This is a genomic window from Variovorax sp. UMC13 (genome assembly GCF_014170375.1).
GTDB lineage: Bacteria > Pseudomonadota > Gammaproteobacteria > Burkholderiales > Burkholderiaceae_C > Variovorax.
This window is the reverse complement of sequence record NZ_LZZW01000032.1, coordinates 1-188,778: the sequence shown is the minus strand read 5'-3', so window position 1 is coordinate 188,778 and position 188,778 is coordinate 1. Positions and strand designations below refer to the sequence as shown.

Here is a 188,778-nt window from a genome sequence, read left to right as displayed (position 1 = left end):
GTCGCCGGGGAAGTCCAGGATGAACTCGCCCAGCCGCCGTTCGCTGGGTGGCAGCGCGTCCAGCATGTGCCGCCACATGCTGGACGCGCTGCCACCCAGCGAACGGCGGCTGGGCGAGTTCATCCTGGACTTCCCCGGCGACCTCGCGAGCTACAACGCCTCGGAGCTGGCCGCGCTGGTGAAGGTGTCGAACGCGACCATGACGCGCTTCATCCGGCGCCTGGGCTACGACAGCTACGAGAGCGCGCGGCGCCATGCGCGGGAAGAGCGCTCGGAAGGCTCGCCGCTGTTCCTCGATGCGCCGCGGCCGGGTGCGCCCGAGGGCTCGATCGAGGCCCACATCCGGCTCGCGCAGCAGAACATCGCCGCCACCTTCGGCCACATCGCCGAGTCCACGGTGGACGAGATCGCCCAGGCCATCGCCAAGGCACGCAGCGTGTGGTTCCTCGGCTACCGCAGCAACCGCAGCTTCGCCAGCTACCTGCGCTGGCAGCTCGCGCAGCTGCTGCCGCGCACCCAGGTCATTCCCGGCGCGGGTGAAACCCTGGGCGAGTACGCGATGGACATGGGCGACAAGGACCTGCTGATCGTGTTCGCGCTGCGGCGCAGCCCGGCGGTCGCGGCCCAGTTCGCGAGCAGCGCCACGGCGGCCGGCGCCAAGGTGCTGTACGTCACCGACCAGCTCTCGCGCACCCACGTGAACGCGCAATGGGTGATCCGTTGCCACTCGGCTGCCCCGGGGCCGCTCGACAACCACGTGGCGCTGATGCTGCTGTGCGACCTGCTGGCCACGCGCGTGATGGAACAGGCGGGCACGGCGGGCCGCAAGCGCCTGTCGGGCGTCGAGGCTGCGCACGAGCGCTTCGCCGAACTGCGCGCCGAAACCGCGCCCCGCCCCTCCGCTTCCTGATCGTCGGCACGCCGATGCCGCTGGCCGCGGGTTTATACGCGTTTTCATGAAAACCATTTTTCATTGAAACTCTGGCACGAAATCTGCATTTCACCTTCGGATGACTTGGTGAAGGCACCAAGGCTGGGCGTTCCGCGCAGGACCGCCTCTTCACAACGCAAGGTACCGAGGAGTTTTCATGGCTGGAGAAGCAATCGTCTCTTCGTCCGCACCACAAACCGCCCAGATGCGCCAACTCGAAACGGCACTGGACGGCATGGGCGTGACGCGGTCGCACAAGAGCATCATCTTCCTGGTGGTCTGTGGCGTGCTGTTCGACGTGTTCGAGCAGAACGCGGTCGGTCTGGTGGGCCCGCTGCTGCGCCAGCAGTGGGGCTTGAGCGCCACCGACATCGGCTTCCTCAACACCATCACCTTCATCGCGGCCGCGATGGGCCGGCTGGGCTCGGGCTACTTCGCCGACCTCAAGGGGCGGCGCTTCATGCTCAACGTGAACCTGGCGCTGTTCACCTTCGGCGCCATCCTCTGCGCGACCGCACCGAACTACACCGTGCTGTCCATCGGACGCTTCATCGTGGGGCTGGGCCTGGGCGGCGAGATCACGACCGCGGTCACCATGCTGGCGGAGTTCTGCTCGGCCCGCTTCCGGGGCACGGCGGTGGGGCTGATCAACGTCGGCGGCGGCGGCCTGGGCAACATGCTGGCGCCGGCCTTCGCGCTCGGCGTGTTCGCGATCTTCCCGGGCGACAACGCCTGGCGCTGGCTGTTCGGCTGCCTGGTGCTGCCGGCGGTCTTCATCGTGTTCTACCGGCGCTTCATTCCGGAGACACCGCGCTTCCTGCTGTCGCAGGGCAAGGTGAAGGAGGCCAACCAGGTGCTGTCGATGCTGGCCGCGGGCCAGCTCGCCAACGGCAGCTACCCCTTCCGTGAATACATCACAGCCGATGCCGAATCGACCGCGCCGCAGCGCCGGGCCACGCGCATCGGCGACATCTTCAGCGGCGTCTATGCGCGCCGCACCATCGCCGTCGGCATCGCCTCGTGGATGACCTTCGGCGCCCAACTGTCGGTGCTCACGCTGATGCCCACCATCCTGGTGGCGCAGGGCTACTCGATCACCAAGAGCTTCGCCTTCACCATCGTGATGCAGAGCGGCAGCCTGCTGGGCGCCATCGCAGCATCCGTTCTGGGCTACAACCTGCCGCGCAAGCGGGTGCTGACCTTCGGCGCCGTCGCGGCCTGCCTCGCGGGCCTGGCCTTCGGCAACCTGACCGGCAGCGTGGCCTACGTGCTGGTCTTCGGTGCGCTGTTCCAGTTCTGCGTGCTCACGCTCAACACCTCCATCTGGATCTACGCACCCGAGCTCTACCCCACGCGCATGCGCGGCCTGGGTGTGTCCTTCCTGCTGGCGCTGGGCACGGTGGGCGGCGCGCTGTCGCAGCTGGCGGCGGGGAAGATGTTCGACCTCCATGGCGTGGCCGGCATGTTCGGGATGATCGCCGTGATGTACGGGATCTTCGCGATCGCGGTGCAGTTCGCGCCCGAGACCTTCGGAAAATCCATCGAGGGCAGCGGCGACGACGAGGCCGATGCACCGGTGCCCGTCGCAGCGACCCGACCCGTTTCCTCCCACTGAGTGCCGCGCCGCGCGCCGGACCGTCCGCCATGAAACCCATCGTTCTGCTGATCAACCCGAACACCTCGCGCGAGACGACCGCGATGATGCATGCCATCGCGCGCCGTGCCCTGCCCCCGGCCTTCACGCTCGAGAGCGAGACCGCCGCGCGCGGCGCGAAGATGATCACCACCGTCGAGGAACTGGCCATCTCGGTGGAAGAGGTGCTCGCGATCGGCAGGCGGCGCGCGGCCGAGGTCGGCGCGATCGTGGTCGCGGCCTATGGCGATCCCGGGCTGGAGGCGCTCCGAGCCAGCGTGTCGATTCCGGTCTTCGGCATCGGCGAGGCTTCGATGCGCGAAGGCGCGATGGGCGGGCGCCGCTTCGGCATCGCGACGACCACCCCCGAGCTGGGCCCGGCGATCACCGCGGCGGTCGAGCGGCTCGGGCTCGCCCCCTGCTTCACCGGCTGCCGGATTCCGCCCGGCGATCCGCTGGCCCTGGCGGCCGACCCGGCCTTGCAGGACGCGTACCTGGCCGACGCGGTCGCGCTCGCGATCCAGCAGGACGGCGCGCAGGCGGTGGTGATCGGCGGCGGCCCGCTGGCCGAGAGTGCCGAACGCATCGCCGGCCGCTTCGCAGTGCCCGTGATCGCGCCGGTCGCAGCGGCCATGCGCATGGCGGCCGCGGCGCTGCAGGCCTAGCTTTCCCCCCGTTCCTTTCTCGCGGCCCGCACGGGCCGTGCGGATGCGCACGTCCCCAATTTTTCTTCTTCATTCACGAACCCACACCATGAACCTCTTCCACAGGCTCCCCTGCGCCGCGGCGCTCCTGCTGCTGGCCTTGTCGGTCCAGGCCCAGTCCTCGCGCGGCCTGCCGCCCGGCGGCGCGTCGTCGGTCACGCTGTACGGCATCGCCGCCACCGAGCTGGTCCACGTCACCAACGTGCGCGAAGGCACGAGCCTCGGCAGCACCGACCGGCTGGAGAACAGCAAGGTCACGGCCTCGCGCCTGGGCTTCATCGGCAGCGAGGACCTGGGCGGCGGGCTCTCCGCGGTGTTCAACCTCGAGATGGGCTATTCGCTCGACACCGGCAACCCGTCCAACGCCACGGCCTTCTTCAACCGCAGCAGCTACGTGGGCCTGCGGGGCGGCTTCGGCACGCTGACGCTGGGCCGCCACTGGGACCTCGAGGACGACATCCTCGGGCGCTACTTCGTCTTCGCCGGCTATTCCGCCTTCCAGTTCAGCGAGTTCGGCGGCATCAGCGAAACGCTCCCGAACTCGGTGAAGTACGTGTCGCCGAGCTGGGGTGGCGTGACGCTGCGCGGGCTCTACGCACTGGGCGAAGGCACGGCCGGCCACACCTCGGAGATCGCCGCCAACTACGCGGCCGGCGGCCCCTTCGAGGCGGGCGCGACCTGGCGCGTCCAGCACGACGCGCAGGGCCGCGCGACGAAGCTGGCGACGGCCGGCGCGAGCTACCTGTTCCAGCCCGGCGCCACGGGCAGCTGGCGCCTGCACGGCGGCTACGCCACCAGCACGCCCGACGCGGCCATCGGCACGCCGAAGGCCGCGGCCTACGACATCGGGCTGGTCTGGACGCCGCCGAAGCTGGCGCTGAACCTCACGCTCGACTACGTGGCACGCGACCAGAAGGGCACGCCCGACGACAGCGCCTTCGTGCGCCTGGGGGCCGAATACTTCCTGTCGAAGCGCACCGCGCTGATCGCCAACCTGGTGCGGATGCAGAACAAGGGTTCGGCAAGCCAGCGCTTCTACGGGCTCGGCGCGGCGGGCTACGACCAGAACGTCTACAGCGTCGGCCTGCGGCACGCGTTCTAGTCACACCCGGCTGCTAGGATGCCGTCGCCGGGAAAACAGCCTCCCGGCCTGAAACAAGACGGTGTCCCGTCCAAGCGCTGGAGACCCCTTCGGAGCCCTCCGTGGACACTGCCTCGCCCCCTGCGCCGCCCTCGCCTGCCGCGCCCCCTCCCGTCACTTTCGCAGAAGCCCTGCGCTTCTGGCTCAAGCTGGGCTTCATCGGCTTCGGCGGGCCCGCCGGGCAGATCGCGATCATGCACACCGAGCTGGTCGAGCGCCGGCGCTGGATCAGCGAGCAGCGCTTCCTCCACGCGCTGAATTTCTGCATGCTGCTGCCCGGCCCCGAGGCCCAGCAGCTGGCCACCTACATCGGCTGGCTGATGCACAGGACCCGCGGCGGCATCGTCGCCGGCGTGCTGTTCGTGCTGCCCTCGCTGTGCATCCTGATCGCGCTGTCGTGGGTCTACCTGCGCTTCGGCAACGTGCCGGCGGTGGCCGGCATCTTCTACGGCATCAAGCCGGCCGTCACCGCGCTGGTGCTGCACGCGGCCCACCGCATCGGCAGCCGCGCCTTGAAGAACCGCTGGATGTGGGGCATCGCCGCGGCCGCCTTCGTCGCGATCTTCGCCTTCGACACGCCCTTCCCCGCGATCGTGCTGGCGGCCGGTGCGATCGGCCACCTGGGCGCGCGTTGGGCACCCGCGGTGTTCTCGCCCGGCGGCGGCCACGGCCGTGCGTCCGCGCACTACGGCCCGGCATGGATCGACGACGACACGCCGACACCACCCCATGCGCGTTTCTCGCGCGCGCGGCTGGCCAAGGTGCTGGGCGTGGGCGCCGGCCTCTGGCTGCTGGCCATGGGCATGTTGGTCGCGGTCCAGGGCGTGCAGGGCACACTCACGCAGATGGGCTGGTTCTTCAGCAAGGCGGCGCTGCTGACCTTCGGCGGCGCCTATGCGGTGCTGCCCTATGTGTACCAGGGGGCGGTCGAGCAGCACCACTGGCTCTCCGGCGCCCAGATGATCGACGGGCTGGCCCTGGGCGAGACCACGCCGGGCCCGCTGATCATGGTGGTGGCCTTCGTGGGCTTCGTCGGCGGCTGGCTCCAGCAGGTGCTGGGGCCGGACGCGCTGTTCCTGGCCGGCGCGCTGGCCGCCAGCGTCGTGACCTTCTTCACCTTCCTGCCGTCCTTCGTCTTCATCCTGGCCGGCGGACCGGCCATCGAGGCCACGCACGGCAGGCTGGGCTTCACGGCGCCGCTGTCGGCCATCACGGCGGCGGTGGTGGGCGTGATCCTGAACCTGGCGCTGTTCTTCGCCCACCATGTGCTGTGGCCCCAGGGCTTCGGCGGGCCCTTCGACATCGTCTCGGCCGCGATCGCCGTGGCCTCGGCCGTCGCGCTGTTCCGCTTCAAGGTGGGCGTGCTGCCGCTGCTCGGGGCCTGCGCGGCCGTGGGGCTGGCGATCACGCTGCTCGGGCCCTAGCCCAGCAGCACGATCCCGCCGGGCAGCGCCGTGCGCTCCAACCGGAACAGCCGCTGGATCTGCACCAGCGCCCGGTCCAGGTCGGCGATCACGAAGCGCCCGCTGACCGGCTGGTCGCCAAGCGCGCGCGCCAGCAGCAGCACGCGGCCCGGGCGGTAGCGGTTGATCTCGGCCACCACCTCGGTCAGCGCGGTGTGGCGGAAGCTCAGCACGCCCTCGCGCCAGGGCGACAGCGATGCCGCATCGATCTGCCGTGGCGTGCCCAGCGCATGGCTGTCGTAGCTGAGCTGCTGCGAGGGCCCGAGCGTGGCCTCGCGCCCGCCGGCGGCCACCTGCACGCGGCCTTCGAGGCAGGTCACGCAGATGCCGTCGGTGCGCCAGCGGACCTCGAAGCGTCCGTCGGTGGTCCAGGCCTGGCCCTGGGCGGCGGTCACGGTGAAGGGATGGGCGGCACGCGCCGCATCGACCGACACCTCGCCGTCGATCAGCTCGATGCCCGCGGACGGTCCGTCGGCGGCGCGCAGCGCGAGGCTGCTGCGGGTGTTGAGGTCGACCGTGACCGACGGGCCCAGCGCGAGGCGCCGCTGCTCGCCCACGCCGGTGCGGATGTCGGCGCGCAACGCCTCCACCGAAGGCCAGAGGTCGAGCGGCGGCTTGACCAGCGCCACGCCGAGGCCGGTGACGGCCATCGCCATGGCGCCGCCCAGCATGCGGCGGCGCGACAGCACGGGCGTGGGCATGGGGAATGCATCGGCCGCGCGCAGGCGGGCCAGCTCGGGGTCGTGCTGGCCGGCCAGCACCGCCGCGGGGCGCAGCGCGCGCCACTGGCCGTGGGCGGTGCGGAAGGCCTGGGCGTGCGCCTCGCTGGTCTCGCACCAGCGCTTCAGCGCGCGCGCGTCGCGCGGCCGGGCCGCGCCCGAAGCCAGCTTGCGCACCCAGGCCTGGGCTTGCGCCTCAAGTTCAGGCGCGCGCATCGACGGCTCCGCGGGCATGGCTGGCAACGGGTGAAACGGAGAACACGGGGCGCACGAACACAAGACGGTTCTCGCGCGCCAAAACTGCACACCCTCGGCCCAGGCTCATTGCATGCGCTCCGTCACATGCTCGTGGGCGCGGCGCAGTTCGCGGTCGACCAGGCTCACCGACACGCCCAGGCGCCGCGCCACTTCCTGGCGCGGCATCTCGTCGACCCGGATAAGGATCAGGATGCGGCGGCGCCGCGGCGGCATCTCGTCGAGCACGGCCGCCAGGCGCTGCGCCTCGGAGCGCGCCTCGGCGGTCTGCGCGGGGCCGGGCGCGGGGTCGCTCAGGCTGTCGAAGATCTGCTCCACCTCGGTCCCGCCCAGGAAGCGGCCCTCGGCGCGCAGCCGGTCGAGCGCGGCGTTGGTGGCCATGCGCATCAGGTAGCTCAGCGGGTGCTGCACGGGCGCGGCCGATTCGGCGCCGCCCTCGAGGCGCAGCCAGGTGTCCTGCAGCGCGTCGCCGGCCAGGGCGGCGCTGCCCAGCTGCAGCGTCAGCCGGCGCTTGAGCTCCTCGTAGCGGCCCAGCATGAAGTCGCGCAGCGCGCCCAGCCCGGTCTTCTCGCTCATAGGGCCTCGCAGTCGCGCGCGGCCGCCAGGGCGCGCGGCACGATCAGCATGACGAAGGGCTCGGCCGATTGGCCCGCCGGCGGCGCACGGCCCACGCGCACCTCGCGCAGGGCCTGCAGGATGGCGCCGTCGCGCGTGGCATCGCCGGTGCTGTCGAGCAGCATCGGGCGCGCGATGCGGCCCTCGCCGTCGACCTGGAAGCTCAGCGCCACGCGCCAGCCGTCGGGCATGGTGCGCGCGTCGCGGCAGAAGATCTCGCGCACGCGGGACTGCAGCAGGCCGTCGTAGACCGGATCGCGCGGGACGGCCGCCGCGACGCTCGGGGCCCGGGCCGCCTCGCCGCCCGGCTCGAGCACGAAGGCCCCGGGCGCGGTGAAGTGCACCGCCAGGCCCGAGCCCTCGAGCAGCAGGCGCAGCGCGGCCTCGGGCGGGTAGCGGCCGGCCAGGGCCGGTGCACGCCGGCCCGCCACCTTGTCGGCCTGGTAGAAGCCCGACCAGCCCGTCATCGCGCCGAAGGCTTCGAGCGCCTCCGCCAGCGGCTGGGCCGGCAGGTCGAAGGCCAGGTCCGCCCCACGCGCCTGCGTGGATTCCGGCCGCGGCGCGGCGGCCGGCCCGGCCAGCGCCAGGCTCATGCCGATCGCCAATGCGAGCGCGCAGGCGAGCGGAGCCGGGGTTGCCATGGGCGGGGGGAGGTCATGCGGTGCGGGAGGAACGCCGCGAAAAGGCACGGCTCGTGTCGCAGCGCATGCTGCCCGCGCAATTTGACCGGCGCGTGACGAAGGCCCCGAAAGTCGCGCACACCGGGGCAGCGAAGGTAGGCATCGCCCTACAAGGGATGGGCGTGCATCGATGTAACTTCGCCTTCACATTCCAGGCCGAGACGCATTTCGCGTCATGCGCCTGCCCTCCCGGCAGGCCGGCGGTCCTGGTCACAGGAGCTGCCATGGACGTGATCGTCATCGGTGGAGCCACAGGTGCACTCGATGTGCTGAAGCGCCTGGTTGCTGCCCTGCCCAGCAATTTCCCTGCCGCGGTCGTCGTGGTGCTGCACCCCGACGAACGCCATCCCAAATCCCTGGCCGCGGCCTTGATGAAGGCGACGCCGCTGGATGTCTCCTATGCCGACGCCGGCGAGACCCTGCGACGCGGCCATCTCTACCTGGCGCCGCCGGACCACCACCTGGTGTTCGACGCGGCCGGCCAGCTGGAACTGGACGACGGGCCGAAGGTCCGGCTCCAACGCCCGGCGGCCGACCGCCTGTTCAAGAGCGCGGCCCGGGTCTTCGGCCGGGAGGTCATCGGCGTGCTGCTGAGCGGCAGCGGCAACGACGGCACCGACGGCCTGATCGCCATCAAGGGCGCCGGCGGCCTCAGCATCGTCCAGAGCCCCAGCGATGCACAGGAACCCGGCATGCCCACCTCGGGGCTGCTCAACGACAGCCCCGACCATGTGCCGCTCGCGGAGGAGCTCGGACCGCTGATCCAGCAGCTGGTCGAGCAGCGGGCGCAGCGCACGAGCCGACGCACCGTCGCGCTATAGGCCCCTACCCCCGCCAGTGGCGCCGCGCCTCGTTGAGTTCGGCCATCGAGATGTGCAGTTCGGCCATGGTCTGGACCATGAGTTCGAGCAGCGCCGCGCGCTGGCGCAGCCGCGCGGCCTCGGCGCGCTGGGCGCGCTGGGCCTGCTGCGTGGCGGCCCGCAGCGCCCGTTTGGCGGGCGAGTCGGGTCCGCTGGTGTCGTGCAGCGAGGGCGCGTCGGCCAGGGGCCCGGCCACGCCGGCAGCGAGGCGCATGGGGCTCACGCCTCGACGGCGGCTTCCACGGCGGCCGGCGCATCGGCCTGGGCCGCGCCTTCGGCTTCCGAAGCCGCCTTGTAGTTGCGCAGGTGCAGGAAGAACTGGCCCATCATCTGCGTCCACAGGTTGAGCGACAGCGCCAGGTGGGCCGGGGCCACGCCGCCGGCGGCCACCACGTCCATCTCCAGCACCACGAAGTCGCCGTGCTGCGCCACGCGCGCGAAGCGCTTGCTGCGGTGCCACGACGAGAGCACGCCCTCGGGCAGCGTGCCGCCCTGCACGCGCAGCGGGCAGCTCAGCGTGAGGTCGGCGTACTCGCCGGCGGCGATGGGGTTGCCCCACAGCACCTGGAAGCCGATGCCGTGGCTGGCGCTGTGCAGGCGCACCACGCCGTCCTGTTCGACGGCGGTGACGGCACAGCCTGCGGCCTGGATGGCGTCGGTCACGACGGCGGCATTGAGGCTCTGCAGCAGCGCGGGCGCGGCGGTGGTGGGGGTCGATTTTTCGGTCATGGAAAGGGTCTCCGGAAGAGGTGAGGAAGAGGGTGTGGAATCAAGGGGTCTGGCGCAGCGCCGCGTCGAGGGCCGCTGCGTCGATGGTCACGCTGCCGGCCGGCGCGAGGCCCGCCATGTGCGCCTGCACCAGCTGCTGCTGGCGTTGCTGGCGCAGCGCGGCCTGCAGCTGCGGCTTCATTTCCTGCAGCGTGGCGACGCGCGCCGGCTGGGTCTCGAGCAGCTTGACGATGTGGAAGCCGGCGTCGGAGGCCACGGCCTCGCTGACCTCGCCCACCTTGAGCTTGCCGACCACCGTGCGCACCTCGGGCAGCAGTTGGGCCAGCGGCAAGGCGCCGACCTCGCCGCCGCGCTCGGCGCTGCGCTTGTCGTCGGAGCGGCTGCGCGCCAGGCTCGCGAAATCGCCGCTGCGCGCCTGCGTGGCGAGCTTGCGGGCCTCTTCGCGCACCTTGGCCTGCGCGGCCGCATCGCCGGCCGGGGCCGCCAGGTAGATCTGCGCCACGCGGTAGACCGCGGGCAGCGCGAAGCCTGCCTTGCCCTGTTCGTAGGCGGTGTTCACCTCGGCGTCCGAGGGGAAGCCTGCGGGCAGCTGGGCCAGCGATTCGAGGTAGCTGGTGGCCACGATGCGCTGCGTGATCTCGTCGACCGCGGCATCGATGCGCGCCTTGACCTCGGACCGCTCGGCCCAGCCCTTGGCGCGGGCCTCGCGCAGCAGCGCTTCGCTGGCGAGCCGCTGGCGCAGCCAGTTGTCGAGCGCGCCGCGGTTGTCCTTGAGCGCGGCGCGCTCGGCTTCGGGCAGGCCCTGGAGCAGGCGCTCGACGTCGGCCCGGCCGACCGTCACCGCGCCCAGGCTGGCCACCACGGGGTTCGCGGGCGAGGCCTGGGGCGGGGTCTGCGCCGTCGCCGCGCCGAGGCACGAGGCCAACAGCACGCCGGCCGCGGCACGCAGCGAGGGCATGCGGACTGCAAATTGCTTCTTCATTCGGTTCATCTCTTTCACTGCGTTGTCAACCCACACCAGGGACCGCCGCGCGTCGCTCGCCACCGGCATGGCCGCGCCTTCCTGCTGCAGGCCGCGGTGTTCGTCGCGGCTTCCCAGCAGCATGACGAAGCATTCGCGGCCCAGCAGCAGCAGGGTCGGTGCCGGCACGTCGATCAGGCGGCGGACCATGGTGCGTCGCTTCACTGCGCCGCGGCGGGCGCGGCCGGTGCGCTCACGCTGCGCGCGTCGAAGCGGCCTTCGTAGAGCTTGTCGCCGTACTGCTGCGCGATCTGCTCGTACTTCACCCGGCTCTGCGCGGCGAAGGGCTGGCGCGACGCGAGCACGCTGCCCAGGTCCACGGTCTCGTAGGCGCGCAGGATCTCCTGGCCCACGGCGTAGAGCTGCGTGTTCTTGGCCTCGCACTGCGTGACCGCGGTGCGCTGCAGGTGCGTCTCGGCGGCCAGGCGCTGGCGCTCGGCCTCCGAGGCGCGCGCCATCTTCAGCAGCTCGTCGTAGGCATTGCGGAACTGCGCGACCTGCGCGGTGGCGCGCTCGGTCGCGGCCTGGGCCTGGGCCTTGACCTGCTGGCTGCCTTCGGTGGCCTGCGCGCGGCCCTGGCGTTCGGCGCCGAGCTGCGCCTCGGCGCGGGCCAGGGCCTTCTTCAGTTCGGCGACTTCGCCCGCCGGTGCCGCGGCCACCGGCGCCGCGGGGGCGGCACCGGACTTGAGCTGCGCCAGCTCGTTCTGCGCCTGCTGCAGTTGCGAGGTGGTGATGCGCAGCTGCGCGCGCAGCCGCTCTTCCATGCCCTGCGCGGGCGTCGTCTGGGCCAGTGCGGCACCGCAGGCCAGCGCGGCGGCCAGGCTGCAGGCCAGCGGCCGCCAGCGTGCGAGCGATCGATTCGATGGGGTGTTCACACGCCGCTCCTTAGAACCGTGCATTGAATTCGAGCTGCAGCGTGTCGATCGCCAGCGGCGCGCCGAAGACCTGCTTGGTCGCCGACCAGCGGCCGGTGAACCAGGCGTTCTTGTCGATCGCGTACGAAGCGCCGAGGAAGTAGCCCTTGGCGTTGGTGCCGCCCTGGTGGAAGGTCGAGTCGTTGAAGCCGTCGGGCAGCGCGTCGGGTTCGATGCGCTTGTAGCCGGCCAGCACGTTCCAGTCGCCGCGGGCCGCGGGCGTGGGCTTGCCGTAGGTGGCCTGCAGGCTGTAGGCGTTGCCGCCGCTCTGGAAGTCCGCCTCGGTGGTGGCGCCCGAGCCGCCGAAGTTGTTGATGATGCCGCCGCGTGCGCGCGCGAACATCTCCGACTTGTCGTAGGCCATGTTGCGGATGAAGTTGGCGTCCAGGCGCAGCGCGTTGCCCGCGACGCGCGTGTCCCAGCGGAAGTTCAGGTCGACCAGCTGGAACTTCGAGGCCAGGCCCACGTACTGCGGCTGCGGCGTGTTGCCCGGGTCCAGCGGGTTGAGCGCGATGTCGCGCAGCAGCATCAGCGTGTTGCCCTTCTGCATGAAGGCCGGACGTGCCCAGTCGGTGCTGCAGCTGTCGGCGCCCGCATACAGCGCGCACGGCGTCGAGACCTTGCCTTCGGTGTTCTTGAAGTCGTAGTAGGCGATCGCGCCGCGCAGGCTGTTGACGCTGTCGAGCTTCCAGCGCGCGCCGGCCTGTGCGCCCAGCAGCCACTTGTTCTCGCTGGCCATCTTGTCCTGCTGGCGGCTGGGGAAGCTGTCCGACGAGTACTCGAGCGGGATCAGGCCCAGCGTGCCGAAGACCGAGATGTCCTTGTTGGCCAGCGTCTTGTCGAACTGCGCGGCGATGCCGTCGAAGTTCAGGTCGCTGGAGAACAGCGTTTCGGTCGAGACGAAGGGGTTGCCGAAGCGCCCGCCGGTGAAGGTGAGCCATTCGGTCGGCTGGTACGACAGCCACATCTGGTCGAGCCAGACGTTCTTCTTGGACAGGCCGCCGCCCAGCGTCTGGGTGGTCGACACCGGGCTGCCGTCGCTGCCCGAAGCCAGGCGGATGCCGGCCTTGGTCTGGTCGCTGATGTCCGCGAAGATGCCCAGGCGGGCGCGGGCGCGGAACTGGTTGCGGCGGTCCTGGCGCGTGTTGAGCAGCGAGGGCAGCGCGAGGTTGGTGTTGTTGTTGACGTCGAAGCCGTTGCCTTCGTTGAAGGCCGGCCAGTTGATCTCGATGTTGGAGTTGCCGCCCGAGTAGCTGCGCGATTCGTTGCGCACGCGCACGTCGCCTTCGACGCGGATGCGCTTGCTCCACTCCGGCGTCTCGTTGGGCGCGGCCCAGCCTTCGGACTTGGCCTGCGCCATGACCTGGCCCTTGACCTCGTCGCGGATCTGGTCGCGCACGGTCTGCGAGATGTAGGGCACGCGCACGTCGCCCGGTTCGACGCGCAGGCCGCCGCCGGCGGTGGCGGCCGGTGCGGCGGCCGCGGCCTGGCGCTGCAACTGCTGCGCGGCCATGGCTTCGGTCTGGGCCTGCGCCAGCAGCGCCTCGCCCACGTCCTTGCTCAGCGTGCCGCTTTGCATCAGGCCGCGGACCAGGCGCACCATGGCGCTGTCGCCCGCCGGTGCGGCGGCGGTCTGCGCATGGGCTGCGGAGCCCATCGCGCCCAGCAGCGCGAGGGCGGAGGCCGCCGCCAGCGACTGCGCGCTGCGTCGGAGAGTCTTGGATTGGTTCATCGGATTGCTCAGGAAATTGGATGGAATGGACGGGATGCCGCGCGCCTCGGTCAAGGCCGGCGCCCCTTCATGGACACGCGCATCGGGAAGCGCGCGGAAGCCGGCGGGCTCTCGTCGATGCGGGTCATCTCGCGGGCCATGGCGAGCACGGCCTCGTCGGACTGCGGGTTGCCGGTGCTTTTCACCAGCTGCACGCGCGTGGTCTTGCCGGCCGCGTCGAGCCACAGGTCGATCTGGATGTCGTCGAAGCTCAGCTGCCGGGTGCGCGGGTCGCGCGCCAGGGCCTGCTGCAGCGCATTGGCCACATAGCGCCCGTAGGAGCCGCTGCCCAGGCCGCCGCCGCCACCGCCGCCGGTCATGCCGCCGCCACGTCCGGCCGCGATGCCGAAGGCGTCGGTGCCGGCCTGCGCCGCGCCGTCGATGGTCACCGGGTCGCCCACGTCCTGCGAGGGGCTGGGCGGCGCGTCGTCCTTGGGCGGCTCCTTGTTGTCGATCGGCGTCGGCTCGGGCTCGACCACGTCGGGCTTGACCTTCTCGGGTTCGGGCTCGGGCAGCTTCTCGGGCTCGGGCGGCGGCGGAGGGGGCGGCGGCAGCATCAGCATCGGCGCGTCGGCCACCTGGCGCTTCTGGCTGGCCGTGTCGGACAGCAGGTACCAGACCAGCGCCGCCAGCAGCGCCAGCACCACCGCACCGATGACGACACCGCCCCAGCGACGCCACAGGCCGGCCGCGTCCTTCGACGCCGGCCGCCGCGGGCTGGTTGGATGGGCTAGGTTCACGGGCACGTCCTCAGCTCGGCTTGCCGGTCACCAGGCCGACCTGGTTGAGCTCGATGCGGCGCAGCAGGTCGAGCACTTCGACCACCTTGGCGTACTGCACCGCGGCGTCGCCGCGCACGATGACCGGGAAGTCCGGCGACAGGGCCTTCTCGGTGCGCAGGCGCTCCTCGAGCTCGGCCAGCGAGACCGGGTAGGCGTCGAGGAACAGCTGGCCCGCGTTATCGACCGTGATGGCCTTGGTCTTGGGCTTCTCGAGCGCGATCGAGGAACTGGCCTTCGGCAGGTCGACCTTGATGCCGGGGATGCTGGCGTTGCTGGTGAGGATGAAGATCACCAGCACCACCAGCAGCACGTCCACGAAGGGCGTGATGTTGATGCCGCCGGAGCGCTTCTTGGTGCCGAACTTGGCAGGGTTGGCCATGGTCTTCTCTCGGCCTCAGGCAGCCACGTGGCCAGGAGCGGAAGTCCAGCCGGCGTCGGCGTCGATGCCGGCGCGGCGTGCGCTGCGCGCCGGGGCGGCCTGCGGCAGCGAGCGGCCTTCGCCCTGCTCTTCGGCCAGGCGCGTGACGAACTCGTCGACGAACACCGCCATGTCGGCGCCGATGGCGTCGGAGCGCGAGGCGAGCCAGTTGTAGCCGAACAGCGCGGGGATCGCGACGCCCAGGCCGGCGGCGGTACACAGCAGCGCCGCGGCCATGCCGGGGGCCACCGAGTTGATGTCCACCGCACCGGCCATGGCCGCCACGACGAACACCAGCATGATCCCGATCACGGTGCCGAACAGGCCGACGTAGGGTGCGCCTTCGATGGTGGTCGAGAGCCAGTTCATGCGCTTGGACATGCGCTCGTTCTCGCGCACCATCACGCCGTCCATCGCGGCGCGGATCGCGCCGATGGTGGAGGCCGACACGGAGTTGAGGTCGTAGCCGCGGTCATGGCGGCGGCGCATCTCGTCGACCGCCACTTCGTACAGGCGCCACAGCGACGAGTCGGCCTTGACCTGCTCGGACACGGAATTGCTCACGGCCAGGCGGTCCAGCGGGGCACCGGCGGTTTCGCGGAACAGGCCGATGAAGGCGGCGTTGGCGCGCGAGGCGGCACCGTAGCTGCGGCCCTTGCCGATCATGATGGCCCACGACAGCACCATCATCAGGCCCAGCAGCGCGACCACGATCCAGGCGTCCAGCGGCATCGCGGCCAGGATGAAGCCGAAGTGGCTCTTGCCGGCCTGCTGCTCGTCGGCACCGAAGACGGCGAGACGCGATTCGGCGCCTTGCGACACGGCATCGGCCAGCAGCAGGGCGTCGGGGCGTGCGACCTTCGACAGGCGCACTTCGTCGATCGCGCCGGTGAAGGCGGCCAGTGCCGGCACGGCGGCCTGGCCGGCGGGCGTGCCGGCGGCGGCCGCATCGGCGCCGATCGAGGCGGCGCTGGCGAGTGCCGGCATCGCGGCGGCGAGCGAGACGGTCGGACGGCCGCCCACGAACAGGGTGGCGTTCTGGCCGTCGGACTTCAATGCCAGGTAGGCCCACTGGCCGGCCTGGATCGGCTGGCCAGGCGCGCTGCGCTGGCCGTTGATGCGCACGAAGGGCACGCCCTGGTCGACGCCGATCACGAGTTCGTTGGCGCCGTCGCGGCGGGCATAGACCACCTGCTGGGCACCGAGCTGCTCGGGCTTGATCCAGGCCGAGAAGGTGAAGGCTGCGCCGGCCTTCTGTGCCAGCGAAGGCGAGGCCGGCAGCATCAGCGCGTCGCGGCCGAGCTGTGCGCCCTTGCCGATCACGGTGCCGTCGAGGCTGACCACGGCGCTCTGGCCATGGTTGCCGTAGGCGGTGGTGTCGCGCGGCGGCACGTTGGCTTCGGCGAAGTGGTAGACCAGCGTGTAGTCGGGGTCATAGGTGCGCTGGCCGTTGCCCGAGGCCGGGGCCTTGGGGTTGCCGTAGTACATCCACAGCTTCTGCGGCGCACCCGCGCCGACCGCGGGCACGTCGACCCAGATCAGCGCCATGCCCAGCAGCGGGTCGAACTGTTCGATCTGGTGGTTGAGCACCGTCTTGTCGTCGCCGGCGACGAAGCGCAGGTCGGCGCCGGTCTCGTTCACGCCCTGGAAGCTGAAGTTGCCGGTGTGCAGGCGCACCAGCACCGGGGTGCGGCCGGCGTCGCCGCCGATCGCGCCGGCCTGCGGGCCGCCGTCGACGGTGAGGGGCTTGCGGTAGGCCCAGTCGGGCTGCCACCAGGCGTGCGCCAGGCCCGGCAGGAGCGTGCTCAACAAGGTGAGCAGAACAAATAGTGTGCGTCGCATGACAGAGTTCTCCGGAAGCTCGTAGGAATGACGATGAAAGATCGAGGGGTCGTGCCGACGGTCAGTAATTGGCCGTCAGGCTGAAATTGATGCGGGTGTCGTGCTTCTCGGTGCGCGCACCCTTCTTGAGCGGATAGCCCACGTCGACGCGGCCGTTGAGGCGCTCGGCGATGCGGAAGGTGGTGCCGAAGCCGACCGAGGCCAGCGTGAAGCCGTCCTGCTGTTCGGCCAGCGGGCTCTTCAGGCGCAGCCGGCCCGCATCGGCGAAGGTGTAGAGGCGCCAGTTCTCGACCATCGGGCCGAGCCAGTCCAGCGGCTTGGTGCGCCACTCGAGCGAGCCGACCAGGCCGATGTCGCCGGTGCTCTCGGCCGACAGGTAGCCGCGCACCGAGTTCATGCCGCCGGCCGCGATCTGCTCGCTCGAGACCAGCGGCGAATCGCTGAGCTGGCCCGAGAGGCGGAAGCCGATCTGCGAATCGCCGGCCAGCGTGTAGCTGCCGTTCACGTCGCCCTTGAGCACCATGAAGCTGGGCGAGGACTTGTAGCGCTTGTAGTCGAAGGCCTGCCAGTCGCTGCCGTAGCCGAAGGAACTGCGCGTGCCGGCCACCAGCGACAGGCCCAGGCCGACCTGGCTGCGCTCGGCCTGCAGGAAGCCGTTGTAGCCGAGCGTGATGGGCGCGTACTTGAGCGGCACGGTGTCGCCGGTCTTGCCCAGCATCAGCGCTTCCTTGTTGTCCTTGAAGTCGATGCCCACGCTCAGCGTGTGCCACCAGTCGCCGGCGTTGGGCACGGTGTAGGTGGCCTTGAAGCCGATCGAATGGCCCTTGCCCAGCACGTTGGTGCCGCCCACGGTGGCGACCGAGCTGTCGGACTTGTAGGCCGAGGCTTCGAGCGCCCAGGCGGTGCCGGGGATCGGGGCGCTGTACGAGCCCGAGATCACCTGCGTCTGGTTCAGGTCCTGCGGCGCGCCGAAGAAGCTGATCGAGGCGCTGTGGCCCATCTGCCAGAGGTTGTCGTGGCCGATCGAGGCGGTGCCGCGCAGCTTGCGCGTGTCGGCGCTGTAGTCGTTGTTGAGGCCCAGGCTGGCGCGCCACGGGCTCTCGTCGTCGACCTTGAGGTCGACGTCCATGGTGCCGGGCAGCGCGCCCTGCTTGACCAGCGGCATCACCTGGCGCTTGCCGCCGCGGTTGAGCGCGGTGAGCTGGGTCTGGGCCAGGTTGAAGTCGGGCACCTGGCCTTCGCGCAGCGCGGGCACCTGCTCGCGCACGTCGACCGGCGAGGTGTACTCGGAGCCGATCACGCGCACGCGGCCCACGCGGGTCTCGTTGACCTGCAGGAACACGATGCCCTCGGTCACCTGCTGCTCGGGCAGGTCGACGTAGACCGACTGGAAGCCCTTGGCCTGGTAGACGGCCAGCAGCGCATCGCGCGCGCCCTCGATGTCCTTCATCGTGCGCTCGGGCCCGAGGAAGGGAGTCACGGCCTGCTCGATGTCGCGCACGTCGAGCGCGGTGTTGCCGCGCACGATGTACTCGACGACGTCGACCTTGCGCTGCGCTTGTTCGGCCGCGGGCTGTGCGGCGGCTGCGGCCGCGGGTGCGTCCGCGGCCTGGGCACCGGCGGCCAGGGGCACGGCCAGGCTCAGCACGGCCAGGCACACCGCTGTCCAGCGCATCGGCGGCCTGTTCTCGTTCAGTTCATGCATGGGTCCAACTCGATCTTCAAAATGGATGCGACGCGATGCCGGTCAGGGCACCGCGCAGGAAGGTGAAGCCGCACGGCGCACGGTCGAAGCCGACCCATGATGGAAGTCCTTCATGTCGCAGTTGCGTACGGATACATAGACGCAACCGGCGCGCGGCGACTGTCGTTTGTCACGAAAACTTCATCAAAAAAGAAAGGCGGCCCCTTTGCGGCGGCCGCCTTCTTCACGGGACGAGCGAACGGGATCGCGGGCTCAGAGTGCCAGCGTGCGGCGCTCGGCCGGCGTCAGCTGGTTGCACGCGCCTTCGTCGACGCGGCCGGCCTGGCCCAGCACCTGCACCGCGCTCTCCGGCCGGTAGCCGACCGGCGCCGCCGTGGGGGCGCCGGACGAGCGCGCGCCGCCGCCGTCCACCGGTTCGTTGCCGAAGCCCAGCACCCGCACCGTGAACACCGAGGGCAGCGCCTGGCGCGCCGCCGCGCGTTCGCGCTGCATCACCTCCTGCGCCGCGCCCGCGGCCTGCGCGGCGGCGGCGCTGGCGTTGCTCAGCGCGCCGACGTTGACCGCCGCCACCACCGGGATGCCCACCGCCTTGCCCTGCACCTGGATGTTCTCCGCGTTCACCACGTGCAGCGCCGCCAGGTTCACGTTGCCCGACACCCGGATGCCGGCCTCGCCCGCGTCGATGGTGCCCATCGGCGCGATCAGGTCGATGTCGCCCGGCGGAATCTCCGGGATCGGGTTCAGCGTGGCGATGCCCGCGCCGGTGTTGGGCGTCGACGGCGACAGGCTCACCAGGCCGATGCTGTCGTACAGCCGGCGCTGTGGCGTGTAGACCACCGTGGTCTTCGAGCCGCGGCCGGCGTTGATGTCGCCCTCGGCCGACCAGGCCAGGATGCTGCCGCCGAAGGTGGTGAAGACCCGGCTCTGACCGAGCAGCAGGCTGCCCCTGGCGTAGACCTGGATGTCGCCCGCGCCCTGCGTGAGCAGGCCCGAGCCCTCGGCCGGCGTGAAGCCGCCGTCCACGCCCACCAGCGCGCGCCCGCCCGGCACCATCAGGCTGATGTCGCCGCCGAAGTCGGTGTGGATGCCCGCGTCCAGCACCTGGTAGTAGGGCACGTAGTAGCTCGGGCTGCCCTGTGCCTGCCACTCGTCGTAGCGCAGGTAGTTGAGGCCCGGCTTGGGCCGGCGCGTCATGGTGCCGCCGACGTACTGGTCGAAGTACTGCGCGCTGCTGAACATCGTCAGGTCGCCGCTGCGTTCGATCGCGCGGCCCTGCGCATCGTGCGAGGGCAGCAGCGTGGCGATGGCTTCGCGGCCGCGCAGGTAGCTGCCCTCGCGCGGGCCGCCCACGGCCGTGTACTCGCGGCCCGCGGCCTTGAGTTCGGCGTAGTAGACGTTGCGCAGGAAGCTGCGCTGCTGCGCCGCGGGCAGCGCGTCGAAGAAGGCGCGGGCGTCCATCGTGGCCGCATCGAAATGCAGGCCCAGGCCGTTGCGCTGGCCGTTGCCGCCGCCGAACAGGCCGCTCAGCCAGTTCACCAGGTGCAGCTGGCTCTCGACGCGGTACTCGCGCGCCAGCGACCGGTTGGCCGCCGTGCCGCCGGCGGCCAACGCCGCGCGCCGCGCCTGGTCGATCTCGGCCTGGCGGGTCGCCAGGAAGCCGGCCGCGCCGGCCTCGTCGCCCGCATAGCCGAACTCGCGCTTGAGCCATTGGCCCAGCGTGAGCTCGCCGCCGTAGCTGTAGAGCACCTTGCCCGGCTGGTCGGCGAAGGCCCGGCCCAGGTCGGCCTGGTTGGCCGGGTCGAGGTAGCGCGCGGCGAAGGCGCGGTAGTCGGCGCCCTGCGCGCCCATGCCGGCGGCGGCCACGATGCTCGCGCCGCCGCTGCGGTCGCCGGGCGTCACGTTGACGATCGCGCCCAGGCTGCGCAGCTCGGCCTTGTCGGCCATGTAGAGGTCGCGCCCGGCCGTCACCTCGAGCGTGCCCGGGCCGGCCACGTAGAAGCTGCTGTAGCGGATGTCGCGCCCGGCCGAGACCACCGACACGTCGTCGGGGCTGTTGTGCACGATCAGGTTGCCGCGCGAGGAGCCGCTGGTCACCGGCGTGATGCGCGGCGGATCGCCCAGCTGGCTGGGCACGGTCGAGCGGAAGGTGCTCCAGCCCAGGCCGTCGGCCGATTCGCCGGCGGTGCTGCCGAGCGCGGTGCCCGAATTCACGATGTCGCGCCCCGCCATGATCGCCACCGCACCGCCGCCTTCGTACCAGACCGGGCTGTCGGCACGGCCGCCGCGGGTGACGATGGCGCCGGTGCGCACGCCGATGGCGTCGCCGTCGACCGCGTAGTAGCGCGCGGGCTGCTGCCCCTCGGCCACGTAGCCGGAGGCCGAGGGCGAGGTCAGGCTGAACATCGGATAGAGCTGCGTGCTGCCCAGGCCGTAGCCGGTGTAGTAGCCGACCGACGGCATGTGCGCATCGACCGGCACGTGGTTGGCATGGCCGATGCCGAACCAGGCGAGGCGCACCGCGCCGCTGAAGCCGGTGTTGTAGGGCGTGGGCAGCGCGGTCGGATCGGCGCCCGAGGGCGTGATCGCATAGCCGCCCGCATGGATCGAGTCGGCGGCCAGCAGCTCGAGCTGGCCGGCGTGCGTGCGGGTGAATTCCGGCGCCACCGGCGACGGCGCCAGCACGATGCCGAAGGGCGACTGCACCGGAACGCCGTTGTTCGTGGCCCCCGACATGGCATTGCCGTAGTAGAGGCTGCCGCTCGCGGCCACGGCGCGCAGCTGCGAGGGGTAGACGAAGCGCCCGTCGGTCGCGGCCTGGTCGCGGTTGCTGCCGTTGTCCAGCCAGGCGGTGCCGGGCGTGAGGTTGCCGCCCGCGCTGAACAGGTCGAGCGCGGTCGACGGCGTCCACAGCGAGAACCAGGCCCAGCCCTGGCCGGTGCGCTGCACGCCGTCGTAGCTGAAGCGGAAGCCGTCGTAGTACTGCGGCACGCGGCCGGCATCGACCACGCTGCCCAGCACCAGGTCGCCGCGCGCGTCGATGCGCACGCCCGCATCGCCGGGCACGATCACCGGGCCACCGCCGGCGCGCGAGGAGCTCGCGACCGCCACGCGGTAGGGCCGCGATTCCTGCGGGTCCTGCTGGTCGTAGCGCAGCTCGATGCTGCCGATGGCCCCGGCCTGCAGGTTCATCGCGCCGCGCAGGTTGACGAAGGTGCCGTTGAGGTCGAGCTGCGTGGCCTGCTCGGTCTGCGTGAGGCCGGCGGTCGAGGTCGCGATGCGCACCTCGCGCGCCGGGTTGAGGCGGCCGCCGATGCGCACGTCGAGGTCGCCGCCGCCGGTCAGCAGCAGCTCGCCCGCGGCCGTCATGCGGCCGGTGCTCGCGACCGCCAGGTTCAGGCCCTGGCTGCGCGGCACGTAGTTGCGGTCGACGTCGCCGCGCTGCGACAGCACGCCCGCGTTGCCCGCGCTCTCGAACACCAGGTTGCCGCCGCCCAGCGTGCCGATGCCGGTGAAGCCGACCAGCGAGGGATGGTTCTGGTACTGGCCCAGGCGCCGCTCGTCGCCCGCGACGTAGGTGCCGAAGTTGATCCACCAGGCGGTGGGCACGCCCTCGGCGCCCGGCACCACGCTGCCCGTGCCCTGGCGCCAGAGCCAGTTGCCGATCGCCACGCTGCTGGAGACCGGGTTGTCGAGGATGCCGAAGGCATCGTCGGTGCGGTTGAGGTTGCCGCGCAGCCCGATCTGGTCGCCCGTCACCGCGCCGCCCGCGCGCACCAGCACATTGCCGCCGCGCTCCGGGTACCAGGCCTGGTAGAGGCTCTGGCTGCCGCCGTCGACCAGCTGCTCGAGGTAATGGCCTTCGCTCTTGAGCACGTTGCCCTCGGCATTGACGCCGCGCTGCAGGTTGTACGGGTCCCTGGCGCCGGGCGCGGCCAGCGAGGCCGCCTGCGTGCCCGCGGTGTACACGCCGAAGGGCGAGGTCATGGCGACGTTGCCGGCCGAGACGATGTCCAGGTCGCCGGTGCCGGTGCGCAGCACGCTGTAGAGCTGCTGGCGCACGGGACGCATCTGGTCGGCGTAGTCCGCCGGCGTCCCGGGGCTGGCGACGTCGGTCGTGGCGCCCGCGCCCCAATCGTTGAGTTCGAGCGGGCTCGACGCGATGTAGCCCATCGCGATCAGCAGGTCGATGGTCTCCGGGGTGATCAGTTCGCCCGGTACGAACACCCCCGCCAGGCCCATCGACTCCCAGGTCGCCACGTCGATGTCGGGCGACCAGCGGTAGACCGCGGGCGTGCCGGTGCCGGGCACCGGCAGGTATTCCGAGGCCAGGCCGTAGTGGGTGTCGGACAGGCGCACCTGCGCCGTGCTGCCCGGCACCGTCAGGCGCGTGTCGGCGGCCTGCAGGTCGGCGCCCGCGACCAGGCGCAGGTCCCACGAGGCCGAACCCGGCGCCAGCATGGGCGCCAGCGCCCAGGTGCGGCCCTGCGTGCCGTCGACGGCATCGGCGGGGCGCAGCGCCACCGACTCGGCGTCGCCCGGCAGCCTGACCCACGTCTCGCCGGGAATGACCGAGCCCTTCCTGAGCGTGAGCGCGCCGGCGAGCTGCACGCCGTTGATGGGGTTCCACGGGTCCGCCGTGTCCTGCACCTTGCCCTGCGGGAAGGGCAGCGGCACGCCCTTGGGCCACAGCATCGCCGCCACCTGGATGGCCGAGGGCAGGCGCAGGCCCGCGCCCAGCTGCGTGTTCGCGGGCAGCACCAGGTTCTGCTGCAGCAGCGTGCCCGCGGCATGCAGCAGCCGGCCCGAGGCGTCGCGCACCTCGCCGCCCAGCACCGTGCCGGCCGCGATCGTCACGGCCTCGGCGAGGGTGACGGTGGCCGGCAGCAGCGTGTTGGCCGCGAAGCTCATGGCCTGCATCGGCAGGTCGTAGTTCAGCGTGCGGCCCGACTGGAAGAAGGTGCCCTCGGCCAGCGTCACCCGCTGGCCGTGCGGCAGCACCACGTCGCCGCCCCAGGGGATGCGGCCCTTGGGCAGGATCCAGCCCTTGTCGTCGGGCGTGACGCCGAGCCGGCCGCCGTCGAAGCCGTCGCTGAGGCTGCCGAAGATCTCGAGGTCGCCCGCCGCGCGCAGCACCAGCGCGCCGGCCTCGCCCGAGCCGCGCACCAGCGTGCGCTGCAGGGACGGGTTGACGCTCGCATAGCGGTGGCCCGAGAGGTCGATGTCGCCGTCGACGTGCAGGTTGCCGTCGGGGTTGAAGCCGGCGCGCGTGTCGGCCGCGATCACCACGCCGGGCCGCAGGTGGAACTGCTCGCGGTAGGCGCGCAGGCCCGCCAGCCTGCCGTCCATCAGGCCGGCGTTGCCCAGCGCGGCGTCGATGAAGCGCGCGCTGTCGCCGTGCTTCGCATCGAGGTAGGCCTGGTCGATCACCTGGTAGCTACGGCCATCGTTGGTCGCATCGGTGCCCAGCGCGGCATCGGTGTAGGTGCGGAAGGCGTTGAGCGTGAGCGAGCGCGCGCCGTTGATCGCGATCCGGCCCGCGGCATCGATGTCCACGTCGTTGCCGCCCAGGCGCGCTGCGTTGAGCGTGACGGTGCCGAAGGCCTGCCGGCTCTGGCCGGCGCGCAGGTCCATGCGCGCGCCGTCGGCGATCGTGAGCCGCCCCTGGCCCGCGTCGATCTCGATCACCGCGCGGTTCGGCGCCTCGATGACCTTGCCGTAGCTGTCCACGCGCAGCACCGTGGCATGCGCGTCGAGCACCGCCGTGCCCGCGAGCGTGACGCCGCCGTTCGCGGCGAGCCGGATGCTGCCGGCCTGCTCGCCGCTGGCGTCGATGCGGCCGTCGACCGTGAGGCGGCCGTTGTCGACCGACACGTCGATCTCGCGCGCCTTGAGTTCGCTGCCGATTACCAGGTCGCCCTGCCGCAGCTGGAACGCGCGCCCGCCGACGACACCGCCCGCGTTCAGCCGCTGGTTGAGCCCGGCGAAGTCGGCGATCTGCTGGCCGCGCACCTCGATCCGGCCGGCCGCGTAGGGCACCCGTGTTCCGCCCGCGTCGTAGTGGCCGCTGGCGTTGCCGTCGATGCGGCCCGCCAGGTCGACGGTGCCCGCGCCCGCGCCGAGCGCGATGGCCGAGAGCTTGCCCGCGCGGTTGTCGTCGGCCGACAGGTCGATGGCCGAGCCCGCCGCCTGCCGGATGTGGCCGGCGCGCGAGGAGAGCAGCACGTCGCCGCCCCAGCTGTATTTGCTGACGTCGAAGAAATCGATCCTGCGGCCCGCGAGGTCGAGCTGCGCGCCCGCGCCCAGCTGCACGTCGCCCTGGGCCGACAGGCTGAGCTTGCCGCTGGGCAGCAGCACCGCGGTGTCGAACACCACGCTGCCGCCGCGGCTGTCGAGCGCGATCTCCGCGCCCAGCGCGCCGGCCAGCAGCGCGTTGTCGGACTTCGCCGGCGCGGCGCCCTGCGGCGCGCCGACGCGGATGTCGCCGCCCGCGGTGATCCGGTTGACCGAGCCCGCATGGCCGGTCAGCAGCGGCGTGCGGATGTCGAGCACGCCGCCGCTGTAGCCGTAGTCCTTGGTGCTGTCGTCCCAGGCGCCGCGCGACTGGTAGACCGCCAGCGTGCCCAGGTGGTTGGCGGTGATGCGTTCGCTGGCGTGCAGCGCGACCTCGCCGAAGCCCAGCGCCAGGCGGTCCTGCGCGCGCACGCTGTCGACGCGCAGGTCGGGGCCGAAGCCGAACTCGATCTGCCGCGCATCGACGCGCAGCTGCCCGCTGCCGGTGCCGGTGCCCGCACCCTGCGCCACCACCTGGCCCGGCGGCGTCGCGGCGCCGTTCCAGACCAGGGTGTCGGTCTCGATGCGCGCCACGTCGCCCGCGCCGCCCAGGCCGTAGATCGCGGGCGTGCCCAGCACCAGCCGCTGCAGCGCGGAGCGGCCGGTGGCCGGGTCGATGGTCGACAGCGCGGTGCTGCCGAAGAAGTTGAGCGCGTCGCGCGCGGTCAGCACCAGGTTCTCGAGCGCGGGCGCGCCGACGCTGGTGTCGCCCAGCAGCAGGCGGTCGAGCACCTGCTGGTTGAGCGTGAGGCCCTCGGGCAGCACGCCGCGCGCGGCCGCCTCGGCCAGCGCGGCCTCGCTGCCGACGTTGATGCCGCCCACGGCCAGCACCAGGTTGCGCGCACCGTAGCGCACCGAGTCGGCCAGCGTGAAGGCCTTGTCGGTGGCGGCGGTGATCGTGCCTTCGGAATAGAGCCGCGTGCTGCCGCTGCAGGGCACGCCCGCGTCGCAGGCGCCGATGTGGATCGCCCCGGGACCGGTGCCGTCGGCCTGCGTCGGCAGGGTGGGCGCGAGCACGTCGAGCCAGCCGTTGGACAGCGCCAGCATGCTGTTCGGGCCGGTGGCGTAGACGTAGCCCTGCGTGCTGTCGTAGGCCGGCGCGCCGCGGCGCAGCGTGTCGATGCCCGAGCCCTGCTCGAGCGTGATGCCGCCGTCGATGCGGCCGGTGAGCAGGAACACCTCGGCCGCCTCGAGCTGGCTGCCCGCGCGCAGCACGATGCGCGAGGCGGTGGCCGCGGCGTCGACCACGTTGGCCGACTGCTGGCTGCCCTGGTTGTTGGTGAAGGTGGCCTTGAGCGTGCCGCCGATCACGATGCGCGCGGCGCCGACGGCGTTGAGGTCGTCCGCATGCACCGACACGCCGCCGAAGCCGGCCGTGGGCGCCGCGCCGGCCGCCAGCACTTCGTAGCGGCCCTGCCCGCTCAGGTTGAGCGTGCTGCCGCGGCCGCCTTTGGCCGGAGCCTGCTGCACCGTGCCGTCGAACTGCAGCGCACGGCCCGCGCCCTCGAACGCGCCCGCCAGGGTGGGCGAGAAGAGGTCCAGGCGCAGGGTCTTGGCGTCGCGCTCGATCACCGCGCGCGGGATTCCCTCGCGTTCGGCCACGCCCAGCGCGAAGGCGCTGACGCCGGTCTCGTTGTACTGCGAATAGCGGCGCAGCGTGTCGGCCGAGGTCAGCGTGACCTGCATCGGCAGCGCATCGCGGATCTGCGTGTGGGCCACGTCGAGCTGCGCCCCCGCGCTCCATGAGCCGTTGCGCATGGCGATGGCCGTGTCCGTGACCGCCGCCCCCTTGCCGCTGAGCTCGACGCGGTAGGCGCCGGGCAGCAGCGCATAGCTCGAGGGCAGCAGGGTGTAGGTGCCCGCCGCGAGGCCGGGCACGCCCGCGCCGATGGTGATCTGGCGGCCGATGGCCGGGTCGCCCGCGCCCTTCTCGGCGACGATGGGCGCATAGCCGGCCTGCACGCCGGGCACGATCGCATAGACCGGATTCGTTGCGAGCCCGGGCAGCGTGAAGCCGCCCTTGGCACCGCTCTGCACCAGCGGATGCAGCCGCGCGTCGGTCGAGCCGCCGCGGCCCGTGAGGAAGCCCGCGCCCGTGAGTTCGCCGCCGCCGCGCAGGTCGATCACCGCGCCTTCGCGCACGTCGACCGCATGGCTGGCGAACTGCACCGCCGGCTCGTTGCCCACGCCCTGGAAGTCGAGGTCGACGCCGTTGTAGACATAGGTCAGGCCGTCGACGGTGCCGCCATAGGGCATGGTCAGGCCATGGGCGCTGACCGAGCTGATGCTGCCCGGCAGCAGGTTCACCTGGCCGGTGTAGCCGTCGGCGCGGGTGCCGAAGACCACGTTGCCCAGCGGCGCGCGCACCACGCCGCCCTGGTGGACGGTGCCCGCGGCCAGCGTCAGCGAGCCGAAGACCGAATAGGGCACGGCCGGGTCGGCCTCGCTGCTGCGCTCGATCGTGAGGCTGCGGGCCGGGTCGAAGCTGGCGACCAGGTTGCCCCAGGTGTCGCGGCTGCTCACCTGGCCGACCATCACCAGCGCCTTGCTGCCGGTGGTGGGATAGAGCTGCGCGGCCACCAGCCGCAGGTTGCCGGGCGCGTAGAAGCGGGCGTCCTCGCGGAAGCGCATGTCGCCGCTGCTGTAGAGGCGCATGTCGTCGAAGGCGAAGCGCTCCACCGTCAGGGGCGTGGCCGCGTTGAGCGCGATGGTGCCGCGCGTGCCGGTGTTGACCTCGCCCACGAAGTCGATCAGCGCCGCGTCGATGGCCAGGGACGAGCCCGCGGCCACCAGCGGCACGCCGAGCGAGCCCTTGCCGGCGCCGGCGTTGGGGCTGCCCAGCACCGGGTTGGGCATGATCGTGTTGTCGCGCTGGCGGCCGCTCGAGCCCGCGAGCCGCACGTAGGGCGCGCTCAGCTGCACGCGGCTGTCGGCCGCCGCGCCCTGCGCCAGGCCCATGCTGCTGGCCGTGAGCCGCAGGCTCTGGCCCAGCGCGAGCGTCACATCGCCATCGAAGCTGATCAGGCCGTTGGCCAGCAGCGCCAGGTTGTCGAAACCGCCGGCCTGGACCCGGTCCGCGCCCAGCCGCGCCTGCCCGTAGACCAGCGAGGCATCGGCCTGCGCGGCCACCAGCCCGGCGGCCAGGCCGCTGTCGCCCTGCACCTGCGAGAGCGTGAGTTCGCGCGGCACGCGCACCGCGTCGTCGACGTTGGAGCCCTTGAACGTGAAGCGGTCGACCGGGCCGTAGACCGGGGTCTCCAGCTGCAGCGCCAGCGTGCCGCCGGCCGCGCCGGCACCGCCCGCGGCGGCGTGCATCCGGCCGTCGAGGAACAGGCCGCGCGTGGAACTCAGCGAGAGGGTGCCGCCGTGGCTCGCCACGACGGTGGGGCCGAGGCCCGCGACCTCGAGCAGCGCGGACGCGCCCGACGCCTCGAGCACCGCGCCCGGCCGCACGATCAGGAAGGCCTCGATCGCATCGAGCTTGCGCGCCTCGGCGTCGTAGCGCGCGCCCAGCTCGATCACGCCGCCCGCGCTCACGCGGCCGTAGGTCCGGCCGGCCGCATCGATCGCGGTCACGGCCTGGCCCGACACGTCGAGCACGGCACCGGCGCCGATCCAGAGCGAGCGGCCATCGGGCCGGCCCGCGGGCAGGTTCGCGTCGTTGCCGGTGCCGAAGCCGCCCGGCAGCACCGAGATGCGCCCACCGTGCGCGCTGAGCGCGCCGTCGACGGTGATCTGGCCGTTGCCCGTCAGCGTGATCGCGCGGCCGGGATCGACCGCGAGCGAAGCGCCCGTGCCCACGATGAGCGGGGCCTGGCTGTACAGCGTGCCCGCCGTGAGCGCGATGTCGGCGCCGGCGCGCTGCGTGAGCACGCCCTTGGCCGGGTTCTGCTGCCACAGCGGCGGCAGCCAGGGCTGCAGCGCGGCCGAGGGATCGGCGCCGGTGGCCAGCGTGCGCGCGGCCGGCACGTCGAGGCGCAGCACCGGCATCGTGATCTCGAGCGCCGCGTCCTGCGCCACCTGCACGCCCTGGTGCGCGCCGATCGCGTACTTCGAGAAGCCGCTGCGGAACAGGCTGTCGCCCAGCACCACCAGCGGCTTCACCGCCGCATCGGCCTGCAGCCGCGTGCCGGCCGCGATGCGCTGGCCCGCGGCCATCGTGACCTCCTTCGCGAAGGGCGTGCCGGCCTCGATGGTGATCAGGTAGTCCGTCACCGGCATGCCGTTGGGGAAGGCATTGGCCGGCACGATGTAGCCCTCGGGGATCTTGCCGCTGCCGCCGATGCCGCGGATGGTCTTGCCGGCCGGGATCATCTGGCCGTTGAAGTACCACATGCCGTCGGTGGTATCGATGCGGATCTGCTCCCAGCTCACCACCGCCGTGGGCACCACCCAGGGCGCGGCCAGCGTGACGGTGCGGCTCGCGCTGAAGGCCGGCTGGCCCTTGAGGCCGGCGCCCGCGGGAATGACGTTGGCGGTGTAGCTGAAATCGCTGGGCAGCACCGTGCCGACCGGGATGACGAAGGCTTCGGCCAGCGTCAGGTGCACCGGCACCGCCTGGCCCGCGGGCAGCACGCCGCTGTCGGCCAGCAGGCCGCCGCCGAGCGCGATGCCGATGCCCGAGTCGATCGTCAGCGTGCCGCCGCCCTTCATGCCGTGGCCGCGCAGTTCGCCGTCCAGCGCGAGCGTGCCCGCGCCGCTGCCGGCGGTGTCGTACTGGTTGGAGCGCAGCGCGATGTCGCCGCCGCGGCCGCCGCGCTGCGTGCCGTCGGCCATCAGCGCCGCACCCGACGAAGTGTCGATCAGGCTGCCCTTGGCCAGCAGCACGTCGCCGGTGCTCGCGATGCGCACCGCGCCGCCGTCGACATAAGGCAGGCCGCGGCTCTGCGCCGGGTCGCGCAGCAGGTTGGTCCAGAGGCCGCGGGTGTCCAGCGTCACGCCCTCGGCCAGCGTCACGCGGGCCGTGTAGCCGGCGGGCGGCGCGCTCACCAGGGGCACCTCGTTCCAGGCCGCATTGGCGTAGCGGGTGGTCATGTTGCCCAGCGCGATGCTGCCGCCGCGCGCGCCGAGGTCGGCCTTCACGTCGACCTGGCTGGCATGCAGCGCGATGCTGCCGCCGGGCACCACCACCACCGCTTCGGACACCTCGATCGCGCCGCTCGCGTACAGCGCCAGGCCGCCCAGGCCCAGGCCGTTGAGCCAGTCGGCGTCGAGCACGATCCTGCCGCTCGCGGCCTGCGGCCAGGCGTCGGCCAGCGCGATGGCCTCGGCCACGCCCTGCGCGGCCTTGCCGATGTCGATGCGCTCGGCCAGCGGCGTGGCGCTGTCGCGCAGCGTGTTGCCGCTGCCGTCGTACACCGGCACGAGCTGGCCCACGATCAGCCGGCCGGCGCGGGCCGCGGCGATCTGCGACTGCGCGTAGCCGTCGAGCCCGGCGTCGCGCGCCTGCTGCTGGCGCGGTCCCTGGTAGACCGTGGTGTCGATGCCGCCTTCGAGCACGGCCGAGCGCGTGCCCACGACCACGCGTCCCGCATCGCGGCCCACCGTGTAGCCGCTCTCCAGGCGCTCCTGCATGCCGATCAGCGGGCTGTGGAAGTACTCGGTCGCGCCCTTGCCCCAGCGCGCGTGTTCCGATTCGAAGCCGCGGTAGACGCCGCGGTACAGCATGTCGCCGGGCGCGGTCGACAGGTTGTAGAGCCGGCCGTCGGCGCCGGTGAGCCAGGTCTGGCGCAGCATGCCGGTCTGCACGTCCAGCGTGCCGCCGGCCACGTTGATCGAGGAGCCGGCGCGGGTCAGCAGCTCGCCGCCGCCGAAGTCGACGGTGCCGCCCGCCGCGGCCCATTCGCCGATGGTGTGGCCGCCGGTGTTGAGGTAGCCGCCGACCTCGAGCAGGCCGCCGCCGGTGTACCAGCGCTCGGCCTCGTAGCCGTCGGTGCCGGCCGGCACGCGCACCAGGTAGCGGCGGTCGATCCACACGGTCGCGTTGTTGAGCAGCTTGGTGTCGCGGTTCACGGGCGCGTCGCGCTGCTCGTTGCCCTGCACGTTGATCTCGACGTTGTTCGAAGCCATGGCCAGTCGCACCCCGACCGCGCCCGACACGTCGATGGACGCGCGCTCGGCCACCTGGGTGCGACGCGCGGCCGTCACGTTGACCTGGCCGCCGGTGGCCAGCGTGAGCGAATCGGGCTCGAAGGCCACGTCGCCGCTCGACGCGACCTGCACCAGCGACAGGTCGCGCCGGTTGTAGCTTTCGTCGCTGGCGACGGCCGATTCCTTGATCAGCGCATTGCGCTGCACGTCGAGCGCGGTCTCGGCGCTGGCGTCGAGCAGGATCGCGCTCACGCCGCCGGGTGCGAGCACGACGCGTGCGTCGGTGCCGCCGGTGGCCGTGAGGTGCAGCGTGCCGCGCGCGTTGACGCTGGTGCTCGAGAGCAGCACGCCGGCCTGTTCCACCGTGTGGCCGCTGAGCGTGACGTCGCCGGTGGCGGCGCCGATCAGGCCCGCGTTGACGACCCGGCCGGCCGCGCTGCCCGCGTTGCGCAGCACCTCGACCTCGTTGCCGCGCGTGCTCGACTGCGCGTTGCCGTCCGTGCCCACGCCCTTGCGGATCACGAAGGCATCGCCCGCGGCCAGCGTGGTCTGGCCGCGCGGCGTGGCGATGCTGCCGCCGTTGCGGACCTCGCGCCCGGCCAGCAGCACGTAGCCGCCGCCCTCGGTCACCGACTGCGGCGTGCGCGTCTCGATGCGCGCGCCGGCCTCGACCACCACGTCGGCCGTCGCGTTGCCGTGGGCCACGCTGGTGGCCGTCAGCACCAGGTCGTTGGCCAGCACCGGCACGGGCGTGGTGCCCTGCAGGCTGCTGTAGAGGCCCTGGCCGAACTGCGCGTCGCTCATGCCCACCGCGGCGGCCACCAGGTTGCGGGTGTTCACCTGGCTGCTGCCGCTGAACACGATGCCGTTGCGGTTGACCACCAGCACCGTGCCGTCGGACTTGAGCTGGCCCTGGATCTGCGAGGGTCGCGCGTTCGGGTCGTTGACGCGGTTGAGCACGGCCCAGTCGGCCTGCTGCTTGAACTCGACCGTGGTGTTCCTGCCGACGTTGAAGGTCTCCCAATTCAGGATCGCCTTGTCTGCGGTCTGCTGGATCGCCACCGTGGTCCTGCCGTCGGCCGAGCCCTGCGTGGGCGCGTTGGCGTTGAGCCAACCGGCCGTGAGGCTGTTCGTGTCGACCTTCAAGCCGCCCTCGGTCAAGCCATCGGGCACGCCACCGCCGGCCGCCAGCGCCGCCGCGCGGGCCGCGGCCTGCGCCGCCTGCTGCGCCGCGATGCCGCGCGCCGCGAGGTTGAGGTTGTCGATCGAGCGCGCCAGCTGCGCATTGGCCTGCTGCTGCTGCGCCAGCGGGCTGTTGAGCGAGGACACCGGCAGGCCGTTGGGCAGCCGGCCCGTCGCGGCCGCGGTGCTCTGCGCCAGGTTCTTTTGCGCCATCCATGCGGGGCCCAGCGCGCGCTGCGCGTGCGCGCCGCCGGCGAGCAGCAGCACGACGACGGCCGCGGTCACGGGCTTCAGGCGCGGCGAGCGCAGCGGCCGGCCGCGCGCGGCACCGCGATCGGGATGAAGGGAGGAGACGGGGCGTGCGGGGCTCTGGCGTGGCGACATGAGGGGACTCGTGAGGACGTCGGTTGGATTCGGGCTGTCCGGCGCTCCCATGCGGGCGCGGGGTGGACGACCTTCCCTAGACGTTGCAGCGCGAAAGACCCGCCAGCAATTCCGAACTTTTTTGCGCGCCGCCCTCGCCTACCCCAGCATCACCAGTCCGGCCGGCAGCCGTGTGACACGCGCGCCGAACAGCACCTCGATCTGCCCGATCGCCTCGTCCAGCGCATCGATGCGGAAATGCCCGCTGAGCCGATGGCGGGCCAGCGCGTTGCTGGTGAGCACCACACGGCCCGCGCGGTAGCGGTTGATCTCCTCCACCGCCTCCGACAGCGGCGTGTTGTCGAAGGCCACCACGCCCCGGTGCCAGGCCGCGGCCTGGGCCACGTCGACGGTGGCCACGCGCGACACGCCGCCGGCGCCCACGCCCACGCGCTCCCCCGCGCGCAGCGCGAGGCGGCCCGCGTCGGACAGCACCACGGCCGAGCCCTCGGTGCAGGTCACGACGCAGCGGTCGGCCAGGCGCCGCAGCTCGACGCTGCCCACGCCGGGCAGCACCTGCGCGCCCTCGATGTCCAGCGTCAGCGGCGCGGCGTCCGGGCCGCGCCGCACCGCGACCTCGCCCGCGATCAGGCGCAGCCGGCGGCCCTCCTCGGCCGTGCCGGCCGGCCGCAGCGAGAGGCTGGTGCGGGTGTTGAGCGTCAGGTCGATCGCATCGGCCAGCGCCACCCGGCTCTGCTCGCCGACCCCCGTGCGGTAGTCGGCCGCGAACTCGTCCCACGAAGGCCAGAGGCCCAGCGGCGGCCGCACCACGGCCACCACCGCCGCCGCGCCCGCGGCCGACAGGCCCGCGCCGAGGAACCAGCGGCGCCGCGGGTCGACGCCGGCCAGCACCGCGCCCTCGGCATCGGCCCGCCGGCGCCGCGGGAACAGCCGGCCGTGCGTGAGCGCGACCGCGCCGATGTCGCGCCACTCCTGGCGTGCGCGCGCAAAGGCCTCGCGGTGCGCCGCGCTGCGCGCGCACCAGTCCGAGAGCAGGCGCGCATCGCGGCCGCGCGCCTGGCCCGATTGCAGCCGGCGCACCCAGGCGCGCGCCTCCTCGTCGAGGGAGGACGCCGGTTCGCCGGAGGAGTTGGAAGCCATGTTCAGGTTCATCGATGGGATCGGGAGCGCGCCGCCTTCACGCCCGAAAAAGTCCGGGGCACTCCACCTGGACGAACGGCGCGGCCTCCGACCGCCAACTATTTTTCTCTATGCCGGTGGATCTGCATCTGCTCGGCGCAGAAGGCGTGGGCCAGGTGGATCTCGCGCTCGACCCGCCGCAGCGAGATGCCGTAGCGCTGCGCCAGCTCCTTCTGCGGCGTGCCCTCGACGCGCGAGGCGAACAGCAGCTGGCGGCGCAGCGGCGGCAGGCGGTCCATGGCGTGCGCCACGGCCTCGAGCTCGATGCGCGCCGCGGCCGCGTCGGCGGGGTTGGCGCCCTTGTCGGGCAACAGCAGCGCGTCGACTTCCTCCATCGACAGCAGCTGCCGGTCGGCGCGGATGCGGTCGATCGCCAGGTTGACGGCGGTGCGCAGCAGGAAGCTCTGCGGGCTCTTGACCGGCGCGCCCAGCGCACGGGTCGAGAGCTTGACGTAGGTGTCGTGCAGCACGTCCTCGGCCATCTCGGTCGAGCCCAGGCGGTGGACCAGCTTGCGCTTGAGCATGTCGTAGCGGTCGACGAAGAAGCGCAGCAGCTCGGACGGCATCTCGCTCATGGCGCCTCCGCCGCGCAATCGCCGGTCTGCGAAGGCGGCCGCGGCAGCACCAGCAGCGCGACCGGCGAGGTGCCCGGCGCCGGTGCCGCGTCGCCCAGGTCGAGGCCGCTCAGCAGGGCTTCGATGCGCGCGTCGCGCGCCGCCTCGCCCGTGGGGTGGATGCGCAGGCGCGCGATGCGGCCATCGGCGCCGGCCCAGAGGTTCATCGCCAGCCGGTAGGTGCCGGGCACGGTGCGCGGATCCGCGCACAACGCCGACACGATGCGCGCCTGCAGCCGGCCGCGGTAGCGCAGCAGGGCCGGGTCGGGCGCGGCCTGCGCGGCATCGGCCGGCGCCGCGGCGGGCGCGGGCCGCGGCGCGGCCGCCTCGAGCGGCTCGCGCGCCAGCAGGAAGCCGGTGGCGGAGGTGGGCCGCGCCACCACGCCCGTGCCCTCGAGCAGCCGCTGCAGCGCGGCGGCCGGTGTCATCTCGCCCTGCACCGCGGCGGCGCTCAGGCCGCTGGCGGTGCTGGCGTCATAGAGCAGCGAGGCGCCGGTGAGCCGATGGAAGGCGGTGAGCGCCTCGGCCAGCGGCTGCGCGGCGAGGTCGAAGCGCAGCACGCCGGCCGGCGCCGCGGGCGCGGCCACCGGCACCGTCGAGGCGCCCCGCGCCATGCCGCACACGCTCGCCATCACGATCACGACGGCCAGCACGCGTCGCATGACGGCCGGCATGGGGAGGGTTCACGGGAAGGGTCGAAGAGGTGCATGGCGGGGGCGCGCGCAAGCACCTCGCAAGGCCGCCACCGCACGGCCCGATGCTGCGCACCGCGAATGACACTGTCATGTCACCCGCGTGTTCGAACCCGCGCCGCCCGCCTCAGCGCGCGAGCCCGCGCCGCTCGCCCGGCGTGAGCGGCTGCTGCTGCGCCGCGCTCAGCACGCCCGCGCCCAGCACCTGCACCACGCCGCCGGGGTCGTAGGCGGCACGCCCGTTCGCGCCGCCTTCGCGGCCCGCCGGTGGCGCCGCCGGCGCCTCGTTGCCGAAGCCCAGCACCCGCACCGTGAACACCGAGGGCAGCGCCTGGCGCGCCGCCGCGCGTTCGCGCTGCAGCATGTCCTGCGCCGCCACCGAGGCCTGCGAGGCCGCGGCGCTGGCGTTCGTGAGCGCGCCCACGTTGACCGCCGCCACCACCGGGATGCCCACCGCCTTGCCCTGCACCTGGATGTTCTCCGCGTTCACCACGTGCAGCGCCGCCAGGTTCACGTTGCCCGAGACGCGGATGCCCGCCTCGCCCGCGTCGATGGTGCCCAGCGGCGCGATCAGGTCGATGTCGCCCGGCGGAATCTCCGGGATCGGGTTCAGCGTCGCGATGCCCGCGCCCGAATTGGGCGTGGAGGGCGAGAGCGACACGTTGCCGAAGCTGTCGTAGACGCGGCGCTGCGGCGTGTAGACCACGGTGGTCTTGGCGCCGCGGCCCGCGTTGATGTCGCCTTCGGCCGACCAGGCCAGGATGTTGCCACCGAAGGTGGTGAAGACCCGGCTCTGGCCCATCAGCACGCTGCCCTGGGCGTAGACCTGGATGTCGCCCTCGCCCTGGGTCATCACGCCGGCCCCCGGGCCCGGCACGAAGCCGCCGTCGATGCCCACCAGCGTGCGCCCGCCCGGCGTCATGATGCTGATGTCGCCGCCGAAGTTGGTGTGGATGCCCGCGTCCAGCACGTCGTAGAAGGACACGCCGTAGCCCGGGCTGCCCAGCGCCGTCCACTCCGCCTTGGTGATGTAGTTGCGGCCCGGCGTGGGCCGGTCCTTGCCGACCCCGTTGGTGTCGACGTAGTCGGCGTCGAAGTAGATCGCGCTGCTGAACAGCGTGAGGTCGCCGCCGTAGGCCAGCGCGCGGCCCTGCGCGTCCTGCGCGGGCAGCAGCGTGGCGATGGCTTCGCGCCCGCGCAGGTAGCTGCCGGCGCGCGGCCCGCCCTCCTCGTTGTACTCGCGGCCCGCGGCCTTGAGTTCGGCGTAGTAGACGTTGCGCAGGAAGGCGCGCTGCTGCGCGGGCGGCAGGGCGTCGAAGAAGGCGCGCGCGTCCATCAGGCTGGCGTCGAAGCGCAGGCCCAGGCGGTTGTCGCCGCTGCCGAAGCGCTCGCTCAGCCAGTTGACCAGGTGCTGCCGGCTCTCCACCCGGTACTCGCGCGCCAGCGAGCGGTTGGCGGCCGTGCGGCCCTCGGCCAGCGCGGCGCGGCGCGTGTCGTCGAGCAGCGCCTGCTGGCGCTGCAGGAAGGCCGGCGCCCCGGCCTCGTCGCCGCTGTAGCCGAACTCGCGCGCCAGCCACCCGGCCATGGTGAGCGCCCCGCCGTAGACGGTGAGCGCCTTGCCCGGCTGGTCGGCGAGCGGCCGGCCCGGGTCGGCCAGGTTGGCCGGGTCGAGGTAGCGCGCCGCGAAGGCATCCCAGCGCGCGCCCTTGCCCATGCCGGCCGCCAGCACCACGCTGGCGCCGCTGGCGCGGTCGCCCGGGACGACATTGACCACCGCGCCCAGGGTCTTGATCTCGCCCCGGTCGGCGAAGTAGAGATCGCGCCCGGCGCTGACCTCGATCAGGCCCGGGCCGGTCACGTAGAAGGTGCTGTGGCGCACGTCGCGGCCGGCTTCCACGACCGAGATGTCGTCGGCGCGGCCATGCGAGATCAGGTTGCCGCGGCCCGTGCCGACCGTGTCCTTGTAGCCCAGGCGCGTGCCCGAATCGGTGATGTCGCGGCCGGCGCGGATGGCCACCGGCATCGAGCCCTCGTAGCGCGTGCCGCCCGCGCCCAGGTAGCCCATCTCGGCGATCTGGCCCATGCGCAGGCCGACGATGTCGCCCTCCACCGCGTAGTAGTGCGCCGGCGCCTGGCCGACGGCCGCATAGGCCGAGGTGGCCTGGCTGCCGAAGGTGAACAGCGAGGCCGTGTTCTGGCGCCCGTTGCCGGACACCGTCGCGCCCTGGTTGGCCAGGAGGTCCGGGTGCACGTTGTGCACCACGACCGGCCCCTGGCCCTGGTCGCCGCCGCCCGTCGCCGCGACGACGCCCATGAAGCCCGGGCGGAAGGGGCTGCTCAGCCCCGCCGGATCGGCCGTGGAGGCGGTGACCGCATAGCCGCCGGCATAGATGGCATCGCGCGCCAGCAGCTGCAGCTCGCCGGTGCCGGTGGCGTTGGCGTACTGCGCGCCGATGGGCGCGGGTGCCAGCGTCAGGCCCATGCGCTCCGCGCGCACCACCGCGCCGTAGCGCAGGGAGGTGGTGCCCACGCCGTAGTACAGGCTGCCGCTGGCCGACACCGCGCGCAGGATGGACGGATAGTGCTGGCCGTCCAGCGAAGGCGACTGGTTGGCGCCCTGCACCGCCTGCTGCGTTTCCTCGCGCGACGGGCCTTCGGCCCAGGCCGTGGTGGGCGTGAGGTTGCCGCCGGCGCTGAACAGGTCGATGGCCGTGGCCGGCGTCCAGAGCGAGAACCAGCTCCAGCCGCCACCGGCGTGGTACCGGCCGTCGTAGGTGAAGGGGGTCGCATTGAGCAGCTTGGTGCGGCCCGGGTCGGCCACGCCGCCCAGCACCAGGTCGCCGCGCGTGTCCAGCCGCGCGACCGCGTCGCCCAGCACCAGCACCGGGCCGCCGCCGCCGTACGCGCGGCCGGCCGAGAAGGGGTCGCCGCCGCGCGAATCCATCTGGTCGCTCGCGCCATAGCGCAGGTCGAGCCCGCCGATGGCGCCGGCCTGCACGCGCAGCGCGCCGCGCAGGTTGGCGAAGGTGCTGTTGAGGTCGTGCTCGTTGCGGCGCAGCTCGGCATTGGGGTTGAGGCCGCCGCCGATGCGCAGGTCCAGGTCACCGCCACCGGTGAGCACCAGCTCGCCCGCGGCGTTCATGCGGCCGGTGCTGGCCACGGCCAGGTTCAGGCCTTCGCTGCGCGGCATGGCGTTCCTGCGTTCGCTCTGGGTGCCGTTGTTCGGGGGGGCCTCGCCGCGCGGGCCGACGATGCCGGCCCGTCCGCCCGCCTCGACCACCAGGTTGCCGCCGCCCAGGGTGCCGAAGCCGGTGAAGCCGACCAGGTAGGGATCGTTCTCGAATCGCGTGGTGGCATACGAAGGCAGGTAGCTGCCATCCTCCGAGCCCTGCACGTAGGTACCGAAGTTGATCCACCAGGCCACCGGCACCTGGTCCTTGCCGGCCTCCACGCTGCCCGTGCCCTGGCGCCACAGCCAGTTGCCCACGGTGCTGCTGCCGATCTGGTCGCGCACCGCCCCCATCGGCAGCCAGGGACGCAGGCCGCCAAGCCGGCCCACCAGATCGCCCGCGATGTCGCGGCCCGCGCGCACCAGCAGGTTGCCGCCGCCGGTGGGATACCAGGCGCCGTAGAGGCTTCGGGCGCCGCCGTCGACCAGGTGCTCGAACAGCTTGCCCTCGGCCTGCCACAGCGGCGTGCCGTCGCTGGCGAGGCCGCGCGGCTGGTCGTAGGCCGCGCCCATCGACGCGGCCGGCGCGCCCGCGGTGTAGACGCCGTAGGGCGAGCGCGTCTGCAGATCGCCGCCGGACACCAGGTCGAGGTCGCCGGTGCCGGTGCGCAGCACGCTGAAGAGCTGCTCGCGCGCCGGATGGAAGCTGCTGGCGCGGTCGGGCGGGGTGGCCGGCGTGTCGACCGCGGCCAGGTCGCCATAGCCGAAGTCGTTCAGCTCGCCGGGGCTGGCGCTGAGGATCGCGTTGTCGCGCAACTCGTCGATCTGCGCGGCCGTGATCGGCGTGCCGGGGACCGGCTCGAAGCTCAGCACGTAGTCGCCCCAGAAGTCGATGATCAGCTGGCGGAACCGGCTCAGGTCGCCCCAGAGGTAGGTGGCGGGCGACCCGGTGCCCGGCACGTCGACGAAGCGCTGGCCCATGCCGAAATGCGCGTCGGCCAGCTGCAGCCGCGCGGTGCTGTGCGGCTGCGTGAGGCGCGTGTCGGCGGCCTGCAGGTCGGCACCGGCCACCAGGCGCAGGTCCCACGACTGCGAGCCCGCCGCCAGCATGGGCGCCAGCGCCCAGGTGCGGCCCTGGTTACCGTCGGCGTCGAGCGCGGGCCGCAGGCTCACCTTGTCCACGCCGCCGGGCAGCTTGACCACGGTTTCCGAGGGCACGATGGCGCCCTTGTCCAATGCGAGCGGCCGCGCCAGCGTCATGGCCACCGGCAGCGGCACGCCCGCCGGCCACAGGCCGGCCTGCATGCGCGCCGGGCCCGGCAGGCGCAGGCCCGCGTCCAGCCGCGTGCCCACCGGCAGCACCAGCCCGCCCTGCGGCACCACGCTGCCGGCCGCGTGCAGCACGGTGCCGGCGGCGTCGCGCACGGCCGCGCCGAGCACCATGCCCGCCGGCAGGTTCAGCACCTGCGCCAGCGCGATGGCGGTGGGCAGCACGGTGCCCACCGGCAGCGTGGCCGCCTGCACCGGCGCGGCGTAGTTGAGGGTGCGGCCGAGCGCGAACTCGGTGCCGGTGTCCAGCGTCACGAAGCCGGCATGCGGGATCACCACGTCGCCACCGAAGGCCGTCACGCCGGCGGGCAGGAACCAGCCCTTGTCGTCGGGCGTCGCGCCCAGCGACAGGCGCGAGCCGTCGAAGCCGTCGCTGAGGCTGCCGTAGACCTCGAGGTTGCCCTGCGCGCGGATCACCAGCGCGCCGGCCTCGCCCGAGCCATAGCGGGCGCTCCGCGGCGTGTGCGGGTTGACGCTGGCATAGCGGTGGCCCGAGAGGTCGATGTCGCCGTCGAGGTGCAGGTTGCCGTCGGGGTTGACGGCCGTGTCCGCCACGATGCGCAGGCCCGGGCGCAGGTGGAAGGCGTCGGCGTGCGCGCGCAGGCCGGCCAGCCGGCCGTCCATGAGCGCGCCGTTGGCCAGCGCGGCATCGATGAAGCGATCGCTGGCCGCGTGCAGGCGGTCCAGGTAGGCCTGGTCGATCACCTGGTAGCTCTTGCCGTCCACCGTGGCCTCGGTGCCCGGCGCGGCGCCGTGGTCGGTGACGAAGGCGTTGACGTGGATCGCCCGGGCGCCCTCGATGGCCACCGGGCCGGCCGCGTCGATGGCGACGTCGTTGGCGCCCACGCGCGGCGCGTTCAGCGCCACCGTGCCGTGCTTCTGCGTGGCCCCCGCCACGCGCAGGTCCAGGCGCGCGCCGCCGGCGATGCGCAGCAGGCCCTCGCCCGCGTCGATCTCGATCACGGCGCGGTTGGGCGCGTCGATCGCCTGGCCGTAGCTGTCGCGGCGCAGCACGCTGGCGCTGGCGTCGAGCACGGCCGTGCCGTCCAGCGTCACGCCCTGCTTCGCGGCCAGGCGGATGCTGCCGGCCTGCTCGCCGCTGGCATCGATGCGGCCGTGCACCCGCAGGCTGCCGTGGTCCACCGAGACGTTGATCTCGCGGCCCTTGAGTTCGTCGCCGATCGCCAGGTCGCCCTGGCGCAGCTGGAAGCTGCGGCCGCCGACCACGCCGCCGTCGCCGAGGCGCGCGTTCAGGCCGGCGAAGTCGGCGATGTGCTGCGCGCGGATGTCCACGAAGCCCGCGGCATAGGGCACCGGCGTGCCGCCCGCGTCGTAGTGGCCGCTGGCCTGGCCCAGCAGCGTGCCGCGCAGGTCGACCGTGCCCTGGGCTCCTTCCAGCGCCACGGCGCCGAGCCGGCCGGCGCGGTTGTACTGCGCCGACAGGTCGATGCGCGAGCCGGCCGCCTGCAGCACGTCGCCGCCGCGGCTCTCCAGCCGCACCTCGCCGCCCCAGCTGTACTTGGGCAGGTCGAAGAAGTCGATGCGGCGGCCGGCCAGGTCGAGCCGGGCGCCGTCGGCCAGCTGCACGTTGCCCTGCGCCGAGAGCGTGAGCTTGCCGCTGGGCAGCAGCACGGCGGTGTCGATCAGCAGGCCGGCACCGGCGTCCAGCGACAGCTCGGCGCCCAGGGCCGAGGCCAGCGCGGCGTTGTCGGGCGCGGCCGCCGCGCGGCCCGCGGGCGCGGTGGCGCTGAGGCTGCCGCCGGCGCGGATCGCGTTGACCGAGCCGGCGTGGCCGGTGATCAGTGGCGCGCGCAGCCGCAGGTCGCCGCCGCTGTAGCCGAAGGCCTTGGCCGCGTCGTCCCACGCGCCCTGCGACTGGTAGACCGCGAGCGAGCCCCGGTGGTTGGCGGTGATGCGCTCGCTGGCGTTGAGCTCGACCGCGGCGAAGCCCAGCGCCAGCCGGTCGTGCGAGAGCACGGTCTTGGGCTGGGTCTGCGCGCCGTAGCCGAACTCGATCTGCCGCGCATCGATCACCAGCTGGCTGCTGCCAGTGCCGGGGCCGCCGGTGACCACGCCGCCGGGCGGCAGGGCCGAGCCGTTCCAGACGAAGCTGTCGGTCTCGATGCGCGCCACGTCGCCGGCCTGGCCGTGGCCGTACACGGCCGGCGTGGTGAGCACCAGCTGGGCCAGCGAGGACTTGCCGTTCGCGTCCAGCGTGCTGAGCTTCACCGATTCGTAGAAGCTGACCGCGTTGCTGGCGGCCAGCACCAGGTTCTCCAGCGCCGGCGCGCCGGTGCGGGTGTCGCCGCGGACCAGCCGGTCGAGCACCTGCTGGTTGAGCGTGAGGCCCGGCGTGAGCGCTCCGTCGTTGCGCGCGCGCGCCAGCGCCTCGGCGCTGCCCACGTTGATGCCGCCCACGGCCAGCACCAGGTTGCGAGCGCCGTAGCGCACCGAGTCGCCCAGCTCGAAGCTGTTGGTGGTGGCGGCCGTGATGGTGCCGCTGGAATACAGCGTGGTGTCGCCCCGGCAGTTGGCGCTGCCGACGCACTGGCCGATCTGGATCCGGCCCGCGCCGAAGCGGGTGTCGGTGCTTTCGGTCGGCGCCAGCACGTCGAGCCAGCCGTTGGACACCGCCAGCAGCGACACCTGCCCGGGGTCGAAGATGTAGCCGTGCGTCGAATCCCAGGACACGGCGCCGTGGCCCAGCGTGTGGATGCCGGCGCCCTGCTCGAGCACGATGCCGCCCGCCTTCTGCCCGGTCGCCAGGAAGACCTGCGCGGCCTCCAGCCGGGCCCCTGCGCGCAGCACGATGCTGCCGCTGACCGAGTAGGGCGTGCCGAAGCTCACGTTGCGCGCATTCTGGGTGTTGCGCTCGCTCTCGAAGGTCGAGCCGGGCGCGCCGCCGATGGCCAGGGTGCTGGCACCCACGGCGTTGAGCATGTCGGCACGCACCGAGACCCCGGCGAAGCCGGCGGTGGGCGCCTGGCCCGGGGCCAGGATCTCGATGGCGCCGCCGCTGCCGAGCGCGCCCAGCACCAGCTCGCTGCCGAAGCCGCCGGCCGCCGGCTGGCTGCGCACCGTGCCGGCCGCGATCTCCAGCCCCTTGCCTTCGGCCGGGCGCGTGCCCATGTCGATGCGCAGGCGCTTGGCGTCGCGCTCCAGCAGGGGCCGTGGCGCACCGTCGCGCGCGACCCAGTCCAGGCCGAAGCGGGCATAGCCGGTCTCGTTGTACTGCGAATAGCTGCGCACCGTGTCGGCCGGGGTCAGGATGACCGGGGTGGCCAGCACCTCACGCAGCGGCGTGCCGGCGATGCTCAGCTGCCCGGCGGTGCTGAAGGAACCGTTGCGCATGGCCGCGGTGGCACCGTGCGGCATGGCGCTGGCGGCCAGGCCGTTGAGTTCCACCCGGAAGGCGCCGGGCAGCAGGGCGTAGGAAGAGGGCATCAGCGTGTAGGTGCCGGCCGGCAGGCCCGGCACGCCCGCGCCGAGCGTGATCTGGCGTCCCACCACGGGGTCGCCGGCGCCCTTCTCGGCCGCCAGCGGCGCGGCGCCGGGCTGCGCACCCGGCACGATCGCGTAGACCGGATTGGTGGCCAGGCCTGGCAGCAAGAAGGCACCCGAGGGCTTGACCTGCACCAGCGGGTTCAGCCGCGCATCGGTGGAGCCGCCGCGGCCCGAGAGGAAGGCCGCGCCCAGGAGGTCGCCGCCCCCCGACAGGTCGATCACCGCCCCCTGCTGCACGTCGACACGGTCGCCGATCAGGTTCACGACCGAGCCGCCGCCCAGGCCGCGGTAGACCACGTCCTTGCCGTCGTACACATAGGTCAGGCCGTCCTTGGTGCCGCCATAGGGCATGCGCAGGCCGGCACCGCTCACCGAGGTCAGGCTGCCGTCGCGCAGCAGCACGCTGTGGGTGGCGGGGTTGTCGCCGACGTCGATCTTGCCCAGCACGATGCTGCCCAGCGGCGCGCGCAGCACGCCGCCCTGCTCGATCCGGCTGGACAGGAAGACCAGCGAGCCGAAGGCCGCGTACGGCACCGGCGGCAGCGCATCGCCGGTGCGCTCGATGCGCAGGCCGCGGCCCACCTCCTGCGCCCGGAATTCACCGAGGGCGCCGGTGGCGGGATAGATCTGGCTGGCCACCAGCAGCAGGTCGCCGGCGGTGTCGACCACGGTGCGGTCGCGCACCAGCGGACGCAGCATGCGCAGGTCGCCGGCGCTGCGCAGTTCCACGGTGTCGAAGCCCGCGCGCTGCACGCTGACGTTGCCCGTGATCTGGGCCAGGTTGATCGAGCTGCCGAACACCGCGGCCTCGAACACGTCGAGCAGGCCCGCATCCACCAGCAGGCGCGAATCCGCGATCGGCACCGGCCGCCCGGACGTGGCCGAGCCAGGAATGATGTGCTTGTCGCGCTGCACGCGCGAGGCCCCGGCCAGCCGCACATAGGGCGCGGCCAGCGACACCCGCGCGCCCGAACTGCTGCCTTCGGCCAGGCTGAAGCTGTGCGCCGTCAGGCGCAGGCTCTGGTCCATGGCCAGGTTCACCGGGCTGTCGAAGCTCAGCACGCCGTTGACCAGCAGCGACAGGTTGTCGAAGCCGCCGGCCTGCACCCGGTCCACGCCCAGGCGGCCGTGGCCGTAGGCCAGGGTTGCGCTGGCGCGGCCGGGCAGCAGGCCGGCCGGCAGCACGCTGTCGCCCTGCTGCTGGCCCAGCGTGAATTCGCGCAGCGATCGCACCCGTGCATCGGGGTGGCTGGCTTCGGCGTAGTTGGGGGCCTCCAGCACCAGCGCCAGCGTGCCACCGGCCGCGCCCGCGCCGCCGGCGGAGGCGCGCAGCGTGCCGTCCACGAACAGGCCGTTGAAGCTGTTGAGGTGGATCAGCCCGCCGTTGGATGCCAGGTCCGTGCGGCCCAGGTCCGGCAGGTCGAGCACGGCCTGCGTGCCCGAGGCGTCCAGCAGGGCACCGGGGCGCACCACGATGAAGGCGTCCACGCCGTCGGCGAAGGTCGCGTCGGCGTTGTAGCTGCCACCGACCTGGATGCTGCCGCCGCCCTGCACCGTGCCGTAGCGCCGGCCCTTGGCGTCCACTGCCACGTGCGCCGCGCCCGACACGTCCAGCACGGCATGCTCGCCGATCCAGATCGAGCGGTCATGGCCGACGGACGAGGCGCCGCTCGGTCCGTAGCCGAAGTTCCCGAAGTCGATGCGCCCGCCCGCGCTGCGCAGCGTGCCGTCGACCATGACCTGGCCGTTGCTGCGCAGGCCGATGGCGCGGCCCGCGTCCACCTCGATGCGCGCGCCCTGCGCCACGGTCAGCGTGGCCAGCGAGCCGACGCCGTAGCCCGCGTTGAGCTGCAGGTCGGCGCCCTGGCGCTGCTGCAATTGGCGCCGCACGGGATCGGCGGTGAATTCGTCGGGCAGCCAGGCCGACAGCAGGCCCGCGGGGTCCGCCCCCGTGGCCCGCGTGCGCGCCGCCTCCGGGTCCAGCCGCAGCACCGGCATCTCGACCCGCAGGTCGGCGCCGGCGGCCACCGCCAGGCTCTGGTGGCCGGTGATCTCGTAGCGCGAGAAGCCCGAGCGGAACAGGCCGGCATCGAGCTGCAGCGGGCGCACCACCGCCAGGTCCTGCGCCAGGCTGAAGCCGGCGACGATGCGGGTGCCGGCCGCGAAGCCGGCCTCGACGGCCGCCACCGTGCCGGCCTTGATCACGGCGGCCGTGGGCTGGATCGGCAGGCCCTGCGGGAACACGTCGGCCGGCACGCCGTAGGTGAGGGGGAAGCCGCCGAGCGCCGTGGTGATGCCGGTGATCACCGTGCCCGCGGGCAGGGTCGGCGGCGAGGACGTCCACCCGAACACCGTGAACGCGGCGCCGGACTGGGTCTGGACGGTGTACGAATCGCTGCTGCCCAGCACCTTCGGCAGGGCCCAGTCCGCGTGCAGCGTCACGGCCGAAGCGGGCCCGATCAGGGGCTGCGCGCCGATCACCTCGCCGGGCAGGGCCCGGGTGCGCGTGTAGCGGTAGTCGGCCGGCAGCACCGCGCCGGCGGCGATGGTGAAGGCGTCCTGCGCGATCAGGTCGACGGGCGAGGCCTGCCCCGCCGGCAGCCGACCGTCGCCGCCGGGCACCTGCCCGCCGATCACGACCGCGCCGCCGGACTGCAGCCGCAGCGTGCCGCCGCCCTTGGCGCCCAGGCTGCGCAGCTCGCCGCCCAGCACCAGCCGGCCCGGCACGGCGCCGCTGCCGCCGCTGGCCGCCAGGCCGTCGGCCAGCAGCGCGATGTCGCCGCCGCGCCCGCCGGCCTGGCTGCCGTTGGCACGCAGCACGGCACCCGCCGAGGCGTCGAGCAGCGCGCCCTGGGCGACCACCACCTCGCCGCTGCTGTGGATGCGGATGCTGCCGCCGTTCAGGTAGGGCAGCGCATGCACGTCGTTCGGGTCGAGCGCGAGGTTGGACCACAGGCCGCGCGTGTCCAGCCGCACGCCCTCGGCGACCACGGTGCGCGCGGGGCCGGCGGCCGCCGGCGCGGCGGCGATCGCGCTGTCGAGCCAGCCGCTGCTGCCCGCGAGCTTCTTCACCACGTTGCCCAGCACGATGCTGCCGCCGCGCGCGCCGAGGTCGGCGTTCACCTGCACGTCGTGCGCATGCAGCACGATCTCGCCGCCCGGCGCCACCGACAGCGCATCGCCCACCACGATGCTGCCCGTGGCATGCACCCGCAGCACGCCCAGGTGCTGGGCCTGGAGCCAGTCGGCCGCCAGGTGGATGCCCGCGCCCGGCGCGCCGCCCAGCGTGACGGTGGCGGCCACGGCGCCGGGCACGTAGGCCAGGTTCTTCGTGCCGCTGTCGTAGACCGGCGCGTGCATGCCCACGACCAGTTGCGCGCCGCGTGCCACCGCGGTCTGGGCCTGCTGGTAGCCATCGAGCACGGTGTCGCGCGCGCGCGTCTGGCGCGCGCCCTGGAAGGTGGCGCCGTCGATGGCGCCTTCCAGCGCCGCGGCCTGCGTGGCGACGATCAGCCGGCCCGCATCGCGGCCCACGGTGTAGCCGCTCTCCAGCCGGCGCTCCGGCGCGATCAGCGGGCTGGCGTAGTGCTCGCTCACGCCCCAGCGCGCATGCGCGGACTCGAAGCCCTGGTACACGCCGGTGTAGAGCAGGTCGCCCGGTGCGCGCGAGGCGTTGTAGAGACGGCCGTCGGCGCCCTTGAGGAAGGTCTGCTTCACGTAGCCGGTCTGCACGTCGAGCGAACCGCCGGCCAGGTTGATCAGGCTGCCCGCCTGGGTGGCCAGGCTGCCGCCCGCGAACTGCACCGTGCCGCCCTGCGCCATCCACTCGCCCACGCCGTGGCCGGTGATGCCCAGGTAGCCGCCGACCTCCAGCAGGCCGCCGGCCGTGTACCAGCGGTCGGTCTCGTAGCCCTGGGTGCCCGCCGGCACGAACACCAGGTCGCGCCGGTCGACCCAGATGTTCTTGTTGTTCAGCCGCTTGTCGTCGCGGTTGACGGGCGCGTCGCGCTGCTCGTTGCCCTGCGCGTTGACCAGCACGTTGTTGGCCTCCATCGCCACCCGCACGCCCACCGCGCCCGACACGTCGATGGCGGCGCCGCCGGCCACCTCGGTGCGCGCCGCCTTCACCATCACCTCGCCGCCGGTGGCCAGCGTGAGCGAGTCGGCGCGGAAGTCGACCGCGCCCGCGCTGTCGATCAGCACCAGCGACTGGTCGCGCCGGTGCTGCACGCCGTCGCCGGCCTTGTCGGAGTCCTTGAGCAGCGCATCGCGCTGCGCGTCCAGCGCCGTGCCCACGGCATCGGACAGCAGCACCGCGCTGACGCTGCCCCGCTCGAGCAGCACCCGGCCCTCGGTGTCGCCCTCGGCGTTGTTCAGGTGGACCGTGCCGCGCGCGTTGACCGAGGTCGTGGCCACCGCCACGCCCTGCTGGCGCACCGTGTGGCCGGTGAGTGTGATGTCGCCGGTGGCGGCCTGGAGCAGGCCGGTGTTGAGCGCCAGGCCCGCGGCCGAGCCGTCCTGGCGCAGCGTGCCCACCATGTTGCCGCGCGTGGTCGCGCTCTGGTTGGCCTCGGTGCCCATGCCGCGGCGGATCACGAAGGCATCGCCCGCGGCCAGCACGGTCTGGCCCGACGCGGTGACGATCTGGCCAGCGTTGCGCGCCTCGCGGCCCAGCAGCATCACGTAGCCGCCGCCCTCGGTCACGCTGACCGGCTGGTGGGTCTGCAGGCGCGCGCCGGCCTCGACCACCACGTCGCCGGTGGCCGCGGCGTGGCTGAAGCTGCTGGCCGTGGTCGCGAGGTCGTTGGCCAGGCTGGGGATGAACTTCGTGCCCTGGGCCTCGCTGAACAGCCCCTTCTTGAACTGCGCATCGCTCATGCCGACGGCCGAGGCCAGCAGGTTGCGCGTGTCGACCTGGCTCGCGCCCGAGAACACGATGCCGTTGCGGTTGACCACCATCACCGTGCCCTCGGCCTGGATCCGGCCCTGGATCTGCGAGGGCCGCGCCTGCGGATCGTTGACCCGGTTGAGCACCGCCCAGCTGGGCTGCTGCTCGAACTTCAGGGTGGTGTCGCGCCCGATGTTGAAGGTCTCCCAGTTGAGCACCGCCTGTGCGCCGGTCTGCGCGACCGTGACCTGCGTCTGGCCGCCGCTGCGGGACTGCACCGGTGCCTGTGCGTTGGCCCAACCGGCCGTGAGGCTGTTCGTGTCGACCTTCAGGCCGCCCTCGGTCAAACCATCGGGCACGTTCGAGGCGCCGGCCAGCGCCGCCGCGCGCGCCGCGGCCTGGGCCGCCTGCTGCTGCGCGATGCCGCGGGCCGCGAGGTTCAGGTTGCCGATCGAACGCGCCAGCTGCGCCTGGGCCTGCTGCTGTTGCGCCAGCGGGTTGGTGAGCGTCGAAGCCAGTTGGCCGTTGGGCAGGCGGCCGGTGGCTGCGGCGGTGTCCTGCGCCAGGTTCTTCTGCGCCATCCAGGCCGCGCCGAGCGCGCGCTGCGCCTGCGCCGGCCCCGCGGCCCCGATCGCCGCACCGGCCGTGAGCAGGGCCGCCACGGCCCGCATCATCGGGTTGAGCCGCGTCCGCCCGAAGGCACCGCGCGGGCCTGGAAGAAGGGCCAGGGAGGAAGATGCGCGCCTGTGGCGCTGGACCGGCGTGTTGCGTTGCATGGATGACCTGTTCGTGTTCAGTGGCTCGACCGCGCCACGGCGCCCACCGGCCTGGCCGGCGCGGGCATGTCGTGGCTGACGGGAGCTATGACAGAACAGGGGAAACGCGACTGCAGCATGTCACGAAAACTTCACAAAGGAATCGCGCCGGGCCAGGTGCAGCGGCCATTGTTCGGTCCGGGCTTGACCCGGCCATGACAGGCCGCGCGCCGCGCCGTCGCAGTGCTGACACACGACAGGTCCATGCTGCACCCGGACGCGATCCGTCTGCCCTTTTCCCTTTGCGAACCGACGACACCGCGAGCGCCTGGCCCCGAATGAATCCGTCCGAAAAAACGCTGGCACGGCTGCGCCGCAACGAGGCGCTGTACCCGGTGTTCCAGCCGATCGTGGACCTGCGCAAGGGCAGCATCTTCGGCCACGAGGCCTTGATCCGCGGGCCGATCGGCACGCCCTTCCACTCCCCGGCCGCCCTGCTCGCACTCGCGGCCGAGGAAGACTGCCTCGACGAATTCGAGCTCGACTGCGTCGACGTGATCCTGCGGCACTGGGGCGGCCTGACGGCGCCGGGCCAGCTGTTCCTCAACATGAGTTCGGACGCGCTGGCCGCTGCCATGGAAGGCCCGCCACCCGGCCGCTTCGAGCGCGCCCTGGCCCTGCACGGCATCGCGCCGCGCTCGGTCACGGTCGAGATCACCGAGGACCGCCCGGCCAGCCACATGGGCGCGCTGCGGCTGGCGGTGAAGGCGCTGCACAGCACCGGCGCGCGGATCGCGCTCGACGACTTCGGCGAGGGCCATTCCAACCTGCGGCTGTGGAGCGAGCTGCGGCCGGACTTCGTGAAGATCGACAAGTTCTTCACCCACGGCATCGCGAGCTCGCCGCACAACCTCGAGCTGGTGCGCACCATCGTCGGCTTCGGCCACACGCTGGGCACCACCCTGGTGGCCGAGGGCGTGGAAGACACCAAGGACCTGCGGGTGCTGCGCGACCTGGGCATCGACCACGGCCAGGGCTACCTGTTCGGCCGCCCCACGCGCACGCTGCATGCGGCCGCGCCCTCGCCCATCGCCGAGGCCATCCAGGACAGCCGCATCGCCGTGATGCCGCATGCGGCGCAGCAGGCGCAGCCCGGCGTGCTGCGCAGCCTGGCCGTGATCCAGGCGCCCACGCTGGGCCCGGCCACGCCCATCGACGAGGTCTCGACCCTGTTCCAGGCCCATCCCGAGCTGCATGCGCTGGCGGTGGTCGACCAGGGACGGCCGGTGGCCCTGATCAACCGGCAGTCGTTCATGAACGACTACGCACGGCTCTACTTCCGCGAAGTCCACGGTCGCAAACCATGTCTGGGCTACGCCAACACCAGCCCGCGCGTGGTCGAGCTGGAAGACAACGTCGAGCAGCTGGTGGGCATCCTGATGTCGGAAGACCAGCGCTACCTCAACGACGGCTTCATCGTCACCGAGGACAAGCGCTACCTGGGCCTGGGCACCGGCGAGCAGCTGGTGCGCGCCGTGACCGAGGCGCGCATCGAGGCCGCGCGCCATGCGAACCCGCTGACCTTCCTGCCCGGCAACATCCCGATCAGCATCCACATCGAACGCCTGCTGGCCAGCCATGCGGGCTTCGCCGCCTGCTATGCGGACCTGAACAACTTCAAGGTCTTCAACGACCACTACGGCTACTGGCGCGGCGACGAGATGATCCGCATGCTCGCGCGGCTGGCGGTGAAGCATGCCGACGCGCACCGCGACTTCGTGGGCCACATCGGCGGCGACGATTTCCTGGTGCTGTTCCAGAGCGAGGACTGGCAGGCCCGCTGCGCACGCATGATCGAGGACTTCGATCTCGAGGCCCTGGGGCTCTACGACGACGCGGCGCGCGACGCCGGCGGCATCGAGGGCAAGGACCGGCACGGCACGCTGCACTTCTTTCCCTTCACCACGCTGTCGATCGGCGCGGTGCGCATCGCGCCGGGCCGCTTCGCCCATGCCGAGGACGTGGCGGCCGAAGCGGCCATCGCCAAGCACGACGCCAAGCACGCCAACACCGGCCTCACGGTGCGCGAGCCCGGCGCCATCGCGCCGTCCAAGCCTGGCCGTGCGCCCTATGCGCTGCCCAGCAGCACGATGCCGCCCGGCAGCGCCGTCACGTCGAGACCGTAGACCTCGCGCACCAGCGCGATCACGTCGTCGAGCCGGTCGATCGAGAAGCTGGCCTGCACGCGCTTGCGGCCGACCGCGGCGTCGGTCAGGATCAGCTTGCCCGGTCGGTAGCGGTTGACCTCGGCCACCACCTCGGCCAGCGGCGTCTGGTCGAACACCAGCTGGCGCCGCCGCCAGGCGCTGACGGCCGTGGCATCGGCGGGCCGCGCGACGGCGGGCCGCGCCCTGGCGTAGACCAGTTGCCGGTCCACATCCACCGCGGTGCTGCCCGCCTCGCCGCGGCGCACGTCGACGCGGCCCGCGAGGCAGGTCACACAGACCTCGCCGTCGATGAAGCGCACGTTGAAGCGCGCGCGCTGCGCGCTGACCACACCATCGCCGACGCGCAGCTGCACCGCGGGCGCGGCACCGTCGAGGTCGGTGCGGATCTCGGCCTCGCCCTCGAGCAGTTCGAGCCGCGCCACGCCGCCCTCGGTGCCGCGCAGGTCCATGCGCGTGCGCGTGTTGAGCTGCACCACGACGCCCTCGGCCGTGACCCACTCGCGCTGTTCGCCGGTGCCGGTGCGCAGGTCGGCCGCCAGGTCGGTGGCCGCGGGCCACAGGCCCAGCGGCGGGCGCAGCACCAGCCAGCCGGCCGTGCCCGCCAGCGCCGCGCCCAGGAAGGCGCGGCGCCCCGGGCGCACGGCCCGCGCCGCCTCGGCGCGCTGCAGGCCCTGCGCGGCCGGCCGCAGGTCCTGCCAGACCGCGCGCGCCTGCACGAAGGCCGAGGCATGTTCCCGGCTGCGTTCGCACCAGCGCCTGAAGGCCAGCGCATCGTCGCTGTCCGCCGCGTGCGAGGCCAGCCGCACCACCCATTGCTGCGCCTGGCGGCGGATGGCCTGCTGTTCGGCGCTGTCGTTCACTTCACTCATGAGACTTAGACGGTTTTCCCGCGCCCGGACCGAAGCGCTGGATGAAATCCCGGCCCAGCCGTTCGCAGCAATGTTCGAGGCCGGCGCGCAGTTCCTTCTCGACGGTGCGCTCCGAGACGCCGAAGCGGCGCGCGATCTCGCGGTGCGGCATCTCGTCGATGCGCGCCGCCACCACGATGGCGCGGCGCCGCCGCGGCAGCTCGGCCAGCGCGCGCTCGAGGGCCTCGATCTCGCCGCGCGCCTCGGCGGTGCGGGCCGGGTCGGCCATCTCGTCGGCCATCTCGTAGAGCGCCTCGACGTCGGGCACGCTCAGCAGCCGCGCGCCGCTCTTGCGCTGGTCCTCGGCGATGTTGAGCGCGATGCGGAACAGGTAGGCCGAGGGGTAGCGGATCGCACCCAGCACGCTCATCGATTCCATGCGCAGGTAGGTCTCGTGCAGCGCGTCGTTGGCCAGGTCTTCCGAGCCCAGGCGCTGGTGCAGGTGGCGCCGGAACTGGTCGTAGCGCGACAGGAACAGCGCGCGCAGCGCGGCCTTGATCGATTCGGGCATGCGCCTCAGCCCCCGTCCGCGCGTGCGGCGCGGCAGACCGCGACCGGGTCGGCGCGCGGACTCAGCAGCACCGTGAGCGGCTGCGCGAGCCCGGGCGGCGGCACGCGGCCGATGGCCAGGCCGCGCAGCTGCGCGAGCAGCTCGGCGTCGCGCGCGGCTTCGCCGCTGGGCTCGAGCAGGCTGGCGCGCCGGATGCGCCCTTCGGGCCCGGTCCAGAGCTGCAGCGCGGCGCGGTAGCGGCCGAAGCTGTGGGGCTGCGCCGCGCACAGGGCCTGCGTGATGGCGGACTGGAGCGCGCCGGCGAAATCGGCCGCCGCGGGGGCCGCGGTGCCCGCGAGTGCCGGTGCCGTCGTCGATGCCGCAGGCGTCGCCATGGGCAGTTCGCCCGCCGCCGGCTCGGGCACCAGCGTGAACGCATCGCGACCGCTGTAGCGCGCATGCAAACCGGTACCGGCCAGCAGCAGCCGCAACGCCTCCTGCGCCGGGAACACGCCGCGCACCGCCTGGGCCGTTCGGCCCTGGGTCAGCGTGCTGTCGACCAGCACCGAATGGCCGGTGAGCCCGCCGAAATCCGCGAGCGCCTTCTGCAGCGGCTGGGACGGCAGGTCGAAGTGCAGGCGCGGACCGGCCTCAGCCATGTCGCGCGGCTCCGTCGTGGCCGCGGCCGTGCCGCCCCAGACGAGCATCCACACCAGGCACCAGGCCTGTGCCCATCGGCAGCCTGGGGCGAGCGAAAGCACCATGGGTTGGAATCATCAGGACGGACACGGGAAGAACGCGCGGGCGACGCTGCGGCAGGACCTCGGCCCTGCACGTTGGAAGTACGCGGCATGCTAGGCGGTGCGCATGACCGATCCGTGACGCCGCACCGCCAGGTGTCGCGCGACATGCGCATGTCACACGCAGGCGCCAGGCTGGCGGGTTGCGCGCCCTCGCGCGACCGGAGTTCCCATGCCCCTCGCCCGCCGCCTGCCGCTGTTCCCGCCTGCCCTCGCACTTGCCCTGTGGGCGGCGATGGCGCCCGCGCTGGCGGACGAGGCCCAGGACGGCCCGGCCCGCTGCGTCGAGGTGGAAGTCGACGGCGCGCGCGCGCCCGCGTCCTTCGCCTGCCTCAGCGAGCGGCTGCGTCCTGCCCCCGCGCACCCGGCATCACGCGACGCGACGATGGGCTCGGAGGCCATCGTGCAGCGGCCCGGCAACCAGCTGGGCGTGTTCAACCGCGCCGCCACCAGCCATCGCATGGGCAACACCTTCGGCACCTCGGTGTATCCGCAGCGGCCGCCGCCGGTGGTGCCGGTGCTGCCCTTCGGGCCGCGGCCCTAGGCCTTGTCCGCCTTCCCCGCCGCATTGGCGAACTTGCTGAGCAGCCGGTCGACCTTCCACGGCCGCAGGTCGCGGTCTTCCGCCGCTTCCTTGCGGCGGATGGCGTTGCGCACCACCAGCGAGCCGAGGTAGCGGATCGGCTCGGGCGGGAACAGCCCCAGCGGCCCCTGGAGCAGCGGGCTGCGCGTCCAGGCGTTGTCTTCGTCGAGCACCAGAGACGAGAGGATCTGCCCGCCCATGTAGGTGGGGCCGACGCCGTTGCCCGAGTAGCCGAAGCCGTAGACGATGTGCGGCGCGCCGTTCAGGCGGCCGAAGAAGGGGAAGCCGGTCGCCGAGCGGTCCGAGGGGCCGTTCCAGCTGGCGGTGACGGGCACGCCGCGCAGCGAGGGGAAGAAGTCGTCGAGCGCGCGCTTGAGGTCGGCCTCATAGGGCGAGCGCTGGTCGAACACCGGCGCGATGCGCCCGCCCCAGGCGAAGGTGTTGCCGCCCTTGCCCAGCATCAGCCGGCCGTCGGCGGTGCTGCGGTAGTAGTAGACGAAGGTGCGCGAGTCCAACACCGACACGCCATCGGTCAGCCCCATGGCCTGCAGCAGCTCGGGGCACTTCTCGGTGATCACCATGTCGCTCGACACGATGGCGATGCTGCGCTCGAACTGCGGCAGCGCGCGCGCCATCCAGGCGTTCATCGCCAGCACCAGCTTGGGCGCCTCGAGGCTGCCGGCCGGCGTGCGCACGGTGACCGGATGGCCCTGCGTGAAGTCCAGCATCGGGCTGCGCTCGTAGATGCGGATGCCCATGCGCAGCGCCACGCGCCGCAGGCCGCGCACCAGCTTGCCAGGGTGCACGGTGGCGGCGATGGGCGAGTACACGCCCGCCAGGTTGCGCGCCGAGCCCGATCGACGCGCAACCTCTTCGGGCGGCAGGGTGCGGTAGGAATGGATGCCGCAGTCCTCCAGCGCCTTCATCACCGGATCGAGCGTGCCGACCTGGGCCTGCGAGGTGGCGGTGTAGAGCGTGCCGTCCTGCCGCAGCTCCGCATCGATGCCCTGCGCGCGGCAGAAGTCCGCGATGTGCTGCACCGCGGCCTCCGAGGCCTTGACCAGCCGGATGGCCTCGGCCTCGCCGAACAGCCGGCGCAGGGTGAAGAACTTGGCCGACCAGGTCAGCAGGCAGCCGCCGTTGCGCCCGCTCGCGCCGGCGCCGCAGAGGTCGCTCTCGAGGATGGCGATGTCGAGCGCGGGGTTGCGCTGCCGGGCCTGGATGGCGGTCCACAGGCCGGTGAAGCCGCCGCCCACGATGCACACGTCGGCCTTTTGCGCGCCCTGCAGCGCGGGGGCGAGATCGCCGTCGTCGAAGAGAGCCTGTTCGATCCAGAAGGGGCGCATGTCGCGTGCTCTCTCAGGTTGTCAGGGCTTGCGCCGCATCTCGTAGGAAAAACCGTTCTCGCGTTCGATGACGAAGCCGAAACGCTCGTAGAGCCCGCGGGCCGGATTGGCCTTCAGCACGCTGAGCGTGAGGTCGGCGCCGGCCTGCGTGGCCTCGTCGACGACTTCGGCCAGCAGGGCCGCACCGATGCCGCCGCCCTGGCAGGCCGGCACCAGCTGGATCTGGATCACCACCCACTCCAGCGCGTCGCGCGAGACCTTGAGCAGGCCGACCGGCACGCCCTCTTGCAGCAGGACTTCGGCGCACTCGAAGCGGTGCATCAGCCGCGCCATGTGGTGGGCGTCGTCGATCTCGGCGCCCGATGCGACCAGGTGGCCGTTCATCGTCTGCTGGCGCAGCGCGAACAGGAAGGGGATGTCCTGCGGCGTGGCCGGACGGCGCGTGAGCGCGGGCGGCCGCACGGCATTCATGGCCGTGCCGCGGCCGCCAGCGCCATGTGCTGCGCATAGTGGGCCAGGTCGGGTGTCTTCGCGTCGGCGCTCTTGGCGCTGTCGTCCCAGCGGCGCAGGCGCACCGCATCGAGCGCATGCGGCAGCGCTTCGAACTGCAGCGCCTGGGCCGCGTCGAATACGCCGCCCTGCAGCACCAGGCTGCGCTGCGAATCGGCCGACAGCGCTTCGAGGTAGCCCGGCTCGCGCGCGCAGAGGTAGCGCTTGGCGTCCACGTGCAGCCGGATCGGGTCCAGCGTGGCCGGGCCGAACAGGTGCTTGAGGAAGGCGCGGCTGCGGTACTGGTGCAGGTCGTCCAGCCCCTGCTGCGTGGGCGTGCCTTCCATGCCGTGCAGCAGGTGGCCCAGGTCGTGCAGCAGGCTGGCGGTGATGAGTTCGCTGGACGCGCCGGCCTGCTCGGCCAGGTGCGCGGACTGCAGCGCGTGCTGGAGCTGCGTCACGGGTTCGCCGTCGTACTGCGCGTGGCCCTTGGCCTCGAACAGGGCGACGATGCCGGCGATATCGAGCGGTGCGTTGGCTACCACGGCAGTGAATAGGTCTTGGTGTTGGTGAAGCTCTTCATCGCCTCGAGCACGCCTTCCTTGTAGCCCAGGCCCGAGTCCTTGATGCCGCCGAAGGGCGTGAGCTCGAGCCGGTAGCCCGGCACCTCGCGCACGTTGACGCTGCCCACGTTCAGCTCGCGGATGAAGCGCGTGATGTGGTCGAGCCGGTTGGTGCAGACCGCGGACGACAGGCCGTAGGCCGTGCCGTTGGAGATCCGGATCGCGTCCTCGATGGTCTTGAAGCGGATCACCGGCGACACCGGGCCGAAGGTCTCGTGCTTGGCCACCGTCATCTCGGGGTCGACGCGGTCGAGCACCGTGGGTGAATACGACGCGCCGTTGCGCACATTGCCGTGCAGCAGGCGCGCGCCCGACGCGATGGCTTCATTGACCACGGCCTCGAACTGCCGCGCCGCCGCCTCGTCGATCACGGTGCCGACGTCGGTGGCAGGGTCCATCGGGTCGCCGTGCTTCAGCGCGCGGGTTTTCTCCACCAGCAGTTCTACGAAGCGGTCGGCCACCGTCTCCTGCACCAGCATGCGCTTGATCGCGGTGCAGCGCTGGCCCGAGTTCTTGTACGAGCCGCTGGCCGCGAGCGTGGCCGCCTCCTCGATGTCGGCGTCGTCCATCACGATGATCGGGTCGTTGCCGCCCAGCTCCAGGATCTGCCGCTTGTAGACCGCCTTGCCCGCGATGTACTTGCCGATCGCCACGCCGCCGGTGAAGGTCACGAGGTCGACGTCGGCGTGCGTGAGCATCTCGTCGGCGATCTCGCGCGGGTCGCCGGTGAGCACCGACAGCATCGGCGGCGGCAGGCCCGCCTCGTAGAGGATGTCGGCCAGCAGGAAGGCCGTGAGCGGCGTCTTCTCGCTGGGCTTGAGCACCATGCGGTTGTTGGTGGCGATCGAGGGCGCGACCTTGTGGATCACCTGGTTCAGCGGGTGGTTGAAGGGCGTGATCGCGGTGATCACGCCCTGCAGCGGCTCGCGCAGCGTGTAGACCTTGCGGCTCTTGCCGTGGTGCGTGAGGTCGCAGGAGAAGACCTGGCCGTCGTCCACCAGCGCCTGGTTGGCGGCGAACAGCAGCACGTCGGAGGCGCGGCCCACTTCGTAGAGCGAGTCCTTGCGCGAGAGGCCCGATTCGAGCGTGATCACGCGCGAGATCTCGTCCAGCCGCGAGGCGATGATCTCGCCCGCGCGCATCAGGATCTTGTAGCGCTCGTAGCGCGTGAGGGTGGGCTTGTAGTCGCGCGCGATGCGATAGGCCTGGCGCAGGTCGTCCAGCGTGGCCTTGGGCACGGTGGCGATCACTTCGCCGGTGTAGGGGTAGGTGACCTCGATGGTGCGCTCGCGGTGGACCTTCTCGCCGGCGATGCGCAGCGCTTCGTGGTGGACGGTGCCTGGCTTCAACATGGCTTGGCTCATGGTGGACGATGCTCCGGTGTTATTGCGCGTGGTTCAGGGCGAGGTCGAGCGCGTCGAAGTTGCGCAGGCGGCGGCTGGCGGCGATGCCGCTGACGGGGCGGTTGCAGATCAGCGGCACCTGCTGCTCGGAGACGCCGCCGTGCGAGCGCAGCGGCACCTCGAGCGCCGAGAGGTCGTGCCGGCTGGCCGAGGTGCCGATGACCGTGTGGCGCTCGCTGACCACCACGATGTCGCCGATGCGGTCGGGCGGGAGCTCGAAGCGTTCGGCCGCGTCCTTGCGCGAGAGCACCAGCTCCATGCCGGGCACGCCCCGGATGCGCTCGATCCAGCCGGGCACGCGGGCTTCGTCGGGCGCATAGACCGTGGCGAAGGAACCGAGCGCGCCGTGATGCACCACGTAGGGGTCGGTGATCGGCAGGATGACCCGCGCCTCGTCCTTGCCGTACCAGCCGTCGAGCACGTCCTGCAGGTAGATCACCTGCGGCGAGCCGTCGGCGTTGTGCTTGTCGTTCATGCCGTGGTCGGCCGTGAGCACGATGGTGGCGCCCATCGCGTCGAGCTGCGCGAGGTAGCCGTCCATCATCGCGTAGAAGGCATTGGCGGCCGGGCTGCCGGGCGCGGCCTTGTGCTGCACGTAGTCGGTGGTCGACAGGTACATCAGGTCGGGGCGGCGCGAGGCCATGAGCTTCACGCCGGCCGCGAACACGAACTCCGACAGCTCCGCGCTGTAGACCGAGGGCACGGGCATGCCGACCAGTTCGACCACGCCCTCGATGCCGTTCTCCTCGATCGTCGCCTGGTCGGCCTTCTCCGAGGAGAAGCAGATGCCCTTCATGCGGTGGCCCAGCAGCTTGCGCAGCTTGTCCTTGGCGGTCACCACCGCGAGCTTGGCGCCCGCGTCGGCGAAGGCCGCGAGCACGGTGCCGGCGCGCAGGTACTTGGGGTCGTTCATCATCACTTCCTGGCCCAGCTCGCGGTCGAAGAAGTAGTTGCCGCAGATGCCGTGCACCGCGGGCGGCGCGCCGGTCACGATCGACAGGTTGTTGGGGTTGGTGAACGAGGGCACCACGCAGTCGGCCAGCAGGTCGGCCCCGGACGCACGCATGCGCGCGATGGTCGGCGCCACGCCGGCCGCGATGGCCGCATCCAGGTAGGCGGGCTCGCAGCCGTCGACGCAGACGACCACGACGGGTCGGCTCATCCAGCGATAGCTTCGGGCATTGACTTCCAGCGTCTTCACGGTCATCTCGGATCTCCTTGCGGGTCAGGTTGTCCTGGGGGTTTTCTGCAGATGGGATTCGGGCGTGCTGTCGGGGCGGCCCATGGCCTTGTGCATGCGGGCGCGGCTGCCGGCCACATGCCGGCGCAGCACCTGGCCGGCGGCTTCGGGGTCGCGGCTGGCGATGGCGTCGACGATCTCGCGGTGCTCGTCGGCCGACACCCGCAGGCCGCCGCCGGTGTCGAGGGCGCGCATGCGGAACAGGTGCAGCTCCTTCACCAGGCGCTTGTAGGTCTCGGTGAGCTTGCGGCTGCCCGCGGTGTCGAGCAGGATGTCGTGGAACTGCAGGTTGAGCTGCGCGTACTGCTCCAGGTCCTGCGCCAGCGCGGCCTCGCGCATCGGCTCGATCATGGCGCGCAGGCGCTCGAGCGCGTCGGGCTGCATGCTGGCGGCCACGCGCCGGCCGATGATCTCTTCCAGCGCCTCGCGCAGTTCGTAGATCTCGTCGGCCTCCTCGAAGGAGATCTCGCGCACGAACACGCCCCGGTTCTTCTCGTTGCGCACCAGGCCCGCCTCTTCCAGCGCGCGCAGCGCCTCGCGGATCGGCCCGCGGCTGGTGTTGAAGCGCTGCGACAGCTCGCTCTCGTTGATGCGGCTGCCCACGGCCAGCTCGCCATTCATGATGAGTCGCTCGATCTCGTCCTGCATGAGCATCGGCAGCGAGCTCGATTGAAGGAAGGCCAGGGCGGAGGTGGAGTTGTGCGTTGCCATGGCCTCATTTTGGCTCCGAATTGAAAACTGTCAACAATTTTTTATTGACAGTCCGCAATACACAATCTACATTGCCTCCACCCCGAGACGACCGTAGACCCGCATTCCGCCTTCGGGAGCCCGCCAATCCACCCCCGCCACGGGGGGTTCGACAGCCAGCTGAACAGGAGTTGAAGATGACGATGATCCGAAGCGCGCGCCGCCTCACGACGGCCCTCTCCATCGCAGTCACCGCGGCCATCGGCCTCGCCGCGAGCGGTCTCGCGCTGGCCCAGCAGCGCACGCCGCTGCTGGTCTACACGGCGCTCGAGACCGACGCCATGAAGCTCTACAAGGACGCCTTCGAGAAGGCCAACCCCGACATCGAGGTGAAGTGGGTGCGCGACTCGACCGGCATCGTCACCGCCAAGCTGCTGGCCGAGAAGGCCAATCCGCAGGCCGACGTGGTCGCCGGCCTGGCCGCCAGCAGCCTGGCGCTGCTGGCGCAGGAGGGCATGCTGCAGGCCTACGAGCCCAAGGGCTTCGGCGCGCTCAACCCCGCCTATTCCGACAGCGCGCGGCCACCGTCGTGGGTCGGCATGGACGTCTGGGCCGCCACCGTCTGCTTCAACCGCGTGGAGGCCAAGAAGCTGGGCCTGCCCAAGCCCGAGAGCTGGCAGGACCTGGCCAAGCCGATCTACAAGGGCGCGATCACCATGCCGCATCCGGCCTCCAGCGGCACCGGCTACCTCGACGTGTCGTACTGGCTGCAGAACATGGGCGAGGCCGAAGGCTGGAAGTACATGGACGCGCTGCACCAGAACGTGGCCCAGTACGTGCACTCGGGCTCCAAGCCCTGCAAGCAGGCGGGCGCGGGCGAGTTCCCCATTGGCATCTCCTTCGAGTTCCGCGCGCACCAGGTCAAGAAATCGGGCGCGCCGGTCGACCTGGTCTTCCCCAAGGAAGGCCTGGGCTGGGACATCGAGGCCACGAGCATCATGAAGACCAGCAAGAAGATGGAGCTGGCCAAGCGCTTCGCCGACTGGATGGCCACCAAGGAGGCCAACCAGATCACGGCCAACTGGTGGGCGGTGGTGGCCTACCCGGGCGTGGCCTCGAAGCTCGAGGGCATTCCCGAGAACTACGAGAAGCTGCTGGCCAGGAACGACCTGAACTGGGCCGCCAAGAACCGCGAGCGCATCCTGGCCGAGTGGAGTAAGCGCTACGAGGGCAAGGCCGAGCCCAAGCCATAGGCTCGCCCCCAGTCTTCGCGCACTTCGTGTCGCTTCGCCAACCCCCTACCGGGGGCGACTCCGGCGGCCCGGCGAAGCCGGTTCCGCGGTGTCCCGCGAAGGGTCACGAAGAGCTTCTCCCACCCGCGACGTCGCTCTTGCGGCGTTCGTCACACCGAGTGCGAACCATGGACCTGAACGTTGGCAACCCTCTCGCAGATCCGGCCCGCGCTGCGCTGGAGATCGTCGGCATCCGCAAGGACTTCGAGACCTTCAGCGCGCTGCGCGACATCCACCTGCGGGTGAACGCGGGCGAGATGCTGTGCTTCCTCGGCCCCTCGGGCTGCGGCAAGACCACGCTGCTACGCATCATCGCCGGGCTGGAGACGCAGACCGCCGGCCAGATCCTGCAGAACGGCAAGGACGTCTCGTGGCTGCCGCCCGACCGGCGCGACTACGGCATCGTGTTCCAGTCCTACGCGCTGTTCCCCAACCTCAGCATCGCCGACAACGTGGGCTACGGCCTCGTGAACTCGCGCGCCCGCAAGGCCGAGATCAAGGCCCGCGTGGAGGAACTGCTCACGCTGGTGGGGCTGCCGACCTCGGGCGCCAAGTACCCGAGCCAGCTCTCCGGCGGGCAGCAGCAGCGCGTGGCGCTGGCGCGCGCGCTCGCCACCCGGCCGGGGCTGCTGCTGCTCGACGAGCCGCTGTCGGCGCTCGACGCGATCGAGCGCATCCGCCTGCGCGGCGAGATCCGCAGGCTGCAGAAGCAGGTCGGCATCACCACCATCATGGTCACGCACGACCAGGAAGAGGCGCTCTCGATGGCCGACCGCATCGTGGTCATGAACCACGGCGTGATCGAGCAGGTCGGCACGCCGATGGACATCTACGAACGGCCGGCCACGCCCTTCGTTGCCGACTTCGTGGGCAAGGTCAACGTGCTGCGCGCGATGGCGCTGGGCCAGCAGCGCTTCAAGGTCGGCGACCTGGAGCTGCAGTGCGACGCCTGCGACGCGGCCTTCGCCGCCGGTGATGCGGTCAACCTCTACCTGCGGCCCGAGGACCGCATGGCCGAAAACCTGCGTGAGGACACGGCCAACCGCATGAACGTGCTGGTGAGCAAGGTCGAGTTCCTGGGTGGGCTGTGCATCGCCGAAGTCACGGCCGACGCGCTGCATGGCCAGACGCTGGGCCTGCACTTCTCGCTCAACCAGCTGCACGACCTCGACATCCGCGAGGGCCACACGATCGAGATCGCGCTGCGGGCCAACCGCATCCGTGCCTTCGCCGCACCGTCGGCTTCCGCCGCGCGAGCCCACGCATGAACACGCTGGCACACGCCCCGACCCTGACGCCACGCGCCGCCTTCCGCCGCCCGGGCATGCGCTGGAGCCGTGACGAGCTCATCGCGCGCGCCGTGCTGCTCGCGGTGATGGTCATGCTCTTCGTCTTCCTGGTCGCGCCGCTGGCGACCATCCTCGCGCATGCGGTGCAGGACAAGGACGGCCGCTTCGTCGGCCTGGCGCACTTCATCACCTACTTCCAGACGCCCAGCCTGCTGCGCGCGGCCTGGAACTCGGTCTGGGTCTCCGCAGCCGTGGTCGCGATCTCGGTGCCCACGGCCTTCGTGTTCGCCTATGCGCTCACGCGCAGCTGCATGCCGGTGTGGCTCAAGGCCACCTTCCGGCTGATCGCGCTGATTCCGCTGCTCGCGCCTTCGCTGCTGTCGGCCATCTCCTTCGTGCAGTGGTTCGGCAACCAGGGCGCGCTCAAGTTCCTGCTGGGCGGGATGTCGATCTACGGCGCGCCCGGCATCATCCTGGCCGAGGTCTACAACACCTTCCCGCACGCGCTGATGATCCTGGTCACCGCGCTGTCGCTGGCCGACGGCCGCCTGTACGAAGCCGCGACCGCGCTGCGCACCCGGCCGCTGCGCCAGTTCATGACCATCACGCTGCCGTCGTGCAAGTACGGCCTCATCAGCGCGTCGACCGTGGTCTTCACCTACGTGGTGAGCGACTTCGGCGCACCCAAGGTCATCGGCGGCAACTTCAACGTGCTGTCGGTCGACGTGTTCAAGCAGGTGGTGGGCCAGCACAACTTCTCGATCGGCGCGGTGGTCGGCATGCTGCTGCTGCTGCCCTCGGTGATCTCCTTCGCCATCGACTGGGTGGTGCGCCGCAAGCTCAAGGCCCAGCTCACGGCCCGCTCGGTGCCCTACAGCCCCAAGCCGCGCAAGCTGGCCGATGCCATGCTGCTGCTGTTCTGCGTCGGCGTCTGCGGCCTGCTGCTGGCCACCATTGGCATGGCGATCTACACCTCGCTGATCACGCTGTGGCCCTACGACCTGTCGCCGACGCTCAAGCACTACCACTTCGTGCTGCTCGAGAGCGACATGGCGGCGGCCTACTTCAACAGCCTCGAGGTGGCGGCCATCACGGCCGTGGCCGGTTCCTTCATCGTCTTCGTGGGCGCCTACCTGATCGAGAAGACGCGCAACCTCGGGCTCATGCGCCGCACCATGCACATGATGGCGGTGCTGTCGATGGCGGTGCCCGGGCTGGTGCTGGGCCTGGGCTACGTGATGTTCTTCAACCATCCGGCCAACCCGCTGGGCTTTCTCTACCAGACGATGGCGATCCTGGTGATCTCGATGGTGGTGCACTACTACACCTCCAGCCACCTCACGGCGGTGACGGCGCTCAAGCAGATCGACAACGAGTTCGAGGCCGTCTCGGCCTCGCTCAAGGTGCCGTTCATCAAGACCTTCTTCCGCGTGACGGTGCCGGTGTGCCTGCCCGCGATCCTCGACATCGGCCGCTACTTCTTCGTGGTCTCGATGGCCAGCCTGTCGTGCGCCATCTTCCTCTACACGCCCGACACCATCCTGGCCTCGGTCGCGATCATGCACATGGACGACGCCGGCGACATCGGCCCGGCCGCGGCGCTGGCCAGCCTGATCGTCGTCACCTCGACCGTGGTGTGCATCGTCTACTCGCTGCTCACGCGCGTGCTGCTGTCACGTACGCAGGCCTGGCGCCAGCTCGGACGCGGCTGACCCGTTTCCCCTCTACCCCACCCGCACGGAGACATCACGATGAATTCGACCCCCAGCCCCATCCTGCTCACGCCGGGCCCGCTCACCACCTCGGACCGCACGCGCCAGGCGATGCTGCGCGACTGGGGCTCGTGGGACGGCGACTTCAACAAGATCACCGCGCGCATCCGCGCGCGCGTGCTCGACATCGTGCACGGCCAGGGCACGCACGAATGCGTGCCGATGCAGGGCAGCGGCACCTTCTCGGTCGAGGCCGCCATCGGCACCCTGGTGCCACGCGACGGCCATGTGCTGGTGCCGAGCAACGGCGCCTACTGCCAGCGCCTGGCGAAGATCTGCCGCGTGCTGGGCCGCAAGGTGACCACCATCGACTACACCGAAGACAAGCAGGTGCAGGCGGCCGACGTGGAGCGCGCCCTGGCCGCCGACCCGGGCATCACGCACGTGGCGATGGTGCACTGCGAGACCGGGGCCGGCGTGCTCAACCCGCTGCACGACATCGCGCAGGTCGTGGCCCGGCACGGACGCGGCCTGATCATCGACGCCATGAGTTCCTTCGGCGCGCTCGAGATCGATGCCCGCAAGACGCCCTTCGACGCCGTCATCGCGGCTTCGGGCAAGTGCCTCGAAGGCGTGCCGGGCATGGGCTTCGTGGTCGTTCGGCGGGCCGTGCTCGAACAGTGCGAAGGTCATTGCCACTCGCTGAGCATGGACCTGTACGAGCAGTGGACGTACATGGAGAAGACCACCCAGTGGCGCTTCACGCCGCCGACCCACGTGGTGGCCGCGCTGGACGAGGCCATTGCGCAGTACCTCGAGGAAGGCGGCCTCGCAGCGCGCGGCGGCCGCTACGCGCGCAACTGCAAGGCCCTGGTCGACGGCCTGGCCGCACTCGGCCTGCGCAGCTTCCTCGACCCCGCGATCCAGGCGCCGATCATCGTGACCTTCCACGCGCCGGACGACGCCAACTACGACTTCAAGACCTTCTACCAGGAGGTCAAGAAGCGCGGCTACATCCTCTACCCGGGCAAGCTGACCCAGGTCGAGACCTTCCGCGTGGGCTGCATGGGCCACTTCGGCGAGGCCGGCATTCCGGGCGCGGTCGAGGCGATCGCGCAGACGCTGGAGGCCATGGGGCTACGGCAGGGGGCGGCGACGGTGGCGGCCTGAGCGGACCGCGACGCGCGGGCTGAGACAATGGCGGACTCCGTCCCCGTTTCTGGAAGCCCCCGGTGCACAGCGGTCTCGTCAAATCAGCCATACGCGTCTTCGATCTGCTCGAGTTGTTCGACGCCGAGCGGCGGCCGCTGCGCGTGACCGCCATCGCACAGAAACTGGCGGCGCCGCAGTCCAGCGTCTCGATGCTGCTGAAGTCCATGGTGTCCCGCGGCTACATGGAGTTCGATGCGACCACGCGCGAGTACTGCCCGTCGGTGCGCGTGGCGTTCCTGGGCGACTGGGCGACACGCATTCCGCACAAGCGCGATGCGGTCCAGGACGCGTTGCGTCGACTCGCGAACGAAACCGGCGAGACCGTGCTGCTGGCTCGCCAGAGCGGCATCCTGCTGCAGTATCTGTCGGTCCTCGAATCGCAGAATGCCCTGCGTTTCTCGCCATCGCCCGGCACCATGCGTCCGATGCACCGCACCGCGACGGGCATCATGCTGCTCAGCACCCAGAACGACGAGCAGATCGGCCGGCTGCTGCGGCGCTACAACGCCGAACCGGGACGGACCGGGCCGGTCGCAAGGATCGCCACCACCATGCGGGCCGTCGAGTCGGCACGCGAGCAGGGCTATTACGAATCGGCAAACCTCGCCACCTCCGGCGCGGGCGTGATCGCGACGCTGCTGGCCACCCCCATCCGCGGGCAATACCTGAGCATCGGCGTCGGCGCACCGGTCGAGCGCCTGCACACACGCCGCGCCGAACTCGTGCGGACCGTGCTGGCGGTCGCCGCCAGCTGCTGAACGGCCCGGGCCTCAGCGCCGGCCCGCGCGCCGCGTCTCGATCGCATCGCAGAGGGCCAGCAAGGCCTGCGCCTGCGCCAGATGCAGGCGCTCCACCATCCTTCCGCCGAGATTGACGACACCGGCGCCGGCGTTCTCCGGTCGGGCAAAGATCGCCACGACCTGCCGCGCCTGCGACACGGCCTCCGCCGACGGCGAGAAGGCCCGGTTCGCCGGATCGATCTGGGCCGGATGAATCAGCGTCTTGCCATCGAAGGCCATCTTCACCGACTGCGCCGCTTCCGCCGCGAAGCCCGCCTGATCGGCGAAATCGTTCCAGACCCCGTCGAGCACGCAGACGCCATGGCGCTTGGCGCAGAGCACGACGTGCATCAGCCAGGGCAGCAGGAAGATGCGCCCTTCGCCGGTGGACACTCCCGTCTCCTTGGCGATGTCGTTGGTGCCGACAACGAGGCACTCGAGCCGGGGCTGAGAAGCCAGGCCGGCGCCAATGATCTCATCGAGCGAGAGCAACGCCGCGGGCGTCTCGACCATGGCCCAGAGGCTCAACGCCGGATGCGGGCCGTGGCGTTGCAACGTGGCGGCGATCGCCGCGAAGTCCCCGGCGCTCGACAGCTTCGGCACCAGGACCGCATCCGGCCGGCAGGCGGCGACGGTGGCCATGTCTTGCTCGAAGTCCGGCGTGTCGACGGCATTGACCCGGATGACCCGCTCCTGCAGACCGTCCCGCGGCGTCGCGAAGAAGGCCTCGATGTTGCGCCTCGCGGCCTCCTTCATGTCGGGCGCCACCGCATCTTCGAGATCGAGGATGACGGTGTCGCAGTCGAGCGCGCCGACCTTGGACAGGGCACGCAGGTTGGTGGCGGGAACATACATGGCCGAGCGTCGCGGCCGGCGGGAAGACGCAGTGAGTGTCATGGCAAGGCACCGTTGAATTGAAGGACCGCGTCACCGGAAAGGCGAGCGGGCGTACCGAGTCTGTCGTCGGTGACTGGACATCTTCATCACATATGTGATGACTCGATCCTTCATCCATCCATCACATATGTGATGCAACTGCGCGCCTGCCTGCTCAATACTTTGGAGAACTCATCAGGCAGCCCTGCATCAAGGGCAGGAGACAACGTGGAAAAGAAGATGGACGACGCCAGCACCGGCGTTGCGGTCACGCAGGTCATGGCCGACTGGATCAGCCGCACCGACGATGCATGCATCACCCCCGTGGCGTACCAATGGGCCAGGCATGTCCTGCTCGACTGGCTGGCCGTCGGCATCGCAGGAACGACCGAGCCCCTGGTGCGGATCCTTGTCGAGGCCTACCGTGGATCGGCCGAACAGCCATGCCTTCTGCTGGCCAGTGGACAGCGTGCCGCCCCGCACGACGCGGCACTCATCAACGGCGCCGCCGGCCATGCGCTGGACTATGACGATGTGGCGTCGAGGATGTTCGGCCACCCCACGGTACCGGTGGCACCGGCCGTTCTCGCCCTGGCGCAGTCCCGTTCGGCATCGGGTCGCGACCTGCTACGTGCCCTGGTGGTGGGTCACGAGATCGAGAGCCGGCTCGGAGAGATGGTCGGGCCGAGCCACTACCAGCATGGCTTCCACGTCACCGGCACGGTCGGCACCTTCGGCGCCGCGGCGGCCTGCGCCAACCTGCGCGGCCTGGACAGCGGCCAGACCGCGCATGCACTCGGGCTCGCCGCGACCCAGGCCGCCGGGCTCAAGTGCATGTTCGGCACCATGGGCAAGCCGCTGCACGCGGGCAAGGCCGCCATGAACGGCTTGATGGCGGCGGAGCTGGCGGCGCGTGGCTTCACCGTGAACGACAGCGCGATCGAATGCGCGCAGGGCTTCGCCCGCACCATGGCCCCGACGCTGAACGGCTTCGCGCCCTCGATCGACACGGCCCACGGCTTCGCCATCGAGCGGACGCTCTTCAAGTACCACGCCTCCTGCTACCTCACCCATTCCACGATCGAGGCGGTCCGCGGCATGCGGCAGCACGATGGCGTCGATCTCGATGCACTGGCGTCGATGACCATCCAGGTTGCCGGCAACCATCGCGGGGTCTGCGACATCGCGGTGCCCCAGGACGGCCTCGGCATCAAGTTCTCGATCCAGCATCTCGCCGCCCTGGCGCTCGACGGTGCCGACACCGCCGACCTCGGCCTCTACACCGACGGCACGGCGCTCGATGCGCGCTACGCCGCCGCGGCCCGCCGCATGTCGATGCACGTGGTCGAGGCCGAGGACCGCGATACGGCCGTGGTGACGATGCACACGCGCGACGGCCGAACCCTTTCGCGCGCCGCCAACGTGGCGATTCCCGACACGGACCTGGACGCGCAATGGACGCGCCTGCTGGCCAAGGCTCGTTCGATCGCCGAACCGGTGCTCGGCGCCAGGCGCTTCGACCGCTTCGTCGACGCCGTGGCCACGCTGGACCGCGCCCCTTCCCTCCAACCCCTGTTCGAAGCCATCCAATGACCCCCAACGACAGCACGGTCGCGCGGCTGAAGGCCGACGCGACGCTCCGGCAGCGCGGCAACCGTTATGAAGATTTCGAGATCGGCCGCAGCTTTGCGCACCACTGGGGCCGCACGGTCACGGCGGCCGACAACACGCTCTTCTCGACGCTGACGCTGCACTACAACCCGCACTACACCAACGAGGCCTTTGCCAGGGCGCACGGCCACCCGACCACACCCGCCAATCCGCTGCTGGTGTTCAACACGGTGTTCGGGCTGTCGGTCGAGGATCTGTCCGAAGGTGGTGGCCCTTTCCTGGGCGTCGACGAGCTCGACTATCTCAAGGTCGTCTATCCCGGCGACACGCTGTATGCGCATTCCGAGGTCATCGCGCGGCGCCTGGCCTCCAACCGGCCCGGCTATGGGATCGTGACCTGGCACACCCGCGGGTCGAACCAGCAGGGCGAGGAAGTCATTCGCTTCAAGCGCTCCAACCTCGTCAAAACAAGGAACTGAGAATGTCAGAAGACGGACTGGGCTACATGACCGATGAGCGTCGCATGATCCGCGACGCCGCACGGGACTTCACCATGCGAGAGGTGCTGCCGGTTGCCAACCGGCTCGACGGGCCCGAGGGCGAGATCCCCATGGACCTGCGCCAGAAGCTGGCCGACATGGGCTACTTCGGCATCATGATTCCGGAGGAATACGGCGGCATGGGGCTCGGCTACTTCGAGTATTGCCTCATCTGCGAGCAGCTGGCGCGCGGCTGGATGTCGGTGGCCTCGATCGTGGCCCGTGCACAGGGGGGCTGGATCAAGTCGGCCATGCCCGAAGAGATGCGGGCCCGCTACCTGCCCCGCGTCGTGCGCGGCGAGTTCCTCAACGCCAGCGCGCTGAGCGAACCCGATACCGGGTCCGACCTGGCGTCGATCTCCTGCCGAGCGGTGCGCGACGGCGACGAATGGGTGCTGACGGGCAACAAGTACTGGTGCACCTTTGCCGACGGCGCCGACTACCTCACGCTGTTCGCGCGGACCTCGCCACCGCCGAGCGCCGACAAGCGCTACCTGGGCATCTCGTGCTTCCTGATCGAGAAGGAGCGCGGCAGCTTTCCCGCGGGGATGATGGGCTCCGCCATCCCGAAGATCGGCTACTTCGGATGGAAGACCTTCGAGCTCGCACTCGACGGGCTGCGGGTGCCGGCCGAGGGGCTCATCGGGGAGGAAGGCAAGGCCTTCCACCTGATGACCAAGGGGCTCGAAGGCGCGCGCGCCCACACGGCGGCGCGTGCCATCGGCCTCGCACAGGGCGCGCTGGAGGATGCCATCGCCTATGCGGGCGAGCGCAAGCAGTTCGGCATGCCCATCGCCGAGTACCAGGCCATCCGCTTCAAGATCGCGACCATGGCCACCGAGATCGAGGCGGCGCGCCAGCTGATGTACTACGTGTGCGGACAGATCGACAGCGGTCGACGCTGCGACAAGGAAGCGTCGATGGTCAAGTACTTCGCCTCCGAGATGGCCGAGCGCGTGACCTCCGAGGCCATGCAGATCTTCGGTGGCGCGGGATACACCAAGCTGTTCGCGGTCGAGCGCTACTGGCGCGATGCGCGCCTGACCAAGATCTTCGAAGGCACCTCGGAGATCCAGCAGCGCATCATCGCGACGCAGTTGCTGGGCAAGTCGGAAGTGGAAGCCATGATCGCGGGCCGGGCCTTCGAGAAGCAGGCCGCGAAGCGGGGAGCCACGGCATGAAGGCGGCGGAACTCACCAGCACCGACAACTACTTCGAAGACTTCGAAGTGGGGGCATTGGTCCGGCACGCACGCGGCAAGACCGTGACCGAGATGGACAACGTGCTCATCACGCACATGGTCATGAACACGGCCGAGGGGCATTTCAACGAGCACGCGATGCAGCAGGACGCGCGCGGCATCTTCGCGCAGCGCGTAGTGTTCGGCGGCATCAATCTCTCGATGGTGCTCGGGCTCGCGGCACAGGACACGGCCGAGCAATGCCTGACCGAACTCGCGCTCGACAAGATCCGCCTGTCGCACCCGGTCTTCCATGGCGACACGCTCTACGCCTTCAGCGAAGTGCTCGAACGCCGGGACGCAGAACGGCCCGACGCCGGCATCGTGCGCTTCCGGCACTACGGCCTGAACCAGGACGACAAGCTCTGCGTGGAAGCGGAACGGACCGTGCTGCTCAAGCGCAAGAGCCATTGGGCCGACAGGTGAGCGCTGCCGCTTCTTCCCGGCGTGCGACGGGCGCGCTCGAGGGCCTCGTCGTGCTCGACCTGACACAGATGCTCGCGGGCCCCTATGCCACGATGATGCTGGCCGACCAGGGTGCGCATGTCGTGAAGATCGAGCCGCCCGGCGGCGACCTCACGCGCCGCACCGGACCGCATCTCGACGGCGCGAGACGGATCGAGGACAAAGGCTACGGCAGCTACTTCGCATCGATCAATCGCAACAAGGACTCGCTGGTCCTCGACCTGAAGCAGGCCGCCGGCAAGGCCGCGCTGCTGCGCCTGGTGCGGCAGGCGGACGTGCTGGTCGAGAACTACCGTTCCGGCGTGATGGAGCGGCTGGGCCTGGGCTACGAGACGCTTGCGCTGGAGAACCCGCGCCTGGTGTATGCGGCACTGCGCGGCTTCGGCGACACGCGCAGCGGCGAGAGCCCCTACGCGGGCTGGCCGGCCTACGACCCGGTGGCACAGGCGATGGGCGGCATCATGGGCATCACCGGTGCCGTGGCGGGCGGCCCGCCGACGAAGATCGGGCCCGGCGTGGGCGACATCGTGCCGGCCATGCACCTGGCCTACGGCATCGCCGCGGCCTGCTGGCGCGCGCAGCGCACCGGCCAGGGCCAGTTCCTCGACGTGGCGATGGTCGATGCCGTGCTTGCCATCTGCGAACGCCTGGTGTTCCAGCACAGCGCGACCGGGCGGGTGCCGGGGCCCGAAGGCAATGGCCATCCACTGTTGTGCCCCTTCGGGCTCTTCCCCGCCCGGGACGGCCACGTGAGCCTGGGCGTGCCCAACGATCGTTTCTGGGTGCCGCTCGTGCAACGCATGGGCCGGCCGGAGCTCGCAACGGACCCGCGCTATGCCACCAACGATGCGCGGGTCGAGAACAAGGCCTCGGTCGACGAGATCGTGGGCCGCTGGACCGCCCGCCACACCAAGGCCGAACTCTCGGCGCTGCTGGGCGGAGAGATTCCGTTCGGCCCGGTCTTCGATGCGGCCGACATCTTCGGCGATCCGCACTTCCGTGCGCGCCAGATGCTGGTCGAGGTCGAGCAGCCGGGCGCCTCTCGCCCGCTCACCGTGGCCGGCACGCCGGTGCGCATGAGCGGCACGCCGGGCGGCGTCCGCCGCCGCGCGCCGCTGACGGGCGAGCACACCGACCAGACGCTCCGGACCTTCGGCTTCAGCGGTGACGAAATCGCTTCGTTGCGGGCCGGGCACGTCGTTCAGTGAACGCGCTCGCAACTTCTTCTGACTTACCAAGGAAAAACCCATGCAAGAAAGACCCAGGCGCCTGCGCCGTTGCCAGTTGTCCGTTCCCGGTTCCAGCGAAAAGATGATGCAGAAGGCCGCGGGCATGGGCGTCGACTTCGTCTTCCTCGACCTCGAGGATGCAGTCGCGCCGTCGGAGAAGCGGCCGGCGCGCGCCAAGATCGTGCAAGCACTCAATACGCTCGACTGGGGCCGCACCACACGCTGCGTGCGCATCAACGACCTCAGCACGGAGTACGCCTACGAGGACATCATCGAGGTGGTCGAAGGCGCGCGCGAGAACCTCGACATGGTCATGCTGCCCAAGGCCATGAGCGCATCCGACGTGCAGTTCGTCGACAAGCTGCTCGCGATGATGGAGAAGAAGCTCGGCCTCAAGAAGCGCATCGGCATCGACGTGCTGATCGAGGAGGTCGAGGCCATGATGCGCGTCGAGGAAATCGCCGCCTCGACGCCACGGCTCGAATGCCTGATCTTCGGCATGGGCGACTATTCGGCGAGCCAGGGCGTGTCGATCCGCGACATCGGCGGCCCGAGCGGCTACCCCGGCGACATCTGGAGCTACCAGCGCCACAAGCTCACGATCGCGGCGCGTGCCCACCGGATCGACGCCGTCGACGGGCCCTTCGCCGACTTCAGGGAACCCGAGGCCTTCCGCGAGGAATGCCGCAGGGCCATGACCCTCGGCATGGTCGGCAAGTGGGCCATCCATCCGTCGCAGGTGGAGATCGCGCAGGCCACTTTCTCCCCCGCGGAAGCCGATGTCGCGCGTGCGCGCGAAATGATCCGGGCCTACGACGCGGCGCTGGCGCAAGGGCTCGGCGCCGTCCAGTACGACGGAAAGATGATCGACATCGCATCGGTGCGCATCGTGAAGAACCTGGTCGACCGCGCTGACCGGATCGGCATGTAGGTCCGCCGCCGCGACCGGCGTGGCCGGCATCTGAACCTGAGAACAAGAAGGAGACAACATGAAGACGCACATCGAATCGACATTCCTCCCCGCGGCGGCGCAACGCCGCCGCTTCATCGGCGCCGGGCTGGGTCTTGCGGCCGCCGGCTGGCTGCCGGGCCCGGCGCGCGCGCAGGCCTGGCCCGCGAAGCCCATCAAGATCATCGCCGCGCAGGCGCCGGGCTCATCGAACGATGCGACCGCACGCGCGCTTGCGGAATACATGACCGGAAGGCTCGGCGTCCCGGTGGTCGTGGAGAATCGTTCGGGCGCCATCGGCATGATCGCCGCGGACGCCGTCGCGCGTTCCGCGCCGGACGGCTACACGCTGCTGATCACCTTGCACAGCCAGTTGGCGCAGGCGCCCGTGCTGCTCAAGAAGGTGCCGCTCGACACCACCAAGGACCTGACGCCGGTCGCTGCGTTCAGCACGGGCACCTCGCCGATGGTCGTGAAGAAGGACCTGCCGGTGAAGAACCTCAAGGAGCTGATCGAATTGGCGCGCAAGCGCCCGGTGAGCGTCGGCAACTACGGCATCGGCTCGGGCTGGCAGCTGATGATGAGCCAGCTGGCCAAGCAGACCGGTGCGAAGTTCGACCTGGTCAACTACAAGGGGACGGGACCGATGGTGTTCGACCTGATGGCCGGCAACATCGACATCGGGGCCGGCTCGATGGCCGGCATGGCCGCCGGCATCCAGCGCGGGGCCTTCCGGCCGATCCTGGTGATCTCGGGCGACCGCTCGGAAGCGCTGCTGCCGGGCATCCCGACCTGGGCCGACGAGGGCTTCACGGGGCCGGCGTTCGAGAACCTCAAGGAGTGCAACATGCTGCTGGGTCCGGCCAATCTGCCGAGGGACGTGGTGCAAAGGCTCGCAGAGGTGGCCCGCGATTCGGCCACGAAATCGGAGCCCGTGAAGACCGTGCTGGCGCAACTGGGCGTGGAAGGCCCGCCATGGACCGGGGTCGAGCTGCAGCAGTTCATCCAGCGGACCTGGCCCACGTACCAGACGATGACGCGCGAGCTGGGGCTGGTCGTTGAATAGGCGCGCAACACATTCGGGCGTTTGGTCGATGGCGAGCCGTCCCGAGTGAATCGACCCAAGCCTACGGCTTCGCGGGCGCCGCCTGCGCCAGGAACACGGCCACCAGCGCGTTCGCATGCCCGTGCCCCATCCCATGGGCCGTCTTGAGCAGGTTCACGAGTTCCATGTGCTTGCGTGTCGGCGCCTGCTCGAGCACCGCCATCCAATGGGCGATCGGCTTCGCGTAGGTCTTCTCGATGGAAGGGAAGTAAGAGGCCGGGCCCTTGGTCTTGGGTGTCTCCGTCATGGTGTCTCCTTTTTTTGCGGCGGAATCGCAGGATTGGCCGTTCGCGGGCATTGTGCGAGATCCAGCGCCAGCCGCACTCAAGATTTCGGCGCGTAGGTGCATTGCACCAGGCCGCTCGGCAGGCTTCGGCTGGCCACAAGCGGCAGGCGCGTCATCGCCAGCTCCGGGCCGAAGAGCGGCACGCCCGTGCCCAGGAGCAACGGCGCCCAGGAGATCGTCAGTTCGTCGACGCAGCCCGACAGCAGGCCCTGGCGGATGGCCTGGCCGCCGTCCAGGTAGACGTTGCGGCTGCCTTGCGTCCACAGCGTGTGCAGCAGTGTTTGCAGGCTGCCGGCATGCGCCTCCTCGCCCCGAGCGCCCCCGAGGCTGCGCTTCGTGAGCACCACGACCCGCTGTCCGTCATAGGGCCAGCCGTCGAAGCCCTGCACGGTGTCGTAGGTGTTGCGCCCGAGGACGACGGTATCGGTCTGCGCGCTCAGGCTGGCGTAGCCGGTCAGTTCGGGCGGATCGTCGAAGGCCGACAACCAGTTCAGGTCGCCTTGGGCACCGGCGATGAAACCGTCGAGGCTGGCGGCGACGAAGACGCGGACATGGGGGCGATGCATGGGAAACTCCAGAATTTCTACAACGTAGAATTCTAGAGATGAAAGCGATCCCCCCGCCACCCGGCATGACACCCGAACGCCCCCGGCAACGGCTGGAACCCGACCGGATCCTGGTCGCCGCCGCGACGCTGCTGGAGAGCAGCGGTACCGATTTCTCGATGCGCGAACTCGCGCGTGCGCTGGACGTCGACCCGATGGCGGTCTACCACTATTTCCCGAACAAGACCGCGCTGCTGCAGGCCCTGGCCGACCACCACTTCTCGCGGCTCGGCGAGCTGGAGATCCCCCGGCGCGCGAGGACGCCGCGCACGCGCCTGCGCTTCGTTGCGCAGGCCTACGTGGAGCTGGCCTCGGCCGCACCCATGCTGACCGTGGTCATGGCGCGCGACCCAGGGGTACGCGAAGGCGTGGCCCAGCACTTCGCCCGGCTGTTCGGCAGCGCCGTCGAAGGTCTGGCCCTTGGCACGGCACATGCCGCGATCGCCGGCGCGGTGCTCGCGGACTACCTCAACGGCTTCGCCCTGGCGGGCCTCCCCGCCTCCCACCGCAGCCTGGTCGAGGGCGTGGACTTCCTGTACCGGGGATTGGCCGCGTAGCCTCAGGCGCCAAAGAAGCGCGTCACCGTGTGGATGCTCAAGCCCACCAGTCCGCCCACCAGCGTCCCGTTGATCCGGATGAACTGCAGGTCGCGCCCGATGTGGCGCTCGAGTTCGAGCGTCATCTCCTGCGCGTTCCACTGCCCCACGCGTTCGACGATGTAGCGCCGGATGTCCTCGCGGTAGCGTTCGATGGCCACGGGCGCGGCGTCGGTGATCTGTTCGTTGATCCAGCGGCGGAAGGGCGCGTCCTGCTGCAGGCGCTCGCCCAGCGAGGTGGCCATGCCGGCGATGCGGCGGCGGATGCTGGAGTCGGCGCGGCCCAGGTCGTCGTCGAGCCAGGCCAGCAGCTGGCCCCAGAGGCCGTGCAGGTACTCGCCCAGCGCGGGATGGGCCTGCAGCTCGGCCCGGATCTTCTCGCCGCGCGCGTGGAACTCGGGGTCGTGCTGGAGGCGCACGACGAAGTCGTCCATGAAGTGGTCGAAGCGCCTGCGCAAGGGGTGCGCGGGATCGGCCGCGAGGTCGCCCAGCGTGCGCGAGACGGCAGCGACGATCTTGCGCGTGGCAACGCGCGCCGCCACTTGGTCCAGGCCCACGTACTTCAGGGTGCGGATTTCGCGTGCGATGGCTTCGGCGATGCGCTCCTGCACCTCCTCGCCCTCGACCACCTTGGCGACCTGCGCCAGCACGTCGTCGAGCAGCGCCTGGTGCTTGCCGTCGGCCGTCACCGCATCGAGCACCTGGCCCAGCAGCCGCGACAGGTCGAGCTGCGCCAGGCCCGCGGCAGCGGCGCGGGCCAGGAAGGCGCGTGCCCGCTCGTCGTCGAAGGCCGTGAGGCCGTAGCGCACCATCGCCACCGCATGCACGCCCAGGCGATCGCCGTTGGCCGGCAGCGCCAGCCATTGCGCGAGCCGCGCCGCGGGGTCGAAGGCCTGCAGCTTGGCCAGCACCTGCGGCGTGCTCAGGAAGTTGTCGAGGATGAAGCCGGCCAGCTTGGCGCCGATGCGGTCCTTGTTGGCCGGGATGATCGCGGTGTGCGGAATGGGTAGGCCCAGCGGCCGGCGGAACAGCGCGACCACCGCGAACCAGTCGGCGATGGCACCGACCATCGCGGCCTCGGCAAAAGCGGCGACATAGCCCCAGGCGGGATGGCGCGCCTCGAGCACGTGTGCCACGCCGTAGAGCAGCGCGGCGCCGCACAGCAGGCCCAGCGCGACGCGTTTCATCGTGACCATGCGGCTGCGCGGGTCGGGGCGCGCGGCATCAGTCGAGGCTCTGCGTGCGCGCCAGCCCCTGCAGGAAGGCCTCGCAGCGCGCCAGCTGCTCGAGCGTGACGAACTCGTCGGGCTGGTGCGCCTGGGTGATGCTGCCCGGGCCGCAGACGATGGTGGGAATGCCCGCGCCCTTGAACAGCCCCGCCTCGGTGCCGAAAGCCACCAGCGTGGTGCGGTCCTCGCCCGCGAGCCGCTGCGCGAGCCGCGTGATCGGGTCCTTGGCGGAGCCGAGGAAGCTGGGCACTTCGCAGATGGTCTCGAACTGGAAGCCGGTGTCGGGCGCCACCTTCTTCATCGGCGCCTCGAGCCGGCTCGCATAGGCCCGGACCTCCTTCTGCATCTGCTGCGCATCGGCGGTCGGCAGGTTGCGGAATTCGTAGCGGAACTCGGCGTCGCGCGGCACCACGTTGTCGGCGATGCCGCCGTGGAACTGGCCCACGCTCGCGGTGCTGAAGGGCACGTCGAAGCCCTCGTAGCGCGGCTCGTGCTGCTCGAAGCCCTCGGCCATGTCGCGCACCTTGCCGACCACCCGCGCCGCCATCTCGATGGCGTTGACCGATTGCGGCGTGAGCGAGGAATGCGCTTCCTTGCCGCGCACGCAGCAGCGGTAGCGGTACACGCCCTTGTGCGCGATGGCGGGCACCATGCTGGTGGGCTCGCCGATGATGCAGGCCACGGGCTGGATCGATTGCGCCTTCATGTCGGCGATGAGTTCGCGCACGCCGAAGCAGCCCACCTCCTCGTCGTAGCTGAAGGCGAAGTGCACCGCGAAGGGCGAGTCGCTTTCGAGGAAGTGCTCGGCATTGGCCAGCGCCACCGCGATGAAGCCCTTCATGTCGGCCGCGCCGCGCCCGTAGAGCCGCGGGCTGCCCAGCGCGGCGAGTTCGGCCACCCGCCCCACGGGCACCGGTCCGCCGCCCTCGACGGGCCAGTGCTGGACCATGGCCGACAGCGGGTCGACGCTCCAGTCCTGGCCGTCCCAGGGCACGGTGTCGGTGTGGCCCGAGACGATGATGCCGCTGGGCCGCCCCTCGCCCAGGGTGGCGAACAGGTTGGCCTTGGTCTTGTCGGCGTTGTAGGTCAGGCGGCTGCGCACGCCCAGCGCGGCGAGCCGGTCGCGCACGAAATGGATCAGTTCGAGGTTGCTGTTGGCACTGACCGTGTTCATGCGCACCAGGGTCTGCGCGGTTTCGAGGCTGCGGGCGGAAAGAATGTGCGGCATGCGGACCATTGTCCGGGAAGACGCCGGACCGTGCATCGGACCTGTCATGGCGCGGGTGTAGGCTGCGCCTCCCAACGTCCACCCGGAGATGCCATGACCTTCCCGTCCTTCGCCCCTGCCGCCGCTTCCCGTCCGGCGCCGCGCCGCGCCGCGCTGTGGGCCCTCGGCGCCACGGCGGCCCTCGCCGCCGCTGGCTGCACCGCCCCGCTGCAGACCGCCGCGCTGCCCACGCTCGACGGCAAGCCGCCGCTGGTGGTGGCCCACCGCGGCGCCTCGGGCTACCTGCCGGAGGAGACGCTCGAGGCCTACGCCCGCGCGATCGAGTTGGGCGCCGACGTGATCGAGATGGACCTGCTGTCGACCAAGGACGGCGTGCTGGTCACGCGGCACGACCCGAACCTGGCGATCAGCACCGACGTGGCCACGCACCCCGAGTTCGCCTCGCGCAGGAAGACGATCCAGGTCGACGGCGAGACGCAGACCGGCTGGTTCATCCATGAATTCACGCTGGCCGAGCTGCAGACGCTGGGCGCGATCTCGACCGACGCCGAGCGGCCGCAGCAGTTCAACGGCCGCTTCAAGGTGCCCACCTTCCAGGCCGTGATCGACCTGGCCAAGGCCAAGTCGCGCGAGACCGGCCGCACCATCGCGATCTACCCCGAGACCAAGAACCCGACCTGGTTCCGCAACCTGGGCCTGCCGCTGGAGGACAAGCTGATCGCCATCCTCGAGGCCGCCGGCTGGAACAGCGCCAGCGCGCCGGTCTTCGTGCAATCCTTCGAGCCGGGCAGCCTCAAGTACATGAAGGCCAAGGGCCTGAAGACCAAGCGGATCCAGCTGATCGACGGCGACGGCATCGACCTGCGCACCGGCGTGATGACCTATGCGGTGCCGGTCGACCGGCCCTACGAATGGACGCTGGCCGGCGACAAGCGCAACTTCGACACCATGGTCACGCCCGCCGGCCTGGCCGAGATCGCGACCTACGCCGACGGCATCGGCCCCTGGAAGCGCTACATCCTGAGCATCAAGGGCACGGTCGGCGCCGACGGCAAGGCCCGCGACCTCAACGGCGACGGCAAGGTCAACGATGCCGACGCCACCTCGCTGGCCCCCACCACGCTGGTGGCCGACGCCCACAAGGCCGGCCTGTTCGTGCACCCCTTCACCTTCCGCAACGAGTCGCGCCGGCTCGCGGCCGACTACAAGGGCGACCCGAAGAACGAGTACCTGGCCTACTACCGGCTGGGCGTCGACGGTGTGTTCACCGACTTCACCGACACCGCGCTGGCGGCGCGCGCGGCCTGGCTCAAGGAAGTGCAGCGTTAGGGTAAGCCATAGGCACGGTCTTTGCGGGTGAGCCAGACCCCGCCTAGACTGTCTCCTTATGAAACTCATCGATTCGCTCGTTACTCAAGCGGCAGGCATTGCGTCGATCCGACGCGACCTGCATGCCCATCCCGAACTCTGCTTCCAGGAGGTGCGCACGGCCGACGTGGTCGCGGCCAAGCTCACCGAATGGGGCATCCCGATCCACCGCGGCCTGGGCACCACCGGCGTGGTGGGCATCGTGAAGAACGGCACCAGCACCCGCGCCGTCGGCCTGCGCGCCGACATGGACGCGCTGCCCGTCACCGAGCTCAACACCTTCGAACACGCGAGCAAGCACCACGGCAAGATGCACGCCTGCGGCCACGACGGCCACACCGCCATGCTGTTGGCCGCGGCGCAGCACCTGGCCAAGCACCGCAATTTCGACGGCACCGTCTACCTGATCTTCCAGCCGGCCGAGGAAGGCGGCGGCGGTGCGCGCGAGATGATCAAGGAAGGGCTGTTCGAGCAGTTCCCCATGGACGCCGTGTTCGGCATGCACAACTGGCCCGGCATGAAGGCCGGCCAGTTCGCGGTGAGCCCGGGCCCGGCCATGGCCTCGAGCAACGACTTCAAGATCACCATCCGCGGCAAGGGCGGCCATGCGGCGCTGCCGCACACCGGCATCGACCCGGTGCCGGTGGCCTGCGAGATGGTGCAGGCCTTCCAGACCATCCTCACGCGCAGCAAGAAGCCCACCGAGACCGGCCTGATCTCGGTCACGATGATCCACGCCGGCGAAGCCAACAACGTGATCCCCGACAGCTGCGAACTGCAGGGCACGGTGCGCACCTTCACGCTCGAGGTGCTCGACCTGATCGAGACCCGCATGAAGAAGATCGCCGAGCACATCAGCGCAGCGCACGACGCCGAGGTCGACTTCCACTTCCATCGCAACTACCCGCCGACCATCAACACCGAGGCCGAAGCCAACTTTGCGCGAAAGGTGATGGCCGGCATCGTCGGCGCCGAAAACGTGCTGCCGCAGGAAGGCGCCATGACGGCCGAGGATTTCGCCTTCATGCTGCAGGCCAAGCCCGGCGCCTATGCCTTCATCGGCAACGGCGACGGTGCGCACCGCGACATGCACCACGGCGGGGGCCCGTGCACGCTGCACAACGCCAGCTACGACTTCAACGACGACCTGATCCCGCTGGGCGCCACCTGCTGGGTCGAGCTGGCCGAGCAGTTCCTCGCCCAGGGCCAGCCCGGAGCCGCCGCATGATCGGCGTGACCGAGGCCTTCTCGCCCACCTACGCCGAAGCACGCCGCAAGTTTTTGCAAGGCTGCGTCACGGCAGGCCTCACGGTCGAGACCCATCCCCATCCGCTGCCGGGCCGCGAGGGCGAGGCACTGGCGATGGACGTGGCCTACGAAGGCCCGGCCGATGCCAAGCAGCTGCTGCTGATCACCAGCGCCTGCCACGGTGTCGAAGGCCACTGCGGCAGCGGCGTGCAGGTGTTCGCGCTGCACGACGCCGAGTGGCGCGAGAAGGCCCGCGCGGCCGGCGTCGGCGTGCTCTACGTGCACGCGCTCAACCCGCACGGCTTCTCCTACAGCCGGCGCGTGACCCATGAGAACGTCGACCTCAACCGCAATTTCATGGACTTCACGCAGCCGCTGCCGATCAACGCCGCCTACGCCGGCCTGCACCCGCTGCTGCTGCCCGAGCAATGGCCGCCGTCGGCGCAGAACCAGGCCGAGCTCGAGGCCTGGATCGGCCAGCACGGCGTGGTCGCCTACCAGGCCGCGGTCTCGGGCGGCCAGTACCAGTTCAAGGACGGCGTGTTCTTCGGCGGCACCGCGCCGACCTGGAGCAACCGCACCTTCCGCCAGGTGCTGCAGGCGCATGCACAGAAGGCGCGGCAGCTGGCCTGGATCGACCTGCACACCGGCCTCGGACCCAACGGCATCGGCGAGCGCATCTTCGCCTGCCGCGACGATGCCGCCGCCTATGCGCGCGCCAACGCCTGGTGGGGCGCCGAGACGCCGGTCACCTCGATCTACGACGGCTCCTCGACCTCGGCGCTGCTGACCGGCCTGAACTGGGGCGCGATCTACGCCGAATGCCCGCAGGCCGAGTACACCGGCATCGCGCTCGAGTACGGCACGCTGCCCATCCTCGAGATGACCGGCGCGCTGCGTGCCGACCACTGGCTGCACAAGCATCCGGAGGCCGCGCCCGAGCTGGCGGACGCGATCCATGCACGCATGCGCGAGGCCTTCTACACCGACACCGACGCCTGGAAGGGCCAGATCATCAGCCAGGCGCGGCAGGCGATGTTCCAGGCCGTGGACGGGCTCACCGGCGCCAAGGCCGGCTGAGTTCAGACCGCCGCGCGCGCCTCGGCGATCACCAGCAGCCCGTCCATGATGAGCCCGTCGACCAGTTCGAAGGGGCTCACCATCGAGGGTGCCATCTTCCAGCCCGCGCCGCCCGTCATGTAGCAGGCGGGCTCGGCGCCGCAATGCACCTTCACATGCTGGCGCATGCGCTCGACCGCGCCCGCGATCGCGTAGGTGCCGCCGCTGGTGAGCGCGTCGCTGGTGTTGGTCGGAAACTCCCGCACGTCGCCGGTGGGCACGTGCAGGCCCGCGGTGCCCGACTCCAGCGCGCGCAGCATGATGCCGTGGCCCGGCAGGATCAGGCCGCCGAGGAAGCGGCCGTCGGCATCGATGGCCTCGACCGTCACGGCGGTGCCGATCATCACCACCACCATCGGCCGCGGCGCGCCCTGCGCCAGCATGCGGTGGCGGGCGCCGATCATCGCGACCCAGCGGTCGGCGCCCAGTCGCGTCGGGTGGTCGTAGCCGTTGACCATGCCGGCCTCGGCCGGGCTGGCCACCACCCAGCGCGCGGCGCAGTCGAAGCGCTCCGTCACCTGCTCCTCGGCGCGCCGGCGCACCGCGTCGCCGGCCACCGCGCAGCCCAGCATCGCCGTCGGCGACGCCATGTCGGCCCAGGGGCCCTCGGCCAGGCGCTCGATGTGGTCGAGGAACTCGGCGCCGCTGGCCAGCAGTTCCGCACCCGGGTGTCCAGCCGCATAGAGCGCCCACTTGAGGCGCGTGTTGCCGATGTCGATGGCGAGAAAGGTCATGGCGGGATTATTGCGACTTTGCGGGCCGGGGTTTACCAATGCTTGCACACGCGTCGGCGGCTGACACCGGGATCGCCATGGGCATGCTTAAAGTGGCAGTCCGATCCACCAACGTACGAAGTGAGGACACCATGGGTTTGCTGAGTTTCATCAAGGAAGCGGGCGAGAAGCTGTTCGGCGGTTCGTCGGCGCACGCGGCCGAAGCGGGCACCGACCCGAATGCGGCGGCCGCCGCCGCGATCAAGACCTACATCGAGACGCAGAACCTCGGCCTGAGCAACCTCGCGGTGAGCTATGCCGCGGCCACGGGCGTGGTCACGCTGGCCGGCAATGCACCCTCGCAGGAAGCCAGCGAGAAGGCCGGCCTCGCGGCGGGCAATGTCGCCAACGTGACCAGCGTCGACAACAACCTGGTCGCGCCCGCCGCGCCGCCCGCCCAGTACCACGACGTGGTGCGCGGCGACACGCTGTCGGCCATCTCCAAGAAGTACTACGGCGACGCCAACAAGTACAACGCGATCTTCGAGGCCAACAAGCCCATGCTGAGCCACCCGGACAAGATCTATCCGGGGCAGAAGCTGCGGATTCCGCCGTTGAACTGAGCTTCCTTGCGTCGCTCTTTTGCTGGAGGCCCACGGCATGCCGTGGGCTTTCTTCTGAGTGCCGTCGGTTCGGCTACGCCTTCTCCCTGAATCGATTCAGGCGACAGGCCTCCATGCTTGCGCATTGAGAATCCAGGACTTGCAGAACGTCGCCTTATTGGCAACAATCGTCGCCTAATGAGCAACGAAAATTCTCTGATGGACCTGCTGTTTCCCGCAGCACGGCAACGTGTGCTGGCGGTGTTGCTGCTGCAGCCCCGCTCTGCCTTCCATCTGCGGGAGCTTGCGCGCCTGACCGACAGCCATGCGGGCACGCTGGGGCGGGAGGTGGACAAGCTGGCGCGCACCGGCCTGCTGCTGCGCAGCGAACAAGGCAACCAGGTGCGCTACAACGCCAACACGGGCCACCCCCTGTTCGAGGACCTGGCGGCCCTGTTTCGCAAGACGCATGGCGTGGTGCCTGCCGTGCGCGAAGCGCTGGCGCCGCTGGATCCACAGATCCGGCTGGCGCTGGTGTTCGGCTCGGTGGCACGCGGCACGCCTTCGCCGGGCAGCGATGTGGACCTGCTGGTGCTGGGCGACGTCAATTTCATGACGCTGGCACAGGCGGTGTTTCCTCTGCATGCGGCGCTGGGCCGCGAGGTGAACATGGTGCTCTACGCACCAGAGGAATTCGCGGAACGCGTGCGCACTGGCGATGCCTTCGCGCGCGACATCCTGGCCAAGCCACAACTGTTTGTGAAGGGAGGCGCCGATGAGCTTGCAGAACTTGCTGGCGATCGGGCGGTTGCAGGCCCACCAGCCTGATGCGGCGGGCATCTCCAAACTGCTTCAGGCCGCGCGGCGGAACCTGGCCGACGCGCAAGTTGTACAGGTCAGCGCCGACAACCGCTTCGATGCAGCCTACAAATGCATCATGCAATGCGCGATGCTGGGTTTGTGGGCCAACGGCTACCGCACGTCCACCAGCCAACCCGGCCACCACCAGACGGCCATCCAGAGCCTGGGCCTGACGATGGGTGTGGCGCAGCCGGAGATCATCGTGCTCGATGCGCTGCGTCGGCAACGCAACGTGAGCGACTACGAGGGCGACCCGGTGTCCACTGCCACGCTGCAGGCCTCCATCGGCCAGGCCGCGCAATTGCTGGCCGTTGCCGAAACCTGGCTCCGTGCCCATCGCCCCGATCTCCTGACCCCGCCCTGAGCCGTTGGAATGGGCTCCGCCGTGGCTTCAAGACCTTCGGTCGCGCGTCAGTTCTGCTTCCAGGGCAGCCCGTGCCTGCGCCAGCCGCCGGTCTGCCCGCGGTGCCCGTTCTCGTCCGGGTTGCCCTCGAAGCCCTCGAGGATGTTGTAGGCCTCCAGCCCCAGCTCGGTGGCGCGCTTCGCGGCCGCGATGGAGCGCACGCCGCTGCGGCACAGCAGCACCAGCTTCCGGCCGCCCTCGCCCGCGGCGCGCACGCCCTCGTCGAACGCGGGGTTGAGCGCCATGCCCGGCCATTGCTTCCAGGCCAGCGGCACGGCGCCGGGCACGTAACCCACCCACTCGCGCTCGGCGTCGGTGCGCACGTCGACCAGCACCGCCTCGCCGCTCGCCATCCATTGCGCGGCCTGCGCGGGCGTCACGTCGCCGGCATAGCCTTTGTCATTCACGGGTTCGGTCATCTCTTTTCGTCCTTTGAATCCAGTCACCTGGCTGAGATTTTCACTGGCGCGCCAAAACCCTGCCGGCCGCGCTTGCGCAACCCTCAACGCCGCTCCACATAGGGCCGCGCCTGCAGCAGCACGATGCGGTCGCCGACCGTCGCCCATTCGATGTCCTGGTCCACACCGTTGAAGCGGCGCTTGACCGCCGCGCCCACCGTCGCCAGCCGCACGACGAGCTCGTCGGTCAGCACCGCGCGCCCCACCTCCACCGGCACCTCCTTCACGCCACCGTCCTTGTCGAGCTGCAGCGAGGTGGCTTCGGCCGAACGGCTCAGCACCTGGATCGCCTTCGACGAGCGCGAGTACATCACCTGCTCCGCCACGCGCTGGCCTTCGACCACGCGGATGCCGATGCCGCGCTTGGCCGAGATGTAGGTGGTGTGCGCATGGCCGGCGTCGAAGGGGTCGCGGGTGATCATCACGCCGGCGTTCGTGGCGTCGATGGCGGCCTGTACGAACACCCCCATCAGCACCGACTGGGCACCGAAGCCCGCGGCGCCGCGCGCCTCCCAGGCCTCGGGGTTGAACACCGAGGCCCAGACCGTCTTCACCGCGCGTTCGAGCGCATCGCCGCTCCGGACGTTGGGCACGGTGGTGTAGAGCCCCGCGCCGCTGAAGCCGGGCAGGTCTTCTGAATTGGCCGAGCTGCGCACGAACACACCGCCGCCGCCCAGTTGCGCCTGCCAGGCGGCGCGCCAGGAGGCCGCGGTGCCGGCGTCGACGGGCCACTGCGCGATCTCTTCGCGCAGTTGCGCCAGCGCCTGCTGGCGGATCGTCGGGTCGCTCGCGAAACCGGGCTGCTGCTGCATGCGCGCGATGCGCTCGGCCAGGCCGTGGGCGCGCATGAAGCGGTCGTAGTGCGCGAAGGGAATGCAGAAGCCGTCGGGCACCGAGGTGCCGGGAATGCGCGCGGCCTGCAGGGCGCCGAGGTTCGCGGCCTTGGTGCCGCATTGCGCGCTGTTTCGCGCACGCAACGACGCCAGCGGCAGCAGGCGGTCTTCACGCAGGTCGGGCCGGGTGGCCTGGGCCGCGCCGAGCGTGGCGCCGGTGGACGCGGTGCGCACGGCGCGCGGCGGCAGCGCCGCGATTTCTTCGGCCGTGAGGCGCCGCACCTGGTAGCCCGAGGCCGCGACCTTCAGCGCCACCCACTGGCCCGCATGCGCTTCCAACACGGCCGCCGCGTCGCGCACGTAGGCATTCGGGATGCCCCAGCCCTTGGCCAGCAGGTTGACGTGCGACAGCGCGGTCGAGGGCCGCTCGGTCAGCACGCCGGCCACGGGCGGCAGGCCAAGCGGCACCTCGCGCAGCACCGCGATGTCATCGGGCCGCAGCGCGCCCAGGCCCGCAGCGCCGTCCACGATGCGCACGCGGCCGGTGGCGGTGCCGAGGTTCAGCGGCAGGAAGGGCTGGGCGCGGATCAGCGCCGCCTGGCTCACGAAGTCGACACCGGCCTCCTGCGCGACCCGGTCGTGCAGCGTGGAATTGGTCTTGAATTTCACCGGCGCGAAGAAGCTGGCCTTCACCTGCGCGTCGGCCTGCCGCAGCAGCGCCGCGGTGAGCCGGTCGCCCTCCCAGAACTCGTAGGTGAAGCTGCCGATGTTCTGCTGCCAGCTCAAGGTGCCGAACAGGAAGCGCCGGTCGGCCACCAGGTAGTTGCGGTCGATCTCGCGCTTGCCCGCGCGCGGCGAAAGCCCGGTGTCGCGCACGAAGCGCACATGCAGCTGGTAGCGCGGCGTGTCGACGTAATAGGTGCGCACCGGCCTGGCCTGCCGGTCGACGACGAACAGCACATGGGCCAGCTGCATCGGCGTGCCGGCGTCGTAGACCCGGGCCAGCGCGTCGAAATCGGCCCGCTGTCGCAGGGCCGGCAGCGACCCGGGCACCGCGGCGCGCGGCATGCCCTGGGCGGCCGGCCCCTCGGCTTGCGGCGGGTTCTGCTGCTGGTAGTAGGACGGCTTGCGCGCAAGCTGCGCCGCGGCCGGCGCGACGGCCATCGCGCACAGCGCCAGCGCCGACAGCCAGGCGCGTGCCCGGCCCGCCGCGCATCCCCTTGCGTTGTTCCTCATGTGGATCCCTCGTTGCGACGCGGATTCTCGCTCGCGCCGGCGCCAAGTCCCGCCCGCGGCACTGTCTTGGCCCCGCCGCTACAGTCGGCCGCAAGGAGCTCTTTCTCATGCGCACATTCGACTTCGATCTCTTCGTCATCGGCGGCGGCAGCGGGGGCGTGCGCGCCGCCCGCATGGCCGCGCAGACCGGTGCCCGCGTCGGCCTGGCCGAAGCCGCCGAGCTGGGCGGCACCTGCGTCAACGTGGGTTGCATTCCCAAGAAGCTCTACAGCTACGCGGCCGGCTATGCCGAGGCCTTCGAGGAGAGCGCGGGCTACGGCTGGACGCTGGCCGAGGCGCCGCGTTTCGACTGGGCCCACCTGAAGACCCAGCGCGCCAAGGAGATCGGCCGGCTCAACGGCGTCTATGCCTCGCTGCTGAAGAATTCGGGCGTCACGCTGGTCACCGGCTGGGCCCAGTTCATCGACGCCCACACGGTGGAGATCGACGGTCGGCGCCACACCGCCAAGCACCTGCTGGTGGCCACGGGCGGCACGCCCTTCGTGCCCGATATTCCGGGCCGCGAACACATCCTCACCTCGGACGCGATGTTCGACCTCGAACCCTTCCCCAAGCGCCTGGTGGTGGTGGGCGGCGGCTACATCGCTTCCGAGTTCGCCTCGATCTTCAACGGCTTGGGTTCCCAGGTCACGCAGCTGCACCGCCGTGCCCACCTGCTGACCGGCTTCGACGACGACGTGCGCCAGTTCGTCGCCCGCGAGATGGGCAAGGCCGGGGTCGACATCCGGCTCAACAGCGAGGCCGCCTCGATCGCGCGCCATGCCGAAGGCCTGACCGTGACGCTGGCGCGCGGCCAGCAGATCGAGGCCGACGCGGTGCTGTTCGCCACCGGCCGCGTGCCCAATACGCAGGGCCTGGGCCTCGAGGCCGCGGGCGTGAAGCTCGACGACAAGGGCGCGATCGCGGTCGATGCGCACTACCGCAGCTCGGTGCCCTCGATCTACGCGGTGGGCGACGTGTCGACCAGCGTGCAGCTCACGCCCGTGGCATTGGCCGAGGCGATGGTGGTGGTCGACGAACTGTTCGGCAAGGGCCAGCGCCGGCTCGACTACGAGTTCATTCCCACGGCCGTGTTCACGCACCCGAACATCGGCACCTGCGGCTACAGCGAGATCGACGCACGCGCGAAGTTCGGCGAGGTGACGGTGTTCTCCAGCGAGTTCAAGTCGCTGCGCCACACGCTGTCGGGCAGCACGGAGCGCACCTTCATGAAGCTGGTGGTCGACAAGAAGAGCGACCGCGTGGTCGGCCTGCACATGGTGGGCGCCGACGCGGGCGAGATCGTGCAGGGCTTCGCGGTGGCGATGCGCGCGGGCGCGACCAAGGCGCTGTTCGACAGCACCATCGGCATCCATCCGACCGCTGCGGAAGAGTTCGTGACGATGCGCGAACCCATGCCAGGCTAGGCCTGCTTCTTTCCTTCCAGCAGCTTCACCAGCACGAACAGCACCCGGTTCGCGGGCGTGGGCACGCCGAGTGCCTCGCCGCGCCGCACGACCAGGCCGTTGAGGTGGTCGATCTCGCTGAGCTTGCCGCGCGCCAGGTCCTGCGCGGTCGATGAGTATTGCGAGGGCATGGTCTGCGCGATGGCGCGCACGGCGGCGGCGGTGTCGCCCGGCACCGCGATGCCTTCGGCCTTGGCCACCGCCAGGCATTCGGCCACCACGTCGCGCAGCACCTCGGTCACGCCCGCGCCCTGCGCCAGCACGCCATAGGGCAGCTGCGTGATGGCCGACAGCGCGTTGTAGGCGCAGTTGAGGATCAGCTTGGCCCACAGCGCGCCGCGCACGTTGTCGGAAATTTGCGTGGGCACGCCCGCGGCGATCAGCTGCCCTGCCACTTCGACGCTGCGGCGCGCGGGTGCGATCACCAGCTCGCCGCGCCCATGGTGCTTCACATGGCCCGGCCCGGCCATCTCGGTCGCGACGTAGACCACGGCCGCGGCCACCTCGTGCGACGGCAGCACCGCGCGCACGCGTTCGTCGTTGTCCACGCCGTTCTGCAGCGTGAGCACCAGCGCATCGGGCGCGAGGTGCGGTGCGATCTGCGCCGCGGCCGCTTCGCTGTCGGTGGACTTGACGCAGAACAGCACCAGGTCGGCGCCCTGCACCGCGTTCGCTTCGGTGCTCGCCTCGAGCTCCACCTGTCCGTCGAAGGCCTGGGTCTGCAGCCGCAGCCCGTGGGCGCGGACGGCCTCCACGTGCGAAGGCCGGCCGATCAGCACCACCGCGTGGCCCGCGCGCGCCAGCATGGCGCCGTAATAGCAACCGACCGCGCCGGCGCCCATGACTGCAACTCTCATCGATTCGTCTCCTTGGATGTGGAAGGGATCATGCCTCGGCTTCGACGCCGCGCGAGGCCACGCCCTCTTCGAGCAGCCATGCGCGAAACGCCGCGAAGGCCGGCAGGTCGAGCCGGTCAGGCCGGTAGCAGAGGTAGTGGCCCTGGTTGACGCTCACCGGCGTGCCGCAAGGGCTGAGGAGCGCGCCCTCGGCCAGCTCTTCCTGCACCAGCAGCCTGGGCACCAGGCCGATGCCCAGCCCGTTGAGCGCAGCCTGGATCAGCGCCGAGTACTGCGCGAAGCGCGGGCCGGCCACGGTCTGCACCTCGGGCACGCCATGCTGCGCGGCCCATTGCCGCCAGGCCGTGGGCGCGCCCTCGTGGTGCAGCAGCGTGTGGCCCAGGATGTCGGCCGGCTGCGCGATGCGGTGCCGCCCCTCGACCAGCGCGCGCGCCACGATCAGCACGAACTCGCGCCCCGCGATGTACTCCGACACCACGCCCGGCCAGCCGTCGGGGCCGTAGCGGATGGCGGCGTCCACGCCCGCCGGGATGCCGTCGCTGGGCTCCAAGTGGCGGCTGAAGCTCAGCATCACGTGGCGGCTCTTCTGGCTGAAGGCCGGCAGGCGTGGGATGAGCCACTTGGTGAGGAAGGTGGGCACGCTCGCCAGCGTGAGCAGGCCGGCGCCGGCATCGCCCGAGCGCGCCTCGAAGGTCGCGGTCTCGATGGCGCGCAGCCCGCCCGAGATCTTCTGCCAGTACACGCGGCCTTGCGGCGTGAGCTGCACGCCGCGGCCGTTCTTCTGCAGCAGCGCGCGGCCCAGGAAGGCCTCGAGCCCGGCGATCTGCTTGCTGACCGCGCTCACCGTGATGCACAGCGCGCCCGCGGCCAGCGTGATGCTCTCGTGGCGTGCCACGGCGTCGAAGGCCAGCAGTTCCTGGATGGTGGGACAGTCGCGCTTCATCCATGGCCCCGCTGTGTGAAAGCCGCGTGAAAAACACTTTCCAACTGCTCAAACGTCGTCATCCAACTTTCACCCATGGCTTGGCAGGCGCTTCCTAGAATTCGAAGCATCGCTGCGGCATGCACCGCGCAGACAGTAGCGCATCCGGAAAGTATGCCGGGTGTCCATGACATTGGAGACAACCCTTGGTTCGCGGCATCTCGCTCCTCTACGGCCTGTACCTGCTGCTGCCCATCGTGCTGCTGATGATCGGCAGCCTGGGCGGCAACTGGACCAACACGCTGCTGCCCACGGGCATCACGGGCCAGTGGTATGCCGAGCTCTGGCTCGACAGCTCCTTCCGCAAGGCCTTCGTGAGCAGCCTGGTGGTGGCGCTGTCGGCCTGCGCGATCAACACCGTGCTGGCCCTGCCGCTGGCCTATGCGCTGTACCACGGTGCGCGCCGCGGCGGCAGCCTGGCCGCGCGCATCGTGAGCGCCGCGCCGGTGGCGGTGCCGCCGATCACCATGGCCTTCGGCTACATGATCGTGTTCAACACCGACCTCGCGCCCTGGCTGGGTTCGATGCCGCTGCTGATCGCGGCGCATGCCATCCTCACGCTGCCCTACCTCACGAACACGCTGCTGGCCGACCTGCGCCACCTCGACCTGGGCCGGCTCGAACAGGCGGCCGCCACGCTGGGCGCCTCGGGCTGGCAGCAGTTCACCGGCATCGTGCTGCCCAGCCTGCGCCAGAGCCTGATCAGCGGGCTGGTGATGGTGGCCGCCCTCTCGGTGGGCGAGTTCGGCGTGTCGAACCTGCTCACCAGCTTCCAGAACCGCACCTACCCGGTGGTGCTGCTGCAGGCCTTCTACGGCGCCACGGGCTTCGCCTGCGCGGCCACGGTGATCCTCCTGGTGCTGGCGAGCGCGTCGGCCCTCCTCTCTTCTTCCCTGGTGAAGCGACGCGCATGAGCCTCCTCCTCGACAAGGTCAGCTACAACTACCCCGGCAGCACGCACGGCCTGCACGAGGTGTCGCTGGACGTGCGCACCGGCGAACTGGTCGCGGTGATCGGGCCCAGCGGCTCGGGCAAGTCGACCCTGCTCAAGCTGGTGGCGGGCCTGGAGACCGGCCACACGGGCCGCATCGTGCTGGGCGGCGAGGACATGTCGCGCACGCCGGTGCACCAGCGCCACATCGGCATGGTGTTCCAGAGCTACGCGCTGTTTCCGCACCTGAGCGTGCGCGACAACGTGGCCTACGGGCTCCAGCTGCGCAAGGTGGGCACGGCCGAGCGGCGCCGGCGCGCGCAGGAACTGCTCGACATCGTGGGCCTGGGCGCCTACGCGCAGCGCGCGGTGGCGCAGCTTTCCGGCGGGCAGCAGCAGCGCGTGGCGCTGGCACGCGCCCTGGCCATCGACCCGCGCGCGCTGCTGCTCGACGAGCCGCTGTCGGCGCTCGACGCCAGCGTGCGCGGCCACCTGCGCGACCAGATCCGTTCCATTCAACAGCGCTTCGACGCCACCACGCTGCTGGTCACGCACGACCAGGAGGAAGCGCTGGTGATGGCCGACCGCGTGGCCATGCTCAAGGACGGCCGGCTGCTGCAGATCGCAACGCCGCGCGAGATCTACGAGCACCCCGCGAGCCGCGCGGTGGCCGAGTTCGTCGGGCTCTCGACGATCCTGCCGGCCAGGGTCAGCGGCACCGACCGCATCGACCTGGGCTTTGCCGAACTCGCCGCGCCCACCGGCACGCGGGCCACCGGAGCCTCGGTGCATGTGCTGGTGCGTCCCGAGCACATCGCGCCCGACCCGGCGCCCGATGCGGTGAACCGCCTCGCGGGCCGCACCGGCGCGCAACGCTACCTGGGCGCGCTCACGCGCTACGACTTCGAGGTGGCGGGCGCGCCCAAGCCCTTCCTCGCCGAATCGGCCCTGCCGGCCGGCGAGGCCATCGCCATCGCGCCCGAACACCTCCGATTGCTCGACCACTGATCTTTTCCTCCAAGGAGCCACCATGCAACGCAGACATCTGATCCAGGCCGCCGGCGCACTGCCGCTGGCCAGCCTCGCGGCCCGCACCGCCTTCGCCTTCGACGGCCCCGAGCTCTATGCAGGCGAGAAGGCGCTCTACGCCGAGGCGCAGAAGGAAGGCCTGTGCGTGTCCTTCGACACCGGCCCCGAATGGGCCAACTGGAAGGCGCTGTTCGCGGCCTTCAAGAAGCGCTACCCCGAGATCGAGCTGACCTACAACGACATCGGCTCGGCCGCCACCGTGGTCTCGCTGGAGAAGACCAGGCGCCGCCCGCAGGCCGACACCGCCTACTACTTCGCGGCCTCGGCCGTCGATGCGGCGAAAAAGGACGTGGTCGCGCCCTTCAAGCCGGTCAACTTCGACAAGCTGCCCGCCGTGTTCCGCGAGCCCGAGGGCCGCTGGTTCACCATCCACACGCTCAACATCGCCTTCCTGGTCAACAGGAAGCTGGTGAAGAACGTGCCGACCGGCTGGGCCGACCTGCTCAAGCCCGAGTTCAAGAGCACGGTGGTCTACCTCGACCCGCGCTCCACCGGCATCGGCCAGGTGCTGACCTTCGCCGCGGCCTATGCCAACGGCGGCAGCGTCGACAACGTGCAGCCCGGCACCGACTACCTGGGCAAGCTGCACGCGGCCGGCAACGTGCTGCGCGTGGAAGGCACCACGCCCTATGCCAAGTTCCTCAAGGGCGAGATCCCGGTGTGGATCAGCTACGAGAACGATGGCCTCAAGGCCAAGCATGTCGACGGCATGGGCGATGCGGTCGAGGTCGTGATCCCGAAGGAGGCCAGCGTGGCCGCACCCTATGCGATCAGCCTAGTGAAGAACGGGCCGAACCCCAACGCCGGCAAGCTGTGGCTCCACTTCATCATGAGCGAGGCCGGCCAGTCGCTGTTCGCGCAGGGCTTCGTGCGCCCGGCCGTGCCGGGCACGCCGCTCTCGGCCGACGTGGCCGCCAAGATGCCGCCCGCGCCGCAAATCCGGCCGCTGGACGTGGTGAAGGCCTCGGAGCGCAAGGCCGAGGTCGACAAGCTCTGGGCGCAGGCCGCGCTGGGGAAGTAGGCCGGCATGCGACGCTTTGGCGCCTGGCCCGCCTGGGCCTTCATGGCGCTGTTCTTCGCGGTGCCGCTGGCGGCGTTGCTGCCCGAGGCCTTCGGCGAAGGCGGCAGCGCCTTCGCCCGGCTGTTCGGCAACCCGCTGTTCTTCGGCGCGCTGCGCAACACGCTGGGCCTGGGCCTGGCGGCGGGTGCGATCTCGGCGCTGGTGGGCACCGGCATCGCGATCGAGCTGGCGCGCCAGCCAGAGGGCCGGCGCCGATGGATGATGACCCTGCTGGGCCTGCCGCTGGCCTTCTCGGGCCTGGTGATCGCCTACGGCTTCATCCTGGCCTTCGGCCGCGCGGGCTTCGTGACGCAGCTGCTCGCGGGCCTGGGCGCCGACCCGGCGGTGATCGGCAGCTGGATCTACAGCGTCTCGGGCCTGGGGTTCGCCTATGCCTACTACCTGATCCCGCGCGTGGCGCTGTCGCTGTACCCGGTGTTCGCCAACCTCGACCTGCGCCCGGCGCAGGCGGCGCGCACGCTGGGCGCGTCGAAGGCGCGCGCCTTCCGGGACACGGTGCTGCCCGAGGTGCTGCCCTCGGTGCTGTCCAACGCCTGCATGGTGGCCGCGATCGCGATGGGCACCTACGGCACGGCGCTGGCGCTGGTGGGCACGCAGCTCAACATCCTGCCGCTGATGCTGCTGGCGCAGGTGGGCGACGGCGGTTCCGATTTCGCGGTGGCGGCGGCCCTGTCGCTGGTGCTGATGGTGGTGTGTGTGATCGTGATGGGAGTGGGCGATGTCTTTACGCGAAGGCGCGAGCGTGGTGCTGTCGGCGCCGGTCATTGAGGCGCTGGCGCGCCTGGCAGCACGGCAGCGGGGGCCGGCGCGCCACCGCCAGCCGGTGGCGATCATCGGCCCCGGCGACGGCGGCCCGGCCGAGTGCGAGGCTGCCCATGCGGTGGCGCACGCGCTGGCCGGCGCGGGCATGGCGGTGGTCTGCGGCGGGCGCGGCGGCGTGATGGCTGCGGCCTCGCGCGGCGCGGTGGAGGCCGGCGGCATCGCGGTGGGCATCCTGCCCGAGGACGACGACCGCAACGCCAACGAATGGCTCAGCGTGGCCATCCCCACCGGCATGGGCGAGATGCGCAACGGCATCATCGCGCGCAGCGGCGTCTGCCTGGTCGCGATCGGCGGCAACATGGGCACGCTGTCGGAGATGGCGATGGGCCTCAAATGGGGCAAGCCGGTGTTCGTGATGCACGGCGACGTCGCGCTGCCGGGCGCGGTGCAGGCCCGCGGCGTGGACGACATGCTGGCCCAGGTGCTGGACTGCCTGCTGGACTGAATTTCTGCGCGTGCGCGCGGGCGCGCCGGTCACGGCGGCATTGCACAATGCCGTCATGCCCTACATGCCTCCTTTCGTCGCCCCCGCCCGCTTCACCGACGCCGCCGCGGCGCTGGCGCAAGTGCAGCTGATCTACCAACAGGCGCTGTCCCACCTGCGCGACTCGATGCTGCGCTTCGTGGCCGGCGAGACGCTGCCCGGCCGGGTACGCGCCTGCTACCCCTTCGTGCGGGTCCACACCCACACGGTGTCGCGCCAGAGCCCGCCGACCACGGCCGGCCTGAGCTACGGTTTCGTGGCCGGCCCCGGCCGCTACGAGACCACGCTGACCCGGCCCGACCTGTTCCACCACTACTACCTCGAGCAGTTCCGGCTGCTGCTGGAGAACCACGGCGTCGAGCTCGAGGTCGGCACCGCCACGCAGCCGATCCCGATCCATTTCTCCTTCGCCGAGAACGACCACATCGAAGGCACCATGACCGCCGAGCGGCGCGCGCTGATGCGCGACGTGTTCGACCTGCCCGACCTGGCGGCGATGGACGACGGCATCGCCAACGGCACCTACGAAGCCAAGCCCGGCGAACCGGAGCCGCTGGCGCTGTTCACCGGCGCGCGCGTCGACTACTCGCTGCACCGGCTGCGCCACTACACCGGCACCGCGCCCGAGTGGTTCCAGAACTTCGTGCTGTTCACCAACTACCAGTTCTACATCGACGAGTTCGTGGCGCTCGGGCACGAGGAGATGGCCAACCCCGACAGCCCCTACGTCGCCTTCATCGAGCCGGGCAACGTGACCCACTACCGCAGCGGCTACGACGGCCCCGAGGGCGGCATGGCGCCGCCGCGGCTGCCGCAGATGCCGGCCTACCACCTGGTGCGCGAAGACCGCACCGGCATCACGATGGTCAACATCGGCGTCGGTCCGTCCAACGCCAAGACCATCACCGACCACATCGCGGTGCTGCGCCCGCACGCCTGGATGATGCTGGGCCACTGCGCGGGCCTGCGCAACAGCCAGCAGCTGGGCGACTACGTGCTGGCCCACGCCTATGTGCGCGAGGACCATGTGCTCGACGAGGAACTGCCGCTGTGGGTGCCGATCCCGGCGCTGGCCGAGATCCAGCTGGCGCTGGAAAAAGCCGTGGCCGACGTCACGCAGCTCGACGGCCCGGCACTCAAGACCATCATGCGCACCGGCACCGTGGCCAGCACCGACAACCGCAACTGGGAGCTGCTGCCCCAGAACGAGCCGCAGCGCCGCTTCAGCCAGAGCCGCGCGGTGGCGCTGGACATGGAGAGCGCGACCATCGCCGCCAACGGCTTCCGCTTCCGGGTGCCCTACGGCACCCTGCTGTGCGTGAGCGACAAGCCGCTGCACGGCGAGATCAAGCTGCCGGGCATGGCCAACCACTTCTACCGCGAGCGCGTCGAACAGCACCTGCGCATCGGCATGAAGGCGATCGAGATCCTGCGCGCCGAAGGCTCGAGCCGGCTGCACAGCCGCAAGCTGCGCAGCTTCGCCGAGGTGGCGTTCCAGTAGCCGGCAGGCGGCGGGCGCGCCGGATGTCTTTTGACATGGCCGCGTGCGCTATCGTGGGAAACGGGCGTCGACAAGAGCGCGGTGCAGGCCGCATCGGACCTATCATTGTTGACCCCCACAGCCGGGTCGCGCAGCGCGACCCGGCCTCTCCTCGACCATCCCACCCAGGCCGTCCTCCAGTGCCCTCCGACATCCTCGATGCCCTGCGCGCGGCGACCGGCCCGCTCCATGCCGAAGTCGACCAGTGCCTGCCACTGGCACGGCCTGCGCCCAGCCTGGCCGACTACCGTGCGCACCTGCGGCTGCTCGACGCCTGGATGCAGCGCCTGGCCGCCTTCGAGCCCGGCCCGGCGCCGCTGGACGCGCACCGCCGGCAACTGGCGGACGACCTGCGGCTGTGCGACGCGATGCTGCCCGACGACCCCGCCCCGCACGGTGATGAAGCGGCGCCAGACCCGGTCCGCCGCGACCCCGCCTTCGCCTGGGGCCTGGCCTACGTGCTCGAGGGCTCGCGCCTCGGCGGCCGCGTGCTCTACCGCCAGCTGGCCGAGCGGCTGGCGCCCCATCCGCTGAACTACCTGCAGGGTGCGGGCGAACAGACCGGCGCGCGCTGGAAGGCCTTCATCGCCGAGCTGGACGCGCAATCCTTCACCCCCGAGGCCGTGCGCAGCGCCTGCGACGGCGCGGTGCAGGCCTTCGAGCTGCTGCTGCAATGCCACCGGCACGCGGAGGCCGCGGCATGAGCGCAGCCCCGCCCGTGGACGGCGCCCCGCCGCACGCAGCGCCGCCGGGCGCGGACCTGCCGCTCAACCTCGACAACTGCGCGCGCGAGCCGATCCACATCCCGGGCCTGGTCCAGTCGCACGGCGCGCTGTTCGCGTTCTCGGCCGACCGCGTCGCCGCCTACGTCAGCGCCAACGCCGCCGAGCTGCTCGGGCCGAGCGCGCCGGCCGCCGGCCAGAGCCTGTCGAGCGCCCATTTCGAAGGCGATGCCGACGTGCATGCGGCCATCGACGACCTGCTCGCGATGCCCGACGACGGCCTGCCCGCCAGTTCCGAAGTGCGCGTCAACGGCCAGCTGTTCGACCTGGTGGTGCACGGCTCGGCCGGCATGGTCATCGCCGAGTTCGAACTGCGCCCCGTCGCCGCCGATGCGATGGCCGACTTCGCGCTCAAGGCGCACCGGGCCATGGAACGCATCAAGCGCCAGAACTCGATGGCCAGCCTGCTCGATTTCGCGGTGCACGCGGTGCGCCAGCTCACCGGCTTCGACCGCGTGATGGCCTACCGCTTCCGCCACGACGACAGCGGCGACGTGGTGGCCGAGGACCGCATCGAGACGCTCGAGCCCTTCCTCGGGCGGCGCTACCCGGCCAGCGACATCCCGGCCCAGGCGCGGCGGCTCTACGTGGTCAACACGCTGCGGCTGATCGCCGACGTGCACGCGGTGCCGGTGCCGGTGCAGCCCGCGCCCGGCGTGACCGGATCGCTGGACATGAGCCACTGCGTGCTGCGCAGCGTGTCGCCGATCCACATCGAGTACCTGCAAAACATGGGCGTGGGCGCGTCGATGAGCATCTCGATCGTAGTCAACGGCCAGCTCTGGGGCATGCTGGCCTGCCACCACATGGCGCCGCTGCAGGTGCCCTACTCGGTGCGCATGGCCTGCGACGTGCTCGCGCAGATCCTGGCCGCCAACGTGCAGAGCCTGACGGCGCGCGACCATGCCCGCCGCAGCGCCGAGGCCTCCGACCTGCGCACCCGCCTGATCGAGGCCGCGCTGCACACCGACGACACCGCCGCCGCTCTGGCCGCGATGGGCGCCGACCTGGCGGCCGCCTTCCAGGCGCATGCGGTGCTGATCGCCGAGGAATCGAAGCTGCACATCGAGGGCGAGGTGCCGCACGAGGTCGCGATGCAGGTGATCCAGTGGCTGGACGAGGCGAAGACGCCGGCCGGCCAGATGCTCGCGACACCCTCGCTGCGGCAGCTGGCCCCGGCGCTGGCCGACGCCACCGGCGTCTGGTGCGGCCTGCTCGCCCTGTCCTTCGACCCCAACGCCCACGGCTGGCTGGTGCTGCTGCGCAAGGAGCAGCTCGAGACCATCCAGTGGGGCGGCCACCCCGAGAAGACCTACAAGATCGGCCCGCTCGGCCCGCGCCTGACGCCGCGCGGCTCCTTCGACGTCTGGCGCGAGACGGTGCGCGACACCTCGGTGCCCTGGGATGCCGACGACATCGCCTTCGGCCGCCGCCTGCTCGACGAGCTGCTGCGCGCGCGTTCGGCGCGCGTGGCCGAGGTGGCGCGCGGACGCACCGAGCTGATGGCGATGCTGGGCCACGACCTGCGCGACCCGCTGCAGTCGATCGCCATGGCGGCGCGGCTGCTGGGCAAGGAAGCCGAGGCCGCCGGCAGCACCGGCACCAGCACCGGCGGACGCATGGGCCAACGCATCCAGGCCTCGAGCACGCGCATGGCGCGCATGATCTCGCAGGTGCTCGACATGTCGCGGCTGCAGACCGTGGGCGGCCTGGAGATCCAGCGCGCGCCGGTCGACCTCACCGTCCTGCTCGACGACCTGCTCGACGAGATGCGCACCGCGCATCCGGGCGTGCAGCTGATCCGCGAGGCGCCCGACACCCTGCCCGCGCAGGTCGACGGCGACCGCATGGCCCAGGTCTTCAGCAACCTGATCAGCAACGCCCGCCACCACGGCGCGCCCGGCGAGGCGATCGTCGTGCGGCTCGGCCAGGAGGACGGCGCGGCCACGCTCGCGGTCAGCAACGTCGGCCCGCCCATCGCGCCCGAGGTGGAGGCGCAGCTGTTCAACGCCTTCAAGCGGCGCGAGCATGCCAATCCGCGCAACCGCAGCGGCCTGGGCCTGGGCCTGTACATCGCGCAGGCGATCGTCAGCGCCCATGGCGGCCAGATCGGCTACGCACATGCCGAGCCCTTCGTGGTGTTCAGCGTGCGCATCCCGCTGGCACCGGCCTGAACCCCTTTTCTTTCCTTCGACCTCGACGATGAACAGCAGCATCCCGGGCAGCCGCCTGGTCTATTCCACCGACACGGGCCGCGTGTGCCCCGATTGCGCCAAGCCGATGACGGCCTGCGTCTGCAAGGCCTTGCGCAAGGCCGTGCCGGCCGGCGACGGCATCGTGCGCGTCTCGCACGAGACCAAGGGCCGCAAGGGCAAGGGCGTGACGCTGGTGCGCGGCGTGCCGCTCGACGCCGAAGGCCTGGCCGCGCTGGGCAAGCAACTCAAGGCCAACTGCGGCTCGGGCGGCACGGTGAAGGACGGCGTGATCGAGATCCAGGGCGACCACCGCGAGACCGTGATCGCCGCGCTGCAGAAGAAGGGCATGACGGTGAAGCGCGCGGGCGGCTGATGCTAGTATTGATGCAATTTCGCATCAATCGAGGCATTCATGCGCACCACCGTCACCCTCGACGACACGCTCTACCAGCAGGCACTGGAACTGGCCGACCCCGGCATGGACAAGGCCGACCTGTTCCGTGAAGCCGTGCAGACCTTCGTCCGCGTCCAGGCCGCCAAGCGACTGAGCGCACTGGGCGGCAAGGCCCCTTCGATGCCCGACATCCCGCGCCGCCGCGAGACGCCGGCCGCGCGATGAGCGTGGTGCTGGTCGACACCTCCGTCTGGGTGGACCACTTCCGGCACGGCAACGACGTCCTGGCTTCGCTGCTGTCGCAGGACCGGGTTCTGACCCATCCGATGGTCGTGCTGGAACTGGCCTGCGGCACGCCGCCGGCGCCGCGCCAGCGCACGCTGCGCGACATCGGCCTGTTGCAGGCCGCTTCGCAGGCCACGCCGTCGGAGGTCATGGACTTCGTCGAACGAGAGAAGCTCTACGGCCTCGGCTGCGGCCTGGTCGACCTGAGCCTTCTGGCGTCGACACTGATCACGCCCGGCACCAGCCTCTGGACGCTGGACCGGCGATTGCACGAACTGGCGGCGCGCTTCGACGCGGCGCACGCCACCCCAGGACCCGTGACCCGATGAACCCCGAAGACCTGCAACGCCTCGTGACCCTGGAGATGCCCTTCGGCAAGCACAAGGGCCTGCTGATCGCCGACCTGCCCGGCAACTACCTCACCTGGTTCGCGCGCGAAGGCTTTCCCAAGGGCGAGATCGGCCGGCTGCTGCAGCTGATGCACGAGATCGACCACAACGGGCTCAAGCCGCTGCTCGATCCGCTGCGCACCCGGCCCCGCGCTCAGCGGTAGGCGTCGGCGTAGCGCGCCACCGTCAGGCCGTCGAGGTCGATGTCGGGCGTACGGCCCGAGATCACGTCGGCCAGCACGCGGCCGGTGCCGGCCGCCATGGTCCAGCCCAGCGTGCCGTGGCCGGTGGCCAGGAACAGGTTGGGCCAGCGCGTGGCGCCGACGATGGGCGTGCCGTCGGGCGTCATCGGCCGCAGGCCGCACCAGAACTCGGCGCGCGACACATCGCCGCCGCGCGGGAACAAATCGCTCACCACGTGTCCCAGCGTCTGCCGACGCGCCTCGTGCAGCTTCAGCGTGTAGCCGGCCAGCTCGGCCGTGCCGCCCACGCGGATGCGATCGCCCAGGCGCGTGACCGCGACCTTGTGCGTCTCGTCCATCACGGTCGACTCGGGCGCGCCGGCCGCGTCGGTGATCGGCACGGTGATCGAGTAGCCCTTGACCGGGTACACCGGGATGCGCAGGCCCAGCTCTTTCAGCAACAGCGGCGAATGGCTGCCCAGCGCCACCAGGTAGGCGTCGGCAGCGAGCGTGCCGGCGGCGGTCTGCACGCCGGTGATGGCGCCACCCGACGCTTCGATGCGGCGGATCTGCGTGCCGTAGCGGAACTGCACGCCCAGCCCGGCCGCCAGCGCCGCCAGCCGTTGCGTGAACTGGAAGCAGTCGCCGGTCTCGTCGCCCGGCAGCAGCAGCCCGCCGACGAACTTCTCGCGCACCGCGGCCAGCGCGGGTTCGTGGCGGATGCAGCCCTCGCGGTCGAGCAGTTCGAAGGGCACGCCGTCGCGCCGCAGCACCGCGATGTCGGCCGCCGTGCCGTCGAGCTGGGCCTGGGTGCGGAACAGCTGCAGCGTGCCCTGCATGCGCTGGTCGTACTCGATGCCGGTCTGCGCACGCAGCTCGCGCAGGCAGTCGCGGCTGTACTCGGCCAGGCGCACCATGCGGCCCTTGTTGAGCGCGTAGCGCGCGGCGGTGCAGTTGCGCAGCATCGCGACGCCCCAGCGCACCAGCGCCAGGTCGAGCTGCGGCCGGATCACCAGCGGGCGGTGGTGCATCAGCAGCCATTTCACGGCCTTGAGCGGCACGCCGGGCCCGGCCCAGGGCGAGGAATAGCCGGGCGAGACCTCGCCGGCATTGCCGTAGCTGGTCTCCATGCCCGCGGCCGGCTGCCGGTCCACCACCGTGACCTCGTGGCCGGCCAGCGCCAGCTGGTAGGCCGAACTCACGCCGATCACGCCGCTGCCCAGAACAAGAACCTTCATTCCCTGAACTCCCAGTTGCCATGCGCCCGGATGGACGCGCCAGTGTAAGAGCCCGGCCCGGCGCGGGACCCGGACGAATGCGCACCGAAGATGCGATCATCAGGACCCAGGCCGGCCGCTGACCCCATCGGCCGACCTTCATGGAGACGCTTCACGATGATGGCTGTGATCTTCGAAGTCTGGCCCGCAGAAGGCCAGCGCGACACCTACCTGCAGATGGCCGCGGCCCTGCGCGAGGACCTGCTGAAGATGGACGGCTTCCTGTCCATCGACCGCTTCGAGAGCCTCTACGAACCCGGCAAGATGCTGAGCCTGAGCTTCTGGCGCGACGAGGCCTCGCTGGCCACTTGGCGAGCGCTCGACGCCCACCGGCGCGCGCAGGCCGCGGGCCGCAGCCATGTGTTCGGCAACTACCGGCTGCGCATCGCCAACGTGGTGCGCGACTACGGCATGGACGAACGCGACGAGGCACCGGCCGACAGCCGCAGCGTGCATGGCTGAGGCGACGCTGCCGCACGCGGCCCATCCGGGCGCGCCGCCCCTCTTCCAGGCCGAGCGCCTGCGCAAGCGCTACGGCGAGACCACCGTGGTCGACAACCTGTCCTTCGACATCGCGGCCGGCGAATGCCTGGGCGTGATCGGCCCCAACGGCGCGGGCAAGACCACCACGCTGCGCATGTGCCTGGGCCTGACCGCGCCCGACGGCGGCCAGATCACCTACCAGGGCGAGGACGGCCCGCTGCAGATGCCGCGCGACGCGCTGGCGATCAAGGCCCGGCTCGGCGTGGTGACGCAGTTCGACACCCTCGACCCCGACTTCAGCTGCGCCGAGAACCTGCTGGTCTACGGCCGCTACTTCGGCTTTCGGCGCGCGCAGATCGCACCGCGCATCCCGCAGCTGCTGGAATTCGCCGCGCTGTCGCACAAGGCCGCGGCCAAGCCCGGCGAACTCTCGGGCGGCATGCGGCGGCGGCTGTCGCTGGCGCGCGCGCTGGTCAACGACCCCAGGCTGCTGCTGCTCGACGAGCCCACCACCGGCCTCGATCCGCAGGCGCGCCACCTGATGTGGGAGCGGCTGCAGGTGCTCTTGCAGCAGGGCAAGTCGATCCTGCTGACCACCCACTTCATGGACGAGGCCGAGCGGCTGTGCTCGCGCCTGCTGGTGCTCGACCACGGCCGCAAGATCGCCGAGGGCCGGCCGCGCGACCTGATCGCCGAGCACCTCGAGCCCGACGTGGTCGAGGTCTACGGCAACGGCGCGCTCACGCTGGCCAAGGCACCCGAACTCCAGGCGCTGGCCGCGCGCATCGAGGTCAGCGGCGAGACCGTGTTCTTCTACACGCAGGACGCGCGTGCGCTGCTGAACGCGCTGACCCAGCACGGCGGGCTGCGCACCTTCCACCGGCCGGCCAACCTCGAGGACCTGTTCCTCAAGCTCACCGGCCGCCAGATCCGCGAGGATGGATAGCCATGTCCGCCACCCCCCTCCCCCTGAACGCAGCCCGCCCCTCCATCTGGCGCCCGCCCGCGCTGTCCATGCGCTGGTGGCCGGTGTTCCTGCGCAACCTGCTGGTGTGGCGCAAGCTCGCGATCCCCAGCCTGATCGGCAACATCGCCGAGCCGCTGATCTGGCTGGTGGCCTTCGGCTACGGCATGGGCGCGCTGGTCGGGCAGGTCGAGGTCGACGGCACCAGGGTGCCCTACATCCTGTTCCTCGCGAGCGGCTCGATCTGCATGAGCGCGATGAACGCGGCCTCCTTCGAGGCGCTGTACTCGGCCTTCTCGCGCATGCATGTGCAGAAGACCTGGGACGGCATCATGAACGCGCCGGTCGGGCTCGACGACGTGGTGCTGGCCGAGATGCTGTGGGCCGCCTTCAAGGCCATCTTCACCACCACCGCGATCCTGCTGGTGATGCTGGGCCTGGGCATCAGCCACAGCCCGAAGCTGCTGGTGGCCTGGTGCGTGCTCGCGGGCGCGGGCATCACCTTCTCGTCGATCGCGCTGATCTTCAACGCGCTGGCCAAGGGCTACGACTTCTTCACCTACTACTTCACGCTGTTCATGACGCCGATGATGTTCCTCTCGGGCGTGTTCTTCCCGCTGGAGCAGCTGCCCGGCATCGTGCGCGCGATCGCGGCCTGGCTGCCGCTGACCAACGCGGTGGCGCTGGTGCGGCCGCTGTTCATGGACCAGTGGCCGGCCGATGCGCTGCGGCACGGCCTGGTGCTGGTGGTCTACGGCGTGGCGGCGTTCTGGCTGGCGCTCGCGCTCACGCGCAAGCGCTTCAAGGCTTAGGGCCTGTTCAGAACAGCGCCATGCCGCCGTTGATCTCCATCACCTCGCCGGTGATGAAGGACGAGTCGTCCGAGCTCAGGAACAGCGCGGCCTTGGCCACGTCTTCCGGCTGGCCTTCGCGGCGCAGCGGCGTGCGCTCGACGCCGGCGGCGCGGCCCTGCGGCGTGTTGAACACGTCGTGGAAGCGGGTGGCGATCAGGCCGGGGGCGATCGCGTTGACGCGGATGCCATCGGGGCCGACCTCCTTGGCCAGCCCGCGCGCATAGGCCAGCAGCGCGCCCTTCGCCGCACCGTAGTGCGTGGCGGCCGGGCCGCCGCCGTCGTGGCCGGCCAGCGAAGCCATGATCACGATGTTGCCGGTGCGCCGGGGCGTCATGTGCCGCAGCGCGGCGCGGCAGCACAGGAAGGCGCTGGTGAGGTTCAGGTCCATGGCCTGGCGCCAGAAGGCGAGCGTGGTGTCGGCGCACTTCACGCGCTGCAGCAGGCCGCCGGCATTGGCGACCAGCACGTCGACGCGGCCGAAGCGCCCGATGGCGGCCTCGAAGGCGGCATCGACCTGCTGCTCGTCGGTCACGTCCGAGCGCAGGGCAAGCACCCGGTCGCCGAACTCCGCCGCCAGGGCCTTGGCCTCTTCCTCGCTCGACCAGTAGGTGAAGACGACGTTGTCGCCGCGTGCGGCGCAGGCGCGCACGATGGCGGCGCCGATGCCCGACGCGCCGCCGGTGACGAGGGTGGTGAGGGTTTCTTGCTGTGGAGTCATGCCTGTTGGTTCCTGGTGGGTTGATGGCGCACGCCGACGACGGCGGTGGATTCGCGAACGACCAGTTCGGGCACGAAGATCAGTTCGTGCGGCGCCTGGTCGGTGTCCTTCATGCGTTCCAGCACGCGTTCGACCGCGGCGACCGCCATCTCGTGCATGGGCTGGCGCACGGTGCTGAGCCCGGGGCTCAGGTACTGGCCGAGGAACATGTCGTCGATGCCGATCACGGACACGTCCTCCGGCACCCGCCGCCCCGATTGCCGCAGGCCCGCGAGCAGGCCGATGGCCAGCATGTCGTTCATGGCCACGATGCCGGTGGCGAGCGTTCCCTTCTCGTGCAGCGCCAGCGCGGCCGTGCGGCCGATCTCGGCCATCTCCATCTCGGACTGGCCGGGCGCCACCTCCTGGGTCTGGACCTCGAAACGCACGCCCGCGCGCTGGCAGGCCTCGCGCGCACCTTCGAGCCGCGCGATGCGGTTGACCGAATGCAGCGGCGCCGAGACATAGGCGATCGCGCGGTGGCCCAGCGACATCAGGTGCTCGGCCGCCATCGCGCCGGCGCTGCGGTTGTCCAGGCTGACGTAGTCGATCGGCAGCTCGGCATGCTGGGCCGTGCGGTCGAAGCAGACCGCGGCCAGCCCGTTGCGGATCATCGGCCCCAGGTGTTCCTGGGCCTGCAGCGAGGAGCCGAGGATCACGCCCTGGATCCCCTGCGCCATGAAGGCCTGCGCGTACTCGCGTTCGCGGGTGGCGCTGCGCTGGGTGTTGCACAGCAGCACGCCGTAGCCGCGCGCCAGCGCGGCGTCCTCCACCCAGCGCGCCAGGGCGCCGAAGAAGGGGTTGGCGATCGAGGGCACGAGCAGCCCGATCATCGGCATGTGGCCGGTCTTCAGCCGGCGCGCCGACTGGTTGGGCCGGAAGCCCAGCGTCTCGATGACCTGGCGGACGCGCGCCAGCGTGTCGGGCGTCATGCGGGCCTCGCGGCCGTTGAGCACGTTCGACACGGTGCTGATGGACACGCCCGCCTGACGGGCGACGTCCTCGATGGTGACGGTGGGGTTTTTCAAGAGAATCCGAAACGGGCGGGCAGCCAGAGGGTGAGGGAGGGCACGAAGGCGATGACAAGCAGCGCCACGAGCAGCACGGCCAGGTACTTTGCCATCGGCCGCGCGACGTCGACCATGCGCGTGCCGGTCACCGCGCAGGTGGCGAACAGGCCCAGCCCGAGCGGCGGCGCGAACAGGCCGAAGCCCATCGCGATCACCAGCACGATGCCGTAGTGCAGCGGATGGATGCCCAGCTGCGTGGCGACCGGCGTGAGCAGCGGCCCGAAGATGATCAGCGCCGGCGCGCCTTCGAGCACCGAGCCGAAGACGATCAGCAGCGCGATCGAGATCAGCATGAAGAGCCAGACGCCGTAGGTGTGGCCGGCCGCAACCATCGCCGCCGCCAGGTCCTGCGGGATCTGCTCGATGGTCAGCGCGTACGACACGCTGGAAGCCGCCGCGACGATGAAAAGGATCGAGCCGGCCAGCGCGGCCGAGTCCACGAACAGCTTGTAGACGCTGCGCCAGCTGAGCTCGCGGAAGGCCAGGCCGCCCACCAGCAGCGCGTACACCACGGCGAAGGCCGACACTTCCGTCGAGGTGGCGATGCCCGAGGTCACGCCCTTGCCGATCATCAGGATCATCAGCAGCCCGACCATCGCGCCGCCCAGCAGCGTCAGCAGGCGGCGGCGGTGGGGAAAGGCCTGCGCCGGGTCGGCCCGGGTGCCGACGATCACGGCCAGCACGGCCAGGGCCGCGGCGAGGAAGGCGGCCGGCACCAGCCCGGCGATGAACAGGCCGCCGATCGACACGTTGGCCACGAAGCCGAAGATGATCAGGTTGATGCAGGGCGGGATGGTCTCGGCCATCACCGCCGTCGCGGCCAGCAGCCCGGCCGCTTCGTTCTCGTCCTGCTTGCAGCGCCGCACGGCGGGCATCATGATGCCGCCCACCGCCGCCACGTCGGCCAGCTTCGAGCCGGAGATGCCGGAGAAGAAGGCGACCGCGACGATCATGATCAGGTTGATGCCGCCGCGCAGGCGGCCCACGGCGCGCACCAGCAGCTCGATCAGCCGCGACGACATGCCGTTGACCTCCATCACCAGGCCGGCCAGCACGAAGAAGGGAATGGCCAGCAGCACGAAGTGCTCCGCGCCGGCCGCCACCTGCTGCGAATACACCACCATCGGCAGGCTCGGGTTGAGCGTGAAGTAGGTGGCCGAGCTGAAGGCGAGCGCGAAGGCGATCGGCACGCCGCCGACCAGGCACAGCACGAAGGACAGCAGCATCCACACGCCGGCGCCCGGCATGGCGGCGGGCGCGAACAGCTGCAGGCCGATCACCGCCAGCACGAGCGCCGCCACCGCGAGGCCGGGCCCGCGCACCGCGCCCTTCGGCGCCAGCAGCAGGTTGCGCAGCGCGAAGACCAGGAACAGCAGGCCGCCGATCACGACCGGCGCGACCAGGATCACCTGCGGCAGGCCCAGCGGCGTGATCTGGCCGCGGCTGGAGGCCATCAGCTGCAGGCCGGAGACGCTCATCACGCCGGCCACCAGCAGCACCACCCAGTTGCAGCACTGCACGGCGAAGTCCCTGCCGCGCGCCGGCAGCAGGCCGCGGATGCTGTCGATGCCCATGTGCTGGCCCCGGGCCAGCCCGATGGAGGCGCCGAGGAACACCAGCAGCAGCAACAGGCCGCTGGCCACCTCCTCGGCCCAGTCGAAGGGGTCGTGCAGGAAGTAGCGCCACACGACCGAACAGAACACCACGAGCACGTCGATGGCGAGCACCAGCGCCGCCACGGCCTCGATCGCCACGCGCAGGCGGGCACAGGCGCGCTCGATGCGTTCGCGTCCGGACGGCGCCGCGACCGCCGTCGCGGAGAAGGCGGTGGAAGGGTTGGAAGTGGCCAGCGCCATGACTTCAGCCCTTGGCGCTGCCGATGGCGTCGATGATGGGCCGCGTCGCCGGGTATTGCGTGGCGAACTCCGTCCACAGCTTCGACACGTCGCGCGTCAGTGCGGCGCGGTCCACCGTGCTCACCGTGACGCCCAGCGCCTTGAGTTGTTCGAAGGCCTTGGCCTCGGTGCTGGCAGCCTGGCCGCGCTGGAATTGCGTGGCGTCGCGGGCGGCCTCGAGGAAGGGCTTCTGCAGCGCGGCCGGGATGCGCTCGAAGGCGCGTTTGCTGATCACCGGCATCACGGGATTGAAGATGTGCTCGGTCAGCATGCAGTGCTTCGCGACCTCGTAGAACTTGCCCGAGAGCACGGTCGGCGCGTCCTGCTCGAGGCCGTCGACCACGCCGGTCTGCAGCGCGGTGTAGATCTCGCCGAAGGGGATCGGCGTGGCCACCGCGCCCATGTACTTGAGGGTGGCGACGAAGTTGGGCACCGGCAGCACCCGGACCTTGACGCCGCGCAGCTCGGTCGCCGACTTCATCGGCGCCTTGGTGTAGACGTTGCGCGCGCCCAGGCTGTAGGCATAGCCCAGCACGTTCACCGAGGCGCGGTCCAGCAGCAGCTTCGACAGCGCGGCGCCGGCCGGCCCGTCGAGCGACTTGCCCACATGGTCGGCGTTCTGGAACAGGTAGCCCATGTCGAGCACGCCGATCTCGGGCACCGCGGTGGCCCAGATCGAGGTGCCGGAGATCATCATGTCGATGGCGCCCAGGCGCACCTGCTGGACGACGTCGGATTCCTTGCCCAGCTGGTTGTTGGGGAAATAGGTCAGCGCCAGCTTGTCGCCGGTGGCGGCCTTGAGGTTTTGCGCGAAGCGCTGGTACCAGAGGAAGTGCGAGGAATTGCTGTCGGCCGTGAGCGAGGAACTCATCCGCAGCGGGACCGTCGACTGGGCGCGCGCGAAGGCAGGCACGGCGAGGGCCGCGGCGGCGGCGCAGGCGCGGCTCAGGACGAGGCGTCGGGAAGGCTGGTTCATGTTGTTGTCTCCTGGTGACGGCGGGCAATGCCGACCTCACAAGAAGTCGGTAAATCGTTACACAAGCCGTTTTCGGATCGTAAGGCCGGTCGGTGTAACGTTTTACTGGTGGAAACCATGAGGTCTGTGCCAGGCGTCGCCAGGCACGGACGGACGACCGCAAGCGGCGCTCGATGGGAATCCGGGGCAAGCCCGCGTCGGAGCGGGCCCCGTCAGGCCGAAAGGCTCAGCGCGCTCGCGGCGGCACCGACCTCACACGCTGCAGCCTTTCAGTCGCCGGTCTTGGCTGCGGCGGCTGCGGCGGCCGCGCGCAGCTTGTCCTTCTTGCTCGGACGCTTGCCCTTGATGCCGCCGGTGCCGGCTTCGGCCTGCGGGTTCAAGGCCTGGCGCGGCGCGGGCTCGAAGCCCGCGACCTGCTCGCGCGGCACCTGGGCGCCCTGGCGCTTCTCGATCAGGCGGAAGTGCGCCTCGTCGTTCTCGGTGATGAAGCTCACGGCCACGCCGCGCTCGCCCGCGCGCCCGGTGCGGCCGATGCGGTGCACATGGTCGACCGAGGAACGCGGCAGGTCGTAGTTGACCACCGCCGGCAGCTGCACCACATCGATGCCGCGCGCGGCCAGGTCGGTCGCCACCACCACCTGCACGCGCGAAGCCTTGAAGTCGGCCAGCACCTGGCTGCGCTTGCCCTGGCTCAGCACGCCATGGAAGGGCTCGGCCTCGAGGCCAGCCTTGCGCAGCTTGTCGGCCACGATCTCGGCCGCATGCTTGGTGGCGACGAACACCAGCACCCGGGCCCAGCCCTCGTCGCGCACCAGCCTGGCCAGCAGCTGGGTGCGGCGCGGGGTGTCGACCTCGATGGCGCGCTGGGCGATGTCGGGCGCGGTGGCGGGTTCGGAAGGCACGTCGATGCGCAAGGGGTCGCGCAGCACCGTGGCGGCCAGCGCCTCGATGGCCGACGGGAAGGTGGCCGAGAACAGCAGGGTCTGGCGGCGCGCGGGCAGCAGGCCCAGGATGCGCTGCAGTTCGTCGGCAAAGCCCAGGTCCAGCAGCCGGTCGGCCTCGTCCAGCACCAAGGTCGACAGTGCGCCGAGGCGCAGCGCGTTGTGGTCGATCAGGTCTAGCAGGCGTCCCGGTGTGGCGACCATCACGTCGGCCCCGCCGCGCAGCGCCATCAGCTGCGGGTTGATCGACACGCCGCCGAAAGCCACCGCGATGCGCAGGGGCCGCGGCAGCGCACGGGCGAACTCACGTAGGGTGTCGCCCACCTGGGCCGCCAGTTCGCGGGTGGGCACCAGCACCAGCGCGGGCAGGTCCCGGGCCGAAGCGTTGTGTCCAGCCAACAGTTTTTGCAGCAAAGGCAGCGCATAGGCTGCCGTCTTGCCCGATCCGGTCTGGGCCGAGGCCCGCAGGTCGCGCCCGGCCAGCACCGCGGGAATGGCCTCGGCCTGGACCGGCGTCGGCTCGGCGTAGCCCTGGGCGCCGGCAGCATGCGCAAGAGGAGGAAGAAGGCCCAGGGCGGTGAATGGCATGCGGTGCTGAAGTGGTCGACAGGGCCCGGAAACCGGGCGGGAAAGGAGGCGGCAAGCATAGCCAGCCCGCCCTTTTCTGGGGGCGACTTGCTTTTTTTTTCGGGGTTTACGCGGGGGTGGGCAAAGCTTTTCACCCAAAAGCCCAGGAGTGGACGACAATGCTTCAGCGTTTCAGGCGGTCTCCGTCTGCAGCGTGAACCGGTGATCGGTCAGTTTCGCGCCACAGCGCTCATTCAGTCAGTTGTGATTCTGGGACTCCATCGCTTTGTTATTTTGGTTTGAATTAGGAGTCCCTCCATGGGCAAAAAACTGTACGTAGGCAATCTGTCCTACTCCATCCGCGACAACGATCTGGAACAAGCCTTCGGCGAGTTCGGTGCTGTTGCCAGCGCCAAGGTCATGATGGAACGCGAAACCGGCCGCTCCAAGGGTTTCGGTTTCGTCGAAATGGGCACCGACGCTGAAGCGCTGGCTGCCATCGAAGGCCTGAACGGCCACACCCTCGACGGCCGCGCTCTGACCGTCAACGAAGCTCGCCCGATGGAACCCCGTCCGGCCGGCGGCGGCTACGGCGGTGGCCGTAGCGGCGGCGGCGGTGGCGGCGGCTACGGTGGTGGCGGCGGCGGCGGTGGTTACGGCGGTGGCGGCGGCCGCAGCGGTGGCGGCGGCGGCGGTGGTTACGGCGGCGGCGGCGGTGGCCGCGGCGGCTACTAAGCCCTCGCTCCCACTCACATCCGTGAAATGAAAAGGCTCCTTCGGGAGCCTTTTTTGCGTCTGCATGCCGCCCGCCGACGTCTTCGCAACCTGACTCCGGGCAGACCCGAACCAGGCGCTACGCGTTACTGCTTAGCGCTTTCGTCAGCCCATGGTCAGGCGCCGAGGACGACCCTCATGCCTTCCAATCAGAGGGTCGAGACAATGGGTATCAAGAGTCAGGCTGACTTCTTTTCAGGGGTCATGTTCACTGCCGTGGGCGCCACCTTCGCGGTCGGCGCCACCACGTACAACATCGGAGACGGCGCCCGCATGGGCCCCGGCTACTTCCCGCTCATGCTGGGCGTGCTGCTGGCCCTGCTGGGGCTGGTGATCATCTTCCAGTCCCTGGTGGTCGAGACCGCCGACGGCGGAAAGATCGGCAAATGGGCCTGGAAGCCGCTGTTCTTCGTGATCGCCGCCAACCTGGCCTTCGGCATCCTGCTGGGCGGCCTGCCCAGCATCGGCCTGCCCGCCATGGGCCTGATCCTCGCGATTTACGCGCTGACCATCATCGCCAGCCTCGCGGGCGAGCATTTCAAGCTGCGTGACGTGCTGGTGCTGGCGACCATCCTGGCGGTCGGCAGCTACGTGGCCTTCATCTGGGCGCTCAAGCTGCAGATCCAGGTCTGGCCCACGTTCATTTCGGGCTGAGAGAGAAAAAGAAAGAACACCATGGATCTGATTCACAACCTCTCGATCGGCTTCGGCGTCGCGTTCACCTTCACGAACCTGCTGTACTGCCTGGTCGGCTGCATCCTGGGCACGCTGATCGGCGTGCTCCCCGGCATCGGCCCGGTCGCGACCATCGCGATGCTGCTGCCCGCCACCTACGCGCTGCCCCCCGTGTCGGCGCTGATCATGCTGGCCGGCATCTACTACGGTGCCCAGTACGGCGGCTCCACCACCGCCATCCTGGTCAACCTGCCGGGCGAATCCTCCTCGGTCGTGACCTGCATCGACGGCTACCAGATGGCCCGACAGGGACGCGCGGGCCCCGCGCTCGCCGCGGCCGGCCTGGGTTCCTTCTTCGCCGGCTGCGTGGGCACGCTGATCCTGGCCGCCTTCGCGCCGCCGCTGACTGAGCTGGCCTTCAAGTTCGGCCCGGCCGAATACTTCTCGCTGATGGTGCTGGGCCTGATCGGCGCCGTGGTGCTGGCCTCGGGCTCGCTGCTCAAGGCGGTCGCGATGATCGTGCTGGGCCTGCTGCTGGGCATCGTGGGCACCGACGTGAACTCGGGCGTGGCCCGCTTCAGCTTCGACATCCCTGAACTCACCGACGGCATCGGCTTCGTGGTGATCGCCATGGGCGTGTTCGGCTACGGCGAAATCATCGGCAACCTCTCGCAGCCCGACGACGAGCGCGAGGTGTTCACCGCCAACGTCAAGGGCCTGTGGCCCACCAAGGACGACTTCAAGCGCATGACGCCGGCCGTGCTGCGCGGCACGGCGCTCGGTTCTGCCCTGGGCATCCTGCCGGGCGGCGGCGCACTGCTGGCGGCTTTCGCGGCCTATGCGCTCGAGAAGAAGATCAAGATGCAGCCGGGCGAAGTGCCCTTCGGCAAGGGCAACATCCGCGGCGTGGCCTCGCCCGAGTCGGCCAACAACGCCGGCGCGCAGACCTCTTTCATTCCGCTGCTGACGCTGGGCATTCCGCCCAATGCCGTGATGGCGCTGATGGTGGGCGCAATGACCATCCACAACATCCAGCCCGGCCCGCAGGTCATGACCAGCAACCCGGAACTGTTCTGGGGCCTGATCGCCTCGATGTGGATCGGCAACGCGATGCTGATCATCCTGAACCTGCCGCTGATCGGCATGTGGATCAAGCTGCTGACGGTGCCCTACAAGTTCCTCTTCCCGGCCATCGTGCTGTTCTGCGCGGTGGGCGTGTACTCGACCAACAACAACACCTTCGACGTCTGGATGGTGGGCCTGTTCGGCTTCATCGGCTACCTGTTCCTCAAGCTCAGGGCCGAACCCGCGCCGCTGCTGCTGGGCTTCATCCTGGGCCCGATGATGGAAGAGAACCTGCGCCGCGCGCTGCTGCTGTCGCGCGGCACCTGGAGCGTGTTCGTCACGCGGCCGCTGTCGGCCGGCCTGCTGGTCGCCGCGGTGCTGCTGCTGGGCATCGTGCTGCTGCCGTCGATCAAGGCGAAGCGCGAAGAAGCCTTCGTGGAGGATTGACTCTCCCCCGGGGGCTCGCGCACTGCGTGTCGCTTCGCCCTCCCCCCTTCCGGGGGGCGACACCAGCGGCCCGGCAAAGCCGGTTCCGCGGTGTCCCACGAACAAGAAAGCCGCCCTTCCGGGCGGCTTTCTGCTTTGGGGCCATCGTCGGTGCTCAGCTCGCTTCGACGACGAAGCTCACGACCGTGGTGGCGCTGCCGCCGATGTTGAGGGTGGCAAAGCGGCGGGCGCCTTCGACCTGGCAGGCGCCGGCGCGGCCGGTGACCTGGCGGGCGGCGTCGAGGACCATGCGCACGCCGGTGGCGCCGACCGGGTGGCCCAGGCCGATCAGGCCGCCGCTGGGGTTGATGGGCAGGCGGCCGCCGGGGGCGATGGTGCCGTCCTCGATCGCGCGCCAGCTCTGGCCCGGCGCGGTGAGGCCGAAGTGGTCGATCGCCATGTACTCGGTGGTGGTGAAGCAGTCGTGCGTCTCGATGCCGTCGAGCGCGAAGACGTCGGCCACGCCCGCGCGCCGGAACGCGCCCTGGATCGCCTCGCGCACATGCGGGAACACATAGGGCTGGCCCGCGCTGGCCTGCAGCTTGGGCGCGAGTTGCAGGTGCGCGGTGCGGTGGCCCCAGCCCGCGATGCGCGGCACGGCATCGAGCGACAGCCCGTGGCGCGCGGCCCAGGCTTTCGCGAAGCGCGGCGAGGCGAGGACCACGGCCGCGGCGCCGTCGGTCACCTGGCCGCAATCCTGGCGCCGGATCATGCCTTCGATCACCGGGTTGGCGTCGTCGTCGGCGGTGAAGCTGGCCTCGGTGTACCGCCAGTCGCGCGTCTGCGCCAGGGGGTTGCGGCGCGCGTTGCCGATGTTGATCTCGGCGATGCGCGCCAGGTGTTCGTACTTCAGGCCGAAGCGCCGCTCGTATTCCTGCCCCACGAGATGGAACATGTGCGGCCAGACGTAGGTCGCGCCCTCGCCTTCCTGGCCGACCCAGGTGGCGGCGCCCAGGTGCTGTGCCGCCACCGCGCCGGGCACGTTGCGCTCCAACTCCACGCCGGTGACCAGCACGCAGTCGTAGCGGCCGCATTCGATCTCGGCGCTCGCGGCCAGCAGCGCGATGCTGCCCGAGGCACAGGCCGCCTCGTGCCGGCCCGCGGGCGTGCCGTCGAAGCCCGGGTCGATGGCCGCGAGCATGCCGCCCAGCTGGCCCTGGCCGGTGAACAGCTCGCCCACGAAATTGCCGACGTGGCCGGCCTCGATCTCGCGCGCCTCGAGCCGCGCATCGGCCAGCGCGCCCTGCACCGCCTCGCGCATGAGTTCGAACAGGCCGTCGCCGGCGCGCGCGGCGTTGCGCGCGAAGTCGGTCTGGTGGCCGCCGAGGATGTAGACGGGGGAGGAGGTCATGCGCTTCTTTCTGAGGAAGGGGTGGCGTGGCGTTGCACGGCCGCCTCGCGCGCCTGGGCGCGCAGCGGTGCCTTGACCAGCTTGCCGTTGAGGTTGCGCGGCAGCGGCATGACGCTGACCGTGACGAAGTCGGGCGTCTTGTAGTCGGCCAGCATGCGGCGGCACAGCGCGCGCACCGCCTCGGTGTCGATGGCCTCGGTGGCGTGCACGAACACATGGATGCGCTCGCCCAGCACCGGGCAGGGGCTCGCGACCGCTGCCACCTCGATCACGCCGGGATGGCGCTGGATCACGTTCTCCAGCTCCACGCAGTAGACCTTGAAGCCGCCACGGTTGATCATGTCCTTGAGACGGTCGAACACGCGCACGAAGCCCTCGGCGTCGACGCTGCCGATGTCGCCCGAGCGCCAGTAGCCGGCCACGAAGGACGCGCGCGTGGCCTCGGCGTTGGCCCAATAGCCGATGGCGTTGCCCGGGCTGCGGATCCACAGCTCGCCCGATGCACCGACCGCCACCTCGCGCCCCTCGGCATCGAGCACGCGGATGTCGACGCAGGGCACGACCGTGCCCACGGTGTCGGGGTGGCGCGCCGCATCGCCGCGCTCGGTGAGCGTGACGGCCGAGGTGGTCTCGGTGGAGCCGAAGCCGTTGTAGAGCGCCAGGCCGGGCAAGGCCTCGGCCAGCCGTGCGATCGTGACCTCAGGCATCGCGGCGCCGCCAAAATGGCCGATGCGCCAGCACGAGAGATCGCGCCGCGGCAGTTCCGGATGCAAGAGGCACAGGTTGTACATGGCCGGCACCATCACCGCGGCGCTCACACGGCGCGCCTCGATCAGCGCCAGCGTCTCGCCGGCGTTGAACTGGCGCTGCAGCACCAGGCAGCCGCCCACCTGCAGCGCGACCACGATCACCGCCAGCAGCCCCGAGATGTGCGAGCCCGGGATGGTCAGCAGCAGCCGGTCGTCGGCCGTGTAGCCGAAGCGCCGCAGGTAGTGGCGCGCGGTGTGGAAGAAGCCCAGGTGCGACAGCACCGCACCCTTGGGATGGCCGGTGGTGCCCGAGGTGTACATGATGCAGGCGGGCTGCGTGTCGGCGAAGTCGGCCGCCACCGGTGCGTCGTTGCCGCCGGCCAGCAGTCCGGTGTACGTCAGTCCGACCGAGGGGTGACCGGGTTCCTCGATGCACACCCGGCAATGCACCTCCGCGATCTCTTCGCGCGGAGGCAGGCGGTCGGCCAGCGCGGCATCGAACACCAGCGCCGACGCGCCGCACTGGTTGAGCATGTAGGCGAGTTCAGGCGCGCTCTGCCGCACGCCGATGGGCACCGCGATCGCGCCGAGGCGCCAGAGGCCGGCCAGCAGCACGACGAATTCGGCGCGGTTGCCTACGAACAGCGCCACGCGGTCGCCGGCCTTCACCTGTTGCGCGGCCAGGCCGCTGGCGATGCGGTCGGCCAGGCGGTCGAGTTGCTGGTAGCTGAGGGTGCGTTCGCCGTCCTCGATGGCGGGCGCCTCGCCACGCGCCGCCACCGCAGCGCGCAGCATCGCGTCGAGGTTGCGCGGCCGCTCGGCATAGCAGGGCACGAGCCGGTCGCCGTAGAGCGCCTCCAGGCGCAGTGCGTCGCTCATGGCTGCGGCCTCGCTTCGCGCGGCGCCGTGGGTTCGCGCATGCGCACCGCGCCATCGATGCGCAGCACCGAGCCGTTCATCATCCCGTTCTCGATCAGCGCCTGCACCATGTGCGCGAACTCCTCGGGCCGGCCGGGCCGCGGCGGAAAGGGCACGTCGTCGATCAGCGTGCGGCGGGTGTGGGTGGGCACCACCTCGTACATGCCGGTCTCGAAGGTGCCCGGCGCGATCGCCATCACGCGGATGCCGAAGCGCGCGAGTTCGCGCGCCAGCGGCAAGGTCATGCTGGCCACGCCGGCCTTCGAGGCGCCGTAGGCCGTCTGCGCCGACAGGGCCTCGTAGGCGGCCACCGAGGCGGTGTTGACGATCACGCCGCGGTCCTCGCCATCGGCCGCATCGTCGCCGCTCAGGCCTTCGGCGAACAGGCGGATGGTGTTGAAGGTGCCCACCAGGTTGACCTCGATCACGCGGCGGAACACGTCGAGCGCGCGCGGCACCACCTTGCCCGTGGCCTTGTCGGTGCGGAACACGCGCGCAGGCCCGAGCACGCCGGCGCAATTGACCAGGATGCGCGGCGTGCCCAGCGCGTTGCGCACCTGCGCGAAGGCCGCTTCCATGCCGGCGTCGGAGCACACGTCGCCACCGAGCGCGAGCACCTGCGGCATCGCCTGCGCCAGCGCGTCGAGCGGCGCGCCGGCCAGGTCGATCGCGGCCACGCGCGCGCCCTGCGCCGCCAGCCGCTGCACCGTGGCCCGGCCCAGGCCCGAGGCCGCGCCGGTGACGACGGCCACTGTTTGGTCGATCTGCATCGAATCCCTTTTCCTTGTCGAAGCGCCCGCGTCAGACGCGGGCCGGCATGCGCAGCCCGCCGTCGAGGCGGATCACCTCGCCGTTGAGCATCGGGTTGGCGACGATGGCCAGCACCAGCGCCGCGAATTCTTCGGCCTGGCCCGGCCGCTTGGGGAAGGGCGGCACGGCCGCGAACACCACCTCGCGCGACTTCGGCGCGAGGTTGAGGGTCATCGGCGTCTCGAACACGCCCGGCGCGATGCCCATCACGCGGATGCCGTGTTCGCCCAGCTCGCGCGCCAGCGGCAGCACCATGCCGGCCACGCCGCCTTTGGACGCCGCATAGGCCGCCTGCCCCATCTGGCCGTCGAAGGCCGCGATCGAGGCGGTGTTGACGATCACGCCGGCCTCGGCATTGCCGCTGCGGCCTTCGATCATCTGCGGCACCGCGCAGCGGATGCAGTTGATCGCGCCCAGCAGGTTGATCTCGACCACGCGGCGGAAGGCCGCCAGCGGCATGGCGACGCCGCGGCGCACCACGCTGCCGGGATCGGCGATGCCCGCGCAATTGACCAGCAGCGCGGTGCGGCCGAGGCGCGCCTCGACCTGCGCGAACACGGCCTCGATGCCCTCGGCATCGGCCACGTCGGCCGCGAAGCCGGTGGCACCGAGGCGTGACGCCGCCGCTTCGACCGCCGCCGCATCGCGGTCGATCAGCACGACCCGCGCACCCGCGGCCCGCAGCGCCTGCGCGGTGGCCGCGCCCAGGCCCGAGGCACCGCCGGTGACCACCGCCACCTTGCCTTCGATCGTCGAACGGATGTCTTGCATGGGCATCTCAGGCCTCCCTCGCACCGTCGCACGAAGCACGACGCGTGAAACCTTCAAGGCCAAAGTTCAGGGACACCGCGGAACTGGCTCTGCCAGGCCGCCGGTGTCGCCCCCTGGAGGGGGAGGCGCCGCAGGCGCTACGGGGGTGGTTCATACGCCCGGACGGTTCATCTGGCAGTTCACGGGCAGTTCGGTGACGGGCCCCGGCACCTTCGCCACCGTCTTCCACCCCATGCCCAGGCCTTCGGCGTCGTACTTGACGCCCTTCACCAGTTGGTTGATGTACAGCGGATGCGTGGCCTGGTGGTCTTCCTTGCGCATCTGGATCTTGCCGAAGGGCGAGTCGTACTCCATGCCCTCGAGCGCCTGCGCGATCTTCACCAGGTCGGTGGTGTTGCCCACCTTCTGGATCGCGCGCGCCAGCATGTCCATCTGCACCAGGATCGAGGTGTAGTAGAGGTCCTCGCCGTACTTGGCCTTGAAGTCGCGCTGGTACTTCTCGAGCGCCGGCTGCTTGTCCTCGACCGGCACGTTGGGGTGCCACGAGGAGATCTGAAACACCGTGTCTTCCCCCGCCGCGCCGATCGAAGTGGGCACGCCGAACAGGCCGCCGTAGTAGGTCACATAGCGGGCGTTCGAGCCCGACTCCTTGCTCGCCCGCACCAGCAGCGAGAGGTCGTTGCCCCAGTTGCCGGTGAGCACCGTGTCGGCGCCCGACTGCTTGATCTTGAGCACGTAGGGCGCGAAGTCCTTGACCTTGCCGAAGGGATGGAAGTCGTCGCCGACGAACTGCACGTCGGGCCGCGCCTTGCCGATGATGGCGCGCGCGTCGGCGCTGACCTGGCGGCCGAAGGCGTAGTCCTGGTTGATCAGGTAGATCTTCTTGATCTGCGGGTTCTGTTTCACGTAGTCGGCGATGGCGTACATCTTCATCAGCTGGTGCGCCTCGAAGCGGAACATCCAGAAGCTGCACTTCTCGCCGGTCAGCTCGGGCAGCGCCGAGCCGTAGTTGAGGTAGAGCACCCGCGAGTCGGGATTGCGCGCGTTGTGCTTCTCGATCGCGCCCTGCAGCGCGCCCGCGATGCCCGAGTTGCCGGCCTGCACCATGAAATTGATCTTCTGGTCGATGGTGCTGTTGAGCATCGAGATCGCCTTGGCCGGATCGCCCGCGTTGTCCAGCGGCACCACCTCGAGCTTGCGGCCCAGCACGCCGCCGCGCTCGTTGATCAGGTCCACCGCATAGAGCAGCGTCTTGGCCACCGTGACGCCGGTCGAGGCGGTGGGGCCCGAGAAGGTGTCGATGTGGGCGATCTTGAGCGTCGGTTGCGCCTGCGCGGTCGCGACCAGCGCCCAGGGAAGGAGCGCGGCGCCCACGCACAGCGAGCGGCCCAGGGAACGAAGGAATGCCATGGTGTTTGTCTCCGGAGGAAGTCGGTGCGCGGGAGGCCCGTGCCCGCTCGGTTCTTTGCGGTCAATGAAAGTTACTCTGCAGTAACTTGTCGTTAATATAGGAACGACAAGGCGAGGCGTCAAGCGGGCAGACCCGCTGCGCGCTTGGCCCACAATCCCCTGCATCCATGGCTCCCACGTCCAAAGTCAAAACCCCGCCGAAGCCGCCGCGCTGGAACAACGCGCTGGCCGGCACGCCCGACCCGCGCGAGATCCGCAAGCGCGCGCTGATCGCCGCCGCCGGCCGCACCTTCGGCGTCAAGGGCTTCCACAACACCACGCTGGACGACATCGCGAACGCGCTGGCCGTGACCAAGCCCGCGCTCTACCGCTACGTCAAGAACAAGCACGAGATCCTCTACGAGTGCCATCGGCTGGCCATCGGCATGGCCGAGGAGGCGCTGGCCGAAGCCGAGGCCGGGCAGCCCGCGGCGCTCGAGGCGCTGCGCGACTTCGTCGAGCGCTACATCCGCAAGATGACCAGCGAACTCGGCACCTGCGTGGTGCTGACCGAGTACTACTCGATGACCGCGCAGCACCACGCACTGATCCAGCAGCGCCGCCGCGTGGTCGACACGCAGCTGCGCGCGCTGGTCACGCGCTGCATCGACGAAGGCGCGATCGCGCCCTGCGACCCTAAGCTCGCGGTGTTCTTCTTCATGGGGGCGATCAACAACATCAACCGCTGGTTCACCGAGAAGGGCGAGACCCGCGGCGACGCGATCGCCGCGGCCTTCGCGGACCATGTGATCCACGGGCTGCGCCCGGCCGCGAAGGGCCGGCGCGCCAAGGCCGGCAGCTAGCAATCAAGCCTGCAAGGCGCGCCGCAGTTCGGCCGCGCACAGCGCGAGCGCGGTGTTCGCTTCGTCGAGCACCCGGCCCATGGGCAGGAAACCGTGGATCTGGCGCTCGAAACAGACATGGCTGCTGCGGTTGCCGGCCGCGGCCAGCGCATCCGCGTAGTCCAGCCCTTCGTCGCGCAGCGGGTCGTAGCCGGCGGTGAGCACCAGCGCGGGCGGCAGCCTCGACAGGTCGGGGTGCAGCAACGGCGAGGCGCGCCAGTCGAGGTCATGCCGGGCGTCGTCGATGTAGTGGTCGTGGAAGTAGGCCAGCGTGTCGCGCGTGAGCAGGTAGCCCTCGCCGTTGGTGCTGTGCGAGGGCTGGCCGCGCCGCATGTCGGTGGCCGGGTAGATCAGCAGCTGGAAGGCGATCGGCAGGTCGCCCGCATCGCGCGCCGCGATCGCCACCACGGCCGCGAGGTTGCCGCCCGCGCTGTCGCCGCCCACCGCGAGCCGCTGCGCATCGAGGCCCAGCGACGCGGCGTGGGCATGGACCCAGCGCGTGGCGGCGAGCGCGTCGTCGACGGCCGCGGGGAAGCGATGCTCGGGCCCCATGCGGTAGTCGACCGCGAGCACTGCACAGCCCGCGCCGTTGGCCAGGCCGCGGCACAGCACGTCGTGCGTGTCGAGGTCGCCGATGACCCAGCCGCCGCCGTGGAAGTAGACCAGCACCGGCAGCACCGCATCGGCCTTGGCACCCAGCGGGCGGTAGAGCCGCAACGGAATCCCCTCGGCCTGCAGATCGCGGACCTCCGCCACCTCGGGCGCATCGGGCTGGGTGAAGGTGCGACGCTCGCGGTAGGTGGCGCGGGCCTCGGCCGGCGAGAGCGTGTGCGTGGGCGGCACGCCGCGTTCCTTCATCAGATCGAGCAGGGCACGGGCCTGGGGATGCAGCATCGGTCGCTCTCTTCCGGGGGGTGGATGGAGGGGTGGGTCAGGCCTGGCGCGGCTTCACGCGCGAGGCGGCTTCCTTGGCGTTGACGCGTGCGGTGTCGACATCGGCTGCATGCGCGAGCGCCACGCCCATGCGGCGCTTGACGAAGCTCTCGGGCTTGCCGAACAGGCGGATGTCGACGCCATGCACCGACAGCGCATCGGCCACGCCGTCGAACACGATGCCGGTGGCGTCGACGCCGCCGTAGATCACCGCGCTGGCGCCCGCGCTCTTGAGCGTGGTGTCGACCGGCAGGCCCAGGATCGCGCGCGCGTGCAGCTCGAACTCGTTCTGCCACTGGGTGGCCATGGTCACCATGCCGGTGTCGTGCGGACGCGGGCTGACTTCGCTGAACCAGACCTCCTCGCCCTTGACGAAGAGCTCGACGCCGAACAGGCCCTGGCCGCCCAGATCGTCGGTCACGGCGCGCGCGATCTGCTGTGCCTTCTTGAGCGCGACCGGCGACATCGGATGCGGCTGCCAGCTCTCGACATAGTCGCCGCCCACCTGCACATGGCCGATGGGCTCGCAGAAGTGCGTCTGCACCGCCGCCTGGGCGTCGGGCGCGCGCACGGTCAGCAGCGTGATCTCGTAGTCGAAGTCGATGAAGCCCTCGACGATCACGCGGCCGTGGCTCACGCGGCCGCCGGCCATCGCGTAGTCCCAGGCTTTCTGCACGTCGGCGGGCCCGTCGATCTTGCTCTGGCCCTTGCCCGAGCTGCTCATCACGGGCTTGACGATGCAGGGGTAGCCGATGCCGGCATCGATGGCGGCCTGCAGCTCGGCCAGCGAATCGCAGAACTTGTAGGGGCTGGTCGGCACGCCCAGCGTCTCGGCCGCCAGGCGACGGATGCCTTCGCGGTCCATCGTGAGCCGCGCGGCGCGCGCGGTCGGGATCACGCGCACCACGCCCGCGGCTTCGAGCTCCTGCAGCATCGGCGTGGCGATGGCCTCGATCTCGGGCACCACCAGGTGCGGGCGCTCGGCCTCGATCAGCGCCTTGAGCTGGGCCGGATCGCTCATCGTGATGGTGCGCGCATGGTGCGCCACCTGCTGGCCCGGCGCGTTCTCGTAGCGGTCGACCGCGATGGTCTCGACGCCCAGGCGCTGCAGCGCGATCAGCACCTCCTTGCCGAGCTCGCCGGAGCCGAGCAGCATCACGCGGGTGGCCGAGGGGGACAGGGGGGTGCCGAGGGTGGTCATGGTGCAAACGATGAGAGGGTGTCGAGGGTTGCCATCGTAGCGCTGTGCCTGCCTCAGCGCGGCGCTGGCCGCGGCGCGCCGCGCACGACGAATCGGCCCCGGAAACCGAAGGGGCGATGCACGCCGGCAGGCTCCCCGACGAAGGGCAACCGCCAGGCGGGAACGGCGAGCAGTTGCACGCTCCAGGGCGTGCCGCCCATGAAGTGGAACGCCAGCGTGTCCGGCGGCTGGATCCGCAATGCGCGGAAGTTTCCGGTGGCATAGGCGCTGCCGATGCGCGCCGAGTCCAGCCGCAACGTGCCCGCGGGGTTTAGCAGATGGATGCTCAGCATGTCCTCGAACGGCACGTCGTCGGTGAGGAACAGCAGCCAGCCCGCATCGCACCGGAGCGCGGCTTCCAGCACCACGCCGGACAGGCACAGCCCGGTGGCGCGCCCGTCGATGCGCAGTTCACAGCGCGGCGGCTGGTCGCTTTGCGCGGGTGTGGCGGGCAGGATCGAGATCTGGTCGCTGAGGTGGAGCATGGGGCGAGGGGTGCGGACGTCGTGCCCGCCGACGACAATGTATCCCTGCAACCGGGTGCCCTCCAGGCCATGGCACGAACGCGACCGCCGACAGCGTGCCGCCTCGTTAGCATTCCACCCATCCTCTTTCTGCTTTTTTTTTGGAGTTCTCGCATGCGCATTCAAACCGTCGGCATCATCGGCGCCGGAACCATGGGCAACGGCATCGCACAGGCGTGCGCCGTCGCAGGCGTCAAGGTCGTGATGGTCGACATCTCGCAGGCCGCGGTCGACAAGGGCCTGGCCACCGTGGGCGGCAGCCTGGACCGCCTGATCAAGAAGGAAAAGCTCACGGCCGAGCAGAAGACCGCCGCGCTGGCGCTGATCCAGGGCTCGACGAACTACGAGGACCTCAAGGGCGCGCAGCTGGTGATCGAGGCCGCCACCGAGAACCACGCGCTCAAGCTCAAGATCCTGGGCCAGGTCGATGCGCTGCTGGCGCCCGAGGTGATCATCGCGACCAACACCTCGTCGATCTCGATCACCAAGCTGGCGGCCGCTACCTCGCGCGCCGACCGCTTCATCGGCATGCACTTCTTCAACCCGGTGCCGATGATGGCGCTGGTCGAACTGATCCGCGGCTACCTCACCAGCGACGCCACGCACGACGCAGTCAAGGAGCTGGCGGTGCGCCTGGGCAAGTCGCCCATCACGGTGAAGAACGCACCGGGCTTCGTGGTCAACCGCATCCTGGTGCCGATGATCAACGAGGCCTTCTTCGTGCTGTCCGAAGGCATCGCGACCGCCGAGGACATCGACGCCGGCATGAAGCTGGGCACCAACCAGCCGATCGGCCCGCTGGCCCTGGCCGACATGATCGGCCTGGACGTGTGTCTGGCCGTAATGGAGGTCTACCTCGAGGAGTACGGCGACTCGAAGTACCGCCCCTGCCCGCTGTTGAAGGAAATGGTCGCTGCCGGCCAACTCGGCCGCAAGACCGGCCAAGGCGTCTACACCTACTGACCCCCGAGGGGCTGGCCCGCTTCGTGTGGCGGCGCCCTTCCCCCTTCCAGGGGGCCACACCGGCGGCCCGGCAAGCCGGTTCCGCGGTGTTCTGCGATAAGAGAAGATAGAGCGCAGGAAGAACAAAAAGACAGGAGACAAGAGATGATCGCCACCGGCACCACCCCGCCGCCCGAGGGATGCATCGACACGCAGGTCCTCGACCATGTGCTGTTGATCGGCATCAACCGCCCGGCCAAGCGCAACGGCTGGACGCCGCGCATGTTCCGCGAACTGGCCGAGGCCTACACCCGGCTCGACGACGACCCCACGCTGCGCGTCGGCGTGCTGCATGCGTTCGGCGATCACTTCACGGCCGGGCTCGATTTGCCGGCCTTTTCCGAATTCATGCAGCGCGGCGAGAAGGTCGTGCCCAAGGGCATGGTCGAGCCGCACGACTTCGGGCTCGAGGGTTATCGCCGGCGCACCAAGCCGATGGTGGTGGCGGTCAAGGGCATCTGCTTCACCGTGGGCATCGAGCTCATGCTGGGCGCCGACATCGTGATCGCCGCCGACAACTGCCGCTTCTCGCAGCTCGAAGTACAGCGCGGCATCATGGCCACGGGCGGCGCGACGCTGCGCATGGCCGAGCGCGCGGGGCTGGGCAACGCGATGCTGCACCTGCTCACGGCCGACGAGTTCGGCAGCGCCGAAGCCCTGCGGCTGAATTTCGTGCAGCGCGTGATGCCGGCCGGCGAGGAGCTGGGCGAGGCGCTGCGCATCGCGCAACGGATCGCGGCCCAGGCACCGCAGGCGGTGATCGCCACGCGGCTCAACGTGCTCAAGGCCGTCGAGCAGGGGCCGATGGCCGCGGTGGCCGAGTTCATCGACACGCAGAAGCGCCTGGCCAGCAGCGAGGACGCCGCCGAGGGCGTGCGCGCCTTCATCGAGCGCCGACCGGCCCGCTTCACCGGCCGCTGAGACACCCGGGCGACGGCATCCGCACCGCTCGCCCCACCCGCAGGTTTTTCAACAGAGGAGACCCCCCCATGCCTGTTCCATCCCTCCTGCGCCGCGCGGCATCGCTGGCCGCTGGCACACTGTTCGCGATGAACATCGCCAGTGCACAGACGCCGCCGCCCAAGCTGCCCGATCCCGCGGCGACCTCGGTCGAGGCGCTGGGCTGGATGCAGGGCTTCCCGCCGCCGCCCGACAAGCTCATCGTCTTCGAGAACGGCGTGGGCGGTGTCTTCCCCCGCAACCGCTGGACCTTCTCCCATGTGCGCGAGACGGTGCCGACGTCCAACGTGTGGCGTGGCAGCGGCGCGGGGTCGCCCCTGCCTGCGGCGCCGCGCGACCTCGATGGCATCAGCTTCCAGGCGATCGGCGGCGAGACGATGAACTTCGGCCAGATGGTGACGCGCACCTACACCGACGGCATCCTGGTGCTGCACCGCGGCCAGGTGGTCTATGAGAAGTACTTCGGCGCGCTCACGCCCGAACGGCCGCACCTGGCGATGTCGGTGACCAAATCCTTCGTCGGCACGCTGGCCGCGATCCTGGCGGCCGAGGGCCGGCTCGACACGAACGCCCCGGTCACGAAATACATCCCCGAACTCAAGGACAGCGCCTACGGCGACGCCACCGTGCGCCAGGTGATGGACATGACCATCGGCGTGAAGTACTCCGAGAACTACGCCGATCCCAAGGCCGAGATCTGGGACTACGCACGCGCCGGCGGCATGCTCGTGCAAGGGCCCGGCTATGCCGGTCCGAAGACCTTCTACGATTTCCTCAAGACCCTGCAGAAGGAAGGCGCGCACGGCGAAGCCTTCGCCTACAAGACGGTCAACGCCGAGGTGCTGGCCTGGATCCTGCGGCGCGCAGCGAACCAGTCGCTGGCCGAGCTGATGAGCGAGAAGATCTGGCGCCGCATCGGCGCCGAGCAGGACGCCTATTTCATGGTCGACCGCATCGGCACCGAGTCGGGCGGCGGCGGGCTCAACACCACGCTGCGCGACCTGGCCCGCTTCGGCGAGACGATGCGCAACGGCGGCCGGGCCAACGGGCAGCAGGTGATTCCCGCGGCCGCGGTGGCCGACATCACGCGCGGCGCGAGCAAGGCCGACTTCGCCAAGGCCGGCTATGCGCTGCTGCCGGGCTGGTCGTACCGCGACATGTGGTGGATCACGCACAACGAGCACCAGGCCTACATGGCGCGCGGCATCCACGGCCAGAGCATCTACGTCGACCCGAAGGCCGAGATGGTGATCGTGCGCTACGCCGCGCACCCGATTGCTGCCAACGCCGGCAACGACCCGCTGACGCTGCCGGCCTTCCATGCGGTGGCCAAGGCCTTGATGGGGAACTGAGTTCGCCTGCAGCGCCACCCCGGAAAGAGGTGGCGCTGCATGACGGCGCCATGACGCCGTCGCTTCGACCCTGACGGCATCCCGGCAATTACTTTGCACACAATTTAATTGTTCGCTATAGTTCAGCCCATGCGCTTCGCCCCCACCCTCGACGACATGCTCAAGCTGGACAACCAGCTGTGCTTCGCCGTGTACTCCACCTCGCTGGCGATGACGCGGCTCTACAAGCCGATGCTCGAGAAGCTGCAGCTCACCTACCCGCAGTACCTGGTGATGCTCGCACTGTGGGAGCGCGACGGCGAGATGGTGTCCGAGCTCGGCGAACGCCTGTCGCTCGATTCGGGCACGCTCACGCCCTTGCTCAAGCGCCTCGAGGCCAACGGCTACCTGACGCGGATGCGCGACGCGGCCGACGAGCGCCGCGTGCGCATCACCCTCACCGCCGCCGGCCGCCGGCTCAAGGCCCGCGCCGCCGATGTGCCGGCCTGCCTGATGGCCGCGGCCCAGTGCTCGGTGCCCGAACTCATCGCGCTGACGCAGCAGATCCAGACCCTGCGCGACCGCATCAAGGCCGCCTGACGGCACACACCCGATCCATCCCACCGCTTCTTCTTTCGGAAGCATTTTTCCCACCTCCTCTTCAAGGAACGACCATGACCACGAAACTCGACAAGGTTCTCTACACCGCCGAAGCCCACACCACCGGCGGCCGCGATGGCGCAGGCAAGAGCAGCGACGGCGCGATCGACGTGCAGCTGAGCTCGCCCGGTTCGGGCAAGCCGGGCACCAACCCCGAGCAGCTGTTCGCGGTCGGCTATGCCGCCTGCTTCATCGGCGCGATGAAGGCCGTGGGCCCGAAGATCGGCGTCAAGGTGCCGGAAGACGTCGCCATCGACTCCAAGGTCTCGCTCGGCCCGACGAATGGCGGCGCGGCCTACGGCATCGCCGTGCAACTCGCCATCACGCTGCCCGGCCTGGACGCCGAAACGAAGCAGAAGCTGGTCGACACCGCCCACCAGGTCTGCCCGTACTCGAACGCCACCCGCGGCAACATCGACGTGACGCTGACGATCGCCTGATCCCGCGTCCCCGCAGCACGACAAGGCGCCCCGGCCACCCGCCGGGGCGCTTTTTTTCATGGCGACGCTTGTCTCGCGCGTGACGAGCGTGCACCGGGCGCGATGGCCGTTTTCATCCGGCGCGGCTAAGGTGGCTGCCGGCCCCCCCATTCACGCCCCGTGGAGACCGCCCCATGCACACCACCACCCGCTTCCAGGTCCGCAAGGACCAGCTCGCCACCACGCGCCTGCAGACCGTCGACGACCCGCCCCTGGCCGACGGCCAGGTGCGCATGCGCATCGACCGCTTCGCGCTGACTGCCAACAACATCACCTACGCCGCCTTCGGCGATGCGATGCACTACTGGCAGTTCTTCCCGACCGGGGCCGAGGGTTGGGGCCACATCCCGGTGTGGGGCTTCGCCAGCGTGGTGCAGTCGCTGCACCCCGGCGTGGCGGTGGGCGAGCGGCTCTACGGCTACTGGCCGATGGCGTCGGGCGCGGTGCTGAGTCCCGACCGGCTTTCACCCGCGCGTTTCACCGACGCGGCGCCGCACCGCGCCGAGTTGCCGGCCGTCTACAACCAGTACTTCCGCTGCGATACCGATCCGCTCTACACCGCGGACACCGAGGACCTGCAGTCGCTGCTTCGGCCGCTGTTCATCACCTCGTGGCTGATCGACGACTTCATGGCCGACAACGACTTCTTCGGCGCCCGCACCCTGCTGCTGTCCAGCGCCTCGAGCAAGACCGCCTACGGCACGGCCTTCCAATTGCACCAGCGCCAGGGCATCGAGGTGGTCGGCCTCACCTCGGCCGCCAACGTGGCTTTCTGCGAGAGCCTGGGCTGCTACCACCGCGTCGTGACCTACGACGCGCTCGATGCCATCGCGGCCGACACGCCCTGCGTCTACATCGACTTCGCCGGCAACGGCGGGCTGCGCACGGCCATTCACACCCGCTTCACCGATCTGCGCTACAGCAGCTCGATCGGCGGCACCCATGTGGCGCAGCTCTCGGCCAAGGGCGCGGGCAAGGACCTGCCCGGCCCGCGCGTCACGCTGTTCTTCGCGCCCTCGCAGATCCAGAAGCGCAGCGCCGAATGGGGCGCCGACGCATTCGGCCGTCGCATGGTGGCCGCCTGGCACGACTTTCTCACCACCGTGGCCGACGCGCGCCAGCCCTGGCTGCGCGCCGAACACCACGAGGGCGGCGAGGCGGTGCAGGCCGCCTACGTGCAGGTGCTGGCGGGCCGCGGCGACCCGCGCACCGGCCATATCCTTTCGCTTTGAGCGCGACCGGGCGGCCTGCGACCGCCCCGGCGGTCGGTGTGGCGACAATGGCCGCATGACCTCTTCCAGTGCGCCCGCCAATACCCATCCCTACGAGAGCCTCACGCCCGACGTGGTGCTCGACGCGCTGGCCACGCTCGACCTGCACGGCGACGGGCGGCTGACCGCCCTCAACTCCTACGAAAACCGCGTCTACCAGGTGTTCCTCGACCAGCCGGCCGACCATGCGTCGGTGGTCGTCAAGTTCTACCGGCCCGAACGCTGGACCACGGCCGAGATCCTCGAGGAACATGCTTTCGCGCTCGAACTCGCCGCGGCCGACGTGCCGGCCGTGCCACCGATCGAGGTGCACGGCCGCACCTTGCACCACCACGACGGCTTCGCCTTCAGCGTGAGCCCCTACCGCGGCGGCCGTTCGCCCGAGCTCGACGACTTCGAGGTGCTCGAATGGGTGGGCCGTTTCCTGGCGCGCATCCACACCATCGGCGCGGCCCGACCCTTCGTCGCGCGTCCGGCGCTCGACCTGCAGACCTTCGGCACCGCCTCGCGCGACTGGCTGCTGGGCCACGACAAGGTGCCGCTCGACGTACAGCGCGCCTGGGAGACCGCCTGCAACGCCGCGCTCGACCGCATCGCCGCCACCGCGCTCTCGCCCACCTCGACCGACGCCCAGCTGCGCAAGCTGCGGCTGCACGGCGACGTGCACCCGGGCAACATCCTCTGGACCCCGACCGACCGCCCGAACGGCGGCCCGCACTTCGTCGACCTCGACGACGCCCGCAGCGGCTTCGCGGTGCAGGACCTGTGGATGCTGCTGTCGGGCGACCGCGCGCAACGCACCGGCCAGCTGAGCGGCCTGCTCGACGGCTACGAGCAGTTCCGCTCCTTCGACCGCCGCGAGCTCGCGCTGATCGAGCCGCTGCGCACCTTGCGACTGATCCACTACAGCGCCTGGCTGGCGCGGCGCTGGGAAGACCCGATCTTCCCGATCAACTTCCCGTGGTTCGGCACCAGCGACTACTGGAAGGGGCAGATCCAGATGCTGCAGGACCAGTGCGAGTCGATGGACGAGGAGCCGCTCTACGCCTGAGGCCGGCTCAGCCGAAGTGGCAGGACACCGTGCCGAACTCGCCGAAGTCGGCCACCACGGTGTCGCCCTTGCCGACCTCGATCGGCCGGATGAAGGAGCCCGCGAGGATCACCTGCCCCGGTTGCAGCGTGACGCCGAAGCGGTGCAGCCGGTTGGCCAGCCACGCCACGCCGTAGCCCGGGTGGTTGAGCACGCCCGCGGCCAGGCCGGTCTCCTCGACCTCGCCGTTGCGGCTCACGATGGCGCCGATGCGCCGCATGTCGGCATCGACCAGCGCCGGCTTGAAGGGCCGGCCGCCCAGCACCAGCGCGGCGTTGGCCGCGTTGTCGGAGATGGTGTCGAACACGTTGCGCATGCGCTTCGTCTCGGGGTCGACGCGCTGGATGCGGGCGTCGAGGATCTCCAGCGCGGGCGTGACGTAGGCGGTGGCGTCGAGCACGTCGAACAGCGTGCAGTCGGGGCCCGACAGTGGCCGCGCCAGCACGAAGGCCAGCTCGGCCTCGATCTTCAGTTGCAGGAAGCGCTCCGACGGAATGACCGCGCCGTCGCGGTAGAACATGTCGTCGAGCAGCGTGCCGTAGTCGGGCTCGCCGATGTTCACCGCGCGCTGCATGGCCTTGGAGGTCAGGCCGATCTTGTGGCCCTTGACCGTGCGGCCCTTGCGCAGCTTGAGCTGCATCCAGACATGCTGGATCGCGTAGGCATCGTCGATCGTCATGTCCGGGTGGTCGAGCGAGAACTGGCGGCAGGCGACACGCGTGCGCTCGGCTTCCTCCAGGCGCTCGGCGGCCTGGGCGAGGGTGTTCTGGTCCAGGCTCATACGGCCACCTCTTCGGCCCTGACCACGTTGCGCAGCACGCCCACGCCGCTGACCTCGACCTCGACCACGTCGCCCGGCTGCAGGAACTTCGGCGGATCGAAGCGGATGCCCGCGCCGATCGGCGTGCCGGTGGCGATGATGTCGCCCGGCTCCAGCGTGGTGAAGGTCGAGAGGTAGCCCACGAGGTAGGCGAAGTCGAACATCAGGTTCGCGGTCGTGTCGTCCTGGCGCGGCTCGCCGTTGACGCGCGTCTGCACGCGCAGCGCGCCGTAGCCCTGCGGGAACTCGTCGGCCGTGACGATCCACGGGCCGATGGCGCCCGAGGCGTTCCAGTTCTTGCCCTGCGTCACGTTGAACTTGGCGTGGTGCACCCAGTCGCGGACCGTGCCTTCGTTCATGCAGGTCAGGCCCGCGATGCAGGCCAGCGCGTCCTCGCCCTTAACCCGGCGCGCGCGGCGGCCGATGACGATGGCGATCTCGCCTTCGTAGTCGAGCTGCGTCGATTCGAGGGGCTGCCGCAGCGGCTCGCCATGGCCCACGAAGGACTCGGCCACGCGCATGAAGATGCTCGGGTACTTGGGCAGCTCGCTGCCGTCCTTGTACTCGGCGTTGCGGTGCGCGTAGTTCACGCCGATGCAGAACACGCGGCGCGGTTGCGCGATGGGCAGGTCGACGCGGACATCGGCCAGCGCATGGTCGGGCGAAGCACCGGTTGCAGCCTCGCGGGCCTGCGCGAGCGCGGCCTCGCCGCCCTCGAGCAGGGCCGCGACGGAGGCGAAGACCGGCAGGCGGCGGCCGAGGTCGACGACGCCGTCGCCGATGACGCAGCCCCAGTGCGAGGCTCCGCCGTGAAGGTAGCTGATGAGTTTCATGCGGTCTCGAATCCGAAGAAGCGGGCGGGGTTGTCGACGAGGATCTTCTGCCGCGTGGCGGCATCGGGGGCGAATCGGTAGAGCAGTTCGAGCAGCGCGCCCTCGTTGGGCGGCTGCTTGACCGACACCGGGTGCGGCCAGTCGCTGCCCCAGACGCAACGATCGGGCGCGGCCGCGATCAGGCGCTGCGCGAGCGGCACCACGTCGTCCCAGGGGGCGCCGGTGCGCGAGAGCTTCTCGGACAGCGACAGCATCACCCAGAAGTTGCCACGCTGCAGCAGTTCGAGCATGCGCACCAGGCTGGCGTCGGCCTCGCCGCGCGAGGGATCGGCGCGGCCCATGTGGTCGAGCAGCACCGGCACCTCGAGCGATTCGAAGGCGACCAGTTGCTCGGCGATGCCGGTGGGCTCGGGCTGCACCTTGACGTACCAGCCCAGCTCCTTGACGCGGGCGAAGGCACGCTCCTGCTCGGCCGCGCTGAAGCGGATGCCCAGGCCGCCGCGCGTGAAGCGCGCGCCGCGCACGCCGGCATCGTGCAGCTTCTGGAGGTACGCATCGTCGCGCTCGGTCAGCACCGCGGCGTTGGCGCAGGCCATGTAGCGGCGCGGGCCGCCGGCGTTGAGGCCTGCGAGCGCATCCAGCACCACCGTGTGGTCGGCGCCGTAGGTGGTGGCCTGGACGATCACGCCGCGTTCGATGCCCAGCGTGGCATGCAGCCGCTGCGCGACCTGCCAGGTGGCGCTGGGCATCTCGTAGGCGGCGTCGGGCCGCACCGGGTACTGCGCGCGCGGGCCGAACACATGGAATTGGCTGTCGCAGGCCAGCGCGGGCGGCAGCGGCACCGGCGCGCGCGGATGGGGGTCGAAGGGAAGGTAGTCGGGCATGGGGTCGTGGGCGATGAGAGGTGGAAGAGGTCAGGCGATCCAGGCCGTGAAGCTGCACTCGATCAGCTTCCCCATGTCGAGCTCGGGCGCGATGATCGCGTGGCGCGCGGGCCGCGACCGGGCATCGGGGAACATCTCGAGCCAGGGCACATTGAGCGCGGGGCGCTGGCTGCGGTCCTTCATCCAGACCGTGAGCTTCACGATGTCCTGCGTGCCGCCGCCCGCGGCCTCGACGATGCGGCGCACGTTGTCGAGCATGAAGCGGCACTGCGCCTCGATGGTCTCGGCCGGCTTGCCGGTGGCGGGGTCGTTGCCCTGGATGCTGCCGCTCTCGAGCAGCGGGCCGACGCGGCAGCCCGCGGGGATCGGGTTCTTGTGGCTGAAGCCTTCGACGTAGACGCTGGTGCGCGTGGCGGGCGCGGCGCGCCCGAGGACGGTGGTGGCGGCGTCCATCATTCGGCCGAGATGTTGGCTTGCTTGATGACCGGCATCCAGCGCGCGTCTTCCTTGGTGAGGAACTGCGTGAACTGCTCGGGCGTGCTGCCGCGGGCCTCGGAGCCCAGGGTGTCGAACTTGGCCTGCACGGCCTTGTCGGCCAGGATCTTCTGCAGCGCTTCGGACAGGCGCGCGACGATCGCCGGCGGCGTGCCGCGCGGCGCCAGCACGCCGGTGAAGGTCTCGGTGCTGAAGTCCTTGAAGCCGGCCTCCTGCAGCGTCGGCACGTCGGGCAGCTGCGGCAGCCGCTTGGGCGAGGTCACGGCCAGGGCGCGCGTGCGGCCCTGCTGGATGAAGGGGCCGGCCACCGAGATCTGGTCGAAGTTGAACTGCACCTGGCCGCCCAGCAGGTCGGTGGTGGCGGGCGCGTTGCCCTTGTAGTGCGCGGTGGTCCAGTGGGCACCGCTCTCGCGCTGCAGGTACTCGCTCACCAGGTGGTTCTGCGTGCCCGCGCCGGGCGAGGCCATGGTCAGCGCGTTGCCGGCCTTCTTCCCTTCGGCGATCAGGTCAGCCACGGTCTTGTAGGGCGTGGACGGATGCACCTGCAGCACCAGCGGCGTGAACGACACCGAACTCACCGGCAGGAAGTCCTTCTTCCAGTCGTAGGCGCCGGTGCGCTTGAAGATGGTGGGCGAGAACAGGATCGGCCCGTTGGCGCCCATGAAGAAGGTGTAGCCGTCGGGCGTGGACTTGGCGACCTGCTCGGCCGCGATCATGCCGCCCGCGCCGGGCCGGTTGTCGACGATGAAGGGCTGCTTGAACACCGCCTGCAGCTGCTCGGTGATGATGCGCGCGGCACCGTCCACGTTGCCGCCCGGCGGATAGGGCAGCACCAGCTTCACGGGCTTGTCGGGCCACTGGCCCTGCGCGATGGCGGGCAGCACGGCAAGGGCGGCGCACGTGGCGACGGCGAAGGATGCGATGGTCGAAATCTTCAAGACGGGTCTCCTGCTCTGAGGCCGGCACCGCAAGTGGACTGCGGTTTGATCGGCGACCCGCCCACTCTAAGAATCGGCAGCCCGATGCTGCAATGCAATATCACGCGCTTGTTCCGTATGATGGACGTTTTCGGGAAGTGCGCGATGGGCGGCGCGCCCTCGCTCCCGACAATCGAGGCTCAGCCACCCCGGAAGGCCCTCCCATGTTTCTCGATGCCGGCGACCTCTCGCCCGAAGCCACCTACCGACTCATGAGCGGCATCGTGGTGCCGCGCCCGATCGCGTGGATCACCACCGTGTCGGAAGCCGGCGTGGTCAACCTCGCGCCCTTCTCCTGCTTCACCTTCGTGTCGAACAAGCCGCCGCTGCTGGGCGTGAACATCGGCCGCAAGGCCGGCCAGCGCAAGGACACTGGCGCCAACATCCATGCGCTGCGCGAGTTCGTGGTCAACATCGGCGACGCCTCGCAGATGGTCGCGATCCACGAGAGCAGCGCCGAGCATGCGCCCGACGTGAGCGAGACCGAGCTGCTCGGGCTGGGCACCCTGCCCTGCCAGACCGTGCGCGTGCCGCGGCTGGCCGATGCGCCGGTCAGCATGGAATGCCGGCTGGAGCGCGTGATCGCCTTCGGCGAGACCGGCGCCGAATTCATCGTCGGCGAGGTCACGGCCTTCCACCTGCGCGACGGCCTGCTGCACGACGGCAAGGTCGACACGCGCGCGCTCGACCCGGTGTGCCGCATCGGCGGGCCCAACTACGCGACGCTGGGCGAGATCGTCACGCTGCGCGGCATGCAGCAGACGCCCAAGGCGGTGATGGATGGCGGCAGCGGCGGTAGATAAGGAAGGCGCCACCGCCGGCGCCCAGAGCGTGCGCCGCGCGCTGGCGGTGCTGCGCGTGCTTGCCACCGGCCAGGAGCGCGGCGTGCGGCTTACCGACGTCGTGACCCACACCGGCCTCAACCGGCCGACGGTGCACCGCATCCTGCGCGTGTTGGTGGAGGAAGGCGCGGTCGAGCAGGACCCCGCCACGCGGCGCTACCTGATCGGCGGCGAGGTCTCGCTGCTGGGCCTGGCGCGCTCGACCCGCTTCCCGATCCGCGCCATCGCCGAACCGCACCTGCGCCACCTGAGCGAGATCCTGGGCGACACCGCCTTCCTCACCATCCGCAACGGCGCCGACTCGGTCTGCATCGACCGGCGGCCCGGCAGCTTTCCGGTCAAGGTGCTGTCGATCGAGATCGGCGCGCGGCGCCCGCTGGGCGTGGGCGTGAGCGGCCTGGTGCTGCTGGCCTCGCTGCCCGCCGAGGAGGCGGCCGAGGTGGTGCGCCGCAACGCGCGGCGGCTGCAGGCGCTGCACACCGATCCGGCGGAGCTGCTGGAGCGTGCCGTGCGCACGCGCGCCCAGGGCTATGCCTACGCGCCGGTCGGCGTGGTGCCGGGCTCGCGCGCGGTGGCGGTGCCGGTCTGCGTGGCCGACGGCCGCACCATCGCCGGCCTGGCGATCGCCACCATCACCGAGCGCCTGCCCGACGAACGCGTGCCCTCGGTGGTCGCGCACATGAAGGAGCGCGCGGCGCTGATCGGCGCGCAGGCGGCCGAGCTCGCGCGGCGCAGGGGCGGCCGCCAGGGCGGCAACTGAAATCGGGGAAACCCTTCAGACGTCCACGATGCGGACGTTCTCGCCCATCGTCAGGACGCGGACGGCACCGGCGGCGCGCCCGCCTTGTCGCTGGACAGGACGCCGGCGCTGGCCCAGTTGTGCCTGGGCACGTCGAAGAACATGACGTCGACCGCATCGGCGGGGCTGCCGAGCGTCTTCATGGTGGCTTCGGTGAGCGCGGCCGCGAGGGCCCGCTTCTGCTCGACGGTGCGGCCTTCGAAGAGTTCGACGCGGATCAGAGGCATGGTTCTTCCTTGGATGAGATGAAGTGGGAACCGTGACTATGCGCGAAAGAGACGTGGCGGACCTCAGGGGGCGATCGGCTGGGCCGGCGTACCGAGCGCGCGCTCGGCCGGCGGCACCGCATTGAAGCGCGGCGGCGCGTTCGGATCGTGCAGCAGCACGCTGGTGCCGACGCCCGCACCCACGGCCGCGCCACCGCCGACACCGGTGCTCGCCCCCACACCGGCGCTGCCGTAGACCTGTCCGCCCGCGTTCACGCCCACGCCGGCGCCCAGCGGGCCCCAGCCGGTGCCGAGGCCCACGCTGGGCCCGCCCGAGCCCATGCCGACGCCGAGCGAGAGGCCGGGCACCAGCGGGATGCCGATGCCCACGCCGCCGGCGCAGCCCGCGAGCAGGGTGGCCGCGAGCAGCGCGGCGGCGGAAGTGGCAAGACGTGTGGCGGGCTTCATGGTGACGGTCGCTCCCTCGCGAGTGATGATGAAACGACCGTCGGCCGCCTCGTGGTGTCTCAGACCAGCAGCGCGTTGACGCGCCGCACGTAGGCCGCCGGGTCCGCCGGCAGGCCGCCTTCGGCCAGCAGGGCCTGGTCGAACAGGATGTTCGCCAGGTCCTCGAAATGGGCCGATTCGCCCAGCTTCCTGACCAGCGGATGGTCTGCGTTGACTTCGAGCACCGGCTTGAGTTCCGGCGCCGGCTGGCCGGCCTGCTTGAGCATGCGCGCGAGCTGCGTGCTCATGCCGCCGTCCTGCACCACCAGGCAGGCCGGCGAATCGACCAGGCGGGTGGTGATGCGCACGTCCTCGGCCTTGTCCTTGAGCGCTTCCTTGAGGCGATCGAGCACCGGCTTGAAGCTCTCGGCGGCTTCCTCGGCCGCCTTCTTCTCGGCCTCGTCCTGCAGCGAACCCAGGTCGACCGCGCCCTTGGCCACGCTCTGCAGCGGCGTGCCGTCGAAGTCCTGCAGGTAGTTGAGCGACCACTCGTCCACGCGGTCGGTCATCAGCAGCACCTCGATGCCCTTCTTCTTGAACAGCTCGAGCTGCGGGCTGTTCTTGGCGGCGGCCAGCGAATCGGCGGTGATGTAGTAGATCGCCTCCTGGCCTTCCTTCATGCGCGCCTTGTAGTCGGCGAAGCCCACGCTCACGGTGTCGCTGGCGGTCGAGGCGAAGCGCAGCAGCTTGGCGATGCGCTCGCGGTTGGCATGGTCCTCGCCCAGGCCTTCCTTGAGCACCGCGCCGAACTCGGCGTAGAAGGCCGCGTACTTGCCCGCGTCCGCATCGGCGGCGAACTCCGCCGCGGCCTCGGCCGCGGGCGTGACCGTCTTGTCGACCACGTCGGTCACCTCGCTTTCGGTCGGCTCCGGTGCCGGCACCGACTCGCCCGAGCCCACGTCGATCTTGGCGGCGGCGCTGTCGGCTGCGGCCTTCTGCTTCTTCGCCAGGTCCTCCAGCATCGACAGCACGCGCTTGGTGCTGCCTTCGCGGATCGCCTTCACGTCGCGGCTTTCCTGCAGCAGCTCGCGGCTCACGTTGAGCGGCAGGTCGGCCGAGTCGATCACGCCCTTGACGAAGCGCAGGTAGCTGGGCATCAGCGCCTCGGCGTCGTCCATGATGAAGACGCGCTTGACGTAGAGCTTCACGCCCGCGGTCTTGTCGCGGTTCCACAGGTCCATCGGCGCCTTCGACGGGATGTAGAGCAGCTGCGTGTACTCGGTGCTGCCTTCGACGCGGTTGTGGCTCCAGGTCAGCGGCGCCTCGTAGTCGTGGCTGATGTTCTTGTAGAACTCGCTGTACTCCTCGGTCGTGATGTCCTTCTTGGCACGCGCCCACAGCGCGCTGGCCTTGTTGACCGGCTCCCATTCGCCGGTCTTGACCATGTCGCCGGGCTGATCGTTCTCGCCTTCCTTCCACTCCTCCTTCTCCATCAGGATGGGCAGGGAGATGTGGTCGGAGTACTTGCCGATCACCGACTTGAGCTTCCAGGCGTTGAGGTAGTCCTCGGCATCCTCGCGCAGGTGCAGCGTGACGCTGGTGCCGCGCTGCGCGCGGTTGATCTCGTCGACCTCGAAGTCGCCGGCGCCGGTGCTGGCCCAGCGCACGCCCTGGTCGGCGGGCAGGCCCGCGCGGCGCGACTCGACCGTGATGCGGTCGGCCACGATGAAGCCCGAGTAGAAGCCCACGCCGAACTGGCCGATGAGCTGCGCATCGGCCTTCTGGTCGCCCGAGAGCTTGCTCATGAAGTCCTTGGTACCGCTCTTGGCGATGGTGCCCAGGTTGTCGATGGCTTCCTGCTTCGACAGGCCGATGCCGTTGTCGGCGATGGTCAGCGTGCGGGCCGCCTTGTCGAAGGACACGCGCACTTCGAGGTTCGGCGCGTCTTCATAGAGCGCGGCATCGTTGATGCCCTCGAAGCGCAGCTTGTCGCAGGCGTCCGAAGCGTTCGAGATCAGCTCGCGCAGGAAGATTTCCTTGTTCGAGTAGAGCGAGTGCGTGACCAGGTGCAGCAGCTGCGCGACTTCGGCCTGGAAGGGGAGTTTGGTGGAAGCGGTGGAGGTCATGGATTCGAAAGCCTAGGGAAATGGAAAGGGGCCGCAGTGCCCGTCTCGGAAGGTGGCGGCCGTGCCTGCATTTTCAATGCAGCGGAGCTCGGGGTCGCTGCACCAAAGAAATGAATACTTTGCCCCTAAAGGGCCTTCGGGCTGCCGTTTCTTCAGCGCCACGGCTAAGGGAAAGCCATCCCTACTTGGTGCGAAATTAACGTTTCAATCACTTACATGTTCTTTTGAGTTGTCCGCTGGATTCGCTGCCCACCTAGCATTTGGGCAAGCACTGGATGACGCGCCTCAACGCCTCCGGTGTGTCGGTATCCGTTTTCTTCAACCGTTCGGGAACACACCATGCTCAAACTCACGCTTGCCGTCCTTGTCGCCCTGAGTGCCGTTTCCACGGCCATCGCGGACACGAAGACCACCAGCTTCAACGTGCTGCTGACCATCACCAAGGCCTGCAACTTCACGACCGCCGCCAGCGACGTGGACTTCGGCTCGAACCTGTCGACCGCCACCAACATCGAGAACGCCGGCACCCTGCGCGTGACCTGCACCAAGGGCACGCCTTTCACCATCGGCCTCGGCGTCGGCAACGGCACGGGCGCCACCACGGCCGCGCGCAAGATGAAGGCCACCACGGCCGGCAACACCGATGAGGTGCCCTACGCGCTCTACCGCGACAGCGGGCGCACGCTGAACTGGGGCGACGCTGCCAGTCCCGACACCCTGAGCTCCTCCGGCCTCGGCACCGAACAGGCGATCACGGTCTACGGCCGGGTGCCGAGCGCCAACTTCCCGGCCGACAGCTACAAGGACGTCATCGTGGCGACCGTCACCTATTGACCCTCGCCAAGGCATGAGGGCCCGGCCGTCATGACGCTGCACCCGACCACCGCGCGGACGCTGTCCCGGCTCGCCCTGTGCGGCCTCGCGCTGGTGGTCGACCCCGGCCATGCCGCCAGCCTGCAGGTGGCACCGGTCACGCTCACCCTCCCGCCGCGCCAGAACGCCGACGGCCTCTGGCTGAGCAACAACGGCGACGCGCCGCTGCAGGCCCAAGTCCGGATCTACCGCTGGACCCAGGTCGAGGGCGAAGACCGGCTCGAGCCGACGCGTGACCTGACCCTCAGTCCGCCGATGTTGCAGGTGGGCGCGGGCGAGCGGCAACTGGTGCGGGTGATCCGCCTCGGTCCGCCACCGGACAGCATTGAAGCCAGCTACCGCGTGATCGTCGACGAGTTGCCGGTGCCGGTCGCCGCCGACACGCCACCACGGCCCGGGCTCGATTTCGTGCTGCGCTATTCGCTGCCGATCTTTCTGCGGCCGCTGTCCGACGCCGACCGTGCCACGCCGCCGCCGCCCATGGCCGCGCTGACCGCGACGCTGGTCGACGACGGCGGCCAGACGCAGCTCCAACTCGAGAACCGGGGCAGCGGCCACGTTCAACTCGCCGACCTCGTGTTCATCGACGCCGCCGGCAAGCGCCTGGTGCTGCGCCAGGGGCTGGTGGGCTATGTGCTTCCAGGCGGGGTCAAGCGCTGGCCAGTGTCCGCCCCGGGCGGGGCCGAGGCCGCGCGCCGAGGCACTTTCAAGGCGCGGATCAACGGCGCCATGGAAGAAAGCGCCTTGCTGCCGTCCGACGCCACGCTGCCGCAGGCCCATGGCCCGCGCTGACGCAGCCACGCATGGGCTTCCAGCACGCCGCCGTCGCCGCCGTGCTGGTGGGGCTGTGCATGCGCTGCGTTGCGGCAGCCCCGGTGGCGGGGCCGGAAGCCGGGCTCGCGCTCTACCTGGAAGTCACGCTCAACCAGCGCGCCGTCACAGAGTTGCAGCCTTTCGTGCTGCGTGACGGCCAACTTCACGCCACCGTGGGCACCCTGCGCGAGCTCGGCTTTGTACTGGACGGGCAGCCGGCCGACCGGCTGCTCGCACTGAGCGAGCTGCAGGGTCTCGACATCGCCTTCGACAGCCGTCTTCAGCGTGTGGCCTTGCAGGCGCCGATCGCCTTGCTGTCGCTGCCCACGACCCGGCTCGACGCCCGGCGCAGCAGCACGCCGACATTGAGCCCCGAGGCGCCCGGCGCGCTTTTCAACTACGACCTCTACGCCTCGCAGGGCCGCGGCGGCAGTCAGTGGAACGCGGCCCACGAGACGCGCCTGTTCGGCTTCGGCGCCGGCATCGTGAGCCAGAGGATGCTCAACCGCGTGCTGCGCGCGGAGGGCCCGGGCGGCGATACCTGGCACAGCCAATCCGTGCGGCTCGACACCCAGTGGCAGTTCGCCTGGCCCGAGCGCCTGCTGACGCTGCAGCTCGGCGACAGCGTGAGCGGCGCGCTCGACTGGAGCCGCGCGCTGCGCATGGGCGGCGTGCGCATCGGCAGCGACTTCAGCCTGCAGCCCTATCGCGCGACCACGCCCCAGCCGGCCTTCTACGGCGAGGTGGCGGTGCCCTCGACGGTCGAGCTCTTCGTCAACGGCCTCAAGCAGTACAGCGGCCAGGTGCCGCCCGGGCCGTTCGCGATCGACAGCCGCCCGGGCATCACGGGCGCCGGCCAGGCCCAGGTCGTGATCAGCGACGCCTTCGGCCGCACGCGCACGCTGACCCTGCCCTTCTACGGCACGCAGCAGCTGCTGGCCGCGGGGCTGAACGACTGGTCGGCGTCGCTGGGCCGGGTGCGCCTCGACTACGGCCAGAAGTCCTTCTCCTACGACAGCGCGACGGTCCTGAGCAGCAGCCTGCGCCATGGCTGGAACGAGCGCGTCACGCTCGAGGCGCATGCCGAGGGCGGTGCCGGCGTGCGCAACGGCGGCGTCGGCGGCCTCTGGCTGCTGGGCGCCGAAGGCACGGCCGGCGTGCTGCGGGCCTCGGTCGCCCATGGCGCGCTGGACGCCGACAGCGGGCGTCAGTGGGCGCTGGGCTACCAGTGGACCCGCCGCAGCCTGTTCGTCGACCTGCACACGCAGCGCACGCAAGGCGAGTACCGCGACATCGCCTCGCGCTACAGCCAGCCGCCGGCCCGCCTGAGCGAGCGCGCCAGCGCCGGCCTGGACCTGGCGCCGATCGGCAGCCTGGCATTGAGCTACGTGCGGCTGGCCTACCCGCAGGGCGACGATGCACGCTATGCAAGCGTGTCGTGGTCGCGCCAGCTCGGCAACCGACTTTCGCTCAGCGCCTCGCTGACCCGGCAGCTGAACGACCGTCGGAGCCTGGCGGTCTTCTTCGGCGCCAGTTGGCGCCTCGACGACGGCCTGTACGCCAGCGCCGCCCTGCAGCGCGCCTATGGCCGGACCGGCAGCAGCGTCGACGTGTCGAGCCCGGTGCAGGGCGACGGCGGCGTCGGCTGGCGAACACAACTGCGCAACGACGCGGGGCAGCCTGGCGGCCAGGCCGAGGCCAGCTGGCTGAATCGCTACGGCCGCCTTGGCGTGGGCGCCGCCAGCTTCGCGGGCAGCAGCTACGGCTACGCGAGCGCGAGTGGCGCACTGGTCCTGATGAACGGCGGCCTGTTCGCCACCCGCGACATCAGCGACGGATTCGCGGTGGTCAGCACCGACGGGCTGGTCGGCGTGCCGGTGAAACTGGAAAACCGCCTGGTCGGCAACACCGACGCCGATGGCCGGCTGCTCGTGACGCGGCTCAATGCCTGGCAGTACAACCGGATCGGCATCGACCCGATGGACCTGCCGGCCAACGTGCGCGTGCGCGAGACCGAACAGAACGTCACCCCCAGCGACCGCGCAGGCGCGCTGGTGCATTTCGCGCTGCATCCCGTGCGCGCGGCCCTGCTGGTGGTTCACGACGCAGGGGGCCGGCCCCTGCCGATGGGCAGCCGGGCCACGGCCCTCGGCGAAGGGGCACCGTCGACACAGGCCATCGTCGGCTACGACGGCGAGTTGTACCTGGACGATCTCCAGACGCTCAATCGGCTGCGGATCCGGTTGCCCGAGGGTGGCGCCGCCTGCGAACTCCGCTTCGAGCTGCCGCCGACCGCCGACGGCATCCAGCGGATCGGCCCCCTGAGCTGCCTGACGGAGGTGAAGCCCTGATGCGACGCACAGCCCTGTCCGCGCTCGCGCTGCTGGTCCTGCTGGTGGCGCTCGCCGCGCCATCGCCCGCCAAAGCGACGACCATCTGCACCGCCACCATGGGCCCGCTGGCCTTCGGCAGCATCACCGACCCCTCGATCGAGAGCATCACCACCTCGACCCTGAGCGTGCGTTGCGACACCACCCTCTCGCTGACCGTGCTGGCGAGGGTGAAGGTCCGGATGTGCCTGGGCATCGGCAAGCTGCCCCTGCCGCGCACGATGTCCGACGGCGGCACGCATTCGCTCGAATTCCAGATCTACAAGGACTCGGCGCGCACCTTCATCTGGGGTACGCGAGACGCGACCCCGAGCGCCCTGCTGCTCGACATGGAATACGACGTGCTGCTGACCGGGGGCAAGACCCAGAACATCACGGTGCAAGCCGCCACCACCTCCCAGCCCACCGCCTGGGCCGGCAACTACAGCGCGGACTACACAGCGAGCACGGCGCTCGACTACCGCTTCGACGAACCCTTGCTGGTGGTTCCCGCACAGTATCCCGACACCTGCACCACGGGTGGCGACGGCGGTGCCCTCAACGTGCCCTTCGGCTTCAGCGTGTCGGCCTCGGTCCCGCGCACTTGCGCATTGCAGGTGACGCCGAACCTCGACTTCGGCAGTCACCCCGGCCCGATCGCGGCGGTGTACGACAACACCACCACGCTGAGCATGCAGTGCCGCGGCGGAACGCCCTGGACATTGAGCCTGGACAATGGGAAGTACTTCGACAGCGGCACCCGCCGCATGCGCATCGACGGCACCGATTCGTATGTGCGCTACGGCCTGTACCACGACACCAACCGCAGCCTCCCCTGGGGCCAGAGCACAGGCGATACGCTGACCGGCAGCGGGACCGGCGCGGTCGACACGCGCACGGTCTACGGACGGGTCCCCTCCGGCCAGAACGTGCCAGCCGGCATCTACAGCGACACGGTCACAGCGACCATCACGTACTGAGCTTCATGACGGTTCCTCACCGTTGCCGAGCGGTCCGCCACAAAGCCCGCCGATCTGTGAACAGATGCCAGCGCGGTGACAAAAGTTAACCAATAAAGCTTACATTTCGTTCCTAGAATCCGCCCGCGCCGGGGCGGAGGCCCTTCCCGCATTGGTTCAACAACAGCGAAAACGGGGTTAAAAAAATGGAACACAGCACCTTCAAGAAGTGGTCGGCCGAGTTCATCGGCACCTTCTGGCTCACCTTCGGCGGCTGCGGCAGCGCCGTGCTCGCGGCGGCCTTTCCCGAGCTGGGCATCGGCTTCGCCGGGGTCGCGCTGGCCTTTGGCCTCACGGTGGTGACCGGCGCCTATGCACTGGGCCCGATCTCGGGTGGCCACTTCAACCCCGCGGTGTCGGTCGGCCTGGTGGTCGGCGGGCGCTTCAGAGCCTCGGAGCTGGCGGGCTACGTGATCGCGCAGGTGCTGGGCGCGATCGTGGCGGCCGGCGTGCTGTACCTGATCGCCACCGGCCGGCCCGGTGCCGAGCTCGGCGGCTTCGCGACCAACGGCTACGGCGAGCATTCGCCGGGCAAGTTCAACATGGTGGCGGCGCTGATCACCGAGGTGGTGCTCACCGCGATCTTCCTGATCGTGATCCTGGGCGCCACGGCCAAGCGCGCGGCTGCCGGCTTCGGCGGCCTGGCGATCGGCCTGTGCCTGACGCTGATCCACCTGATCTCGATCCCGGTGACCAACACCTCGGTCAATCCGGCGCGCAGCACCGGCCCGGCGCTGTTCGGCCCGTCGTACGCCGTGTCCGAGCTGTGGCTGTTCTGGGTGGCGCCGATCGCTGGTGCCGTGATCGGCGCGCTGATCTACAACGTGCTGCTCAAGGACGAGTGAGCCCTCGGGCGGCTCAGCTGCCCGTGGCCGACTGCACGCGCGGCATCGCGGTCGACTGGCCGATCGACTCGGTGCCGGTCGGGTGGCTCGCCTGCACGGCGCCGCGGTAGACCTCGTCGGGGGACACGTTCGACGTCGGCATCGGCATGGCGGTCGATTGCCCGATCGATTCGGTGCCCGCGGGGTGGGTGGCGGCGATGGCATCGGCCTGCACCTGTGCATTGACCGGCGAATTCATCAGCAGCGGATGAAAGTCCGAACCGTCGGTCGTCTCGGCCGAGGCCATGCCCGCGCCCAGGGCGGCGAGCGTGACGAAGGCGGTGGCGGCGAGGCGGCGTGAGAGGGATGCGGTCATGGTGGTCTCCTGAGGGAGGAATGGAAGGGACCGGCGCCGCGAGGCGGAATGCCCCGCGGTCGGCCTTCGCCCACTCTAGGCCGCCAGAATGAGCCCTGAATGAGCAAGCCGCCTCAGGCCGGCATGTGCACGCGCGCGATCAGCCCGGTGGCCGCGTCGGGCGCCGCCTCGTCGCAGCGGTTGCGCAGCTCGATGCGCAGCCCGTGCCGCCGCGCCGCGGCCTGCGCGATGGCCAGCCCCAGGCCGCTGCCGCCCGCGGCGGTGCCGGTCACCCGGTAGAAGCGGTCGAACACCCGCTCGATGCAGTCGGGCGGAATGCCCGGCCCGCTGTCCACCACGTCCACCACCACGCCGCCGCCGGGCACGCGGTGCAGCCGCACGTCGACCGTGCCGCCTTCGGGCGTGTAGCGCAGCGCGTTGTCGATCAGGTTGTCGAACAGGCTGCGCAGCGCGCTGGTGGAGGCCACCAGCACCAGCGAGGCCCGGCCGTCGAAGCCGACATCGATGCGGCGCTGGTCGGCCAGCGGCATCAGCTGGCTCACGCTGTCGCGCAGCAGCACGGCGATGTTGACCGGCTCGGTGACGCCGTCCGCCTGTGCATCGTCCTGGCGCGACATGCGCAGCAGCTGCTCGATCAGGTGCTGCGCGCGCAGCACGCCGGCCTCGAGCTGGGCGAAGCGCTCCGTCGCCTCGCCCGCGGGGACATGGCCGCGCAGGTTGTCGATCTGCAGGCCGATCGCGGCCATCGGCGTGCGCAGCTCGTGCGCCGCCTCCTGCACGAAGCGGCGCTGGGTCTGCATCACGCCGCGGGTGCGCGCCAGCAGGCTGTTGAAGGCCTCGACCAACGGTGCGATCTCCTCGGGCACGCGGGCCGGCGAGACGCCCGCCGGGCTGCGCTCGTCCTGGCGCGCCACGTCGCGTGCCACGGCGCGCAGCGAACGCGAGGCGCCCGAGACGATGGCCCACAGGATCCAGAAGGCCACCGGCAGCAGCAGCAGGATCGGCAGGCCCTCGAGCAGCGCGCGCTGCAGCACCCGGCCCTGGCGGTAGGCCTCGCTCTGCAGCACCTGCACGCGCGGCAGGGCGAGGTCCTCGGCCGGCGCGGTATAGACGCGCCAGGCCACCGATTCGTCGTTGCCGGTGCGCGCCTCGCCGAAGCCGCTGTCCGGGCGCAGCGGCGAGGCGAGCGCCGGCAGCGAACTCGCGATCAGGCGGGTGCCGTCCGGGCTCCAGAGCTGCACCACCACCGCCCCATGGCGCTGCACGTCGTCGATGCTCAACGGCACCAGCGCCGAGGCCATGGGGTGCGCCGCCTGCGACAGCGCCACACGTTGCATCTGCTCGTCGAGGAAGTGGTGGACCAGCCGGCCGAAGGCCAGGTAGGAATAGCCGGCGGTCGCCGCCATGGCCAGCAGGTGCAGCACCACCAGCCCGCGCAGCAGCCGGCGGCGCAGCGAGGGCGCGTTCAATGCTGTCGTCTCGGCCGTCATGCCGCCGCCACCCGCCAACCCAGGCCGCGCACGTTGCGGATCGCATCGGGACCGAGCTTGCGCCGCATGCCGTAGATCAGCACGTCGACCGCATTGCTGCTGACCTCCTCGCCCCAGCCGTAGATGCGGTGCTCGAGCTGCTCGCGCGACAGGATGGCGCCGGGCCGCTCTAGCAGCGCGTGCAGGAGCGCGAATTCGCGCGCGGTGAGCGCCTCCCGCGCGCCCGCGACCAGCACCTCGCGCGTGCCCAGGTCCAGCTGCAGCGCGGGGGTGCCGATCAGCGACTGCGCGGCGCCGTCGCGCCGCCGCACCACGGCACGCATGCGGGCCGTCAGCTCGCGGAAGGCGAAGGGCTTCTGCAGGTAGTCGTCGGCGCCCAGGTCGAGCGCGTCGATGCGGTCCTCGAGGCCGCCGCGCGCGGTCAGCACCACGATCGGCGTCACGTCGCCGCGGGCCCGGGCGCGGCGCAGCACGTCGGTGCCGTCGCGCTCCGGCAGGCCCAGGTCGAGCAGCACGCAGGCGTAGCCGCCGTCGTCCAGCGCGCTCTGCGCCAGGCCGCCGTCGCGCACCCAGTCGACCGACCAGCCCGCGCCCTCGAGCGCCTGCCGCAGGCTGCGGCCGATCATCTCGTCGTCTTCGACCAGCAAGGTGCGCATCGGAATCTCCAGTGAGAAGCCGAAGGCTAGGCGCCGATTCTTAGAGGAGCCTGAGAGCCCCCGCCGGCCTCAGAACTTCTCGTGCGCGCCCAGGTAGCGCCACTGGCCCACAGGCAGGTTGCCCAGCACCACGCGGCCGATGCGGATGCGCTTCAGGCCCACCACCTTGAGGCCGACCTGCTCGCACATGCGGCGGATCTGGCGCTTCTTGCCCTCGGTCAGGATGAAGCGCAGCTGCTCGGGGTTCTGCCAGTCGACGCGCGCCGGCTTGAGCGGCTGGCCGTCCAGGCTCAGGCCGTGGCGCAGCCGGGCCAGCATCGCGGGTGGAAACACGCGCTGCACGTCGGTCGTGACGTCGCCGTGCGCGCCCGGGCCGCCGGTGGCGCCGGCCTGGGGCGACCAGGTCACGCGCACCAGGTATTCCTTCTCGATGCCCGAGTCCTCGCCGATCAGCTGCCGCGCCACCCGGCCGTCCTGGGTGAGCACCAGCAGGCCGACCGAATCGATGTCGAGTCGGCCGGCAGGCGCGAGCCCGCGCAGCTGCGGCGGCGAGAAACGGTGCGTGCTGGTGTCTTCGCGCCAGTGGGTGCGCGGGTTGATGAGCATCGCGGCGGGCTCGTGGCCGTCCTCGGCCTGGCCGCTCACGTAGCCCATGGGCTTGTGCAGCAGGATCGTGACCTGCTGCGCCTGCTGGCCGTGCGCCCGCTTGTCGACCTCGACCCGGTCGGCCGGCGTGACCTTGACGCCCATCTCGGCCGGCTGGCCGTTGACCCGGACCCAGCCCTGCGCGATCCAGTCGTCGGCCTCGCGGCGCGAGCAGATGCCAAGTTCGGCCATGCGTTTGTTGAGTCGGACGGGTTCGGAAGTGTTTGGCGCTGTCATGTCGGGCGCCAGTCTACCGTCCGGCCCTCACCGGGGCGTGGCGCGGGGCGCTCAGATCTGGTCGGCTTCCTGCAACGCCGGCGCCTGCCGGCTCACGCGCGGGATGCCCAGGTAGCGGCACACGGCTTGCGTCGAATCGCCGGCGGCGCACACGGCGCTGCGCAGGCGGGTTTCGGTCACGGCGAAGGTTCGCGTCCAGTAGCGGACCTCGCGGGGTTCTTCCAGGTTGATCCAGCCCGTGTCGCGCGGGCTGCGAACGTCGAGTTCGTAGGCCATCTCAGTGTCTCCGTCGTTTGCGTCAATGCGCTGGGACTTTCCCCCGCGGGAAACCCGGGCGCGACCGGACGAAACGGATCGACGTTGCAGGATGTGTCCGACACGGCACGACGCGCGCCGAGGTGCACGGCCAGACCCGCGATGGCCAGCGGGATGAAGACCGTGCCGAGCGCGCAGAGCGCCCGCAGCCATTCAGCCGCCATGGGCCACACCGCAGCGCTTCAGGTGGGCGCGCCAGCTGGTCAGGGCACCGATCTCGCCGTCCGGCACACACTCGAGCAGGCAATGCAGCACCTCGGCATAGCGCGCGAAGGGCAGCCGGACCATCAGCCGCACGCGCGGCGCGGCCGTGGCCCAGGCGGCGGCGCTGTGCAGCAGCGGCTCGCAGCGCAGCACGCCCACGCCCTGGCAGGCGGCCAGCGCCCGCCGCACGCGGCAGGCATCGACGGAGGCGACGGTGACGTCGAGCACCTGGAACACCGTCTCGCCCACGGGGGAGGCGAGGGAGAAAGCGGCACCGGGAGGTTCCCGGTAAGCGGCATAGGCCATGGGGGTCCTGCTTGGAAAAGAACAGGAAGCCAGTGTCGGCAAGGGCCCGTCAAAACGGTGCAAAGCTTGGGGCGCGCGGTGCAAAGGCGGCGTAAACGCCCGTCGGCACCCGTGCCTACAGTGAATCGGGCGATTGCTGTCCCGCGGCAGGCGGGCTTGCCGCCAGACTATCAGCTTCCCTGGCTTCCCCGCGCCCTTCCCATGCCTGCCGGCCCTCTCTTCTTCGGACCCCGCGCCCCATGAGCGGCCTGGGCGAGTTCTGGCGCCGCGTGCGCGACGGGGCGCTGGCCACGCCCGGCCTGCGCACGGTGCTGCTGGCGATCCGCAACTACGTGCTGCACCAGAGCGCCAACCAGGCCGGCAGCCTGGCCTTCTCCTCGGTGCTGGCGATGTTCCCGCTGCTGATCCTGGTGTCGGCCGCGGCCGGCTACATCGGCCAGCCCGGCGATGCGGCGGCGCTGGCCGACCGGGTGATGGGCTATGCGCCGCAGGTGGTGCGCGACGCGATGCAGCCCGTCATCCGGCAGGTGCTGGCCCAGCGCAACCAGGCGCTGCTGACCATCGGCGTGCTGGCCACGCTGTGGACCGCGTCCTCGGGCATGCAGGCGGTGCGCAGCGCGCTCAACCGGGCCTACGGCATCGAGCGCGGCCTGCCCTTCTGGAAGGCGCGCATCAAGGTCACCCTGTTCACCGCGATCGTGGGCCTGGGCGTAGTGGCCACCTTCAGCTCGGTGGTCGTCGTGCCCTACCTCTGGCAGCTGCTCGAGGCCAGCCTGGGGGCCGGGCAGGAATCGCTGTGGCTGCGCAACAGCGTGCGCTACGGCTCGGCCTTCGGGGTGCTCGCGCTGCTCTATGCGCTGATGTACGGCTGGCTGCCCGACATCCGCCAGCGGCTCTACACGGTGCTGCCCGGTGCGCTGCTGGGCGCGGCCCTGTGGGTGGGCGCAGCCGCCACGCTGTCGTACACGCTGCGCACCGCCGGCAAGCTGGCCCTGCTCTACGGCAGCTTCGCCGGCGTGGTGGCCACGCTGGTCTTCCTCTACATCAGCGCGACCACGCTGATCTTCGGCGCCGAGCTCAACGGCGTGCTGCGTGCGAAGCTGGAGCCGCCGGCCAGGCCGGACTGATTCGCCCCCCTTTGGCATGATCCGCGCATGCGCACGGCACCAGACGTCTTCCCGAGCCCCCTGCCGCTGCGGCTGCAGCCCGGCGACGACCTGCGGCGCGCGCTGGAGGCGCAGTTCGCGGCCGCGGGCGTGCATGCGGGCTTCGTGGTGGCGGGCATCGGCAGCCTGCGGACCGCGGCCATCCGGCTGGCCGGCGCGGACGATGCCATCACGCTGGCCGGCGACCTGGAGCTGCTGACCCTGTCGGGCAGCCTGGGCGTCGACGGCGGGCACCTGCACCTCAGCGTGGCCGATGCGCAGGGGCGCGTCACGGGCGGCCACGCCGGCTACGGCTGCATCGTGCGCACCACCGCCGAGATCCTGCTGTGCCTGCTGCCCGACTGGCACTTCTCGCGCGCACCCGATGCGGCCACGGGCTGGAATGAGCTGGCCATTCGGCGCGAGCCTTCGCCCTAGCGGTCGCCGCGCACCAGCGCCAGCGCGTCGGCCAATTGCCGCACATCGGCCACGACCAGCGCCTTGCCATCCTTCTGCAGCACGCCGCGGCGCACCAGCGCGTTGAGTTCGCGCGTCACCTGCTCGCGGTTGGTGCTGATCTGGCTGGCCAGCGCGGCATGCTTGGGCGCGGGCTCCAGCCGCGCGGCGTTGCCCGCCACGCCCGCGGCCTGCGCCAGGCGCAGCAGCTCGGCGTGCAGCCGCCCGGCCACGTCAAGCGTGCTCAGGTCGATGATGCGTTCGGAGAGCTGGCGCACCAGCGAGGCCAGGCGCAGCATCACGCGTTCGGCCAGCAGTGGCTCCTCGCGCAGCAGCGCGCGGAAGGCGGCCGGCGCGAGGCTGGCCAGCACGCTGGGCGCCAGCGTGACGGCGTCGGCCGAGCGCGGCCCGCCGTCGATCGCGGCCAGCTCGCCGAAGAGCTCGCCCTCGCCGCAGTCGCGGAAGGTCACCTGCCGGCCCTGGACCGCGTAGGTGGTGATGCGCACGGCCCCCGAGACGATGAAATAGACCTCGCCGGGGTCCTGCGCGCGCAGCACCAGCGGATGGTCGGCCTCCACGCTCTGCCAGTGGCAGGCCTGCGCGATGCGGTCGAGCCGGTCGTCGGGCAGCGCGTCGAACAGCGCGACGCGGCGCAGCGCGAGGGAAGAGCGGAGGACGGGTGAGGTCATGGAAGGGTCGGCCGCGGGGCCGCGCGGATTATGCTCGGGGCCCTCTTCGAGCCCCTTCATGCCCCTGCGTTCCCCTCCCCGCTTCGCCCTGCCCACGCGGCGCGACCTGCGATGGATCAGCGGCCTGGTCCTGATGGGTTATGTCAGCGCACACCTGCTGAACCACGCGCTGGGCCTGGTCTCGCTGGCTTTTGCCGAAGCGGTGCTGCACGGCGTGCATGCGTTCTGGCGCAGCCCGCCCGGCACGCTGCTGCTCTACGGCGCGGCCGCCACCCACATCGTGCTGGCCCTGCTCAGCGTCTGGGACCGCCGCAGCCTGCGCATGCAGCCCCTCGATGCGCTGCGGCTGCTGCTGGGCTTCTCGCTGCCGCTGCTGCTGGCCTCGCACCTGAGCGCGATGCGCTGGGCCTACGAGGCCTTCGGGCTCGATGCCTCGTACGCCCGCGTGGTCGGCGCGCTGTGGAGCTTCGCCGGCGCGGGCGGCCAGTTCGCGCTGATGGCCGTGGCCTGGGCGCACGGCTGCCTGGGGGTGCACATGGCCTTGCGCGCGAAGCCGGGCTACCGCCGGCATTCGCACGGGCTGCTGGTGGCGGCGGTGCTGCTGCCGGTGCTGGCGGTCGCGGGCTTCCTCAGCATGGGCCGCGAGCTGCAGTGGTCGGGCCCGGTGGCGGTCCAGGGGCCGACGCCAGCGCAGGGCGAGGCCGTCGAGGCGACCGAGCGCCGCATCGAAGTCTTCTACGGCCTGCTGCTGCTCGCGCTGTTCGCGGCGCGCCAGCTGCGCAGCCGCCGCGAGCGCCGGCCCGGCGGCGCCTCGATCACGCTGCGCTACCCCGAGCGCAGCGTGCACGTGCCACGCGGCTGGAGCGTGCTCGACGCCAGCCGCGCCCACGGCATCGCGCACCTGTCGGTCTGCGGCGGGCGCGCGCGCTGCTCGACCTGCCGGGTGCGGGTGCAGGGCCCGCCCGCGCACCTCGAGCCGCCGGGCCGTGACGAGCGCCGCACGCTGGACCGGGTGCGCGCGCCGGCCGACGTGCGCCTGGCCTGCCAGCTGCGCCCGCGCGGCGACATCGCGGTCACACCGCTGTTCGCGCCCGCGTCCACCGAGCGCTCGGGCCATTTCGGCCGCGAGCGCGATGTGGCGATCCTGTTCGTCGACCTGCGGCGCTGGTCGGGCCTGTCGGAGAACCAATGGCCCTTCGACCTGGCCTACCTGCTGGAGCGCTACTTCGCCACCGTGGGCGCCGCGGTGCGCGAGAGCGGCGGCGTGCCCAACCAGTTCATCGGCGACAGCGTGATGGCGATCTTCGGCCTCGAGGTCGACCTGGCGACCGCCTGCCGCCAGGCGGTGCGGGCGGCCGAACTGATCGGCGAGCGCATGGACGCCTGGAGCACCGGCTTCGAGTCGCAGTTCGGCCACCGGCTGGACTTCGGCATGGGCCTGCACGCGGGCCGCACCGCGGTCGGCGAGGTGGGCTACCTCGAGACCACCACCTTCACCGCGGTCGGCGAGGTGGTCAACACCGCCAGCCGGCTGCAGGACCATTCCAAGGTGGCGGACGCCCGGCTGGTGATCTCGCTGTTCGCCGCGCGGCAGGCCGGTATCGCCGAGCGGCTGAGCGCGACGCAGGCAGTGCAGACGGTGCAACTGCGCGGGCGCAGCGAGGCGCTAGAGGTGCTGCACGTGCCGCGGCCGACGCCGGCCAGCTGAGCAAAGCTGTGCGCTGGCGCACATCGCGATCCGGCGCCGGCGAAGAGACTGAGGGCCTCGTCACTGCTGTTCCCTGCGGTGACACGAACAGGAGTCTCCTCATGCAAGCCAAGCACATCCTCGCCCTCGCCGCCCTGGTCGCCACGGTGGGCGCCGCCTCCGCCCAGACCGTCCCGGCCGAACAATGGGTGGGCGCACCGATCGCCACCACCGGCGTCGTGAAGCGCGCCGACGTCGTGGCCGAGCTGCAGCGCAGCGCCCGCGCCCCCAGCGCCCCGGCCGAACAATGGGTCGGTTCGCTGGCCTCGGCCGGCACCCCGGCCGGCACGCTGAGCCGAGCCGAAGTCGTGGCCGACCTGAACCTGTGGCGCCGCGCCGGCCTCGAGGGCGCCTCGATCGCCAACACCACCGACAGCGCCAGCCCGCGCTACGCCCAGCAGCTGGCCGCCTACACGCGCGCCCGCGGCAGCGATGTCTACACCGCCGAAGTCCAGCGCGTCCAGGGTGGCGCCAACGCCGTCGCCGGCACGCCTTCGGTCAACGCGCAGTAAGCCCCGATGACCGCCACACGCAACGACGATCTCGGCAAGCTGCTGCTGCGCATCACGCTCGGCGGGCTGCTGCTGTTCCACGGCCTGTCGAAGGTCTTACAGGGCGCCGACGGCATCCACCGCATGGTCGGTGCCGCCGGGCTGCCCGACTGGCTGGCCTACGGCGTGTACCTGGGCGAGTTCGTCGCACCGCTGCTGGTGCTGCTGGGCCTGTTCGCCCGGCCGGCCGCGCTGGTGATCGCCTTCAACATGCTGGTCGCGCTGCTGCTGGTGCACACCGGCCAGTTCTTCTCGCTGTCGAAGATGGGCGGCTGGTCGCTCGAACTGCAGGCCTTCTTTTTGCTGAACGCGCTGACCATCGCGGTGATCGGGGCCGGCGCGCTGCGCGTGGGCAAGCCCGACGCGCGCTGGTGGGCCTGAGGCCGGTCCGGACCAGACCTCCGCCGGCGTCGGTCGTGGCACGGCCGTGCGCCGCGGCGGCCGGCCGCGCGGGCCCATCAAGGACCACGCGCCCACACGCCGGGTCGGGACAGGCCTACGCGCGCGGTGGTGCATCTCTGCGAGCCTGGCGCGCTTGTTTAGTTGCCGGCGGGCCTGCCGCCTCCCTCCATGAACGCACTGACCGAACCCTTTCGCGAGCTCCTGATCGGGGGCATTTCCGTCCAGAACTGGGCCCTGGGCATCGCGGTAGCCCTGATCGCCTACCTGGTGATGAGCCTGGCACTGCGCTATGCCGTCAGCCGCATGAAGGCGATCGCCGAGCGGACCGACAACCACGTGGACGACACGCTGGTGGAGGTGCTGGGCGACACCAACCGCGTGTTCCTGGTGCTCACCGCGGTGCTGATCGGCGTGGGCATGCTGGACCTGGGCGGGCGCTGGGGCACCCGCGTGAGCCAGCTGTGGTTCCTCACGCTGGCGCTGCAGTTCGGGCTGTGGTTCAACAAGGCCATCGGCATCGCGCTGCGCCGCTACGTGAGCCGCCACACATCGGCCGGCATGACCCAGGTCAGCGCCTCCTCGACCCTGATGTCCTGGGCCCTGCGCACGGTGCTGTGGGTGATCGTGCTGCTGGCCATCCTGTCGAACCTGGGCGTCAACATCACGGCCTTCGTCGCCAGCCTGGGGGTCGGCGGCATCGCCATCGCGCTGGCGGTGCAGAACATCCTGGGCGACCTGTTCGCCTCGCTCTCGATCGCGGTCGACAAGCCCTTCGAGGTGGGCGACGCGATCGGGGTCGGCAGCATCTCGGGCACGGTGCAGCACATCGGCCTGAAGACCACGCGCCTGCGCAGCACCAGCGGCGAGGAGATCGTGATCAGCAACACCGACCTGCTCAAGCAGGTGGTGAAGAACTACCGCCGCATGCAGGAGCGGCGCATCGCCTTCAACTTCGGCCTCAGCTACGACACCACGCCGGAGCAGATCGAGGCCGTGCAACGCAGCGTCCGCCAGCTGATCGAGGCGCGCGAGGCGCTGCGGCTGGACCGCGTGCATTTCCAGTCCTTCGGCGAGAGCGCGCTGACCTTCGAGGTGGTCTATTTCGTCACCACGCCCAACTACGGGCTCTACATGGACGAGCAGCAGCGGCTCAACCTGGAGATGATGCGCGCCTTCGCCAGGCTGGGCGTGCAGTTCGCCTTCCCGAGCCGGACCGTCTACATCGCGCCGACCGCCGCCCGGCCGACGCCGGATGACCGGGGCCGGCGCAGCGCCGAACCCGAAGTGGTCACGCGCAGCGTGCCGCCGGCCGCGGTGGCCGGCCGCGGCGCCGAGGCCGCGCCCTGAGGCCCGCCGCTTCCGCTCAGCAGGCCTCGAACAGCTCGGCCTGCACCCGCGCGGCGCCGGGCCGCGCAAGGTAGGCCGCGATCTCGATGGCGGCCTGCCCCATCTCCGCGAAGGCCGCGGCGCTCAGGAAGCGCGGCGTCAGGTCGAAATGGCACAGCGCGCCGAACGCGCGGCCGGTGTCGTCGACCAGCGCCACGCCGTGGTAGGCCGCGATCCGCCCCTGCGCCGCATGGCCGTCGAGCCGCGGATCGACGGCCGAGTTCTCGGTGACGAAGCAGCCGGCCGCGATCGCGTACTGGCAGAAGCTGTGCCCCCGGTCCACGGGCACCTGCAGCGCCCGCACGTCGCCGCCTTCGAGGTCGTGGATCGCGAGGCTGGCCATCTGGTCGATCACGAGGCGGTGGATGGCCGTGTAGCGGTGCGGCACGCGGGTGTTGAGGAGGCGCACCGCCTCCTGCAGCCCGCCCGTCGCCAGCGCGTGGCGCACCGCCGGCCGGATGTCGAGCGCCTTCACGGCGCGGGGCCACGGCGTGACGGCCCGCAGCAGGGAGAGGGGTTTCGACAGGGGGTTCATGCGTTCTCTACGCGCGACCCTTGGCAGCGGATGCATCCCAAGCCGGCTTTGCGCACGCAAACCGTGACAAAGTGCCCGCTACTGCGGCGAAAACCCCGCCTCGCGGCCTCAGACCACCAGCCGGTACCCCACCGCCGTCTCCGTCAGCAGATGCCGCGGCTGCGCCGGATCGGCCTCGAGCTTCTGCCGCAGGTGGCCCATGTAGATGCGCAGGTAGTGGCTCTGCTCGGCATGCGACGGCCCCCAGACCTCGCGCAGCAGCTGCCGCTGGGTGAGCACGCGGCCGGCGTTGGACACCAGCACGCCCAGCAGCCGGTACTCGGTGGGCGTGAGGTGCACCTCGGCGCCCGCGCGGCGCACCAGCCGCGCGGCGCGATCGACCTCGATTTCGCCGAAGCGGAACACCGGCTCGCCGACCTCGGTGGTGGCGGTGCTGCCCGCCGCGGCACGCGGGCGCCGCAGGTTGGCCCGCACGCGCGCCAGCAGCTCGCCGGTGCCGAAGGGCTTGGTCAGGTAGTCGTCGGCGCCGGCATCGAGGGCCGCAATCTTGTCAGCCTCGTCGACGCGCGCCGACAGCACGATGATCGGCACCGCCGACCAGCCGCGCACGTCGCGGATCAGCGAGAGCCCGTCGCCGTCGGGCAGCCCGAGGTCCAGCACCACCAAGTCGGGCTGGCGCGTGCCGGCGGCCGCCAGGCCGTCGCGCAGGCTGCCGACCTCGTGCACCTGCCAGCCTTCGGCCTCGAGCGCGCCGCGCACGAAACGGCGGATCTGGGGTTCGTCCTCGATCACGATGGCGATGGGTGAAGGCATGGCAGGGCTCAGGCAGGAAAGGGATCTTCGGACGCGACCGGCGCGTCCGGCACGTCTGGCGGCGCGCGGCGCGGCAGCGTGACGGTGAATTCTGCGCCGCCGCCCGACGCGTTGGCCGCGGCGATCTCGCCGCCGTGCGCGGAGACGATGGCCTTGCAGATGGCCAGGCCCAGGCCCACGCCCGGGGTAGCCGATTCGGCCTGGCCGCGGGTGAACTTGTCGAACAGCAGGTGCTCGCGGCCGCGCAGCGCCAGCGGCAGGCCAGCGCCGTGGTCGCGCACGCTGAGCACCAGGCTGCGGGCCTCGGCGCGCGCGCCGACCACGATCGGCGGCGCGCCGTACTTGGCCGCGTTCTCCAGCAGGTTGACCAGCACGCGCTCCATCAGCACCGCGTCGAACTCGACCAGCGGCAGCTCGGGCGGCAGCGCGGTCTGCACGGCACGCCCGCCCAGCGCCGAGGCGGCCGCGCGGATGGCCGAGCCCACCACCTCCTCCACCGACTGCCAGTCGCGCCGCAGGTTGACCGCGCCGCCCGCGATGCCGCTTTCGAGCCGCGCCATGTCGAGCAGGTTGTTGACCAGCGCGTTGAGCGCATGCGCCTGCCCGACGATCGCCTGCGTGGCCTGCTGGCGCGTGTCGGCGTCGGCGGTCTGCAGCGACTCGGCCAGGCCGATGAGCGCGGTCAGCGGCGTGCGCACGTCGTGCGAGATGGCGGCCAGCAGCGTGTTGCGCAGCCGCTCCGACTCCATCTCGACCACCGCCTGCTGCGCGACCTCGACGTAGTGCACGCGCTCCAGCGCGATGGCGATCTGGCGCGCCAGCGTGTCGAGCTGCTGCGCCTGCTCGGGGATCAGCAGCCAGCGCGGCTGCGCGGGCTCGAGCGCCAGCACGCCGCGCACCCGCATGGGCGCCTTGAGCGGCACGTAGTGCCAGGGTTGCGCGGCCAGCGTGGCGGTCGCCAGGCCGGCCGGCTGGCCCTGGCGGAAGGCCCAGTCGGCCACGCTGGCATCGAAGCCCGGTGGCGGGTGGTCGGGCAGCTGCAGCCGGTCCGCCGCATCGGTCACCAGCACCAGCGCCTGGCCGCCGAAATGGCCCTGCACCGCCGCCGCGCCGAGCGCCACCACCTGCTCGCTCTGCAGCGCGGCCGAGAGCTCGCGCGTGAGCTCGAACAGCGACTGCGCGCGGCGCTCGCGGCTGGTCGACACGCTGGCCGCGAAGCGCAGGCCCGCGGTGAGCTGGCCCACCAGCAGGCCCACGCCCAGCATCACGGCGAAGGTCACGACGTACTGCACGTCGCCGATCGCGAACGACAGCCGCGGCGAGACGAAGAAGAAATCGAAGGCCGCGACGTTGAGCATCGCGGCCAGCGCCGCCGGCCCGCGGCCGAAGCGCATCGCGATGCCCACCACGCCGAGCAGGAACAGCATCACGATGTTGACCTGCTCGAGCACGCCCGACAGCGGCGTCGCGACCAGCGTGACGGCGATGCCCATCGCCGCGGCCCAGACATAGCCGGGCCAGCGTGCATGCGGCCGGTCGGCATCGTCGTCGGAGCGCTCGTCGCCGTTCGCCAGCTCGCGCGCCGCGCCCAGCGGCGTGCGCGGCAGGCGGCGTGCGCTGTCGGCACGGGCCGTCTCGACGATGTCGAGCGTGGGCCCGCGGCGCGCCAGCTCGCGCGCCAGCGAGGGCGACGGCCACCAGCGCCGCCAGCCGGTGGCCGGCTCGGCGCGTCCCACCACCAGCGTGGCGCAGTTGAGCCGCTGCGCCTGTGCGGCCAGCGCCTGCGCCACGTTGTCGCCGGTCAGCACCGCGGTCACCGCGCCCAGTTCCTCGGCCAGCTTGAGCACCGCCAGCACGCGGTCGCGCTGCGCGGCGGGCAGCCGCTGCAGCGCCGGCGTCTCGACGTAGGCGGCGTACCAGCGCACGCTGAGCTGGCCGGCCAGCCGCGCGGCGCTGCGCACCGTCTGCGCCGCGCCCTCGTGCGGGCCGACGCAGGCCAGGATCGCGCCCGAGGTGTTCCAGGCCTGCAGGCCGTTGCCCTTGCGGCCCGGGCCGGACTGCTCGACCCGCCAGCCGCGCACATCGTCTTCCACATGCTCGGCGGTGCGGCGCAGGGCGATCTCGCGCAGCGCAATCAGGTTGCCCTTGCGGAAGAAGTTCTGCTTGGCGCGCTCGGCCTGCTGCGGCAGGTAGACCTTGCCGGCCGCCAGTCGCGCCGTGAGCTCGTCGGGCGTGACGTCGACCAGCACCACCTCGTCGGCCTCGTCGAGCACGCTGTCGGGCACGGTCTCGTGCACCCGCACGCCGGTGATGGTGCCGACCGTGCCGTTGAGGCTCTCGAGGTGCTGCACGTTGAGCGCCGACCAGACCTCGATGCCGGCGGCCAGCAGCTCCTGCACGTCCTGCCAGCGCTTGGCATGGCGCGAGCCCGGCGCGTTGGAATGCGCGAGTTCGTCGACCAGCAGCACCGCGGGCTTGCGCGCCAGCGCGGCATCGAGATCGAACTCGGCCAGCGTGCGGCCGCGGTAGTCGACGTCGCGCAGCGGCAGCCGCTCGAGGCCGTCGAGCAGCGCGGCCGTTTCGCTGCGCCCGTGGGTCTCGACCACGCCGATCAGCACCTCGCGGCCCGCGGCGCGCTCGCGCTGCGAGGCCGAAAGCATGGCCCAGGTCTTGCCGACGCCCGCGGTGGCGCCGAAGTAGATGCGCAGCCGCCCGCGGCGGGCGCGGGCTTCGTCGCTGCGCATCTGCGCGAGCAGCGCGTCGGGGTCCGGGCGGGAAGCGTCCATGCCGGGGTTTTACTTCATCGCGTCGAGCGCCAGGTTCAGCGCCAGCACATTGACCCGCGGCTCGCCCAGGAAGCCGGCCAGCGGCGCCTCGGTCTGGCGATGCACCAGCGCCGTCACCTGGTCGAGCGGCAGCTGGCGCAGGCGCGCGATGCGCGGCACCTGGTAGAGCGCGGCCGCGGGGCTGATCTCGGGGTCGAGGCCACTGGCGGAAGCGGTCACCAGGTCGACCGGCACCGATGCGGTGTTGCCCGGGTCGGCCGCGCGCAGCGCCTCGACGCGGCCCTTGACCGCATCGACCAGCGCCGGGTTCAGCGGGCCCTGGTTGGAGCCGCCCGAGGCGGTGGCGTTGTAGGGCATGGGCGCGGTGGCCGAGGGGCGGCCCCAGAAGTGCTTGGGGTCGCTGAAGTTCTGTCCGATCAGCCGCGAGCCGACGGCCTGGCCGTCGCGCTCGACCAGGCTGCCCGCGGCCTGGTCGGGGAACACGACCTGGGCGGCGCCGGTCACGGCCAGCGGATAGAGCAGGCCGGTGAGCACGCTGAGCGCGACGAAGAGCACGAGGGCTGGGCGAAGAATGGTTTTCATAAGGATCTTTCTGTCTCAGACGGGGAACACCGCGGAACCGGCTCTGCCGGGCCGCTGGTGTTGCCCCCTGGAAGGGGGTTGGCGGAGCGACACGAAGTGCGCGCAGACTGGGGGTCAGACCAATCCGATGGCAACCAGCAGCCAGTCGATCAGCTTGATGCCGATGAAGGGCACGACCAGGCCGCCCAGGCCGTAGATCGCGAGGTTGCGGCGCAGCAACGCGGCCGCGCCCACGGGCCGGTAGCGCACGCCCTTGAGCGCCAGCGGGATCAGGAACACGATCACCAGCGCATTGAAGATCACCGCGCTCAGGATGGCCGACGAGGGGCTCGCGAGCCGCATCACGTTGAGCGCGCCCAGTTGCGGGTAGGTGCTCACGAAGATCGCGGGAATGATCGCGAAGTACTTCGCCACGTCGTTGGCGATCGAGAAGGTGGTGAGCGAGCCGCGCGTCATGAGCAGCGCCTTGCCGGTCTCCACCACCTCGAGCAGCTTGGTCGGGTTGGAGTCGAGGTCGACCATGTTGCCGGCCTCCTTCGCGGCCTGCGTGCCGCTGCCCATGGCCACTGCCACGTCGGCCTGCGCCAGCGCGGGCGCGTCGTTGGTGCCGTCGCCGGTCATGGCGACCAGCCGGCCCTCGGCCTGGTACTTGCGGATCAGCGCCAGCTTGTCCTCGGGCGTGGCCTCGGCCAGGAAGTCGTCGACGCCGGCCTCGGCCGCGATGGCGGCGGCCGTGAGCTTGTTGTCGCCGGTGATCATCACCGTCTTGATGCCCATCGCGCGCAGTTCGGCAAAACGTTCCTTGATGCCGGTCTTGACGATGTCCTTGAGCTCGACCACGCCGAGCACGCGGTTGCCCTCGGCCACGGCCAGCGGCGTGCTGCCGCGGCGGGCCGCTTCCTCGGCGGCGCGCAGCACCTCGGCCGGCACGCTGCCGCCCAGCGCCTCGACGTGGCGGCGCAGGGCCTCCACCGCGCCCTTGCGCAGCAGCACGGGATCGGTGTCCAGGCTGCTGGCAGCGGCCGGCAGGTCGACGCCGCTCATGCGGGTCTGCGCGGTGAAGGGCACGAAGCGCGCATCGGCGATCGCGCTGTCGTCGGTGCCGCCGCGGCGTGCCAGCTCGACGATGCTGCGGCCCTCGGGCGTCTCGTCGGGCAGCGAAGCCAGCAGCGCGGCGCGCGCCAGGCGCTCGGGCGTCACGCCCGGCGCCGGGATGAAGGCGCTGGCCTGGCGGTTGCCATGGGTGATGGTGCCGGTCTTGTCGAGCAGCAGCACGTCGACGTCGCCCGCGGCTTCCACCGCGCGGCCCGAGGTCGCGATCACGTTGGCCTGCATCATGCGGCTCATGCCGGCCACGCCCACGGCCGACAGCAGGCCGCCGATGGTGGTCGGGATCAGGCACACCAGCAGCGCCACCAGCGCGGTGAGCGAGACCACGGTACCCGTGCCCATCGCGCCGACGCTGAACACCGAGTACGGCAGCAGCGTGACCGTGACCATCAGGAACACCAGCGTGAGCGCGACCAGCAGGATGGTCAGCGCGACCTCGTTGGGCGTCTTCTGGCGCTTGGCCGCCTCGACCATGCCGATCATGCGGTCGAGGAAGGACTCGCCGGGGTTCACGCTGATGCGCACCACAAGCCAGTCGGACAGCACGCGGGTGCCGCCGGTCACGGCCGAGAAGTCGCCGCCCGACTCGCGCACCACGGGCGCCGATTCGCCGGTGATGGCGCTCTCGTCGACCGAGGCCACGCCTTCGATGACCTCGCCGTCGAGCGGGATCACGTCGCCGGTCTCGACCAGCACGACGTCGCCCTTGCGCAAGTTGGGCGCCTGTTCGGGCAGGAAGGCCGCGCCATGGAAAGGCTCGCTGAGCTTCTTGGCCCAGGTGTCCTTGCGCAGGCCGCGCAGCGAAGCGGCCTGCGCCTTGCTGCGGCCTTCGGCCAGGGCTTCGGCGAAGTTGGCGAACAGCACGGTGAACCAGAGCCAGACCGAGATCGCGAGCACGAAGGCCGGCGGCATGCCGCTGTCGCCCGGAAAGCTCAGCGCATGCAGCCACAGCAGCGAGGTCATGATGCTGCCGATGTAGACGATGAACATCACCGGGTTGCGCCATTGCACCCGCGGGTTCAGCTTGGTGACCGCGCCCCACAGGGCCGGCCGGACCAGCGCCATGTCGAACAGGGAAAGGGAACTTGCAGTTTTCGAGGTCATGGTGCGACCCTCACTTCCAGAGCATCAGGTGCTCGACCATCGGACCCAGCGCGAGGGCGGGCACGTAGTTGAGCAGGCCGACCAGCAGCACGGTGCCGATCAGCAGCGCCACGAACAGCGGTCCGTGCGTGGGCATGGTGCCGGCCGTGACCGGCAGGCGTTTCTTGGCGGCCAGCGCGCCGGCGATGGCCAGCACCGGCACGATCATCGCGAAGCGGCCGAACCACATCGCGATGGCCAGCAGCGCGTTGTAGAAGGGCGTGTTGGCCGACAGGCCCGCGAAGGCGCTGCCGTTGTTGTTGGCGGCCGAGGTCAGCGCATAGAGGATCTCGGAGAAGCCGTGCGCGCCGGGGTTGGCGATGCCCGCCTTGCCCACGCCCAGGCTCACCGCGACGGCGGTGCCGGCCAGCACCAGGATCGGCGTGACCAGGATCGCGATCGAGGTCAGCTTCATCTCGTGCACCTCGATCTTCTTGCCCAGGTACTCGGGCGTGCGGCCGATCATCAGGCCGGCGATGAACACCGCGAGGATCGCGAAGATCAGCATGCCGTAGAGCCCGCTGCCCACGCCGCCGAAGACCACTTCGCCCAGCTGCATCAGCACGATCGGCACCATGCCGCCCAGCGGCGTGAAGGAGTCGTGCATGGCGTTCACCGCGCCGCACGAGGCGGCGGTGGTGACGGCCGCGAACAGCGCCGAGGCGGTGATGCCGAAGCGCGTTTCCTTGCCTTCCATGTTGCCGCCGGCCTGCAGCGCGGACTGCACCTGGTCCACGCCCAGCGGCACCAGCACCGGGTTGCCCACCTGCTCCGCCGGGATGACCACGATCACGGCGATCACGAACAGCACCGTCATCGCGGCCAGCACGGCCCAGCCCTGGCGCAGGTCGCCCACCACGCGGCCGAAGGCGAAGCACAGCGCCACGGGGATCAGCAGGATCGCCAGCATCTGCACGAAGTTCGTGAGCGCGGTCGGGTTCTCGTAGGGATGGGCCGAGTTGGCGTTGAAGAAGCCGCCCCCGTTGGTGCCTAGCATCTTGATCGCCTCCTGCGACGCGACCGGGCCCATGGCGAGCGTCTGGGTCGTGGTGCTGGCGTCTTCCGTCACCGGCGCGCCGGCCTTGTCGAGCAGCGGCTGGCCAGCCGCGTCGAGCTTGGGCGCCTGGTAGGCCGTGGCCTCGAGCGTGGTCACGGTCTTGTAGGCGTCGAAGTTCTGGATCACGCCCTGGCCCGCGAAGAACAGCGCCAGCACGAAGGAGATCGGCAGCAGCAGCCAGGTGGTGATGCGCGTCACGTCGGTCCAGAAGTTGCCCACGAAGCCCTTGCCGTCGGTGCGGCGCGCCGCGAAGCCGCGCGCCAGCGCGAAGGCCACCGCGATGCCGGTCGCGGCCGAGAGGAAGTTCTGCACCGTGAGGCCGAGCATCTGCGTGAGATAGCTCATGGTCGATTCACCGCCGTAGCCCTGCCAGTTGGTGTTGGTGACGAAACTCACGGCCGTGTTGAACGAGGAGTCGGGCGAGATCGCCGCCATCCCTGCGGGGTTGAGCGGCAGCAGGCCTTGCAGGCGCTGCAGGCCGTAGACGACGAAGGCGCCGATCGCATTGAAGGCCAGCAAGGCCAGCGCATAGGTGCGCCAGTGCATGGACTCGCCGGGCGCGACGCCGGCCAGCTTGTAGAGCGGTGCCTCGATGCGCTGCATCCAGCGCGGCAGGCGGCCGTCGCACAGCGCCGCGGTGAAGCGGCCCAGCGGCCAGCCCAGCACGACGAGCGCGACCAGCAGAAGGGCCAGCAGGCCCCAGGCGGAGGAGGTCATGATCAGAACTCCTCCGCGCAGATCAGCGCGAAGACCAGGTAGGTGAACAGGATCACCGCGATCAGGCCGCCCGCGCCGTAGAGCACGTCGAGGCCGATCACGAGCGATCTCCTTCGGTGGCCTTCGGCCGGGCCAGCCTGTTCAGGCCGACCACCATCTCCGCGACCACCACCCACAGCACGGCAACCGCCGCCATCCATACGATGTCCATACAGCACTCCTCAAGTTCGAGACACGGGTGTCAGTCTCGGCAGAGGGGCGTAAAAACGGGGAACAGAGGCGCGCGGGGGGCGTAAAGAAAGCGTAAAAACGCTGGCGGACGCGGACTCGCTGGGCCAAAGGGTAGGACGCGGCACGGCTTCTTCGGCGCCAGGTCCGCCGACCTCTGTAACATCGTCGATGTAACAATTGATCCGCATGCGGCAGACCCTGGCGCAGCGCAGGGAACGCTCCCTGTGATCCTGCAGCAAGCTGTCAGACATGCTGCTGCGCAAGGCAACCTGAAACGATGCAACGAACCCGCCGCGCCCTCTGCCCTTCCCTGCTGCTGGTGCCGGCCTTGCTGGGGCTCGGCACCGCGGCCATCGCGCAGGCGCAGCCCCGCGCCGACACCCTCGCGCTGAGCTTCGACGCGGCCCGCGCCCGCATGCTCGACCGCTCCGACAAGCTGGCCGCCGCGCGCGCCGCGGTCGACGCCAAGGAGCTGCAGCGCCAGGGCCTCCAGGGCCTGGGCGGGCCGACGGTCAGCATCTCGGGGCTGGCCTATGCCTACAACGCCAACCTGAACCTCGACCTGGACCCGCTCAACCAGAAGCTCGGGCAGGCCGGCGCGATGCTGCCGCCTTCGCTCCAGGGCTTCGTCTCGCGCCTGCCCATCCCGCAGCTGCCCAACAGCTACACGCTGAACCGGCACGACACCGGCGCCAACGCCTCGGTCTCGGCCGTCTGGCCGCTCTACCTCGGCGGCGCGACCGATGCGGTGCGCGGCTTCGTCTCGGCGCAGACGCGCGAGGCGCAGGCCGATGCCGAGCAGGCCGGCCACGAGGTCGACACGCTGCTGGTGCAGCGCTACTTCAACGCCCAACTCGCGCAGCGCGCGGCCCTGCTGCGCGCGCAGGCCGAGCGCACCATCGCGCAGCACGACGCGGCGGCGCAGAAGATGCTCGCCGCCGGCGTGATCTCGCGCGTCGAACGGCTGCAGGCCGGCGCGGCCTATGAAGAGGCGCGGCGCAACGCGCGCAAGGCCGAGGACGACGCGGCCCTGGCGGCCGTGGCGCTGGCCCGCACCGTGCGCGCCGAGGGCAGCGTGGCGCCGCAGACGCCGCTGTTCGTCCTCAGCACGCCGGTCGAGCCGCTGGGCTACTTCATCGACTCGGCGCTCGTGCGCCACCCGGGCCTGGGCAAGGTCGCGGCCAAGAAGTCGCAGGCCGAGCAGCTGCACGAAGGCGAAGAGGCGCTGCGCCGCCCGCAGGTCATCGCCTTCGGCACGCGCGAGCTCAAGAGCGGCAACGCCGACTGGGTGGCCGGCATCGGCGTGCGCTGGTCGCTCTACGACTCGATCGACCGCAACGCGCTGTCGGCGGCGTCGCAGAAGCAGATCGAGCAGGCCGAGCGCACCGGCGCGCAGGCCCGCAGCGACATCGCATTGCTGGTCGAACGCAACTGGCGCGCGCTGGAGAACGCACGCCGCCAGTACCTGGAGATGAAGGTCTCGGTCGAGCTGGCGCAGGAGGTGCTCAGGCTGCGCACCTCCGGCCTGCGCGAAGGCACCAGCACCACGCTCGACCTGATCGACGCCGAGACCAACCAGGCCAAGGTGCTGACCGAACGCGCGCAGGCCGCCAACGACTATGTGCAGGCGCTCGCGCAGCTGCTCGAGAGCGCCGGCCTGTCCGACAGCTTTTCCGACTACATCGCGCGTGCCGACGTGAAGGTGAATTGATGATGAGTGCCAAGACCCGAAAACTGATCGCGATCCTCGCCGCGCTGCTCGTGCTCGCGCTGCTGGTCTGGGGCTTCTGGCGCGCGTCGCAGCCCGCGCCCGAGGTGTTCCAGGGCCAGATGGAGGCGCGCGAGACCGACGTGGCCGGCAAGGTGACGGCCCGCGTGGCCGAGGTGGCGGTCAAGGAAGGCGACCGCATCCAGGCCGGCGCGGTGCTGGTGCGCATGGACAGCCCCGAGGTGCGCGCCAAGCTCGCCCAGGCCACCGCCGCCGAACAGGCCGCGCAGGCCGTCGCCGACAAGGCGCAGAACGGCGCGCGGCCGCAGGAGGTCGAGATGGCGCGCATGCAATGGCAGCGCGCCGAAACCGCAGCCCAGCTCGCGCAGACCTCGTTCCGCCGCGTCGACGGCCTGGCGCGCGAAGGCCTGGTGGCCGACCAGAAGCGCGACGAGGCCGAGGCCAACTGGAAGGCCTCGCGCGACGCCGCCATCGCGGCCCGCGCGCAGTACGACATGGCGCGCAGCGGCGCCCGCCCCGAGGACAAGGCCGCGGCCAGCGCGCAGGCGCGGCAGGTGGCCGGGGTGCTGGCCGAAGCCGAGGCCGCCAAGGCCGAGACCGAACTGCGCAGCCCGGTGGGCGGCGAGGTGGCCAAGGTGCTGGCCAAGGTCGGCGAACTGTCGCCGCAGGGCGTGGCGGTGGTCACCGTGGTCGACCTCAACGACCAGTGGCTGGTGCTCAACGTGCGCGAAGACCGGCTCGCGCGTTTTGCGATGGGCAACGAGTTCGACGCCCGCCTGCCCGCGCTGCCCGAAGGCCAGCGCACGGCCCGCTTCAAGGTCTACTACAGCGCCGTGCTGCCCGACTTCGCGACCTGGCGCGCCACGCGCGGCGGCGCGGGCTTCGACGTGCGCACCTTCGAGGTCCGCGCACGGCCGCTCCAGCCCATCGAAGGCGCGCGCCCCGGCATGAGCGTGCTCGTCGACTGAAGCGGCCATGAGCCTGCGCGGCTTCTCCACCGCCAGTGCACGGCGCGAGTTCGCGCTGCTGCGCACGCGCCCCTGGGACCTGGCCATGGTCTCGTGGGTGCCGTTGCTCGCGGTGTTCCTGATCTGGTGGATCTTCTCGGCCGGCCTGCCCCAGCGCCTGCCGATCGGCGTGCTCGACCAGGACCACTCCGCGCTGTCGCGCCAGCTCATCCGCTTTCTCGACGCCACGCCGGGCCTGCGCGTGGTGCAGCAGTATCGCGACGAAGGCGAGATGGCGCGCGCGCTCACCGGCGGCGCGGTCGACGCCGCGGTGCAGCTGCCGCGCGACCTGAGCCGCGACGTCAAGCAGGGCCGGGTCGGCCAGATCGTGCTACTGCACAACGCGCAGCTGGGCACGCATTCGAGCCTGATCCAGCGCGACGTGCGCACGGCCGTGGGCACGGTGTCGGCCGGGGTCGAGCTCGCGGTGCGCAACAAGCGCGGCGAATCGATGAGCGCCGCGCGCGTGAGCATGGAACCGATCAAGGCCAGCACGGTGGCGCTGTTCAACACCTCGACCGACTACGAGCAGTTCCTCGGCGCGGCGCTGATCCCCGCGCTGCTGCACATCCTCGCGATGACCGCCGGCGCCTGGGCCGTGGGCCGCGAGCTGCGCGACCGCAGCCTCGGCGCCTGGCTGGGCGCCGCACCGCGCTGGCACGAGGCCCTGGCCGCGCTGGCGGGCAAGCTGGCGCTGCCGCTGGCGAGCCTGTCGGCCGTGGCCATCGCCGCCATGCTGTGGATCACGGCCGGGCGCGGCTGGCATCCGGTCGGCTCGCTGGGCTGGACGCTCACCGCACTGGTGGTGTTCCTCGCGCTGTCGATCGCGCTCGGCGCCTTCGTGGCCGGCCTCACGCGCTCGCTGCGCACCGCGCTGTCGGCCACGGGCTTCCTCACCGCGCCGGCCTTCGCTTTCGGCGGCGTGGGCTTCCCGCTGGTCGCCATGCCCTTCTTCGCGCAGCTGTGGGCCACGCTGCTGCCCTACACCCACTACATCCGCGTTCAGATGGAGCAGCTGCAGATGGGCGCGCCGCTGGCCTACTCGGTGGCGACGCCGCTGTGGATGGTGCTGGGCACGGCCGTGCTGCTGGCCGCCACGGCGGGCACGCTGGTGCGCGCCGCCGGGGCGCCGGACACTTGGGGCGGACGCTGATGGCCGACGAGCGCCTCCACCTCGGCGCCGCCTGGCGCGACACCGCGCTGGCCGTGCTGCGCGACAAGGGCGTGCTGCTGATCATGCTGCTCGCGCCCATCGTCTACGGCTTCTTCTACCCCTGGCCCTACGGCACCCAGGCCGTCACGCGCGTGCCGGTGGCGGTGGTCGACCAGGACCACAGCGCACTGTCGCGCCAGATCGCGCGCTTCGCGATGGCCAACCCGCGCCTCGACGTGCGCCTGGTCACGGCCGACGTGCACGAGGCGCAGCAGGCGCTGTGGCGCGGCGAGATCGAGGGCTATGCGCTGCTGCCGGCCGACCTCAAGCGCAACGTGCTGCGCGGCAGCTCGGCCGTGGTCAGCATCGAAGGCAACGGCGCCTATGCGCTGCTCAACAAGGCGGTGCTCTACGGCTTCTCGGAGGCCGTGGGCACGGTGTCGGCCGGCGTCGAGATCCGCAAGCTGCAGGCCGGCGGCCAGAGTGCCGCACAGGCGGCGCGCAGCCGCAGCCCGCTCAACACGCAGCTGGTCGCGCTGTTCAACCCGACCGAGGGCTACGGCAGCTACGTGGTGCCGGCGGTGGCCCTGCTGATCCTGCAGCAGACGCTGCTGATGGGCGCCGCCATGCTGGCCGGCACCTGGGCCGAGGCCGGTCGGCTGCGCGCCTCGATGGGTGCGTGGCTGGGCCGGCTGGGCGCGCTCTCGGTGTTCGGCTTCCTGAGCGGGCTCTTCTACTTCGGCTGGGTGTTCTTCCTGCAGGACTATCCGCGCGGCGGCAATCCGGGCAGCGCGCTGCTGCTGCTGGCCTTCTACGTGCCCGCGATCTGCACGCTCGGCCTGCTGCTGGGCTGCTGGTTCCGCGACCGCGAGCGGGCCCTGCAGGTGCTGCTGTTCACCGCCCTGCCGATGGCCTTTCTCTCGGGCTTCTCGTGGCCCGTGGAAGCGCTGCCCGGCCCGCTGCAGGCGCTGCGCTGGCTCTTCCCGAGCACCGCCGGCATCCAGGCCTCGCTGCGGCTCAACCAGATGGGCGCGCCGCTGCACGACGTGCTGCCCTACCTAGGCGCGCTGGGGGCGCTGACGCTGGCCGGGCTGCTGACGCTGTGGCGCGTGGCCACGCCGCGCGCCGGCAGGCGCTGATCCTGCGCTCAGGACAGCGAGCAGACGCTCACCGCGAGCTTGCAGGGTTCGGTCGGCAGGTGGGCATCGCAGGCGGTCACGGCGGCCTGGCCGGCGGCCTTCGAATCGGGCCCCAGCCCGCCGGCCCATTCGCCGAAATTGCCGGTCGCCAGCGCGCCACAGCTGCGGTCGAAATACACGCGCACCTCGCAGGCGCCCGGCGCACGCTTGGCACCGGTCGCGCGTTCGCACTGCGCGCGCGCGAGCCGCTCGGCCGTGGCGCGCGAGGGCTGGTTGAAGGCATAGCCATGGGCGCCGGGCTTGGCCGCGATCGCGCCCCAGCTGGGCTTGGGTGCGGCGGCGGCGGTCGGGGCCGCCTGGGCCACCGACAGGCCCGCGCAGCACAGGGTGAGCGCGGCGAAGCGCCGCACGAGGGAGAGGGTCGATGCAACAGCCATGTCCCTGAGGTTAACCAGGGCGCGCGCGGCCCCGCGCTCAATCTTGCAAGCAGAGGTATTTGAGTTCGAGGTAGTCCTCGATGCCGTGGCGCGAGCCTTCGCGGCCCAGGCCCGACTGCTTCACGCCGCCGAAGGGCGCGACCTCGTTGGAGATCAGGCCGGTGTTGGCGCCGACCATGCCGGTCTCCAGCCGCTCGCCCACGCGCCAGATGCGGCGGCGGTCTTCGGTGAACAGGTAGGCCGCCAGGCCGAACTCGGTGTCGTTGGCCATCGCGACGGCCTCGTCCTCGGTCTCGAAGCGGAAGACCGGCGCCAGCGGGCCGAAGGTCTCTTCGCGCGCCACGCGCATGGCCTGCGTCACGCCGGTCAGCACCGTGGGCTCGAAGAAGCTGCCGCCCAGCGCATGCGGCTGGCCGCCGGTGCGCAGCTGCGCACCCTGCGCGAGCGCGTCGTCGATGTGCTCGCGCACCTTGGCGACCGCGCGCGCATCGATCAGCGGCCCCTGCGTGACGCCGGCCTCGAGGCCGTTGCCCACCGGCATCGCAGCCACCGCCTGCACCAGCCGCTCGACCAGCGCATCGTGGATGCCGGCCTGCACATAGATGCGGTTGGCGCACACGCAGGTCTGGCCGGCGTTGCGGAACTTGGAGGCGAGGATGCCCTGCACGGCGGTGTCGAGGTCGGCGTCGTCGAACACGATCAGGGGCGCGTTGCCGCCGAGCTCGAGCGACAGCTTCTTGATGGTCGGCGCGCACTGCTGCATCAGCGTTCGGCCCACGCCGGTCGAGCCGGTGAAGCTGAGCTTGCGCACCACCTCGCTCTCGCACAGCGCTCCGCCGATGGCCGGTGCGTCGCCGGTCAGGATCTGCAGCACGCCCGGCGGCAGGCCGGCCTCCAGCGCCAGCACGCCGAGCGCGAAGGCGCTGAGCGGCGTGAGCTCGGCCGGCTTCACGACGATGGTGCAACCCGCGGCCAGCGCCGGGCCGACCTTGCGCGTGATCATCGCGGCCGGGAAGTTCCAGGGCGTGATGGCGGCGCAGACGCCGATGGGCTGCTTGAGCACCACCATGCGCTGGCCGCCGCGCTGCGGCTGCAGCACTTCGCCGTCGATGCGCTTGGCCTCCTCGGCGAACCACTCGATGAAGGAGGCGGCATAGGCGATCTCGCCCTTGGCTTCGGCCAAGGGCTTGCCCTGCTCGAGCGTCATCAGGCGGCCGAGATCGTCCTGGTGCGCGAGCATCAGGTCGGCCCAGCGGCGCAGCACCTGGGCGCGCTCGCGGGCGCTGCGCGCGCGCCAGGCGGGCAGCGCCGCGGCGGCGCCGGCGATGGCGCGTTCGGTTTCGGCGCGGCCCATCCGCGGCACGCTGGCGAGGACTGCGCCGGTGGCGGGGTCGCTCACTTCGAGTGAGCGGCCGTCGTCGGCGCCGACCCAGCGGCCGTCGATCAGGCAGGCCTGTTGCAGCAGGTCGGGACGGGCGAGGCCCAAGGTGTCGGTGGGGAGGCGTGCGTTCATGCTTCTTGCAATGTTTGGTCGATGATGTCGAGCGCGCGGTCGAACAGCGCGTCGGGGATGGTGAGGGGGTAGAGGAAGCGGATCACGTTGCCGTGCATGCCGCAGCTCAAGAGCAGCAGGCCCTGCGCGAGCGCTTGGGCCTGCACGCGCTTCACGGCCTCGGCGTCGTGGGCGCCGGTGGCGGGGTCGCGCAGTTCGATCGCGACCATCGAGCCCTGGGCCCGCACGTCGGCAATGGCCTGGTTCGATTCCCTGGTGCTCAGCAGGCGTGCCACCAGCTTCGCGCCCAGGGCAGCGGCGCGCTCGCACAGCTGCTCGTCGGCGATCACGTCGAGCACCGCATGGGCCGAGGCCACGGCCAGCGGGTTGCCCGCATAGGTGCCGCCCAGGCCGCCCGGCGCGGGCGCGTCCATGATCGCGGCGCGGCCAGAAACGGCCGACAGCGGCATGCCGCCGGCCAGGCTCTTGGCCAAGGTGATCAGGTCGGGCTCGACGCCGTGGTGCTGCATCGAGAACAGCTTGCCGGTGCGCGCGAAGCCGGTCTGCACCTCGTCGGCGATGAACACGATGCCGTGCGCATCGCACAGCACGCGCAGGCCCTGCAGCAGTTCGGTCGGCGCGACGTTGAAGCCGCCCTCGCCCTGCACCGGCTCGATCACGATCGCGGCCACACGCTGCGGATCGATGTCGGTCTTGAACAGCCTGGCCAAGGCCGCCAGCGAATCCGCCGCACTCACGCCTTCGATGGCGCTCGGGAAAGGCACGTGGAACACGTCGGCCGGGAAAGGCCCGAAGCCGATCTTGTAGGGCGCGACCTTGCCGGTCATGGCCAACGCCATCAGCGTGCGGCCGTGGAAGCCGCCACCGAAGGTGACCACGCCCGCGCGGCCGGTGTGGGCACGCGCGATCTTCACCGCGTTCTCGAGTGCTTCGGCGCCAGTGGTGAAAAACGCGGTCTTCACCGGGCCGCCGATCGGCACCAGCGCGTTCAGGCGCTCGGCCAGCGTCACCACGCTCTCGCATGGAACGATCTGGTAGGCGGTGTGGGTGAACTGCTTCAGCTGCGCGGCGATGGCGGCCTCGATGCGCGGGTGGCGGTGGCCGGTGTTGAGCACCGCGATGCCGGCGGCGAAGTCGATGTACTCGCGGCCCTCCACGTCCCACAGGCTCGCGTTCTCGGCGCGCTGGGCGAAGAAGTCGCACATCACGCCCACGCCGCGCGGCGTGGCGGCCAGGCGCCGGGCATGGAGTTCGGTGTTGCGGGTCATGTAGCAGTGCAGAGGGATGTCGATGGGTGGTGCATGATTGAAAGCTGGATTGGCCCTATCGAAAAGATCCACTTTCGTTATCTTGTTGGGGCCAATCAAGAATCCACACCATGAAGTCCATCTGCGCCGACCTGGTGCTGCAGCGCCTGGCGCCCGAGGCCGGCGCGGCCCTCAACCGCCAGCTCTACAACTGCCTGCGCGAGGCCATCCTCGACGGCAGCCTGCCGCCGTCGAGCCTGCTGCCCGCGTCACGCGACCTGGCGCGCGAGATCGGCATGTCGCGCAACACCGTGCTGCATGCCTATGCGCAGCTGCAGGCCGAGGGCTATGGGCATTCGCGTGTGGGCAGCGGCACCTTCGTGGCCGAGACCGCGCCCGACAATTTCCTGAGTGCGGGCCGCCCCGTCACCGCCGCCGCTGCCGCGAGCGCGCCGGTGCGGCTGTCCAAGCGCGCGCAGACCCTGCTGGCCAACGCCTCGGCCGCTCCGGTGCAGTGGGGCGCCTTCATGCCCGGCGTGCCCGACGTCACGCAATTCCCGCATCGGCACTACAGCCGCATCCTCCACCGGCTGTGGCGCGCGCCCGCACCCGAGCTGCTGACCTACTCGCACGGCGGCGGCCACCCCGCCCTGCGCACCGCGATCGCCGAGCACCTGCGCGTGGCGCGCTCGGTGCGCTGCGACGCCGACCAGATCCTGTTGACCGAAGGTGTGCACCAGGCCATCGACATGACGCTGCGCATGCTGGTCGACCCGCGCGAGACGGTGTGGGTGGAGGAGCCCGGCTACTGGGGCTTCCACAAGGTGCTGCAGATGGACGCCGTTCGCGTGCGGCCGCTGCATGTGGAGAGCGACGACGAAGGTCCGGGCGCGGGCTGGCCCAGGGGCGGCAAACCGCCACGGCTGATCTTCGTCACGCCCTCGCACCAGTACCCGCTGGGGTCGGTGATGAGCCTGGCGCGGCGGCGCGAGCTGCTGGACTTCGCGCGCGCCGCCGGCAGCTGGATCGTCGAGGACGACTACGACAGCGAATTCCGCTTCGCCGGCCGGCCCATCCCGGCCATGCAGGGCCTGGAGCCCGACAGCCCGGTGATCTACGTCGGCACCTTCAGCAAGACGCTGTTCCCGGGCCTGCGCGTGGGCTACATGGTGCTGCCGCGCGCGCTGGCCCAGCCCTTTCGCACGGCGCATGCCGACCTGTACCGCGAAGGCCATGCGATCACGCAGGCCGCGCTGGCCGCGCTGATCGACCAAGGCCACTACGCGGCGCACATCCGGCGCATGCGCGTGCTCTACGCGCGCCGGCGCGCCTTGCTGGCCGGGCTGATCGGCGAGCACCTGGGTCCGGAATACTTGCACCCGCAGGCCAGCAACGCGGGCCTGCACCTGGTGCTGCGCCTGCCCGACGGCAGCGACGACGTGGCGATCGCCCGGGCCGCGCAGGCGCGCGGCGTGCTCACCCGGCCGCTGTCGGCGTACTACCAGCGCGGCGGTGCGCAGCGCGGGCTGCTGCTGGGGTATGCGTGCGTGCAGGAGGAGCACATCGAACCGGCCTTCAAGGTGCTGCTGCGCTGCCTGCAGTCCTCGAGCAGCCGGGCCGCGTAGACACCGTCGCATCGGTCAGATTGCAAAGGCGAGCGATCCAATTCATCAGCGCTGCCATCCCGAGCGCAATGGCAGACGCCAACCGATACCCCGAATGGAAGAGGGCTTCGGAAACGAAAAAGGCCACCTGAAAAGGTGGCCTTTTTGCTGGATGTGGAGCGGGATAAGAGACTCGAACTCTCGACCTCAACCTTGGCAAGGTTGCGCTCTACCAACTGAGCTAATCCCGCATCGAGTCTGCAATTCTAGCCCGGATTTCGAGCGCTTTCGAGCAGGTCGCACAAAAAATTTTTCAGGCCCTCAGTCCGGCACGAACTTCGCCTTGAACTTCGCCTCGTCCGCCGCGTCCTCGAAGGTCGCCAGCTGGCCGGCCTTGTTGTCCACGATGCGGTGGGCGGCGAACAGGCTGTAGCGGCCCTGGAGGTAGTAGCTCTCCATCTCGATGAGCATGTACGGATAGGGCACGAAGACCTGGTGCGCGAACACCACGCGGTGCAGGTTGCGCGGATTGGGGAAGAGCTTGTACTCCGCGGTGCTCAGGGCCTGGGCGGTGGCCATGCTCAGGCGGGGTCGCGCACGTCGGCCACCGGCTTGCTGCCGAAGTCCGCGCGGGCCAGGTAGGCCAGCACCTTGGCGCCGGCGGTGGCGGGCGAATCGAGCAGGCCGTCGGCCTTGAGCTTCTCGAAGCGCGCACGGTCGGGGAACAGTCCGGCCTCGGTGCCGCGCATCGCGACCTGCATGTCGGTGTCGATCACGCCGGGCGCCAGCGAGACGATCTTCGCGCCGTTGGGGCGCAGCGCTTCCTCGAGCGCGACCGCGCGCGAGAAGTGGTCCATGCCGGCCTTGGCCGCGCAGTACGGTGCCTGGCTGGCCATGGCGTTGCGGCCCAGGCCCGAGGAGATGTTGAGCACCTTGCGCGCACCGCGCCAGTCCTGCGTGGCGCGCAGGAAGGCGGCCGTGAGCAGCAGCGGCGCCTCGAGCCCGATGCGCAGCGACTGTGCGAGGTCGGCCGCGTCGGCCTTCTCGAGCGGGCCCAGTTGGCCCACGGTGCCGGCGTTGTTGATCAGCGTGACGCTGTCGAAGGCCTGTGCATCCTGCGTGGCGAGCCAGGCGGCCACGCGATCGGCGGCGGCGGCGGGCGCCGACAGGTCGAAGGACCATTGCTCGACCGTGGCGCCATGCTGCGCGGCCTTGGCGGCCAGCGCGTCGTCGGTCTTGCGCGAGATGCAGACCAGCGTGTGGCCGGCTTCGAGCAGCTGTTCGGCCATGGCGCGGCCCATGCCGCGGGAGGCGCCGGTGAGGAGGGTGAGGTGCTGTGCGCTCATTGCTTTTTGTCCTGAAGGAAGATGGCGGAAGAAGAACTGGAAGAAGGGGCCGAGACGCTGGCGCGCAGCGCCGGCAGGTCGAGCACGCGCAGGCCGCCGTACTCGACCTGGATCATGCCTTGTGCCTCGAGTGTGCGCAGCGCCTCGTTCACGCGCTGGCGCGACAGGCCGATCAGGTAGGCCAGCTCCTGCTGCGTGATGCGCAGCAACTGGCCCACGCCGGGGAACAGCACCGGGTTGAACAACGCCGCGAGGTTGCGCGCCACGCGCACGTCGGGATTGTTGAGCCGATCCGCCTCGCGCGCCGCGATGAACTGGGCCAGCCGTTCGTTGAGCTGGTTCATCACGAAGCGGTTGAAGCCGATCGAGTGGTCGAGCAGCCAATGGAAATCGTCGACCGGCAGGCCCGCGATCACACTGCGGCGCAGCGCCTGGATGTTGTAGCGGTAGGGCTCGCGCTTCATCACCGTGCCCTCGCCGAACCAGCCGCCGGGCGGCAGGCCGCTGTAGGTCATCGAAGTGCCGTCGGCGTTGTCGTTGCTCATCTTGAACAGGCCCTCGATCACGCCGAACCAGTAGGTGGGCGGACGGCCCACGCGGCAGATCAGGTCGCCGGGCTCGGCCTCGCTGACCACCAGCGCGGCCTCGGTGCGCTGCCGCTCGGCCGGTGCCAGCGCCTCGAGCCACGGGATGTTCCGCAGCTCGTCGGCACGGGCCGCGCGCAGGCGATCCCGGATCGAACCGGAGGCAGGGGCCGCGGAGGTCATCGGGTAAATCCGGGGGAGTGGAGACCCTGAGATTGTCGTTGGAACGACAACTCGACGTCAAAGTCGGTCCTACAGTCGCCCCATCGTGAACACAAGCACACCGGCCGACACCACCTTTCCCCGCCTGCTGCGCGCCCATGCCGCCGCGCAGCCCGACGCGCCGGCCGTGCGCGAGAAGGACCTGGGCATCTGGCAGACCTGGACCTGGGGCGAGACCGCGCAAGCGGTGCGCGAGATGGCCTGCGGCCTCGCGAGCCTGGGCTTCCAGGCCTTCGACAACCTCGCCATCGTGGGCGCCAACCGCCCGCACCTGTACATGGCGGTGGTCGCGGCGCAGAGCCTGCGCGGCGTGCCGGTGCCGCTGTACCAGGACGCGGTGGCGGGCGAGATGGTCTTCATGCTCGACGACGCGAAGATCCAGTTCGTGATCGCCGAGGACCAGGAGCAGGTCGACAAGCTGCTCGAGTGCCGCGAGCTGCAGAAGGACAGCGGCCATGCGATCCGCCACATCATCTATGACGACCCGCGCGGCCTGCGCCACTACACGCAGCCGGGGCTGATCAGCTTCGCGCAGCTGCGCGAACTGGGCCGCGCCCACGACGCCGCCCACCCCGGCTTCTTCGACGCCCGCGTGGCCAGCGGCGAGCCCGGCGACGTCGGCGTGATCCTCTACACCTCGGGCACCACCGGCCGGCCCAAGGGCGTGTGCCAGACGCATGCCAGCTTCATCGCCGCGGGCCACGGCGGCGTGGTCACCGACAGGCTCGGCCCGGGCGACAACGTGATGAGCTACCTGCCGATGGCCTGGGTCGGCGACCATCTGTTCTCGGTCGCGCAGTGGCTGGTGGGCGGCTTCACGCTCAACTGCCCCGAGTCGGCCGCGACCGTGATGAACGACATGCGCGAGATCGGCCCGAGCTACTACTTCGGCCCGCCGCGCACCTTCGAGGGCCTGCTGACGGCCGTGTCGATCCGCATGGAAGACGCGGCCGCGCCCAAGCGCTGGCTGTACGCAAAGTTCATGGCGCTGGCGCAGCGCGTGGGCGCCGACATCCTCAACGGCGCGCCGGTCGGCGCGGGCGACCGCCTGCTCTACGGCATCGGCAACGTGCTGGTCTACGGCCCGCTGCGCAACGTGCTGGGCATGAGCCGCATCCGCGTGGCCTACACCGCGGGCGCGGCCATCGGCCCCGACCTGTTCCGCTTCTACCGCTCGATCGGCGTCAACCTCAAGCAGTTCTACGGCCAGACCGAGACCTGCGCCTACGTCTGCCTGCAGCAGGACGGCAAGGTCAAGCTGCAGACCGTGGGCCCGGCGGCGCCCGGCATGGAACTGCGCATCGCCGACAACGGCGAGGTGCTGGTGCGCGGCGTGTCGGTGCTCAAGGAGTACTACAAGCGCCCCGACGCCACGGCCGAGGTGCTCGATGCCGACGGCTACTTCCACACCGGCGACGCCGGCGTGCTCGACAGCGAAGGCCACCTGCGCATCATCGACCGCGCCAAGGACGTGGGGCGCATGGCGGGCGGCGCGATGTTCGCGCCCAACTACATCGAGAACAAGCTCAAGTTCTTCCCGCAGATCAAGGAAGCCGTGTGCTTCGGCGATGCGCGCGAAGCGGTCTGCGCCTTCGTCAACATCGACTTCGAGGCGGTCGGCAACTGGGCCGAGCGCCGCGGCCTGGCCTACGGCGGTTATGTCGACCTGGCGGGCAAGCCCGAGGTGCTGACGCTGATCGCCGAGTGCATCGCCAAGGTCAATGCCGACCTGGCGGCCGAAGCCGGCATGGCCGACACCCAGATCGCGCGCTTCCTGGTACTGCACAAGGAACTCGACCCCGACGACGACGAGATGACCCGCACGCGCAAGGTGCGCCGCGGCTTCGTGGCGCAGAAATACGCGGTGCTGCTCGAGGCGCTGTACGGCGGCAAGAGCGAACAGTTCATCGAGACGCAGGTGAAGTTCGAGGACGGCCGCACCGGCTCGGTCAGCGCCACGCTGCAGATCGTCGATGCCAAGCGTTATCCCGAAGTGAAGGCCGCAGCATGAGCAACAGGAAGACCGGCGAGGTCATCCTCGACGTCCAGAACATCAGTCTCAGCTTCGGCGGCGTGAAGGCGCTCACGGACATCAGCTTCAACGTGCGCGAGCACGAGGTGCGGGCCATCATCGGCCCCAACGGCGCGGGCAAGAGCTCGATGCTCAACTGCATCAACGGCGTGTACGCGCCGCAGCAGGGCTCGATCACCTTCCGCGGCCAGACCTTCAAGCACATGAACTCGCGCCAGGTGGCCGAGATGGGCGTGGCGCGCACCTTCCAGAACCTGGCGCTGTTCAAGGGCATGAGCGTGCTCGACAACATCATGACCGGGCGCAACCTCAAGATGAAGAGCGGCCTGCTGGCCCAGGCGCTGCGCTGGGGGCCGGCCGAGCGCGAGGAGCTCCAGCAGCGCGAGTTCGTCGAGCACATCATCGACTTCCTCGAGATCCAGCCTTTCCGCAAGACGCCCGTGGGCCAGCTGCCCTACGGCTTGCAGAAGCGCGTCGACCTCGGCCGCGCGCTGGCGATGGAGCCGCAGGTGCTGCTGCTCGACGAGCCGATGGCCGGCATGAACGTGGAAGAGAAGCAGGACATGAGCCGCTTCATCCTCGACGTGAACGACGAGTTCGGCACCACCATCGTGCTGATCGAACACGACATGGGCGTGGTGATGGACATCTCCGACCGCGTGGTGGTGCTCGACTACGGCAAGAAGATCGGCGACGGCACCCCCGATGAAGTACGCAGCAACGAAGACGTGATCCGGGCTTATCTCGGCGCGGAACACTAGGAACGGCGGGCCCCATGGGTTTCTTTCTCGAAACGGTTTTCGGCGGCTTGATGGCCGGCATGCTCTACGCCCTGGTGGCGCTGGGCTTCGTGCTGATCTTCAAGGCCTCGGGTGTCTTCAACTTCGCGCAAGGTGCGATGGTGCTGTTCGCGGCGCTGGCGATGGCGCGCTTCGCCGAATGGATCCCGAAATGGCTCGGCTTCCAGAGCGTGGTGCTGGGCGCCGTGCTGGGCTTCATCGCCGCGGCGCTGTGCATGGTGATCGTGGCCTGGCTGATCGAGCGGCTGGCGCTGCGCCGGCTGGTCAACCAGGAAGGCATCACGCTGCTGATGGCCACGCTGGGCATCTCGCATGTGCTCGACGGCGCGGGCCAGCTGATCTTCGGCAGCGCCACCTACAAGATCGACATCGGCATGCCCAAGGAGCCGCTGCTGGTGCTCGAGAACGTCTTCGAAGGCGGCCTGCTGCTGAGCAAGGAAGACCTCTACGCGGCCGTGATCGCCGCCGCCCTGGTGGTGGCGCTCACGCTGTTCTTCCAGAAGACCGGCACCGGCCGCGCGCTGCGCGCGGTGGCCGACGACCACCAGGCCGCGCAGTCGATCGGCATCCCGCTGGCGCGCATCTGGGTCATCGTCTGGTCGATCGGCGGCATCGTCGCATTGGTGGCCGGCGTGATCTGGGGCAGCAAGCTGGGCGTGCAGTTCTCGATCTCGCTGGTGGCGCTGAAGGCCTTCCCGGTGGTGATCCTTGGCGGCCTGACCTCGGTGCCCGGCGCCATTCTCGGCGGCCTGATCATCGGCATGGGCGAGAAGCTGTCCGAGATCTACCTCGGGCCCTTCCTCGGCGGCGGCATCGAGAACTGGTTCGCGTACGTCCTCGCGCTGGCGGTGCTGCTCATCAGGCCTCAAGGCCTGTTCGGCGACAAGATCATCGACCGCGTATGAAAAAGCTCACCCCCAGTCTTCGCGCACTTCGTGTCGCTTCGCCAACCCCCTCACCGGGGGCAATACCAGCGGCCCGGCAAAGCCGGTTCCGCGGTATTCCTGGAATGGTTCAAGTACTGAGCGACTGATATGTTCTATCGAGAAAACGGTCAATTCAAGAGCAGCTACCGCGCCGATCTCGCGCTGTTCCCGGTCGCGCAGGACCGCTGGTTCATGCTCGCCTTCGCGGCCATCGCCTTCGTCGCGGTGCCGATGCTGGCCAGCGACTACAGCTTTCGCGCGGTGCTGATCCCCTTCCTGATCCTGGCGCTGGCCGCCATCGGCCTCAACATCTTGGTCGGCTACTGCGGCCAGATCTCGCTGGGCACCGGCGCCTTCATGGCGGTGGGCGCCTATGCGGCCTACAACCTGCAGGTGCGCATCGAGGGCATGCCGCTGCTGGTGTCGCTGATCGGCGGCGGCCTCGCGGCCACGGTGGTGGGCGTGCTGTTCGGCATCCCCAGCCTGCGCATCCGCGGCCTGTATCTCGCGGTGGCCACGCTGGCGGCGCAATTCTTCATGGACTGGTTCACCAACCGTGTGAAGTGGGTCACCAACGATTCGTCCTCAGGCTCGGTCAGCGTCAACTCGCTGCAGATGTTCGGCTACGAGTTCAACACGCCGACGCAGAAGTACCTGCTGTGCCTTAGCCTGGTGGTGGTGTTCGCGCTCTTGGCCAAGAACCTGGTGCGCGGCGCGATCGGCCGCGAATGGATGGCGATGCGCGACATGGACGTCGCGGCCTCGGTGATCGGCATCCGGCCGGTCTACGCCAAGCTCACGGCCTTCGCGGTCAGCAGCTTCATCGTCGGCGTGGCCGGCGCGCTCTGGGGCTTCGTGCACCTGGGGGCCTGGGAACCGGCCGCCTTCGGCATCGACAAGTCGCTGCAGCTGCTGTTCATGATCATCATCGGCGGGCTGGGCTCGATCGCCGGCAGCTTCTTCGGCGCGGCCTTCATCGTGCTGCTGCCACTGCTGCTGAACTACGTGCCGCACTGGCTGGGGCTGTCGATTTCCACCGCCACCGCCTCGCACCTGGAGCACATGATCTTCGGCGCGCTGATCGTGTTCTTCCTGATCGTCGAGCCCCACGGCCTGGCGCGCCTGTGGTCCACCGCGCGGCAGAAGCTGCGGCTGTGGCCCTTCCCGCACTGATACCCCGTATCCCGTTCCACCACGCACTCCGGTGCTCATTACAAGGAGACAAGCCATGCAATTCAGGAATCTCGCACGCACCGCGGCACTCGCCGCCGCGGGGCTTTCGATGGTCGTCGCGGGTTCGCTCGCGCAGGCCCAGCCGGCCGAGCAGTTCGTGCCGCTGCTGGTCTACCGCACCGGCCAGTTCGCGCCGCTGGGCATCCCATGGGCCGACGGCAAGCAGGACTACCTGAAGCTGGTGAACGCGCGCGACGGCGGCGTCAACGGCGTCAAGCTGACCTATGAGGAATGCGAAACCGCCTACGACGCGGCCAAGGGCGTGGAGTGCTACGAGCGGCTCAAGGGCAAGGGCTCGGGCGCCTCGGGCTTCGACACCCAATCGACCGGCATCACCTTCGCCGTGACCGACAAGGCCTTCGTCGACAAGGTGGTGGTCGAGACCCCGGGCTATGGCTTGTCGCAGTCGGCCGACGGCACGGTGTTCGAGTGGAACTTCCCGCTGCTGGGCACCTACTGGACCGCGGCCGACGTGATGATCCAGGACATCGCGAAGAAGGAGAAGGGCAACCTCAAGGGCAAGAAGATCGCGCTGGTCTACCACGACTCGCCCTACGGCAAGGAGCCGATCCCGCTGCTGCAGAAGCGCGCCGCGGCCCAAGGCTTCGAGGTCTTGCTGTTCCCGGTCACGCCGCCCGGCGTGGAGCAGAAGTCGACCTGGCTGCAGATCCGCCAGCAGAAGCCCGACTACGTGCTGTTCTGGTCGGCCGGCGTGATGACGCCCGCCGGCATCCGCGAGGCGCAGGCCAGCGGCTATCCGCGCGAGAAGATCTACGCGGTCTGGTGGGCCGGTTCGGACCATGACGTGAAGGACATCGGCGCCGGCGCCAAGGGCTACAACGCGATCACGCTGCACAACAGCGCGGCCAAGGACAAGGTCCATGACGAGCTGAAGAAGCTGGTGTACGACAAGGGCCAGGGTACCGGCCCGGCCGACGGCATCGGCTCGATCGCCCACACCCGCGGGATGATGATCTCGATGCTGCAGGTCGAGGCGATCCGCGCGGCGCAGGAGAAGTACGGCAAGGGCAAGGCGCTCACGCCGGAGCAGGTGCGCTGGGGCTTCGAGAACCTGAACCTCACGGCCGACAAGCTCAAGGCGCTGGGCTTCGGCGAAGTCATGCGGCCGGTCAAGACCTCGTGCAGCAACCACATGGGCGACGACTGGGCGCGCATCGTGCAGTGGGACGGCGGCAAGTGGGAGATCAAGTCGGACTGGTACCAGTCCGAGAAGACCTACATCGATCCGCTGGTCAAGGAATACGCGGCCAAGTACGCCAAGGACAAGAACGTCAAGCCAAGGGCCTGCTGATCGCCACGAGGGCCCGCGCGCAGCGCGGTGCCCTCCCCGTCGGCTCCTTGCGAGCCGGCATCTGAAAGGCGCGCACACGCCCGCCTTCCACATGCTTCGGACACCACCATGAGCGAACCCAACATCCTTCTCAACGTCAACGGCATCGAGGTCATCTACAACCACGTGATCCTGGTGCTCAAGGGCGTGTCGCTCACCGTGCCCGAAGGCGGCATCGTGGCGTTGCTCGGCGGCAATGGCGCGGGCAAGACCACCACGCTGCGCGCGGTGTCGAACCTGCTCGCGGGCGAACGCGGCGCGGTGACCAAGGGCACGATCGAGCTGCGCGGCGAGCGCATCGAGGCGCTGTCGCCCGCGGCGCTGGTGCAGCGCGGCCTGATCCAGGTGATGGAAGGCCGCCACTGCTTCGCCCACCTGAGCATCGAGGACAACCTCATGACCGGTGCCTACACGCGCACCGACGGCAAGGCCGCAATCGCCGAGACGCTGGAGAAGGTCTACGCCTACTTCCCGCGCCTGAAGACCCGGCGCGCCTCGCAGGCCGCCTACACCTCGGGCGGCGAACAGCAGATGTGCGCCATCGGTCGCGCGCTGATGGCCAACCCGACCATGGTGCTGCTCGACGAGCCCTCGATGGGCCTGGCGCCGCAGATCGTCGAGGAGGTGTTCGCGATCGTGAAGGACCTGAACGAGAAGGAGCGCGTGACCTTCCTGCTGGCCGAACAGAACACCAACATGGCGCTGCGCTTCGCCGACTACGGCTACATCCTGGAGAACGGCCGCATCGTGATGGACGGCGAGGCCCAGAGCCTGCGCGAGAACGAGGACGTCAAGGAGTTCTACCTCGGCGTCGGCGGCGCCGACCGCAAGAGCTTCAAGGATGTCAAGAGCTACAAGCGCCGCAAGCGCTGGCTTGCATGAGCGCGCCACGGAACCGAATCCATGACTGATTTCTACGACGCACTCGAAACCCGCGACCCCGCCCAGCGCGAGGCCGACCTGCTCGCCGCCCTGCCCCGCCAGATCGCGCACGCGCAGGCCGCGGCGCCTGCTTTCGCGACGCTGCTCAACGGCATCGACGCCACCCAGGTCACGAGCCGCGAGGCGCTGGCCAAGCTGCCGGTGATCCGCAAGTCCGAGCTGCTGGAGCGCCAGAAGCAGCTGCGCGCAAGCGACCCCTTCGGCGGCTTCAGCGCGATCGCGCGCGGCCCGGCCATGCTGCGCGTGTTCGCCAGCCCCGGCACCATCTACGAGCCTGAGGGCGCGACCCGCGACTACTGGCGCACCGCGCGTGCGCTGCATGCCGCGGGCTTTCGCAGCGGCGAACTGCTGCACAACAGCTTCAGCTACCACATGACGCCGGCCGGCGCGATCCTGGAGAACGGCGCGCACGCGCTGGGCTGCACGGTGTTCCCGGGCGGCACCGGCCAGAGCGAGCAGCAGGTCGAGGCCATGGCCGAGCTGCGGCCCGACGGCTACATCGGCACGCCCAGCTTCCTGCGCATCCTGCTGGAGAAGGCGGCCGCCATGAACGTCGCGCTGCCCAGCCTGACCAAGGCGCTGCTGTCGGGCGAGGCCTTCCCGCCCAGCCTGCGCGACTGGCTGGCCGAACGCGGCATCGACGGCAAGCAGTGCTACGCCACGGCCGACCTGGGCCTGATCGCCTACGAGACCAGCGCCCGCGAAGGCTTGGTGCTCGACGAAGGCGTGATCCTCGAGATCGTGCGCCCCGGCACCGGCGACCCGGTGCCCGAGGGCGAGGTCGGCGAGGTGGTCGTGACCACCTTCAACCGCGACTACCCGCTGGTGCGCTTCGGCACCGGCGACCTCTCGGCCGTGCTGCCGGGCCACTGCCCCACGGGCCGTACCAACACCCGCATCAAGGGCTGGATGGGCCGGGCCGACCAGACCACCAAGGTGCGCGGCATGTTCGTGCACCCGGGCCAGGTCGCGACCGTGCTCAAGCGTTTTCCCGAGGTGCTGCGCGCGCGTTTGGTGGTCGAGGGCGAGATGGCCGACGACCGCATGACGCTCAAGGTGGAAGCAGCTTCGTCGGCGATGGCCGCCCAAGTCGCCGAGGCGATGCGCGACGTGACCAAGCTGCGCTGCACGGTCGAGGTGGTCGCGCCGGGCTCGTTGCCCAACGACGGCAAGGTGATCGAGGACGCGCGCAGCTACAAGTAGGGCCTGTTCACCGGCCCGCGCTCAGATCGCCGCCACGCTGCCCGTCACCGGCAGCACGATGCCCGTGATGTAGCCCGCGCACACCGGCGAGGCCAGGAACACATAGGCCGGCGACAGCTCCTCGGGCTGGGCCACGCGCTTGAAGTCGGTCTCCTTGCCGAACTTGCGCACGTCGGCGGGCTTCTTGTCGGCCGGGTTGAGCGGCGTCCACACCGGCCCGGGCGCGACCGCGTTGACGCGGATGCCGCGGTCGATCACGTTCAACGCCAGCGCCTTGGTGAAGGCATGGATCGCACCCTTGGTGGCCGAGTAGTCGATCAGGTTGCGGCTACCCTGTAGCCCGGTGCGCGAGCCGGTGTTGACGATCGACGCGCCGTTCTTCATGTGCGGCAGCGCGGCGCGCGCCATGCGCATGTAGCCGCCGATGTTGGTCTGCAATGTGAGGTCGATGCGCGCGTCGTCGATGTCTTCCAGGGTTTCGGCATGCATCTGGAAGGCCGCGTTGTTGACCAGCACGTCGAGCCGGCCGAAGGCCTTCACGGTGCGCGCCACCGCGCGTTCACAGAACGCCGTGCGCCGCACGTCGCCGCGGATCAGCAGGCAGCGCCGGCCCTCGGCCTCGACCGCGGCCTGGGTTTCCTTCGCATCGGCGTCCTCGTCCAGGTAGACGATCGCCACGTCGGCGCCCTCGCGCGCGAACAGCACGGCCACGGCGCGGCCGATGCCCGAGTCGCCGCCGGTCACGATGGCGCTGAAGCCGGCCAGCTTGCCACTGCCCGTGTAGCCGGGCGCGGTGTAGCGCGGGCGCAGCGCCATGTCCTTCTCGCGCCCGGGCTTGGCCAGGTGCTGGCCCGGCAATGTGTCGGGTTGCGCCCGGTCGCCGGCCTGCACCGCGCGGGTCTTCTTGCGCGACGCGGGCGCGGCGCGGTCGCGCGCGTCCTGGCTGCGCTGGATGGCGCGCTGGCGCGCGACGAGGGGGCGGGTGGGGGTGGCGGCTGACTTGGCCATGCGGCGGACTCCTGGGTTGGCACGATGCCGCCGATGCTGGCCAAGGCGGGGCCCCGGCGGTGTCGGCCAACGCCCTGCACCGGGCGCCGAAAGCGCCACGTCCGGCCCCCTGTCCGCGCGCAATCCGGGCGCGGCCACCCCAAAAAAATAGGGGTTATTTCTAAGGGCATTCCGGGATGAGCCCCACACGTATCAGCCCGTAAGATCGCGCCCTTTGATACCTCCGGAGTGCTTTTCATGAAGAAACTGTTCGCAATGGCCGCCATTGCCGCCACCGTCTCAGCAGGGGCCTTCGCCCAGAACTTTCCGGACGGCAAGGTCATCACGATCGTGGTGCCCTTCGCGGCCGGCGGCCCGACCGACCGCGTGGCGCGCGACCTGGCCGAAGCCATGCGCAAGCCGCTGGACGGCGTGAGCATCGTGATCGACAACGCCGCGGGCGCGGGCAGCACCATCGGCAACGCCAAGGTCGCGCGCGCCAAGGCCGACGGCTACACGCTGCTGCTCACCCACGTGGGCATGGCCACCACCCCGGTGCTGTATCGCAAGCTGCCCTACAACTACGAGACCGACTTCGAGTACCTGGGCCTGATCAACGACGTGCCCATGACCGTGATCGGCAAGCCGCAGCTCGAAGCCAACAACTTCAAGGAACTGCGCGAGTGGATCGGCAAGAACCCGGGCAAGGTGAACCTGGGCAATGCGGGCATCGGCTCGGCCTCGCACCTGTGCGGCCTGTTGTTCCAGAGCGAGCTGAAGGCGGAAATGACCACCGTGCCGTACAAGGGCACGGCGCCGGCGATCGCCGACCTGCTGGGCGGCCAGATCGACCTGCTGTGCGACCAGACCACCAACACCACGAGCCAGATCGAGGCGAAGAAGGTCAAGCCGTACGCGGTGACCACTCTCAAGCGGCTGACGACGCCGGCGCTGAAGGACATCCCGACGCTGGACGAATCGGGCATGAAGAACTTCCAGGTCACGATCTGGCACGGGCTGTACGCGCCCAAGGGCACGCCGCCGGCGGTGCTGAAGAAGCTCAACGACGCGGTGAAGGTGGCGTTGAAGGACCCGGACTTCATCAAGAAGGAAGAGGGCCTGGGCGCGGTGGTGGTGACGGACAAGCGCGTGGAGCCGGCCGAGCACAAGAAGTTCGTGCAGGCGGAAGTCGCGCGCTTCGGCCCGGTGATCAAGGCCGCGGGCGTGTACGCGGACTGATCTCGCGCTGCGCCTGAGCAGACAAGAAAAAGCCGCCGGCCTTCGGGCTCGGCGGCTTTTTCAATGGCGGCGCCTCACTTCGGCCGTATCGCGTCCGCCGTGCCCTGGATGAAGGCCTTGAGGCTGTCGATGTCGTCGTTGCTGAGCTTGCCCGTGAAGTCGGGCATGCCGCGCGCCATGGCCGGCCCCTTGAGCACGAACTTGTCGAGGTTCTCGATGTAGGCCGGGTCCATGTAGCCGAGGTTGGGGATGTTGCCGCCGCGGTCCACGCCCGGCACGCCGTGGCAGAACACGCAGTTGGCCACGTAGAGCATGGTGCCGGCCTGCACCTTGGCCGGGTCGTACTTCACGCCCTGCACCAGCTTGTCCATGCGGTACTGCACGAAGTCCGGCATCTTGGCCGTGCCGCCGACCGCGAAGGTGTAGACCGTGCCCGGGCCCTGCCGCTCGGTGGCGCGCTGGGCCAGGCCATAGACGCCGCCCCAGCCCACGGCCACCGAGACGTACTGCTTGCCGTCGACCATGTAGGTCGCGGGCGCCGCCACCACGCCGGTGCCGGTGGGCGATTCCCAGAGCTTGGTGCCGTCCTTCGCGTCGTAGGCCACCAGCCGGCCGTCGGCCGTGCCCTGGAACACCAGGTTGCCCGCGGTGGTGAGCGTGCCGCCGTTCCAGGGCGATGCATAGTCCACGCCCCAGGCCTCCTTCTGCGCCACCGGGTCCCAGGCGACCAGCCGGCCGAAGGGCTTGCTCTTGGGCGCTTCGGCGTTGGCGAACTTGGCGGTGTTCCAGCCCAGCGCGGCATGCGGGCGGCCGGGCTTGTCCTCGTTGAACTTCCAGTCCTTGTCGTCCATCAGGTTGAGCGGCACGTGCTGCGCGGGCAGGTAGGCCAGGCCGGTCTGCGGGTTGAAGGACATCGGATGCCAGTTGTGCGCGCCGAAGGGCCCGGGGATCGCGTCGTAGGGCTTGCTGCCGTCGCGCGCGGCCGCCAGTTCGATCGGCCGCCCATTCTTGTCATAGCCCGTGGCCCAGTTGACCTCGGTGAAGTTCTTCGCCGACACGAACTTGCCGTTGGTGCGGTCGATGACGAAGAAAAAGCCGTTCTTCGGCGCATGCAGCAGCACCTTGCGCGGCTTGCCGTCGAGTTTCAGGTCGGCCAGGATCATCGACTGGGTCGAGGTGTAGTCCCAGTTGTCGCCTGGCGTCTCCTGGTAGTGCCATTTGTACTTGCCGGTGTCGGGGTCGAGCGCCACCACCGAGCCGAGGTAGAGGTTGTCGCCGCCGCCGGGGCTGCGCGCCTTGTGCGACCAGGGCGAGCCGTTGCCCGTGCCCACGTACATCAGGTTGAGCTCGGGGTCGAAGGCGAAGCTGTCCCAGGCGGTGCCGCCGCCGCCGGCCTCCCAGTACTTGGCCGAAGGGTCCCAGGTCTTGGCGGCCTTGGCCATCGAGGCGTCCTCGAAGGGCTTGGACGGATCGCCCGGCACCACGAACCAGCGCCATTTCCGGTCGCCGGTCTTCGCGTCGTAGGCCGTGACGTAGCCGCGCACGCCGTACTCGGCGCCGCCGTTGCCGATGATCACCTTGCCCTTGAACACGCGCGGCGCGCCGGTGATGGTGTAGCTGCCCTTCTGGCCCTCGAGGGTGTTCTTCTCCCAGACCTTGCGGCCCGTGCCCGCGTCGAGCGCGATCAGCCGGCCGTCGTAGGCCGCCACGTAGACCTTGCCCTGGTAGAGCGCCACGCCGCGGTTCACCACGTCGCAGCAGCCGCGGAAGCCCTTGGAACGGTCGACCTCCGGGTCGAAGCGCCAGAGCCTTCGGCCGGTGCGCACGTCGATGGCGTGCACCACACTCCAGGAGGCGGTGACGTACATCACGCCGTCGACCACCAGCGGCGTGGCCTCGACGCCGCGCGTCGACTCGAGGTCGTAGGACCAGACCAGGCCCAGCCCCTTGACGTTCGCGCTGCTGATCTGGTCGAGCCGGCTGAAGCGGGTCTCGGCGTAGTCGAGGCCGTAACTGGGCCAGTCGGGCGTCTTCGCGGCGTTCTGCCGGATGAAGTTGCCGTCGACCTTGGCGGCGGGCTGCGCATGCGCCGGAAGGACATGGGCCACGCACAGGCAAGCGCCGAGCGCGAGGGCGCCGGTGATTCTTCTCATCGTGTCGTCTCCTGTTGTTCTGCCGCGAAGGATGTTCCTGCGGCGCGCTTTGATCACCCTCGGGATTTCCCGGTCCCGCGACTGTTCCATTGCGGAACACAGTCGACGGTTGCTCTCCCTCCAGGCACGCCGCGCCCATGGCCCACCGAACGCACCCGTCCGACGCGATCCCTCGCGCGCTCTTCCCGAGCACGCTCGCGCAGCGCACCGCGCTCGCGCGCCAGCAGTTCTTCGAGCAGGGCATCCGCCCCTCGGGCCTGGTGGGCGAGGAGGTCATCCAGTCGTGGCTGCGCTGCAGCCGCCTGCACCGCGATCCGACGCGCATCGTGCCCTTCGATCCGGTCACGCCCAGCCGCCGGCACTCGGTGCTGCAGCGCAACCGGGCCCTGCTCGACGCAGCCGGCCCCGACCTGCTGGCGATGGAAGACACGTTGGCCGGCACCGACTGCCGGGTGCTGCTGACCGACCACGAGGGCGTCGTGCTGCACGCCACGCACCATCCCACCGCCGCGCGGCAGCCGGTGCTGCACGCCACCTCGCGCGTGGGCGTGAACATCGCCGAAGGCGTCGTCGGCACCACCGCGCCGGGCATCGTGGCCCAGACCGGCAAGGCCTGCACGGTCGACGGCGCCGAGCACTTCTTCGACGTGCTGCAGGGCATGCAATGCGCGGCCGCGCCGATCCGCGACGTGCACGGGCGGCTGGCCGGCGTGCTCGACCTCACGGCTGAGCAGCGGCGCTTCGGCTTCGACGCGGCGGCGATGGTCGGCCTCTATGCGACGACCATCGAGAACCGCCTGATGCAGGCGCAGTCGCGCGAGCAGCTGGTGCTGCGCTTCCAGGCCCATCCCACGCTGCTGGGCACGCCGCTGGAGGCGCTGGCGGGCGTGTCGTCCGACGGGCGCGTGTGCTGGCTCAACGACGCCGCGGCGCGCCTGCTGGGCGGCCTGCCCGCGGGGGCCGAGGCGCGCGCGGTCGAACAGCTGCTGGGCCACGACCTGGCCCACCTGCTGCGCATGGGCCGCAGCGCCACGGCACTGGCGCTGCGATTGCCGAGCGGCCTCGGTGTGTGGCTGCAGGCGGCGCTGCCCTCGTCGAACGGCACCGACTTCCGGCATGCGGTGGCCATTTCGGTGCCCGACGGCCTGCACGCGCCGGCGC

The 188,778-nt window shown here is 70.6% G+C and carries 161 protein-coding genes and 1 tRNA gene; 81 read left to right on the top strand and 81 right to left on the bottom strand.

Annotated features, from left to right (window positions below):
- Positions 1 to 19: 19 nt before the first annotated feature.
- The 5 genes from A9977_RS28175 (at position 20) to chrA (ending at position 5,833) form a co-directional block, all read left to right on the top strand.
- Complete coding sequence (locus tag A9977_RS28175) at positions 20 to 910, top strand: MurR/RpiR family transcriptional regulator (RefSeq protein ID WP_259652191.1); 891 nt, start codon at positions 20 to 22, stop codon at positions 908 to 910.
- Positions 911 to 1,088: 178 nt separating this feature from the next.
- Positions 1,089 to 2,546 carry an MFS transporter gene (locus A9977_RS28170; protein ID WP_183028114.1) on the top strand — a complete coding sequence of 486 codons (1,458 nt, stop codon included), beginning with the start codon at positions 1,089 to 1,091 and terminating at the stop codon, positions 2,544 to 2,546.
- A 29-nt stretch (positions 2,547 to 2,575) separates the two neighbouring features.
- Positions 2,576 to 3,229: an aspartate/glutamate racemase family protein gene (locus A9977_RS28165; RefSeq protein ID WP_183028113.1), complete on the top strand. Its 654-nt coding sequence runs from the start codon at positions 2,576 to 2,578 to the stop codon at positions 3,227 to 3,229.
- 88 nt (positions 3,230 to 3,317) lie between these two features.
- Positions 3,318 to 4,370 (top strand): porin, encoded by a 1,053-nt coding sequence (locus A9977_RS28160; protein ID WP_183028112.1) that lies wholly within the window; start codon positions 3,318 to 3,320, stop codon positions 4,368 to 4,370.
- A gap of 101 nt (positions 4,371 to 4,471) precedes the next feature.
- A complete protein-coding gene (chrA, locus tag A9977_RS28155; RefSeq protein WP_183028111.1) occupies positions 4,472 to 5,833 on the top strand; it encodes a chromate efflux transporter in 1,362 nt (453 codons plus the stop codon).
- Here the strand turns inward: chrA and A9977_RS28150 are convergent.
- The 3 genes from A9977_RS28150 to A9977_RS28140 all read right to left on the bottom strand — a co-directional run bounded on the left by A9977_RS28150 (position 5,830) and on the right by A9977_RS28140 (position 8,102).
- Positions 5,830 to 6,807: a FecR domain-containing protein gene (locus tag A9977_RS28150; protein WP_183028110.1), complete on the bottom strand. Its 978-nt coding sequence runs from the start codon at positions 6,805 to 6,807 to the stop codon at positions 5,830 to 5,832. The two genes, chrA and A9977_RS28150, sit on opposite strands and share 4 nt — an antisense overlap.
- Before the next feature lie 105 nt (positions 6,808 to 6,912).
- Positions 6,913 to 7,422 (bottom strand): RNA polymerase sigma factor, encoded by a 510-nt coding sequence (locus A9977_RS28145; protein ID WP_183028109.1) that lies wholly within the window; start codon positions 7,420 to 7,422, stop codon positions 6,913 to 6,915.
- Positions 7,419 to 8,102 (bottom strand): secretin and TonB N-terminal domain-containing protein, encoded by a 684-nt coding sequence (locus A9977_RS28140; RefSeq protein WP_183028108.1) that lies wholly within the window; start codon positions 8,100 to 8,102, stop codon positions 7,419 to 7,421. Before A9977_RS28140 ends, A9977_RS28145 begins: the two co-directional genes overlap by 4 nt.
- A 263-nt stretch (positions 8,103 to 8,365) precedes the next feature.
- Between A9977_RS28140 and A9977_RS28135 the strand changes: the two genes are divergently transcribed.
- Positions 8,366 to 8,962 (top strand): chemotaxis protein CheB, encoded by a 597-nt coding sequence (locus tag A9977_RS28135; RefSeq protein WP_183028107.1) that lies wholly within the window; start codon positions 8,366 to 8,368, stop codon positions 8,960 to 8,962.
- A 4-nt stretch (positions 8,963 to 8,966) separates the two neighbouring features.
- Here the strand turns inward: A9977_RS28135 and A9977_RS28130 are convergent, their stop codons facing one another.
- The 14 genes from A9977_RS28130 to A9977_RS28065 form a co-directional block, all read right to left on the bottom strand.
- Complete coding sequence (locus A9977_RS28130; protein WP_183028106.1) at positions 8,967 to 9,215, bottom strand: hypothetical protein; 249 nt, start codon at positions 9,213 to 9,215, stop codon at positions 8,967 to 8,969.
- A 5-nt stretch (positions 9,216 to 9,220) separates the two neighbouring features.
- On the bottom strand, positions 9,221 to 9,730 hold the full coding sequence (locus A9977_RS28125) for a YbjN domain-containing protein (protein ID WP_183028105.1): 510 nt from the start codon (positions 9,728 to 9,730) through the stop codon (positions 9,221 to 9,223).
- Between the two features lie 40 nt (positions 9,731 to 9,770).
- On the bottom strand, positions 9,771 to 10,901 hold the full coding sequence (locus A9977_RS28120; RefSeq protein ID WP_259652184.1) for a peptidylprolyl isomerase: 1,131 nt from the start codon (positions 10,899 to 10,901) through the stop codon (positions 9,771 to 9,773).
- Positions 10,902 to 10,912: 11 nt separating this feature from the next.
- The gene (locus tag A9977_RS28115; RefSeq protein WP_310936211.1) at positions 10,913 to 11,626 is read right to left on the bottom strand and encodes a hypothetical protein; all 714 of its coding nucleotides are present in this window, start codon (positions 11,624 to 11,626) and stop codon (positions 10,913 to 10,915) included.
- Between the two features lie 10 nt (positions 11,627 to 11,636).
- Entirely contained in the window at positions 11,637 to 13,397 is a 1,761-nt protein-coding gene (locus A9977_RS28110; RefSeq protein ID WP_183028103.1) for a putative porin, read from the bottom strand.
- Between the two features lie 50 nt (positions 13,398 to 13,447).
- Positions 13,448 to 14,176 carry a TonB family protein gene (locus A9977_RS28105; RefSeq protein WP_310936210.1) on the bottom strand — a complete coding sequence of 243 codons (729 nt, stop codon included), beginning with the start codon at positions 14,174 to 14,176 and terminating at the stop codon, positions 13,448 to 13,450.
- 10 nt (positions 14,177 to 14,186) lie between these two features.
- Entirely contained in the window at positions 14,187 to 14,597 is a 411-nt protein-coding gene (locus tag A9977_RS28100) for a biopolymer transporter ExbD (RefSeq protein WP_183028102.1), read from the bottom strand.
- A gap of 15 nt (positions 14,598 to 14,612) precedes the next feature.
- Positions 14,613 to 16,478 (bottom strand): DUF2341 domain-containing protein, encoded by a 1,866-nt coding sequence (locus tag A9977_RS28095; protein ID WP_183028101.1) that lies wholly within the window; start codon positions 16,476 to 16,478, stop codon positions 14,613 to 14,615.
- 61 nt (positions 16,479 to 16,539) lie between these two features.
- On the bottom strand, positions 16,540 to 18,183 hold the full coding sequence (locus A9977_RS28090) for a ShlB/FhaC/HecB family hemolysin secretion/activation protein (RefSeq protein ID WP_183028100.1): 1,644 nt from the start codon (positions 18,181 to 18,183) through the stop codon (positions 16,540 to 16,542).
- A 252-nt stretch (positions 18,184 to 18,435) separates the two neighbouring features.
- Positions 18,436 to 32,169, bottom strand: coding sequence for a filamentous hemagglutinin family protein (locus A9977_RS28085; protein ID WP_183028099.1), 13,734 nt, complete (start codon positions 32,167 to 32,169; stop codon positions 18,436 to 18,438).
- Between the two features lie 138 nt (positions 32,170 to 32,307).
- The gene (locus A9977_RS28080) at positions 32,308 to 33,309 is read right to left on the bottom strand and encodes a FecR domain-containing protein (RefSeq protein WP_259652183.1); all 1,002 of its coding nucleotides are present in this window, start codon (positions 33,307 to 33,309) and stop codon (positions 32,308 to 32,310) included.
- 98 nt (positions 33,310 to 33,407) lie between these two features.
- Positions 33,408 to 33,923, bottom strand: a complete 516-nt coding sequence (locus tag A9977_RS28075) for an RNA polymerase sigma factor (RefSeq protein WP_183028097.1) — start codon at positions 33,921 to 33,923, stop codon at positions 33,408 to 33,410.
- Positions 33,920 to 34,636, bottom strand: a complete 717-nt coding sequence (locus A9977_RS28070; protein WP_183028096.1) for an STN domain-containing protein — start codon at positions 34,634 to 34,636, stop codon at positions 33,920 to 33,922. Before A9977_RS28070 ends, A9977_RS28075 begins: the two co-directional genes overlap by 4 nt.
- Positions 34,637 to 34,781: 145 nt before the next feature.
- A complete protein-coding gene (locus A9977_RS28065) occupies positions 34,782 to 48,320 on the bottom strand; it encodes a filamentous haemagglutinin family protein (protein ID WP_183028095.1) in 13,539 nt (4,512 codons plus the stop codon).
- Between the two features lie 317 nt (positions 48,321 to 48,637).
- On the opposite strand from A9977_RS28065, the gene A9977_RS28060 reads away from it, so the two are divergent.
- Complete coding sequence (locus A9977_RS28060) at positions 48,638 to 50,485, top strand: phosphodiesterase (RefSeq protein ID WP_183028094.1); 1,848 nt, start codon at positions 48,638 to 48,640, stop codon at positions 50,483 to 50,485.
- On the opposite strand, the gene A9977_RS28055 is transcribed toward A9977_RS28060, so the two are convergent.
- From A9977_RS28055 to A9977_RS28045, 3 genes are read right to left on the bottom strand one after another with little or no spacing between them, the layout of a single operon-like run.
- Positions 50,428 to 51,396, bottom strand: a complete 969-nt coding sequence (locus tag A9977_RS28055) for a FecR domain-containing protein (protein ID WP_183028093.1) — start codon at positions 51,394 to 51,396, stop codon at positions 50,428 to 50,430. The two genes, A9977_RS28060 and A9977_RS28055, sit on opposite strands and share 58 nt — an antisense overlap.
- Complete coding sequence (locus A9977_RS28050; RefSeq protein WP_183028092.1) at positions 51,389 to 51,946, bottom strand: RNA polymerase sigma factor; 558 nt, start codon at positions 51,944 to 51,946, stop codon at positions 51,389 to 51,391. Before A9977_RS28050 ends, A9977_RS28055 begins: the two co-directional genes overlap by 8 nt.
- 5 nt (positions 51,947 to 51,951) lie before the next feature.
- On the bottom strand, positions 51,952 to 52,689 hold the full coding sequence (locus A9977_RS28045; RefSeq protein WP_183028091.1) for an STN domain-containing protein: 738 nt from the start codon (positions 52,687 to 52,689) through the stop codon (positions 51,952 to 51,954).
- Positions 52,690 to 52,897: 208 nt separating this feature from the next.
- Here A9977_RS28045 and A9977_RS28040 point away from each other — a divergent pair, with 208 nt between their 5' ends.
- A complete protein-coding gene (locus A9977_RS28040; RefSeq protein WP_183028090.1) occupies positions 52,898 to 53,269 on the top strand; it encodes a hypothetical protein in 372 nt (123 codons plus the stop codon).
- Here the strand turns inward: A9977_RS28040 and A9977_RS28035 are convergent.
- Genes A9977_RS28035 through A9977_RS28010 form a run of 6 tightly spaced genes read right to left on the bottom strand, consistent with a single transcriptional unit; the run spans position 53,266 to position 59,120 of the window.
- The gene (locus tag A9977_RS28035; RefSeq protein WP_183028089.1) at positions 53,266 to 54,654 is read right to left on the bottom strand and encodes an FAD-dependent oxidoreductase; all 1,389 of its coding nucleotides are present in this window, start codon (positions 54,652 to 54,654) and stop codon (positions 53,266 to 53,268) included. The two genes, A9977_RS28040 and A9977_RS28035, sit on opposite strands and share 4 nt — an antisense overlap.
- A 21-nt stretch (positions 54,655 to 54,675) precedes the next feature.
- Entirely contained in the window at positions 54,676 to 55,125 is a 450-nt protein-coding gene (locus tag A9977_RS28030) for a GNAT family N-acetyltransferase (RefSeq protein WP_183028088.1), read from the bottom strand.
- A complete protein-coding gene (locus tag A9977_RS28025; protein WP_310936209.1) occupies positions 55,122 to 55,688 on the bottom strand; it encodes a phosphonate degradation HD-domain oxygenase in 567 nt (188 codons plus the stop codon). The genes A9977_RS28030 and A9977_RS28025 overlap by 4 nt, the downstream gene beginning before the upstream one ends.
- Positions 55,682 to 57,130 carry a phosphonoacetaldehyde dehydrogenase gene (phnY, locus tag A9977_RS28020; protein WP_183028087.1) on the bottom strand — a complete coding sequence of 483 codons (1,449 nt, stop codon included), beginning with the start codon at positions 57,128 to 57,130 and terminating at the stop codon, positions 55,682 to 55,684. Before phnY ends, A9977_RS28025 begins: the two co-directional genes overlap by 7 nt.
- Positions 57,131 to 57,149: 19 nt before the next feature.
- The gene (gene phnA, locus A9977_RS28015) at positions 57,150 to 58,376 is read right to left on the bottom strand and encodes a phosphonoacetate hydrolase (protein ID WP_183028086.1); all 1,227 of its coding nucleotides are present in this window, start codon (positions 58,374 to 58,376) and stop codon (positions 57,150 to 57,152) included.
- Positions 58,377 to 58,394: 18 nt separating this feature from the next.
- Positions 58,395 to 59,120 (bottom strand): phosphonate utilization associated transcriptional regulator, encoded by a 726-nt coding sequence (locus A9977_RS28010; RefSeq protein ID WP_183028085.1) that lies wholly within the window; start codon positions 59,118 to 59,120, stop codon positions 58,395 to 58,397.
- A gap of 176 nt (positions 59,121 to 59,296) precedes the next feature.
- Between A9977_RS28010 and A9977_RS28005 the strand changes: the two genes are divergently transcribed.
- The 5 genes from A9977_RS28005 to A9977_RS34695 all read left to right on the top strand — a co-directional run bounded on the left by A9977_RS28005 (position 59,297) and on the right by A9977_RS34695 (position 65,362).
- Entirely contained in the window at positions 59,297 to 60,352 is a 1,056-nt protein-coding gene (locus A9977_RS28005; protein WP_183028084.1) for a putative 2-aminoethylphosphonate ABC transporter substrate-binding protein, read from the top strand.
- A 167-nt stretch (positions 60,353 to 60,519) separates the two neighbouring features.
- Positions 60,520 to 61,659 (top strand): putative 2-aminoethylphosphonate ABC transporter ATP-binding protein, encoded by a 1,140-nt coding sequence (locus A9977_RS28000; RefSeq protein WP_183028083.1) that lies wholly within the window; start codon positions 60,520 to 60,522, stop codon positions 61,657 to 61,659.
- Positions 61,656 to 63,392: a putative 2-aminoethylphosphonate ABC transporter permease subunit gene (locus A9977_RS27995; protein WP_183028082.1), complete on the top strand. Its 1,737-nt coding sequence runs from the start codon at positions 61,656 to 61,658 to the stop codon at positions 63,390 to 63,392. Before A9977_RS28000 ends, A9977_RS27995 begins: the two co-directional genes overlap by 4 nt.
- Positions 63,393 to 63,431: 39 nt before the next feature.
- Entirely contained in the window at positions 63,432 to 64,562 is a 1,131-nt protein-coding gene (locus A9977_RS27990; RefSeq protein ID WP_183028081.1) for a 2-aminoethylphosphonate--pyruvate transaminase, read from the top strand.
- A gap of 62 nt (positions 64,563 to 64,624) precedes the next feature.
- A complete protein-coding gene (locus tag A9977_RS34695; RefSeq protein WP_183028080.1) occupies positions 64,625 to 65,362 on the top strand; it encodes an IclR family transcriptional regulator in 738 nt (245 codons plus the stop codon).
- Positions 65,363 to 65,374: 12 nt separating this feature from the next.
- On the opposite strand, the gene A9977_RS27980 is transcribed toward A9977_RS34695, so the two are convergent.
- On the bottom strand, positions 65,375 to 66,280 hold the full coding sequence (locus tag A9977_RS27980) for a CoA ester lyase (RefSeq protein ID WP_183028079.1): 906 nt from the start codon (positions 66,278 to 66,280) through the stop codon (positions 65,375 to 65,377).
- Positions 66,281 to 66,487: 207 nt separating this feature from the next.
- Between A9977_RS27980 and A9977_RS27975 the strand changes: the two genes are divergently transcribed.
- Genes A9977_RS27975 through A9977_RS27945 form a run of 7 tightly spaced genes read left to right on the top strand, consistent with a single transcriptional unit; the run spans position 66,488 to position 73,358 of the window.
- A complete protein-coding gene (locus A9977_RS27975) occupies positions 66,488 to 67,852 on the top strand; it encodes an MmgE/PrpD family protein (protein WP_310936208.1) in 1,365 nt (454 codons plus the stop codon).
- Positions 67,849 to 68,349 carry a MaoC family dehydratase gene (locus A9977_RS27970; protein WP_183028077.1) on the top strand — a complete coding sequence of 167 codons (501 nt, stop codon included), beginning with the start codon at positions 67,849 to 67,851 and terminating at the stop codon, positions 68,347 to 68,349. The genes A9977_RS27975 and A9977_RS27970 overlap by 4 nt, the downstream gene beginning before the upstream one ends.
- Positions 68,350 to 68,351: 2 nt before the next feature.
- Entirely contained in the window at positions 68,352 to 69,590 is a 1,239-nt protein-coding gene (locus A9977_RS27965) for an acyl-CoA dehydrogenase family protein (RefSeq protein WP_183028076.1), read from the top strand.
- Positions 69,587 to 70,075 (top strand): MaoC family dehydratase, encoded by a 489-nt coding sequence (locus A9977_RS27960; RefSeq protein ID WP_183028075.1) that lies wholly within the window; start codon positions 69,587 to 69,589, stop codon positions 70,073 to 70,075. Before A9977_RS27965 ends, A9977_RS27960 begins: the two co-directional genes overlap by 4 nt.
- Positions 70,072 to 71,322, top strand: a complete 1,251-nt coding sequence (locus A9977_RS27955; RefSeq protein ID WP_310936207.1) for a CoA transferase — start codon at positions 70,072 to 70,074, stop codon at positions 71,320 to 71,322. The genes A9977_RS27960 and A9977_RS27955 overlap by 4 nt, the downstream gene beginning before the upstream one ends.
- A gap of 40 nt (positions 71,323 to 71,362) precedes the next feature.
- On the top strand, positions 71,363 to 72,274 hold the full coding sequence (locus A9977_RS27950) for a CoA ester lyase (protein ID WP_183028074.1): 912 nt from the start codon (positions 71,363 to 71,365) through the stop codon (positions 72,272 to 72,274).
- 58 nt (positions 72,275 to 72,332) lie between these two features.
- A complete protein-coding gene (locus A9977_RS27945) occupies positions 72,333 to 73,358 on the top strand; it encodes a tripartite tricarboxylate transporter substrate binding protein (RefSeq protein WP_183028073.1) in 1,026 nt (341 codons plus the stop codon).
- 61 nt (positions 73,359 to 73,419) lie between these two features.
- On the opposite strand, the gene A9977_RS27940 is transcribed toward A9977_RS27945, so the two are convergent.
- Both A9977_RS27940 and A9977_RS27935 read right to left on the bottom strand, forming a co-directional pair.
- Positions 73,420 to 73,644 (bottom strand): DUF4287 domain-containing protein, encoded by a 225-nt coding sequence (locus tag A9977_RS27940; RefSeq protein WP_183028072.1) that lies wholly within the window; start codon positions 73,642 to 73,644, stop codon positions 73,420 to 73,422.
- A 77-nt stretch (positions 73,645 to 73,721) separates the two neighbouring features.
- Complete coding sequence (locus tag A9977_RS27935; RefSeq protein WP_183028071.1) at positions 73,722 to 74,249, bottom strand: dihydrofolate reductase family protein; 528 nt, start codon at positions 74,247 to 74,249, stop codon at positions 73,722 to 73,724.
- Positions 74,250 to 74,287: 38 nt separating this feature from the next.
- Between A9977_RS27935 and A9977_RS27930 the strand changes: the two genes are divergently transcribed.
- Positions 74,288 to 74,845, top strand: coding sequence for a TetR/AcrR family transcriptional regulator (locus tag A9977_RS27930; RefSeq protein ID WP_183028070.1), 558 nt, complete (start codon positions 74,288 to 74,290; stop codon positions 74,843 to 74,845).
- Positions 74,846 to 74,847: 2 nt separating this feature from the next.
- Here the strand turns inward: A9977_RS27930 and A9977_RS27925 are convergent, their stop codons facing one another.
- Both A9977_RS27925 and A9977_RS27920 read right to left on the bottom strand, forming a co-directional pair.
- On the bottom strand, positions 74,848 to 76,071 hold the full coding sequence (locus tag A9977_RS27925) for a DUF445 domain-containing protein (protein WP_183028069.1): 1,224 nt from the start codon (positions 76,069 to 76,071) through the stop codon (positions 74,848 to 74,850).
- A gap of 37 nt (positions 76,072 to 76,108) precedes the next feature.
- Positions 76,109 to 77,341: a M20/M25/M40 family metallo-hydrolase gene (locus A9977_RS27920; RefSeq protein WP_183028068.1), complete on the bottom strand. Its 1,233-nt coding sequence runs from the start codon at positions 77,339 to 77,341 to the stop codon at positions 76,109 to 76,111.
- A 93-nt stretch (positions 77,342 to 77,434) separates the two neighbouring features.
- Here A9977_RS27920 and A9977_RS27915 point away from each other — a divergent pair, with 93 nt between their 5' ends.
- The 3 genes from A9977_RS27915 to A9977_RS27905 are packed head-to-tail and all read left to right on the top strand — an operon-like array spanning position 77,435 to position 81,037.
- Positions 77,435 to 78,670, top strand: a complete 1,236-nt coding sequence (locus tag A9977_RS27915) for a glycerophosphodiester phosphodiesterase (RefSeq protein ID WP_183028067.1) — start codon at positions 77,435 to 77,437, stop codon at positions 78,668 to 78,670.
- A 58-nt stretch (positions 78,671 to 78,728) separates the two neighbouring features.
- Complete coding sequence (locus A9977_RS27910) at positions 78,729 to 79,937, top strand: M20 aminoacylase family protein (protein ID WP_183028066.1); 1,209 nt, start codon at positions 78,729 to 78,731, stop codon at positions 79,935 to 79,937.
- On the top strand, positions 79,934 to 81,037 hold the full coding sequence (locus A9977_RS27905; protein WP_183028065.1) for a M14 family metallopeptidase: 1,104 nt from the start codon (positions 79,934 to 79,936) through the stop codon (positions 81,035 to 81,037). The genes A9977_RS27910 and A9977_RS27905 overlap by 4 nt, the downstream gene beginning before the upstream one ends.
- A 2-nt stretch (positions 81,038 to 81,039) precedes the next feature.
- Here A9977_RS27905 and A9977_RS27900 read toward each other — a convergent pair whose 3' ends face one another.
- Positions 81,040 to 81,810, bottom strand: coding sequence for a type III pantothenate kinase (locus A9977_RS27900; protein ID WP_183028064.1), 771 nt, complete (start codon positions 81,808 to 81,810; stop codon positions 81,040 to 81,042).
- 131 nt (positions 81,811 to 81,941) lie between these two features.
- Between A9977_RS27900 and lysM the strand changes: the two genes are divergently transcribed.
- The 3 genes from lysM to A9977_RS27885 all read left to right on the top strand — a co-directional run bounded on the left by lysM (position 81,942) and on the right by A9977_RS27885 (position 83,616).
- Positions 81,942 to 82,412, top strand: a complete 471-nt coding sequence (gene lysM / locus A9977_RS27895; protein WP_183028063.1) for a peptidoglycan-binding protein LysM — start codon at positions 81,942 to 81,944, stop codon at positions 82,410 to 82,412.
- A gap of 198 nt (positions 82,413 to 82,610) precedes the next feature.
- On the top strand, positions 82,611 to 83,219 hold the full coding sequence (locus tag A9977_RS27890; RefSeq protein ID WP_259652182.1) for a nucleotidyltransferase domain-containing protein: 609 nt from the start codon (positions 82,611 to 82,613) through the stop codon (positions 83,217 to 83,219).
- On the top strand, positions 83,167 to 83,616 hold the full coding sequence (locus A9977_RS27885; RefSeq protein WP_183028061.1) for a DNA-binding protein: 450 nt from the start codon (positions 83,167 to 83,169) through the stop codon (positions 83,614 to 83,616). The genes A9977_RS27890 and A9977_RS27885 overlap by 53 nt, the downstream gene beginning before the upstream one ends.
- A gap of 47 nt (positions 83,617 to 83,663) precedes the next feature.
- Here the strand turns inward: A9977_RS27885 and A9977_RS27880 are convergent, their stop codons facing one another.
- Positions 83,664 to 84,074, bottom strand: coding sequence for a rhodanese-like domain-containing protein (locus tag A9977_RS27880; protein WP_183028060.1), 411 nt, complete (start codon positions 84,072 to 84,074; stop codon positions 83,664 to 83,666).
- Positions 84,075 to 84,157: 83 nt separating this feature from the next.
- The gene (locus A9977_RS27875; protein ID WP_183028059.1) at positions 84,158 to 86,182 is read right to left on the bottom strand and encodes a PEP/pyruvate-binding domain-containing protein; all 2,025 of its coding nucleotides are present in this window, start codon (positions 86,180 to 86,182) and stop codon (positions 84,158 to 84,160) included.
- A gap of 107 nt (positions 86,183 to 86,289) precedes the next feature.
- Here A9977_RS27875 and gorA point away from each other — a divergent pair, with 107 nt between their 5' ends.
- Entirely contained in the window at positions 86,290 to 87,648 is a 1,359-nt protein-coding gene (gorA, locus tag A9977_RS27870; protein WP_183028058.1) for a glutathione-disulfide reductase, read from the top strand.
- On the opposite strand, the gene A9977_RS27865 is transcribed toward gorA, so the two are convergent.
- Both A9977_RS27865 and A9977_RS27860 read right to left on the bottom strand, forming a co-directional pair.
- The gene (locus A9977_RS27865) at positions 87,645 to 88,544 is read right to left on the bottom strand and encodes a ketopantoate reductase family protein (protein WP_183028057.1); all 900 of its coding nucleotides are present in this window, start codon (positions 88,542 to 88,544) and stop codon (positions 87,645 to 87,647) included. The two genes, gorA and A9977_RS27865, sit on opposite strands and share 4 nt — an antisense overlap.
- A gap of 28 nt (positions 88,545 to 88,572) precedes the next feature.
- Complete coding sequence (locus A9977_RS27860; RefSeq protein ID WP_183028056.1) at positions 88,573 to 89,487, bottom strand: LysR substrate-binding domain-containing protein; 915 nt, start codon at positions 89,485 to 89,487, stop codon at positions 88,573 to 88,575.
- A 185-nt stretch (positions 89,488 to 89,672) separates the two neighbouring features.
- On the opposite strand from A9977_RS27860, the gene A9977_RS27855 reads away from it, so the two are divergent.
- The 12 genes from A9977_RS27855 to A9977_RS27800 all read left to right on the top strand — a co-directional run bounded on the left by A9977_RS27855 (position 89,673) and on the right by A9977_RS27800 (position 99,682).
- A complete protein-coding gene (locus A9977_RS27855; RefSeq protein ID WP_183028055.1) occupies positions 89,673 to 90,440 on the top strand; it encodes an ABC transporter permease in 768 nt (255 codons plus the stop codon).
- Positions 90,437 to 91,465, top strand: coding sequence for an ABC transporter ATP-binding protein (locus tag A9977_RS27850; protein WP_183028054.1), 1,029 nt, complete (start codon positions 90,437 to 90,439; stop codon positions 91,463 to 91,465). Before A9977_RS27855 ends, A9977_RS27850 begins: the two co-directional genes overlap by 4 nt.
- Before the next feature lie 22 nt (positions 91,466 to 91,487).
- Positions 91,488 to 92,567: an extracellular solute-binding protein gene (locus A9977_RS27845; protein WP_183028053.1), complete on the top strand. Its 1,080-nt coding sequence runs from the start codon at positions 91,488 to 91,490 to the stop codon at positions 92,565 to 92,567.
- A 6-nt stretch (positions 92,568 to 92,573) separates the two neighbouring features.
- Positions 92,574 to 93,395, top strand: a complete 822-nt coding sequence (locus tag A9977_RS27840) for an ABC transporter permease (RefSeq protein ID WP_183028052.1) — start codon at positions 92,574 to 92,576, stop codon at positions 93,393 to 93,395.
- Positions 93,346 to 93,894: a TIGR00725 family protein gene (locus tag A9977_RS27835; RefSeq protein WP_183028051.1), complete on the top strand. Its 549-nt coding sequence runs from the start codon at positions 93,346 to 93,348 to the stop codon at positions 93,892 to 93,894. Before A9977_RS27840 ends, A9977_RS27835 begins: the two co-directional genes overlap by 50 nt.
- 55 nt (positions 93,895 to 93,949) lie before the next feature.
- Positions 93,950 to 95,434: an AMP nucleosidase gene (locus A9977_RS27830; RefSeq protein ID WP_183028050.1), complete on the top strand. Its 1,485-nt coding sequence runs from the start codon at positions 93,950 to 93,952 to the stop codon at positions 95,432 to 95,434.
- 179 nt (positions 95,435 to 95,613) lie between these two features.
- Positions 95,614 to 96,177 carry a biliverdin-producing heme oxygenase gene (locus A9977_RS27825; RefSeq protein ID WP_310936206.1) on the top strand — a complete coding sequence of 188 codons (564 nt, stop codon included), beginning with the start codon at positions 95,614 to 95,616 and terminating at the stop codon, positions 96,175 to 96,177.
- The gene (locus A9977_RS27820) at positions 96,174 to 98,429 is read left to right on the top strand and encodes an ATP-binding protein (RefSeq protein WP_183028049.1); all 2,256 of its coding nucleotides are present in this window, start codon (positions 96,174 to 96,176) and stop codon (positions 98,427 to 98,429) included. Before A9977_RS27825 ends, A9977_RS27820 begins: the two co-directional genes overlap by 4 nt.
- A 28-nt stretch (positions 98,430 to 98,457) precedes the next feature.
- Positions 98,458 to 98,823, top strand: a complete 366-nt coding sequence (locus A9977_RS27815) for a translation initiation factor Sui1 (protein ID WP_183028048.1) — start codon at positions 98,458 to 98,460, stop codon at positions 98,821 to 98,823.
- 39 nt (positions 98,824 to 98,862) lie between these two features.
- Positions 98,863 to 99,069 carry a type II toxin-antitoxin system VapB family antitoxin gene (locus A9977_RS27810; protein ID WP_183028047.1) on the top strand — a complete coding sequence of 69 codons (207 nt, stop codon included), beginning with the start codon at positions 98,863 to 98,865 and terminating at the stop codon, positions 99,067 to 99,069.
- On the top strand, positions 99,066 to 99,458 hold the full coding sequence (locus tag A9977_RS27805) for a type II toxin-antitoxin system VapC family toxin (RefSeq protein ID WP_183028046.1): 393 nt from the start codon (positions 99,066 to 99,068) through the stop codon (positions 99,456 to 99,458). The genes A9977_RS27810 and A9977_RS27805 overlap by 4 nt, the downstream gene beginning before the upstream one ends.
- Positions 99,455 to 99,682: a DUF3820 family protein gene (locus A9977_RS27800; protein ID WP_183028045.1), complete on the top strand. Its 228-nt coding sequence runs from the start codon at positions 99,455 to 99,457 to the stop codon at positions 99,680 to 99,682. Before A9977_RS27805 ends, A9977_RS27800 begins: the two co-directional genes overlap by 4 nt.
- On the opposite strand, the gene A9977_RS27795 is transcribed toward A9977_RS27800, so the two are convergent.
- Entirely contained in the window at positions 99,673 to 100,938 is a 1,266-nt protein-coding gene (locus A9977_RS27795; RefSeq protein WP_183028044.1) for a D-amino acid dehydrogenase, read from the bottom strand. The two genes, A9977_RS27800 and A9977_RS27795, sit on opposite strands and share 10 nt — an antisense overlap.
- A gap of 156 nt (positions 100,939 to 101,094) precedes the next feature.
- On the opposite strand from A9977_RS27795, the gene A9977_RS27790 reads away from it, so the two are divergent.
- The 3 genes from A9977_RS27790 to A9977_RS27780 are packed head-to-tail and all read left to right on the top strand — an operon-like array spanning position 101,095 to position 103,236.
- The gene (locus A9977_RS27790; protein WP_183028043.1) at positions 101,095 to 101,439 is read left to right on the top strand and encodes an antibiotic biosynthesis monooxygenase; all 345 of its coding nucleotides are present in this window, start codon (positions 101,095 to 101,097) and stop codon (positions 101,437 to 101,439) included.
- A complete protein-coding gene (locus A9977_RS27785; protein WP_183028042.1) occupies positions 101,432 to 102,406 on the top strand; it encodes an ATP-binding cassette domain-containing protein in 975 nt (324 codons plus the stop codon). Before A9977_RS27790 ends, A9977_RS27785 begins: the two co-directional genes overlap by 8 nt.
- A gap of 2 nt (positions 102,407 to 102,408) precedes the next feature.
- On the top strand, positions 102,409 to 103,236 hold the full coding sequence (locus tag A9977_RS27780) for an ABC transporter permease (RefSeq protein ID WP_183028041.1): 828 nt from the start codon (positions 102,409 to 102,411) through the stop codon (positions 103,234 to 103,236).
- A gap of 7 nt (positions 103,237 to 103,243) precedes the next feature.
- Here the strand turns inward: A9977_RS27780 and A9977_RS27775 are convergent, their stop codons facing one another.
- From A9977_RS27775 to A9977_RS27755, 5 genes are all read right to left on the bottom strand, one after another.
- Positions 103,244 to 103,996 (bottom strand): SDR family NAD(P)-dependent oxidoreductase, encoded by a 753-nt coding sequence (locus A9977_RS27775; protein WP_183028040.1) that lies wholly within the window; start codon positions 103,994 to 103,996, stop codon positions 103,244 to 103,246.
- Complete coding sequence (locus A9977_RS27770; RefSeq protein WP_183028039.1) at positions 103,993 to 105,063, bottom strand: LacI family DNA-binding transcriptional regulator; 1,071 nt, start codon at positions 105,061 to 105,063, stop codon at positions 103,993 to 103,995. Before A9977_RS27770 ends, A9977_RS27775 begins: the two co-directional genes overlap by 4 nt.
- A complete protein-coding gene (locus tag A9977_RS27765) occupies positions 105,060 to 106,961 on the bottom strand; it encodes a TRAP transporter large permease subunit (RefSeq protein ID WP_183028038.1) in 1,902 nt (633 codons plus the stop codon). Before A9977_RS27765 ends, A9977_RS27770 begins: the two co-directional genes overlap by 4 nt.
- 4 nt (positions 106,962 to 106,965) lie before the next feature.
- Positions 106,966 to 107,976 carry a TRAP transporter substrate-binding protein gene (locus A9977_RS27760; protein ID WP_183028037.1) on the bottom strand — a complete coding sequence of 337 codons (1,011 nt, stop codon included), beginning with the start codon at positions 107,974 to 107,976 and terminating at the stop codon, positions 106,966 to 106,968.
- 269 nt (positions 107,977 to 108,245) lie between these two features.
- Positions 108,246 to 109,505 carry a DEAD/DEAH box helicase gene (locus A9977_RS27755; protein WP_183028036.1) on the bottom strand — a complete coding sequence of 420 codons (1,260 nt, stop codon included), beginning with the start codon at positions 109,503 to 109,505 and terminating at the stop codon, positions 108,246 to 108,248.
- Between the two features lie 297 nt (positions 109,506 to 109,802).
- Here A9977_RS27755 and A9977_RS27750 point away from each other — a divergent pair, with 297 nt between their 5' ends.
- The 3 genes from A9977_RS27750 to A9977_RS27740 all read left to right on the top strand — a co-directional run bounded on the left by A9977_RS27750 (position 109,803) and on the right by A9977_RS27740 (position 112,445).
- The gene (locus A9977_RS27750; RefSeq protein WP_183028035.1) at positions 109,803 to 110,219 is read left to right on the top strand and encodes an RNA-binding protein; all 417 of its coding nucleotides are present in this window, start codon (positions 109,803 to 109,805) and stop codon (positions 110,217 to 110,219) included.
- Positions 110,220 to 110,423: 204 nt separating this feature from the next.
- A complete protein-coding gene (locus A9977_RS27745) occupies positions 110,424 to 110,912 on the top strand; it encodes a tripartite tricarboxylate transporter TctB family protein (RefSeq protein WP_183028034.1) in 489 nt (162 codons plus the stop codon).
- Between the two features lie 21 nt (positions 110,913 to 110,933).
- Positions 110,934 to 112,445 (top strand): tripartite tricarboxylate transporter permease, encoded by a 1,512-nt coding sequence (locus A9977_RS27740; protein WP_183028033.1) that lies wholly within the window; start codon positions 110,934 to 110,936, stop codon positions 112,443 to 112,445.
- A 154-nt stretch (positions 112,446 to 112,599) separates the two neighbouring features.
- On the opposite strand, the gene A9977_RS27735 is transcribed toward A9977_RS27740, so the two are convergent.
- The 5 genes from A9977_RS27735 to A9977_RS27715 all read right to left on the bottom strand — a co-directional run bounded on the left by A9977_RS27735 (position 112,600) and on the right by A9977_RS27715 (position 118,493).
- The gene (locus A9977_RS27735; RefSeq protein WP_183028032.1) at positions 112,600 to 113,835 is read right to left on the bottom strand and encodes an acetyl-CoA acetyltransferase; all 1,236 of its coding nucleotides are present in this window, start codon (positions 113,833 to 113,835) and stop codon (positions 112,600 to 112,602) included.
- Positions 113,832 to 115,463 (bottom strand): class I adenylate-forming enzyme family protein, encoded by a 1,632-nt coding sequence (locus A9977_RS27730; RefSeq protein ID WP_183028031.1) that lies wholly within the window; start codon positions 115,461 to 115,463, stop codon positions 113,832 to 113,834. The genes A9977_RS27735 and A9977_RS27730 overlap by 4 nt, the downstream gene beginning before the upstream one ends.
- Positions 115,460 to 116,272, bottom strand: a complete 813-nt coding sequence (locus tag A9977_RS27725; protein WP_183028030.1) for an SDR family NAD(P)-dependent oxidoreductase — start codon at positions 116,270 to 116,272, stop codon at positions 115,460 to 115,462. Before A9977_RS27725 ends, A9977_RS27730 begins: the two co-directional genes overlap by 4 nt.
- A gap of 31 nt (positions 116,273 to 116,303) precedes the next feature.
- Positions 116,304 to 117,089: an SDR family NAD(P)-dependent oxidoreductase gene (locus A9977_RS27720; RefSeq protein ID WP_259652181.1), complete on the bottom strand. Its 786-nt coding sequence runs from the start codon at positions 117,087 to 117,089 to the stop codon at positions 116,304 to 116,306.
- A gap of 144 nt (positions 117,090 to 117,233) precedes the next feature.
- The gene (locus A9977_RS27715) at positions 117,234 to 118,493 is read right to left on the bottom strand and encodes a branched-chain amino acid ABC transporter substrate-binding protein (protein WP_183028029.1); all 1,260 of its coding nucleotides are present in this window, start codon (positions 118,491 to 118,493) and stop codon (positions 117,234 to 117,236) included.
- A gap of 167 nt (positions 118,494 to 118,660) precedes the next feature.
- Here A9977_RS27715 and A9977_RS27710 point away from each other — a divergent pair, with 167 nt between their 5' ends.
- Positions 118,661 to 119,335 carry a TetR/AcrR family transcriptional regulator gene (locus tag A9977_RS27710; RefSeq protein ID WP_183028028.1) on the top strand — a complete coding sequence of 225 codons (675 nt, stop codon included), beginning with the start codon at positions 118,661 to 118,663 and terminating at the stop codon, positions 119,333 to 119,335.
- Positions 119,336 to 119,338: 3 nt separating this feature from the next.
- Here the strand turns inward: A9977_RS27710 and A9977_RS27705 are convergent, their stop codons facing one another.
- Genes A9977_RS27705 through A9977_RS27695 form a run of 3 tightly spaced genes read right to left on the bottom strand, consistent with a single transcriptional unit; the run spans position 119,339 to position 122,032 of the window.
- The gene (locus A9977_RS27705) at positions 119,339 to 120,268 is read right to left on the bottom strand and encodes an alpha/beta hydrolase (RefSeq protein ID WP_183028027.1); all 930 of its coding nucleotides are present in this window, start codon (positions 120,266 to 120,268) and stop codon (positions 119,339 to 119,341) included.
- A gap of 37 nt (positions 120,269 to 120,305) precedes the next feature.
- Positions 120,306 to 121,508 carry a formate-dependent phosphoribosylglycinamide formyltransferase gene (gene purT, locus A9977_RS27700; RefSeq protein WP_183028026.1) on the bottom strand — a complete coding sequence of 401 codons (1,203 nt, stop codon included), beginning with the start codon at positions 121,506 to 121,508 and terminating at the stop codon, positions 120,306 to 120,308.
- Between the two features lie 53 nt (positions 121,509 to 121,561).
- Positions 121,562 to 122,032: a hypothetical protein gene (locus tag A9977_RS27695; RefSeq protein ID WP_183028025.1), complete on the bottom strand. Its 471-nt coding sequence runs from the start codon at positions 122,030 to 122,032 to the stop codon at positions 121,562 to 121,564.
- A 153-nt stretch (positions 122,033 to 122,185) separates the two neighbouring features.
- Here A9977_RS27695 and A9977_RS27690 point away from each other — a divergent pair, with 153 nt between their 5' ends.
- The 7 genes from A9977_RS27690 (at position 122,186) to A9977_RS27660 (ending at position 128,825) form a co-directional block, all read left to right on the top strand.
- A complete protein-coding gene (locus A9977_RS27690; protein ID WP_183028024.1) occupies positions 122,186 to 123,034 on the top strand; it encodes a 3-hydroxybutyryl-CoA dehydrogenase in 849 nt (282 codons plus the stop codon).
- A gap of 144 nt (positions 123,035 to 123,178) precedes the next feature.
- Positions 123,179 to 123,994, top strand: a complete 816-nt coding sequence (locus A9977_RS27685) for a crotonase/enoyl-CoA hydratase family protein (protein WP_183028023.1) — start codon at positions 123,179 to 123,181, stop codon at positions 123,992 to 123,994.
- A gap of 68 nt (positions 123,995 to 124,062) precedes the next feature.
- Positions 124,063 to 125,385: a serine hydrolase gene (locus tag A9977_RS27680; RefSeq protein ID WP_183028022.1), complete on the top strand. Its 1,323-nt coding sequence runs from the start codon at positions 124,063 to 124,065 to the stop codon at positions 125,383 to 125,385.
- Between the two features lie 129 nt (positions 125,386 to 125,514).
- Positions 125,515 to 125,964: a MarR family winged helix-turn-helix transcriptional regulator gene (locus tag A9977_RS27675; RefSeq protein ID WP_183028021.1), complete on the top strand. Its 450-nt coding sequence runs from the start codon at positions 125,515 to 125,517 to the stop codon at positions 125,962 to 125,964.
- A gap of 74 nt (positions 125,965 to 126,038) precedes the next feature.
- Positions 126,039 to 126,464: an organic hydroperoxide resistance protein gene (locus A9977_RS27670; protein WP_183028020.1), complete on the top strand. Its 426-nt coding sequence runs from the start codon at positions 126,039 to 126,041 to the stop codon at positions 126,462 to 126,464.
- Between the two features lie 173 nt (positions 126,465 to 126,637).
- Positions 126,638 to 127,735 (top strand): DUF2855 family protein, encoded by a 1,098-nt coding sequence (locus A9977_RS27665; RefSeq protein ID WP_183028019.1) that lies wholly within the window; start codon positions 126,638 to 126,640, stop codon positions 127,733 to 127,735.
- Positions 127,736 to 127,790: 55 nt separating this feature from the next.
- A complete protein-coding gene (locus tag A9977_RS27660) occupies positions 127,791 to 128,825 on the top strand; it encodes a serine/threonine protein kinase (protein WP_183028018.1) in 1,035 nt (344 codons plus the stop codon).
- Positions 128,826 to 128,832: 7 nt separating this feature from the next.
- On the opposite strand, the gene hpaH is transcribed toward A9977_RS27660, so the two are convergent.
- From hpaH to A9977_RS27635, 5 genes are read right to left on the bottom strand one after another with little or no spacing between them, the layout of a single operon-like run.
- Positions 128,833 to 129,645, bottom strand: coding sequence for a 2-oxo-hept-4-ene-1,7-dioate hydratase (gene hpaH / locus A9977_RS27655; protein WP_183028017.1), 813 nt, complete (start codon positions 129,643 to 129,645; stop codon positions 128,833 to 128,835).
- Positions 129,642 to 130,517, bottom strand: coding sequence for a fumarylacetoacetate hydrolase family protein (locus A9977_RS27650; protein WP_183028016.1), 876 nt, complete (start codon positions 130,515 to 130,517; stop codon positions 129,642 to 129,644). The genes hpaH and A9977_RS27650 overlap by 4 nt, the downstream gene beginning before the upstream one ends.
- Positions 130,514 to 131,401 (bottom strand): amidohydrolase, encoded by an 888-nt coding sequence (locus A9977_RS27645; protein ID WP_183028015.1) that lies wholly within the window; start codon positions 131,399 to 131,401, stop codon positions 130,514 to 130,516. The genes A9977_RS27650 and A9977_RS27645 overlap by 4 nt, the downstream gene beginning before the upstream one ends.
- A gap of 30 nt (positions 131,402 to 131,431) precedes the next feature.
- Positions 131,432 to 131,854: a RidA family protein gene (locus tag A9977_RS27640; protein ID WP_183028014.1), complete on the bottom strand. Its 423-nt coding sequence runs from the start codon at positions 131,852 to 131,854 to the stop codon at positions 131,432 to 131,434.
- On the bottom strand, positions 131,854 to 132,834 hold the full coding sequence (locus A9977_RS27635) for a tripartite tricarboxylate transporter substrate binding protein (protein ID WP_220812143.1): 981 nt from the start codon (positions 132,832 to 132,834) through the stop codon (positions 131,854 to 131,856). The genes A9977_RS27640 and A9977_RS27635 overlap by 1 nt, the downstream gene beginning before the upstream one ends.
- A 203-nt stretch (positions 132,835 to 133,037) precedes the next feature.
- On the opposite strand from A9977_RS27635, the gene A9977_RS27630 reads away from it, so the two are divergent.
- Positions 133,038 to 133,676, top strand: a complete 639-nt coding sequence (locus tag A9977_RS27630; protein ID WP_183028013.1) for a flavin reductase family protein — start codon at positions 133,038 to 133,040, stop codon at positions 133,674 to 133,676.
- Positions 133,654 to 134,475 carry an IclR family transcriptional regulator gene (locus A9977_RS27625; protein ID WP_183028012.1) on the top strand — a complete coding sequence of 274 codons (822 nt, stop codon included), beginning with the start codon at positions 133,654 to 133,656 and terminating at the stop codon, positions 134,473 to 134,475. Before A9977_RS27630 ends, A9977_RS27625 begins: the two co-directional genes overlap by 23 nt.
- 50 nt (positions 134,476 to 134,525) lie before the next feature.
- Here the strand turns inward: A9977_RS27625 and A9977_RS27620 are convergent, their stop codons facing one another.
- The 3 genes from A9977_RS27620 to htpG form a co-directional block, all read right to left on the bottom strand.
- Positions 134,526 to 134,741 carry a 4-oxalocrotonate tautomerase gene (locus A9977_RS27620; RefSeq protein ID WP_183028011.1) on the bottom strand — a complete coding sequence of 72 codons (216 nt, stop codon included), beginning with the start codon at positions 134,739 to 134,741 and terminating at the stop codon, positions 134,526 to 134,528.
- A gap of 63 nt (positions 134,742 to 134,804) precedes the next feature.
- On the bottom strand, positions 134,805 to 135,188 hold the full coding sequence (locus tag A9977_RS27615) for a hypothetical protein (protein WP_259652180.1): 384 nt from the start codon (positions 135,186 to 135,188) through the stop codon (positions 134,805 to 134,807).
- A 59-nt stretch (positions 135,189 to 135,247) separates the two neighbouring features.
- Positions 135,248 to 137,293: a molecular chaperone HtpG gene (htpG, locus tag A9977_RS27610; protein WP_183028010.1), complete on the bottom strand. Its 2,046-nt coding sequence runs from the start codon at positions 137,291 to 137,293 to the stop codon at positions 135,248 to 135,250.
- Positions 137,294 to 137,632: 339 nt separating this feature from the next.
- On the opposite strand from htpG, the gene A9977_RS27605 reads away from it, so the two are divergent.
- The 5 genes from A9977_RS27605 to aqpZ all read left to right on the top strand — a co-directional run bounded on the left by A9977_RS27605 (position 137,633) and on the right by aqpZ (position 143,212).
- Positions 137,633 to 138,127, top strand: a complete 495-nt coding sequence (locus A9977_RS27605; protein WP_183028009.1) for a spore coat U domain-containing protein — start codon at positions 137,633 to 137,635, stop codon at positions 138,125 to 138,127.
- A 30-nt stretch (positions 138,128 to 138,157) separates the two neighbouring features.
- The gene (locus A9977_RS27600) at positions 138,158 to 138,958 is read left to right on the top strand and encodes a molecular chaperone (RefSeq protein ID WP_183028008.1); all 801 of its coding nucleotides are present in this window, start codon (positions 138,158 to 138,160) and stop codon (positions 138,956 to 138,958) included.
- Positions 138,959 to 138,969: 11 nt separating this feature from the next.
- Entirely contained in the window at positions 138,970 to 141,330 is a 2,361-nt protein-coding gene (locus A9977_RS27595; protein WP_183028007.1) for a fimbria/pilus outer membrane usher protein, read from the top strand.
- Positions 141,330 to 142,328 carry a spore coat protein U domain-containing protein gene (locus A9977_RS27590; protein ID WP_183028006.1) on the top strand — a complete coding sequence of 333 codons (999 nt, stop codon included), beginning with the start codon at positions 141,330 to 141,332 and terminating at the stop codon, positions 142,326 to 142,328. The genes A9977_RS27595 and A9977_RS27590 overlap by 1 nt, the downstream gene beginning before the upstream one ends.
- Positions 142,329 to 142,513: 185 nt before the next feature.
- The gene (gene aqpZ / locus A9977_RS27585; protein ID WP_183028005.1) at positions 142,514 to 143,212 is read left to right on the top strand and encodes an aquaporin Z; all 699 of its coding nucleotides are present in this window, start codon (positions 142,514 to 142,516) and stop codon (positions 143,210 to 143,212) included.
- Positions 143,213 to 143,225: 13 nt separating this feature from the next.
- Here aqpZ and A9977_RS27580 read toward each other — a convergent pair whose 3' ends face one another.
- From A9977_RS27580 to A9977_RS27555, 6 genes are all read right to left on the bottom strand, one after another.
- A complete protein-coding gene (locus tag A9977_RS27580; RefSeq protein WP_183028004.1) occupies positions 143,226 to 143,567 on the bottom strand; it encodes a hypothetical protein in 342 nt (113 codons plus the stop codon).
- 113 nt (positions 143,568 to 143,680) lie between these two features.
- Complete coding sequence (locus A9977_RS27575) at positions 143,681 to 145,057, bottom strand: ATP-binding protein (protein WP_183028003.1); 1,377 nt, start codon at positions 145,055 to 145,057, stop codon at positions 143,681 to 143,683.
- Positions 145,054 to 145,713 carry a response regulator transcription factor gene (locus A9977_RS27570; protein ID WP_183028002.1) on the bottom strand — a complete coding sequence of 220 codons (660 nt, stop codon included), beginning with the start codon at positions 145,711 to 145,713 and terminating at the stop codon, positions 145,054 to 145,056. Before A9977_RS27570 ends, A9977_RS27575 begins: the two co-directional genes overlap by 4 nt.
- Positions 145,714 to 145,782: 69 nt before the next feature.
- Entirely contained in the window at positions 145,783 to 146,595 is an 813-nt protein-coding gene (locus tag A9977_RS27565; RefSeq protein WP_183028001.1) for a pseudouridine synthase, read from the bottom strand.
- Positions 146,596 to 146,646: 51 nt separating this feature from the next.
- Positions 146,647 to 146,871, bottom strand: coding sequence for a DUF3606 domain-containing protein (locus tag A9977_RS27560; protein WP_183028000.1), 225 nt, complete (start codon positions 146,869 to 146,871; stop codon positions 146,647 to 146,649).
- 192 nt (positions 146,872 to 147,063) lie between these two features.
- On the bottom strand, positions 147,064 to 147,420 hold the full coding sequence (locus A9977_RS27555; RefSeq protein ID WP_183027999.1) for a hypothetical protein: 357 nt from the start codon (positions 147,418 to 147,420) through the stop codon (positions 147,064 to 147,066).
- 239 nt (positions 147,421 to 147,659) lie between these two features.
- Between A9977_RS27555 and A9977_RS27550 the strand changes: the two genes are divergently transcribed.
- Together A9977_RS27550 and A9977_RS27545 are read left to right on the top strand one after the other, a co-directional pair.
- Positions 147,660 to 148,547 (top strand): YihY/virulence factor BrkB family protein, encoded by an 888-nt coding sequence (locus A9977_RS27550; protein WP_183027998.1) that lies wholly within the window; start codon positions 147,660 to 147,662, stop codon positions 148,545 to 148,547.
- 27 nt (positions 148,548 to 148,574) lie between these two features.
- The gene (locus tag A9977_RS27545) at positions 148,575 to 149,003 is read left to right on the top strand and encodes a PPC domain-containing DNA-binding protein (RefSeq protein WP_183027997.1); all 429 of its coding nucleotides are present in this window, start codon (positions 148,575 to 148,577) and stop codon (positions 149,001 to 149,003) included.
- Here A9977_RS27545 and A9977_RS27540 read toward each other — a convergent pair.
- Positions 149,000 to 149,710: a Crp/Fnr family transcriptional regulator gene (locus tag A9977_RS27540; RefSeq protein ID WP_183027996.1), complete on the bottom strand. Its 711-nt coding sequence runs from the start codon at positions 149,708 to 149,710 to the stop codon at positions 149,000 to 149,002. The two genes, A9977_RS27545 and A9977_RS27540, sit on opposite strands and share 4 nt — an antisense overlap.
- A 58-nt stretch (positions 149,711 to 149,768) precedes the next feature.
- Here A9977_RS27540 and A9977_RS27535 point away from each other — a divergent pair, with 58 nt between their 5' ends.
- The 4 genes from A9977_RS27535 (at position 149,769) to A9977_RS27520 (ending at position 153,757) form a co-directional block, all read left to right on the top strand.
- Entirely contained in the window at positions 149,769 to 151,418 is a 1,650-nt protein-coding gene (locus A9977_RS27535; protein WP_183027995.1) for an adenylate/guanylate cyclase domain-containing protein, read from the top strand.
- Between the two features lie 101 nt (positions 151,419 to 151,519).
- Entirely contained in the window at positions 151,520 to 151,969 is a 450-nt protein-coding gene (locus A9977_RS27530; protein ID WP_183027994.1) for a hypothetical protein, read from the top strand.
- Between the two features lie 6 nt (positions 151,970 to 151,975).
- On the top strand, positions 151,976 to 152,389 hold the full coding sequence (locus A9977_RS27525; RefSeq protein WP_183027993.1) for a DoxX family protein: 414 nt from the start codon (positions 151,976 to 151,978) through the stop codon (positions 152,387 to 152,389).
- A gap of 189 nt (positions 152,390 to 152,578) precedes the next feature.
- The gene (locus A9977_RS27520; RefSeq protein WP_183027992.1) at positions 152,579 to 153,757 is read left to right on the top strand and encodes a mechanosensitive ion channel family protein; all 1,179 of its coding nucleotides are present in this window, start codon (positions 152,579 to 152,581) and stop codon (positions 153,755 to 153,757) included.
- 16 nt (positions 153,758 to 153,773) lie between these two features.
- On the opposite strand, the gene A9977_RS27515 is transcribed toward A9977_RS27520, so the two are convergent.
- The 7 genes from A9977_RS27515 to kdpF all read right to left on the bottom strand — a co-directional run bounded on the left by A9977_RS27515 (position 153,774) and on the right by kdpF (position 162,640).
- Positions 153,774 to 154,331, bottom strand: coding sequence for a hypothetical protein (locus A9977_RS27515; RefSeq protein ID WP_183027991.1), 558 nt, complete (start codon positions 154,329 to 154,331; stop codon positions 153,774 to 153,776).
- A gap of 108 nt (positions 154,332 to 154,439) precedes the next feature.
- Positions 154,440 to 155,144: a two-component system response regulator KdpE gene (gene kdpE, locus A9977_RS27510; protein WP_183027990.1), complete on the bottom strand. Its 705-nt coding sequence runs from the start codon at positions 155,142 to 155,144 to the stop codon at positions 154,440 to 154,442.
- Between the two features lie 8 nt (positions 155,145 to 155,152).
- A complete protein-coding gene (locus tag A9977_RS27505) occupies positions 155,153 to 157,930 on the bottom strand; it encodes a DUF4118 domain-containing protein (RefSeq protein WP_183027989.1) in 2,778 nt (925 codons plus the stop codon).
- Between the two features lie 9 nt (positions 157,931 to 157,939).
- Positions 157,940 to 158,512, bottom strand: coding sequence for a potassium-transporting ATPase subunit KdpC (kdpC, locus tag A9977_RS27500; RefSeq protein ID WP_183027988.1), 573 nt, complete (start codon positions 158,510 to 158,512; stop codon positions 157,940 to 157,942).
- Positions 158,513 to 158,626: 114 nt separating this feature from the next.
- Entirely contained in the window at positions 158,627 to 160,726 is a 2,100-nt protein-coding gene (gene kdpB / locus A9977_RS27495) for a potassium-transporting ATPase subunit KdpB (RefSeq protein WP_183027987.1), read from the bottom strand.
- A 10-nt stretch (positions 160,727 to 160,736) separates the two neighbouring features.
- Entirely contained in the window at positions 160,737 to 162,539 is a 1,803-nt protein-coding gene (gene kdpA, locus A9977_RS27490; RefSeq protein ID WP_183027986.1) for a potassium-transporting ATPase subunit KdpA, read from the bottom strand.
- A gap of 2 nt (positions 162,540 to 162,541) precedes the next feature.
- Positions 162,542 to 162,640, bottom strand: a complete 99-nt coding sequence (gene kdpF / locus A9977_RS27485) for a K(+)-transporting ATPase subunit F (protein ID WP_183027985.1) — start codon at positions 162,638 to 162,640, stop codon at positions 162,542 to 162,544.
- A 407-nt stretch (positions 162,641 to 163,047) separates the two neighbouring features.
- Here kdpF and A9977_RS27480 point away from each other — a divergent pair, with 407 nt between their 5' ends.
- From A9977_RS27480 to A9977_RS27465, 4 genes are read left to right on the top strand one after another with little or no spacing between them, the layout of a single operon-like run.
- A complete protein-coding gene (locus A9977_RS27480; protein WP_183027984.1) occupies positions 163,048 to 164,481 on the top strand; it encodes a TolC family protein in 1,434 nt (477 codons plus the stop codon).
- The gene (locus A9977_RS27475) at positions 164,481 to 165,467 is read left to right on the top strand and encodes an HlyD family secretion protein (protein WP_405054710.1); all 987 of its coding nucleotides are present in this window, start codon (positions 164,481 to 164,483) and stop codon (positions 165,465 to 165,467) included. The genes A9977_RS27480 and A9977_RS27475 overlap by 1 nt, the downstream gene beginning before the upstream one ends.
- 7 nt (positions 165,468 to 165,474) lie before the next feature.
- Positions 165,475 to 166,659 carry an ABC transporter permease gene (locus A9977_RS27470; RefSeq protein ID WP_183027982.1) on the top strand — a complete coding sequence of 395 codons (1,185 nt, stop codon included), beginning with the start codon at positions 165,475 to 165,477 and terminating at the stop codon, positions 166,657 to 166,659.
- Positions 166,659 to 167,798: an ABC transporter permease gene (locus A9977_RS27465; RefSeq protein WP_183027981.1), complete on the top strand. Its 1,140-nt coding sequence runs from the start codon at positions 166,659 to 166,661 to the stop codon at positions 167,796 to 167,798. Before A9977_RS27470 ends, A9977_RS27465 begins: the two co-directional genes overlap by 1 nt.
- Positions 167,799 to 167,806: 8 nt before the next feature.
- On the opposite strand, the gene A9977_RS27460 is transcribed toward A9977_RS27465, so the two are convergent.
- Genes A9977_RS27460 through gabT form a run of 3 tightly spaced genes read right to left on the bottom strand, consistent with a single transcriptional unit; the run spans position 167,807 to position 171,016 of the window.
- Entirely contained in the window at positions 167,807 to 168,235 is a 429-nt protein-coding gene (locus A9977_RS27460) for a DUF4189 domain-containing protein (RefSeq protein ID WP_183027980.1), read from the bottom strand.
- A 37-nt stretch (positions 168,236 to 168,272) separates the two neighbouring features.
- Complete coding sequence (locus tag A9977_RS27455) at positions 168,273 to 169,748, bottom strand: NAD-dependent succinate-semialdehyde dehydrogenase (protein ID WP_183027979.1); 1,476 nt, start codon at positions 169,746 to 169,748, stop codon at positions 168,273 to 168,275.
- On the bottom strand, positions 169,745 to 171,016 hold the full coding sequence (gene gabT / locus A9977_RS27450; RefSeq protein ID WP_183027978.1) for a 4-aminobutyrate--2-oxoglutarate transaminase: 1,272 nt from the start codon (positions 171,014 to 171,016) through the stop codon (positions 169,745 to 169,747). Before gabT ends, A9977_RS27455 begins: the two co-directional genes overlap by 4 nt.
- 110 nt (positions 171,017 to 171,126) lie before the next feature.
- Here gabT and A9977_RS27445 point away from each other — a divergent pair, with 110 nt between their 5' ends.
- Entirely contained in the window at positions 171,127 to 172,620 is a 1,494-nt protein-coding gene (locus A9977_RS27445) for a PLP-dependent aminotransferase family protein (protein WP_183027977.1), read from the top strand.
- 154 nt (positions 172,621 to 172,774) lie between these two features.
- Here A9977_RS27445 and A9977_RS27440 read toward each other — a convergent pair.
- From A9977_RS27440 to A9977_RS27425, 4 genes are all read right to left on the bottom strand, one after another.
- Positions 172,775 to 172,850, bottom strand: a tRNA-Gly gene (locus A9977_RS27440).
- A 70-nt stretch (positions 172,851 to 172,920) separates the two neighbouring features.
- On the bottom strand, positions 172,921 to 173,178 hold the full coding sequence (locus A9977_RS27435) for a hypothetical protein (protein WP_183027976.1): 258 nt from the start codon (positions 173,176 to 173,178) through the stop codon (positions 172,921 to 172,923).
- A gap of 2 nt (positions 173,179 to 173,180) precedes the next feature.
- Positions 173,181 to 173,945, bottom strand: coding sequence for an SDR family NAD(P)-dependent oxidoreductase (locus A9977_RS27430; RefSeq protein WP_183027975.1), 765 nt, complete (start codon positions 173,943 to 173,945; stop codon positions 173,181 to 173,183).
- Complete coding sequence (locus tag A9977_RS27425; protein WP_183027974.1) at positions 173,942 to 174,712, bottom strand: Crp/Fnr family transcriptional regulator; 771 nt, start codon at positions 174,710 to 174,712, stop codon at positions 173,942 to 173,944. The genes A9977_RS27430 and A9977_RS27425 overlap by 4 nt, the downstream gene beginning before the upstream one ends.
- An 85-nt stretch (positions 174,713 to 174,797) precedes the next feature.
- Between A9977_RS27425 and A9977_RS27420 the strand changes: the two genes are divergently transcribed.
- The 7 genes from A9977_RS27420 to A9977_RS27390 all read left to right on the top strand — a co-directional run bounded on the left by A9977_RS27420 (position 174,798) and on the right by A9977_RS27390 (position 183,238).
- The gene (locus tag A9977_RS27420) at positions 174,798 to 176,762 is read left to right on the top strand and encodes an AMP-binding protein (RefSeq protein WP_183027973.1); all 1,965 of its coding nucleotides are present in this window, start codon (positions 174,798 to 174,800) and stop codon (positions 176,760 to 176,762) included.
- Positions 176,759 to 177,544, top strand: a complete 786-nt coding sequence (locus tag A9977_RS27415) for an ABC transporter ATP-binding protein (protein WP_183027972.1) — start codon at positions 176,759 to 176,761, stop codon at positions 177,542 to 177,544. Before A9977_RS27420 ends, A9977_RS27415 begins: the two co-directional genes overlap by 4 nt.
- A 14-nt stretch (positions 177,545 to 177,558) precedes the next feature.
- Positions 177,559 to 178,488: a branched-chain amino acid ABC transporter permease gene (locus A9977_RS27410; RefSeq protein ID WP_183027971.1), complete on the top strand. Its 930-nt coding sequence runs from the start codon at positions 177,559 to 177,561 to the stop codon at positions 178,486 to 178,488.
- A 129-nt stretch (positions 178,489 to 178,617) separates the two neighbouring features.
- A complete protein-coding gene (locus A9977_RS27405; protein WP_183027970.1) occupies positions 178,618 to 179,682 on the top strand; it encodes a branched-chain amino acid ABC transporter permease in 1,065 nt (354 codons plus the stop codon).
- Positions 179,683 to 179,737: 55 nt separating this feature from the next.
- Complete coding sequence (locus A9977_RS27400; RefSeq protein WP_183027969.1) at positions 179,738 to 181,054, top strand: ABC transporter substrate-binding protein; 1,317 nt, start codon at positions 179,738 to 179,740, stop codon at positions 181,052 to 181,054.
- Positions 181,055 to 181,162: 108 nt separating this feature from the next.
- Positions 181,163 to 181,975: an ABC transporter ATP-binding protein gene (locus tag A9977_RS27395; protein WP_183027968.1), complete on the top strand. Its 813-nt coding sequence runs from the start codon at positions 181,163 to 181,165 to the stop codon at positions 181,973 to 181,975.
- 21 nt (positions 181,976 to 181,996) lie between these two features.
- Positions 181,997 to 183,238: a phenylacetate--CoA ligase family protein gene (locus tag A9977_RS27390; protein ID WP_183027967.1), complete on the top strand. Its 1,242-nt coding sequence runs from the start codon at positions 181,997 to 181,999 to the stop codon at positions 183,236 to 183,238.
- Positions 183,239 to 183,259: 21 nt separating this feature from the next.
- Here A9977_RS27390 and A9977_RS27385 read toward each other — a convergent pair whose 3' ends face one another.
- Positions 183,260 to 184,246, bottom strand: coding sequence for an SDR family oxidoreductase (locus tag A9977_RS27385; protein ID WP_183027966.1), 987 nt, complete (start codon positions 184,244 to 184,246; stop codon positions 183,260 to 183,262).
- A gap of 237 nt (positions 184,247 to 184,483) precedes the next feature.
- Between A9977_RS27385 and A9977_RS27380 the strand changes: the two genes are divergently transcribed.
- Positions 184,484 to 185,464 carry a tripartite tricarboxylate transporter substrate-binding protein gene (locus tag A9977_RS27380; protein ID WP_183027965.1) on the top strand — a complete coding sequence of 327 codons (981 nt, stop codon included), beginning with the start codon at positions 184,484 to 184,486 and terminating at the stop codon, positions 185,462 to 185,464.
- A 74-nt stretch (positions 185,465 to 185,538) separates the two neighbouring features.
- Here the strand turns inward: A9977_RS27380 and A9977_RS27375 are convergent, their stop codons facing one another.
- On the bottom strand, positions 185,539 to 187,617 hold the full coding sequence (locus A9977_RS27375) for a PQQ-dependent dehydrogenase, methanol/ethanol family (protein ID WP_183027964.1): 2,079 nt from the start codon (positions 187,615 to 187,617) through the stop codon (positions 185,539 to 185,541).
- A 137-nt stretch (positions 187,618 to 187,754) separates the two neighbouring features.
- Between A9977_RS27375 and A9977_RS27370 the strand changes: the two genes are divergently transcribed.
- The coding region (locus A9977_RS27370) for a GAF domain-containing protein (RefSeq protein ID WP_183027963.1) at positions 187,755 to 188,778 on the top strand (1,024 nt) is incomplete at its 3' end.

Coding starts and splice junctions, on each gene's coding strand:
- A9977_RS27425 (WP_183027974.1), bottom strand. CDS start 174,712: ATGACCTCCGCGGCCCCTGCCTCCGGTTCGATCCGGGATCGCCTGCGC.
- A9977_RS27470 (WP_183027982.1), top strand. CDS start 165,475: ATGAGCCTGCGCGGCTTCTCCACCGCCAGTGCACGGCGCGAGTTCGCG.
- A9977_RS27765 (WP_183028038.1), bottom strand. CDS start 106,961: ATGGCGCTGGCCACTTCCAACCCTTCCACCGCCTTCTCCGCGACGGCG.
- A9977_RS27935 (WP_183028071.1), bottom strand. CDS start 74,249: ATGCATCGCCCCCATGTCCGCGTCTTCGTCGCCGCCAGCCTCGACGGT.
- A9977_RS27415 (WP_183027972.1), top strand. CDS start 176,759: ATGAGCAACAGGAAGACCGGCGAGGTCATCCTCGACGTCCAGAACATC.
- A9977_RS27940 (WP_183028072.1), bottom strand. CDS start 73,644: ATGACGGAGACACCCAAGACCAAGGGCCCGGCCTCTTACTTCCCTTCC.
- A9977_RS28165 (WP_183028113.1), top strand. CDS start 2,576: ATGAAACCCATCGTTCTGCTGATCAACCCGAACACCTCGCGCGAGACG.
- A9977_RS28070 (WP_183028096.1), bottom strand. CDS start 34,636: ATGCCGGCCGTCATGCGACGCGTGCTGGCCGTCGTGATCGTGATGGCG.
- A9977_RS27435 (WP_183027976.1), bottom strand. CDS start 173,178: ATGGCCACCGCCCAGGCCCTGAGCACCGCGGAGTACAAGCTCTTCCCC.
- A9977_RS28045 (WP_183028091.1), bottom strand. CDS start 52,689: ATGGTGCTTTCGCTCGCCCCAGGCTGCCGATGGGCACAGGCCTGGTGC.
- A9977_RS27775 (WP_183028040.1), bottom strand. CDS start 103,996: ATGACTCCACAGCAAGAAACCCTCACCACCCTCGTCACCGGCGGCGCG.
- A9977_RS27630 (WP_183028013.1), top strand. CDS start 133,038: ATGTTTCTCGATGCCGGCGACCTCTCGCCCGAAGCCACCTACCGACTC.
- A9977_RS27830 (WP_183028050.1), top strand. CDS start 93,950: ATGCCCTACATGCCTCCTTTCGTCGCCCCCGCCCGCTTCACCGACGCC.
- A9977_RS28145 (WP_183028109.1), bottom strand. CDS start 7,422: ATGAGCGAGAAGACCGGGCTGGGCGCGCTGCGCGACTTCATGCTGGGC.
- A9977_RS28120 (WP_259652184.1), bottom strand. CDS start 10,901: ATGGTCCGCCGCCTGATCGACGTGCCGGCACCGACCCTGCTGCTGCTG.
- A9977_RS27685 (WP_183028023.1), top strand. CDS start 123,179: ATGATCGCCACCGGCACCACCCCGCCGCCCGAGGGATGCATCGACACG.
- A9977_RS27740 (WP_183028033.1), top strand. CDS start 110,934: ATGGATCTGATTCACAACCTCTCGATCGGCTTCGGCGTCGCGTTCACC.
- A9977_RS27755 (WP_183028036.1), bottom strand. CDS start 109,505: ATGCCATTCACCGCCCTGGGCCTTCTTCCTCCTCTTGCGCATGCTGCC.
- A9977_RS27375 (WP_183027964.1), bottom strand. CDS start 187,617: ATGAGAAGAATCACCGGCGCCCTCGCGCTCGGCGCTTGCCTGTGCGTG.
- kdpB (WP_183027987.1), bottom strand. CDS start 160,726: ATGACCTCGAAAACTGCAAGTTCCCTTTCCCTGTTCGACATGGCGCTG.
- phnA (WP_183028086.1), bottom strand. CDS start 58,376: ATGACCGTGAAGACGCTGGAAGTCAATGCCCGAAGCTATCGCTGGATG.
- A9977_RS27785 (WP_183028042.1), top strand. CDS start 101,432: ATGGCTGAGGCGACGCTGCCGCACGCGGCCCATCCGGGCGCGCCGCCC.
- A9977_RS27690 (WP_183028024.1), top strand. CDS start 122,186: ATGCGCATTCAAACCGTCGGCATCATCGGCGCCGGAACCATGGGCAAC.
- A9977_RS27520 (WP_183027992.1), top strand. CDS start 152,579: ATGAACGCACTGACCGAACCCTTTCGCGAGCTCCTGATCGGGGGCATT.
- A9977_RS27380 (WP_183027965.1), top strand. CDS start 184,484: ATGAAGAAACTGTTCGCAATGGCCGCCATTGCCGCCACCGTCTCAGCA.
- A9977_RS27960 (WP_183028075.1), top strand. CDS start 69,587: ATGAAGGCGGCGGAACTCACCAGCACCGACAACTACTTCGAAGACTTC.
- A9977_RS27430 (WP_183027975.1), bottom strand. CDS start 173,945: ATGAGCGCACAGCACCTCACCCTCCTCACCGGCGCCTCCCGCGGCATG.
- A9977_RS27970 (WP_183028077.1), top strand. CDS start 67,849: ATGACCCCCAACGACAGCACGGTCGCGCGGCTGAAGGCCGACGCGACG.
- A9977_RS27680 (WP_183028022.1), top strand. CDS start 124,063: ATGCCTGTTCCATCCCTCCTGCGCCGCGCGGCATCGCTGGCCGCTGGC.
- gabT (WP_183027978.1), bottom strand. CDS start 171,016: ATGACCCGCAACACCGAACTCCATGCCCGGCGCCTGGCCGCCACGCCG.
- A9977_RS27475 (WP_405054710.1), top strand. CDS start 164,481: ATGATGAGTGCCAAGACCCGAAAACTGATCGCGATCCTCGCCGCGCTG.
- kdpA (WP_183027986.1), bottom strand. CDS start 162,539: ATGACCTCCTCCGCCTGGGGCCTGCTGGCCCTTCTGCTGGTCGCGCTC.
- A9977_RS27795 (WP_183028044.1), bottom strand. CDS start 100,938: ATGAAGGTTCTTGTTCTGGGCAGCGGCGTGATCGGCGTGAGTTCGGCC.
- A9977_RS28095 (WP_183028101.1), bottom strand. CDS start 16,478: ATGCGACGCACACTATTTGTTCTGCTCACCTTGTTGAGCACGCTCCTG.
- A9977_RS27930 (WP_183028070.1), top strand. CDS start 74,288: ATGAAAGCGATCCCCCCGCCACCCGGCATGACACCCGAACGCCCCCGG.
- A9977_RS27965 (WP_183028076.1), top strand. CDS start 68,352: ATGTCAGAAGACGGACTGGGCTACATGACCGATGAGCGTCGCATGATC.
- A9977_RS27805 (WP_183028046.1), top strand. CDS start 99,066: ATGAGCGTGGTGCTGGTCGACACCTCCGTCTGGGTGGACCACTTCCGG.
- A9977_RS27455 (WP_183027979.1), bottom strand. CDS start 169,748: ATGAACGCACGCCTCCCCACCGACACCTTGGGCCTCGCCCGTCCCGAC.
- A9977_RS27900 (WP_183028064.1), bottom strand. CDS start 81,810: ATGACCTTTCTCGCCATCGACATCGGCAACACGCGCCTCAAGTGGGCG.
- A9977_RS27850 (WP_183028054.1), top strand. CDS start 90,437: ATGAGCCTCCTCCTCGACAAGGTCAGCTACAACTACCCCGGCAGCACG.
- A9977_RS28170 (WP_183028114.1), top strand. CDS start 1,089: ATGGCTGGAGAAGCAATCGTCTCTTCGTCCGCACCACAAACCGCCCAG.
- A9977_RS27595 (WP_183028007.1), top strand. CDS start 138,970: ATGGGCTTCCAGCACGCCGCCGTCGCCGCCGTGCTGGTGGGGCTGTGC.
- A9977_RS28160 (WP_183028112.1), top strand. CDS start 3,318: ATGAACCTCTTCCACAGGCTCCCCTGCGCCGCGGCGCTCCTGCTGCTG.
- A9977_RS28060 (WP_183028094.1), top strand. CDS start 48,638: ATGAATCCGTCCGAAAAAACGCTGGCACGGCTGCGCCGCAACGAGGCG.
- A9977_RS27860 (WP_183028056.1), bottom strand. CDS start 89,487: ATGAAGCGCGACTGTCCCACCATCCAGGAACTGCTGGCCTTCGACGCC.
- A9977_RS27505 (WP_183027989.1), bottom strand. CDS start 157,930: ATGGACGCTTCCCGCCCGGACCCCGACGCGCTGCTCGCGCAGATGCGC.
- A9977_RS27990 (WP_183028081.1), top strand. CDS start 63,432: ATGAATTCGACCCCCAGCCCCATCCTGCTCACGCCGGGCCCGCTCACC.
- A9977_RS27840 (WP_183028052.1), top strand. CDS start 92,574: ATGCGACGCTTTGGCGCCTGGCCCGCCTGGGCCTTCATGGCGCTGTTC.
- A9977_RS27720 (WP_259652181.1), bottom strand. CDS start 117,089: ATGCCCATGCAAGACATCCGTTCGACGATCGAAGGCAAGGTGGCGGTG.
- lysM (WP_183028063.1), top strand. CDS start 81,942: ATGGGTTTGCTGAGTTTCATCAAGGAAGCGGGCGAGAAGCTGTTCGGC.
- A9977_RS27570 (WP_183028002.1), bottom strand. CDS start 145,713: ATGCGCACCTTGCTGGTCGAAGACGACGAGATGATCGGCCGCAGCCTG.
- A9977_RS27670 (WP_183028020.1), top strand. CDS start 126,039: ATGACCACGAAACTCGACAAGGTTCTCTACACCGCCGAAGCCCACACC.
- A9977_RS28150 (WP_183028110.1), bottom strand. CDS start 6,807: ATGCGCGCGCCTGAACTTGAGGCGCAAGCCCAGGCCTGGGTGCGCAAG.
- A9977_RS27820 (WP_183028049.1), top strand. CDS start 96,174: ATGAGCGCAGCCCCGCCCGTGGACGGCGCCCCGCCGCACGCAGCGCCG.
- A9977_RS27760 (WP_183028037.1), bottom strand. CDS start 107,976: ATGAACCAGCCTTCCCGACGCCTCGTCCTGAGCCGCGCCTGCGCCGCC.
- A9977_RS27885 (WP_183028061.1), top strand. CDS start 83,167: ATGAGCTTGCAGAACTTGCTGGCGATCGGGCGGTTGCAGGCCCACCAG.
- A9977_RS28090 (WP_183028100.1), bottom strand. CDS start 18,183: ATGCATGAACTGAACGAGAACAGGCCGCCGATGCGCTGGACAGCGGTG.
- A9977_RS27605 (WP_183028009.1), top strand. CDS start 137,633: ATGCTCAAACTCACGCTTGCCGTCCTTGTCGCCCTGAGTGCCGTTTCC.
- A9977_RS27540 (WP_183027996.1), bottom strand. CDS start 149,710: ATGACCTCACCCGTCCTCCGCTCTTCCCTCGCGCTGCGCCGCGTCGCG.
- A9977_RS27565 (WP_183028001.1), bottom strand. CDS start 146,595: ATGACAGCGCCAAACACTTCCGAACCCGTCCGACTCAACAAACGCATG.
- A9977_RS27665 (WP_183028019.1), top strand. CDS start 126,638: ATGCACACCACCACCCGCTTCCAGGTCCGCAAGGACCAGCTCGCCACC.
- A9977_RS27560 (WP_183028000.1), bottom strand. CDS start 146,871: ATGGCCTACGAACTCGACGTTCGCAGCCCGCGCGACACGGGCTGGATC.
- A9977_RS28085 (WP_183028099.1), bottom strand. CDS start 32,169: ATGTCGCCACGCCAGAGCCCCGCACGCCCCGTCTCCTCCCTTCATCCC.
- A9977_RS27405 (WP_183027970.1), top strand. CDS start 178,618: ATGTTCTATCGAGAAAACGGTCAATTCAAGAGCAGCTACCGCGCCGAT.
- A9977_RS27550 (WP_183027998.1), top strand. CDS start 147,660: ATGAGCGGCCTGGGCGAGTTCTGGCGCCGCGTGCGCGACGGGGCGCTG.
- A9977_RS28080 (WP_259652183.1), bottom strand. CDS start 33,309: ATGGCTTCCAACTCCTCCGGCGAACCGGCGTCCTCCCTCGACGAGGAG.
- A9977_RS27695 (WP_183028025.1), bottom strand. CDS start 122,032: ATGCTCCACCTCAGCGACCAGATCTCGATCCTGCCCGCCACACCCGCG.
- A9977_RS28130 (WP_183028106.1), bottom strand. CDS start 9,215: ATGCGCCTCGCTGCCGGCGTGGCCGGGCCCCTGGCCGACGCGCCCTCG.
- A9977_RS27460 (WP_183027980.1), bottom strand. CDS start 168,235: ATGGCTGTTGCATCGACCCTCTCCCTCGTGCGGCGCTTCGCCGCGCTC.
- A9977_RS28065 (WP_183028095.1), bottom strand. CDS start 48,320: ATGCAACGCAACACGCCGGTCCAGCGCCACAGGCGCGCATCTTCCTCC.
- A9977_RS27555 (WP_183027999.1), bottom strand. CDS start 147,420: ATGGCCTATGCCGCTTACCGGGAACCTCCCGGTGCCGCTTTCTCCCTC.
- A9977_RS27445 (WP_183027977.1), top strand. CDS start 171,127: ATGAAGTCCATCTGCGCCGACCTGGTGCTGCAGCGCCTGGCGCCCGAG.
- A9977_RS27890 (WP_259652182.1), top strand. CDS start 82,611: ATGGACCTGCTGTTTCCCGCAGCACGGCAACGTGTGCTGGCGGTGTTG.
- A9977_RS27845 (WP_183028053.1), top strand. CDS start 91,488: ATGCAACGCAGACATCTGATCCAGGCCGCCGGCGCACTGCCGCTGGCC.
- A9977_RS27790 (WP_183028043.1), top strand. CDS start 101,095: ATGATGGCTGTGATCTTCGAAGTCTGGCCCGCAGAAGGCCAGCGCGAC.
- A9977_RS27715 (WP_183028029.1), bottom strand. CDS start 118,493: ATGGCATTCCTTCGTTCCCTGGGCCGCTCGCTGTGCGTGGGCGCCGCG.
- A9977_RS27640 (WP_183028014.1), bottom strand. CDS start 131,854: ATGGACGCCGCCACCACCGTCCTCGGGCGCGCCGCGCCCGCCACGCGC.
- A9977_RS27925 (WP_183028069.1), bottom strand. CDS start 76,071: ATGAAACGCGTCGCGCTGGGCCTGCTGTGCGGCGCCGCGCTGCTCTAC.
- A9977_RS27810 (WP_183028047.1), top strand. CDS start 98,863: ATGCGCACCACCGTCACCCTCGACGACACGCTCTACCAGCAGGCACTG.
- htpG (WP_183028010.1), bottom strand. CDS start 137,293: ATGACCTCCACCGCTTCCACCAAACTCCCCTTCCAGGCCGAAGTCGCG.
- A9977_RS27980 (WP_183028079.1), bottom strand. CDS start 66,280: ATGACACTCACTGCGTCTTCCCGCCGGCCGCGACGCTCGGCCATGTAT.
- A9977_RS27395 (WP_183027968.1), top strand. CDS start 181,163: ATGAGCGAACCCAACATCCTTCTCAACGTCAACGGCATCGAGGTCATC.
- aqpZ (WP_183028005.1), top strand. CDS start 142,514: ATGGAACACAGCACCTTCAAGAAGTGGTCGGCCGAGTTCATCGGCACC.
- A9977_RS27545 (WP_183027997.1), top strand. CDS start 148,575: ATGCGCACGGCACCAGACGTCTTCCCGAGCCCCCTGCCGCTGCGGCTG.
- A9977_RS28050 (WP_183028092.1), bottom strand. CDS start 51,946: ATGCCCGAATCGATCAAGGCCGCGCTGCGCGCGCTGTTCCTGTCGCGC.
- A9977_RS27580 (WP_183028004.1), bottom strand. CDS start 143,567: ATGACCGCATCCCTCTCACGCCGCCTCGCCGCCACCGCCTTCGTCACG.
- A9977_RS28075 (WP_183028097.1), bottom strand. CDS start 33,923: ATGAGCGAGATGCCGTCCGAGCTGCTGCGCTTCTTCGTCGACCGCTAC.
- A9977_RS27385 (WP_183027966.1), bottom strand. CDS start 184,246: ATGGCCAAGTCAGCCGCCACCCCCACCCGCCCCCTCGTCGCGCGCCAG.
- A9977_RS27645 (WP_183028015.1), bottom strand. CDS start 131,401: ATGCCCGACTACCTTCCCTTCGACCCCCATCCGCGCGCGCCGGTGCCG.
- A9977_RS28030 (WP_183028088.1), bottom strand. CDS start 55,125: ATGAATGCCGTGCGGCCGCCCGCGCTCACGCGCCGTCCGGCCACGCCG.
- A9977_RS28040 (WP_183028090.1), top strand. CDS start 52,898: ATGCCCCTCGCCCGCCGCCTGCCGCTGTTCCCGCCTGCCCTCGCACTT.
- hpaH (WP_183028017.1), bottom strand. CDS start 129,645: ATGAGCCTGGACCAGAACACCCTCGCCCAGGCCGCCGAGCGCCTGGAG.
- phnY (WP_183028087.1), bottom strand. CDS start 57,130: ATGAGCCAAGCCATGTTGAAGCCAGGCACCGTCCACCACGAAGCGCTG.
- A9977_RS27705 (WP_183028027.1), bottom strand. CDS start 120,268: ATGCTGCATCCCCAGGCCCGTGCCCTGCTCGATCTGATGAAGGAACGC.
- A9977_RS27800 (WP_183028045.1), top strand. CDS start 99,455: ATGAACCCCGAAGACCTGCAACGCCTCGTGACCCTGGAGATGCCCTTC.
- A9977_RS27535 (WP_183027995.1), top strand. CDS start 149,769: ATGCCCCTGCGTTCCCCTCCCCGCTTCGCCCTGCCCACGCGGCGCGAC.
- A9977_RS28035 (WP_183028089.1), bottom strand. CDS start 54,654: ATGCGCCCCTTCTGGATCGAACAGGCTCTCTTCGACGACGGCGATCTC.
- A9977_RS27725 (WP_183028030.1), bottom strand. CDS start 116,272: ATGCAGATCGACCAAACAGTGGCCGTCGTCACCGGCGCGGCCTCGGGC.
- A9977_RS27910 (WP_183028066.1), top strand. CDS start 78,729: ATGAAACTCATCGATTCGCTCGTTACTCAAGCGGCAGGCATTGCGTCG.
- A9977_RS27675 (WP_183028021.1), top strand. CDS start 125,515: ATGCGCTTCGCCCCCACCCTCGACGACATGCTCAAGCTGGACAACCAG.
- A9977_RS28055 (WP_183028093.1), bottom strand. CDS start 51,396: ATGAGTGAAGTGAACGACAGCGCCGAACAGCAGGCCATCCGCCGCCAG.
- A9977_RS27465 (WP_183027981.1), top strand. CDS start 166,659: ATGGCCGACGAGCGCCTCCACCTCGGCGCCGCCTGGCGCGACACCGCG.
- A9977_RS27880 (WP_183028060.1), bottom strand. CDS start 84,074: ATGACCGAACCCGTGAATGACAAAGGCTATGCCGGCGACGTGACGCCC.
- A9977_RS27515 (WP_183027991.1), bottom strand. CDS start 154,331: ATGAACCCCCTGTCGAAACCCCTCTCCCTGCTGCGGGCCGTCACGCCG.
- A9977_RS27995 (WP_183028082.1), top strand. CDS start 61,656: ATGAACACGCTGGCACACGCCCCGACCCTGACGCCACGCGCCGCCTTC.
- A9977_RS27590 (WP_183028006.1), top strand. CDS start 141,330: ATGCGACGCACAGCCCTGTCCGCGCTCGCGCTGCTGGTCCTGCTGGTG.
- A9977_RS27480 (WP_183027984.1), top strand. CDS start 163,048: ATGCAACGAACCCGCCGCGCCCTCTGCCCTTCCCTGCTGCTGGTGCCG.
- A9977_RS27905 (WP_183028065.1), top strand. CDS start 79,934: ATGATCGGCGTGACCGAGGCCTTCTCGCCCACCTACGCCGAAGCACGC.
- A9977_RS27750 (WP_183028035.1), top strand. CDS start 109,803: ATGGGCAAAAAACTGTACGTAGGCAATCTGTCCTACTCCATCCGCGAC.
- A9977_RS27390 (WP_183027967.1), top strand. CDS start 181,997: ATGACTGATTTCTACGACGCACTCGAAACCCGCGACCCCGCCCAGCGC.
- A9977_RS27575 (WP_183028003.1), bottom strand. CDS start 145,057: ATGACGGCCGAGACGACAGCATTGAACGCGCCCTCGCTGCGCCGCCGG.
- A9977_RS27945 (WP_183028073.1), top strand. CDS start 72,333: ATGAAGACGCACATCGAATCGACATTCCTCCCCGCGGCGGCGCAACGC.
- A9977_RS27875 (WP_183028059.1), bottom strand. CDS start 86,182: ATGAGGAACAACGCAAGGGGATGCGCGGCGGGCCGGGCACGCGCCTGG.
- A9977_RS27780 (WP_183028041.1), top strand. CDS start 102,409: ATGTCCGCCACCCCCCTCCCCCTGAACGCAGCCCGCCCCTCCATCTGG.
- A9977_RS27835 (WP_183028051.1), top strand. CDS start 93,346: ATGTCTTTACGCGAAGGCGCGAGCGTGGTGCTGTCGGCGCCGGTCATT.
- kdpC (WP_183027988.1), bottom strand. CDS start 158,512: ATGAAAACCATTCTTCGCCCAGCCCTCGTGCTCTTCGTCGCGCTCAGC.
- A9977_RS27865 (WP_183028057.1), bottom strand. CDS start 88,544: ATGAGAGTTGCAGTCATGGGCGCCGGCGCGGTCGGTTGCTATTACGGC.
- A9977_RS27400 (WP_183027969.1), top strand. CDS start 179,738: ATGCAATTCAGGAATCTCGCACGCACCGCGGCACTCGCCGCCGCGGGG.
- A9977_RS28175 (WP_259652191.1), top strand. CDS start 20: ATGAACTCGCCCAGCCGCCGTTCGCTGGGTGGCAGCGCGTCCAGCATG.
- A9977_RS27410 (WP_183027971.1), top strand. CDS start 177,559: ATGGGTTTCTTTCTCGAAACGGTTTTCGGCGGCTTGATGGCCGGCATG.
- A9977_RS27620 (WP_183028011.1), bottom strand. CDS start 134,741: ATGCCTCTGATCCGCGTCGAACTCTTCGAAGGCCGCACCGTCGAGCAG.
- A9977_RS27625 (WP_183028012.1), top strand. CDS start 133,654: ATGGCGGCAGCGGCGGTAGATAAGGAAGGCGCCACCGCCGGCGCCCAG.
- kdpE (WP_183027990.1), bottom strand. CDS start 155,144: ATGCCTTCACCCATCGCCATCGTGATCGAGGACGAACCCCAGATCCGC.
- A9977_RS27950 (WP_183028074.1), top strand. CDS start 71,363: ATGCAAGAAAGACCCAGGCGCCTGCGCCGTTGCCAGTTGTCCGTTCCC.
- A9977_RS28135 (WP_183028107.1), top strand. CDS start 8,366: ATGGACGTGATCGTCATCGGTGGAGCCACAGGTGCACTCGATGTGCTG.
- A9977_RS28010 (WP_183028085.1), bottom strand. CDS start 59,120: ATGGCAACGCACAACTCCACCTCCGCCCTGGCCTTCCTTCAATCGAGC.
- A9977_RS28140 (WP_183028108.1), bottom strand. CDS start 8,102: ATGGCAACCCCGGCTCCGCTCGCCTGCGCGCTCGCATTGGCGATCGGC.
- A9977_RS27600 (WP_183028008.1), top strand. CDS start 138,158: ATGACGCTGCACCCGACCACCGCGCGGACGCTGTCCCGGCTCGCCCTG.
- A9977_RS28005 (WP_183028084.1), top strand. CDS start 59,297: ATGACGATGATCCGAAGCGCGCGCCGCCTCACGACGGCCCTCTCCATC.
- A9977_RS27530 (WP_183027994.1), top strand. CDS start 151,520: ATGCAAGCCAAGCACATCCTCGCCCTCGCCGCCCTGGTCGCCACGGTG.
- gorA (WP_183028058.1), top strand. CDS start 86,290: ATGCGCACATTCGACTTCGATCTCTTCGTCATCGGCGGCGGCAGCGGG.
- A9977_RS27660 (WP_183028018.1), top strand. CDS start 127,791: ATGACCTCTTCCAGTGCGCCCGCCAATACCCATCCCTACGAGAGCCTC.
- A9977_RS27735 (WP_183028032.1), bottom strand. CDS start 113,835: ATGACCTCCTCCCCCGTCTACATCCTCGGCGGCCACCAGACCGACTTC.
- A9977_RS27615 (WP_259652180.1), bottom strand. CDS start 135,188: ATGAAGCCCGCCACACGTCTTGCCACTTCCGCCGCCGCGCTGCTCGCG.
- A9977_RS27745 (WP_183028034.1), top strand. CDS start 110,424: ATGGGTATCAAGAGTCAGGCTGACTTCTTTTCAGGGGTCATGTTCACT.
- A9977_RS28100 (WP_183028102.1), bottom strand. CDS start 14,597: ATGGCCAACCCTGCCAAGTTCGGCACCAAGAAGCGCTCCGGCGGCATC.
- A9977_RS27650 (WP_183028016.1), bottom strand. CDS start 130,517: ATGAAACTCATCAGCTACCTTCACGGCGGAGCCTCGCACTGGGGCTGC.
- A9977_RS27915 (WP_183028067.1), top strand. CDS start 77,435: ATGACCTTCCCGTCCTTCGCCCCTGCCGCCGCTTCCCGTCCGGCGCCG.
- A9977_RS27525 (WP_183027993.1), top strand. CDS start 151,976: ATGACCGCCACACGCAACGACGATCTCGGCAAGCTGCTGCTGCGCATC.
- A9977_RS28110 (WP_183028103.1), bottom strand. CDS start 13,397: ATGAACCAATCCAAGACTCTCCGACGCAGCGCGCAGTCGCTGGCGGCG.
- A9977_RS28000 (WP_183028083.1), top strand. CDS start 60,520: ATGGACCTGAACGTTGGCAACCCTCTCGCAGATCCGGCCCGCGCTGCG.
- A9977_RS27815 (WP_183028048.1), top strand. CDS start 98,458: ATGAACAGCAGCATCCCGGGCAGCCGCCTGGTCTATTCCACCGACACG.
- purT (WP_183028026.1), bottom strand. CDS start 121,508: ATGACCACCCTCGGCACCCCCCTGTCCCCCTCGGCCACCCGCGTGATG.
- A9977_RS27730 (WP_183028031.1), bottom strand. CDS start 115,463: ATGAGCGACGCACTGCGCCTGGAGGCGCTCTACGGCGACCGGCTCGTG.
- A9977_RS27710 (WP_183028028.1), top strand. CDS start 118,661: ATGGCTCCCACGTCCAAAGTCAAAACCCCGCCGAAGCCGCCGCGCTGG.
- A9977_RS28125 (WP_183028105.1), bottom strand. CDS start 9,730: ATGACCGAAAAATCGACCCCCACCACCGCCGCGCCCGCGCTGCTGCAG.
- A9977_RS27920 (WP_183028068.1), bottom strand. CDS start 77,341: ATGCCGCACATTCTTTCCGCCCGCAGCCTCGAAACCGCGCAGACCCTG.